The following is a 230,686-nucleotide window of genomic DNA, read 5'->3' on the forward strand; positions in this document are numbered from 1 at the left end:
CTATTTATTCGTATTTTCTTTTATCGTGTTTCTAAGATCATGGATGATTTTTTCTAAGCTCGGATCGGCTGCAATTTGTTCTTCAATCTTGTTACAGCCGTGCAAGATGGTTGTATGATCCCGGCCTCCGAATTCGTTGCCTAGTTCGGTTGTAGAACACTCGGTCATTTCCCTACAAAGGAACATCGCAATTTGACGCGGAAACGAAAAGCTCTTCGTACGTTTTTTGCTTTTAATATCCGAAATCGAAATGCTGAAATAGTCTGCTACGGTTTTTTGAATGAGGTCTATGGTAACATTTCTTTGACGGGTTGAACCGAAAATATCCCTTAAAAGATTCTTTGCCGTAGCCTCGTCCATAGTTTTCTTTGTAAGCTCGGTATAGGCGATGAGTTTTGTTAAGGCTGCTTCCAAATCACGGACATTTGAAGAAATATTTTTTGCAACCATGTCGATAACTTCATTCGGAATCTTTGTGCTGTGTTTTTCCATTTTCTTTAAAAGAATCGCATAGCGTATCTCGTAAGCCGGTGTTTGCAAGTCTACATTTAATCCCCTTTCAAACCTCGATTTTAAACGCTGTGAAAGGTTTTTAAGCTCTGCAGGCGGACGGTCGCAGGTAAAGACAATTTGCTTATTTTTTTCATAGAGCTCATTAAAGGTGTGAAAAAGCTCTTCTTGAGTTTCCACCTTTCCTTGAAAGAAGTGGATATCGTCTATGAGAAGGACATCAGCCTTTCGGTACTTACTCTTAAATGCAGGCATCATCTTTTTTTGAACACATTCTACAAATTCGTTTGTAAAGTTCTCTGCCGTAACATAAATAACCTTAAGCTTTGTCGTGTTCCATATTTTATTTCCTATAGCCTGCATAAGGTGGGTTTTGCCCAAACCAACCCCTCCGTAAATCAAAAACGGATTATAAGCGCTTCCGGGATTGGTAGAAACTGCTATAGCGGCATTTACTCCAAAGTTATTATTCGGCCCTACAACAAAGTCCTCAAAATTATACTCAGGCCTCAAATCGGGATGCTGCCCCCTTCCGCCCTCAGCTTTTAAAGATTTTTTCTTAGGCTCCGTTGATGACGGCTTTTCGGCATCTGCTTTTTTATCGGCCGCTTCCTCATCTTCTTCTTTAGAAATATCTTCAGAAGTCTTTGCTTTAATGATAAAATCTATAAATAAATTTTTACCTGAAAGCTCAAATAATTTTTTTTCGATACTGTTCTTATAATTATGAACCATCTGATCTCTAAAAAATTTCGACGGAACACTCAGATATACGGAATTTTCCGTAGATTTTTCATACTTAGACGGCAGAAACCACATAGAAAATATAGAAAGGGGTAACTCTTCCTTAAACTGATTAACAGCTTCATCCCAAAAAATTTTATAATCCCATTCGCTCATAGTGTGCCATTATACTACTTCTTTACTTTTTTTTGCAATAATGATAGAATAAAAAAAGGCATTTATTGTCAAATTTTATGGGAATTTATAAGTTTTTAAGGAAAAAAAATGACAAAGTCAAATTATTCGGCAAATAATATTACGGTTTTAAAGGGATTGGAAGCGGTCAGAAAAAGACCGGGTATGTATATAGGTTCAACGGGGCCGGACGGCCTTCATCATCTTGTGTATGAGGTTGTAGATAACTGTATAGACGAGGCTATGGCCGGTTTTTGCGATAAAATTTTGGTAGTTCTTGAACCTAACGATATTGTGCGTGTAGAAGACAACGGCCGAGGTATTCCTGTAGATATTCACCCGACAGAAAAAATAAGTGCCTTGGAGCTGGTTTTAACCCGCCTCCATGCCGGAGGTAAGTTCGACAAGGGTTCTTACAAGGTTTCAGGCGGTTTACACGGTGTAGGTGTTTCTGTTGTAAACGCTCTTTCAGTCTGGATGGAAGCCAAGGTTTACAAGGACGGCTTTGAGCACTATGCAAAGTTTGAAAAAGGCTCAATCCTTGAACCCGTAAAAAAGATAGGCGAAACCGAAAAAAGCGGTACGGTTATCAGGTGGGCAGCAGATTCTTCCATCTTTACCGAAACTACCGTATACAATTTTGAAGTGCTTGCAACCCGTTTGAGGGAACTGGCCTTCTTAAACAGCCGAATTTCCATCACGATGAGGGATGAACGCCTTTCCACTCCAAAAGAAGTTACCTTTGCCTTTGAAGGCGGAATATCTCAGTTTGTTTCATACCTAAATGCCTCAAAACAGGTTTTCCCTAAAACTCCGGTTTTTATCGAAGGCGAAAAAAACGATATTATCTGCGAGGTTGCTCTTCAGTACAATGACGGATATAACGAAAACCTTCTTTCCTTTGTAAACGATATAAATACACGCGAGGGCGGAACTCATCTTGAAGGCTTTAAGACAGCCCTCACCCGCGTGATGAACGAGTTTTTAAAGAAATATCCTAAACTTGTAAAAAAGATGGATAAGGAAGAAAAACTTACGGGTGAAGATGTCCGCGCAGGTCTCACCGCCATCGTTTCCGTAAAGGTTCCCGAACCCCAGTTTGAAGGACAGACCAAAACAAAGCTGGGCAACAGCGAGGTTCGAGGTATAGTCGATTCCTTTGTAAACGAAAAACTCACCCTCTTTTTTGAACAAAACCCGAATGAGGTCGAAAAGGTTTTGGAAAAATGCGTTGCCGAGGCCGCAGCCCGAATTGCAGCCCGAAGAGCAAAGGAAGCTACCAGAAGGAAGAGCGGTTTAGACAGCTTCGGCCTCCCCGGAAAACTTGCAGACTGTTCTTTAAAAGACCCCGAGGCTTGTGAGGTTTACATAGTTGAGGGAGACTCTGCAGGCGGTTCAGCCAAAAAGGGAAGAGACAGCAAGACGCAAGCTATTCTCCCACTTTGGGGAAAAATGCTCAATGTCGAAAAAACCCGTCTCGACAAGGTTGTAAACAACGAAAAGCTCCAGCCGATTATTGCTACCCTCGGCACGGGTATAGGCAAGGATTTTAATATAGAAAAACTCCGCTATCACAAGGTTATAATAATGGCTGATGCCGACGTTGACGGCTCCCATATCCGCACCCTGCTATTGACCTTCTTTTTTAGATACATGCCTCAGGTTATCGAAAGGGGCTATGTCTACATTGCCATGCCGCCTCTTTATAAAATTTCTCACAATAAAAAAGAGTGGTATGTTTACAATGATGACGAAAGAGATTCCGTTTTGGACGAAATCGGACGGGGAAACAATGCTGCTGTTCAGCGTTATAAGGGTTTGGGTGAAATGGACGGCACCCAGCTTTGGGAAACGACCATGGACCCTGCAAGGCGGAAGATGATGAGGGTTACCCTTCCGGACGCCGTTGAAGCCGACAGAATTTTCAGCACCCTAATGGGCGAAGAAGTAGAGCCCCGCCGAAAGTTCATCGAAGAAAACGCCGTCTACGCAAATTTGGATGTGTAATAAATATTTGATTAATCGATAAAAAAAGTTTGGGGGTATGTATGTTTGATGTTAATAGTTCTGTGCTCTTTTGGTTTGCGGGAGTTGTGATTCTCTTTGTTTTGCTGCAATCAGTCTTTTTTTTGGTAAAGGCTTTAAAGCGGGCAAAAGAGTTAAACATGCCCAAAAAAAAGATAAAGCAAATTATTTCCGGAGCGGCGGTTTTTACGATCGCTCCCGCCATTTCCATCATTCTCGGAATGATAAGCCTTTCCAAATTTTTAGGTCTTCCTCTGCCCTGGCTTCGTCTTTCGGTTCTAGGAGCCTTGACCTATGAGCTTACGGCTGCAAGCACAGCAGCATCGGTCTTGGATATTCCCTTGGATCAGCCGATTGCAGATGCGGCAGCCTATACGACTATTTCTTGGGTTATGGCCCTCGGAATAATTTCGGGGATTGTGGTGATTGCTCTTTTCTTACCCAAGATGCAAAAAAATCTTATTAAGATGAAGTCCAAGGATGAAAGATGGAGCAAGCTCCTCATCGATGCCCTCTTTATGGGCATGATTTCCGCCTTTTTAGGAATGATATTTTCGGAAATCCGTCTGGGACTTAGGGGATGGATTCCCGTTTTTGTGATGTTCTTTTCGGCCCTCTTAATGCTTATCTGCGGTTTAATCGTAAAGAAGACAAGGTCTAAATGGCTTGAAAGCTATGCTATGCCGATAAGCCTTTTGGGCGGAATGGCCTTTTCCATTCCGATCACAATGCTGATAGGTTAAATCACCGGTTCTTATAGGAGGAATTATGCAAGATAAACAAATCGAGTTCAGTTCATACGAAAAAAGCATACATAGGTGGGGTAGAATATGGATGGTAATAGCCATTATTATGTTTCTTTCTTATCCTCTTTTTACCTGTATTTACTATAATACTTGGCCCAATTTTTGGCTCCTTTTGAGGGGGCTTTTCGGTGTTGCCGTTATTTTTTGGCCGGTAGGAATTATTGAAGCCTTTACCTTTGCACCCATGCTAGGAGCAGGCGGAACCTATGTAGGCTTTATCACAGGAAACTTAACAAACCTAAAGGTTCCCTGCGGAGTCTTAGCCTTGGAGGCCGCAAAGGTTGAAGCCAACACCGAAGAAGGCGACGTGGTTACCACAATAGCCGTTGCAGTTTCTTCCATAACGACAACCCTTATTTTAATAGCGGGAATGCTTTTGCTAACTCAGTTAAAGCCAATTTTGGAATCTCCTATTATGGCTCCGGCCTTTAAAAACATCCTGCCGGCCCTTTTCGGCGGCCTCTTGATAGTCTTCGTTGCAAAAAATCCTAAGATTGCCGTTGTTCCCTTTGCCTTTATGCTGATTCTTTTTATTGCCATGCCTCAGCTGGGAAAAGCCATAAGTATGCTCATCCCTGTCGGAGCTATTATTACAATCATCTACACGAGGATAATGTATAAGAAAGGGAAGATATAAAAATAAATGGAGATATACATTTATGAATACTAAAGATCTATTGGAAATTATTACATTAGGAGAAACAAGCAAGGTTCAATTTAAACAAGATTTACCTAATTTGGAAAGCATCGCTCAAGAAATTGTTGCAATGTCTAACTCCATAGGAGGACTTATTTTAATAGGAATTAAAGATGTTACCGGTGAAATCTTAGGTTTATCTCCCGAAAAAATAGAGGATTATGGTAAAAGGATATCTCAAGCTGCCGATAATTTAAAGCCTCCTGTTTATATTGCAACTGAAGTATTAAAAATAGAAACACCTGCCTCTAAATATATTTTAGCTATTCATATTCAAGAAGGAATAAATAAACCTTATAAAACATCAAAAGGCGAAATATTTATAAAACAAGGAGCAAATAAAAGACTTGTAACCGATAATTCGGAGATAATGCGTTTATTCCAACAAAGTGCGAATTTACTTGCCGATGAAATGGAAGTTTATGGAACCTCCGTAGATGATATCAATAAAGAAAAATTTTCAGAATTTTTTAAAAAAGAATTCGGTACAACATATGAAGATAAGGGATTAAATCTTGAACAAGCCTTAAAAGCAAAACGGGTTTTGCGAAATGAACATTTAACGCTTGCAGGATTGCTTTTTTTTGGAAAAAATCCTCAAGAAATAAAACCGGCTTTTACGATTAAATTTGTTTCTTTTTTTGGAAACGATATATCGGAAAATTACTATAGAAACAAACCTTCGGATCTAAAAGGTACAATTCCTGAACTTTTTGATGAAGCTATGAGATATTTAAAATCTTGTTTACACCATGTTCAAAAAGAACAGGGGTTTAACTCGACAGGAATTCTTGAAATCTCTGAAATAGCTCTTATCGAAGTATTACAAAATGCCTTGCTGCATAGAGATTATTTTAAAAATTCCCCCATTAGAATTCTCATTTTTGATAATAGAGTCGAAATAATTAGCCCGGGTAAATTACCTAATAGCCTGACTGTTGAAGAAATAAAATTCGGAAATCCTGTAATAAGAAACAACCAATTAGTTTCTTACGCTTTGCATCTTTTACCTTTTAGCGGTTTAGGGTCAGGAATTAAAAGAGCCATATCCGAGCAGCCTAATATAGAATTAATAAATGATATTCAAGGTGAACAATTTAAAGTAATTATACCAAGACCGGAAAAATCTAAATGACCAAGTATCCTTTTATCAGAACCTTTAAGCTTTTTTTTAAGGCCTCGCCTTTCAGGGTAAGTGCCGTAGCGGGCTATGTACGGAAGATGGTATTTTACGATAATGGGGTACGTTCAAAACTATTTTGATATTATGGATTGCTGATTTGGATATGGATTCATACCGGGAAAGGCTGTCGGCGGTATTCCAAGACTTCGCCGTTTACTCAGGCTACACTGTGGACGAAAATATTTTTATAAAACCCGAACACTCTGAGGAAGAGGAAAAAGAAAAAATCGAAAAGGTAAAATATTTAGGAAAAGACTTTGAAAAGAAGCTTGAAAATAATTACTCCCTCGTTTTGGGAATGCAATACGGCGGTAAAGAATTTTCAGGCGGACAAAGACAGAGGCTTGCCGCCTTGCGTTCCTTCATCAAAAAAAGCGATATAATATTTTTTGATGAACCCACTTCAGCAATAGGCCCGATAGCCGAAAACGAATTTATCTAAAGCATCCTTATGCAGGGCAAGGGAAAAATCTCGCTCATCGTAACTCATAGAATGGGAAGCGTAAGGTCCTGCAGCGATATAATCGTAATCGATTCAGGTACCGTAATCGAAAAAGGAAACTTTGAAAGCCTTTTAGCTCAAAACGGTTTATTCGCAGAACTTTATAACAGCCAAAGAAAAAATTTTATAGAAGAAAATCTATAATTTAATCACAAATAGCGATTTATTTATTCTCTCAATCAGTCCGTATTTCCTCATGTAAAAATCTAACCCAAATGATATGCGTTACTCAAGTAAAAATCTAACCGTAGTTATGTAGACCAGCTGTGAGCCATTGAAATAAGTTTGCTCTGTAGCTCTTGTGTTTTATCAATCAGCTGTTGTAAATCTAGTCTGTCCTTCCTACGTCGCAGTTCATCTTTTTCAGCATCGCTTATATCAGAACTCTCCATAAGCCTACGATACGGTGTCTTAGCTTCATCATATTTCTTTATGACCTTTGCGTCTACCCTGTGCTTTGAAATAATCTTCATTGAAGGAAAAAAGAAGTTTACAAGCATGTTATATTGCTCATAAAGGTCAGCCATAACGCTTCGTGTCTCCTCTCCCTCAAATCGATAGTAGCCGACAATGCGTCTTACCACACTGTCATTTTTCTGTTCAACAAAACAATTATCATTCTTTTTATACGATCGGCTTCGAGTAAAGATAACATTATTCGTGTTGCACCATTGCAAAAGCTGCATATTCTTAAACTCGCTTCCGTTGTCGCTATCAATACCTTTCATCTGAAACGGTAAGTTTATTTTCACATCCTCTATCGCTTCTTTTACCCATCGGTGAGCTTTGTTTAAAAGGGCTCTATTTTCCGTCCAACCTGAATGAACATCAGTAAGGGTAAGTGTGCAAATATACTGTCCTTTAGTACTTATACCACAGTTTGCGACAGTGTCAACCTCAAAAAAGCCCGGTTTGCGTTCATCCCAGTCGAAAAAGGTGCGGATTGGAATGAGCTTATTAAGATTCTTTGAAGGCCGTGTTGTTGAAATACCTCGGATAGAATGTTTTGGAATTTCAGGCTTGAGAATCCTACCGACCGTTGCGCTTGATATGCGAGCAAGTTTTGCTTTAAGTTGTTCATCATAACCGAACTTTTGAGCAAAGTAATCGATATTATCACGTATAAAAGGCACGAGCCGTTTTGAACATAGGTACATCGAAAAAATCCATAGCCGGATGACTTGCTCTTGTACGTCTTGACCGTAGTATTTTTCATAGGTTCGCTTTTTTCGTGTCTTTTTAATAACATTCACACTCTTTTTGGCGACGTTGTTAAAATGCGTTATTTTTATGTATGCACTGTTTTTCAGAATGTGAATTGCATACTTTCGGTTGTATTTGGTTGTTGCGACAAACTCATCGAGGATTTTCGTCTTTTGTTTCTTGCACGCAGTGCAGTACCGTTTCACTATTTCCTCAGTCAGCTTCTTTCTCATTTTCATATCTAACCTCATTTTGCCCTTCCTTAGGGCTTCTATTTTAAGTTAGATTTTTACGTGATGAACAGCTTTTTTTTCGGTTAGATTTAACGTGAGGCAATGCGGGTACTTGTATAAAGATTAAAAAAATATTATAATCAGTAATTCTTATTAGCAAAAGGGAGATACTTTATGGAAGATCATAAAATTTCAATGGAAAAAATTGTAAGTCTTTGTAAAAGAAGAGGTTTTGTTTTTCAATCATCCGAAATTTACGGGGGACAAAACGGTGCATGGGATTACGGCCCTTTAGGAATAGAATTAAAAAATAATGTTTCGCGTGCATGGTGGAAGGAGATGACACAACTTCATGATAATATTGTAGGGCTTGATGCTGCAATTTTGATGCATCCCCGCACGTGGGAAGCCTCCGGCCATGTTGAAAATTTTACCGATCCTTTAGTTGACTGCAAAAAATGTAAAAGCCGCTTTAGAGCAGACCATCTTTCTCCTGAAAACCTTGAAAAAAAAGTTTGTCCCGATTGCGGAGGCGAGCTTACCGATACACGTAAATTCAATCTTATGTTTAAAACTCATATTGGTCCTACTGACGATAACTCAAGTGTTATTTATCTTCGCCCGGAGACGGCTCAAGGTATCTATGTAAACTATAAAAATATTATTCAATCTAACCGAATGAAGATTCCCTTCGGAATCGCACAGATCGGAAAGGCCTTCCGAAACGAAATTGTTACAAAAAACTTTATTTTTAGAACCTGCGAATTCGAGCAGATGGAAATGCAGTTTTTTGTAAAGCCCGGAAGCGATGATGAATGGTTCGACTATTGGAAAAAACAGCGCTGGGCCTTCTATGAAAAATACGGAGTAAGAACAAATAAGCTTCAATGGCACCAGCACGGCAAAGATGAACTTGCCCATTATGCAAAAGATGCTTACGACATTGAATACGAATTCCCGATGGGCTTTAAGGAGCTTGAGGGTGTACACAACCGAACCAACTATGACCTTACACGCCATACCGAGTATTCAGGCAAGGATATGCAGTACATCGATCAAGATAACGGAAACGAAAAATACATTCCGTATATAATTGAAACATCAGCCGGATTAACACGAAATGTGCTTATGTTTATCTGTGATGCTTACGATGAAGAAAAGGTTGCCGATAAGGGAAACGATGATGATTGGAGAACCGTACTTCGCTTCCACCCGAATATTGCTCCTATAACTGTAGCTGTTCTTCCCTTGATGAAAAAAGACGGGCTTGCAGAATTGGCTGCTGAAATTCGAAATGAGCTTAAAGAGGAATTTAAGACCGATTACGATCAAGCCGGAGCTATCGGAAAAAGATACCGCCGTCAGGATGAGGTCGGAACTCCTTTCTGCGTAACTGTAGATTATGATTCAAAAGAAGATAATACGGTTACCCTGCGTTTTAGAGATTCCATGGAACAGGTTAGGATTCCCAGGGCTGAATTAATTTCAAGAATAAAGACAGAAATTAAAAACTATAAAAGAGTATAGTAAAAGAATAATTAATGGAAAATTACTCTTACAGTGCAGAGGATAAGTCCTTACTTACTCCTCTGCTTTACAAGTATTTTGTTTTCCCCCTTGTAAGGATTTTACCTGAATCCGTTCCGGCCAATATAATAACGATATTTTCCAATGGCCTTGTAGTCCTTGCGTTTTTTATTGCTTATATAAACTATTTACATGATGCGTATAAGTTTTTATGGCTTATACCGATCCTATGCTGGTCTTATATTGTAGGCGATTGTTCGGATGGAATACAGGCAAGAAGAACAAAGACCGGTTCCTCATTAGGGGAATATTTTGATCATTTTTTGGACAGCTTTGTTACAGGACTTCTTACCGGTATTTTAATGCTTTGTTTTAGGGTTACAAATCCGATTTTGCTTTTTTGCGTATATCAGTTTTTATATGTAGGTCAGATAGGAACATTTTGGGGCCGCTTTAAAGACGGGGTAATGCAGTTTGCTCTCTTTAGTACAAGTGAAGGTGCGATGGCAATTACAATTACGGCAGCCCTTGCTTCTTTTAGCGCTATTAGAGAACTTAGTTCTCATTCTATTGTGCTAGGTTTGAGCATTATTCACATAATTATGCTTGCTGCCTTTGGAGCGGCTTGGCTTACAGGAATTCTAGTTATTTTTAGAACAAAAAAATTGACTATACGTTTATTTTTACACCTTGTATTTTCTGCCCTCATAGGAGCTGTTTTAGTTTGGAAAGTTCAGGCTCCGATATTTATGCAGACCGTGATTATTACATTCTATAATGTGTTGTTTATTCAATCGGTTCTTTCAGCTACGGCAGAAAAGTTAAGAGAAGCTTTGCCCGATTTTTTAGTGCCCTTAAGCTGCTTACTCTATTTTGTGTTCTTAGAATATTCTATTATTATCGGAGCAGCCCAAAGTTTATATCTTTTAATAAGGATAATAATAAGATTTTCGATATTTTTAAAAAAATATAAGCATTGCTGGTATTGGAAAAATCCTCTTCCTGCAAAAAAAAGTAAATAAAATGCTTTTAAGGTATTGACAAAATCTTGATAAAATAGCAAGGTATAGCCATGGTTGATCCGATATTTAATGATGAATTTTTGATGTCCCCTGAAATAAAAGAGATTGCAGTTTTTGAAATTCCAAGATTTATAGATGCTGCAGATACGGAGCTTGTCTCATCGGCTTTAAAAATATCCAAGGCCTTCGGACGAGGGGCTTCTTTTGAAATTTATACGGATAGAACCAAGATAGATGCCGAAAAAAACTTGATAGAAAGTTTTATGAAAAATATTCAGCTGCTTGTACAAAAAACTTGGGTTGAAAAAGATGATGAAGAATGTAAAGAAGATACCTTGTACAGGATAAATTCTTTATGTGAAAAACTTATAAGATCGGAGCATCCTGCGGCATACAAGGAATCATTTGAAGATTGTTTTGCAATTTTACGCGATGTTGTTGCCCTTCTTTTTGGAGACTTGGTAAAAACCGATTCTTTTGTCGAGTATGCATTCCGCATTGATCCTGACTTCGGATTTTTTTGGTATTATGTTACACGTCTTTCAAAGGTGGAAATTATATCTGAAGAAAAGGCCAGATATGCTTCCTTGCTTGCAATGTTCTTTTTAGCAAATTTTTAGAGTAAGTTCTTTTTAATTTTCAATTGTTTTTTTAAAAATATGAGATCCGAAAATCTCCCGATTCTTTGAATCCTATTTTTTTATACATTTGCCTTGCTGCCTGATTTTTAATTTTTACAAAGAGGGCGCATTTTTTTTTATACTGAAAGCAGTCATTTATCAGCATCATCATATTTGCCGCACCCACACCCTTATTTCTATATTCCGCTCTTGTAAAGACTCCGCCTATTTGATTCCATCTAAAACCGGAAGCATTTATTCCGGCCTTTGCAATATACTTGCCGTCTTTTTTTACTGCATATAGGGCATGATTGTTTATTCTTTTTTTTAGAAGCTTTAGGCAGGATTCGTGAGAGGCTCTTACTCCTGGGGCCAATACTTCGGTTTCATTGTATTCTATTTCCATCGGGCAAAGGAGTTCTGCATCTTGAATCGGAGGTTTTATAAATTCCAATTCGGTATTTAAATTATCGGAAGCCCTTATACAAAAAATGTTAGGTGCTGAAGGTTTTGTTTTGAGGGTAAGAAGTTTGTAGTTTTCAAAACGGTCAGGCACAAGTGACAGACTTTCATTTATTAATTTTTCTAAATAGATGGAGGTGTTTTTTTCTCCCATCACGGAAAGAGGTTCTGTGTGTTTTAAAAAATCTTTTTTGATATATTTTGCAATATCATCAGTAATTTCTTTGGTAAAGCAATGGAGTAAAACACTGTGAGCTGCTAAAAATAAAATCCCTATAAATTCTTGATTATTTGAAAAAAAGGCATCAGCCTTTATAAAGGTAAAAAGTTCTTGGCCTGCATCAAAAAATCTTTTTTGTTTTTTTAGACATTCGGCAAGATTTACGCATAAGTGTTCATAGGGTAGAATGTTATCGATGAAGAGATTTATATTGCTGCTTGTAAGATGAAGAACCGGGCATTTCATTACTCTATTCCTGAGATAGGAAGTCTTCCGTTAGCATTAAAATCTCCGCAAAGGGCTCCGAATGCAGCGGTAAAGGATGCAGGCGAATAGCTGTAAATGGCAATAGCCGTTTCAGCTTTAGGGACCTTTGCCAAAAATGCGGGGGACAGGACTGAAATAACTATGTATTTTTTCTTGGGATAGGCCTGCATTATTTTTTGTAAAACACTTAAAGAGTACTTATCGGAAAGACAAAAAATTATTGTATCAAAGCGCCGTGCATGGTGATAGGCTGAGTCTACCTCTATTATTTTTGCCTTGGGGAAACGTTTTAAGCCGTATTTAAAAAAATCTTTATAGGCAGACACAAGGAGGATATCCTCATGTTCTTCAGGTTCAAAAGGGATATCTGCATCGCGCACTATTGTAGTTGAGCGGCCCGCCAGGCTTAAAAAGAATTTTTGGCCTTCCTTATCGGGGATGTTTTCATCAAGTTTTTCTATATCGGGCATAATGGGAACATGGTTATCGCTTTTAAAATACTTTAATTTTTCAACTAAAATTCTAAAGGCTGCATCCTTTACCCTTTCTTTAAATTGGGGGTCGTCCTTCATTGCCCTGATATTATCCTTCCAAAACGCTTGATAGTGCCGAGGTGTTGTCGAGGATTCGATTATATCGTTTCCGGCTTCTAAGGCCATTTTCACGGCCTTTGCAATGCCGCCTGCAAAATTCATAGCGCCGTGCATCATCATGTCATCGGTAATTATGAGTCCCTTAAAGCCAAGTTCTCCGCGCAGGATATCTTTTAAAAGATATTTGGAAAAGGTGGCCGGTTCTCCATTAGGTAAGATTGACGAAAAATTTAGGTGTCCTGTCATAATTGCAGGTACGCCGGCATCTATCAGGTATTTAAAAGGTATCAGCTCCCTGCTGCGGAAGGTTTCTTCGGATATGTCGATTTTAGGTAAACGGCCGTGACTATCGATGCTGGTATCTCCGTGGCCCGGAAAATGCTTTGCTGTTGTAAGAACGCCTGCATCCCTGCTTCCCCTTACAAAGGCTGCTCCTAAGATACCGGCGGCATGAGGGGAGTCTCCAAAGGAGCGGGGGCCTATTATTGAGGAGTCATGATCCGTTAAAAGATCTACAGTGGGAGCAAAATTTAAGTTTATACCTAGGGCTCTTATTTCTCTTGAAATATAATAGCCTGAATAGTAAGAATCTTGGGGTATGCCTGATGCTCCTATTGCAAGGTTTCCCGGAGTCTCTGAGGTTAATCCTTTGACATGCCGTACCCAGCCCCCTTCTTGATCGGTTGCAACAAAGAGCGGGATGCCGAATCTTCCTTCGAGGGATTTTTTTTGCAAAAGTGAAATTGACTTGGCAAGCTTGTGGGAGTCTCCGGTGTTCCAGCCGAAAATCTTGATGCTGCCCAGTCCGGAGTCTTCAATCCATGATAAAAGTAAGTCTCCGGGATCTTGACCGGCCCAGCCGAACATAAAGGTTTGAGCCAAAAGTTCTTCATCGGTCATGTTTTCGACTATTTCGGATGCCAGTTTTTCACTCGGCACATTATCGTAAAAGTTAGGCAACCTTTTTACGGCAGAATTGGAGTTCAAATTGACCGTCAATAAAAAAATACAGACAAAAGATAGTATGCTCTTTTTTGTAAGGGAGAATTCGGTTTTCATAAGTTTATTTATTCCAGCCAGTAAACCTTATCGGGTGCTCTTTCCGTAAGGAAAAAATTTTCATATCGTTTTGATGATTCTACACGAATATCGTCAGGAAAATATGTCGAATGCAAGAACCAAACGACGTCCAGCAGATCTCCAAAGGAGTCGGAGCATGAATACCTGTAGTAAAGCTCTATATCGTCATCTTCCAATATTTTTCTTCTTTCGGGATCTATTTTTGTATCGGGGTCGATTGCTTCCCGTATATTGCTTCTTAAACCTCCGTACCACGCGTGGGTTACCGATAAAAGATTGAGGTGCTTTTCCTTATCCATTTTGTACAGCTCGTAAACACCAGAAACGGCGGGAACTGCACGGTTTATCTTGTATTTATCGGCCTTTGTAAGAGGCGACCATGTAAGAATATAATGAGGTTTGTTCTTAAATATTTTCTTTATTATAACAGGTTCCATTTCAAACATATCTGTCATTATACTATTTTTTTATTAAAATTGCTATAAGGCCTTGTCAAAGTTTGTATTTTTTGATATACTATCTAAACTTCGGCGCCGTACCCAAGTGGTAAGGGACAGGTCTGCAAAACCTTCATTCATCAGTTCGATTCTGATCGGCGCCTTTTTCCATTTTTTAGTTTTTTTTTCATAATGGGAACCTCCTTTACAGAGGTTCCCCTCCTTTTTTATAAGCCTTATAGCCTATATTCATGTTGGCATTCTTATTTAATCAGATTTGCAATAAGGGCAGGAACCGTTATAAATGTTCCTATCGAGCTTCCAAGCGAAGAAAGAATAAAAACAAGCAGAACCTTTGTTATTCTGTTTTTATACCAGCCTGAAAAGGTGCCGGCATCGTTTGTGAGGTTTTCCATGTCTTTTACCTGAGGCTTTTTTGCCCAAGCCTGTACCAGTCCCGAAATCATTCCTATACCCAAAAGAGGGTTGATAGTCGTAAATGGGGCTCCCAAAAAGGATGCAAGGATAGCGAGAGGATGGCCGAGTGCAATTAAGGCACCGATTGCCGCAAGTCCTCCGTTCCAGAGTACAAAGGATAAAAGCATTTGTCCGGTTTTTATGCCGCCTCCCTTAAAGAAGCCGAGAATGATTAAGCCTATTATAACTACCGGAAATATCCAAGAGGCTGCCTTGCTTGCGGTACTTTTGGGAGGGATTACCTCAATGTCTGATACGTCTGTTGTTTTTGTACCAGCCTCAAGTTCTTTTATAAAGCGTTCCGTTCCGGGAAGATGTCCTGCCCCCAAGACGGCTACGATTTTTTTTCCGCCGCTTTCCCAAATTTTTGATGCAAGATAGCGGTCTCTTTCATCGATTAAGACGCCTTTTATGTTTGGAAGGTACTCTGCCATTTCCTGCATCATATTGTCCATTGCGCTTTGATTTTTTAATTTTTCGATTTCGGCTTCATCAAGTTTTTCGTTGGAAAAGGCGGCGCTTAAAAGAGTTGCCAAGAGCTTCGATCTGCCCCAGCCGCGGTTTTTTGCCCAAGCTCGTTTTAAGGTTGTGTGAATCGGGCGGTCAACCATTTCGGTTTTTATGTTTAGTTCTTGAGAAACTTCGATTGCCGCCTTCATTTCATCTCCGGGTTTTACACCGAGGTCGGTTCCGAGTTTTTTTTGAAAGGAGGATAAAACAAGGTTTGCAAGGAGTAAAAAGCCTTTGCCTTCCCGCAATACTTGGGAAATATTTATTTGCTGCCATGCATCTTTTGAGGTTAGGGATTTGTATCTTCCTTCATCCAATTCTACACATACACAATCGGGATTTTCTTTTCGAATTGTAGATTCAACATCCTTAATACTTTCTTTAGAAACATGTGCTGTTCCTAAAAGAATAATTTCGCGGTCCTTTAAAAGAATACGCTTTAAAGTTTTTTCATTATTTTCGTCCACAGTGATTCCTTTCTGTCTGAATTTGCAAGCTCAACGATTGAGCCTAAAAGTATTTTTTTTCCGGGATATTTTTTAGAGTCGATTATTCCTCCGGCCATATGTGCATGTCCGCCTCCTCTTCCTATACCGCTTAGAGCTTCTTTAACAAGATAACCTGCATCGAGGGTTTTATCGCGGCTTCTGGCAGATAGTTTGTATTCGTCTCCGTTTGTTTCTATTACGATAACAAAAGAAATATCCTTGATCCAAATTAAAAAATCTGCTACAACCGACAAAATAGCTCTCGAATAGTCTTTGCTTAATTCCACCAAGAGGAAGTTTCCTATCTGAAAATAATCGGTAAATGCCCTGCCTATTTCTTCGAGTTCACCAATGTGTATTGTCGTTTTAATCATTTGATACATTGTCTGAACATCGGATTTAAAATAAAGTTCATAATAGGCATCCATATCAAGATGATTGACTCGTCTTGATAAAAATGATGTATCAAGCTGAATACCTGCAATCATTGCAGTAGCCGTTATTCTGTCATATTCTTTACCGCTTTCTTTCCAGTATGACCAGATAATTGAGCAGCAGGCTCCCATTTCGGGTCTTATGTCCATGTATGCTGCAGTGGATTTTGTGCGGGGAGGATGATGGTCTATAATGGCTTTTAGGACTCCTCCAACCTTTGAAACCGTAGCTTTAAAGGGAGAGCCGTCTACAATTATAACTTGATATTTTTTGAGATCTTCAATTTCTTCTACTTTTAAAAGAGGGTTATTTAGATATTTGACGAATTCGATCAAGGGAAGACTTTGAACGAGTCCTCCGTAAGCTATTTCTGTTGTATAGCCGTAATTTTCTAAAAGTTTTGAAAGAGCATAGGCCGCTCCTATTGCATCATGATCGGGAAAATCATGAGTTTGTACAAGTACCGGTTGATCTTTGTTTAAAACCGAGCAAAGCGTAGATAATTTTTCTTCCATAAAATAATCCTAAATTATGGGAATAATATATCATAAAAAAAAGTGTTTTTCAATCAGGTTTGCACCTGGTTATTTTTAATAAGTTTTTTTCTTTTAAATAAAAATAAAATTGCAAATAAAGGTATTGAAAAACTTATATTCCATGCTGCATATGGGCTTGCCGCCATTGCTGATGCAGATAAAAAATAAATAGCAAAAAAAGATAAATTTATACTGCCTGTTGTCCAGTTTATTGAGACAGAAAATATGCCAAACAAGATTAAAATACACCATAATACTTTCTTTTTAAACTTAGGAGTTTTTATACATAAAACAAAAATAAATATGGAGTATAACGGCATTAAAATTGCGAGTAAAAGAATAGTAATGTGTTTCCATGTTTTATCTTTTAATGTGAATTTGTTTATGTTTTTTTGTGAATCAGGAGCCGCTGTTATACGAAAGCCCTGTAGTATTAGCGTGTTTTCTTTTTTAAAGTTTAAGGATATAATTCGAAATTCTTTATTTTGATATTCATATTCAAATAAAAACTCATAATAAGTTTGCTCATTTAGTATTTTTTTATGTGAGCCTAACATTATGATATTACTTACTTTTGAATTTGGGATAAGTGTTTCAATATTATTAAATGTTTCTTGCGTAAGCTGTTTTTTTATATTTTCATCTGAATTTTCATATATAAAGTTAAAATCTTTTTCTTTAAATTTAGATATATATTCTTTTGCAATCTCTATCTCCTCATGCGGAGCTATTATACTTACTATATTATTATAACTGCATGAAAAGACCGGAAATAACGATAACAATAAAAGTAAATTTTTAAGATTTTTCATTTTTGCCCTCAATTTAATACTCTTAATAATTATAGATAAATCTCCTTTTCCGGATATTCTTGCTCGATTGACTTTAATTTTGTTTTTTTATTTAAATCAATATCATACAAAAAAAACGTCAAAACCGTTCCATCATGTTCAGTGAATAAAAGTTGGTTGTTGTCTGTAATTCTAACCTTATATACCGAGTTTGAAACTTGAATTAAATTTTTACCGTCATAATCGGAAACGTATAAGGCTACATTATCCTTTGTATTTAGAGTTTTATCGTTGTTTGTGTCTTCATTTACAACAGCATAAATATTTTTATCGCAAGAAATGTTATTTCTGTTTGAGCTTTCAGCAAATCGATATCTATATATAAAAATATTTGATTCAAATAGGTTATACTCTTCGTAATTTTTATCTTTTATAAAAATTAAGTTTGTAATTCCTTCATTACCGGATTTTGCCGAAAAACTTGGGCTTGATTTAAGAGAAACTTTAGGTATATCATCATACAGCCCATCGGCTTTTATTTTAGAGCTTTTAAGGTTAAAAATAAAAACATCTTTTATCTTTTCATTGAATTCTATATATTCCCGTATTTCTTCTTTATTATCAAGTTCAACGATCGCGACTTCATTTGATACGCTGTGGCGGCTTCTAAATGGGTCAAATATACTTATCATAATAATAACCCATGTAACAATTCCTAAAATCGAGAAAATAAAAATCAACACAAAATCAATTTTTTTGATTAATTCAAACGATATTTTTTTCATTTTATATCTCCTACGCTTATGAATATTATATTAGCATTATTGTATATCTTTTGAGCAAGAAGTACAAGATGACGATAAAATAATAAATTATTATCGGGAAGTGTATATTATGCAAATTCTAGATCAGAAAAACTTACGCTTATAGCTGAATTTTGATTGAATTTTTTATATATTGGTTTTTTCAATATTAGCGGATTATCCAAAACATAGATGTATGCTTTATCATCATCAGAATTATAAATACGAGAACGAGGGGTTTTAGGCGGTATAATTTCTTTTACGGGATATAATTTTTTTATCAATACTTTTTTTGCATCTGTATCCCATTCACGAATCCCGATAAATATTGGTTGGTGATAATTGTCATTTCTATAAACAAGGTCTTCCTCTATTCTTTTGATCTCAGCATCTTTATTGATGACAACCGCCCATATGTCTATATCCGATATTTTCATATTTTGACTCCCTGTAAGATAACTATCAAATTCATCTGCGATATTTATAGTTATGTTGTATTTTTTGATTACTTCATATATTTCTTTCCATTCTTTATACAGAATCTTTACATTAGTGTTTGCTGAAAATTCAATTTGATTATTATACTGTGTTAGCAATATAAGAATCTTTTTCGGCTGACTGTAATTTTCAAGAATTTTTAAATACCTATTCATTTGATCTTGTCCAACAGTGCTTAGCCCTATTTTAGTTTCTATAACTATTGCATAATTCTTGCTTAAACAAAGGATATCAAAACGTGCAGAACCAAAACTGGGCTCATAATAAACTTCTAGTGTCTTAACATCTTCCTTTTTAAATTTAAAGTTTTCGCCTTTTATAATTTCTCGAATTACCCTATAGTCAGAATAAAATAAGCAAGCCAAAGTTCTTGATAAACTGGTTTCTTTACGATTGTATAAATCAAACAATGATTTTATTTTTTCCATTTTTTCTCCATGCTTAAAGTATTGCTATAGCACACACAAAAAATTATAAAGGTATACTGTTTTACTTTACAAATTTTCTCGTATTTCCTTAGCTACTCTTTCTAATTCTTCTCTATTCGGCTTGTGATTATAGTACCTTTCAGAAAACTGTAGTTTAAATCCGTCATCTTTATATCTTGGGAAACAGTGTATATGAGCATGGCTCACTTCTTGAAAGGCCGCTTCTCCATCTGCTAAAAAATAGTTAATACCCTCACATTTTATTTTAGACTGACGTATTGCTTTGTTAATTTTATTTGTTACCATAAACATTTTAGATGTTATCTTGTCATCGATTTTATATATGTATTGTTCGTGTATTTTGGGAATTATTAATACATGGCCTGCGTTTACAGGCTGAATATCCAAAAATGCTAAGCAATCATCATCTTCATAAATCTTACTTGCGGGTATTTCTCCCTTTATAATTTTACAAAATATACAATTATCCATTTTTGCTGTCTCCTATTTAGATTATGCTCTTAACAAAACTTCTTCATCCTTAATCCTACATCAATACCTCATTTTTTTCAAGTAAGAAAAAGCATTTGTGTGTCCACAAACCAGAGAAGGTACCCCCTAGCCATAGCAAAAAGCTATGGCACAATGGAATCACCACAAACCGGAAAAATGCCCACAGGTATAGAGTAAAAGCCGCAGCAAAATCTAGCTCAGCGAGGTTATGCAGCGCGGTAGATAAATGATAAAATAGTAGTTGAACAATGTTTATAATCAATCGGAGTATAACTAATCTGACTAAGGGGTGAATATGGCAGAGGGTGATATTTAATGACAATAAATTGTTTTGTATATCATTCACAGGGTGAGCTGCTCTTTGTTTTTTCCATTAATTTTTTTAATTCCGGATATATTTCTTTTATATCATAGTCTTGACTTTTAGGGATAATAAATACTCTTGCAGGACTAATATAAATGAGTAGTATGGTTTTTAGGATTTTTATTTTGTATATATCACGATATTTTAATTTATATGAACTGTATTTAGTTATTTCTTCTAAATCGTATTCGTTAAATTTTATTGTAATTTCTGATTTTAATACAGGATCTCGATTATAAACATATCTGCTGTACAAGATTATCAGAAAGTAATATAGAATAAATAAAAAAAGTGTTGGTATAAATGCCATTATAATAGTGGTAATAATAAATGAAAAAGAAGGATTTTCCATTATTGAAGGTATTTGTACTATCAGAACAATTAAATAACAAAATAAAAAATATTTTTGATAAAAGAAAGCTTCTAATAAAAATTTTGAATATTCTTTTATGCTAATTCTAAAAGTTATAGATTTTTCCATATTTCACTCCTGTCTTTATAGTATAAAGCATTTTATAAAAAAATTCATCTTTTTCAACCAATAAAAAACCATTCAAAATGTTGGATATACATTCTGAACGGTTTTATCTTATTTGTTTACCGCTTTTTAAAATAAACCTCTTATTTTATTTTTTTAAAGATTGCGACACCGTTATGGCCTCCGAAGCCGAGGGAGCCTGAGGCGGCGCAGTTTATTTCGCCTTTGACGCCCTTGTTCGGAACATAGTCCAAATCGCAGCCTGCTTCAAGGTCGGGTTCGGTTAGGTTGATGGTCGGGGGATAAAATCCTTCTTCCATTGCCTTTATACAGAAAATAGCTTCAAGAGCTCCTGCGGCACCGAGGCAGTGGCCTATCATCGACTTGGTTGAAGAAATCTTCATTTTATATGCATGGTCTCCGAAGGCTTTTTTAATCATTGCAGTTTCTGCGGGGTCGTTGATCGGTGTTGAAGTTCCGTGAGCGTTATAGTATTGAACTTCTTCAGGTTTTACGCCTGCATCCGCTAAGGCATTTGTGATGGCTAAAGCCCCTCCGTCTCCTGAAGGGTCGGGGCTGGTTAAGTGGTAGGCATCGGAAGAGGCTCCATAGCCTGCAAACTCTGCGTATATTTTGGCTCCTCTTTTTTTGGCGTGTTCATATTCTTCAAGGATTAGAATGCCTGAGCCCTCACCCATTACAAAGCCCGAACGCTTTTTGTCGAAGGGGCAGCAAGCCTTGGCAGGATCACCTGAGGCGAGGGTTTGTAGGATTGTGAAGCCGCTTATTCCGAAACCTGTAATTGTAGATTCCGTTCCGCCCGAAACGCAAACATCTACACGGCCTGAGCGTACAAGGTCTAGGGCGTTTCCGAGGGCATCGGTACCTGAGGCACAGGCTGTGGCCAAGGTCCAAGACGGTCCCTTTATGCCGAACTGCATACTTATGTTTCCGGCTGCCTCATTCGGGATAAGAAGGGGAACGGTCATAGGAGGAATACGGTCGGGAGCAACTTCAAAATATTTTTTAAAGGCTTCTTGGTAGATTTCAAAACCGCCTATGCCGTTTCCTAGTATGATGCCTGTTCGGTTTGCATCGATGTTTTCTTTTGAAAGGCCTGCATCCTTCATGGCTTGAACGGCTGCCGCTACGGCAAATTGGGTAAAGCGGGCCATTTTGCGTGCATCTTTTTTATCCATAAATTGTGAAGCATCAAAGTTTTTTACTTCTGCCGCTATTTGAATCTTAAAATCGGTACAATCAAATTGGGTAATTTTTCCGATTCCGCATTTACCTGCTTTGATCCCTTCCCATGTTTCATCAAGAGTGTTTCCTATGGGGGTTACGGCACCGAGGCCTGTAATTACAACTCTTCTCATATAAACTCCTTTTTTTGCGTCAATTTTTCGCTAATTTTTATTGTTCCTAAAAAAGAACAAGGTATTTCATTTTAAATAGGCCGTTTTAAGCCTATGCTGCCTAAAGTGTACTTGCTTAGGGCTTCTATGTCAAGTTAGGCCTTATCAAGCCTTTTGACTCCTTATTGCGGCCCTGCTTATCTTTCCGTTGTGGGTCTTAGGCAGGGCTTCTACAAATTCGAGAGAGCGCGGAGCCTTGTAAAGGGCTGCATTTTTCTTTGCAAAGAACATAAGCTCCTTTTCCAAGGCTTGGCTCGGCTTGTACGTTTTGTTTAAAACAACAAAGGCCTTTACAGCCTGTCCTCTTTTTGGGTCGGGAACTCCGGTTACCGCACATTCAAAAACAGCCGGGTGTTGAAGCAAAACCGATTCCACCTCGAAGGGGCTTATACGGAAGCCGGAGCTTTTTATAAGGTCATCGGTTCGGCTTTCAAACCAAAAATAGCTGTCCTCATCCCTATAGGCTGCATCTCCCGTGTGATAAACTCCGTCCTTAAAAACTTCTGCCGTTTTTTCTTCATTTTTATAATAGCCGCCGAACATTCCGAAGGGAACTTTTTTATCCAGACGCAGAATTATTTCTCCCGATTCTCCTGCCTCGCAAGAAGAACCGTCGGGGCGGATAATATCTATTTCATAGCCGGGGGCAGGTTTTCCCATCGAGCCGGGTTTTATTTTCATTCCCGGGAAGGTGCCGGTTGTGAGGGTAAGTTCCGTTTGGCCGTAGCCCTCGCGCAGCTCCAATCCGGTTTTTTCTTTAAAGGTGTTGAAAATATCCATGCTCAGGGCTTCGCCAGCCGTTGTGCACTCTTCGAGAGAAGATAAATCATAGTCTTCTATTTTTTCGCGGATTAAGTATCTGTAAACCGTCGGCGGAGCGCAAAATGAAGTTACCTTGTATTTCGATAGTTTTTCGAGCATGTTTTTAGGGATGAACATTTTCATGTCGTACACAAAGACGGAACAACCGCAAAGCCACTGCCCGTAGATCTTTCCCCACATGGCCTTAGCCCAGCCTGTTTCCGCAACGCTTAAATGCCTTCCGCCTTCTTTTACATTTTGCCAAAACTTTGCCGTTGCTATGTGCCCGAGCGGATATAGAAAATTATGTTCTACCATTTTGGGATTACCCGAAGTGCCGGAAGTAAAGTACAAAAGAGCCGTGTCATTTCCGCAAGGATAGGCTTCTCCTGCGGGGGGCGTAAACTCATCGCTCATATTTTTTACAAGCTTATCAAAGGAAATCCAGCCTTCCATCTCGTCATGTACCCAAACAAGAAGGGGCTTATTATAGGCTGATTCGGCAGCCTTTTGAATTTCTTCCTGCAAGTTTTTTTCTTGTACGGCCATGACCATTTTTATATTGGCGGATTGAATTCTGTACTCAATGTCGTGGGCTGCAAGCTGAACCGTCGCAGGGACGGCTATGGCTCCGATCTTGTGCAGAGCCGGAAGAACGAACCAAAATTCGTATCTTCTTCTCAAAAAAAGCAAAACCGTGTCGCCTTTTCCTATCCCCATCGCCTTAAAAAAGTTTGCCGTCTTATTTATTTGTTTTGCCAATTCTCCGAACGAAAAAATCCTTTCTTCGGTTTCGTCGCACCAGACGAGGGCTTCCGTTTCAGGGCTTTCCTTCGCCATTCTATCTATTATGTCATAAGCAAAATTAAAATTTTCGGGAGCTTTGACTGAAAAAGAGTTATGTACGGTTTCCCAATCATCGCTTTCAATATAGTTTATATATTCTTTATAAAACATAGTTTCACCCTATAAAATAATAGACAAGGCTGTTTCCAAAAGGTTGCAATAGAAAAAAAAGGAAAAATATGCTAGAATTTGGCTTTATGGGAGAGCTTATATCAAGGACAACGAGCGATATCCTTTTGGATATGCTGATAGAGCAAAACGGAAAACCTCTTTCGGGCGAAGAAGCTGCTTTGCGCTTGGGGCTTTCGCGGGTTTCCGTTTGGAAGGCCGTACAAAAACTGCGGAGTGAAGGCTATGATATCGAAGGCGGAAAGAACAAGGGCTATGTCCTAAAGTCTTCTTCCGATGTGTTAAACGCTTTTTTTATCGAAAAGAACTTATCCCGCCTTGCCGAATCTGTTTGCGGCAGCAAAATCGAAGTTTTTAAGACAATAGATTCTACAAACACCGAGGCGAAAAGGCGGTTGAATTCTTCTAATAATGCAGAGTCTCTCCATGGAACTCTTCTTTTTGCTGAGCATCAAACTGCAGGGAGGGGCCGCTTTTCGCGAAATTTTTATTCGCCTGAAGGAGCAGGCCTCTATTTTAGTCTTATTTTCTGTCCATATCTTCCTGCAAAGAATAAAAAGGAAGCTCCCGATCCAAGCCTTTATACGGCAATTTCGGCAGTAGTCATTTGCCGCTGTTTACAGGAATTGGCCTTTGCTCCAAAAATAAAATGGGTAAACGATATTTATCTCAACGGAAAAAAAATCTGCGGCATTTTAAGCGAAGGAATTATCGATATGGAAACCTCTTCAGTACAGGCCGTAATTATAGGCATAGGCCTCAACGTAAAAGAATCGAATTTTCCTCCCGAACTTAAAAACAAAGCCGGAGCACTTTTTAGTGAGACTTTCTCTCTTTCCGGTAAAGAGTGTATTCCGTTTAAAGAAACTTCTTCCTTCAGCCGAAACGCCTTGGCTTCTTCTATTATATCGAGTCTAATCGAAGCTCTTTACGGCCTTCAGTCTAAAGAGAAATTAATGGAAGAATATAAGGGCCTATCCCTCCTTACAGGAAAAAATGTGAGGGTTTTGCCCTTTACCGGTGCCCCCTATGAAGCCTTGGTTCTTGGAATCAGCGATTTAGGTCATCTTATTATAGAAAACGAAGAAGGAAAAAAGGGAGAGCTGATTTCGGGTGAGGTGAGTTTGGAGTTTGAGTCTTGAAAACTTTATTTTTAGTGTCGGCATTTTGCTAGACATAAACATTAAAACATGCTAAAATACAGTGCAAGTAAAAAATTGTTAGTCCGATTTAAACATGCGGAAAAGATTTAGGAGATAAAGTTATGAGTTTTGTAGACGAAATGAAAAAAAAGGCAAAAGAATATGCTAACCGCCTTGTTTTGCCTGAGGGTACTGAAGAAAGGACTCTTAAAGCAGCCCGATCTATCGTAGATGAAAAATTGGTATCGGAACTTTTTTTAATCGGTTCTGATGAGGCTGTTTCTGCAGCTGCTTCTAAAGCAGGAGTAAGGCTGGACGGAATTAAGGTAATTGATCCCAAAAAATCCGAGTGGCTTGATTCCTTTGCCGAAAGCTATTACGAAAAAAGAAAGGCCAAGGGCATGACCCTCGAACAGGCTAAAATAGATATGAGTGCAGAACTCGGTTTTGCCGCAATGATGCTCGTTCAAGATAAGGCAGATGCAATGGTTGCAGGAGCCTTAAACACAACAGCCGACGTTCTCCGTGCAGGCTTAAAGGTTATCGGTACTCTTCCCGGAATGAAAACCGCTTCTTCATGTTTTTTGATGGACACAAAAAATCCCAAACTCGGAGCAAACGGAGTTTTTATCTTTTCGGACTGCGCCGTAATTCCTACCCCCAGTTCAGAACAGTTGGCCGACATTGCCTGCTCTGCTGCCATGAGCTGTAGAACCTTTGCAGGAGTTGAACCCGTTGTTGCAATGCTCTCCTTTTCTACAAAGGGCTCGGGAGGCGACAAGGATGAAAATATTTTGCGTGTCCGCGAAGCCGTAAAAATCTTAGAGGAAAGAAAACCCGACTTTGTCTTTGACGGAGAAATTCAGTTGGACTGTGCTATAGTTCCTTCCGTTATGCAAAAGAAGGCCGCCGATTCTCCCGTCAAGGGACAGGCCAATACCCTGATCTTCCCTGACCTTGGAGCCGGAAACATCGGATACAAACTGGTACAAAGGATTGCCGGAGCAGAGGCCCTCGGTCCCTTCCTCCAGGGCTTTGCAAAACCAATATCCGACCTTTCCAGAGGCTGCTCGGTAGACGACATAATCACCACCTCGGCTGTAACCTTGGTTCAAGCCGGAAGAAAATAAACCTATGGCTAAGTCTGTAAATGCGCTTATAAATGAAGCCATTGAAGCCGGAAAAAAACGCGACTATAAGACTTCAATTTTAATTTTAGAAAAACTTGCCGCAGAAGGCTTAGCCGAAGTATCTTCTCCCTTTTACGGCGAAAAAAAGGGAAATCCCGAAATATATTTATATCTTTCCAGGGCTTGGGCTGCCGTAAACAATTACGGCAGATCCATAGCCTATGGTAAGGCCTACGTTAAAAGGTGCTCATCGGACCCTGCTGCAAATAGCACAAGTCTTCCTATGGGCTTCTTTTTTTTGGGCCGCTCCTATTTGGCCGCGGGACAGTATGACAAGGCTGTTTATTGCCTTGAAAAAAGCTTAAAGCTCAATCCTCATCCTCTTGAAACAAGGGCAATGCTGGGCTCGGCCTATCTAAAATGGAAAAAGCCTCGGCTTGCCCGCGAAACATTTGAAGAAGCCTTAAAATTTGCTCCTTCCGATGCACGGCTGAATGCCGGATATTTAAACTCTCTTTTTGTTGAAGGTGTCTATGAATTAAGAGGCGGCAACGCGGATATGGCCCGCCAAATGTTCAGCTTTGCAATAAAAAACGGGATAGACGGGGTTGCTCCGCGCCTTTATCTTGCACACGCCCTTAAAATGGAAGGTTATCTTCCCGAAGCCCTGGGCCAGTACGAGGCTGCCTGCGAATTCGAGCCCGATGATCCGGCCCTAAAATGGTATCCTGCAATGATAAAGATGCAGCTGGGCGATGCTGCAGGAGCCGCCGAAGACTTTGCAAAGCTGGGAATTGAAATTCCCGATGACGGAGTCTCGGACCGTTTTTTTGCGATGGGCGTTATCAAAAAACACATGGAACGGGGCGACTATTCAAGGGCTGCCGTTGCTGCCCGCATCTTTATAAAAAGTTTTGGAAGCGATGCCGAAATCAGGCTTCTTGCTGCCGAAGCTCAGCGTTCTATGGGGAACACCAACACGGCCTTAGGCCATTATAAATGTGCTCTTGAACACGAGCCCGAAAATCCTTATCCGCATTACGGCATAATGCTTTCCCTCCAAGAAGCATACCGATGGGAAGAACTTAGTGCTGCAATTCTGCGTGCCGAAGCTGCAGGCTCCTGCGATGCGGACGATATTTATTATTATAAAATAATTACCGCCGCCCATATCGATAATCCGCCTGAAGAGGTTTTACCGCATCTTCAAGCCCTTATTCAAAACGGAAGAGCCGATTCGGCAATCTTTAATGCCATGGGCTGCTGCTACATAAAACTTAACATGCCCGATTTGGCTCTCAACTGGTATGAAAGAACTTTAAGCATCAATGAAAAAGATGAGGAAGCTAAAATAGGAATTATCGCCTCTTACGAAAATTTACAATTAAATAAAGAAGCCGATGAGGCCTATGAAGCCTATCTAAAGGAATGGGGAAAGAATATTTACATAAGGCGGGACTACGTACTATTTTTGGAAAAATGCGAGCGTTGGGAAGATGCCGGCAACCACCTTGAAATTTTGATGAGCCAAGGAGAAAAAGTTAATTTTGATCCTGAGCTTGCCTTGTTCCGCCGAAGGGCAGGGCAGTACCAAAAAGCCGCTATTCTTTACAGAAAGATGCTTAGGGCTAAGCCGGAAGAAAGGCTTTTATTACATAATCTTGTATTTTGCCTTGATAAGATGGGGCAAACAAAGATTGCCCTCGACTTATTAAAAGCTGCCGAAAAAATGTTCGGAATTAAAAACGATTCTCTGCTTATTAAGGGAATCCTTCAAATGCGTTTAAAAAAGAAAGAAGATGCAATAAAAACTTTTCAATATATATTGGAAAAAGAACCTAAAAATAAACATGCAGCCGAATTCTTGGAAAAGGCTTACGGGAAGTAATTTATGGAGGAGTGATAAACAGTTCGGCAGAAATTCAGCCTCACTGTTTATCTTCGAGTTTTGTGCTTTGCACAAAACATCGCATTATATGTAGTTTTGCTTTGCAAAACTACTTGAAAAAACTTTTTTCGGAAATTGCTATTTCCTGCAAAAAGTTTTTATGGAGGAAAGATGATTTTTATTTATTATCCGAAATGTACTACATGTATAAATGCAAAAAAATGGCTCGATGATCACGGGCTTTCTTATACAGAAAGATATATCAAGGAGAAAAATCCTACAGCTGCCGAAATTAAAAAATGGCATAAAAAGAGCGGCCTGCCCTTAAAGAAATTTTTTAACACAAGCGGTTTGGTTTATCGCGGTTTAAACCTTAAAGAAAAATTACCGAATATGAGCGAAGAAGAAATGTATAATCTTCTCGCAAGCGACGGTATGTTGGTAAAACGCCCCTTGTTAATTACCGAAACTTCTGTCCTCATCGGTTTTAAACCTAAGGATTGGGAAGCAGCTCTACAAAATCGGTAGAAACTTTTTCGTTAAATTTTTTGTCGTGCTCTACCAAGATAATTGCGGGGCTGTACTTTAAAATCATCCTTTCGATTTGAAGACGGGAAATAACGTCGATATAGTTTAAAGGCTCGTCCCAAATATAGAGATGGGCCGACTCGCAGATTGAATGGGTCAGCAGCACTTTCTTTTTTTGACCGCCCGAATAGGTTTCCATTTTCTTGTCAAAATTGTCCTGCGGAAAATTTAGCTTTCTTAAAGTTGTCAAAAAAATTGTTTTGTCTATATTGCTTTCTTCTATAAAATCGAAAAGCGGGCCTTTTAAAAAATCAAAGTTTTGCGGGATATAAGAAACTTTTAACCCTTGCGCTTTTTTTAAGATTCCGGAAAATTCTATTTTTTCTCCCATCAGTAATTTTAAAATGCTTGATTTTCCCGCTCCGTTTTTTCCGTTAAGGCTTAAAACACCTCCGGCTTCAAGGGAAAAATCGACCGGTGAAAAAATCTTTTTACCGCCATAAGAAACTGAAAGCGCGGAAGCTTCAATAAGGTGCTTTGCGTGATGATGGAGAGGCCTCATAGGAATGTCTTCGATCCTCTCGATATTTTTTAAAAGCTTTTCTTTTTCGGTAACGACCTTATTCGCATTCCGCTCGATATTTTTTGCCCTCTTCATCAGCTTAGCGGCTTTGTGCGATATAAAACCTCTGTCACAAGGGCCTTGTCCTGATTTTGTTTTTTCTTTTAAGTCAGCCCAACCGGCCTTTTGGCGGGCCGCTTCTTTGAGGCGTTTGATTTCTTTCCGCAGCCGGATATTTTTTTCAATCTCAAAATTATCCTGCCGGATTTTATTTTCTTCCCAAGTGTCATAGTTGCCGTTTTGAACATATATTTTATTTTTTTCGATTGTTAAAACGTGGTCAACAGTCCGGTTTAAAAAATCTCTGTCATGCGAAACAAGAATAAAACCTTTTTTCTTTTTTAGATAATCGGCGACAGCGGTTCGTCCGTAAGCATCCAAGTGATTTGTAGGTTCATCAATCAGCATAAACGCGTTTTCATGTAAAAACATAACAGCAAGCAGCACCTTAATTTGCTCGCCCGAACTTAAAGTTTTAAAGGGCCTGTCTGCAATTTCGTCAGAAACTTCCAATAGGGAAAGCTCGCAATCAAGCTGCCAGTCTTCGAGATGAGGTAGTCGGGAAAAAACCGCCTCGCGGACGGTCTTTTTTTCTTCGAGAACATAAGGGAAATATTCAAAGCTGACAGGAGAGATAATCTTCCCTGAATATTCGAGTTTGTTCCGGAGTAAATTTAAAAAGGTGGTTTTCCCGTAGCCGTTCCTGCCTATAAGACCGAGCTTCCAATCCGTATCCAACTGTAAATTAAGATTTTCAAAAACAGGTTCCGCCGAACCATAATAAGCAAAGGTTAAATTCTTAACATCTATTAACATAAACATTCCTTAAAATTAATATTAGTTTTGAGACAATATTTTACATTTTGAAGAATGTTTAGTTATTCATTTTAGATATTAAAAACTCCCTTTGATAAACGATTTGTTATTTATTGGAGCGATTGTACTACAAAACACGATACGAGTCAAGACTGTACCCGCATTGCCTCACGTTAAATCTAACCGAAAAAAAAGCTGTTCATCACGTAAAAATCTAACTTAAAATAGAAGCCCTAAGGAAGGGCAAAATGAGGTTAGATATGAAAATGAGAAAGAAGCTGACTGAGGAAATAGTGAAACGGTACTGCACTGCGTGCAAGAAACAAAAGACGAAAATCCTCGATGAGTTTGTCGCAACAACCAAATACAACCGAAAGTATGCAATTCACATTCTGAAAAACAGTGCATACATAAAAATAACGCATTTTAACAACGTCGCCAAAAAGAGTGTGAATGTTATTAAAAAGACACGAAAAAAGCGAACCTATGAAAAATACTACGGTCAAGACGTACAAGAGCAAGTCATCCGGCTATGGATTTTTTCGATGTACCTATGTTCAAAACGGCTCGTGCCTTTTATACGTGATAATATCGATTACTTTGCTCAAAAGTTCGGTTATGATGAACAACTTAAAGCAAAACTTGCTCGCATATCAAGCGCAACGGTCGGTAGGATTCTCAAGCCTGAAATTCCAAAACATTCTATCCGAGGTATTTCAACAACACGGCCTTCAAAGAATCTTAATAAGCTCATTCCAATCCGCACCTTTTTCGACTGGGATGAACGCAAACCGGGCTTTTTTGAGGTTGACACTGTCGCAAACTGTGGTATAAGTACTAAAGGACAGTATATTTGCACACTTACCCTTACTGATGTTCATTCAGGTTGGACGGAAAATAGAGCCCTTTTAAACAAAGCTCACCGATGGGTAAAAGAAGCGATAGAGGATGTGAAAATAAACTTACCGTTTCAGATGAAAGGTATTGATAGCGACAACGGAAGCGAGTTTAAGAATATGCAGCTTTTGCAATGGTGCAACACGAATAATGTTATCTTTACTCGAAGCCGATCGTATAAAAAGAATGATAATTGTTTTGTTGAACAGAAAAATGACAGTGTGGTAAGACGCATTGTCGGCTACTATCGATTTGAGGGAGAGGAGACACGAAGCGTTATGGCTGACCTTTATGAGCAATATAACATGCTTGTAAACTTCTTTTTTCCTTCAATGAAGATTATTTCAAAGCACAGGGTAGACGCAAAGGTCATAAAGAAATATGATGAAGCTAAGACACCGTATCGTAGGCTTATGGAGAGTTCTGATATAAGCGATGCTGAAAAAGATGAACTGCGACGTAGGAAGGACAGACTAGATTTACAACAGCTGATTGATAAAACACAAGAGCTACAGAGCAAACTTATTTCAATGGCTCACAGCTGGTCTACATAACTACGGTTAGATTTTTACTTGAGTAACGCATATCATTTGGGTTAGATTTTTACATGAGGAAATACGGTACCGATTAAATAGGCTCACAGATTATACAAATTGCAAGCCTAGTTTAACAAAAAAAGAGTTTTACAGTTGCAAATATAGTTTTTTTATGCGATAATATTACCATGAAAACAGATATAGAAATAGCTAGAGAAGCGAAGCTAAACAAAATCGCTGAAATTGCAGACGGCTTAGGGATTCATGACGATAACGTCATTCCCTATGGAAAGTACATAGCCAAGGTTCCCTATAGCGTTATAGATGATGAAAAGGTAAAAAAGAACAATCTAATCCTTGTTACTGCTATCACGCCTACAAAGGCCGGAATCGGAAAGACAACCGTATCAATCGGTCTTGCCTTAGGCTTAAACAAAATCGGAAAAAAGGCGGTTGCTGCCTTGCGGGAGCCTTCCTTAGGCCCCTGTTTCGGTATGAAGGGAGGTGCAGCAGGAGGGGGCTATGCCCAAGTCTTGCCTATGGAAGACATTAACCTCCACTTTACGGGAGATTTCCATGCAATAACATCGGCACATAACATGATAAGTGCCCTTTTCGACAACTACATTTTCAGAATGCAGGGAACACCTAAAGCAATCAAAACCGTACTTTGGAAAAGAGTTTTGGACGTTAACGACAGAAACTTGCGCCAAATTGTTACCGGATTAGGAGACGGTAACGGCGTAGTAATGGAATCCGGATTTGATATTACCCCGGCTTCCGAAATTATGGCTATTTTCTGTCTTGCAAAAGACATTGAAGATTTACGCCGAAGAATCGAAAATATCATATTGGGTTATGATACCGAAAACAATGCCGTAAAGGTAAAAGACTTAGGTATTGCAGGTTCAATAGTAGTTCTTTTAAAAAATGCAATCAACCCCAACCTTGTACAAACAACGGAAAATACCCCGGCCTTTATCCATGGCGGCCCCTTTGCAAACATAGCCCACGGATGTAACTCCGTAATAGCAACAAAGACAGCCCTCACCTACGGTGAATATGTAATTACAGAAGCAGGCTTCGCCGCAGACCTCGGTGCCGAAAAATTCTTCGACATCAAGTGCCGAAAAGCAGGTTTAAATCCGAAATTGACGGTAATTGCAGCCACTACGGGCGGTCTAAAAATGCACGGAGATGTTCCCGAAAAGGAAATATCCAAGCCCAACGCAGAAGCTCTCAAAAAAGGCTTAGCCAACCTTGATAAACACATTGAAAACATGAAAAAATTCGGACAAACAGTAGTTGTAGCCCTTAACAGATACGGATACGACATTGACTCCGAGTTGGATCTGGTTAAAAAGCACTGTGAAGCACAAGGCGTAGGCTTTGCCGTAAACAATGCCTTTGTAGAAGGCGGAAAAGGAGCTGTTGCACTTGCCGAGCTCGTTGTCAAGACCATCGAAACAACTCCGTCGAAGCCCTTAAAATTCATTTATGAAGATAAGGACTGCATAAAAACCAAGATAGGAAAAATCTGTAAAGAAATCTATGGAGCTGGTGATGTTACATATTCGGGAGCTGCCGACAAGATGATCAAAAAGATTGAAGAAGCCGGAATGGCAGACTTCCCTGTTTGTGTTGCTAAAACACAGTACTCGTTCTCGTCCGATCCTAAACTTTACGGAGTTCCTACAGGCTTTGAAATGAATGTCAGGGATATAGTTTTAAACTCAGGTTCCGAAATGATTGTTGCAATTATGGGTGATATGATGAGGATGCCGGGACTTCCTAAAGATCCCCAAGCCGTAAGAATCGACTTGGTAAACGGAAATGTTGAAGGCCTGTCATAAAATTAAAAAAATATACGATAGTATTTGATTTTTATAAAAGAATATCGTATAATATAGGGTAAAGATTTATAAACTTGCCGAAAGGCAAGTTTATAAATTATATTAATACTTAAGGAGTAAAAAATGAAAAACATTTTGAAAGTTTTGGCAATTATGGCCCTTTTTTCTTTTGTACTTACGAGCTGTGGAACGCCCCCCACCCCTCCTCCCGAAGAAAAACCCGCACCAGTTGTTGTAGAAGAGCCTGCACCGGAGGTAAAATCGGAGCCTGAACCTGCACCCATGCCGGACCCGGTTGTTGAAGAGCCCAGAGATGTACCTGTAAAGGAATATTTAGTTGTACAGGGCGACACTCTATCCGAAATTGCTTTGAAATTTTACGGAACAAGAGAAAAGGCATACTACTTTCCTATAATTATGTCGATCAATCCCGGTAAAGTTCAGCACCCGGACAAACTCACACCTAAGACCAAACTTTTAATCCCCGATTTTGATCTTTTTATGAAACACTCACCTTCAAAAATGCTTGCAAGACCTGAGTTCGAAAAATGTATTAAAATTTATGAAGATGAAGGAAAGTCAGGAGTAGTTGAGTCTTTAAGACGACGGCTTAAAGAGTTTTAATCTTCGATATACAACTTCCTCCCTAAGGGGAGGAAGTTTTTTTATTCCCGCAAAACAATTTACAAACAATCAGGAGAATCTAATTTATGAACGTAGGATATGCAGTAGACCTTACAAAGGAACTTTTACAAATACACAGCCCCGGAGGCTACACAAAAAACATAATTGAACGAATAAAAAAAGAATTTGATGATTTAGGCATAAAATATACTGAAACAAATAAGGGCGCCATTTACGGCACTATAGAAGGAAAAAACTCTTCAAAACACAGAGTTGTTTCAGCCCATGCCGATACCCTCGGTGCTATGGTGCGCCAAATTAAACCAAACGGCTGCTTAAAACTTGCTCCTATCGGAGGTATAGCCTTTAACAGCATCGAAGGAGAAAACCTTTACATAATTACAAGAACAGGAAAGGTCATCACAGGTACAGGTCTTCCGGAAAAAGCCTCTGTTCATATCTTTGAAGCAATAGAAAAAGAAGAAAGGAATGGAGAAACCTTTGAAGTCCGTCTTGACGCTGAAACTCACTCAAAGGAAGAAACCTTAGCTCTCGGTGTAAACATAGGAGACTTTGTAGCCTTTGAGCCCCGCACAATCGAAACGGAAGACGGCTACATAAAGTCCCGCCATTTGGACGACAAGGCCTGCATAGGCATGCTTTTTGCCGCCTGTAAGGCTTTAAAGGAAAAGGGAGAGAAACCTGCTTACACTACTCACTTCTTTATAAGCAACTATGAAGAAATAGGCCACGGTTTTTACGGTATTCCAAAGGAATGTTTTGAAGTCTTGGCTCTGGACATCGGAACTGTCGGAGGCTGCCAAAACTCGGATGAACATGCAGTAACAATCATCGCCAAGGATTCGCGCACCCCCTACGATTTCGGCTTTAGGCATAGACTTGAAAACCTTGCTATTCAAAATAAGATCAACTACAGAACGGATGTTATGTTCAGATACGGATCTGATGCCAGTATGTATGTTTTACAGGGCTTCGATATTAACTTTGCATGTATGGGTCCGGGAGTAAGTGCCACCCACCATTATGAAAGAACTCATATAGATTCTTACAAAGAAACTATAAACCTCTTATATGCTTACTTAATGAGCGAGTAGGCTTTTAGGATTGAATTAAATACTATTTTAATTAATAATTTTGAGAAGCGGTAAATCTATAAGGCGGCAAGTCTTTAGCTTTGCCGCTTTTTTAAAATTTCAGGCCTTATCTTACCCTCATAACCCTGATCGCTTGGTTCATAAAAGTGAGTACCATCAAGTCCGTCGGGGAGGTATTGCTGCTTGACCCAATGCCCTTCATAATTGTGCGGATATAAATACCCTTCCCCATGCCCTAAATCCTTTCCGTCCCTGCTTGCATCTTTTAAGTGATTGGGAACTTCCTTATTTTCTTTTTGAACAAAATCAAGAGCTTTAAAAAAGGCTTCGGCACTGTTCGATTTAGGACAGGTTGCCAAATAGAGGGCAGCATGTGCCAAATGATACCTTCCTTCAGGCATACCGACCCGGTCAAAGGCCTCCGCAGCACCTGCAACCACACTGACAGCTCCGGGAGAGGCAAGTCCGACATCTTCACAGGCGGAAATTAACATCCTTCTAAAAATAAACCGCGGATCTTCTCCTGCCGCTATCATACGGGCAAGCCAGTAAACAGCCGCATCGGGATCGCTTCCGCGAATCGACTTTATAAAGGCACTTATAACATCATAATGATAGTCGCCGTCCCTATCATAAAGGACAACCTTCTTTTGTATACTTTCTTCAGCTGCCTTGAGGCTGATTAAAATTCGCATCCCTTCATCAGGAGGCCAGTAGTCTACGCCGGTTTCAACAGCAAGCTCAAGAGCATTTAAAAGACTCCTAGCATCTCCCGAAGCAGTATCTATCAAATGCTCTAAGGCACCTTCTTCAAATTCCACCTTCCAGCGGCCGTACCCCCTTTCCTTATCGGTAAGCACAAGCTGCACAACCTTTTTTAGATCCTCATTTGTTAAGGCCTTTAATTCGAAAATTCGGCTCCGGCTTACAAGAGCCTTGTTTACTTCAAAATAAGGGTTTTCAGTTGTAGCCCCGATTAAAATTATCGTACCGTTTTCAACCCAGGGCAGGAGGGCATCTTGCTGGGATTTATTCCAACGGTGGACCTCATCTACAAAAAGAATAGTCTTGCGGTTATAAAGCTTTTTATTTTCTTCGGCATTGGATATAGCCTCCCTTATCTGCTGCACACCTGCTAAAACGGCATTTAAACTTAAAAAATTGCTTTTGGTGGTATTTGCAATGACTCTTGCAAGGGTGGTTTTTCCTGTTCCGGGAGGACCGAAAAAGATGATGGAAGAAAGCCTATCAGCTTGGATTGCCCTTCGCAAAAGACAACCCTCACCGATAATATGTTCCTGCCCCACGTATTCATCCAAATTAAAAGGCCTCATACGGGAGGCAAGAGGTTCATTTTGTTTAGAGCTTGAAGCCGCAGCTTCAAAAAGATCCTTACTCACGGTTCCATTCGCGTTTTTTGTCGCTGTAAAAGCCCCAAAGGCCGGTATTTCTTTTAATTACTCCGGAATAAATGCCCATAAACACTGCATAATCTCCGTTGTCCCTATCGACGCCCAAAACAGGATATGTATAATAACTTCCAAGAGTCGTTTGATATTGAGAATAAGAACCCGGCGGCGTTGTAGAGCCGGAATCCCCCGGATTAAACTGTGTTGCATTTGAAAGATTTATCGGCGTATTCAGCTTTACCTCGGTATACCCATTTGTGCAGCCTAACAATATGGTTTTTCTTGCTTTAAAATAAGAAATACTTACAGGGCTTTTGGATATTGATATTGAAGAACTCCAAGTACCCCCGGCACAATAATGGATTGAGGATCCGGCCAGTACAAATATTTTATCGGCATCACCTGCTGAACACATACCCTTCACTCCGCTAGGCAAGTTTTCTACAACAGTGACAGGAGAAGTATCGGCCTTATACATAGTTTCAGAGCTGCCTGACTTTACTACAACATAGTTCCCTGCCGCAAAAAGACTATCAACCTTACCGGAGTGTATTACTTCGGAAGGAGCGGCATTTTTTACTATCTTAAAAACTTTTTCTTGGCTTTCATCATACCCGAAAACAATATTATCACCGGCAATAATGCGTATATTTCCGGAGCCGGGAACAGTATTCCAATTTCCGGCTTCATAATATTTTACGCTCCCTGAACCAAAACAAGCAAAAACAATATTAGCATTATCATGTGCAAGTTTTTGAGTACCTGACACACTTAAAATTTTTGACCAGGAACCGTCGGATTTTTTTGATTTTGAATAAACTCCGCCTCTATTTGAGGCATAAACATTTTCGCCGGCTTCCAACAAACTCAAGATATTTCCTTCAACCGAAAAATCTTTTAAATCAATCTCTTGTTCAATGGCTGCAAATATGGGCCTATCATTACAAGCTATAAAGCCGATAAAAATAAGCGGCAGTAAAATAAAAATATATCTTCTAAGTTTCATACTGAATTCTCCATTTAATTAAAGATGGTATCTGGCAGCAAGGCTGATACCTAAAAAATTTCCTGTACGGTTATTTTCTTTCTTCTTGTACCACTGAGGAACAACATTCCAAGACACATCCCCTCCAAAGGACCATTCGGGAGAAAACTGATAATAAGTTCCTGCATCAAATCTAAAAATCATTCCGAAGTACTGGGCTCCGTTTCCGCTATAGGACTGAACTGCCCCGCCTATACCTCCTCCAAGAGGAATGCGCCATTTTCCGGCAGCAAAGGTATAGCCCATATCAAAGGTTATAGGAACAGCAAAGTAAAGATTTTTTGCCAATGTAGGATAAAACTGAAAACTTATACTTCCGCCCAAAGAAAACCCGTCTAAAATATAATAGCTGAAGGCTGCATTGATAGAGCCTCCCGGCCAAATATTCGGCTTAATCGCAAATTTGTCGGCAGAAGTATTAAAAAGAGGCACACCCAAGGATAAGCCTATTTTTATAAATTTATCGCCTTGTCTTACAGGCCGGAAGACTGTGGCACCGTCTATTTTACTATTTGAAGGAGTTTCAGCCTCTTCTTGTGCAAAAATCGGAATCAAAAAAACGCTGATAATCAAAAAACAGGAAATAAATCTCTTCACTTTTTATTCACCTCTAACTTAATGAAAATAGTATATCTTATTTTTTACAAGAATGTCTATATGTAAGACTTGCACAAAATCACATTATGTTATAACATAAATAAGGGTACTATAACATAATATGGTATTGCCGGTCCTATTCCAACATAAGAATAGAACAAACAAAAAAAATAATAGTTACTTAATCTACTAATGGAGGAAAAAATGAGTGCAAAAATTATTGACGGCGCACAGATAGCTGCCGACCTGCGAGCCGATGTTGCGAAAGACGTTGAAAAAATAAAGGCAAAGGGAGTTCAGCCCACCTTAGCCGTTATTTTGGTAGGGAATGATCCCGCATCCCAATCCTATGTAAAGGGAAAGACAAATGCTCTTCACGAGGTAGGAATGAATGACAGAACATTCAGACTTCCTGAAACAACAACTCAGGATGAGTTACTTAAACTTATTAAAGAACTCAATGCCGATAAGCTGGTAAACGGTATTTTGGTTCAATTACCCCTGCCAAAGCAAATCGATCCTGATACGGTCATTGAAACTATAAGCCCCGAAAAGGATGTAGACGGTTTCCATCCGGTAAATGTAGGAAAGCTCCTTTTAGGACACGACACCTTTATTCCCTGTACACCCCATGGCGTAATTCATCTTTTAAAGAGAACAGGAATTGAAACAAGCGGAGCAAAGGTTGTAATTGTAGGCCGCTCCAATATAGTAGGAAAACCTCTTTCCGTTTTAATGATGAATAAGGATGTAAATGCAACCGTAACGGTTTGCCACAGCGGCACAAAGAATTTACCTGAAGTTACAAGAGAGGCCGATATTTTAGTTGCAGCTATGGGAAAGCCTCAATTTATTAAGGCCGATATGATTAAAAAAGGCGCTGTCGTTATCGATGTCGGCGTAAACCGCATTGATGACAGCTCAAAAAAGAGCGGCTTTAGACTTGTAGGAGATGTCGACTTTGAGCCCGCCTGCGAAATTGCCTCAGCAATAACGCCGGTACCCAAGGGAGTAGGCCCTATGACAATCGCAATGCTTGTTGCAAATACACTTGTTGCGGCAAAACGTCAAAACGGTTTGGAATAAACTTTAATGGAAAATCTAAAATTTATGTTTTTAGATAATTTACTCACGTAAACTATCTAATCCTAATAAAAAGCCCTGAATTGAGATTATCAATGCAGGGCTTTTTATTTTAAATTACTTTTTTAAATTATTTTAAGATTACAAAGACTTGTGGCAGAACCAGAAGTCGTAACCCTCATACTCCTTTAAGCGCTTTTTGGCTTCTGCTTCTGTGGGAGGAGGAGGAATAATTACCTTATCCTTGATCAAGCTGTTGTTGGGCCAGTCTGCGGGCATAGCAACCTTGTTCTTGTCGGAAATCTGAAGGGCCTTAACGGCTCTAAGAATTTCTTCCATGTTTCGTCCGATTTCCTGCGGATAGTAAAGAACAAGTCTGACCTTGCCGTTAGGGTCTACAACAAATACGGCACGAACAGTGTTTGTACCTTTTCCGGGGTGCAAGAGTCCGATCTGATTTGCAATGCTGTCATTTGCAGCAATTACAGGGAAGGTAATCTCAACTCCGAGTTTTTCCTTGATCCATTCAATCCATTTTAAGTGGCTCTGCATTTGGTCTACAGAAAGACCGATGAGTTTTACACCGAGCTTTTCAAATTCAGGTGTTAAGTTTTGAAAAGCTACAAATTCCGTAGTACATACGGGTGTAAAATCGGCAGGGTGGCTAAAGAGCACAAACCAGCTGCCTTTAAGATCACAGGGAAGCTTCATAGCTCCATGTGTTGTCGAAACTGTTAATTGAGGGAAGTCATCTCCCAATAGGGGCATATTCATTGCCATCTGTTCCATAATTTTCTCCTTAAAAATTTATTTCAAAGCGGATTTTAGCATCCATATTTCTTTGTCAAGGTATTCGATAATCCCGCTAAGGATTCCGTCTGTAGCTACATCATTGCTGTCTGCAGCTTCAATTTGAGTTACCTTTATTTCTTTTGCAATGTACTCGAAATCGCCTAAGATTTTTTTAAGAGCATCTGCGGTTTTAAACGATTTATCTGTTTCTTCCTCTATTCCCGTTATTGCCAAATACTCTTTCATAGAAGAGGGAGCTTTTTCGTTTAGCTGTAAAATTCTTTCAGCAACCGCATCATAGAAATCGCTCATATTATCGTAATATGACTCTATCATTTCATGCACAGGCTTAAAATCGAGCCCTTCTACATGCCAGTGATAATTATGCAGCTTTATATAAAGAACTGCAAAGTCGGCAGTGTGGACTGATAATCTTTTAATTATATTGTTCATAAACACCTCCATATGTGTTCAGTTATATGTAAGCAATTTTCATGCTAAATATAAAAACGAATGAAAAAGCATTTTTTAAGCAAAAATAGAGGAATTTTGTCGAAATATTCAGAAATTATTTAAAATTTTAATAAAAAAGATTGTTTTTATCGGAATTTTCACTGATATATCGGTGAGCAATCACTGATATATCAGTACACCGATATATCAGTGATATTGTTTTTCTTTTAAGTAAAGGAAAAGGGCAGCATTCATTATTGCATGAGTATAAGGAGGATTGCCCATATTTTGAATAACTTTTTTCGCAGGGATTTCAATAATATTTAAGAATTCGTCTTCATCCAGATTTTGTTTAACCTCTCCCCTGTCAAGCTCGGCTAAAAAGATGGTGCAAGAGTTTTCCATTATTGCGGGATTGGGAGACAGAACCGACAAGCATTTTATATTTTTAGGAGTCCGCCCTGTTTCTTCAATAAGCTCGCGCAAAGCGGCATCTTCCGGTCTTTCGTCTGCATCTACAACACCGCCGGGAAATTCTATACAGACACTTTCAGAGCCGTGCCGCCACTGCTGTACCATCACAAAGATATCTTCTCCGGAGGAATCCCGGTAAACAGGCACAATAATGACCCAACTCGGAGCTTTTAAAGAAATAAAGGTCTTTTTTTCTCCTTCAGGAGAAATACTATCTTTTTCGCATACGGTAAAGACCCTTGTTTTTAATATTTCTCTGGAGGAATCGGGCTTCCATATAATCTCATTATTCTTTTCCATAAAAATCGCAATTCTCCATTTGACATATCAAGGATTTCGAGTTATTCTATTATAAAGAGAATTTAATTGCAATAGGAGGTTTTTATGGCAATTATAACTATTTCAAGAAAGATCGCTTCCTTTGGCGATGAAACAGCAATTGAGCTGGCCAAGCTTTTAAATTACAACTTTATCGACCGTAAGTCGTTGGAGAAAGATTTGCTCTCACGGGGAATTTCTGAAGCTCAGTTAAAAAAATATGATGAACGCAAACCCGGGTTTTGGGCATCTCTATCGAGAGAAAGAGATTCTTACTTTGATTATCTGCGCGAAGCAGTATATGAACATGCCTCTTCAGGAAACAGTATTTTTATAGGAAGAGGAGGATTTGCAATTTTAAGGAATGTCCCCGGCCTTTATTCAGTTCGCCTTGTTGCCGCAGACGATGTAAGAATTTCAAGACTGATGAAGGAATTTAATTACTCCGAAAAAGATGCCAGAGCCAGAATGGAAGAAAGCGACAATAACCGCGACGGTTTCCACAAAAGCTTTTTTAATACTGCAAATGAAGACTCTTCCGAATACAATTTGGTTATAAATACAGGACACATAACGCCTGTCCAAGCTGCCGAGATAATCAAATACGGATTTGAAAAAACCATCAGCAAAGAAGAAGCAGCCTTAGGTGATAAGAGAGTAAAAGAACTTTTGTTGGCTCAAAAAATAGTAAATCATATCTCTTTTGATCTTAAACTGCAAATATACTTCCTAGAAGCAGATATTTCGGAAAATGAGGTTATTTTACACGGCGTTGCAGACAATGCAGGTTTAATTCAAAAAGCAACGGATATAGCTCAAGAAATGTCGGAAGGCCGAAAAGTTTCTTCAGCGATAAGCATGGTAAACGAATATAAGCCTTTTCCGTAAAAGCTGACAGTATCTTAGCCGGTCTTAAGCGTTTCAAGCAACTTAAAAAAAATCGGCCGAAGTTAGGCATGGCCGATTTTTTCTTTTAATAAATTACAGCCTTAAAAAAAGTTACAGTTTTAAAGCTATTCTACCGTGTATCCGGCTTCTTCAATAGCTTTTTTTAGATCTGCAACTGCAACGCTTTCTGGATGTGAAATAGTTGCAGTTTTTGCGCCCAAATCTATTTCGGCAGAAACCCCCGAAATCTTTGTTAAGGCTTCCTTAACATGGGAAACACAGTGTTGGCACTGCATTCCGTTTACCTTTAATACAGTATTCATAAGTTCTTTCTCCTTAATTTTATTTTCTTCCGTTATGCAAGATTCTGCATTACGGTTTATTTTATGTTTCCGTTTGGGCTTAAAATAATTTAAGCGCAGGGCATTACTTACAACCGACACCGAGCTCAAGCTCATTGCAGCAGCCGCAATCATCGGGCTTAAAACTATGCCGAAGACAGGATAAAAAACTCCTGCCGCTAATGGTATACATAGAGAATTATAAAAGAGTGCCCAAAAAAGATTTTCCTTTATATTGCGCATTACAACACGGCTTAATTGAATCGAATCGACCGCAGATTGCAGGCTGTCATTCATCAAAATAATATCCGCACTTTCAATCGCTATATCGGTTCCGTTGCCTATGGCGATCCCAACATCGGCCGTCATAAGGGCCGGAGCATCGTTTATGCCGTCGCCTATCATAGCCGTTTTATGACCGGCTTGATGAAGTTTTTCGATTTCACTCTTTTTGTTTTGAGGCAAAAGCTCGGCAGCAAAACCGTCGACTCCTGTTTGGGCCTTTATGGCATTTGCAGTTTTTTTATTGTCACCTGTCAGCATTATGGTTTTTATGCCCATAGCCTTAAACTCTGCAATAGCCTCGATGCTGCCTTCCTTAATTTTGTCGGCCACGGCTATAATTCCGATGAGCTTTGCACCTGAATCGGTTCCTGAAGAACTTCCGTCTTTAGCACCGCTTAGACCTATTAAAAGAGGAGTTGCTCCTTTTTCTGCAAGAGCATCAATTTCTGATGCAGCATGGGAAATTTCGATATTATTTTTTTGGAAAAGCTTTTCATTACCTGCAAATATTTTTAGCCCCGAAGCCTCTTCGATACCCGAAATACCCAAGCCGTGTTCAGCCTTAAAGTCCTTAATTTTTAAAACATCCAAGCCTTTTTCCTTTGCCTGTTTTATAACGGCATTTGCCAAAGGATGCTCTGAAAGAACTTCCAAGCTGTAAGCAAACTTGAGCACTTCGTCCTCGCTAAAACTTGCGGTTTTTTTAATCTCGATTACATCGGGGCGGCCTTGGGTTATAGTTCCTGTTTTGTCCAAAACTACGGTGTTTGTTTTATGGGCAGTTTCAAGGGCCTCAGCCGAGCGGATTAAAATACCGAGACGGGCACCCTTCCCTGTTCCTGCCATAATGGCGGTGGGGGTTGCAAGACCTAGGGCACATGGGCAGGAAATTACAAGCACCGAAATAGCCCTCGAAAGAGCAAATTCAAAACCCTCTCCTGCGGCGAGCCAGACAAAAAGGGTAATCACCGCAATAAGGATAACCGCAGGCACAAAGTAATTGCTTATCTTATCTGCTAATTTTGAAACAGGAGCCTTTGAGGCCGAGGCTTCTTCTACAAGGGCAATTATTTGGGAGAGGGTTGTGTCATCGCCTACCCTTTCAGCCTTAAAGGTAAAGGTTCCCGAAAGGTTAATGGAAGCGCTTACAACCTTGTCTCCTGCAGCCTTTTCGACCGGGAGACTTTCACCTGTAATTGCAGCCTCATCTACCGAAGAACTGCCCTCAACCACAACTCCGTCAACGGGAATGGAAAAACCGGGCTTGATTAAAACAAAATCGCCCTTTACAATTTCCTCGACAGGAATTTCTTCTTCCTTACCGTTCCTGATAACAAGGGCGGTTTTAGGCCTAAGGTTCATCAGCTTTGTAATTGCCTGCGAAGTTTTTCCCTTTGCATTAGCTTCAAGGAATTTGCCCAAGGTTACGAGGGTTAAAATCATCGCAGCCGATTCAAAATAAAGATCATGGGAAAAAAGCCTTACCGTTTCCATATCGCCGTGCCCCATTCCGTAGGCCATCTTATAAATGGCAAAGATTCCGTAAATGACGGCAGCACCGGAGCCGACAGCGACAAGGGAGTCCATATTGGGAGCCTTGTTTAAAAAGGCCTTGAAGCCGCCTATAAAGAATTTTTTGTTTAATACCAAAACAGGAAGGGTCAATAAAAACTGGGTAAAACTAAAAAGAATAGCATTTTCTATCCCATGCAAAAAATGAGGAATCGGGGCTCCCGCCATGTGCCCCATAGAAATATAAAAAAGAGGAAGCACAAAAATCAAGGACCAAATAAGCCTTGTTTTTACCTGATCCCGCTCACGCTTTGCAGCATCCGTCTGAGATGAACGCTTTGCCCCATCTTTGGATGAATCCGAAAGAGAAGGCTTTGTTAATCCATCTACATCCTCGGCCCCATATCCGGCCCTTTCGACTGCTTCTATAATTTTATCCGGTGTCAAAAGATTTTCATCATAATTGACACTCATACTATTGGTTAAAAGATTTACCTGTACTTCGGCAGCCCCCTCAAGCTTTTCTACAGCTCTTTGAACATGAGAAGAACAAGCCGAGCAGGTCATACCGGTAATATTAAATTTTGTCTTTTTATTCATGTTACTAATATACAACTTTTAAACGAAAAGGTCTAGGAAAATAAAATTATAGTTTCTCTATCTCGTTAATTTTTAATACTGTGGCTTTAATACGCGGTGAAAATCCCGGAATTGAAAATTATCCTCGCTTCTGTTATACTCCTTGACAATGGCAAGACAAAGTTATGGGACAACGCCCTGGGGTGCATGGTTTTTGGAAATGCTCAAGGCCTACGACGATTCGGGGCGATTGTCTCGCGGGAAGACTTATGCAAATACCGGAAAGGTAAATTCTCTTGTAGTAAACGGACAAACGGCGGGAGCAAAGGTTAAGGGGAACTATGTTCCCTGGTACCATGTATATTTTAAATTTCCGCCTCTTTCAAAAACAAATGAAAATGCAATCCGCTCAATCTTAGAAAAGCATCCTATTGAGCTCGCAGGCCTCCGAGCCGGAATTATGAGCCCTGCCCTAATCGAAGCCTTAAAGAAAAAGAAGGTTAGGCTCATTCCTGCCCGTTGGAATTTAATCGAAAGGGACTGCACCTGCCCCGATTCGGGAGATCCTTGTAAGCACATGGCAGCCGTTCTTTTTTTGCTTGCCAAAGAAATAGACCATGATCCCCGCCTCTTGTTTAAGCTTGCAGGTTTCGATCTCGATTCGGTAAACATATCCGAAGGTGCTGCTTACAAAAACGGCAGTCCCGAAAAGGAAGGAAGGTTTACCCTCCTCCAAGAGCATCCTGTTCCCTTAAGTCTCCGCAAAAATGAAACTTTAAGTGAGACAGGCCTCACTTCAGACTCATCGGGTAATAGGGAAGCTCTGCCTCCTTGCAAATTAGAAGCACCTTTGAAGTTCAGCCTTGGAGAATCCTATCTTCCGCTTATAAGCGGCATCCTTCCGCCTGAACCCAATTTTACATCGAGCGATTTTATAATAAAGCTTACGGAATTTTATCACAAGGCGGTTTTAAATTACGGGCTTAACTTTTACAGTCAAGAAAAGCAAGGCGAAGAAGAAAAATCGGTAAACCCTTTTTTGTTTGCAAGGGTAAAAATAAACATCGACAATATCCGAAAGCAAAAAAGAGTCTTTCCGCTTGAGCCTAAAAGCCCTCTAACGGTAAGCATAAAATTAGGCGAAAACCAAGAGATAAATCAAACCCTTTTGCAGGCTCAAAATTTTTATAAAACAAGAAGCAGTTTAAACGAGATGAGCCCCTCGGTCAAAATTCTTTTTTCTCTCTTTGCCATTGCGGGAAAACTCATCCAAAGCTCGGCACTTATACCTGCCGTATTTACCGAAAACAAAAAACTTTTTATCTTTTGGAAAAGTCTTTCTGCCTCTTCCGAAATAAAGGCCGACATTCTTAAATTTGCAGCTTCCCTCACAAAGGACTTTTTTCTTCCGGTCGAAAAATGGGGAAGGCTCTACTGTGCCGAACTTTTACTTACAGCTCTTTTAACCGAGTATGCGGCATCTTTAAAATTTTTCCCGAGTAAGTCCTATACCAAGGATAAAGAAATAGACTCTCTCTTTTTTTCAAATGAAGAAATCGATATAAGCGTTCCCGGCAAGCGGAATTTGGATACGGTAATTTACTCTTGGCTTTCGGTTTTAAATTACAGCAATTGCGGCTATGAATACCGCCTGACTTTGGACTCACTAAAAGAAGACGAGTTCTTTTTGCTTTCCGCCCTTGTGCGTAAGGCTAAAGAAAACTCCGGTGAAAGCACATCCTTTGAAAGCGATGCATCTTCCTTTTCTCTCGAAGCTGAGGCTCCATTTACCGAGTTAAATATCGCAGCAAAGAGGAGCAAAAATCCCGACGATATTTTGCGCTTTCCGGCAAGCCTTTCGGCCTACTTACCGGCTCTTTCGATTCTTGCAGTCAAAAAAAATATTATGCTCTCACGCGAAGAAGCAGGCCTCTTTTTGCAAAGGGCGGCCAAACTTTTGCAGCGGTTCGGCATCGACATAGTTTTACCTAAAAGCCTAAAAAATGTTTTGACGCCCAAGCCCGTCATAAGTGTAAAATCCGTAAAGGGAGCAGGAAATGTAGTTTCGTTTTTAAACCTTGATGACGTTCTTTCCTATGACCGGGCCGTAATGCTTGGAGACACCGTAATAGACATAGACGAATTTAAAAAGCTCTTTTTAAATAAATCGGGCTTGGTAAAATTTAACGATCAATTCCTTTTGCTCGACCCGGAAGAAGTTGCCAAAATGTTAAAGGTCTTTGAAAAACCGGCAGACATGAGGGAAGCCCTTCAAGCGGTTCTTTCGGGGAATGCAGTCTGCTCCAAACCGGCCGCAGAAATTATCGACGGCATTTTCAGGCAAGATGACATTCCTGTTCCTCAAAACTTAAATGCGGAATTGCGGCCCTATCAGGAAAAGGGATTCCGCTGGCTTTATGCAAATATCAAAAGCGGCTTCGGCTGTCTTTTGGCCGATGACATGGGCTTGGGCAAAACCGTACAAATTATAAGCCTGATACTGGCCTTTAAAAATTCAAAAGAAGCAGAGGAGCCTTTTTTGGTTATAGCTCCTGCAAGCCTTCTTTCAAACTGGGAACACGAAATAGCCAAGTTCGCTCCCTCCCTTAAAGCTGACCTTTATCACGGAGCAAGGCGCAAGTTCAATACCGAAGCCGACGTAATAATAAGCACCTACCAGACGATGCAAAAAGATATAGAAAAATTAAAGGATAAAAAAGTTTTTTGTATTATTTTGGATGAGGCTCAGGCTATAAAAAATTCGGGAACAAAGAAGGCCCATGCAGTAAAGGCAATTCAGGCGAAGGGCAGAATCGCTCTTACCGGCACCCCTGTCGAAAACAACCTTGAAGATATGCGCTCCATATTCGACTTTTTTCTCCCCGGCTATCTGGGCTCGGCTGACGAGTTTAGAAAAAAATGGCGCATTCCGATCGAGCTTCACAATTCCGAAATCGAAGCAGACGATTTAAAGAAAATCACTTCACCCTTTTTGCTCCGCCGCCTAAAAACCGATCCCAAGGTTATCTCCGACTTACCCGACAAGATAATTACAAATCAATATTGTAATCTTACGCCTGAGCAGCTGGCAATTTACGAGAACCTTGTCGAAACCGAATTGCACAAGGTGATGGGAGCCGAAACTAAGATTGAAAGGCAGGCCTATGTCCTAAAACTTTTAACGGCCCTAAAACAGGTATGCAATCATCCGCGGGCCTATGACAAGGAAACTCCGAGCGAGATGAAACATTCCGGGAAGGTTACCGCCCTCATCGAGCTTTTAAGCGAGATAATTTCTTCAGGCGAAAAGGCTATTATTTTCAGCCAATATGTAGGCACCCTCAATATTCTAAAAACCATTATTCAAAAAGAATTGGGAACCGTCCCCCTTTTGCTTCACGGCCAAATGCCCGCCTCAAAACGCAAAAAAGCCGTCGGCCTTTTTCAAACGGATCCTGCTTACCGTATCTTTTTAATTTCGCTTAAGGCGGGAGGAACGGGACTTAACTTGACGGCAGCTAACAGGGTAATTCACTTTGACCTTTGGTACAATCCCGCAGTTGAAGATCAGTCCACAGACAGAGCCTTTAGAATAGGGCAGACTAAAAACGTATTTGTGCACCGCTTTATCTGCTCCGGCACCTTTGAAGAAAAAATTGATGAAATGATTCAAAAAAAACGGGAAATAAGCGGCATGAGTATTTCTTCAGGCGAAACTTGGATTTCAAAATTAAGCAATGAAGAGCTCGCAGGCCTTTTTAAGAAATAGGCGGCTGCAAATTCCGCAACATTGAATAATACCCTGTCTTATGTTATAATCATCTTTGAGGAGGCTTGATATGGATTTTGATTTATCGCGAAAGATACCTATAGGCGTTCAAAGCTTTGAAAAAATGAGGAATGATAATTATTTATATGTAGATAAAACTCGTTATATTTTTAGCCTTGTTCGTACTTCCTCTCCATACTTTCTAAGCCGTCCTCGCCGCTTCGGTAAAAGCCTCTTTCTTTCGACATTGCGGTCTTACTTTTTAGGGCAAAAAGAGCTGTTCAAGGGCTTATACATCGAAAAAGCCGAAGAAAAGCGGGCCGAAATTGAAAAGACCGATGCTTGGATAGAATATCCTGTACTTTATTTGGACTTTAATACAAAATATTATAAGAATGAAGAAGCTCTTCTAACTATTATAAATTTACACTTAGATGACTGGGAAAAACTTTATGGTATCACAAAAACATCCGGAAGTATTGAAGATAGATTTAAATCTATAGTTACAACCTTATATGAAAAAACCGGCCGTCAAGTAGTTATTTTAGTAGACGAGTACGACAAACCTCTTTTACAGACTATGGGGGTAAACGAAGCCTTGAACGAAGAGTACCGTAACACGCTAAAAGCCTTTTATTCCGTAATAAAAACCTGCGACCAGTACATACGCTTTGCCTTTTTGACGGGTGTAATAAAATTCAGCAAAATAAGCATCTTCAGCGATTTAAATAATTTACAGGATATAAGCATGTTAAATGACTATGCCGAAATATGCGGACTGACACAAGGCGAAATAGAAAACACCTTTAAACCCGAAATAGAAAGATTAGCAAATAACACTAAAAACTCTTATGACAAAATGCTTGAAGAATTAAAAAAGCGTTATGACGGCTATAAGTTCAGTGTTTTAGGAGAGTCGGTTTATAATCCTTTCAGCATATTAAACACTCTTAATTCCGGTCAATTAAAGGATTACTGGTTCTCAACAGGTACACCTACCTTTTTGGTAAACTACCTAAAAGATGCTTATTACAATATACCCAAGCTGGACGGAAAAGTTGAGCTTGATGAGTCAGGTATAGAGCTATATAGGGCAGATACAAAAAATCCCCTACCCATACTTTTTCAATCGGGATATTTAACGATAAAAGAATACATAGAAGAATCTAACCTTTACCGCTTAGGCTTTCCTAATGATGAGGTGAGGTTCGGCTTTTTAAAAAATCTTTTACCTGCCTACTCCTCTCTTGGGCCTGACGAAACAGGTGTTTCGGTATGGGAGTTTGTAGAGGATGTAAGGGCAGGGAATGTAGACGGGTTTATGGAGCGGATGCAGGCTATAATAGCAGGCGTTCCTTACGATAACTTGCCTAAAGATAAGCTCAAACTAAGGGAGCAAAACTATCAGACGGCAGTCTACCTAATCTTTAAGCTTATGGGACAATTTGTACAGACTGAAATCCACTGTGCAAAGGGCAGGGCTGACTGCATTGTGCATACCAGAGATTCAATCTACATCTTTGAGTTTAAGCTGATGAGTGTAGGCACCGCCGAAGATGCAATAGCTCAGATAAAAGAGAAGGGCTATGCCGCACAATTTAAGGGAGAGGGTAAAAAGATAATACTGATAGGTTCAAGCTTTGATGAAGAAGAAAGAACTATCGGGGAATGGAAAAGTGAACAAGTTTAAAAATAAAATTCGGAAATTACTTACAAAAAGTTTTATAGGGAGCAAGTATGTATTTTTTTATAAACGATTACAGCGAAGGCTGTCACCCAAAAATTCTTAAGACATTAACGGAAACAAATGAAGAGCAAACTGTAGGTTACGGCTGTGACCAATATTGTACAGAAGCAGCAAACCTTATCTTAAAGGAGCTGGACGCCCCTCAAAGTAAGGTTTATTTTTTCTCGGGCGGAACACAAACAAACCTGACAATGATAGCTTCGGTACTAAGACCCCATCAGGGGGTAATAGCGGCCGATACCGGACATATAAATGTGCATGAATCGGGTGCTATAGAAGCATGCGGACACAAGGTTCTTACCATCGAATCGGCAAACGGAAAAATAACGGCAGAGCAGGCTGAAGCTCTTATAAGGGCCCATTATGATGACCCTACTGCCGAACACATGGTTCAACCCGGGATGATTTATATTTCAAACCCTACCGAGCTCGGTACCATTTATTCAAAAAAAGAATTACAGGATTTAAAGCTGACAGCTCAAAAATATTCCGTCCCGCTCTATGTTGACGGGGCCCGCCTCGGAACAGCCCTCACTGCGGACAAGAACGATTTAAGCCTTGCAGACTTGGCAAGATATACGGATGCCTTTTATATAGGCGGAACAAAACTGGGAGCCCTTTTCGGTGAAGCCCTTATAATAAACAATCCCGATCTTCAAAAAGATTTTAGGTACATCCAAAAACAAAAGGGAGGTCTCTTCGCAAAGGGCCGGCTTTTAGGTCTTCAGTTTAAAACTCTTTTTACAGACAACCTTTACTTCGAGATAGGAAAAACGATGAACGAAACGGCAAAGATGATACGCAAGGGATTTTCAGAACGCGGCTTTTCCTTTTTTATGGAAAGCGAAACAAATCAAAGTTTTCCCATAATCGAAAACAGTCTTTTAACTAAAATAGAAAAAGAATTTAAATGCGAATTTTGGACAAAGATCTCAGAAAATCAAACAGCCGTACGCTTTTGCACCTCTTGGGCTACAACAAAAGAAGCCGTAAAAAAACTCTTTGAATACTTGGACGAGATAAACAACAAGGGGAGCAAAGATATTTGATAATTCGTAAAAAATTCAAATGACCCTTGCTCCCCTCATTCGCCAATTGGACTTTGCAGTTAAACCTATTCGATCTTTGAATAGATTGTCTTTAAAATTTCGGTCTTTAGCTTTTCGCCTTCTTCAAGCATCTTATTGCATTCTGCCCTTGTCTTTTCGCAGAGGGGGGCATCGTCGATACCGCCTAGGTTTATCTTGACGTTTAAGATAGCGCCTTCCAAACCGGAGCGGGCATTAAGGGCTGCAACACCTGCATCGGATGCGGCATTTTTGTTTCCGTGAACGGCAACAATGGGTAAAAAGCGTAAAACTTCCAAACAGGTTTTAGCTGTTTCAAGCGGAACCTGCATGGCTACAACAGTAGCATCGGACATAGCCTTATTACGTTTTGCCTTTTGCTCATCAGTGTCCTTAGGTAATTTTAAGGCTTCCATAAAGGCATTAAAGGCCTGAGTGTCTTCGTCAATGATTTCGACCAATCGTTTTTGTGCCTTTTCCAGTTTAGGAAGCTGAGCCTTAAATTCCTCTTGAGTTTTTTCATCAAGAGAAGCAAAGGCTTTTTTTCCTGTCGTCAGGCGGATAACCATCTGACCGAGGGCCGAGGCGAGCGAGCCTGCTAAGGCAGAAACCGAACCGCCTCCGGGGGCCGGAGAATCGCTTGCTGTTTCGTCAACAAAGGCACTTACCGTCATCTTTACTAATTCCATAAAAAATCTCCTATTGTTCAAACTTTTTTGTTTATTTAATTAAAATCAAAATCAGTTCTTGTAAACTACCTGCCTTTTTTCGGCAGCGAGCTTTCCCTTTTTCCAAACCTGATCAACGGAGTTTACGCCGAAGTGATAAACAAGGTAATCAATATTGGGGGCATCAAAGATAACAAGGTCTGCCTGTTTTCCTTCTTCGATGCTGCCTATAGTTTTTTCGCGGTCGATTGCATAGGCCGCATTGATGGTTACTCCGCGTAAAATCTGTGCAGGTAAAAGCTTCATCTTAAAACAAGCCGCCCACATAGACATTTGCAGGTTTTCGGTCGGGCTGCTTCCGGGGTTATAATCGGTTGCAAGGGCGACCCTTACGCCTTCTTCAATCATCTTTTTTGCAGGCGCATAAATAGGCGACATCAAAAAGAAAGAGGTGGCAGGAAGAAGAACGGCAACGGTTCCCGATTTTGCAAGGGCCGTAATTCCTTCATCGGAGATTGCCATCAGGTGCTCTGCAGAGTGTGCATTCATCTTTGCGGCAAGCTCGGCACCCTTTAAAGGAACTATCTCGTCTGCATGAAGCTTTAACTTAAAGCCGAGGTCTTTAGCAGCCTTCATTATTCTCTCGGTTTCTTCTACAGAAAAAATCTTGTCCTCACAAAAGGCATCGGAAAATTCGGCCAAGCCTCGTCTTTTAACTTCGGGCATAACCTCTTCTATCATAAACTTGATATAGCCTTCTTTGTTGTCCTTGAATTCGGGCGGAGTTGCATGGGCACCCATATAGGTCGAAACAATATCGATAGGATGATTTTCGTTTAAATAAGAATTTATCTCGAGACACTTAATTTCGGTATCCATGTCGAGGCCGTAACCGCTTTTTGATTCGGCAGTGGTTGTACCGTGAATAAGCATTCGGTCAAGACTGGTCATAGCCTTCTGTGTCAACTCTTCTTTTGAGGCAGCTCTTGTTGCTCTTACGGTGCTGAAAATGCCTCCTCCGCTTGCGTGTATTTCAAGATAGCTCTTTCCTTCGAGTTTCATTGCAAGCTCATGTTCGCGCGAGCCACCGTGCACCAAGTGGGTGTGGGCATCGACAAGACCTGCAGTAATGGTCTTTCCTCTTGCATCAACTATTTTTTCGGCTTGGCTTTTTAAACTTTCGGGAGCCTCGCCCTTGCCGATCTTTTGAATAATACCGTTTTCTACAACTATGTAACCTGCGAAGGCCTTATCAAAATCCTCGCTCTTTTTTTCGGTAGAAGTAAAAATACTGTCGCTTATAAATAAAATCATTTTGAGTCCTCCATAAAAATAAAACTAATCTTGATTTATAAAATTTCTTAAAATCTCTTTTAGATTTAAATTTACGGCATTGTTTATAAATTTAAAAATATCGTCTTCCTGCATTTTATTTAAGGTCTTAAAAAAGGTAAGAGGATTTTTTAATTCGTTTATGTTCTTCAAGCCTGCGGCTTCAAGAGAATAATCCGCAAGTCCGCCGTAATTTTCAAATTTCCAGTCTTCCGTCATACTAAAAAGAGCCCTGCCCTTTTTATCGAAAAATACGGAATAATTTTTTTTGTCATCAGGGTTATATTTATTTTTTACATTTCCGTTCCATCTTAACGGGAAACAATCCGCATCAAATCCGGCTTCCTTTACCTTTTCACGAATTGCTTTTTCTATACCGTCGGAAACAACTATAATTTGAAATTGATCTTTTAAACCGGCATTTTCGGATGCCTTTTTATAATAAGAAGCGGCTTTTTTATAGGCGGCCGATTTTAAGGCATCGCTGTCATCCGCAAAAATAAGCCATGTTACGGTGTACCCTCGTAAATCTTCATCCTTGATCTGTTTGATTATTTCAGTTTCTTTAGCTAAAGAATCCATAAGCTCGCATCCCGTCAAAATAAATGCAAGAACTGCCATAAAAAACACAATTTTAATTTTTTTCATTTTCACCTCTGATTAACTAAGATAACACTAAAAAGAATGTTTTTCAATAGGCTTACAATTAAAAAGAGCCTTGCTATTCCATACAAAATATTATATAATACTAAACTATGAAAGGGAAAAGAGAGTATTCGAATATTAAAACTTTTGATAAGCATGTCAAACTACTTGACAAAACCGAAAGCAAACCCATAATCACTCAGCACTCAGCACTCTTTTAGATAAACCGCAAAGAATAATTAAGAAACACCTTACAAATTCCTCCTCACATTCCTTAACACCATTGTGCTCTCTGCGGCTAAATTTAAACAATCACACACAGGATATAATTTTCTCACATCGTTTAATAAAACCGCAAGAGGCACAAAAAGTGCCAAGGATTATAAAGGAATATCATACAAAGACTACCTTAAAATTCTTTGCGAAGTTGAGCGTAAACTCAACGCTTCGCACCCTTAGCAGTTAAATAAAAAAATAAATTAAAAAGGAAGGAAAGAGGAATGAAGCAAAGTAAAAGGAAATCATTTTTTGGGGCAGTAAATCTTACTGCATTGGTATTGGCAGCCGGGCTGCTGATGGGATTATTGACCGGTCTGTTGACAGGGCTGTTGACCGGCTGTAAGCCTAAGGTTGATCCTAGATATAATTACACGGTAGAACACTTGCAGCAAAATATCGGTAACGATGAGTACACCGTGTACGAGAGGGAAATCTTAAGCGGTAAGGCAGGCGAAACCACCTCTGCGAAGGCCAAAGCCTATGAGGGCTTTACGGTGCAAGATTTTAGCCAAACCTCAATAAATGCAGACGGGTCTACGGTAGTGCAGATTAAGTATAACAGAAACGAAATTACCATTACACTTGATTTACAAGGCGGAAGTACTACTACAACTCTTATAGATGATAATAAGCTAAAGGGCAGATACGGAGCAGATATAAATCTTGTTGAGCCGACAAAGACTGAACATATTTTTTGGTACTGGGAGCCGGAACTTCCTTCAACCTTTCCTGTTCAAGATGCAGAATACAAGGCCTTCTGGAATAAAAACTTCCACATTACCATAAAAGGTGATGAAAGAACAGAAATATCTCAAGAAAACTTCATCGAAATTCCCATTACCGAAACCAAAAAATGGGCAGACATAAAAGCTCAAGTAGAAGCTAAGGTAAACTTAAAACCCGAATGGCAGGGCGGCGATTATGAGGTTTACGAATGGAGACTTGACAATGAAAACGGAGCAAAACTGACCGACGGCTACCAGATAGACAAGCACATAACCGTATACGCCGTAACCAACTATGCCAAAGCCAAATTTAATATCGTAGGCGATAAAATCAAACTTATAGACAAGAAAGGCTATAGCGGAGCAAAACCCAAAGGCAAAATAATAATCCCCGACGGTATTACCGAAATAGAAGAAGGCGACAACCAGGATAAGGGAGCCTTTAGAGATTGTAGCGGAATAACTTCCGTAAAGTTACCTCAAAGCCTTACCCAAATAGGCGGCTATGCTTTTAACGACTGTACGGGCTTAACAAGCATAGACCTATCTTCTTGCACAAACCTGGGTACAATAGGATGGGAAGCTTTTAAAGGCTGTGAGGACTTAAAAAGCATAAACTTACCCGCAAACCTGACTACAATAGACAAGTTTGCTTTTGAAAACTGCAAGGGCTTAACGAGTGCGGTCTTTGCAGATACCAACGGCTGGGCTGTGAATGCGTATGAGGACGATTCCGCACCCATAAATGAAGAAGAATTGAAAGACCCCAAAACAGCGGCTAGTTTTTTAAGCAGAAAGTATTTCATGAAATACTGGAAGAAAAACTAAAATAAATTAGGAATTATAAATGCTTAATTAGGAATTGACTTAATTCTTAATTAAGCATTGTAAATTGAATATTTTAAGGAGAAAAAGAATGAGTGAAGGAACTAACTTATCGGTTGAAAACTACATACAAAAAATGCAAATGCCGATCTGCACTTATGTAATATTTATGCTTTTAAGTCTTTTTGCGATTGGACTGTTAATTTTTTTATGGTTAATTGTTTACCCTTTAGGCAATCAATATGTATTTATCATAACTTCACTTTTTATAGGTATTACTATAGTTTTTATTATTGCTTTTACCGTAATCAACCTTATATTTTCAGAAGATAATCGCAAAAAAGCCCTATTAACATACGCCTATGATGAGGCTCTCGAAAAATTAAAAGACGATAGGGATAAACATATGGTAAATACACCTAAAGGAGATATGGACTTAAAAACAACCAAAAATCCTACACCAACCGAAGAGATTATAACTATGAATAGGTATTATAAAAAACAGCTTACCAAAATATTCGAAACTTATTGTCAAAACATCACTTCAAAATAAGGAGACTTTTATGACCGATACATCAAAGGACGAACAAAAAGACAGACCCACAGCAAAGGACATTTACGATTATCTTTGGCACGGGAGGGATTTTGAGCTTGAACACCTTTGGCAAAGGTCTGTTTTCCTTGGTGCTTTTTTACTCGGCATTGCAAGCGTCTATGCTTTTTATGTAAAAGACATCTTTATTCCGCATTTAAGCCCAAATCAAATTACTGTAACACTTAATGCGGACAAAAAAGAGGCAGAAGGTTCAACGGAGTATACACTAATCATAAACCCGAACAACAACCCCGAAACTAAAACTTCAATTAAAAAAGATAAGTCTTTTTCGCTACTTTTTACATTCGGTGCGGTTCCGATCCTCATTTCCCTTTTAGGTATAATCTTTTCGGTGCTTTGGATTATTATGGGCAAGGGCTCAAAGGCTTGGTACGAAATCTACGAAAGCAACTTGGCAAAAATGAGCAGTAACCCCCGATTCTGGAAAAGTGAAGACGAAGCCGAAGGCAAATCCGAGCTCGATAAAATCTTTTGCAATAAAACCACCGGACGATACAGCGAATATGTTTTTGGGCGTCTTAAAAATTGCCACGGCGACCCCATAGACAAAAGCCTTTTTTCTACTGCCGGAGGCTCTTTTTCGGTTTCTAAGGTCAATATAATGATAGGTATAATAAGCCTCAAGTTTTTTATCCTCGCCCTATTTTTCCACATTTATTGGCTCTGTAAAACCATCTTTGCCGACCCTTGGCCGCCCATCCTCATCAGCTTTCCCACAGCAATCTTACTCCTCATTTTGCTTATTTACCGCTTAAAGAAAAAACTCGGCTCATCGTATCTTGATAATTAATTTAAAGGTTTTCTATTTCTTCTTGGCTTAGACCCGATATTGTGCAAATATCATCAATGGGATAATTCATACCCTTCATCATTTTTGCCGTTTCAAGCTTGTTTTGGTAAACTCCTTGAGATATACCCTGAGATATTCCTTCAGCAAAGGCTATTTCTCTCTCTTCTGCTCGTTGTACAGCTATATCTGTTTCATAATCATATTCGGCTAGTAACATATTCAACACCTCCTTAGTCTTACGCTTTAGATAGTCTCTCAAAATATTGTTTTGTATACATTCTTCAATCGCTTTTTCAAAGCCGTTTTTAGGGTCTGCCTTTTTCCATCTCCGCACTGTTTCTACAAATACTGTGTATTCATACATCGTCTTGCAGTTTTCAAGTATCGGATGACTGTTTTGCTTATTTATGTTTATTATCTTAACGGTCAGCTCAAGATTAGTTTCTGTTGCTTTTTCTATAAAAGCATCTGATAGTTTTAATGTTTTATCGGAAGGATAGTGTTCCTCTCCATTGTAAAAGACATAAAATTCAGGTCTTGGAATTTTTAGGAGTTTACGGCTGTATTTTTCTTTTGACTCGAAAAGAGTTTCATAAAGGCGGCTTATGTATTCAAGACAACGTAAAGGCATATTTGGGTTGATTGTCGATTGATGCTCTGCTAAAACTATGATTTTGTTATCTACAAGGTAGGAGACATCATTATAAAATGACATATATAAAACTTGATCAAGCCTGACATTTTTCAGCTGTTCCGTATCTTTGAGTTCGGTATTATGCAAGGCATTGTAAAGAGATAAAAAGTTTTCTTTTGCTTTTTCGTCTTCACTGAATAAATCGACGAAGACTGAATCTTTATATTTTCTGTTTGAAATACTCATAGCCTTTCCCTCACATTTTAATTATACACCTTTTTGTTTGAAAAATCCAGTATAAGCTGTGGGGGAAATTTGAGCTAGGGCAATCATGAAACTTGACAAGTTTCTCTCATTACCCACTACCAATTACCAATTAAAAACGCCTGTCTGCCGTAAGAGCTTCACACCATTTTTGCATACAGATACCGAAGGCAACGCTCACATTTATCGAGGCCTTTATTCCGTACATGGGAATTGTGATAACCCGTCCTTCGGCTTTTTTTATAGCTTCGGGGCTGACCCCCAATTCTTCCGAGCCTATCACAACAATTCCTTTTTTGGGGAAGTCAAACTTCGAAATATCCGTTCCGCCCGTTTCAAGCACAATCAGAGGAAGGTCAGGAAGGCTTTCAAGCCCGGCTCTTTCCCATGGAAGATATTCGGTGCAGCCCATTGCCGTTCTTTTAGCCTTGGGGTTGTCAGGAGAAACGCAGTCGTGAGATAAAAAAACTTTTTCGACCCCGAAGGATTCGGCTGTTCTAAAAATCGAGCCTATGTTAAAAGGGGTGCGTATGTCTTCGGCATAGACATAGACTCCTTCAAAAAAAGTCCGCCTGAAATTTGCAATTTCATCGGCACCGGAATTAGGCAAAATCAAATCCCACTCCGCAGGAGCCGTATCAAGTTTTTTGTAAAGTTCATACCGTACAAAATTGATAATTTTTCTTTTATCGTTTTCTTGCGGATTTTCAATCCAGTTTTGAATTTTTATTGCAGAGGAAGGTTCTAAATCTTCTAAAATGATTTTTAAAAGAGAACGCAGATAAAAAGCATCAAGAAATTCGTCAGCCTTGTTTTGCACAAGGGCAGCTTCAGCCGATTCCAAGATACGCAATATTTTACGGCATCTTTGTTTTTGCGGTAAGTTATAAAGCTTAAAAATCTCGGGCATCTTAGAAGGCTTGTTTTATAATTTCAAAAATATCGTGATTTGCAAGAGGCCTTGGACTGTAGTTCATAAAACTCAAACGGGCGGCATCCTCTGCAACAGGCACAAGGGATTCTATAGTTAAATCTATGTCTTTTAAACGTATAGGTAAATTGGCCTCGGCAAGTCTTCTTCTAATTTCTTCAATACCTCGTTTTGCAACCTCGGCTGCATCTCCGCCTTCAAGCATGGTTTCGCCTAACATTCTCGCAACGGCAACAGTCTTTGAAAGACTTGAAGAAATGGCATCATTAACAACATGGGGGAACAATATACTCGAAATAAGCGGGCTTGCTATTCTGTATCGTCCTCCGGCAGCAAGAGCTATAGCTGTTCCAAGTCCCGGGGCGGAAGCCGCAATTCCTATAGCCGAAAGGCAGGCAGCTTGCGCCACAAGTTCCTCTCTGGGCATGCCTACCAATTTTTCATGCTGAGGGTCAAGGGAAATTAAAAATATCTCGACAGCCTTACCCAAAATTGTCTCCGAAAAAAAGCTTCCCCGTGTCGAAACATAGGCCTCAAAGGTAGAACACAGGCCTGCAAAAATCATTGAAGTCATTGCGTTTGGAGCAAGCCCTGCATAGGTATTTGAATCGAAAATTACAAGGTCGCATAGGTCTTCTTTTATCTTTAATAAATTTATGGTTCTATTTCGTGAATCGACGATGAAGCTTGAATTTCCGAACAAAAAGGGGTCACTGCAGCTTGTAGGAATTTGAACAAGAGGTAAGGCTTCTGCCGTGATAGGCTCTCCTTCAATATATCTGTATACGGGTTTATCTTCATTATAAAGAGCCGCTATAGCCCGCCCTATGGCACAGGCAGTCATATCTCCGCAGGCAATTACTCCCCTTATATGAGCCCCTCTGGCTAATGAAAGTGCCCTTTCTATAACCTCAGAATCGGCTGTCTGCTCAAAACCGTTAAAAATAAAAAGGGATATATGCTTTTCTTCAAGAGATTTTCGAATCTTATCGAGCAAGCCCATATCTTCAAAAAACGGATCTACTACAAACATAAAATTATTACCGAATTTTATGACTTCTTCACCGATGCGGGCAAGAGAATAGTTACCTAAAATAACCTTTGATGAAAGTTTAAATACAAAATCTGCCATCTTTTCAAATTCCTCTACAGAATAAATTTTCGGCATATTTTTTTTAAACTTGAATTTTAATTCCTGCCTTGAAAAATATAGCATTTTTGTTTATAATGACAGAAAACCCTAGGTCATTATGGAGGGGACTATGACTACAGGTACTATAGTTACTTTAATGCGTGAAGGCGTAGGTATCATACTGATGCTTTCCGCACCCATCTTAGTTGCAGCTCTTTTAGTAGGCTTAATTGTTGCAATCTTTCAGGCGACTACTTCTATACAGGAACAGACGCTGACCTTTGTTCCTAAAATTTTAACTATTTTAGGAATGATTGCCCTTTTGGCAACTTGGATGATTACGGTGTTAAGGGAATATTTTGTTTCTTTAATGAATTTAATTCCTCAACTGGTAAGATAAGGGTCATTCCATAAAATAAATGCAGCCCTTTGATTTTATCCTAAATAAAGAACCTATTTTTTTACTCGCAGCAGTCCGAATTTTTGCCATGCTGATGACATCTCCCCTAATGTCGATGCGCAATGTTTCACGAATCGCAAAAGTTGCTCTTGCGGGTTTAACTGCATTTATGGTAACCCCCTATGCCTATCCCAACTTCGGAAATCTAAATGCCTTCAGTCTTGAGTATCTTCTTTTACTTTTAGGAGAAGGGCTCATCGGCGTGTTAACAGGCTTTTTTATAAGCATCTTGTTTTCTACATTCAGCACTGCAGGGCAGTTTTTTTCGTTTCAGATGGGTTTCGGAGCTTCAGGAGTTTTTGATGCTCTTGCACAAGTTGAAAACCCCTTGATAGGTCAATATTTTAACTTTATTGCAGTCCTTATTTTTTTACGCATAAACGGTTTCCAGCGCCTTTTTTTAGGCGGAATAATGAAGAGCATCGAACATGTCAACTGCTTTATGTTTTTAGAAAGACAGGATGTGCTTTCAACCTATCTTTTAGGGGCAGTTGGAAATCTTTTTTTTAATGCGATGATAATTGCCTTGCCTGTTATGGGAACCCTTATTTTAATTCACATAACCATGGGACTTTTAACAAAGGCGGCCCCTCAAATGAACCTTTTATCTGAAGGCTTCCCAATTACTATTTTAACCGCATTTTTTATTTTGACCATTGCTCTGCCTTTTTTTATAAACACCTTTGAAATTATGTTGGAAAAAGGCTTTTCGGATTTTTGGCGGCTTTTAGACAGTTTGAGAGGTACTAAATGATATCCGGAAAATCATCCATCCTTTACCAAAGATATTTTTCGCAAGAAGAACTCCTCCTCAATAAGACAATAGGCTTGCAGTGGTTTGCTGCCGAAGATGAAGGCAGAACTGAAGACCCGACCGAATATAAGATACGCAAAGCCAGGGAAGAAGGAAGGGTTGCAAAAAGTCAGGATCTAAATGCTGCGATGGTGGTGCTGCTTCCCGTAATTACTCTTATAATAATGGGCCCCTACATATTTAAATCCTTAATGCAGGTCATCTCCTTCTTTTTTGAACGCTGTACAACAGAGGACGTTTTAAACGGAGCATGGTTCGGGATCTTTGTTTCGTATTTTTTTAGAACAGTTTTCCCGATAACGGCAGTGGCCTTAATTTCAGGCGTTTTAGGAAATATTATTCAAAACAGAGGCTTTTTATTTTCGACAAAACCGATTACGCCCGATTTTAAAAGAATCACACCCAACTTTGCAAGGTTCTTTAAAAGGGCACTGTTTTCTGCAGAAGGACTTTTTAACCTGGCAAAATCGCTTTTTAAGGTTGTCATCATAGGCTTTATAGGCTATCTTGTTATAAAAAACAATATTACAAAGATGATAGCCCTGCTTCAATCCGATTTTACTAATTCGATAATCTTTATAGCAAAAACGGCAGCTCAAATATTGGTCTACGCATCCATCGCTCTGGTTCTTTTAAGTATTCCGGATTACTTTTTTCAAAAACGGCAATTTTCAGAATCTTTAAAAATGTCAAAAACAGAAGTTACCGATGAGTACAAGGAATTGGAAGGAGACCCGATGGTAAAGGCCCAGATAAACAGGCAGATGCAGGCAATCTTGCAAAAAACCGGTATAAAAAATGTTCCGGATGCAGATGTCGTTATTACAAACCCGACCCACTATGCTGTCGCTCTTCAATGGAAACAAGGGCTTATGCCTGCTCCCATGGTTATATCGAAGGGAGTTGATGCAACAGCTCAAAATATAAAAAGGATTGCCAAAGAAAACAATATTCCCACAATCGAAAATGTTCCCTTGGCGCGAGCCCTTTATGCAAACGTCGATTTAGGACAGATAATTCCAAGCGAGTACTATCAATCGCTTTCAATTATTTTCTTAAAAATTTACTCTATGAAAGAAAAAGAAATGTTAAGGAAAAGATGGAGGTAAAACGATAAATGGCCGAAAACAGATTTTTTAAGGAAGTACCAAATTCCTTGGTAGCCATAGGAGCTATCATGGTAATATTTGTAATTATTATTCCTCTGCCTACAGCTCTTTTGGACTTTTTTATGGCACTGAATCTTATATTCAGCTTGATAATACTGCTCATAGTCTTGTTTGTAGATAAGCCTACCGAATTTACGGTTTTTCCTTCATTGCTCTTAGTCTCCACAATATTCGGGCTTGCTCTCAACGTTTCATCTACAAGATTGATTTTGACATATGGAGAAGCCTTTGACGGAAAGATGATAGCAGCCTTCAGCAAATTTGTTATAGGCTCTTCAGGAAATCAGGGCTTGGTCATAGGTTTTGTAGTTTTTATTATCTTGATTGCAGTCCAAGCCTTTGTAATCACAAAGGGTGCAACAAGAATCGCTGAGGTTGCAGCCCGTTTTGCCTTAGACTTCAATAACACGAGGAGCATGTCTATAGAGGCAGAGTACAATGCCGGCGTTATCACTGAAGCTGAAGCTCGAAAGAAAAAAGAAGACCTGCAAAGATCTACCGATTTTTACGGGGCTATGGACGGTGCAAGTAAATTCGTTTCAGGAAACGTAAAAATAGGTATCTTTATAACGGTTTTAAATATTGTAGCCGGTTTAATTGTAGGTATCATCTTTAGACAAGAAGCCTTCGGCAAGGCATTGCAGATGTACACAAGGTTTACAATAGGTGACGGACTTTTAGCCCAGCTCCCTTCTCTTTTTATATCGGTTGCAACAGGTCTTGTAGTAACCCGCTCAGCTTCGACAGGTTCTTTCGGAAAGGACATAACAGATCAATTTGCACGCAATTCGACTGTTTATTACATAGCCGCTGTTACCTTGACCGTAATGGCCGTTTTACCCGGCTTCCCGTCAATAATCTTAATCCTAATAGCACTAAGCCTTGCCTTCTTAGGCTGGCGCTTGCAGACAACAAGGGTAACAAGGGCTCAAAAAGAACAGGCAGCCAAAGAGGCTCAAGCTGCATCGGAAAAGGCGGCAAAAACCGAAACGGATGATACCAAGGCTGTAAGCCCCTATGACGATCTATCCTTACAGTTCGGATACGGCCTTATTCCTCTGGTCGATGAAAAAAGAGGCTCCGATCTTGTGCCCAGAGTAAAACGAATACGAAAAGAAATAGCCCTCGAAACAGGCCTTGTAATGCCGGTTATCAGAATGATGGATGCTATGAATCTTCCCCCCGATGAATATTGTATCACGATACAGGGGGCCGAGGTAGCAAGATCAAAGATAAGAATGGGCGCATACCTCGCGGTAAACCCGGGAAACGTTCAAGATGAAATACCGGGCGAGCCTACCTTAGATCCGGCCTTCGGCCTCCCGGCTATCTGGATTTCGGAAGCAAACCAAGCCGCCGCCGAAAGGGCAGGATACACGGTAATAGATCCGCCTTCGATAATAGCAACTCATTTAACTCAGGTTATAAAAACACATGCAGACGATATCCTTTCAAGGCAGATGGTAAGCAACATCTTGGATTCCGCAAAAAAACTAAACCCAATCGTAGTTGATGAAATTCAATCAAACGACAAGCTGACATTGGGTGACTTACAAACCGTATTTAAGTGCCTCCTTAGGGAAAATGTTTCCATACGCAACACAACTGCCATCCTTGAGACCATAGCAGACTATAGACGCATAACCGGAGACATGTATATAATCGCCGAAAAAGTCAGACAAAGACTTGGCAGACAGATTGTTCAGCAATACTTGGGAGAAGACAAGGCCCTGCGGGCTTTTATGGTAGATTCAGCCTTTTTCCAAACCGTTTTGGCAAGCCGTATTGACACCCTGACCGGGCCTCAGCCTGCAATCGACATTGAATCTAAAAAAGCATGGCTTAGGGCAGTTCAAACTGCATACAACAACTTTAATGCCCAATTTGTAGGCATCGCAGTCATCCTTGTTCCCGAAGAAGGCCGCCTCCTAATAAAGAGACTCCTCGAATACGAAATGCCCATGGTTCCTGTCTTATCCGTCCCCGAAATTCCAAAGGATGTTTCGGTCATCGGTATGGGAAACATAACACCCGAAATTCAATAATGATTGACTTTTTTCTTAAATGATGTTAGAATAGCTCCATGATATTTCCATTAGAAGAACTCATCGAGTTTGATGACAATATTTACGAGATTACATGCGCATCGACAAGAAGGGCCTATCAACTGGCTAAAATTCAAGATCCCAATGTCGAAAAAAGCGGAGACAAGGTTGTTTCAGCCGGAGCAAAGCAGATTTTTACCGGCGAGGTAAATTATCAGGTAGAACGGCACCCGGAATTCAACTAAAATTTCAGCTTTAAAAGTTTGCGTGTTCCTGTATTGATTTTTTTCGGAGCAACGGCTTCGGGGAAAACAAGCTTAGCTTCCGAAATATTTTCTTATAAACATTCAAAAGATTTCTCAAAAGAAGGCGAAATTTCGGCTCTTTCATCTTGTGCCGAAATTATAAGCGCCGACTCGGTTCAGGTGTATAGGCACCTGCATATCGGCTCGGCTTCCCCTTCAAAAGAAGAATTGGAAGACCTCCCTCATCATTTAATCGCCGTAAAAGAGCCCTCAGAAGAATTTTCGACGGCCGACTTTGTAAGGGAGGCCGATAAGCTTTGTCCCGAAATATATGCGAGGGGAAAACTTCCGGTCTTGATGGGAGGCACGGCCTTTTTCTTAAAGAATTTTATCTATGGGCTTCCCGTTACTCCGACAGCCGACCCTAAAATCCGGGATCACTTTCAAAAACGCGCAAGGGAAGAGGGTGCAGCCGTCCTTTTGAATGAGCTAAAAACAATAGATCCTGTCTCGGCCCAAAGGCTTCATGTCCATGACGAATACAGAATAGTAAGAGCTCACGAGGTTTTTGCCGCCTCAGGAAGGCCTTTAAGTTCTTTTGCCCTCCCAGAAACCCCAAGAAAAGAATACGCGTTTTTTATCTTAAGTATTGAAAGAACCCGCTCTCTTCTATACGAAAGAATCGAGAAAAGGGTCGATGCAATGTTTGCCGAGGGGCTCTATGATGAGGTAAAAAAGCTTTACGAAATGGGTTATACGGGAGAAAGCCCAGGGCTCAAAGCCATAGGCTACAGGGAATTCTTCGATGAAAACAACCGCTTAAAACCCGAATCGGCCTTGGAAGAAGTCTCGGCTCTTATAAAACGGAATACCAAGCACTACGCCAAGCGGCAGGAAACCTTTTTTAAGACCATCCCCGATGTTCACCGCTACTTTATAGAAGACGGAACCGAGATATTAAGGCTTTATAAGGATATTTGCGGGTTTTATAGGAAGATGCGACTATCTTAACTTAGTACGGCCGGTAAAAGTTTAAAACAATTCAAATGACAGCTTTACTCTTCCCCTTCTTCGGCTTCAGCCTCTTCTTCGGGAGGAGGTGTTTTTTCTTTTGCAGGCTTGGGAGCTTTCTTTTTGGTGACAAGACGCCTAGGCTTTTTCTTATAGCTCATTACATAAAAAATAAAGCTTAAAAGCAAGCCGCAAACGATAGTAACACCAATTACTATAGGAGAAAGGACAACATTTTTTACCACATAAAAAAAACCGGGTGAATTCATACTCTTTTATCGGAAAAACCTATAAAAAATTTTAGCGGCTTCTACGGTTGCTGCCTATCCAAATATTTCCTTTCGCCTAATTATACTATGTTTTTAGGAGATTGTTAAGTGTATAGGCAGTGACGACAACTTCTCATCTACGCAATATCCAAAATATCCGTATTGAGTAGGAAATCTTTCATATCCATAATGACAAAACCATCTTCATTTCTCCACGGTTTCTTGCGGCCGCTTATAATGATAATCTTCTTAAAAGAATCGGGAATGTTATGCAGTGAATAAAACTCTTGATTTTGTTTAGCTTCCGAATTGATGTCAAATGCAACTTGAATATAATATCGCCGGTTCCCCTGATTTGCCGCAAAGTCAACCTCCAGCTGCTTGCGGATACGCTTGCCCTCTTTGTCATATAGACCGTTCCGGCATCCGCATTATAGCTGCGAATCAATAACTCATTATAGACAATATTCTCCATGATATGAGTAGGCTGCTGCTGTCTGAAATTAAAACGAGCGTTTCGAAGTCCTAAATCCGTAAAGTAATATTTCATATTTGCTCCAATATACTTCCGTCCCTTAATATCATACCGGCTCGCCTTGGAAATCAAAAAGGCATCCGCCAAATGTTCAATATGGTTGGAAATCGTCTTATTGGTATAAATCATTTGATGCTCACTTGCAAAGGTATTGGCAATTTTCGTAGGATTGGTTGAAGCACCGATTACAGAGGCAAGCAAGTCAACCAAAACTCCAAGCTCATCCGCACTTTGAATCTTGTTTCTTTCAATCACATCTTTTAGATATACATTTGTAAAAATATTTTTTAGGTGATTCTCTTTATCCCTTTCACTCTTTATTTTTGTTCATTTGCACACTTTTTATTAACGATATTCTATCACAAATTACTGCCGATTTCAATATTCATTCCATTTTTATGTGTATATATACATTTCTTCGGAATCAAAAAAGGAAGTATCGGCTATTTGCTTTTACTTCTTTTTAGTGATTTTATTTAATTGCTTTAGTGCGGCAAACCGGGATTTGTCTAAAATACTTCGCATATCATCGAAGCTTGTTCATAGAAATTTTTTCCTACCGATTTATATTCTTCAGAAAAAAAGCTGTCATGAACATCTCTCCAATACCGATAGATCCTATCTTCCTCTCCTTCATGCCATGCATGTTCCGTTGTAATTAATTTATAAGGCATTATATCCACCATTCCGAGGTCAGTTCCCCTTCCTGAATCAATGGGTTTAAACTCTTTTCAGCCTCTATTACAAAATCATTTTTCTTCCGGGACATTTTTCAATATATATTTACTTACCAAATAACCGATAGAAGCAAGAACAATTCCAACACCCGCAAAAGAGGCCAAGGCAATAAAGTAGCCTGAAATCTTACTTGTATCAAACCATCCGCTGTATAATAAAGCCGGATAAACGGTACAAAGCATAGCTATAGTATGAAGAGTGATTTTTTTCTTAACGCTCCAAACATCATAGTCATATAATGCCGAAAACCCTGATACTGAAGCCGATATAATCGTAATTGCAACCATCATCCGAAATTGCTTAAGATCTCCGCTTTTATAAGTAAAATATGTGCCGATACCCATAATAATCAATAAGATGCCGCCTCTCAGCAGACCACTCCTAATCACTTTTCTTTTCAGTTTCATATGTTTCTCCCTTCTAAATAGATAGTTATTTTTAAGATAATCTCTTTTCTTATATCTTGCCGATTCATGTTATTTAAAACTACTGCTCTTCAGTATCCGTCATATTTCACACAACCATTCTGCGTTTCTCTAAACACTAAATATGCATCAGACAGCTTCTAATTTATATCATCACAATATAGTTACTTAAATAAGCAACTATAATATTAATTTCATCATAAAATACATTCATTGCACTTTCATCTTTTAACTTAATTTCTCTCATCTTCTTCCTTTCCATAATTATCATCAAAACTAATCACATCATTCGTAGTGCATTCAAGTGCCTTGCATATTCTCTCAAGGTTTTTGAATGTAATCGGCTTATTCTTTCCCATCTGTGCCATAACATTAGTGGTGAGTCCCGCCATTCTTATGACATCGACTTTCATCAGATCCTTTTTTATTAGTTGTATCCATAACGGTTTATAATTAAGTGCCATCGTTCATTCTACTATCTGCATAAACTTTATCAATTATACCATATAAATTGAATAAACTCAATCTAATGTTCTCGAATTTAAGTTTTGCAAACCTTGTTTCACTTGTTATTCCGTCTTTATTCTGCCATTAAATGCTTTACGCCTTGGCTCTTTCCTTGAAGTAGCCGAACACATGGATAAAATCGCCTTTCTTAAAGTTCCTTGCCATCTCACTTTTTTCGCCATACACCGAGCATTTGGTGTATTCCTTACCACCTCCGTACTTCTTCACCAAAGTGAAGTTTGCCACCTTTACCTCTTCGCCATCTTTTTCAAATGAGCTAAACACCGGTTCTTCCACAAGACTGGCATTGATGTTAATCATTTTTTCTTTGTCCATTTCCTTATCCTTTCTTATTTTGAGTAAAAAAATAGACGATAGGATTCCTCTCTATCGCCCTAACTACTTGCTTATTCTGATTATTTCCACCGATATAGTGGGAGATCGGTTCCTTATTGTCATCTTTTCCTCCTTCATTTTAAGCATCAAAAAAGGAAGTATCGGCTATTTGCTTTTACTTCCTCTCTATAATTTTATTTAATTGTTTTACTTCGACAAACTGGGATTTATCTATGATTATAAGTATTGAATTTTTTTAAGTTAGTCCAAACAAATTTCTATTTTAATTCTATCCGGATCCTCAAAATAAACTGCATAATGTTCATTCCCACCGGCATTTGGATATTTATTATCATATAGCAAAACTATATTTCTCTGAATAAGCAACTTCCTAATTTGATCGATTTCATCCTTGCTATGACACCGAAAAGCAAGATGATTTAATCCGATACTGCATCTATTGTATCCCTTAATTAGATACTTTTCTTTTGCCTGCACAAAGACAATATAAAATCCATCCTTTTTATAAGAAAATCCGTCTTCCCATTCCTGAAACAACTTAAAGCCTAAAATGCTAAGTATCCAAGAATAGAATTCCTTGCTTTTGTCTAAATTACTTACATAAATCTCAATATGATGCATCATATCACCTCAACAACTTCTATTTTGTCAATTTCTCATCCACCCCATTATATCACTTTTCCCATATTCTGTCAGTTAATCAAGTTGAATATTTGTTCTTGTAACTATTCTATGAATACTTTCCACCTACCGTTTCGTTTCCCATTTTCTCGAGCAATTAAGCCCTTTTCTTGCATTTCTATGGTTCTTGTCTTAATGGTTCTTTCTGATTTTCCAATAATACGAGCCAATTCTTTTTGTGTAATACTCGGATTTCTTATCAGCTCTTTCATAATAGCCAATTATTCTAAAGTGCAATTTTTGCACTTTGAAATATTTACATTTGCACTTTGATCAGCACTTTTGCCGTTATATTAAATATGCATATATCTGTTTTTCAGCTCATGTTCGGCATCCATCAAAAGATTTTCAAAAAACAATTCCAAGAACTCAGTTGTTGCATGGATACCATTCTGCAAATCATTATAATTTGCTCTAACTAAAGCATTTCTAAAATACCAAGAATTTTCTGCAAATGTTTCATTACTAAAATTAAAACCGGGAGTTATCTTTCCAACAGCCGAATCCATTTTTTCTGTCTATGCGCATAGAAGCATTTTGCCCACATCCATACAAAAATCGTCTTCCATCCTGCGCCAATCTCAACTTCATCACTATATGTAGTAGTGCCATCCTTGTTGTCTATCAATTGAATTCGATGATTCCACATAGGAACGTGTGTATTGCTTTCGTTTGTATATATCCCCTCTTTAGAAAACTCAATAACATTAATAGTATGAATCCCATAAGGAATTATGCCAAATATTTTGAATCTGAATGTTATTGTCTGCCCAGGATACCACTCTATATCATCACTTTTGGTTTGCGGTTCAAATGCTGCATAGGGTATTGCAATGCATTGCAAAGTAGAAAGATTTTTCAAAAGTGAATACACTCTATCAATTTCACATGGGAAGACGCTTTGTCTATATAGTGTTTTTGTTTTCATGCCGCTCCTTGCAAACTTCCAATTTATCAATTTTTCGTCCAATCCATTATATCACTTTTTCAATATTCTGTCAGTTAATCAAGTTAATATCATCGGTATCCGAAACTGTGTTTCCAACTATGCTTTAAGAAAATCTTCCATTAACAAAAAGTCTCTAATCCCAATATAGTAAATTCCATATTCATCATATCTCGGCACTATATTATCTTTAACAATGATTATTTTTTTAAAGGAGTCATCAATTCTTTTTAGAGAGTTTCTTTCTTGTTCTTTTTTCTCCTCACTATTGATAGCAAAGGCTGATTGAATATAACATCTAAGATTTCCTCGGTTGATAACAAAATCAACTTCTAACTGTACTCTTGTTGTTTTTCCATTTACATTTGGAAAATATTCCACTACTCCCACATCTACATTAAATCCTCGCCGTAATAAATCATTATAAATGATATTTTCCATAATGTGTGTTTTCTCAACTTGCCTAAAATTGAGTCTGGCATTTCTCAATCCAATATCAGCAAAATAGTATTTAAGCGGCGTAGAAAAGTATTTTGCTCCCTTAATATCATATCGCTTAGCAGCATACAAAATATATGCTTCTTCAAAATAAGATAAATATTTTGAAATGGTATTATTAGATATATTCATCTTCTTTTCAGAAGCAAATCTATTTGATAATTTAAGGGGATTTGTAAGGGAGCCTACTGCTGAAGATACAAAATCAAGTAAAACTTCTACGATTTCTTCGCTATTTTTTATCTGATTTCGTTCGATAATATCTTTAATATAGGTTTCTTCAAATAGGTTTTTTAAATAGTTGCTTTTTTCTTCAAATGTTTCAAGTTCAAGTATAAACGGCATCCCGCCGCAGAGTACATAATCTTCCCACGCTTTATCTTTATTTTCATAACAGCTGCTCATTTCAGCAAAGGATAAAGGATACATATGAATTTCATCTCCCCTATCTCTAAATTGTGTTAGAATATCTTTAGAAAGCATTTTTGAATTACTGCCGGTAACATATATATCAAGATTTTTCCGTTTCATCAGAGAAAGTAATGTATCAACAAAAGTAATTTTTTCTTCTTCGTCATCGATATGCGGATTTTTTACCGATTTTGAAAATTGTATCTCGTCAATAAAAATATAATACTGTTTATTATTATCGATTTTACTCTTGATATAGTCATTGAGCTTAAATGGATCTCTATACTGAATGTTTTCAATATCATCAAGTGCCATTTCAATAATTTGTTTTTTAGATATGCCGTTTTTCAATAAATAATTTTTGTATAGCTCAAACAACAAATATGATTTGCCGCATCGCCGTATCCCTGTAATTATCTTAATTCTTCCATTATCCTTTTTCTTAATAAGTTGATCCAGATATTGTTTTCTTTTTATAATCATACTATCACCAGTCCATATAAAATATTTTACGTGGCATACCACAGTTTTTATTCGTATATATTTTATCATTTTTAATGAGCCGTTTCAAGTATTTTAGTACTTGTTACATAGCAATCTTATTTAATTGTTTTACTTCGGCAAACGGGATTTATTGTACCCTTGTTGGAATAAAAACTGTGTTCTTTTCAAAAATACCGAATGCAAATCCAAATTTATAAAACAAAGGCATGTTTTCAAATGAATTAAAACTTGTCCTATTTACAAATTCATTTAAGGAAACTGTTTCAATATATCCGTATGGATTGACAATTATAACGCTGTCATTTCTTATATCCATTCCAACTACCAGCGAATAATGTAATGTCCATTCTTCATTGTGCTTTGCTGCCCATTCAAGTGGGACAGAAACACCATCTGCTAAACAGTCATATACTTTGTAAATCAACTCGCTATTAGTAAGATATTTGTACATTGTTGTCTGAAATTCGGGGAACTGCCGGTTAAACTCATCACAAAAAGCTTTCCCTGTGGAAGTCACGACTTTTCCATATTTTTTATAAAGATCTTCTTCCGTAAGTTTTCCGCCGTTCCATGCAGAAAACATTTCAATTACAGCATATCCGCAAGAAACATCCTGATTTATAACCTCTAGGCCCTCAACTAAAACCGGAGTCTGATACTTTTCATTATTTATAGCAATAGCATAGTCATCTTGGATTCTATTTGTTTTTACTGCCAACACTGTAAAAGCGATTCCGACAATAAAAACAGGAATGATAGTAAATAACAAGATAGCAATCAACGCTATTTTTCTATTATTTTTCTGCACCTCTTAGCCTCCGCAAATTATAATTTGGTTAATATCTTTTCCAATATTCTCTAAAATTTCAAATCCGGTTAATAAATAGTAACTAATACATTGCCGTTAACTTCGAGCACTTGCTTATAAAACTTTTTCATATTTTGAAAGCAGTCGATTAATTCCTCTTTTATTTCATCAGCCTCTTCTTCATAGCCCCAGATGTTCGGATATAAATCCGCTTTTTTGCATTCTTTCATACTGAATTTTTCTAAAGCTTTTTCTATATCAAAATTATCGAGAGCTGAAACAATATCAGCAATTCTGGTTTTTTCTGTATAAGCTATAAACTCTTCTACATCATCAAGAGAAGATACACCAACGACCGCTTCACTAAGAGGGTCATTTTCTATCGGCTTGCCGCTATCCACTCCGGTAAGCAGAAAATGAAGTGCATCCCACATCTTATCTATATCGAGTAATATCTCTGCATTTTCATTCCAATCTTCTGCAGTCTCAAAGATTTCATCTTCTTCTGCATTAAAAGATTTGAGTTCTTTTAAGTTTTCGTCACTTAAAAATTGATAATTTGCTCTTATTCCCATTTTTATTTCCTCCTAAACTTCTAATTTTTCAATTTTTCATTTAGTCCATTCTATCATTTTTTCCGTATTTTGTCAGCAATTGAACAAAAAAGGCTTTTATTTTGCAATATTAAAAGAAATTTGAAAAAAAACTAAAAAAAACTTGACTTTTAATCAAAAGAGGCTTAGAATGTATGCATGGAATTTAAAGATGCATTGAAACCCGATTCTGTAGATTTAAAGGATGTCATTACTCCTGAAACCATTAATCTGCACTTAAAAGGGACTACAAAAGAAGCTATTATTGATGAGTTACTTGATACGCTTGTAAAAGCCGGAAAAGTAAAGGACAAGGTTGCTACCAAGGCTTGTGTTATGGACAGGGAACGCAAGATGTCCACAGGTATGAAGCATGGTATCGCCATACCTCATGGAAAGACTGATTCAGTAAGCGATCTCGTTGCATGTATAGGCATCGCAGATAATCCGGTAGACTTTGATTCTCTTGATCAAGAACCGGCCCGAATATTTATTATGACTCTGTCACCCCTTGATAAGACAGGTCCTCACTTGCAATTCCTTGCACAGATAAGTTTGTTATTTAAAAGTGCAGAAAAAAGGGAAGAGCTTTTAAGGGCGGCAAGTGAACAAGCTGTAATCAAGCTTTTAATGGAAAGCGACGAAGAGTAACAGGTTAAAAAGCCTTAGATAATGGCCTATGCCTGCCCTGGCACAGGCCGTTATTTTTTGCTCAACTCGTTTTACGCTGTGAATATCTGAACCGGTTGACAAATCAGCTGATTTAACTCATATTATTACCATGCCCAAGAAAAAAGAAAATTTTTTCCAAAAATTATTAGGTTTGTTTATGTCCTCAGACAGTCCCGAGGCCTTAAAAAGGCGGAAATTGAAGGATATTGCAAAAAATATAGGAAAAACCAGATACGGCAAATGGTATAAATCGAGTTCTCAAGAGGTATTACCTCAAGCAGCACAGTTTTTTTACAGTATATATAAGGTAGTAGGCCCGGCACGGCCTCTTTTAGCCGGTGCTGCATCTTCAAAAGTACTAAAAAATGTTACCGTCGAAAATGCTCTCTCAGATAAGCAAAAAAAGTTACTTGAAACTCTATCCGAAGAGTCAATTATCGAACAATCAAAAACCGTTAATGCCGAGATCCTTGCCGAAAAGGTAAAAAAGGAATTAAAAACCTTTGTAGGGGAGCTTGATTCCAATCAAACGCAAAAAATCGACCTAAGCTATCAACATCTTGATGCCTTTATTCACTTTGTGCTTTTTGACTACTATTTTTTACTTCGAAAATTCGATTCTAACTTTGTCGAAAATAATTTCAACTACACTCCCAACTTTCAGGCAATAAGGGGAGAATATATTACCGAAGACTTAAAAGATTTTGCCTCGGTTTTTTATCAGCTGAGTATAGATACCGATTGGAATCTTATCTTCGATATAATAAAAACCTATAAAAATATTCAGCCGGTTCATGCAGGCCAATGGAAAAAGCTTTTAGGAGCCCTAAATGACCTCCGCCGCTCACGAGCTCTCGAATATATTATTCAACATATTACAGAAGATATAATTTACACGGTTGAAACCTCTCCATTTACCGAAAAAGTAACCGATACCTATGTTTCTCAAATTAAAACATCTACCCAAAATGTGATAAACAAGCTCATCGAGGAACAAAGATCTTCAAAGGTAGCGGTTTTGATAAGTAAAATATTCGGAGATCAAATAATTTCCGGGATGAAGAACTACACTGCGGACGCCAACAAGGCTTTTACAAAAAGAGGCTTGTCGGGATATAGCTATACCGAAGAACTGAGCTATCTAAAATCCTTTTTAATAGAATATGTAAAAACGGACGTCAGGGCTCTGTGCGACTTATTTTTAGTAAGGGGTAATTGGGGCAGCTTTGCAGGCACTACATCGGACTTTTCCAATAGTTTCCATGCAATAATTCAAATAACTTCCAAAACAATAGAGTTCGATGACAAACTTTCTGAAGTTTCCGATGTAGGGGTAAAATTCCGGACCCTTCTTTCCAGAATGGAAAGAGAAAAGGAAGCCGGAAGGCAGGCCGCAAAGCTTTTAAATGATGTAAACGAAACAGCCCTTAAGCTTATAAATATTTCACTAAAACACATAATAGTAATAGGCAATAACTTTAAAATAATAATAGCCGATTATGACAAGCCCCGACGGGAATTAATCCAAAACTGGAAAGAAATTGAACAACATTCTGAAAGGCCTGTAAGGGAGTGGCTTGTCGAGGCCTACAAAAAAATCTACGACTTTACCATGCTAATGCAGCTTTTTATCAAAAAAGAATAAAAAGCCGCTTCACAAAAATCTACATCCTATCTTAGTTTATATCATTGTTGTGGGCTGACCTGTAGCATCCAAAGCATCCCGCCACAAAGAGCTTTCAGGGTTAACATGCTTTCTTTCTGAGACTATTTGCTCAATCGGTAAGTGCACGAATTTATTGTTGACAAGCCCGATAAGTGTACGGGTTTTTCCTGACATAGCCGCATGAACAGCATTATTTCCCAACCGCTCGCAATAAACCGAATCGATGGGGGCTGCGATTGAAGACCGAATCTGATAGCTGGGATCAATGTATTTTAGGTTTATGTGCATTCCAATCTTATCAAAGTAATCGGTTATTTCTTTCTTCAAAAACAAACCGATATCAGCAAGCTTTTTATTTCCTGAGGCATCCGTTCCTTCTTCTATATTCATTAAGTGTTGACCGGCTCCTTCGGCTGCAACAATGAGGGCATAACCGTTTTCAACAAGCTTTTTTTCCAAAAGCTTTAAAAAGCCGTTCTCTCCGCCTAATTCAAAGCGGACTTCGGGGATAAGAACAAAGTGGGCCTCGTGGCAGGCGATGGCCGTATGTGTTGCTATAAACCCGGACTCTCTTCCCATGAGCTTTACCAAGCCTATACCGTTAATCTGGGAACTCGCTTCCATGTTGGCTGCTGCCACAGACTCCGTAGCCTTTGCAATAGCCGTATCGAAGCCGAAGGACTTTTGTATAAAGGAAAGATCATTATCTATCGTTTTGGGAATACCTATTACGGAAATTTTTAAGTAACGTCTTTCAATCTCTTTTGAAACTTCAAGAGCTCCTTTTTGCGTACCGTCTCCCCCGATAAAAAAGACCATATTGATATTCATCTGTTCAATTCCGTCTACTATTTCGGTTACTCTCGTTCCTCCGCCTCGGGACGTACCCAAAAAAGAGCCTCCCGTTTTGTGGATTCCGTTTACAACTTCAGGAGTTAATTGAATAGGGGAAAAGCCATATTCCGAAATAAAACCCTTGTAGCCGAATTTTATTCCGCTGATTCGGCGGACTCCGTATCTTGTCCAAAGACAGCGGACTATAGCCCTTATAACATCATTTATACCGGGGCATAGACCTCCGCAGGTAGCAATTGCTGCATGTACATAGTTAGGACTAAAATATATCTTTTGGCGGGGCCCGGCCTTTTCGATAAGATCGGCATGAGTAAGAGGCTCACCGACTTCACCCATTGAGGCCTCTAAATTATATCTTATAAATTCGTTATCGGTTACATAATTTGCAATCAGATCTCCGTGGGTTTCAGACAGCATAATAGGAGACTGTATTTTACATTCTCCCAATGAAGGAATGGAAAAGTCCGTTTTTTTCATGATAAACTCCTTTTTATTTAATCTTTCTCTTTAAAAGATAAATTGTTTCTTGTGTCAATTTATCTCCCTCTTTTATATTCATTCTTTTAAACATACCCTGAGGAACCTCAAGGGCATAGCGTACAGAATAGGTACTTTCAACCGTTTCCAAGCTATAAGGCATCATATCATATATTTCTTTAATCAGCCCTGAGCTGTCGATAAAAGCGATTGAAAGAGGGTGAGGAGTATTCTTCATCCAAAATCTGAGCTTTGCATCTTCTTTGTATAAAAAAATCATTCCTGTACCTTCAGGAATTACCTTCCGCTCCATAAAGCCCCTTTGCTGCTGGGCAGGTGTAATTGCAAGCTCTACGTTTATTTTTTCGATATTCGTTTTAACTGAATCTTCCGCTTTTGTTTCTTCGTTAGTTTCCTCACTTAAAATTTTTTCTATAAAGATATCTTGAGTCTCCATCTTATCTTGTCCGTCGCATGAAGAAAAAAAACAAAGCATCAAAACCGCTATTATGGCCTTTTTAAAAATCATTTATAAATTCCTCTCGTAAAATATCACTGTAGGCCTTATCGGTTTGACTTTTTTCTAAAAGTTCATTAAAGACCTTCAAATCAATGTATTTTATTGCCAAGGGGCGCTCTAAAATCATTGAGACTGTTTCATTTTTCCAGACAGCCCTCTTAGGGTCTATGCTTAAAGGCTCGCCGTATTTGGAGGTTAACGCTGAATACATCGAATAATAATCTATCTTGTCCGTATCCATCTGGATAATGATTATGTAAAGATTTTCCTCATAGAATTGAAACCAAGCCCTTTTAATATTACTTGAACCCTTTGTTTCAATAAGGCTGCGGTTTTTTCCCGGTAAAAGCGAAATATCCCTTTCACCCCTGTATCCGAATATAGAGTCTTTTAAAAGGGCTTCTTTAGCTGCATCCATACTCATGCCGAGACTTATTTCTCTATAACCGGCAGGAAGTTCAGCAAAAACCAAATCCGTCTCTTCAAGTTTTTTAGCTGCCTCATTTTTATTTTCGGGAGTTTTTTGTTCTAAACTTGCTTCTTGAGCAAAAACAGTACCAATAAGAATAAAAACTATATAAAAAAATAACTTTTTCATAACGTGTTTCCGTTCTACCAATATCCGCCGCTTTTTGCACGGGCATTTATACGGGATTTTTCAATTTCCTGCATCTTCTTAAAGTAGGCTGCCTGCTTTGAAAGCTCCAGCTCATCCGTTATGGAAATTTTTGACCCGTCACATCTTACTATCGGCTGTTTTAAAAATCGTGTAACTGCTTCAGATACCTCTTCTTTAGGTATGCCGCACATATTTGCCAATTCAACAGGGCCGAAGTTAAAGGTGTGATACTTGCCCTTTACAGGTTTAATTCTCGATTTTTCAAGCTGAATAGCAAGCATATCGTACATTTTTTCGACATGATCTTTTATAAGGGTGTTCGCAAGCTGTTTATACATTGCCCAGATTCTATCTGCAAAGGTTGTTGTAAGACGGGCAATCAACTGAGGCTGAGTTGATACCATTTGGTTAAAGTTTTGGCGGTTTACCGCTAAAAGCTGACATCCTTCTTCGGTAACGATAGCGCTTGCAGATCGGGGTTTATTTTCCAAAAGGGCCATTTCGCCGAACATATCGCCCTCTTTTAAAACGGCCAGCAGAACTTCATTGTTATCCAAAATCTTTGTGATTTTGACATGACCTTTTTGAATAATATACAATTCCGTTCCGGATTGACATTCACAAAAAATCATATGTTCTTTATCGTAGAGCCTTATCATTTGGTTTGTAGGAGGTTCAAGGACTTCCATGGGTATCTTAACCCCCATCGCCTTAATTGCCATAACCCTTTTTTGAGCTGCATCGGCAAATTCACCCTTGGGCTGGGCCTTCAAATAATGATAATATGCATAGAGGGCCAGATCAAATTTGGACATCCTCAAATAATATTCACCGATTGTAAAAAGATGTGAAATGCCTGTTACAACATTCCTTTTTAGGGTAATGCGGGTTAAAGCCTCATCCAAATAACGCATCTTTTTTGAAAAAGAATAAATTATCTTCATTGCAACGGAAGTATTCTTTTCGATTAGATAAGGAAACTGGCCGTATGGAACTGAAATTAAAAGCGCATCGGTCAAAGCAATAGCTGTTTCAATTTGAGTATGCCCCGACATACAGGAAACAACGCCTAAAAAGTCTCCGGGACCTAGAACATTGCCGCCTTCTTCTGCGACTACCTCATCTTCCTTTGCGACCTGCACTTTGCCGCTTTGTATAATATAAAAATGATCGGTATCCGACTTTCCTTCTATAAGAATATATGAGCCTTTTTTAAAATTCAAAAATGACAGCTGTAACAAGTTTTAACCTCTCATACCTTTGTGCATTGAAAAATAGAAACATTGCACATTTATAGTATATTTTGAAAAAGTCGAATTGTCAACCTACTTACCTAAAATACTTTATTAATTATCTTCTGCCGATTGTATTTTTGAACTTTTTTTGATAAAATACGCAAATGAGTACCTTTAAAAAAATTACCGATTTTATTGAATCCAAAAAAGAAGATATTATAGGATTGGAAAAGCTTTTAAGCTCCATCCCTGCAGTGGCCCCGGAATCCGATGGGGACGGAGAATTAAAAAAATGCGAAGCCCTGGAAAAATACTTAAAAGAAGCCGGTTTTAGTAATTTTGAAAGATTTGATGCCCCCGATGAGAGGGTTTCTTCAAAGATACGCCCCAATTTGATTGTTACCATCCCCGGAAAAAACGATAGGGAAAGGCTCTGGATTATGAGCCATCTGGACGTTGTTCCTCCCGGAGATCTGTCTAAGTGGGAAAGCGATCCTTGGACAGTAATCGAAAAAGACGGAAAACTTATCGGACGCGGAGTTGAAGACAACCAGCAGGGCCTTGTTTCTTCGGTTTTTGCAGCCTTGAGCTTTATCAAATTGGGAATCACCCCCGAACACACAATTAAGCTTTTGTTTGTTGCAGATGAAGAAGTAGGCTCCCAATACGGAATCATTTACCTTCTTAACAACCACAATCTTTTTACAAAAGACGATTTGATTCTTGTACCGGACGGGGGAGATCCTAAAGGAGAAACAATAGAAATTGCCGAAAAAACAAGCCTTTGGCTTAAGGTTATCACAAAGGGAGTTCAAACCCATGCCTCAATGCCGAACACGGGTAAGAATGCCTTTGTTGCAGCCTGCGACCTTGCCCTTCGCTTAAACGATCTTGAAAATCACTTTAACAAAAAAGACGATTTATTTTCACCTAATTATTCGACCTTTCAGCCGACTAAAAAAGAAGCCAACGTGCCGAATGTAAACACAATTCCGGGTGATGACGTTTTTTATGTGGACTGCCGCATTCTTCCATCTTATGATGTAAATGAGGTCTTAAAAGAAATGCAAAAAAGAGCTTCAGAGGTTGAAAAAAAATACGGCGTTACTATCAGGTTTGAATATGATGAACCGGAAGCCTCTCCTGCAACACCTAAGGATGCAAAGATTGTAAAACTTCTTTCATCCGCCGTAAAAAAGGTAAAAGGGATTAAAACTTCTACTATAGGAATAGGAGGCGGAACGGTAGCAGCCTGTCTTAGGGCTAAGGGCTTTAATGCCGTTGTTTGGAGCTCCCTTGATGACAGCTGCCATCAGCCCAACGAGTACGCATTTATAGAAAATATCGTAAGCGATGCAAAGGTTATGGCAGCCTTGATGTTCGGCGTCGAAAATATTTAAAACCTAAAGCACTTAAAATATGAACGAAAAAAATTGGAGGGAATTTTCGGCTGCCGAAACAGCAGATTTTGAACAGCCCGTCTTAATTTCCTCCGCTTTTCAAAAATTGATAGAAGAAGCCGAGCCTCAAGATGCAAGGGCCTTGCGCCTTCAAGTTGAGCCTTCCGTCCATGAAAAAACAGCCTGTCCTTACGAAACCTCAGACCCGCTCGGCGAGCAAAAATATTGCATAAGCCCTTATCTTGTTCACCAGTACGAAAACAGGGTGCTTCTTATAACGACGGGTACATGCCTTTCATATTGCCGTTATTGCTTTAGACGGGGACTCACAGCCCGCTCTCAAAACTACATTGGGGCTGAAGAATTAAAGGAAGTTACGGGCTATATCAAAAAAAATCCGCAGGTTACAGAGGTCCTTGTTTCAGGCGGCGATCCCTTAAGCGGAGGCTTTGAAAAGCTTGAAAGGGTATTAAGAGAATTACGCTCCATAAAAAATGACCTTTTGATAAGGCTGTGTACGAGGGCTCCGATATTTGCCCCCGAACTTTTTACGGGAAAACTTTTACGGCTTTTAAAACAGGTGAGCCCCCTATGGCTTATTCCCCATATAAACCATCCTGCAGAGCTTGGAAAGGAGCAAAAAAGAGCTTTAAAGACTTGCATTGAAGCCGGTATACCCATTCAAAGCCAAACCGTTCTTTTAAAAGGCGTAAATGATAACGAAAAAACCTTAGTCAACCTTTTTCACGGCCTTGCCTGCATGGGCATAAAACCCGGCTATCTTTTTCAGTTAGATCCCGCAGCCGGAACCTCCCATTTTCGAGTTCCCTTAGAAGAGGCCCTAGAACTTTGGGAAAAAGCAGAAGCAAAGCTTTCCGGCCTATCCCGTCCTCAATTTGCTGCCGATCTCCCGGAAGGAGGAGGAAAATTTCCCCTTTCGGCACTTATTTATTCTAAAAAAATCATAGAGCAAAAAGCAGCTACAGGCTTTAAGGCTGTCGGTATAGATGGCGTTATACATAAGTATACATATTAATGTATACAAAAATATACAATCTTTTATTAAAAATCAATACTTCTAATTAAAAATATCCATAAATTTAAATAACTCCATTATTTCCGTGAGAAAAAAAGCAAATCTTAGCACATCTTTTGCTTAGAACTTTATGAGGTAATAAATTATGACGGAAGATCTGCTTTTACAATACATTAAGGATAGCAAAAAATATCCTCTTTTATCAGCCGAGCAAGAAGCAGAATTAGCCGATAAAGTAAAAAAAGGCAACAAAGAAGCATTGGAAAAGCTTGTCACATCAAACTTGAGGCTTGTAATAAAGATGGCAAAAAAGTTCAGCTCAAATGAAACCCAAGTTATGGAGCTAATCCAAGAAGGCAATATTGGACTGATGAAGGCAGCCGCTAAATTTTCAAAATCGTTTAAGGTACGCTTTTCCAGCTACGCCGCATGGTGGATAAAACAATCTTTTTTAAGATATTTAAATTCGGCAGACAGGGCTATAAAAATGCCTGTAAGAAAAGAGCTTTTAATCAGGCAGGTACGCCAAGAAGAAGAAAATTATAAGATAAAGTACGGAATTTCACCTTCATACAAGCAGCTTGCAGAAATAATGAACGAAAAAATAGATGTTATAGCTCAAATAAAATCTTTTAATTATACCGAAATATGCAGCCTAGACGATCCTATTGATAAAGAAACATCTTCCACTCTTTATGATTTTATTCCATGCAATACCTATAATCCTGAAGAGGAAGTTATAGACAACGAATTCAAAGAAAAATTAAATAAATGTTTGGAAATACTTAACGACCGCGAAAAAGATGTTTTAAAAAACAGATACGGCCTTGACGGCATCATGACAGCAATCCCCTTTGCAGTCTTAGGAAAAAAATATTCCATTTCGGCAGAATCCATCCGCCAAACCCAGCTTCGAGCATTAAAAAAATTAAGAGCCGATAGAAATAAGATTAAAGCCATGGTCTCGGTGTAGGCCCTTTCTTTCCCACCTGATTTTTTTTGTAAAATGTGGTACAATGGGGCTAGAGGTATAAACATGAACATAGAACTTTTAGCTCCGGCAGGGAATACTGAAGCCCTTGATGCCGCCATAAACGAAGGAGCCGATGCCGTATATTTAGGCTTAAAAACTTTTAATGCGCGTATGCGCTCCTCCAATTTTGCATGGAGCCAATTTGAGGCAACCGTAGACAGTCTCCATAAAAGGAATAAAAAGGTCTATGTTACGGTAAATACGGTTTTAACCGAAGAAGAAACCGAAAAGATGTACCGCTTTTTAAAATACCTTGACTCGATTGGGCCTGACGGCATCATTGTTCAAGATTTGGGTGTCGTTCAAATGGCCAAATCATACTTTCCAAAATTAAAACTTCACGCCTCTACCCAAATGAATATAGCTTCGGCCAAAGCTGCAAACGCTTTAAGCCGCTTCGGAATATCAAGGGTTGTTTTAGCCCGAGAACTTTCATTAAAAGAAATCGAAGAAGTAAACTTAAACATCTCCTGCGAGCTTGAAGTTTTTGTGCATGGGGCACTCTGCGTATGCCAATCGGGGCTTTGTATGTTTTCCTCATACCTCGGAGGAAAATCGGCCAACCGCGGAATGTGCGCCCAAGCCTGCCGAAGACTTTATACGGCACACACTCCTCAGGGAGACAAAGACGGCTATTATTTTTCTCCCCATGATTTGCAGCTAATCGACTATGTTCCCGATCTTATAAAGGCCGGGGTTTCTTCATTTAAAATAGAAGGAAGAATGAAGAGCGCCGAATATGTGGGAACCGTAGTTTCGGCCTACCGCCATGTAATCGACAATTGGGAAAACAGCAAGAAAGAAGCCGTCGAAACAGGCCGCCGAATTTTAGCCGGAGACTTTGCCCGCAAAAAGACTAGCTTTTTATTTGTTTCTTCAAAGGCCGAAGAAATCTTAAACCCGAATCAGGCGGGCGGAACGGGCATTTTTTTAGGAACGATAGACAAAACCGCTCAATTTAAGATTAAAGAAGTTGAAGGGAAGACTAAAGAAGACCCGATGCGCAAGGTGCACTATGCACTTTTAAAAGGAGGCTCTTATACTCCGGATTTCGGAGATTCGATTAGGCTTCATACAAAGGACGACAGCGGAAGGGAAAGCTGGAAAATTCAAGATATAAGAATTGAAAAATCGGTTTCAAAAAAAGGCGGGCCGACAGAAGAAGTATGGATTCAGGTTCCTGCCGATTTTGGAATCGGGGACAGTGTTTACCTCTTACAGACCAAGAGCATGAGTAAGCGTTATGCTCCGGTGCTTCCCAAAAGTTTAAGTCCTTTTAGAAAAAGGCCGGGAGACGATAGGCTTCCCGAGCTTAAGCTCTACCCCGAAGGGAATCAGGCAGGAAGCATTAACGAGAATGCAAAGACTGCCGCCAAGGGTTCCCCTAAGAACGAACCTAAAACAGGAAGCAAAAATAAACAAGAAGATAAGCGGGGAAAAAAGATTTTGAACAAATCCAATATCGACATCTTCCCTGACGGCCTCTATGTGCAAGTATCGTCCATAAGCAGCCTCCACACAATTCTTTCCGACAGACCTGTGCGGGTTATTATCAATCTTAACGAAGATACAAAAGAAGCCTTAGCCGGTACGGGAAAAATCGATAAACCTCTGCCTTTCTCAAAACGGGAAATTTTTATTTCGCTCGATCCCTTTATGGGGCAGGCTGAAAGCGATGAGCTTGAGCTTTATCTTTTGAACCTTATCGAAAAAGGGTATAACCAGTTTATCATAAACAATCCTGCCCATATTACGATGCTGAAAAACAAAAACTTGAATCTTGTTGCAGGTCCCTATCTTTACGGATTTAACCGCTGGGCCGTAAAATGGCTTCAAGAAAACAATATTTTGCAGTTTGTATCTCCAATCGAAAATTCGCAAAAAAACCTTGAAGATGTTTATGCCCCGGGCATGAGAAAGCAGGTCTTAGTTCCGGTTTTTGCTTATCCGGCCCTATTTAGAATGAGGTTTACTCTTCCAAAGGCTTATGATTTTTTATATTTTTCCGATAAACAGGGAGAGGCTTTCAAGACTTTTTCAACACCGTCGTCTTCTTTTGTATTGCCTGAAAAACCCTTTTCGATAACCGACCGTATCGGAGCTCTCGAAAAGAAGGGGTTTGATAAATTCCTCCTAGATTTCTCTCATACGGAAATTGAGCGGACAGAATATAGGCATATTGTCGGTTCTTGCCGTAAAGGAACATTACTGGAAGACACTTCAAGATTTAACTGGAAGGAAGGTTTTTACGACCCTGTAAAGATTGAGGCCCGAAAACAAAAGTAGTTGTACGAATTCATCGAATGGAGGCTATATGTCGGAAAAACAAACTCTTTCTCAAAATGTCACAGGCTCAGTTAAAAGCCGCTTTTACTCCATCGGAAGTAAGCTCTTGCTTTTTACGGTTATCTTACTTTTGGCCCAATACCTGATCATCGCTTACAAGGATTGGCGCAGTTTAAAAAAATTCTCTGAAAATCAAATCAAAATGATGGGTGACTTAAAGCATTCGGCATTCAATCATGAATTGAATACATATCAGCTTATGGGACAAATATTACTGGATAGTGTAGCAAAGGATGAGGAATTAATACAGGCCTTTGCAGAAAGAGATAGAAAAACTCTTACGGATCTTGCCCTTCCTATATTCAATGATATGAAGAAAAAATATAGGGCTAAACAATTCCATTTTCATACAGCTCCGGCTGTTTCGTTTTTGAGAGTACAAAATCCAAAAAAGTTTGGAGATGATCTTTCATCATTTAGAAAGACCATTATAAAAGCAAATTCCGAAAAAAAAGAAATATACGGTCTTGAGGTAGGAGTAAGTGATTTAGGTTTTAGAGTCGTCAAACCTCTTTTTGATCAAAGTAATAAGCATATAGGCTCCGTAGAATATGGAGGAGCGGTAGATACGGAATTTATTTTAAATTTTATATCAACCTGTACACCTGATGTTTTGGCAGGAGGTTTAAACATAAGCGTATATGCAAAAACATTACAAAATATTTATAAAATAATGGGTTCTAACTTTGAAAATGAAAACTCCGAAGACTCCGAATCCATTATGAAACAAATCGGAAACAAAGAAATAATGATAAAAATTGATGGAACTAATGCAGCCGCTTATTATCCCATCTATGACTTTTCGGGAGATATCATAGGATATTCAAAATTTTTATATTCTATTGAAGCAATTCAAAGGAATCAAACAAATTTCTTTGTAAAGACAACTGTTGTTTTACTATTTATATTTATTCTATTTGTTGTGACAATTATAATTTTTACAAAACTGTTTATAATTCGTCCGGTTAATATGATTATCAAATCGCTTAAAAATATATCTGAAGGAGATCTACGAGTTAAACTTCCTTCACGGGGAAATGATGAAATAGGAAAATTGACAGGCTATTTTTCCGATACAATTGAAAAAATAAGTCACATGATAAAGAGCGTTCTAATGCACTCGAAAGAAATGAAAGATGTTGGTGAAGTACTTGCACAAAATATATCGGAAAGAGCAAGTGCAATACACGAAATTACTCAAAATATAGAGTCTGTAAAAACTCAAGCCGTTAATCAAAGCAGCAGTGTAACAGAAACATCTGCAACGATCGAGCAGGTTATAAGCAGACTCGGAGAACTAGACAGCGACATTGAAGTACAGGCAGCAAGTATCGAACAATCCTCTGCCGCAGTTGAACAAATGGTTGCTAACATAGCTTCAGTTACAAGCAATCTTGAAAAAAACAATACTCTTATTAAAACAGTATATGAACAAACAAAGAGCGGTAAAGAAGGCGCAAGATTAGCAAATGACGTAGTTGGACAAATAGCATCTTTATCAGCCTCCTTGCTTGAAACGAGTGAGATTATTCAAAACATTGCAAGTCAGACAAACCTTTTAGCCATGAATGCCGCAATTGAAGCAGCTCATGCAGGAGAAAGCGGAAAGGGCTTTGCCGTTGTAGCCGATGAAATAAGAAAACTTTCAGAGCAGTCTAATATGCAGGGTAAGCAGATAGGTGAGGTTATGAAAAAATCTACCCAGATTATCGAAAAACTCACGGTTGTCGGTGAAGAAGCTGAAAAATCTTTTATTAAGGTTTATGAACTGGTAAACCAAATTTCACAGCAAGAAGAGCTTATGGTATTTGCAATGAAAGAACAGGAAAACGGAAGCAATGAAGTCCTCGATGCAATAAAAAACATAAATACGATTACGGGTGAAGTAAAGACCAGATCGGTAGAAATGCTTTCGGGAGGCATCAAGGTTTCGGAAGAAATGCAAAAACTAGACGCCCTTACCAAAAATATAACCAATAGCATGAACGAGATGGCATCGGCAGCTTCTGCAATAAATGAATCAAGTAAGGAAGTCCACGATATATCGAAAAAAAATAAGGCCAGTATCGACCAGCTGTCTATTGAGGTTAATAAATTTAAGGTATAAAGCCATTAGAAGGGACCGATTGACTTCAAAGCTCAATCGGCCTTTAAATTGATTAAATCTATGACCATATCAACGCCGGAATTTTAATATGATCCACAATTTCATTAATAACATCCTTTAGATTTAACATGTAGTAAGTTTCCATTTTCATTAATATAATCATTTATTTGCTTAATATCTTTATCGATCTGCTGTCTTACTTCTGCAAGGCCTCCTGCAAATTTCCGAATTCCTCTAATATAAACCAATAATTCAAGAAAAACTTTTTGTCCATATATATCGCGGTCAAAATTCAATAAAAAGGTTTCAATAGTAGGAATTGGAATATCATCATCTGACGGACGCAGTCCTACATTTGTCATTCCAAAATGATTCTCTCCTTGAAAATAACTCATTGATCCATAGACACCATGCGGCGGAAAAAGTTTATTTGATGCAACTGCAAGATTTGCTGTAGGCATACCGAATTTATGCCCCACTCCTTTTCCATGAACTACAGTTCCGCTTACAAGATAAGAAGCGCCAAGCATCGAGGAAATTTTAGAAAAATCACCTTCTTGAATTGCTTTCTTGATAGTATTAGAGCTAACAGGAACATCATTGATACATTTCATTGGAACAGTTTCCACAATAAACCCATACTTTTGTCCAATTGAGCGAAAATGATTTACATCTATCTGATCAATTCCAAAAAGAGCTTTCTCACCGGCTACAAGGGTTTTTGTATTTAGCATCTTATTTAACACATCATGTGCAAAAGACTCTGCCGTCATATTTTTGATTATATCTTCAGATAGAGAGAACATAGTATCCAGTTTACCATTTTGCAATAAATAGGACTTTTCTTCTTCAGTATAAATAACAGGACTGGAATTATTAGACAAGCTAATTAATACCGGCCTTAGATTTTTGCATTTACAGAGTCTATCAATAACGGCTCTGTGTCCAACATGAAGTCCATCAAAAAAACCGACAGCAACACAACTTTCTCCATTAGTGATAGGTTGTAACTTATCCGTAATTCTCATTATTTCCTCCTACAGAAAACAGGCAAATCGCTGTCAAAGAAGCAGCGGAAACCCGCTGCTTCAAATCTCAATCCTAATCAGCCTTATTTTTTTTCATCATTATAAACATAATAATTCCGCCGATACCATATAAAATAAATGTGAATAGCCACATATATACACTGCCATTAAAAATAGCAGGTATATAACAAACTAATATCAGAATAATCGTCAATATTGAAACAATATTTCCTCCGGGAGCAGCATAATTACCTTCTACATGAGGTAGTTTTTTTCGAGATGCTATCAACGAAAAACACACAATAACTATAGTGATTGCTGCTGAAATTGATCCTAAATTTACCAATAACTCTGTAATGCTTGGAAAACAACTTAGTACAATTGTACATGCTGACAAGGTAAGACAGGCTGTGGATGGAACCCCGTTTTTATTGACTTTACCAAAAAATGCCGGCAGCATTTTTGCATTTGCCATTGAACATACAGCACGAGCATTTAAGAACCCGACAACAAGCATTGTCGTCAATAAGGCGAGCAATGCAGAAATAGAAATGAGCTTTGAAAGCCATGGGAACATATTAAGAGATGTAAAAGCTGCAGCAAACATAGGTATAAATCTCATACCGGGATTCTTAATTAAAAATTCCGTGGTAATATTTCCCATTGTTCCCAGAATCATAAGTTGATATAAAAGAACAACAAGAATAAGAGAGATAGCTAACGATTTAGGAACTGTTCGATTTGGATTTTCTACTTCTCCAACCATGAAGGCAATGGCTACTACAGAGCCATACCCAACCATAGCATTAGGAATAGCTTGAATAAAACCGGCTACTCCTTTAACACCTTGTGTAAAAAAAGGAACCATGTTTTGAGGATTCCATCTACCGGCAAACATAGCAATACTTACAAAAGTGAGCATTGTTATCACAAGTAAAGCTACCAACACATTATTGTACTTTCCTGCACTTGTAACTTTTATTAAGTTAAGAGCCGTACATATAACAATAGAAATAATTGCCAATGGGATTCTAAATCCGGCTAGAGCTTGAAAACCGACTCCCAAGTATACAGCTACATAAATAGCTGAGAAAGCTACTGCAATTATATTGGAAATAACATAGCCCCAAGCAGAAATAAATCCCCATACTTTTCCTTCCCGCTCATTTTTACCCATTGCTTTTGCAGGAAATACAAATACACCTCCCGATTTAGGATATCGAATTGATAGTTCAGCAACCTGAATCCCATACAAGCCTAAAATCAAGGCAGCAACAAACCATGTAATCAGAGCTGCAGGACCCGCGTAATACATAGTCATACCGGAAAGCGAAAAGATAGCACTTCCGATACAACCTCCGACAAGAATAGTTACACATGAGCCTAAACCTAATTTTTCGTTTTCTTTTATTTTCATGATAGACCTCCTTAAAAAATAAAATTTTTAATCTGTAATAATAATACGAAATGTGCCCGGAACAATAGCTGCTTCGAAAGCTTTTTGAGCCTCCTCAAAAGGAATTTTTTTAGCAATCAAAGGTTTACAATTAATGATACCTGTAGATAATAATCTGTTTGCAGTATAAAAATTTCTTTCATCAGGACTAATTGCTCCCGTTAACACAATCTCACTACCATGCAGCATTTGAGGACTAACAGGTGTGGGAGAATCAGGATGCATTGAACTGTATTGGATCATCCTTCCGCATTTACCGGTCATTGCGATTGCTTGAGGAACAACTCCAGGAATAGGTGTTGTATTAAATACTGCATCTGCTCCTCGTCCATTTGTTAAACTTTGTATAAATGTAACAGGGTCATGCTCCAAAGGATTAAAGACTATATCCGCCCCCAGCTGTTTTCCCAGTTTGCATCTTTCCGGATCAACTTCACTTAAAATAACTCGACAACCGCGGCACTTGGCTAACATTATATGATATTGCCCCATAATACCACCGCCTATTACAACTACATCTTCGCCCAACTGTAGATTTGCTCTTTCAATACTGTGTACACAGCAGGCCAATGGTTCTGTAAGACATGCTTCCTCGTAGCTTAGCTCGTCTGAAATTGGAAAAAGAGCAGAAGTATTAACAATGATATAATCACATAAGCCTCCGGGGCCTACCAATAAATTTTCTCTTACAGGTTTTTTTTGTGCGCGCTCGCATAAATTATTATGTCCGCTATGACAATAATGACACTCACCGCAATTATAAAGCAAGCGCACAGCCACCCTATCCCCTGCAGACCATTTTTTCGTATTTACCCCATCACCAAGGGCAACTACTTCGCCTGAAACCTCATGACCTCCGGTACAAGGCAGGGGCATGGGAATTTCACCCCGAAAAATTCGCTGCTCTAATGTACAAAGAGCAACTGCATGAACTTTGACAAGCACCTCACCGCTTCTAAGATCAGGCGTGTTCAGCTCTAGGATTTCGACTTTATGCGGGCCTGTAACTGCTGCAGTCCTTATTTTTATTGACATATTTTATTATACCTCCTATTTCAATATGGAAAGAGCTTCGGCAACAGAAGCATCGTCATGAATGACAATAGATATCGCTTCACAAAAACGAGCAATATTGGAATGGCGATATATATTCCGCCCCATAATTATCCCCTTTGCCCCTGCTTCCAGTGCAGATTTAATATCCAAAAAAATCTCTTCTTCAGATTTTGCTTTGCTTCCTCCAAGAACCAAAATGGGAGCAAAGCAGCTTTCGGTAACTCCAATAAAATCATCCTTGCCTACAAACTCGGTTTTGATAAAATCGGCTCCAAGTTCAGCTCCTTGGCGGCAGGCGAATTTTATATTGTCGATTGAGCGGGTATCAATGCCTTCATGCTTTTCAAATCCAAACGGAAGCATTTCAGCTCCTATGGGTAGACCGAATTTTTCTCCGTCTGCACAAAGTTTTGCAAGATATTTAAGGCTATGCTCATTATCCGTAGAGCCCGGATAACCCATACATAGCATAGCATCAGCTCCAACTCTTACAGCATCTTCTGCCGAATACAATAGATCCAGCCGATCCATAGGCTTTCGTAATGAAGAGATGCCTCCATCCGCCCTCATGATAAGACCGGTATTTCCAAATTCTTTTTGGAAATTTTTTATCATACCATAAGTCGTCAAAAAGGCATCAGCCCCTCCGGATACTGCTTCACGTATCACTCGGCCGGCATCATGTAAATCCGGAGACGGCATCATTGCTGCATGGTCTAAAGCAAGCACAAAAGCCTTTCCGTCACTACGAAAAATGTTGTTCATTCTTCGCTTCATAATTCCTCCTTTCATCTTAAAGATGAATTTAAATCAAATCTATATAAGGATCAGTAAGCTTCAGCAAATATTCTGCTATAGCCGCACTGATTTCCGCCTAAATAAAGATGTGTTGTATTATCCAAAACCAATTCATTATTTGAAGGAGGGAAAAAACCTCCGGATTCTTTATTAAGCCGAAATGTATCTCCTCCAACAACACGCTTAACCTGTTTGAGATATACAGGTTTTTCAATAGAACCTCCTGTACAAACTGCATCTGCTTCCGGAAAGTGATCAACAAGCAAAACGCCTTCAGTGCCGTCTTTCCCTCCAAATTCAAATGTAATCGTTGAAGCCATAATTCCATGGTTTTCTGCTGTTTGAATAGTATACATACCGTCAAGGCAGGCATTTCCGCCGCCTTCCCACGCCATTACTAATCCGTCCGCTTTAAGTATCTGTGCGAGTTTAACGCAATGACTGGCACATCTTTGCTTATGCCAGTTACTTGGATTATGGCTACGGCATAAAATAATTCCTTTAAACCATAAGTCCTTACCATGCCGGCGATATAAATCCAATAAAATCGGATGATTAACATGTAAATATGTCGGTACCTTAAAAGCCGGCCAAACATAATTACCGCTTACTATACAACCATCAAGCATCTCATTAGGATGTAGGATAGTCGGGACAATATCATAAATAGGCAGTCCATATAAAAAAGTATTAGCATATGGCCCTTGATTTTGGCATTGCCATACCAAAACAACATTTGGAAGAGAGCTGTTATTTTGTAAAGTTTGAAATGTTTCGGTACGATCAGGTTTAAGAGTTCTGGTAAGCTCCGCAAGATATGTAGATATTTTAATGGCTATCAGACGGATATCATTGTCATATTCCATTGCAGATTTTCCTTCATTTAAATCATATACTATCACTAGATTGTGCATTTCAGAAAATGGAGTATATTGAGCATAGTCTCCGGCTATTTCAATTATAGCATCACGCGGATACAGTAACCCGCTTGATGCATTAGTCTCATCCCATGGAAGAGCAGCACTCTCCATAACTGAAAAACCTGAAAAGATATTTGTTATGCCACGCCCTACAGTAAAAGGTGTTCCAAAAAAACCGGAATATTGCTGTCCTTCTCCTTCAAGCTTTACCATAGAAGCAAGTGTATCTAAAACATGAATTATTCGAGCATTTTCTCCGGGATGGGTAATCTCCAATCTAAACCCTTTAACAGCGTTAAATAAGTCTTTGGCAACTTCATTCAATTCATCCTCGGAAATTGTTAAAATTCCATCAGAAAAGCAGCATTTATCCCCAAACTTAACATCTTTAACATCAAAATACTGACGAATTAAAACCATATCATCCATATTTTATCCCTCCTTATCATGGTCTACAGTGAAAACAGTAGGTGATAAGACTTCTGTTTGCAAGGCTTCTAAAGCTTTATCAACAATTTTACGTCTGTATGCCGTCTCGCGTTCAAGAGGGAGCATAGGATTACCTACAGGTGCAGTAAATCCACCGCCAAAAACAATTCGGTTTGCCCCAACACTTTCAGATATGGACGTAAATGCGTTTATATGTACGTTTGGAATACCGACACGATCCAATTCTTTGCAAATCGTTGCACCGCAACGTGTACAGGTTCCTCACGTACTAGTTAAAATTACAGCACCTACACCTTCTTCTTTAATTTTCCTTGCCCAAGCCTTGCCCATGGACTCACTAACAGCCACATTTGTACCAACACCGCATGTCGTTCCAAAGTAAGGATATATTCCCCCAATAATACCTTCGGCTTCACATTGTCTTAAAGCATCTAAGGGAATCAATCTATTAGGCTCTGCAGATGCTGCTGTAGTATCATATCCCCCATGAATGGACTCATATACCCCTTGCGGCAAGGTATCGCGGTTAGAAATATCGTAGACTTTAAAATCCTCAGCAAAGGCTTGCTTGAGTTTATCAGGGTTTCCAATAGGAACTAATCCGCCGGTAGTAAATAATGCTATAGTTGTTTTGTTCATTTTATGAATAGGCGGAGCAGGAGGAACTCTCTCAAACCCCCGTAAGGGAACCTCAGTTTGATAGGGCCGGCCATTTAACTTATCCAACAACATATCCACCACTCTTTCAGCACCGGTTTTTTTATGGTATTCATTATAGCGATGCCCTGTCGGTAAATATCCTTCAATACGGGCAGGACCTATTTTTTCCTTCTTAGCAAGTTTTAAGGCAAGTTCAGCTAAGTCCTGCAATGTTTTGTGCATCCCTGCAGCAGTTTCTGTACTGCTTATTATATAATTATTTCTAACATATATTTTAACAGCGGGATTTTCGTGCCACATAGCCGTAACAGACGGAAGGTTCAGATTACTCCGAGCATAGTCACATATTTTAGCACAAGCCATACCATATCTTCCGGCATTAAATGCCGGACCTGCAATTAAGACATCAGGTTTTTCTTCTTCTACAATTTTTTTCAGCTGCCTACATACTTCTTCAAAATTCCTATCAAGATTTATATAATTATCTCCGCAACAAATAACTTTTGTCACAATCATCTTTCCATGCCATAAGTCTTCTAAGCCGATAGCAGGACCCTTTTTGTCTTTCAAAACAATGAAAACGGAGTCTGCCGATGATTCACCACCTATACCGGCATAAAACTGATTTATATAATGAATAGCCTTATATATCATCTATATCCTCCTATTGCTTTACGGCTTCTTCTTTTCAGGTAGTATTTGCTGTCCATAAGGAGGACTTGATACTATCACCAAAGTAGCAGGTTGTTCTTCAGTATAAATTAAATGCTCAGCGTCAGAATCAAAAATAATACAGTCACCCTGTTCAATTTTAAATTTTTCGGCTTCTACCATCACACAAACACAGCCGTCTAATACTAAAACCATTTCTTGTCCCTCACCATGCTTGTGAATGTTTCGTTCAGACGGTTCATTAGGAGGTAAATAAGCATAACTAACCTGCAAATGGGTATAGCTTTCCGGGGTGATAACTTTATATGCAATGTTATCGTAAGTATTGGCATTACTATACAAGTCTTTTTTACGAAAGACCCTCGGCACAGGTCCGTTAGGTGTAAGAAAAGAAACAAGATTAACTTTAAAATAACTTGCAATTTTTTGTAAATTTGTGATGGAAACCGAATATTTATCATTCTCTAAACCTGAAAGGTAAGAATAACTCATACCAAGATCTTTTGCCATTTGTTGTAATGAAATACTACGCACTTTTCTAAGAGCTCGAATTTTAGAACCTATAGAAATATCTATTGACTCTTCTTTTTGTTTAATATCTTCTTCCATAAATACCTGCCCCTTATAGCCTTATCAAATAGGAGGCAACACATTATCAATGGTTTCAACAAATACGGTTTTTGAAATCATATATTTATGTATACCTGCTATCCCTATCCCACTTTCTTTCCATCCGGTACCGGGTGATTCAATCATACCCTTACTAAAATAATTGTTTATATAAATCTGACCGCTATTTATTCTGTCTGCCACACGAATCGCCCTCTTTATATCTTTTGTAAATACCCCTCCGGCTAGGCCATACTTAGTTGCATTTGCCAAAGAAACAGCATCTTCTTCTGTGTCAAAGGGTGTAACACAAGCAACAGGACCAAATATCTCATTTTGGAATATATCCATTTCAGGTGTAACATCTGCAAAAATAGTCGGCGGAATAAAATTGCCCTTCTTTAAGGAAGGGTCCGAATATGGAACTCCTCCTAAAACTAGTCTTGCATTTTGTTTTTTACCTTTTTCAATGTATTCCCATACAGTATCTGCATGTTGCCGAGATATTAAGGTGTTCATATTTGCAGAAGGATCAAACCCATCTCCCGGTTTTAATTTAACTGCTGCCTCAACCATCGCTTTGATAAAGGGTTCATATATACGGCGTTGTACTAAAATCCTTGTCCCGGATACGCATATCTGACCCGCATGATTAGTAAAACCATACACGGCAAAACGCGCTGCTTGCTCAATATCAACATCTTCAAAAAAGATGTTAGGACTTTTACCGCCCAGTTCCAGGGCAATATCTTTTACCAATTTTGCAGAATGCGCAATTATTTCACGGCCTGTCTCTACCCCGCCTGTCATCGATACCATATCCACAAGCTCACTCTCAACTAGACAGTTTCCTACTTCAGCACCTGAGCCGGTCACTACATTAACGACACCGGAAGGAAAACCGGCTTCTTCATAAACACTTGCCATAAGAATCATTGACAACACACCCCAACTTGGTGGTTTAATTACAACGGTATTACCGGCTGCTAAAATTGCATTTACTTTTTGACATCCCATAAGAAATGGACCGTTCCATGGGAGAATCTCTCCTACTACTCCGCAAGGATTCCATGTTACATAGTTAAGAGTTCCATATTCACTCGGTACCACTTTACCATCCAAGCACCTTGCTTTTCCTGCAAAGAATTCAAATGAATCAATGGCCATCGGTACTTCCCAATAGCGGCATGCACTATAATTCTTACCGCATTCAAGCGTTTCAATAACTGCAAATTCTTCAGCACGCCGTTCAAGAATTTGAGCAGCCTTTAATAATAATTTACTACGGTCTTTTGCAGACATTTTTCTGTAGGGGCCTTCATCAAAGGCTTTTCTTGCTGCAGAAATTGCTTTTTCGCAATCAGCTTTTGTGCCTCGATAGGCTTTAGCAAAAGGTAAATTATTGGCAGGGTTAATTACATCAACAATAGATCCATTCTCTGACGGAATATATTTACCGTCAATAAACAGCTGATAAGGCTCTTTCTTAACATACTTTAAGGCTTCCATTTTTATCTCCTTTTTAACAAATTTTACTTTTCTATTATATCCTATTAATAGAACATCCTATTAATAGTATAAAACCTATAATTCATTATGTCAAGAAAAAAAATATTTTTTTTATATTTATGACAATTTACGTCAATTGAACAACTTTATTACAGCTAAAAATTGATATTTTAGAAATTTTAATTGAATATACTTTAAATTTTTTGCTTTTTAAGATAAATCTTCGCAGCAAATAAGAAAACTATAATAATTTATTATGATAATACTATTTATAGAACTATCAGTGCTTTAGGTTTTAGAAAATTTCGCATATAAAAAGGTTATAATTCCATGCCGGCTCTAAACTCTTATAATCAAAGCGCCGGTTTTTCTGTCATGGAAGAACCGGTTTATTTTTTCATCTTCAATTTTTATAAGAGAGCCGTCTACATATTCTTTAAGCTTTGACCGAGAGCCTTTTTTTTCGGTTAAAAGTAAAAAGCCTTTTTCGGAACAGGCGTAACGGCCGATCTTTCCATCGTCAAGCTTTATTATTTCGGAGCTTATGCGTGCAAGGAAGTCTTTTTTTCCCTTTTTCGACTCAGCCTGCTTTTCTTTTTTTTCTTCTCCTCCTCTGCAATATATAAAAGAAAGGCTTGCTCTGGTCTTTTCAAGCTTTGCGGCTTCGGAAAGTTCAACAAGTTTAGAAGGAGCGTCATCTGCATAAAAAGAAAAATGACACCACTTGTCCGAAGCTATAGGATATTTTATATCGTTTTTTTCAGATACTTTTTTCCCGGGAATAGGACAGATTCCCGCGTGCGGACAGGGAGAAAGAATCCCGCATTTTTTCTCGAGAAAGTTTTTGCGTAAGGCTGAAACGAATTCGCCGGCAAGGGGTATGCCGGGCTCAATTACCAAGGCGGCTCCGTCTTTTTCAAGATAGTACAGGATTGCTTTTGCAGCTCTTTCAGCTTCGCCTTCAACCTTAATTGACGAATCCCAAAATATTTCGTTAAACATATTTGCACTTACAAAAAGCTTTATCTTCTCTTTTAGCGGAAGGCCGAAGCTGCCGTTAAGTTTTGTGAGCTTCCAGTTTGAAACCGTCTCTGTTCCGCGCTTACTTTGATTTGTAAACTCAACAAGAGAATTAAACAAAGCCTCTCCTGCCGCCAATGCCTTCCCCGAAATATCGGCACAATACCAATGAAGTTTTTTTGAGCGCAGCTCAGGCTTGGCAATCCAAAAAGCACACATGAGGGTCATAGGCCCGCAGCCGAAGTCGGCAATTACATCTCCATCCTTTAAATCAAAATCAAGATTGCCTATCAATTTTGAAATGCGTACCAAGTTCCACCACATATAGTGATAAATATAGGCCGTTAATTTTACGGGATTGTTTAGGTAATTTACTTTTCTGGAGCTCCTTTCATTTGTCAGCTCGTGGAAGAGGATACGGATATCCTTAGGGATCGAATAAATTTGCTTTGAAGAAAGTTTAAGAGCATCTTTTATGATAAGGTCAAAGGAATTTAAAAGGCGATTCGTGTCCTCATCATTTTCTTTAAAAATATTTTTCCCCGTATTTTTTGTCTTTACAATTTTTATAGGAAATTCTTCTTGCTTGTTTTTCTTTTCGGTTCTTTTTTCTTTATTCGGATCTTCATCAATTTCTTTTTTCTTTTGATGATGAAATTTTGATTCATTTTTCTTTACAAATTTTTCGTAAAATGGTTTATTTTGTTCCGTCATTTTTTTCTTCCCGTATAATTTCGTAGATACTTAAAAGCTGATCCCTAAGCTCGGATATTTTCGCTGTAACCGAGCCTTGTGCTGAACTTTGATTTATTATCTCGGCGGCAGCACCTTCAACCGTGTACTTCTTTTTATTTATTAAATAGTCAAGCCGATAGATGATACCTAAATCGTGGGAGCTGTACAATCTTCTTCCGCCTAAGTCTTTTTTAGGCTGCAAGATAGGGACGTTCTCTTCCCAATATCGCAGAGTATGAGACTTTACTCCCGTAATTTTTTCAACCTCACCTATCGAAAAACCTTTCATTGCCAAAACCTTAAATTTAATTTTGCGATGCTTTGCCTTAAAGCCTTTCTTCCCAGCGCTTTCGGCTTCCCTTAACTTTTAACAAAATGGGAATCATTTCAAAACCCAAATCGCTTCTGATTTTATTTTGAATATAGCGCATATAGGACTCAGTTACATAATCGGGCCTGTTTGAAAACAATAAAAACTCAGGCGGGCGGGAACCGGTCTGTACAATGTACTTAAAGGTAAAGGCTGTTTGACGGCCTTGCGGAGGAGGAGCTGCCTGAAGCCAGTCTTTTAAGGCAATGTTAAGAGCTGAGGTTTCTATTTTTTTATTTAGCTGCTCGAACATTTTGACGGCAGTATTTAAAAGCTCCTTAATTCCAGTTCCCTCATTTGCCGAAATTGCAAGTACCGGAGCATAGTCCATTTTGCCGAACATAACCTTTATGCGCTCTTCTTCATCCTTAAAGGCTTGCTTTGTTTGCTCCATCAAATCCCATTTGTTTAAAACAAAGATAACGCCGAGTCCGCGGTTGGTAGCCTGCACTATAATTTTTTTATCCTGCTCGGTTAAGCCTTCTTGAACATCTATCATGTGAAAAACTATGTCGGCATTGTCCATGCTTTTAATTGCACGCACTACGGAATAATATTCTATATTCTCGTTCACCTTTGCCTTACGCCTTATCCCTGCCGTGTCCTGAATAACGAATTTTTTATTTTTATATAAAAATTCGCCTTCAACAATATCGCGGGTTGTTCCTGCAACATTCGAAATTATCGAGGCAGAAGAATTTGTAAGATAATTTGCCAAGGTCGATTTTCCCGTATTGGGTTTACCGACAATAGTAATTCTTATTCCGGCATCTTCTTCAAGTTCTTCTGCCTTGCTAAAGTCCAGTCCTTCTGTCAATACTTCAGCCAAGTCTGAAATATTGTCTCCGTGTTCTGCACTTATGCAGGTCAAGGACTTAAAGCCGTAAGAGTAATAGTTACAAGCCTCCGCCATGAGCCTTCCGCCCTCGGTCTTGTTTACGGCAACAACCAGCTTATTAAAATAGGGACGCAAAAATTGAATAAACTCTTCGTCCTCAGCAGTCGCAAGTCCTGCATCAAGGAGGAGCAAAATTCTATCGGCTTTTTTTAAGGTGGAAATAGTTTTTTCCATAACGAGCTCGTCTATCGTATCTTCAAATTTGTCTCCGCTCCTAGTCAGCTTAAAACCGCCCGTATCTACAAGAAGAACAGGAAGGCCGTTTACAATTGCCTGAGCTTCAACAGGGTCGCGGGTTACACCGGGAGTCGGATCCGTGATCGAGCGGCGCTTTCTTAAAAAGCGGTTAAACAATGTAGACTTCCCGACATTAGGGCGGCCTACAATGGCGATCAAGGGAATGTTCTTATATTTTTTTTGATGAGAAAATCCTGAAACTTCCGAACTCTCATTGTTTATATTTTCTTCATCAAAAAAGTCGTCTTTATTTTTCGGCATAATATTTCTCCAATGTTTTTTCTACCTTTTCTTTTATTTCAGCTGCAGAGTTTAAAGTTTTAATTTCTTCGTATAGGGCTTCCGCATCCTTGACATTTACCGACTGCATAAACTTTTGCATTTTTAAAATTTTTCCGGCAGGCATACTAAAATGCCTCAAGCCCATTCCTAAAAGCAAAAAGGCCGCATCTTCATGCGAGGCCATTTCTCCGCACATCGAAACCAAATGCCCTTCCTGCTCCTTTATAAACCTTTGTGCATCGATAACGTTTTTGATAAGGCGCAGGACAGCCGGTTCAAAATAGTTTGCAAGATAGGCAACCTTCGTGTTTTCCCTGTCTGCGGCCATTGTGTATTGAATAAGATCGTTTGTTCCGATAGAAAAGAAATCCAGATGCGGAGCATAGAGGTCGGCAGCTACAGCCGTGGATGGAACTTCAACCATGATTCCTACATTGACCTTGTCAATTATTTTTTTTCCGGCAGCATTACATTCGAGTTTACATTCTTCAATTATTTTTTTTACTTCGATAATTTCTTCAATGTTTGAAATCATAGGAATTAAAAGAAAAACGTTTCCGAATACTCCGGCTCTTAGGATGGCCTTGATTTGGGTTTTAAACACCTCTTTTCTGTCTATACAATAGCGGACTGCCCGCCATCCGAGAAGAGGATTTTTTTCGCGTAAATGTTCTTGTTCGTCAATCATCTTGTCGGCGCCCACATCAAAGGTGCGGATAACTACGGGCTTTTTGCCCATGGCTTCAACAACTTTTTTATAGGCTTCAAATTGAGTATCTTCATCGGGGATTTTTCCGTCCTCTAAAAATAAAAACTCGGAGCGGAAAAGGCCTATGCCGTTCGAGACGGTAACGAATTTATTTTCGATTTCTTCGGGGAAGGCAATGTTTGCATTTACCGAAACCTTAACTCCGTCCTTTGTTGTGATCGAAAGCCGCTCGGTATAGTTTTTTTGAGCTTCCAAAAGCTCCTTAATTTCAGCCTTTCTTTTTTCGATACGGACCTCATATTCTTTTATGAGGGCTTTGGAAGGGTTAAACAAAACAAAGCCGCCGTCCGCATCGAGGGCTGCAGGCATATTTGTTCTGGCAAAATCCATACAATCTTTTACGCCCACAAGCATTGGGATATCCCAAGCGCGGGCCATAATCGAAATATGGCTGGTAATGCCGCCTTCTTCCATGATTATACCGCTCACTCCCGCATTTTTGACCAAGAGGGCTTCAGAGGGCTTTATCAGCTTGGCCGCAATAATCGCACCCTTGGGAACCTTCGTAAATCTTGAATCCCTCGGCCCCTGTTTGAGGAGATGGACAAAGACGGATTCAAAGGCATCCTGAATATCCACAGCCCTTGCACTCAGGTACTCATCTCCGGCTGATTTTAACATCGCAACGGTTTCGTCCAATTTTCTTTTTAAAACGGACTCGGCATTCATTCTTGTTTTTTCGATATCGGAAAAAACGGAATCCAAAAAGGCCGTATCCGACAGCATAAGAATGTGGGTAGAGATAATATCTTCGCCGGTCTTGTCGTTTTCGCTTTTTTCCCCATCCGAAGATGAAGAGATTAATTCGGAAAGCTCGTTTTTTGCCTTTTCGACGGCTCCGGCCAATCTTGATTTTTGCGAAGCGATTTCATTTTCGGATATGGAATAAGACGGAATCACCGTTTCAGGCTGCTCCATCACACAATATAAGGGCCCGGCGGCTAAACCGTCGGAAGCTATGAGTCCGTTAAGTTTTTTCATACTATCTTTATTATAGTAGAAAATGGGGGGATTGGCAACTATTAGGGGAAAAAAGACTACACCGGAAATTTATGTAGATATTCATTATCTGTCTCAAGCTCAACACAGTGTCCTGTTTTTAAATAGAAGATAAATGTTTTCACTTCTGTTTTTGTAAGATCGAAGGCGGCTTTTTTGTAAATTTTCAGCTGAGTTAAGTGTGCTTCAGGATTTTCTATTTCGTCTGTTTTATAATCGACAACATAGACTGTCTCGTCTTTTTTAAAAAGAAGGTCTATCTGCCCGCTTACAAGCTGCCCCTCATACTCAGTTAAAAAGCCGTATTCGCTTTTTAAGTATTCGGCATCCTTGGCAAGAGCATACATATCCGAATTAAAAAAATTATCGGCCCAAGCATAAATCTTTTTTCTTTCAGTTTCGGAGTGACCTTTCGGATAAACAAATTCTTTATTTAAAAGGCGGGCTTCAATTAGAGAGTGGGCTAAAGTTCCAAGCTCGGCAGCAGTAAATTCTTTTTGCTCATTCATATTTTTAGAAAACTCAAGGATTTTATCTTTTTTTGGAGTAAAAGAATAAACCGATTCCTCGTTCCTCTTTTTGTTTACTTCATGCGCAAGACCTGTGGCTGTTGTTATTCTTTTTTCTGCAAGAGTAAATTCTTTTACCTTAGAAGACGCAAAAAGCTCTTCAAAATTTATTTTTTCTCTCACTTTTATTTTTAAATTATTAAATAAATTTTGTCTTTCAATCGGTAAAATTTCATTAAAGATAATATCTTTATGTTCATTAGGAAGAGCAGGTAGGAGCAATTCAAAAAAACTTATAGTCTTATCCGAAATTTTAAGCATAGCCTTTATATCTTCAAGACTTCGCGGATTTTCAGATGAATACTCGCTATCTTTATTTGTTGAATCTTCATCTTGCAGATAATTGTACACACCGCTCATTATTAAATAGGACTCTGCCCTTGTAGCAGCAACATAAAGAAGCCTCTTGGTTTCGGCAACAAGTTTTGCATTAGCCTCATCGCGTAAAGACTCAAAAATAAGATTACCGGGCTTCGTCGACAAACAATAAGCATTCGGTGAATACAAAACAGGACCCATATCTTCATTATAAAAAACAAGACCTTCTTTTTTTTCGGGGATACCCCTGTTACCGCAATCGGGGACTATAACAATGGGGAACTCCAAGCCCTTGCTCTTATGCACAGTCAAAAATCTCACGGAGTCTTTTTCATTATCCAAGGGAAGCTCCATATCATCAAGTCTTTCATTATCTTCAATATGAGAAGCGAGAGAGTCTACAAACTGAGAAAAAGTTAATCCGTTTATATCTGCCTGGCAGGCGAGCTCAAAAAGATAATCATACAAATCTATGTAATGATGATTTTCTTCATTGCTCAATAAAAAATATCTATAGGCTCCATCATACCAAAGATATGTAACCAATTCTGCACAAGTCATTGTTAAAACAAGCTCATTCAGTCTTGCAAATAAGCCACAGCCACGCAAATATGCTTCTTTATTTTTTCCGTTTAATTTTTCTGCTAAAGGACTATCAAAGGCCCTTGTAAAATTTAAAAGCAAGACGGCAAAGGCATCATCATCGATATTTACAAAAGGAGAATGTAAAACTTGCGCATAAGTTTTTTTATCCGAAGGATAGGCTATAATTTTAAGCATAGCATAAATATCGTTTATAGGGGCATCGTTGAATAAGCCCCTCTGTTGCACACTCCTATAGGGGATACTTAAGTTTCGGAAAACTCTTTCATAAACGCTCTGTTTTGTCGATGCCCTAAGCAAGACTGCAAAATCGTTCCATGAACAAGGTCTTGCATTTTTCCCGTCTCTAATCTTAAAACCTTGATTATGTAATTCTAAAATTCTTTTTGCAAGATAAAAGGCTTCCGTTTCTACAGGATTAAGAAACTCACTTGAATCTTCTAGGGCATTAAATCTTTTTTTATCAAAAAACATTATTTCAATTTTCGGTTCAACTTCTTTTATCGGCGCCCTCGTTTCAGTCGGAACATATTCCGCTTCATAGGCGGGAACGGATGATTCTTTTTCCAAGGGCCTATTTATCTCGGAATAAAAAACTTTGGAAAATATTGTATTAAATAAATTTATAAGAGAAGGTTCCGTACGGTAATTTATTAGAAGCCTTGTAGCGGCAAGCCTTTCCTTATCCGAAATATCGTCTGCAAGTTTTCGGAACACGGAAACATCAGCCCCTCTAAAAGCATAAATCGACTGCTTTTCATCCCCTACAAAAAACAATTTATTCGGACAAAGTTCCTGAGGAGATGGAATAGATTTTTCGGAACGTTCAAGTTTTTCGGCAATTAAAAAGAGTAAGTCTCTTTGCAGACTATTGTTATCCTGAAACTCGTCTATCATTATAATTTCTGCATTGTTTTTATAAAAGTTCCGCAAGTCCACATCCTTTATCAAAACGTCCACGGCGAGCTGCGACACATCCGAAAAAGTTAAAAGGCCTCTTTGTTTTTTTTCATATATATACTCTTTTTGAAGCTCTTCAAGCATGGCAAAAAAAGGAACTAAGTACTCCCGCGAGTACTCAAAATTATAAATACACACAAGTTTTTCATATATGCCTTTTAATTTCTCTTTTATTTCCTTTACGGCATCGTTTCCTCTACCTTTTGCTGTTTTAGAAATTTTATCGACAATAGGAAGCAGTTTAAGAAAGGCTTCATCTTTTACCGATTCAGGAAAATAAGAAAGACTCGAATATGCACTTACAGCTTCTTCAGTAAAATTTTTAGAAGGATCATTTTCTTTTATAAATTCAAAAACATCAAAACATTCGGACAAGGCTTTTCTTTCTTCTTCAGCATGATATTTTATTTGAGCCTCTAAACTTTTTTTAAAATCAATAGGTTTTGAAATCAAAACATAATTGCTTAATAATCTTGCAAAAAGGCCTGCAACAAAATCATCTATTCCATTATCCGCTAAAAAAAATTGCATGGTTTTGTCGGCCCGCATTTTTAAAAAGAAATCCAAACCTATACGATAAGCCAACATTTCGGACTCGGCATTATCAATAGTAAAATCAGGGGAAATACCGAAGTTCCTGCATGCAGTCTTTGCTATCCAATTACAAAAAGAATCTATTGTCGAAATCTTAGCAAGATGAAATTTTTCGATAGCTGTTTTTGCATTCGGATGATCTATTTTTTTTAATTCGTTATAAATTCTTTTGTGCATCTCTGCAGCAGCCTTTTCGGTAAAGGTTAGGGCTATTATTTTTTCTACACTTACTCCCTTTTCAACAACAAAATAAACATAACGGGCAGCCAGCACCTTTGTTTTTCCCGATCCGGCTCCGGCTGCAATTACCGAATTTTTTTCAACAGTTACCGCATTTCTCTGATTTTCATTTAAACTATCCATTATATTTTTTATATAATCATTCATCTTAATTTTCTCCAATAAAGTCCTTACTTAACTGAATAAGCTGTTCTGCAAATATGTTTGAAACCGCATGAACTGCATGTTTCAAATGAAACGGAAGATGGCTTTGTAAAATCTCGGGTTTTCACCATTTCTGCAAACTTTTCAGCCTCTCTGATAAATGCATCGATTGAAGATTGAAAATCTTCCCGTGTTCTTTCAGAGCCGGCACGCGTAACTGGAACAACCTCATTATCGTTTACAACCTTATTTATTTTTTGCTGCACAAAACTTAAAAACCATGCATGTTCTATAGTTTCAAAATTTTCTTTTTTTGTATCCCGTCTTAATTTGGATTCTGCTAAAAAGATATACATGGGTATTTGAAAATCGGTTAATTCTATATCTTCCGTATTTGAATTTTTTTTACCATATGAAGAGTATGCCGGCATATTATTTGTTTTATAATCTATAATTATACCGCTCCTTTCATCTTGGGGAAAAGAAGCCCTGTCAATTTTTCCCCGATACAAAATACCCTCATTTTCTATTTCAATCCATTCTTCTACCCATTTGGGAGCATAGCCGTCCAAAAGAGAAGCATCGCTTTTTAAAACAAAGTTAACGGCTTCCAAAACCCTTCTTTTTAAGGATTGAATAAAGGGCTTCGCCAAAGCACCTCTAAAGTCCATGGATTTTTCTGCAATATCATCAAATATTAAAGAGGCTCTTTCAACATACTTATCCAAATTTGCAGAATTAAAAATCTTATCCGTTGAACCTATTTCTTTATAAAGGGCTTCTAAAACATTGTGAGAAAGGTTGCCGATATTTCTCGCATCAAAAATACCTGCATCGTAATTTTCCGAAAAAACGGAAAGCACTTTTTCTAAAAACCATAAAACAGGACACTCGGTAAAAATTTTTAAATCGGTTTGACTTAATTTAAGAGCTCCGTCCTTAAATAAATTTTCTTCGATAAAGGAATTTAATTCTTCACTAATTTTATCATACGGAGTTTTTAAATAAGAAAAATATTTTTTTGTTTTTAATGCCGAAAAAGCAAGGGCCGCATTTTTTTGAATTTTATATACCGCTGAATTCTTTTTCAATTCATTTTTTGTATCGAAGGTATAATCGAGTAAAAAAGAATCGTAGGGTTTTAATTCTTTTATTTTTTTATTTATCCTTTCGGTATTTTTAATTTCTTCCTCTTCAGAAATTTCAAAAAGATTATTTATAATTAAATACGAATTAAAATTGTGAGGACTAAAACTAAAAACGGTATTGGGCGATGCGGTATAAGCTTCAAAAAAATGAGCGGATGCATCGGTTTCATAAACACCTAAGGCTTCCCTTTTATCCTTTCGCAAAAACGAAAGTTTATTGTAAATAATGTTTGTATGCTCTTGACTGCAATTTAAAATAAAATGATGAGCAAAAGGCGTTGCCGCTGCAACCCTGTAAGGGAATATACTTACGGCAAGACCTGTATTTTGCGGAACATAGATAGCCTTATCCAATTCCGAAATAAAAAACTTAAACCTATCGGACGGCATGTAGGCTTCAAACTTATCTTCCAAATATAAAAGTTCTTGAAGACAAGAAATACAGCGGCCTAAGATTGCATTATCTTTTTCGGAAAAACGAGTTTCATCTATCAAATCTTTTCTAAACAAAAAGTAATTTTTTTGTAAATCGTTAAATGTTTTAGATTGACAAATTCTATTTACGGCATAATAAAAACTATAAAACCAATCCCTTGCTTTTTTCTTTTGTTCAAGCTCGGCTTCGTCTTTTTCATAGTTTATTTTAAAAGATTCAATCCAAATATTTTTATAAATCCTATCTTCTTTATTTTCTTTCCATGATACGGCACAATTATTTTTTACGCCGTAATCTATTAAGGCTTCAGCACCTGCCGCATCCTGCCACGGAATATGTTTATTTAAAACTATGGGCTTCATAAATTCAAAGGCAAAATTATTTTGTACGCAATCATAAATAAGAGAAAAAAGTTTACCCGCCTGTTCAAGTCCTAATTTAAACCCTGAACGGAATTCTGCCGGCACACCTCTAAGATAAAATTCTCTTTTTATATAAGCTGCATAGTTTTCAATATCGGGTACACTTACGGCAATCTCATCCGCACTCACCCCCTCACCGAGAAGTTTTTCAATTTGTAAGACAGTATTTTTTAACTCGCTCCTGGAATTTTTATAAACATCAATCGAATTTTCTTTTTGATTGAATTTAGGACATGGAACATAGATAATATCTTTCTGTAAATCTAAAAGTTCTGCATGTTCGGCAAAATCTTCCATCAATTCGGGGTAAATAATAATATATTTTTTTTGATATGAATAAAATTCGGAAGAAACCCAAGAAGGCTCAAACAAAGAATTCTTTTTTAAAAAATCGGCATACTCATTTTTTAAAAGAATATAGTCCTTCATTTCGTCATCTTCCAAAAAATCCGCCCCCTTATCGGCATAGCGTTTTTCAAAGTGATCAAGCTGAGGCAAAACCCCTGCAATCCATTCTGAAAATACGGTACCGGTTTCGGCATAGCTTTCAGGAATAAGAGACTTAAACAAAGGTGTCCCGTCTTTTGCTTTTTCGGAATTAACGCGGCTTATGTATTGGGAAAAAATTCTCCGCACCGTATTTGATACAGGACTTAAAGACGAGGCTTTCGAAACAAGGCAAGATTCCTTAAAGCCGTCCCATGACATATAATTTTCCGAAGGAACGGTTCCCAATCCGGTAATACCAAGAGATTTTTGAAACCACAGCCTTGAAGCAATCCTCGAAGGAAATACAAAAACATTTTTTAAATCCCTGCCATAGGTCTTTATTGTTTGTTCTATTAAGTTCATATCGCATACGATTATATCATAAAACATCAAATTTATTAAGGGCTTATTTTTCTCTAAATTAAGAATATTTTAATTAAGAATTTTTATGCTCTTTTCAAAAAGTAAAATTTATTGTACTATTACAAAATGAAAGTAATTATAGTAGGCGGCGGTGTTACCGGAACCGAATTAGCCCGCAGGCTTATAAGAAAAAAACATGATGTTGTTTTAATAGAAAGAGATGAAGAAACGGCACGCCATGCAGCAAACAGACTTGACTGTATGGTTGTACAAGCTGCAGGAAACGATACACAGATCCTATTGGATGCAGGAATAAAAAAAGCCGATGCCATGATAGCCGTAACCGATTCGGATGAACTCAATATGATAATCTGCGGCATTGCTGAAAGTCTCGCCCCTGAAGTTATAAAAATAGCCAGAGTACGCAATGAAGATTATGTAAAGGCTCTAAACTTTTCAGAAGAAAGAACCCTAGGTATCAATGCTCTCGTTTACCCCGACGAAGAAGCAGCCCTTGCAGTTATACAAGCGATTGAACACGGAGCTGTCAGCGATATCCTATCTTTTGAAAATTCAAGTTACGAGCTTACACGCTTTAATGTTTGCGAAAAAAGCACTCTGGACGGCCTTGCCGTGTTCGATATCAGAAAATATGTAGACATACCTTTCATTGTTGTAAGCGTGGAGCAAAACGGAAAAAATAAGATCCCATCAGGAGATACTATTTTAACGGCAGGAACTAGAGTTTCGATTTTAACAAAGCCGGAGCATATAAAAAAATTCTATGAGCTGTCAGGCTTTGGAACTCAAGAATTTAAAAAAATTGCCTTAGTCGGAATGGGACGCATAGGAAAAAGCGTTGCAGAATACCTGCTTAAAAACTCAAAAGGCAAGTCCTTTCTTTCAAAACTTTTACCGGCAAACTTAAATCAAAAATGGAAAATCTCCATTATAGAAACTAATGATAAAAAAGCGAAGGAAGTAGCAGCCGAATTCCCCGAAGCCTCGATCTATAAGGCTGATGTTACAGACGAATCCTTTGTAGACGAAATAGGGCTTGACTCATTCGACTTAGTAATATGCACAACACCGAACTATGAATTTAATATGATTGCCTGTGCCTACCTAAAAACTCTTGGCGTTTATAAAACCATATCCCTCGTTCAAAGCGCCGTACTTGAAAATGTTGCATATAAGATAGGTGTCGATGTTGCAGTGTCTTTTAAGGATGTAGTTGTAGACTCTATTATGAGTCATCTTGTAAGCGAAAATGTAACAAGCGTTCATACAATGGGTGACGGGAAACTTGAAATAATAGAATTGCAAGTATCCGAAAAAAGCCCTGTTCTCGGACAAAAACTAAAAGATATATCTCAACATGGAGTATATCTTGTTCTTCTTGTTACAGATAAAGACGGCGAACAGATTCCTACCGGCGATACAGAAGTCGAAGCCGGAGATAAGATTGTCTTTATAGTAAAATCTTCGCGAAGCGATGAAATTATAAAAATGTTCGGAGGCAATTAAATTTCAAATGAAAGCACTCCAATATATCCGAATTATTTTTATGATTCTAGCAATAATTTCCATAAGCTTTATAATTCCGATTGGAACAGCCATTTATGAAAATGAAGCTTATTTGATTCCGTCTTTTTTAATCCCTACAGCCTTTATCTTTGCAATTGCAGCAGTTTTTTTCTTTTTTTTGAGAAACAAAAAAGTAAGACTTTCGATTTCGGGCGGTATAATATTGGTTGCAACAGCATGGATATCTGCCGGCATTCTGGGAGCACTGCCTCTTTTTATTTCAGGCGTAATACCCAACTTCGCAGATGCCCTCTTTGAATCGGTATCGGGTTTTACAACAACGGGAGCAACAATTCTTACTAACGTCGAAGCCTGCCCAATGACAATGCACGTATGGCGCACCCAGATGCACTGGCTTGGAGGCATGGGAATAGTAGCCCTAACCGTTGCCCTCTTTCCGCTATTAGGTGTCGGCGGTTTTCACCTGATCAAAAGTGAAACAACCGGCCCCGACAAGGGAAAGGTAACGGCAAAAATAACCCACACGGCAAAGGCTCTTTGGTTTATCTATCTTGGAATGACCATAGTGCAGATAATCCTTTTGATGCTCGCAGGTCTTCCATTTCTTGAAGCCCTCTGCCACACCTTCGCATCTTTGGGTACTGGAGGTTTTTCAACAAGAAATGCAAGCGTCGGTGCCTTCAACTCCCCGGCCGTCGAAATCATTTGCGCCGTCTTTATGATCTTAGCCGGTGTAAACTTCAGCCTTTATTTTCACCTGTTTACAGGCCATCCGGAAGAGTTTTTCCATAACTCGGAACTAAAAGCCTATCTTAAAATAGTATTTATATCAACCGTTTTAATTGCCGTTTCTGTCTATCCTATTTACGGCCTCGGAGGGGGATTCAGGCAAAGCTTTTTTCAAGTTGCCTCAGTAATAACTACAACCGGCTTTTCAACGGCCGACTATAACGCATGGCCCGAATTCGCAAAAATGGTTCTGTTTTTTTTGATGTTTGTCGGAGGCTGCTCAGGTTCAACGGCAGGAAGTATAAAGGTTATCCGCTGGCTCATCCTGCAAAAACAAGCAGGAATGGAAGCAAAAAGGCTTTTAAGTCCCCACGGCGTTTTCGGTATTCAGCTTAATAACAGGCCGGGGAGAAAGGACATAGTATACAGCGTTGCAGGCTTTATGTTTTGTTACTTTCTTTTAACCCTTATTACAGCCCTGGTTGCAGCCGCAGACGGAGCTGACCTATTAAGCGGATTTACGGCTTCTCTAGCCCTTATAGGCAACATTGGCCCGGGATTCGGCAGGGTAGGCCCTGCGGGTAACTTTGCATTTTTTTCATCGCCTGTGAAGATCTTCTTTTCTTTTGTAATGTTGGCAGGCCGCTTGGAGTTGTACACAATGATAATCTATTTTATGCCGGCCTTTTGGAAAAGATAAGACTCTAACAACTTATTTCCGGATATCGGCTGCTTAGTAAATAGCGATTATGTTCGGAGTCCGCCAAACTGAATTATATTTTGTAAGACCGTAAAATTCTTCCCAGCCGTTATAAAAGGCGTAACTTCGCTCTTTTGATACCATTGTACTGTTAGATGCCATCGGCGGCTGAATATTTTCACCTCGTGAAAATGCAACCCTAAAAGCATCTAAGTTACCGAAATACCAACTCTCGCTTTGGGGCACACCCATATCGAAGGGAACTGATTTTGCTAAACCTAGATCTACAGGTATCCACCCGAAGCCCTCCAGATAAAACTCCGCCCACCAGTGAAGATAAGCCTTTTGAGAAACATCAGTTATAATACCGGCAATCGGTTGGGCAGGTACACCTACAGCTCTTGCAAGGGCTGCAAACAAAATAGCTATATCGTAGGTATCGGCCTTTTTTTCTATCAAAGCATTTACAGGCGAAGCCCCGGAATTCAATATTGAAGCCGGAATTATTTCGACATTTCTTAATAAATAATTATATATACGTCTTGCCCTATTATAAGGGTTTCTTTCATTTTGGACAATTTCTGCTGCCGTTCTTTGAATGACGGGATCATTAGAAGGTATAAGCTCAGTGGCAATAGCATAGTTATCATAGATAGCCTTGTTTTGGCGGGAATTAACTCTTACATTAACTGGATTAATCCTTGTATTTACCTCATAGGTATTTACGCCATACTCTTGCCTTATGTGAATTTTTGTAGAGGAATTTATATTTTCATATTGATGAATGGCAGCTCCCTGATAATCGGCAACAAAGGGTGCAGGTAAAATAGACAGGACTTTAACATCCCTCTGCGAATAGGATTGAACCGGCAGAGGAACCTTTATAAAAAGAGAATTTTTTTCGGCAGCCTCTACATTCGAAATATCAACCTCGGCTGCAATTGCAAAATTCTTTTTATTGGAATAAGTTTTTGTCCCTATCTTATTTTTTACTCTAAAGGGAACAGAGTTGCTGGCTCCGGAAGAGGTTACAACCAAAAGCATTCCCGAATCCGCCCCATCCGGAACCCTTACATGAAGCTCTTCATTTGACCAAAGCACAAAATCATAATCATAGTCCGAGCATCGGGCTGCTTCTATATCTTCTTTTTTTTCAACTTGTTCAATCATTGAAGAATTAAAATCGGAGACAAACAAAACTTGAGAGCTACCCCTTGTTTCTCCAAAATTTTCACCTGAAATTTTTATAATGCTGCCTACCTCAGCAAAATCCTTATCTAAAGCAAGGATTGAAGGAATTCCGCCCGAATAGGTCTTATCTTTTATTAAAGGAATTGATGAAACTGAAGCCATAAATGAAGGCAAAGATTTTTTATTTTGTACAACAACATATACTATTCCGCCGCTTTGATATTCAGGATATTTAAAAATAATTTTTTTATCGGTCCAAACAGTGCAATTTTCCGCTTGAATAATGGCATCTCCTATTTCAATCCATGAGGAGTCTCCTTCGTTTCCAAAGTACTCGCCATCTATTACAATTTCATCTCCTGCTTGCGCAATGGGAGGCTTGATTTCTTTTATCAAAGGATATTTAGCAGTCAAGGACGTTAAATATAAAATAAAGGCTGCAAGACCGCAGAAAATAAGAAGGAATACAAAAAACCTAAAAATAAAAAATTTTCTAAATAAATAAGTAAATCTATTGCCCATTGTTTACAGAGGTAAGATTTGTGATTTTTTGAGTGCTTAAAAATAAAACCTGAGGCTTTATTTCTTGTTTTAATATATCAAATTCTTCCTTATTTGAAGAAGGCAGATATAAATTTACATATTGACGTAGATTTATTCCCCTCTTTTTTCCTTCAAAAACTAAAGAATTTTCGTTTACCCCCAAAACATTTGAAACATTTAACTTGAATTTATTTACCGGTTTTAAATCATTACCTAGTTTAAAATCACTAACGATGGGGTCAATAGACTTAAACTCTCCTTCAGCAACAGAGTCTGATGGAGCTAAGGTTTTTTGGGTACTGAGCATAATAATCGGTGTCAGCACAAAAAGAAACAAAGCAGCCGCAGCTAAGGCCGGAACAGGAATCCTATTGGATTTATAAAACCAGCTTGTCGGCTTGTTCTTGTTGAGCTCCATTCTTTTTAAGCAATCCTGCCTTTTGGCATAAAGCTTAAGGAAAGAACCTTCAAGATCCAGTTCACAAAACGAATTTTCAGATAGTTTTAGACTTATTTTTTTATATGAGTCAACAACTATACTGCATTTTTCACAAGAAGCCAGGTGAGCTTCTATTTTTTCTTTCCAAGGGGACTGTAGTTCTCCATCAACATAAGCTGAATATAAATCTTTATCAGGGCATGTAGACATCGCTTTCTCCTATATGTTTCGCTAATTGCTCTCGGGCTCTAAACACCCGGACCTTCACGTTACCTTCACTTATTCCAAGAATACTCCCTATCTCCTTATAGTTCAAACTGCCGTACTCTTTTAGCTGCAAAACAGCCCTCAGGTTTTTAGGCAATTTTTCGAGAGCTGCTTGAACCGAATTTATAGATTCTTGCTTCAAGACTATCTCTTCTCCAGTATCGACTTTGCGAGTATCTTCCTTTAACGCTTTAGCATAAGCCTTTCGCTCCCGACCGCACCTTTTTACATGATTAAGAGATGCGTTCCTTGTAACCCTAATGAGCCAGTATTTCGCATCATCCATAGATGGAAACTCCATCTTTTTTTCGGTCATTTTTATCAAAGAATCATGGCATATATCCTCTGCTATGTCCCCTTCTCTGACTATATTGTAAGCTACTTTATAAATAACAGGCATGAGGGCCTCGTACATTGACCTAAAATCTTCATCTGATGTTGCCCTCAAACAACCTTTCTCCTTAAACATTCCGAACTCCAAGACGTTACAGTTTTATAAAAAAAACATGTAACTTATAATTTTTTCCACGTTGTTTTACCTGCCTGATCTTCAAGGATAATACCCATGCCCTTTAGTTTATCCCGAATTTCATCAGCTAGTTTATAATTTTTGTCAAGTTTTGCCGAAGCTCTCTCTTCAATAAGTTTAATAATTTCGGACTCATTTATCTCAAGAGAATGTTTATGGTCAAGGATGTTAAATGCTTCTTCAATCAGTTTGATACCCAAAATTGAATCCATAACGGCGAGAGCTGTTAAAACATCCCTTTGCGGAATATTCTTTTCCTTTATCAAAAGCTGTAGTTCCGATAGAGCTTTCGGTGTGGATAAGTCATCTTCCATGGCGGCCGTAAAATCATCAAAATAGCCGCATACTACCTGATTTTTAATCTTCTCCTTTGCAGTTTTAAGATCAACGGATTCCGTCAAAGCGATAAAATCCTTAACTTCTGCTTCGGATAAACCTTCCATCAGTTTAGAAACCCTCATATTCAAGTTTTTTCTGCCGTTTTTTGCCGTTTCCATAGCTTCCCAAGAAAAGGTAAGCTGGCTTCGGTAGTGCCCTCCCAAAAGCAAGAAACGGTAGTCAAGTGGTGAAAAACCCTTATTGATAACATCTTCCAAAATGATAAAGGAACCGGCAGACTTAGACATCTTACCCTTATTCATAACAAGGAATTCGTTATGCAGCCAGTAATTTACCCATTTTTTACCCGTAGCTCCTTCGGATTGAGCTATTTCGTTGGTATGATGTACCCTTATATGATCTATACCGCCCTTGTGGATATCGATTTGTTCGCCTAAGTACTTCATACTCATGGCAGAGCATTCGATATGCCAGCCGGGATAGCCTCTTCCCCAGGGTGAATCCCAAACAAGGGCTTGATTTTCAAACTTGCTCTTTGTAAACCAAAGAACAAAGTCATGGGGGTTGCGTTTATTTTTATCTATTTCGATACGGGCTCCGGCCTTAAGATCTTCAAGGTTTATATTTGCCAGTTCACCGTACTTCGGAAAGGTAGAAATATCGTAGTAGAGGTTCCCTCCGGCCATGTAGGTGTGCCCGTTTGCTTCTATTCTTTTTATAAGCTCTATCATTTCGTTTATATGCTCGGTAGCCTTGCAGACAATACCCGGCCTTTCGATATTAAGCCTTTCGGTATCGTTAAAAAAGGCCTTGGTATAGAATTCTGCAATTTCAAGAACCGATTTACCGCGCTCTTCTGCGGACTTTACCATCTTATCTTCACCCGAATCTTCATCATCTGTCAGATGCCCGACATCGGTTATATTCATAACATGGGTAACATCATAACCTAAAAATCTTAAAGTCTTAACAAGGATGTCTTGAAAAACATAGGTACGTAAGTTTCCTATATGTGCGTAGTCATAAACTGTAGGACCGCAGCCGTAAACACCGGCCTTTCCCTCATGAATGGGAACGAATTCTTCTTTTTTATTACCCAGGGTATTATATAATTTTAAACTCATGCCTTGTCTCCTTCCATATCCCTTGCTATTCAAATACATAATAAAGTATACTAACATTTATATGGATAATCTATTTAGTATACTTCATAATACCCCTTTATTTCAAGAGGGAACTATAGAATTCGATAAACCTACAGCAGAGCTGACATCATACAAGATTGGAGGACCTGCAGAAGCTATTTTTTACCCCCTAACCGAGGAAAATTTAAAAGAAGCTCTTATTTTTTTTAGAAAAAATAAGATTCCGGCCTCTTTGATAGGAGGCGGAGCGAATATTCTTGTCTCGGATAAGGGTTTTAAGGGCGTTTTAATAAGTCTAAAAAATTTAAACAAAATAGAAATTATAAGTGAATCCGAAGGAGAGGTCTTTATAAAAGCTGGAGCCGGAGTTTTGATTGATGACCTTACAAAATGGGCTGTTGAACACTCTCTTTCAGGTCTGGAGTGCTTCGGAGGGCTTCCCGGATCTGTAGGCGGAGCCGTATTTATGAATGCCCGCTGTTATGACGTTTCAATTTCGGATAGATTAAAGTCTGTAAAATATATCTTAACCGGTGATGAAAAGGCCGAATTTGCAGAATATGAATACAAGGCTTCGGATTGGGACTATAAACTTTCACCGTTTCAGCAATATCCTATAAGCACAGAAATTAAAAAAAATAGGAAGATAGTGCTTTCCGCAGCGCTTACCTTGAATCATGGAATAAAAGAAGAAATTGCCGCAAAAACCGAGGCAAAAATTCAAGACAGAATTTCAAAGGGACATTTTAAGGCTCCATCTGCAGGAAGCACATTTAAAAATAACAGAGCTTTCGGACAGCCCAGCGGCAAGCTGATAGAGGATGCAGGCTTAAAAGGCCTTTGTGAAGGAGGAGCTCAGGTAGCTCCATGGCATGGAAATTTTGTGATTAACAAGGACGGAGCCTCCGCTTCAGACGTAAAAGCTTTAATCGAAAAAATACAAAAATCGGTTAAAGATAAAACAGGCTTTTTACTTGAACCTGAAGTTATTTTTGCAGGAGACTGGATTTAGAGTTTTTAGACTTTACCGCAATAAACCGTAAATAATCGTAAATAATCGTAAATTTTTCTTTAATTTTACATAAAAATACATAAAATTCTTTTAAATTCGCTTGACTTCTTTTTTTCTTTAAGGTATATTAGATATATCAAGAGCAGATAAAAGACTGCCAACATATTTAAGGAGAAAAATATGAAAACATTATTAAAGCTTATTAAGTCGAACAAAAAAAACGGAATCCCTCAAAGATCTGAAATACTAACACCCCAAGACAAAGTCCACGAACAGGCCCTTGTTTGGAAGGCTCACGTAGGAAGCAATTACTTTACAATCTAATTTTGTAAACATTGTTTAGGCTATAAAATCTTTAGGTAAAGATTTATCCATAAAACTAAAGACCCGCGAAAGCGGGTCTTTTTTTGTCTTTTGCCTGTCATAATAATTTCTATAATATATCTAAATCTGAAGAAGTTTCTTGTAATAAAAATTGTTCCAGACCTATATATAAAATCCCTGTATTATCATGCCTTGGAACAATCTTATCTTTTACAACAATTATCTTCTTAAATGAATCTCCTATTTTTTTTAAAGATGCTGTTTCCTGCTCTTTTTTTTCCTCATCTGCCACAGATAATGCCGATTGAATATAGTATCTTATATGTCCCTTATTTACGACAAAATCAACTTCCAGCTGTATTTTTTTTCTAGATCCATCCTTATTCACTTCATGCTCTACCACTCCTACATCAACATTATAACCTCTTCTCCTCAAATCATTATATATAATGTTTTCCATAATGTGAGTTTCTTCCACTTGCCTAAAATTTAATCTGGCATTTCTAAGGCCTACATCGGCAAAATAATACTTGACCGGTGTGCTAAAATATCGTGCTCCCTTAACATCATAACGCTTTGCACAATACAATACATAAGCCTCCTCAAAATATGCAAGATATTTAGAAATTGTTAAAGAAGAAATCTTTATCCTTTTTTCGGATAAGAATCTTTTTGCTAATTTATTCGGGTTAGTTAAAGATCCGATGGCAGATGATACAAAGTCCAACAAGGTTTCAAAAATTTCTTTTTCATTTTGAATCTTATGTCTTTCAAGAATATCTTTTAAGTATGTTTCATAAAACAAATCCTTTAAATATTTACTTTTTTCTTCATCGCTCTCCAAAGAAAAAATATAGGGCATACCTCCATAAATAGCATAATCTTGAAAAGCCTGTACTTTATCTTCATACAAATCGTATATTTCAGAAAAAGATAAGGGATTTACATGGATTTCATCACCTCGATCCCTAAATTGTGTCAGAATATCACCAGATAGCATTTTTGAATTACTGCCCGTCACATAAATATCTAAATTTTCAATTTTCATTAAACCAAGAAGTACATCAACAAAGGTAATATTGTTTTCAGAATTTTCAATGTAAGGGTTTTTTACAGTTTCTGATAATTGAATTTCGTCAATAAATATATAGTATTTTTTGTTTTTATTCTTAGCCTTATCTTTTATATATTCATTCAACTTAAATGGGTTTCTATATTCTATATTTTCAATCTCATCTAAGGCGATTGAGATAGTCTGATTTTCTTTTATGCCTTGCGATAACAAATATTCTCGGTATAACTTAAATAGCAAATAAGATTTTCCACAGCGCCTAATACCCGTAATTATTTTAACGCGGCCATTGTCTTTTTTACGGATCAGCTGTTCTAGATAATAATCTCTTTTAATCATCACATGCACCTCAGTCGAAAAATTTAGGTGTATTTCCACCTTTTTTTTCGTATATATAATAACATGGATTGCGTTTTTTTACAATACAGTCTGCACCCTATACTAAATAAGAATTTATGTGTAAAATATAAGAACTGCATTTTAAAGCAGTAAAGGAGCTAAATATGATCAAAATTGTAGTGGTGGGTGCAAATCATGCCGGAACATCGGCCATTAATTTTTTGACGGATCTTTCAAAAGAAAATGAAGTAGTTGTTTTTGACAAAAATACCAATATCAGCTTTTTAGGCTGTGGAATGGCCCTTTGGATAGGAAATCAAATCAGGGGCTCTGAGGGTCTCTTTTATTCCAATAAGGAAAAACTGGAAGCAAAAGGAGCTAGGGTTACAATGGAAGCCGATATTACCCGAATCGACTTCGATAGAAAAATCGTATACGGAACGGTAAAGGGCTCTCAGCCTATAGAAGAATCCTACGATAAATTGATCCTTGCAACAGGTTCAATTCCCATAATGCCCAAGATTAAGGGCATGGATCTGGAAAATGTGCAGCAAGTAAAGATTTTTCAAAATGCTCAAGAAGTTATCGACAAACTAAAAAATCCCGAAATCAAAAACATTGCCGTAGTGGGAGCAGGCTACATCGGTGTCGAGCTTGCCGAAGCCTTCCAACGCCATCAAAAAAATGTAGTCCTCATCGATGCGATGCCCTCAAGTCTTTCCAACTATTACGATAAACCCTTTACCGATTTAATGGATAAAAATCTAAGCGATCACGGAATAAAACTTGCATACAATCAACTCGTTCAAGAGATTAAGGGAACCTCAAAGGTAGAAGCCGTTGTTACAGACAAGGGAGAATATCCTGCCGACATGGTGGTAGTCTGCATCGGTTTCAGACCCAACACCGACCTCGGAAAGGATAGGCTTGAAACCTTTAAAAACGGAGCCTACTCGGTCAACCTAAAACAAGAAACAAGCATGAAGGATGTTTACGCCATAGGCGACTGCGCAACCGTTTTCGATAATTCTTTAGGAGAAAAATCCTACATCGCCCTTGCAACAAATGCAGTAAGAAGCGGAATTGTGGCCGCCCATAATGCAGCAGGCGTTCCCTTAGAAGGCATCGGCGTTCAAGGTTCTAACGGTATCAATATCTATGACTTAAAGATGGTATCGAGCGGCCTTACTGTAGAGCGCGCAAAAAAACTCGGCCTTGACGTTGACTTTACCGACTTTGAAGACTTGCAGCGCCCCGAATTTATGGAACACGATAATCCGCCCGTAAAATTGAGAATCGTGTACGACAAAAAAACAAGGGTTATAATCGGAGCTCAAATGGCTTCAACCTATGATATGTCTATGGGCATCCACATGTTCTCCCTTGCTATTCAAGAGAAACTTACAATCGATAAGCTTAAACTCTTAGACATCTTCTTTTTACCCCACTTCAACAAACCGTATAATTATATAACGATGGCGGCCTTGGGAGCAAAATAAGCTTTAACAATTGTGTACGGCTTGCAATTTTAAGCGAGCCGTACAAGAGTTAGGACGACGCACTAACGCACGCAAAAAGAAAAATATTAAATTCAAATTGTATTGATGAATTAATTTTAAGGTAAGTCTATGAAAAAAAATTATCCGTCTGATATTTTTAAGTTAAATAAGTATTTTTTACTTCTTTTAATTTTATTTGGTTGTGTAAATTTTTATTTTACGATTGCTTCTTCGAATATGATTTCAAAAATTGCGGCTGAGGCAAGTTTAGGGAATCTGAAATTTTTGGAAGTTTTAAAAACAGCAGGCGTGATCTTAACTTTTTTTATATTTCAAATAGTTTTTAAGCTAATGCTGAACTCGCGATTTTTTAAAAAATCTGCACTAAAAATGCAAAATAAAATTATACAAAAATATTTTAGTTTGCCGTTTTCATTTTTTTATGAGCACAACGCAGGGGATATTGTATCATCAATTTATCAGTTTTCTGCCAGTTCCATATCGAATACGATTGCTTTTTTTGAAAATGTATCGCAAAGCTTATTGACTGCAATTATTCTTGCTTTCCTTTTTTATAAAAATTTTTGGCTCACATTGCTATTCTTAGTTTTTTCAATACCTTCAATCATTGTTCATCTTGTATATTTAAAAAAAATACAAAATATAAAAAGAAATGTAAATCAACTTTTTCCAAAAACTTTTAGAGAGTTAAAGGATGTTTTAACAGGAGCGTTGGATATATCTACAAATAATATTTATCCATTTTTTCAAAATAAATTTAAAACCGATTTTGATGATTTAACAATGAATGGCTTATATGCGGTTTCAAAAACTCAAAGATTACAACAACTTGTATTCGTAAATTCTCAACGCATTATTCCGCTGCTTGCTATATTAGTTTATATCTATTTTAATAATGCAACAGATTCAAGTTTTTTTATTGGCTTTTATTTTTTGACACTTATGATACCAAATCTGTATAATCTTTTTTTGCTAAAGCAGATTTATAGAAATGTAAAAATTACTCAAGAACCTCTTCAAGAGCTTTTTGAAACGCCTGATGAAAAAACCGGAAATACAAAATTTGAAATATTTAAGTATAAACTTACCGATTTTTCGGTTACGCTTAGAAAAAAGACATTGATTAATAAATTCAACTTAAATATACATGGCGGCGAAAAAGTGTTAATCATTGGAGGAAGCGGTACCGGCAAGTCTGTTTTATTAAATGCACTTATGGGTGTTGATTACCCGTGTACAGGCTCGCTGACAATCGGCGGTGTAGATATGGCGGCTGTTGACTTACAGGCAATGAGAAAACAAATTGGATATTGTGATGTAAAAGGTTATGTTATAACAGGTTCTATTTTGGAAAACCTTCAATTCAATAATTCTCTTTCTGAAACTGAAATTAAAGACCAATTAGAAAAAATGGGGATTTTAAAGTATATGCCGCGGCTTGCAGATTTAAATAGTGTAATTAGCTCTGATGAAGTTTCTGATGGTGAACGCGAAGTGATTTCTATTTTACGCTGTGTGTTTGCACAGCCTCAAGTTCTATTTTTAGATGAAGCAACGTCCGGAATGACTGCGGAAATTGAAAAAATTATTCTAACATTTGCACAGCAAAAGGTAAAAGCAATTATTGCAATAAGTCATAACTATACAACGACAAAATATTTTAATAGGCTTATTTATTTAAAGGGAAACACAATTGGGCTTGATATGCCAATGCAACAAGCCTTGAATACTGATGAGGTAAAAGAATTTTATTCTCATCAAATAGGCAATACAGAAGATGCAAAATAGGAGGGTATATGGAAACAAACTATATTAGAGAATATAAAAAATTATATTATAATGACAAGAAACTAATTGTACTGTGTATTTTTGTTCTGCATATTTTATCGGCCATAGTTCTTGCAACAAATGCATTCGTATCGAGAATATTTACTAATCAAAATCAATTTATATATTTAACATGTACTGCTATTACCATGTTTATATATTCAGCGTTGACAATTAGTCTTAATTTATTGGGCGAAAAATACTTAATGTTTCAACCATTATCAAAAATTATGCAAAAGAGTTTCGAGAAATGTACCAATGATTCTTCGGTAATATTTGGAAACTCACAAGCCGGCAGCGGTATTTTTTCAATCATAAGTTTACCGCAAACTATTATTCCTTTCTACCTTGCAAGGATCAGGTTTTTTTCGGATATGTTAATTTTTATAACGGTATCGGTAATTCTTTTTTTGTTTTCTCCATTTGCGTTATTTTTAGTTGCAATATCAATTGGATTAGACTTGTTTTTATTTATCTCCCGCAAAAAATTTGAAAGCTATAGACAAGAAATTGATGAGAATGGATTAGAGTCACAAATTATAACCCAAGATGTTTTTGATGCAATTGCATCTGTGAAACTAAATGCAGCAGATGAAGTTTGTGCGTATCTTATTGATGAAAAAAATAGAAAAGAATTAAATGTCAGTGTAAAAATGTCTAACTTGGAAAAAGTAGTTAATACGATAACTCAGTTAAAGTCATTAATAATGCAAATGCTCGGTGTTCTATTTTTATATTCATTTTCAGATTATATTTTAATTTCTGATATTGCAAATATTATGTTTGTAAGTTCAATAATATCTTCGGCCTCAAATAATATTATACATGGAATTATTGATATAAAAACTCTTTCACTCAGTGTCAGCCGGCATATCGATTTTTTAAGTACAAAAAATAAGGCAGAGTACTCTTTAGAAAAAAAACAAATAGATGATAATACAATTTTGGATTTGCAAAATATTCAATATAAAACAGCTGAGAAGACTATCTTTGATAATGCATGTTTAAAAATAGCAAAGGGTGAAAAGGTTGCTATTACGGGTCAAAACGGATCCGGAAAGTCTACCCTTTTAAAGATAATTGCTCATACATGTCCGGAGCTTGTTACAGCAGTGTGGAGTAAACCTCATTTATTCAATCTTTCTCTAAAAACAAATTTAACATTTAATAAAGATTTTGATATAAATAAAGAAAAGATTGAAAAGCTTTGTACCGAATTTGAATTAAACACTTTTTTAAATAGTCTGCCAAATGGCTTTGATACAAAAATCGATATGAATCAAATGACCATTTCTGACGGTGAGAATATGCGCTTAGCACTCGTTCGTAGTCTTGTTTATAATTCTGAAGTTCCAATTATTCTCTTGGATGAATTTTCTCGTAGTGTTGATTCTGCAATAGAAACAAAAATCGTCAAACATCTTTTATCATATAAAGACTTGACCGTAATTGCAGTTACAAACAGAACATCTACGGCTCAGTTGTTTGATAAAATTTATTGCATTGATCAGAATCAGATAAAGGTGTGCTAATACAAATAGAACTAATTAAAATAACGAACTTCAAATCGGATCTGTTCTTTTTACAAAAGCAGGTTAAGCGAATGTTATATACGCAGCCCTGTGGGCCGGTAAAGTAATATAAATGTACAAATAAACCGTTTTATTAAAGGCAAAATAAAATTGAATTTAACTACATAAATCCGCTTTATATATTGCCGATAATATGTTATAATATACCTATGAATAAGATAAGATACATATCTGTTAAAGAAACTGCAAAACGCTGGCAAATCAGCGAACGCAGTGTAAGAAATTACTGCATGCAGGGCAGAATTGTGGGAGCTCTTTTAGAAGGTAAAACATGGAAAATCCCTTCCGATGTAGAAAAGCCTCATCGAAAAACTCGTCATACAGCAAAACAAGATACTCTCTTATCATTTCTTAAACGTGAAAAGGAAACGGGTTTAAAAGGCGGAATTTATCACAAAATTCAGATTGACCTTACTTATAATTCAAATCACATTGAAGGTTCAAAACTTACACATGACCAAACTCGATTTATTTTTGAAACAAAAACACTTGGCATTACAGATGAGGTTGTTAGAGTTGATGATATTATTGAAACGGTAAATCATTTCCATTGTATTGATTTAATAATAGAAGGTGCACATACGAAACTGTCAGAAAGTTTTATAAAGCAGCTTCATTATATTCTAAAGTACGGCACAACTGACAACCGGAAATCATGGTTTAAGGTTGGGGATTATAAAATGCTGGAAAATGAAGTGGGCGGCGATGAAACTACAAAACCTTCTGATGTTGCATCAGAGATGAAAGTATTATTAATGGAATATAATTCAAAATCGGCGATCACTTTTGATGACATCTTAGATTTTCATGTCCGATTTGAAGCTATTCATCCATTCCAAGACGGCAATGGCCGTATTGGAAGATTAATAATGTTTAAGGAATGTCTTAAACATAATATCGTCCCTTTCATAATTACTGAAGAACTAAAAATTTACTATTACAGAGGAATTAAAAATTGGAAAAATGAAAGAGGTTATTTAAGAGATACCTGTCTTACCGGACAGGATTTAATGAAACAATGTTTGGATTATTTTGGTATTATGTATAATTAGTCATTAATTTCAGGTAATTCTTATTTACCCGACACATTATTGCATAAAAATTTTTTTTATTATATAGTTATTTATGAGTGTGCCAGATATGAAACTTTTTACATGGGAAGGAAAAAATGAGACCGCACAAAGATTGGAAAATCTATTAAAAAATCAAAATAATTTTATCTTTACCGAAAACAAACACAAAAGTTTTAACGCAGACATTGCAGAAAATCTTTATATAGAATCAGATAATCTATACGCTCTTCTTTTTTTGCAAAAAGATTATAAAGAAAAAATAAAAATAATATACATCGACCCTCCGTATAATACGGGAAAAAAATTTACTTATGCCGATAGTTTTCAAAGCATGGCCGAATGGATGAATTATCTTTATACAAGATTGAGCCTCGCAAAAACCTTATTAAGTAATGACGGGCTTATTTTTATAAGCATTGACGATAAGGCCTATCCTTATTTAAGAATCATCCTTGACGAAATTTTCGGTATGGAAAATTTTATTTCTACCCTTGTCTGGAATAACTCGACGGGCGGAGGCTTGCGGAAAAAACATATCAACACATCTCATGAGTACATCGTCTTATATGCCAAGAACAAAACTAAGATTAAGCCCATGACAGCCCCGATGCCTGAAAAGGCAAAAAGAATGTATAAATACAGGGACGATGAGGGCCGGCTTTTTAGGTATCAGCAATTTGCGTGGAAAAATAAGACGAAGGCAAAAAATCAAAGATATCCGATAAAAACTCCCGACGGTAATTTTATAATTCCAAAAGAAGGTTATATTTACCGCTTTGTCGAAAAAACTTTTTTAAACCTGTTAGAAAAAAATTTAATCGTATTTAAAAAAACGGACAAGTCCGTTTTTAAAGAGATAAACGGCAATCCTACCCGGTGGACGGTATGGGTAAAAACCTACCTTGAAAAAGAAGAAAAAACCGTTCCTAAATCGCTCCTCCCAACGGAGTATGTTAAAACAAATATACAAAGTGCTTATGAACAAAAAGTTTTATTCGGAGCAAAGCTTTTCGATTATGCAAAACCTGTCACTCTTTTAAAATATCTTTTTAAACTGGTTCCCGATTCGGAGGATGCTATTGTTTTAGATTTTTTTTCGGGTTCGGCAACAACAGCCCAAGCCGTAATGGAACTAAACGCAGAGTTTAACGAAACCCGAAAATTTATTTTGGTACAAAGGGACGAGCCCTGCCCTGAGGACTCCCCTGCCCTCACGTCCGGTTTCAAAACGATAGCCGAGCTGGGCAGGGAAAGAATTATAAGAGCCTCCTCACTAATCCAAAAAAGGTTCCCGGAAAAAACTTTCGGTTTCAAGTATTTGAAATTAAGCGGAGAGCAAAAGCCTACTTTTTAAGATACTTTTCAAACCAGTTAAATATCTCGGTTAAACGGCGGATTCGGTGCTTGGGCTTTCCTGTTCGGGAGAGGTCGTGATTTTCCCCGTGGAACAAGACAAGCTTTGCTTCACAGCCGTGATATTTGAGGGCCGTAAACATTTGGAAGGCGCAGGCCTCAAAACAGCGGTAGTCCTCATCCGATTGAATAAAGAGAGTCGGAGTCTTGCACTTATCGGCATACTTGAGGGGGCTGTGATCCCACATTTTTTCAAACCCCTTCCAAGGAGTTGCATTTCCGTTTTGATCCGAGTTAAAATAATAACCGATATCGGTCGTACCGAATTTGGAAATCCAGTTTGAAATAGAACGCTGGGAGCAGGCTGCAGCAAAGCGGTCTGTGTGGCCGATAATCCAGTTGGTCATAAAGCCGCCGTAAGAACCGCCCATAACGCCTACCCTATCCTTATCGATGTCCTTGTATTTTTTTAGAACCTCATCGGTTAATTTCATTAAGTCGGAGTAATCGATTGTACCGTACTTGCCCCGGATATCGGCAAAGGCCCGCCCCATTCCGTCGGCACCGCGGGGGTTTGTATAAAACACAAAGTAGCCTGATTGGGCTAAAAACTGCATCTCGTGATAAAAGATTGAGCCGTAAACTGTCTTAGGCCCGCCGTGGATGGTCAAAATACCGGGATATTTTTTTCCGGCCTTGTAGTTTAAGGGTTTTAAAACAAAGCCGTGGAGTTTAACGCCGTCATTTGTAAACTCGAATTCTTCGGGAACAATCTTTTGAAGTTTTGAAGCGTAAGCATTGTGCTTTGTAAGACAGTTTTCTTTTTCGCCGTCAAAAAGATAAACCTCCTGCAATTCCTGCTTTCTAAACCCGATAAAAAGAATTTTATCCTCATGAACGGCAAAGCAATCTACCGAGCCTTTTTCTGTAATAACTTGTTTTAATTCTCCTTTTTCGTCAATGACATTTACAAAAGAAGAATCATCCTCGGTTGTAATAAAATAATATTTTCCGTCCTTGACATGAGAGTTAGCTCCGCCCCCGTACCTTGAATCTGAACCTACGGAATTCCATAAGCTCTTGTCGTAATTCTTGGGCGAAATCATCTTGGCTCCGGTTCCAGTTTTGGGGATAAGATAAATATCGGCATCTTGATTAACGCCGTATTTTTTTCCGTCGGCACCCGTATAAAGAATTTTATCTGCGAAGAATTTGGCATCGGCATACATAAAATCCTGACCTGCATTTAAGAGCTTTGCCTTTTTGGTTTTTAAGGGCATGAGCATGAGTTCGTTATAGATGGGCATCTTATCTGTATAAGTAGACTTTGTAAATAAAATCTCTTGGGTCTTTTTATCGAAGTCAAAGCCGTCAACCTGAGTGAACTCATCTGTGAGGGCCGTACCCTTCATGTTTGAAAGATTGTAAACAAAGAGCCTGTTCCTCTTGCGTGAAGTAAAACCGCCTCCGTTTCTCCAAAAGGGAATCTCCTCAAAGATTTCATAATCGGCCTCGTCTTTTTTTGCTTCTTCGGCCTTTTCTTTTGGGAGCTTTTTAAAAGGGTCATCCTTCCATGAGTGTAAAACAACAGCCGTCTTTTTATCGGCAAATTCCATTTTTAAAACAGGATGGGGAAAGGTGTAGGCAAGCAAGGCTTCACCGCCTGACACGGGAATAGAATAAACAAAGGTTTTCTCTTTTTCTTCCTTTTCCTTTTTTGTTCTTCTTGCAGAAAAAAGAAGCCTGTCTCCGTCAAAGCCGTAAAAAGAATTTACGTCCTCGCCCGTCAGCTGCTTTGTTTTTTTTGTTTCCATGTCCAAAAGAAAAAGGGCCTTGTTATAATCGTTTTCGGTTAGGTCGGCATGGGCACACACATAGGCCGCATATTTTCCGTCTTCCGAAAATTTAACATTACTTAAAAATGAATAATTTTTAAAATCGTCCAACTTTATTGTTTTCATAAATTCTCCTCAAATATTCTTGTTAAATTACTATAACACTATTGAGAAGTTTGAACAAGGGGAGGAGGGTGGTAATTGCGGAAGTTATAGGTATGGAAAAGACACAACCTTTTCACATCATCTGTTGTTTAATTTTTATTTTGAGTTCCTTCCTGAGGATACTCTTTCATACCGTCTAACTTGCTTTGTAAGCACCATTTAGGAATACACTTTAATATGTTAGTTATCGCTATAGAGAATATAAAAGATATAACTCCAAAACAAATATTAAAGTTTGTATTTTTATCGCAATTAGAAAGTTGAATATATATTTTACAAAAACATAACTTTCCTAATATCTGATATGCCAATAATGTCCCCCAAGCAAGGGCTGTAACAAAAGCAAACAATAAAACTACTTTTGAAGTTGAGATATTCGCACCTGACAGAATACAGCAATAACTATGATTATTTTCTTTGTTCGGACAAAGTAGGTAAACCATTTCTTTAACATCTTTGTCTTTTTCATACTCATGCAACAGTTTTATCCAGTGTGTTACCCAATAATAGTAACCCTTGCATGACCAATACCAAAAAAGAGAAACCGCATAACCAAATATCAATAAAATTATTTTTTCAAAAGCAAACTCACCTTGAGATGTTAATAAGTTACAATAACCTACGAAAATTGCACCTATGGCAATATAAAAGAAAGCCATCCATGTGTGAAAATTTTTATAATGAAAGTTCCTTGCATCTATAAGCAGCTCATAACGGCTTTTAGAATTTGTATTTTCGCTCATTTATACTTCTCCTTTCTGAGGGTTTCTTAATTTTCCGCAATAATAAAATTTTATATTTATTCCCTTATCCGACTGAAAAAAGCCGGATAAGGGAAGTAAATAACTAGTATTCTCCTATCCTATCTTCAGGATAGCCTGAATCTTTTACAAGTTTTTTTATCCGTTCAAAATTAGGACCTGATTTTATAAGGACTTCTCTACAAAAAGATGGAGGCAAACCGGAAGGAGGAAAGCCGGGAGAACCAGGATAACCAAAAGCCCATTTTTCTATTGTAGTTATACTTTCAGGCAGTTTTACTTTTGAGCATGAATCAAAAACTTCTTTTTCTATTTTTGCAAAGCTTGTACACTCGGATAAATCTAAACATAGCAAAAGATTAGTACAGTCATAAAAACTATATTTTCCTATAGTAGTGAGACCTTTACACCCCGATAGGTCTAGTTTTTGCAAATCCTGACAAAAATAGAAAGCCTCTTTTCCTATGGCATCAAGATTTGCACAACCCGATAAGTCCAAATTCTTTAAAGAAGCACAGTTCCAAAAAGCACTATTTCCTATTTTAGTAATGGTTTTAGGAAACTTTACAGAAATTATTTCAGTACAGTCTAAAAAAGCTCCTTCATTCGATTTAGTGTTATCTTCTATTTCAGTAATACCATCAGGGATTATTATTTTACCCTTGGGTTCGCTTCCGGTATAACCCTTGCCGTCCGTAAGTTTAATTTTGTTATCTACAATATTAAACTTATTATAGTTGGTTACAGCATATACGGTTATGCTCTTATTTATTAGATAACCGGCGGTAAGTTTTTCCCCATTTTCATTACCGATTCTCCATTCATATATGCCGTAGTCATCCGTATCCCATACACTCATTAAAAATACCTTTTGCATCGCTTGAGATTCTATTTGCCCCCAAGTTAAGTTTTGGTTAGGCGGTATTTCAATAGATGCATTCTCGTGTAAAGCTATCCGCTCATCACCGTTTATTGTGATAATTTTTGCCGCGGGAGTGTTATCAACCGCCTTTTGCTTACAACCGGTAACAAGGCTGCTTAACAAAAGCGCCGCCATCAATACAAAGAAACCTAAGTTTATATATCGGGAATATAAACCGGTTTTTACATAATTAGTTTTCATATAAACTCCTTTTTGCAGATATTATCCGCATAAATTTTAGATATATTTTTATTGAGACTAAAATAATTGTGTGAGAATAAAATTTGTGTAAGATATTTGAATTTGCCGAAATAATTCTTAATTAAGCATTCATCACTCTTAACTATTTTTCGGGGGGGGGGGGGGGGATACTATACAGTATTTTCCTAATCTTTGTCTAGGGGTTTTTGAGTAAAAAATTGATTTTTTATCTAATAGAATACCGTGCTGTACCATACTCAATATTATAGGGTAAAGGGGAGATGCTGTCAAGGTTACAAATGTTGAGTGTCAAAATTTTATCTTTGTTACAGTTTTTCTATTTCTTCAACAGGAAGGCCGGTAGCTTCTGCTATATTTTCAATCGACAGCCCTAACCGAAATAAATTCCTTGCCGTCTCAAGCTTTGTTTGGTATACCCCGTCAGAAAATCCCTGTTGTATGCCAATCCTTAGGCTTTCTTCTCTTTGTACTTATATCCGTATCATAATCATATTCAGCTACTAACATGTTTATTACCTCCCTTGATTTTCTCATTAAGTATTCTCTTAAGATTCCTTTTTCTATACATATCTTTACCGCATTGGTAAAGCCGTTCTCTTAGGGAGAGAGAGGACACCTCGTTCAGAGCAAGGTTTCCTCTCTCTTCTTCCCGCACTGCTTAGGGCTCCGCCCTAAGAACCCGGTCTTCTTTAATTAAGATTACGGCACGGACACCGTAGAAGCCGCAAGTACACGATGTTTTAGGCTGTAAGCCTAAAACTCGAAGTCAAGTAATGTATACGGAAGTACATTCCTTGACTGGGCATATTCTCGTTTATAGTGGATTGGTGTTCTGCAAGAATAATAATCTTATTGTCTACAAGGCAGGAAACATCGTTGATTATGTTCATATACATAACATTATCAAGTCTTATATTTTCTACGGGACAAGACATTTGCAGGCTTGTTCCATTCAAGGCATTGTAAAGAGATAAAAAATTTTCCTTAGCCTTTTCGTCTTCACTAAAAAGGTCGACAAATACCGAATCTTTGTATTTTCTGTTTGCCGTACTCATAGCCGCTCCTAACTATCTGTATTATACCACAGATCAAAGGATTTTTAAAGCTGTAAGTATCGATATTTCACTTTGCAATTAAAACAACAACCGTACGGGCGAGTACTACATATATTTGCTGGTTCATAATTTGCTCGGTATTATCTTCATCTAAAAAATCTTTGCCGCCCGTGTACGAGGTATCTATCAGGCGATGCCAAACTGTTCCGCCTGAAGATGGAGGAGGAAGTCTTACCGTTATGTCGTTATTGTAACTATTGGCCATAACATAAAAATCGTTATCGTCTTCATCGCTTTCCAAATTAATTTTATTTCCGTCTATTAAAAAGGCTAAAAAATTAGAAGGCTTGGTCCAGTCCGGAGTTTTAGCCTGATAATCAAACCATGTAATATCATTCGGGGTTCCGTTATTTTTAGGCACACCTGTAAAAAAATGTTTTCTTAAAAAAGAAAAATGTCTTTTTCTCAAGTTTACAAGTTTTTTTGTGAATTCAAAAAAGTCCTTATTTTCTTCAACAAGTTCCCAATCAAACCAAGACATTTCATTGTCCTGGCAATAGGTATTGTTGTTACCGTTTTGTGTACGGAATACCTCATCTCCCATGTTAATCATAGGTGTGCCCGCCGAAAGAATAAGGGTTGTCAAAATATTTTTTGCAGACCTCATCCTCATAAGCTCAACCTCGTTAGAAGCCCGTCCCTCTATTCCGTGATTATAGCTTAAATTTTCATTTGAACCGTCACGGTTATTTTCTCCGTTTTCTTCATTATGTTTTTCGGAGTAGCTTAATAAGTCCCAGAGGGTAAAGCCGTCATGACAGCAAACAAAATTTATTGACTGATAAGGCCGTCTTCCGCTCTGAAAATATAAATCCGATGAACCGGTTACCCTGCTTGCTAAGTGCCTTATGTCGGGATTCGGCTGAAGCCAAAACTGCCTGACCGAATTCCTAAATAAATCGTTCCACTCTGCCCAGCGTCCCGGGAATTTTCCAACCATGTAGGCGCCGGCGGCATCCCAAGCTTCAGCTATAATCTTTGTAGAATGAAGCGCAGGATCATCCGCTATAGCCTGTATCATAAAAGAATTGAAATCTATATTTCCGGTTTTATTTCGTGCCAAAACAGGAGCCAAATCAAAACGGAATCCGTCCACATGCATTTCGGTTACCCAATAACGTAAGCAATCCAGAATAAATTTTATGACCGGAGTTTCTGAGGCCTTTATACTATTACCGCAGCCTGAAAAGTTTTTATAATAAAGCTTATTATCTTCAAGATGATAGTAAATGGAGTTATCCAATCCTTTAAAAGAAAAAACAGGACCGTTTTCGTTTCCTTCTGCAGTATGGTTAAAAACCACATCCAAGATTATTTCGATACCGGCCTTATGAAACTCCCTCACCATAAATTTAAACTCGTTTACGGCATTCCCGGGATCCTCGGCATAGAGGGCTTTAGGGGCAAAAAAAGCAATGGTACTGTAACCCCAATAATTTTTTAACCTGAGGCCTGTTTTCGGGTTCACGTTCATATTTTCGTTTTCATCAAATTCAAAAACCGGCAGGAGCTCAAGAGAGGTAATTCCCAAATCTTTTAAATAAGGAATCAGTTCCACAAGCCCTGAATACTTTCCCCTCTTAGTAGGGCTTATCTTATCGTTTAAAAAAGAAAAACCTTTTACATGGGCCTCATATATTACACATTTTTGGAGCGGGATATTTAAAGGCTTATCTCCCTGCCAATCGAATTCCCTTTCATTTACAACAACACACTTAGGAAAACCGTTTGCCGTTCTTTTATTTTGATTTTTACCGCCGGAGACCTTGCTTTTTATTTGATTAAAAATTTGCTCCGAATTAAATATGGAGTGAGCACTTATAAGCCGCGCATAAGGATCGAGCAAGTAATTATTTGTATCAAATAAATGGCCGGCTGAGGGTAAAAAATCCCCGTCTGCCGTATACAGATAAAAGGCCCAATTTTTCAGCCCTGCTGCAAACACATGCCAAATATCGCCTGTTTTATTTATTTGCGGATCCAGTTTATATGAGATTATAGGCTCGGAATCCTCTACCGTTTCAAATAAGTGAAGGACCATTTCTTTTGCATTTCTGGAAAAAACACTAAAATTTACCCCATCCGGGCTCAACTGAGCCCCAAGGGGTGCGGATCTTCCTTGAAAAAAAGATAAATCGTTCATATTCATCGTTAAAGTATAGTATGTATTTCAAATTTATGCTATAATGCGGAGTATATTTTAAAGGAAATAATGATGAAAAAGGTACCCATAATAAGCACAATAAAAACTACGGTCAACGGATTAAAAGCCGCTGCAGAGAATATTGAAAACGTCGACATTGCCGTTCTCGATAAATATGAAAACATCGTTTCATTCTTTAAATATGAAATGCCTGAAATTAAGATTATTGATTTTGCAGATCCCAATATAGATGCAGAGGCCTGCTTAAAAATCATAAAAGATGATCCTTGGCTTTTATTCGGAGGAATTATAGCAATAACGGAGACTCGCCATGAAAAGGCAAAACTGGAACAAATAAAAGAGCCGAACTTTTTATTTGTATGTACACGAAAAGACTTTGAAAAAAATACAACTCAAATAATAAAAATTTTAAATCAGCATCAGCACTTCCTTTTTAACCGCGGTATGCACCAAAGACCTGACGAAAAAGAAACGGGACACTTCGTAAGCGATACGGACCCTTTCGAAATTGTCTTTTATGCAAACCTAATTGGAACCTACCTATACAATACCGACAGGGTTAATGAAGAGGAAAGATCATCCTTACAAACGGCAATGATGGAATTTTTGCTTAATGCTGTAGAGCATGGAAACTGTAATATTTCCTATGAGGAAAAGAACAAATGGCTGAGAAGCGGCAAGAATATGCTTGACCTTATTGCCGAAAAACAAAAAAATCCCGAAATAAAAAAGAAAAAGGTTTATATCACATATTCGGTATTGCCCGAAAAAACAAAGATAACTATCAAGGATGAAGGAAATGGCTTTGACTGGAGGAGCCACCTTGAAGCAGACTTTGAAGCAGGCCTCCACGGTATGGGCATTAAACTTTCTCAAACTCTGGTAAAAAATATACGCTACAATAACATCGGAAATGAGGTTTCTTTTGAGGTAAAAAACCAAAGACACATAGCAAACCTGACCCCGGCTATTTTAAAATCGCAGCAATTACTAACCTTTAAGCATATGCAGATTGTTTGCCGTGAAAACGAAGACTCAAGCGACCTTTTCTATATAAGCTCGGGACGGTACGCTGTCTATGTAAACAATAAGCTGATGTCCGTTTTAACCCCTGCAGACATCTTTATAGGCGAAATGGCTTTTTTAATGAACGACAGAAGATCTGCAACAGTGGTGTCCATAGGTGAAGGTTCTCTTGTTAAGATTCCTAAAATGAAGTTTATGCAGCTGATTGAGAAGTATCCTCATTACGGTATCTTTTTGTCCCGCCTGTTGGCTAACCGCCTAGCCCGCCAATCAAAGGTTACGGCAAAGCTAAAAGAAGAACAAGAAAACTGTAACAAGTGTGAAGCCCAATAAAAGGCCGTTCGTTTAACTAGCGGAATTCTATCAGAATTTCTTTTAGAGTTTTTACAAAGACCTCAAGCTCTTTTTTTTGTGTTGAAGGGCCTATCGAAACCCGCACCGAATTTTGCTGCACCTTAGCATCGATTTTCATTGCCTCTAAAACGGGACGGATTTGCTTTCTTGAAGAACATGCAGAACCTGTAGAAATACAGATTCCCTTCTCCGATAAGCAGCGGACAAGAACCTCACCTGTCAATTCTTTAACGGCAAACTGTAAAATCCACGGAGAAAATTTATCTTTTAGCTGAGGACGAGCTTCAGGGATAAAACTTAAACCCGCAATACCCGATAACTCATCAATTAAAAAATCCATCAGTTTTTTTGCATGAGAAACATAAATATCTAAGTTCTCATAATATTTTTTTAAGCAGCCGGATAAGGCTAAAATACCAGCAAGGTTTTCGGTTCCGGGCCTTATACCATTTTCTTGCCCGCCCCCGCGGATAAAGGATTCTATGTTTTTTTTAAGATACAAAAAACCGATTCCTCTGGGAGCTCCTATTTTATGCCCGCTAAAAGAAGCGGAATGAACAGCCGTCTTTGACAAATCAAAGGGAATTTTCCCTATAGCCTGCACAGCATCCGTATGAAAGTGAATCTTTCTTTTTCCCTTAGAATATTCCTCAAGGGCCTTCCCTATTTCGGCTATGGGCTGAATTGCTCCTGTTTCATTGTTTACTGCCATTACAGAAACAAAGACCGTATCGGAATCTATGGTTTTTAAAACGGCATCGGCACTTATAAAACCGTTTTTGTCTGCCGGAATTTGCAAAATCTTATAACCTCGGGCCTTCATAATATCAGCCTGCTCCCTAACGGCGGAGTGTTCTATATTGCTTACCGCAATCGAGCATGTAGAAGGATGGGACAAAAGGGAGAGCATGGGTATGTAATCACCCTCGGTTCCGCCAGATGTAAAAACAATATGCTCAGGAACCGTATTTAAAAGACCGGCAATTTCAGAACGGGCTTCTTCGAGAATTTTTCGAGCTTCTTTACCCATAAAATGCTTTGCAGAAGGGTTTGCAAAGTATTCAAAAGATTTTTTTAAGGCTTCAGTAATTATATCTTCTTGAGGAAGGGCTGTAGCCGCCCAATCCAAATAAATCATAGGACCTCCCGAATAATATCTTCAGAAACCTCGCAGGTAAAGGTTTCGCAAATATTTTTTTGCAAAATTAAACGGATCTTTCCGTTTATGTTTTTTTTATCTTTTTTCATTGCTAAAATTATTTCATCCGGGTCAGGTAAAACCGATTCATCCGGCAAGCCGTAGACCTTGATAAGATCTATAACCTCATCAGTATAAGCGGGATCGGTCAAGCCAAGTTTTTTACCTACAAGCAGAGCCCTCGAGATTCCCCAAGCAACAGCTTCTCCGTGAGAAACTTGAGAAAAGTTTAAAACCGACTCCAGTGCATGACCAAAAGTATGCCCTAGGTTTAAAAAGGCCCTTTCATTTTTTTCGTCAAAGTCGCGGCTTACAACCTGAGCCTTAGCCTCAACGGCCTGTTTTACAAGCTCTAAACAAAGGTCCTCATCCCTTGCCAATATCTTTTCTTTTTGAGTCCTAAAGGCTTGATAAATATCGTTTGAATATAAAAGGCCCATCTTAAATATTTCCGACAAACCTGAAAGATATTCTTCCTCGCTTAAGCTTTTTAAAACCTTGGGACTTATGTAAACTTCATCAGCCTTAAAAAAGGTTCCAACCATGTTTTTATAACCGTCAAAATTTATTGCGGTTTTTCCGCCTATGGCTGCATCAGCCATGGCTAAAAGACTTGTAGGAACAAGCTTGCATTTTGCCCCCCTCATATAAACCGAGGCAGCAAAAGCCGCCAAATCGCAAACAAGGCCGCCTCCGGCTCCGATAAAAACAGAATTACGGCTTAAGCCCGCATCGAGGGCTGTTTTTAAGATGAGCACAAGGGAGGTAAAATTCTTATGTTCTTCTCCGGCTTCAATTATAACCAATGGAAGGTCAGAACGGAAATTCTTTGCAGCCCTTGCGATAGAGGCCGTATTGGAATCGGCAATGTACATTCCGCCCGATATGCCTACAGGCGGTAAAGAAGGCTCATCGCAGTAAAAAACTTCAGTTTTTCCTTGAACCGTTGTAAACTCAAAGCTATCCATAACTTTCATAGTTTTTAAAGCATCTTCAGCATTTGCAGCACCAGAAGAGAGGAATCCTTTGCTGCCTGTGCCGAAAAAACATCATAAGAAATTTTAGCAGCCTCGTCCCTGCCGGCCGTATCGGAAATACTTCTCAAAATTAAAAAGGGGATTTTATTTATTTTGCACACCTGAGCTGCGGCGGCACCTTCCATTTCAACACAGGCAGGATTAAATTCTTTGATAATCCTTGCCCTGATTTTTTCATCGGATACAAAAACATCTCCTGAGGCAATGAGGCCTTCAACAAGTTTTAAATTTTTTATATGCTCATCGTCATGTTCTTGTTGCATAGTCTTAAAGGCTTTTACGGCGAGATTTTTAAGCTTTTTATCGGCAGGCCAAAAAGGCGACTTTGTCATAGGCACCTGTCCAAGAGGATAGCCGAAGGCCGTTGCATCCACATCGTGCTGAACGGCTTCCGACGATACAACAATATCAAAAACCTTTAAGTCTTCTATCAGACCGCCGGCAGCCCCTGTGTTTATTACGGCATCAACCTTAAACTCCGAAATAAGAATTTGACAGCAAAGAGCTGCATTCACCTTGCCTATTCCGCTGCAAACCAGAACAACATCCTTTCCCATTATCGTACCGGTAAAAAAATTAAGGCCGGCAATTTTACGAATTTCCCCAACTAAATGCTTTTTTAAAAGTTTAACTTCCTGCTCTTCAGCGCCGAAAATTCCTATCTTCATATCTTAACCTCTTTCTAAATTCAAAATAAGGGCATATATTGTAGCAAATGCCTTACAGTGTTTCAATAGCTTAAAGCTTTTACCTCTTCTATATTTTAAATCAGCTTAAGCTTTCCGTCTTCCATTCCCCGATAGTTCTTTCTTCTTCATCAAAGCTTGAACCTATCAGGATTATCTTTTTCCCTTCTGCCTTAAATTGTTCGGCATAGCCCTTCTCTTTTATTTGTGCGATCGCATCTTCGGCGGTGCCGGCACTCATAAGCTTAAACTCAAAGATGTAGATTGTGTCTCTGGTATGCACAATGCAGTCAGCCCTGCCCTTTGCACAGTGGATTTCAGTCTGTACAAATTGTCCCATAAGCTTAAAGATTAGGTAGACTGCCGTCTGATAGTTTTGCTCCCTTAGTTTGAGCTTATCTTTAGGCAAGTTATCGTAAGGAACGCCTGCTATTATAGCCTGCATCCGCTCCATAAACTCATCTACATTCCCCGCCCGGATATCTTCGGCAAACCTCCATACGGAAGAGGCCGTTTCATAAGGCCTAAGAGAAGAGTATGCAGGCACAAGGTTTTCTAAAAAGCCGTAACGCACCTCATCATTAGGGAAGCCCAAGCGGTAGATATCGGCAGCCTCTATATATTCTTTTATCGTTAAATACCCCGATTGAAAAAGTATGGGCAAGGGGTCTTTTGCATCAGCTCGATATAGGTCTATCCCTGCCTCATTTATTTCGACTCCTCCGTCTAAATCGGGCACATTGTAATAAGCGTCTTTTAGGTAGTTTACCAAAAAGGTAGGTGTACCTGTCGCAAACCAGTAATTTTTTAATTCACCTGAGCTGAGAGTATTTAATATGCTGAAAGGATTATATACCGATTCTCCTAAAACACTGAACTTATAACCGTCATAGCGCTTTTTTAATTCTTCAAGCATTTTGTCATAAGAGTTTTTAGTGTTATTTGTTAATCTTTCTATTTCGGGCTGAAAGGTGTTTTCTATTTCGCCTTGTGTCAGTCCGCATATTTCGGCATAATCATTCAGCATACTTATATCCTGTAAATTATTTAAATCGCTGAATATGCTTATTTTGCTAAACTTTGTTACCCCCGTTAAAAAGGCAAAGCGGATATATTGGTCGCAGGTTTTTATTACGGAATAAAAGGCTTTTAGGGTATTGCGGTATTCTTCGTTTAAGGCCTCGTTTATACTCATTGTCTGTAAAAGCGGCTTGTCGTATTCGTCCACAAGGATGACCGCTTGGCGCCCCGTTTTTTCGTAAGCACGCTTTATCACACCGGCAAAGCGTTGGGCAGGCTCTTCTTCTTGTTTATTAGCCCCATATATTTCTTCAAATTGACTTAGGGCAAGGTTTAAATGACTTTTTAAGGAATGAGGTTCATCGTATTTGCCTATATTAAAATCCAAGTAGAGCACAGGATACTCCACCCAAGCTTCAGTCTTTTCGATTTCGGCCCTTTTTTCTTCAGCTTTTTCTATATATAAATCTTTAAACAGTTCTTTTTGACCTAAAAAGTAAGACCTCAAGGTTGAGAGAAAGAGGCTTTTACCGAAGCGGCGCGGACGGCTTAAAAAATACACCTTGCCTAAGTTAGCCAGCTTAAAGGCATATAAAGTTTTATCTACATATAAAAATTGCTTTCTGCGTAAATCTTCAAAACTTTGGATCCCTATCGGTATCTTTCGTGAAAAATCAAAATCCATATTAAGCCTCCTTAATAAGATTATAGCATAAAAAGAGGGGATTATTCTATATCTTGATTTATTAAGACGGTATACAAACAAAAAACCGCCCCGTAAAAACTTAATGTTTTACAAAGGCGGTTGATTTAAAATATTTACAGCTTTACTCTTTTGCAGGCTCGGTATATAACTCGAAAGGAGTTACCGCCGAAGGCAGACCCTCTACCAAGGCCGGAAGGGACAACAGAATGGTGTCCTGAAAAAGAGGGATTCTAAATTCTCCGACAAAATCTTCTCTTCCGTCGGTAAATCTTATAACAACCCTGTGTTTTTGGCCTCTCAAAAGGATCTTATCCCTATCGCCCTTAAAAAGCTCCAAGGGTTCTTCATTATTAAAAGTAACTTCAATTGCATCAAAGGCCTTAAAGCTGCCGTCAGCAGCCTTTTTATTTTCAAACAAGACTGCGTGAGTTCTGCCAAAAGTGAACATCAGTGCAAGTAACAAAACATAAAGAATAGGCAAAATTATTCTTATTGCCAAAACCGTTTTTTTCGACTGTATTCTCATTTTTCTTCTCCTTCAGCTTGCAAACGCAATTCGGAACGTTTCTTTTCCGCATTTCGCTGATTTCTTGCAGCATAGAGTACCAAGGAAAGGGCTATAGCTGCATAACCTGCAAAGTCTCTAAAATACTCACCAATCATTGCAGAACCAAGAAGCTGTTGGCCTGCCATCGGGGTAACAATGTACAAGAAGTGGAGAAGGACAACACCTATAAAAACATTCTTTATACTTACCCTGCTGACCGAAGCGCCTCCGACCAAGATGGCGGCTGCAGCAAAGAAACCGGTCTGGTCGTGAGCATTGTAGGTACTCATATTTCCCATATTCTGTAAGAATATAATCTGTCCTATACAGGCCAAAACCGTCGAAATTATTATCGAAATAATTCTTGTGTGTTCAACTGCAATACCTGCCGAATTTGAAACAGATTGATTTTGACCGATTGCCCGCATATCCTGCCCAAGCTTTGTTTTTCTAAACCATACGATAAAGAAACAAAGAGCAATGATGATAAGATAGGATAAAACAGGTATACGTAAGCCTGCAATATTAAATGAGAATGTCGTATCGAGCACCTGCCTTACGGGAGCAAGCTCAAGGGTGTTTCTAACTCCGAAACCTCGCGAAAGCTTTATGGCTTTATTGTGCATCGGAATAACAGAACCCATCAGATACAGAACAAAGAACTGATATACACCGTTGAAGAAAAAGCCCAAGATATAACTTGTTACCATTTCCCGGCCTCTTGCCTTGTTGAGGATGGAACCTGCTATATAGCCCAACAAAACCGAAAGAGGCATTCCTATCAAGGCAGCAAAGACCAATCCGTAAATACCTCCGATACCCCAGTCCATAGCAAATATTAAGCCTATCTGTCCAGCCATTGCACCCAAGACCATACCGAAGTTTATACCCATACCGGCCATAATCGGCAAGATAAGAGAGAATACCAAAAATGAGTTTCTTCCTATTCGGGTTAAAATCTCGCCGATAATGTGATGGGCCGAAAGCCCCGACACGGGAATAGCCACAAAAGAAATTAATAGGAAGAGAAGCGAAACAAGATTATCAGCCAAAAAATCGAGCATCGAAAATTTCTTTAATTTTCTATTTAATTTTTCCGTTATTTTATTCATAATCAATTACCTCGTCTTTTGCGTTTTTCTTGTCAAAGCATATAAGATCATACCGTTTGAAAGTACGATTCGGATAACCTCAGACATGTCGGTCTGCAAAATACTGTTTATAACCGAAGGAGTCATCGACAAGATTCCCTGAAAAAGAACAGTGCCTATGACAACGTTTAAAATCGAAGCTTTATTTACCGAAGCACCGCCTATAAGAATAGCGGCTACTGCGGGAAAGGCCATAAAGAGCGGGGCCTTATAAAGCTGGATAAAACCGAAGCTCTGCTGATACAACAAGATTCCGACTCCTCCGCATATTGTGGAAAGAATTATACTTATAGTTCTTGCCTTGTTTATGCTCACACCGCTAGCTCTTGCAAAATCGGGATTGGAACCTACGGCCGTCAAAGCCGTGCCTGTCCTTGTCTTCATAAAAATCTTCATCAAGAACATACAGACTGCGCAGAATAAGATAACACCCGTCGGGAATTTAAATGAACCTATCTCAATAGCCAAAAAGTTATTTAAAATATTTACCCAATAGCCTTCAAGAGTTATTGTAGTACGCAGGCCTTGTCCCGAATAAGCCCAAACCATACTCGGATTTGAATAAGGAAGTACTATCCACAAAATAGCCATAAAGGTGACGGATGCAAAGCCGATGTACATGGCTATCGTCATCTCCTCGCCCTTAACCTTATTTAAAACCTGACTATAACCGAAGCCTATTATTCCTGAGAATATTATCGTTAAAAGCACGGCGACGGCAAAACCGGCAAGTCCTACAAGTCCGAATTGCATCGCCAAGGTAGAGCCTAAAAGGCCGCCCAAAACTCCCAATGAAAGACCGAAGTTTAAGCCGCAGCCTGTTTGAATCATGGGAACCATGGCCAGAACCATCAAGGCATTCATACCGAAACGGTTTGCAACGTCCGAAAGAGAGGCTCCGATGCTTACCTTAACAAAGGGAGCGATTATAAAAAGGGTAAGAAGGAATAAGAGAATAATTATTCTCGGTATACCGAAATCTGCAACTATCTTTTTAAATTTTTCCATATTATTTTACCCCCGCCATATATAAAGCAAATTCGGCCGGCTTTTCTTCCGGCGATAAAACACCCGAAATCTCTCCGTGGAAAACAATTGCGACCCTGTCACAGATAGAGCGCAGTTCTTCAAGCTCACTGGAAATCATAACAATAGTAGTTCCAAGCTCCTTGTTGATTTTTCTCAAGGCATCCAAAACAAGGGCCTTTGCACCTACGTCAATACCGCGGGTGGGCTCTGCAACAAAAAGAATTTCAGGTTCAAGGCAGAAGGCCTTAGCTAAACAAATCTTTTGCTGATTGCCGCCTGAAAGTTCCTTTGCTTTTTGATGACTTCCCGTACAGCGGATTTGAAGCATATCTATGTACTTATCTGCCAAAGTTTTCATAGCCTTTTCATCTCTAAGTTTAAGCAACCCGCCTAGATAACTTTTTAGGTAGGACCTCTTAGATTGAATAGCCGTAAAAGCAATATTCCACTCAAGGCTTTCATCAAGAAGAAGGCCTACACCCCGCCTGTCTTCAGAAACAAAGGCTAAGCCGTCCTGTAAGGCCTGCTTGGTGTTGTTTAAGGTAAGCTCCTTTCCTTTAAAGGTTACGGTTCCTCCTGCCGGAAAAATGCCCATAATTCCGTTGGGAATACCGACCTTTCCTTGTCCTGCAAGCCCTCCTATACCGAAGATTTCACCTTCTTTAACCGAAAAATTGACATTTCGGACAAGCTCACCGGGCATATCAACCCAGAGATTTTTTACATCAAGCACTACAGGCCCGATTTTTTTATCATTATCCTTTTTTTCCGTATTGGAAATTTCGCGGCCTACCATACCTGCCGCAATTTCAGGAATTGTAATCTCACTTGTTTTCTTATCTTGAATCGTCTTTCCGTCTCTTAAGATTACGACCCTATCGCATATGTCGATAACTTCCTGCAATCTGTGAGAAATAAAAATTACCGATATCCCCTTAGCTGCAAGTTTTTTTACCGCCTCTAAAAGAATGTCCGCCTCAGATTCGGTTAAAACAGCGGTCGGCTCATCTAAAACCAAGAGCTTTACATTATCTCTATCTATCTCACGTGCAATCTCGGTAAATTGTTTATGCCCAACAGGCATTTCCGAAATCAATGTATGTGCATCTATAGAAACGCCCAACTCGTTTAAAACGGCTTGAGCTCTCTCATTCATTTCTTTTCTTTTGAGTAAACTTAATCTCGGGGTAAATAAATCTGAAAGAATAGAAGGAATTTGCAGCTCCCTGTTCAGCATGATGTTTTCTGTTGCAGAAAAGCCCGGGATAAGTGAAAATTCTTGGTGAACCATTCCTATACCGGCATCAAGAGCATCAAAGGGGCTTGAGAATTTGACCTCTTTTCCATCAACCAGAATTCTTCCCCCATATCCGCCCGTTTCATTTATAACAGGCATACCGAATAAAATCTTCATCAAGGTGGTCTTTCCTGCCCCGTTTTCGCCGACTAAGCCAAGTATCTCTCCTTTTTTTAAAGAAAAATTTACACCTTGAAGTACCTGCGTCCCTGAAAATTCCTTTGTCACATTTTCAAGAACCAAAAAAAATTCATTATTGTCCATAATCCGCATTGTTCCTTAAAATAAAAACGGAGGGTGGGGATCTTTGTCCCGACCCTCCGTTAGGATTCCCTAAAAATTCAACTACAAGGTTTTATTTTTGAAACTTAATATTGAAGTATTTCTCGGGGATGTCTTGTTCTGTTGCGGGTAAGTAGCCCTGACCCATAACATAGGTATCCATAAACAGGAGTACCTGATTCTTTGATCTAACGCCTGTGCTGGCATCAATGTAAGCACCGCTCTTCCATTTTGCTCCGGGCGTAAACCTTCCGTAAGCCTTTGCCAAGTCGGCCATATTTCCCTTCTTAGCCTCTCCATCGATAACACGGCGTGCATATTCTCCCAAACCGGCTGAAACGGTAAATCCGTAAGAATAGGCCCATGTTCCGAAACGTCCGGCACCGCCTTTTTCGACAACGGAATTTTCAACCTTCTTAAGAATCTTCTGGAAGTCTCCGGCTTCTGCTGAAAGGTCAATACCTAAAGCTCCGGGGTAACCCATTAAAGGTGAGGGTAAGTCTGCTTCAACAAACATACCTCCGTAAGCAAAAAGCTGCTTTAACAAGGGCTCTGTGTGAGCATCATTTGTACAGAAGAAGGCTGTGTCCTTTCCGTATTTTTCTATCCACTGGGGTACTTTTTCAAGAATGAACTGCTGAGCACCGGCTGTTCCGACGTCGCTTGTGGGGTCGGGAGCTGTTTCAAAGTAGAAGTTAATACCTAAGTCCTTACAAGCTTCTTCCATGATTTGCCTTCTAAGACCCAATGTTTCATAGGACATGTGTCTGGGGAAGGAAATATGAACGAAATTCTTTGCTCCAAGTTGTTTTGCTGCCCAAGGAATTGTATAACCGCGGGAAATAAAATCTTGACTTCCGATCATATCGGCAGCAGCTTGAATTACAAGCGGGTCTTCGTGAGCTTCGCCTGCCAATAAAAGAATATCAGGTCTCTTTTCACGTACTCGTTTAAAAGCTTCTGCTGTTCCCGGAATTGCTTGATTTACAATGATAGCCTTCATTTTAGGATCATCGGAAAGTGCTACAATCTGGGAGATTGTTGTTTCCTGTTGAGACATAAAGTCATCAGGATAGGTTATGTGCTGAATCATTCCTCCGTCTTTTACGGCCCCGTAAATTCGGATAAGCTCTTCAGCTCCGCGCAAATCATCTTCAGATTGCGATACTGTTCCAGTCATAATTCCAATATGATATGCCGGCCCCTTTGCTTCTGCCTGAGCAGCTCCTTTTTCTTCGGTTTTTTTACTGCAACCTGCAATAAAAGCAAATAAAGCTATCAGAAAAACACCGAACATCAAAGTTCTCTTTTTCATAAATAAACCTCCATTTATAAGAAAACTATAGAATTGTACCACACATATATTCAGCCGTCAAGTTTTTTTCTTAATTTCTTAAAAATTTACTTTGTCAAAACCCAGTCTGCTGCATTATGATTTATTGAGTCCTGTGAAATCCTCTTAATCATTTTTGTAGGCGTTATATTTGCTTGCACTGCATTTAAAAGATCTCCGTCAGGCATCCATAAACAAGCTTCGGCAGCTTCCAAGGCAGCTTGCTCAATTTCAGGTCTGCCCCAGTCCTCATCCTTAGGATGTCTAAACAAAACGGCATCCTGTAAACCCTCATTTTTACTTGTTCTAATAAGAACGGCATTCGTTCTTTTCGGCTGAAACTTCTTTACCCTTCCCCAAAAACAAACCCCCTTTTCTCCGGCCTCAAGAGCATTACATGTATCGGAAGAAACTAAGGCTCCGTCTTCAGGAATTGAGCCGTCCGAAGGTAAAAACCAATAAAAGATAATTATACTTCCTGCTTCTGCCTCAAAGGCAGGAAATACATAGTCAGACTCTTTTGAGTTACCCGCATTTACAAGACTTATCCCAAATAAGTTTCCGCTCTTTTTTACGCTGAATCTTATAAAGCCCTGTTTAGATGCCGATCCCAATTTAAGCGAATAAAAAGACAGTTCTGCAGGCTTATTGTTTGCACCCTTAAAGGGAAGCTCAAAATCAAGAATTTGATTTATGCTTCCTGAAACCTTTCCGCAAATTTTAAAATCCTCGCCTATTTCAAAATTTGCATTAGGTGTAATTTTAAAAACGGAAACAGGAATTTCACCAGTCTTAGACTTATAAGCCTTGTCCTGCAAAAACTCGGCAGCTTCAATCTCTTCAACAGTACACAAAATTTCGTCGGGCAAGGAGCCTTTTAAGGCATGAACTTGGAACTGACCGACACTGCCTTCAAAGAAGAGGATTATCTCATTATTTTGGGACTGTTCAAAACCTTTGAGGGTAATGCCGTCATCATTCCCGAGAAAAATTGAAACGAAGCCGGGCTGTTCAATCATTCCGCTGCAAGAAGCACATAAACTCAAAACCAACAAAACAAGTAAAAAAAATCTTTTTTTCATAAAAGACCTCCTACCTATCTTGTATGTTTTTTTTGTTATTTATAGCAAAATTTTAACTTTATTTAAAAACTAGGTCTAAATTCTTGTAATTACGGACTCAAAGGGGCGTAAAATCTTCTGCTGAGGGTTAAAGTTTCTATAGTTAAACAGAATAGGAAGACCTCTTACCTCTTCCCTTATCTTCTGTGCTTTGCCCGACATATTAGATACAATAAAAAAAGTTTTATCGTCCTTTTTGCGGTAATAGGCAAAAACATCCTTTCCCAAATCAACAAATTCTATATCGCCGAACTGCAAGGCTTCTTCCGAATTCCTCAAGGCTATCAATCTTTTGTAATAACTAAAGCAAGAATCCGGCTCGGATAGGTTCTTTTTTACGTTTATTTCTTTATACCTTTCGTTCAAACGGAGCCAAGGCTTCACAGTACAAAAGCCTCCATTTTCGGAATCATCCCAAGGAATGGGAGTCCTGGCATGGTCGCGGGCAAAGTTCATTGCCAGCCTAAAAGCTCTTTTTTTACCGAACTTAAGAGACTTAAGCATATTATAAATATTCTTTGTAGCTATGTCATCGATCTCATCCATGCTCTTAAAATCCGTATTTGGAAGGCCGATTTCCTGCCCCTGATAAATGAAGGGCATTCCTTTTTGGGTCAAAAGCACGGTTGCAAGCATTTTGACGCTTTCTTTATAGTATCTTCCCTCATCCCCAAAACGAGAAACAGACCGGGCCTGATCGTGATTTTCAAAGAAGAGAGGGGTCCACGGCATTTTAGTCTGCCATTTTTTTAGGATTCTAATCATTCTGAAAGGTTTATATTTCCGCTTAAAAACGGGAATCTGAAATCGGCAGTCTACCCCTGTGTGATGCTCAAAAGGAAACACAAGAGTTAATTCATCTTGAATAAAATCCTTGGCTTCTTCCAGTGAAACATCCATGGTCTCCCCCACGGTAAAGGCATTGTAGGGTTTTAAAACTTCTCTATTTAATTCTTTTAAAATATCGTGGCAGCCCTTTTGGGATAGATAAAACTCCTTACCTGTTTTAATTATTCTTTTTTTTGCATCCTCATAGGAAGTTTTGTAAATACAATTTATAACATCACAGCGGAAGCCGGCAACTCCCATATCCAGCCAAAATTTCAAAATCTTTTTTACCTCTTCAATTACTTGAGGATTATTATAGTTTAAATCCGGTTGATTTTCGGTAAAAAGATGAAGATAATAGAGCCCGTTTTCTTCGCAATACTTCCATGCAGAGCCCAAAAAAAGGCTGTCCCAGTTATTGGGCGGCAGTTTTTTACCCTTTACAAGCCTCGGCTCCTTCCACACATAGTAATTATGGTAGGGAGATTCGGGATTTTTGGATTCGATAAACCATCTGTGTTGATCGCTTGTATGGTTTATAACCAAGTCCATAATAATCTTTATATCCAGCTTGTCCGCTTCTTTTAATAGAGCCTGAAAATCGTCCATTGTGCCGAATTTGGGATTTATATCGCAATAATCGGAAACATCATAGCCGTTATCATAATCGGAGGAGGCCGTTACGGGAGAAAGCCAAATTGCTCCTATTCCCAAATCTTTTAAATAAGGCAATTTTGAAATAACACCCCGGATATCCCCCATCCCGTCATTGTTTGCATCACAAAAACTTCTGGGATATATCTGATAAAAAACCCTCTTATTCCACCATTCCATAGCTTTTCCTCCTTTTATAAAGCTTATAAAGTCTTACTTTCTCAGTCTGACTCCTTCAATGTCCGAGCTGAACAGTTCTCTTAGGTCATTTAAACCTAGGGCCATCAGGGCCATTCGGTCTATACCTATTCCCCATGCCAAGACCGGAACATCGACCCCCATAGTTCTCGATACTTCCGGGCGGAGAATTCCTGAGCCGCCAAGCTCAAACCAGCCCAAAACGGGGTGCTTTATATGCACTTCAATAGAAGGTTCTGTAAAGGGGAAGTAGCCGCCTACGTATTTTACCTCGGTAGCCCCGGCGATTTCGACGGCAAACATTTTGAGTATTCCCAACAAGGTCTTTAAATTGACCTCATTGCCTAAAACTATGCCCTCGGTTTGGTAAAAGTCGGATAAGTGGGTAGCATCTACCTTATCATAACGGAAACATCGGGCTATGCCGAAATATTTACCGGGAATTTTTGCCTTTGCAAGCTGATGGGCTGAAAGAACGGTGCCCTGGCTTCTAAGCAAAAGCCTCCTTGTAAAATTTCTGTCAAAGGAATAATTCCAGCCCCGGCTGCCCGTGTTTCCGCCTGTTTCATGGGCCTCGGCAACGCGGGATAAAAAGGGTTCTTCAATACTTTTTGCATGAGTCGGATTTTTTATATAGTAAACATCGTGAATATCTCGGGCTGCATGGAATTGGGGCATAAAAAGAGCATCCGAGTTCCAAAAATCCGTTTCTACGAGAGGTCCGTCAAATTCTTCAAAGCCCAAACCTACGAGCTTATCCTTTACACCTTCCAAAAAATCGCAGTAAGGATTTGTTCTTCCTGCAACTATTCTCGCAGGAGGAAGATTGATATTGTAGCTTCTAAAAGTTTGATTTTTCCAGCTTCCGGTTTTTAAACTCTCGGCTGTAAGCCGGCCTGTTTCATCGCCCGTTATCCCCTCGGCTTCAAGCTCTTTTTGGAGAGAAGGAACATCTTCCGTAAAGCCGTACACAACAGAGTCGCGCTCTACAATTTTATAAGGACTGTCAGCGGCTCCGCGTTTTTTTGCGATTGAGTTGATAATTTCGCGCTCTTCATCATCAAGATCTTCCTCGGCTATGATATGACCTTCGGTTTTAAGTCCCTTTTTCAGCAATTCGACGGTTATCTTAAAGCGCTTTGATTGAGGTTCTTGCACAAAGGAAGCCTTTTTTTCTTCATTCATCTTAACGGCGCCTTCTTTTGAAAGAATACCGAAGGCCGAACCTACATCCTTATTTTCCAAATTAAGAGCTTCGGCAATTTCAGGCAGCTTCAGGTCGCCTTTTTCTTTTAAAAGCTGTAAAATTCTTTGTTCCGGAGTGCCGCGTTCGGCAAAATCTGTTCCAATATTTGTCAGTTCAAAAAATATGTGTTTTTTGCGGTCGGTTTCTTTTATAAGCCCCTTCATTTTGAGCCATGAGAAAACCTGATTTGCATGGCCTTCTTTATATGAAAGTTTAAGCTCAAGTTTTTTATTATCAAGATAGTCGCCTATTTTAAAATTTTTTAAAACCTTAATCTCAAGAGGATGAAGATTTTTGATAATACTTTTGATATCCATAAATTTACTCCGAAATTCGTCTAAAAAGATAGGAGATTATATCATATTTTTAAGTCTTTGTACACAATTCTGATTATATAATTTTTAAGGACTTTACAAAAAACTTTACTTATTATATAATACTGTGTCGGTTGTGTGCTAAATAATTTGGGCTAAAAAGCCGATAAAAGAAAGACGGTATCTATAATTTTTGAAATTTGAATTTATGCTTTTTATTATTTAATTATGGTATAGTCAAAAACAGTTTAAGGGGTTTAAAGTGTCAAGAACACGAACATATAAACGAGCAGAAAATAACTTAGTACGGTATTTTAATGAGCTTTTTAAGGCTTTGTGTGCAAACGTATCTAAGGGTATAATGAAATTCATCAATGGCGGACGCAAAAAGCTGACCATCATGGTTGTTCCGCATTCTCAAAAAAGGATTGTAAATTTTCAGGCAAGTATTTTTTCACTTGTTTTTGTAACAATACTTCTTGTAGGCATCTTGGCTTCATTTTTTTGGTTTACAGCCGAATCCATAGCTTCAGCCAGAAAACTTGCCAACCTAAAAGAAGAAACACGCAAGACTCAAGCCAGTCTTAATGTTCTAAAAAATGAAACAAATGACCTTTTAAAAAATGCAAAGAATTTTCAATCTACGCTTTCTTCTACATTAACCTCATTGGGTTTACAGTCTATCATGGAAACAGGCGCAGAAAATGACGATTCAAGCGACCTTTCTCTCCTGTTTAATGTACAAGAGCAGGCCCAAGGAACGGCAAGAGAAGTAAGCGAGCTTAAAAAACTTTCAGCCTATTTACAAGATACCATTCAGCCCGTACAGGAAATGGCAAAACTCATGGACACTCAAACAGCCCTCTTTTCGGATATTCCCAGTCTTTGGCCGATTAAGGGCGGTATCGGACATATCACGATGGCCTTCGGTCAAAACCGTCATCCTTTTACCGGTCAATGGTACATTCATACCGGTATAGACCTTGCGACGGGACGCTCCGGCGACCCCATTATGGCTACAGCTGACGGACAGGTTATTACGGTAGAAACCGATCCGGGCTGGGGAAACTACATTATCATCAAACATAAGCATGGTTTTTTTACAAGATATGCTCACCTAAGCTCGTTTAGAGTTACACGCGGACAGCATGTACAAAAGGGTCAGGTTATAGGCTATGTAGGCAACACAGGTATATCTACAGGCCCCCACTTGCACTATGAGGTTCACATAGGTTCAGACGTTGTAGATCCTATGAAATATCTGAACATAAAAAATACCGGAAGAAAAAAATAGTCATGGCTGATTTTATTGACGATATTTCCATAAATACAATCATAGGCCAGGGAAGCTTTGTAAACGGAAGTTTAAGTGTGCCCGGATTTTTACGTATAGACGGAGATATAAACGGAGATATAAAAACTCCCGGAAGGGTTATAATTGCAGAGAACGCAAGAGTCCGAGGAAATATACATGCCAAATCGATAACCATAGGCGGAATGGTTCAAGGCGATGTTATAGCTCCGGAAAGCGTGGTCGTCTTGTCGACAGGCCTTGTTTTAGGTTCGGTTCTGACAAAAAAAATACGATTGGATGATGATGTATTTTTACATGGCTACTGCTTTGCCGTAGATAATCAAGCCGAATTTGAAAAGGCGGAAAAAGAATACAAAAACAGGCAGGGGCTTGCAGCCTCAGCCCTTGTTCATTCAAGGTGAGGTAAACCTATGGGAAACTCTGTGGATACAAGCAACTACGTTTCCGCTCTTAATACGGCCGCACCTCTAATCGCCAAAGATTCTCACATTCAAAAAAATCAAACACGTAAAACGGAAGATTCCAAGCTAAAAAAGCCTAAAACTTTTTTAGATACAATTTTGGATAACACTATTGAGGATTCGGAAGAATTATATTATGAAAAAAAGCTGGAAGGCCTTAATCCTGAAGAAAGAAAAAAGGCAGTAGAAGATATTTTGGCCGTTTTGCAGGACGAGGTTTATTCCAGCGGGGCTAACCTGGCTGAAAACGTAAATACCGAAACAATTAATAAATATAAAAAAGCTGTCAAAAGCTTTGTAAACTTTGCAGTTCAAAATTCGCTCAATGTTAAGGCAGTAACTTCAGGCGGCCTAAATCCGTTAAAACAGCGTAATTATGTAATTGTAAAGGTTATTGATGAAAAAATAAATAAACTAACACAGGAACTTTTATTTAATCAACTTGAAAAGCTGCAAATTTTGGATAGACTTGATGAAATAAAAGGTCTTTTGGTCAACTTGACTACATAGCGGGGTACTAATGGATTATGATATTAACGAAAATACAGAAGATATTGAATCTCTTGAAGATAAGGACCAAAGGCCTGTAAAAATGAGCTCAAATCCTAACGACTTTCCTCAACCCCTGTATGAGCTTAATCTGGATTATTCGAAGGAGAGTTTCTATGCAACAGCCTCCGAACATCAAGAATTTAGTGCAGGGGACTTTGTCCTTGTTCCTACCCGGTATGGTAATGATGTTGCACGGTTTGGAGGCCCCGTCAAGGCTCCCATAAATGCCAACCAGGATGAGGTTGTAAAAATTATTCGAAAAATCAACGCTGAAGAAGAGATTATTTTAGAAGAAAACAGTAAAAAAGAAAAAGAAGCCGCCAAAATCTTTAAAGAAAAGGTTGCCCTAAATAATCTGGAAATGAAATTTATCGGCTGCCACTTTTTATTTGATGAACCTAAGGTCTTATTCTTTTTTAGTGCCGACACCCGCATCGATTTTAGAAAGCTGGTTAAAGATCTCGTTTCAGTTTTTAAGGTACGCGTTGAACTAAGGCAAATAGGAGTTCGAGATGAATCCAGAATTATAGGCGGCCTCGGCTGCTGCGGACGCCCCTATTGCTGTCATAATGTAACGGATAAGCTTAAACCTGTTTCAATAAAAATGGCCAAGGAACAAAACCTGTCCCTCAATTCATCAAAAATATCCGGTCAGTGCGGAAGGCTTTTATGCTGCCTCTCTTACGAATATGATTGGTATGCAGAAGCCCGAAAGGCAATGCCGCCTGAGGGAGCTAGATTCCCGTATGACGGCACCACCTTTAAGATTACCGAGGTAAACCTTCTTACCCAAATGGTTTCCTTATTGGGAGAAGACGGGCGTATACTTTCCCTGCCGTCAAAACGGATAGTCAATATCGGCGGAAAGTGGCAGGTAAGATAAAGCGGTTAATCTGCTTCTTTTTCGGTTATACCCAATTTTTTTAAATAAGCATAAAGCTTATCTGCAGTATGCTTGCTTATTGCATGTTCCATTTCACAGGCATCGATATCTGCAATTTCATAATCTACTTTAAGAACTTGTGTTAAAAATGTCCTAAGAGCATTGTGTCTTGTACGGACATCCTTTGCAATGGCCCTTCCTTTTTTTGTTAAGGTAATTGTACCGTAAGGCTCTTGCTCTATATATCCGTCATCTTTTAGTCCCCCAAGAGATTTATTAACGCTCGCTCGTGAAACATTCAATGCACGGGCAACATCAATTGATCTTACCTGTTCATCAACCAAAGATAAGTCGTAAATCCGCTCAAGATAATCTTCTTTTGAGGAAGTAATAGTTCCTGCTACATGTGTTCTTTTATTCATGCTCATATTATACACTATTTCCTTTGACAAAACAAGAACTTTTTTGTATCATATCGGAAGAATATTTGTTCTAACTTTATGTTTGGGCGGCAAAATAGAAATATGTTAAGATCAAAAAAAAATATACTTTTATTTATTTTTTTAATTTTTATAAATTTTCAATCCTTTTCTCACCCGCATATGTGGTTTACAAGCTCCCTCGAGATTGTCTTTGCAGGAAAGACCTTAAAAGGAGCCTATGTTACATGGACCTTTGATAGATTTTTTAGTGCCGATATAATAAGCGGTTATGACTTAAACGGAGACGGAGCATTCGATGCAAAGGAAACAGCCGATGTATATGAAAATGCCTTCAGTTATTCGGAAAATTTTTATTATTTTACCTTCATAAGACAAGGACAAAAACGCAGCACTCCTGAACACATTGAAAAGGCCTCTTTTTCCGTTTGGCAAAATAAGGGAATTTTAAGCTACCGGTTTTTTATAGACCTGAGCAAATTTAAGGGACAGGAAATATTTTTAGCCTGCTACGATTATACTTTTTTTTGCGATATAAGCTATCCTGAAAATACGGCCGTAAAATTCATATATGACAAAAGTCTAATAGCCCCCTCATACTCCATTATCGAAAATAAAAACTATCCTGTATATTATAACCCTCTGGGCGCTATGGACGATAACAGAATATATTATAAGTGGGCACCCGGCCTTAATACCTATTATCCAAAAGAAGTAAGAATCAGGTTTTAAAATGCTTATGAAAAAAAGACACATTTTTAGTATTCTTTTTATTATTAATATGAGCCTCTTATTTGCAAATCCATTTACGGGAAAAAAGAATTCTCCCGTTCCCGTATATCAAGGACAGCCTCCAGAAAACATTTTAAAAGGACAGCGTATATTAAACCAAAAGTTGGGAGACTATATAAGCTCTTGGAAAGAAAATAAAGATTTTGATGTTTTACTGTCCATACTGGCCATTTCATTTTTATACGGTTTGGTACATGCGGCAGGCCCGGGACACCGTAAAACCATTATTTTCTCTTTTTACCTTACAAAAGAATCTACAAGCTTAGAGCCTCTTTTTACCGGACTTGCTCTGGCAGGAATGCACGGAGGAGCCGCCATAGTCCTCATGATGATTTTTAAGGGCCTTTCGGGAGCCATCCTCTCACGCTCAAATGATACGATGATATATATGGAGGGAATCTCCTTTTTGATCTTAATAATTTTATCCCTTTACGGAATAATAGATGCGGTAAAGGATATAAATACACAAAAAGATTCAAACCATAAAAAACTTAAACTCGGAGCAATTTTAATCAGCGGTATTTATCCCTGTCCCGCTGCCATGCTTGTCTTGGTTTTAGCCGTAAGCCTAGACATCTTGGCCTTAGGCATCTTTGCAGCGATAGCCATGTCCTTAGGCATGAGCATTCCGATAATAGCATCGGGATACTTAGCATGGGGCGGAAGAACAAGTCTTTTTTACAAGCTAAAGGATAAGGAAAGGCTTGTAGGTCTGATAGGTTCTATCCTTCAAATAGGAGCTTACGGCTTTTTACTCTATATTTCGGTAAAAACGGCCTTGCCTTTTATTCTAAGTTTGTTTAGAATGTTAAAATAAAATTTGCTTTTAATGGAGTTAATATGAAATTTATAAACCTCATGAGAATTTACCTCTTTGTCTTTTTTGCGATACTTATTGGAAGCTGCTCAAGCGTACAAAAGGATTGGAAAACGGACGGATCCACTATAGAAAAAGATCTAGCCCTATCAAAGAAACAAGGCCTCATGTTTTTTAGCGCCTCCGATACGGATCCTCAAAGTAAAAACTTATTGGAAAACGTTTTTACGGGCAGCTTATTTTCAAAGATAAATAAGGATTTTATTTTTTATAATATAGATATAGTAAAAGAGGACAGTTCGGTTGATTCGGTCCAATTGGAGAAAAATTATGTACTTTTTTCGGATTATAATATTACTCAAGTACCCTATCTTTGCTTGATGAATGAACACGGAGATGTTTATCATTCGGATTCGATTCCTGAGCAAATTAATACTCCCTCTTCGTTTTTAACCCATCTAAATAAACTAAAAGAAAAGGGAGTGACAGTAGAAAATTTACGAAAAAACATCAATGACTCAGCAGGCCCCGAAAAAATAAAGGCGATAAACGCATTTTTTGACAAAATTTATCTTGTCGATTCCGAAAAATATAGGAATCTTTTTGATGAGGGGATAGCGAGCGATCCTTCAAATGAAAGCGGCTTATTAGGCTCTTTTATACTTGCAAGAATGAACTTAAATATTGAACCCTTGTTTAAACAGCAAAAATATAATGAAATAATAGCAGAATTAAAGAAGACCCTGGAAACAGGTCTTTTAAGCCCGGAAGAAGAGCAGCTTACCCTGTGTAATATAGCTTCATTTTATTCCCGCCTGCCGAATGCTCCAATAAAAAAGATACTGGAATATCTTGAGCAAGCCTTAAAAAAAGCTCCGGACTCTTTTAGAGCAAAAACCATAAAAGAAGATATTGAATACTTAAAAAATAAGAATTAAATGCTGATATCTACCAGACTTGCAGAAGTTTCTTTCTTTGAGAGAATTTGTGAGGAGTATCGGTAGTCCGGCTTTAGGGATATCATTTCTTGACGTAAATCAGCCATTCTGGACTGCAGAAGCTCTCTGTTTTTTTTGTTTTGGTCCAAGACTTGGGATTGAAGCTTATTAAGGTCTGATTTGAGCCTTACAACTTCGGTATCGTCCTTATCGGGCATACCGAAGCGGTACATTTCTTCTATCGGATCTATCACCTTTTGAATTGTAAAAATATCACCGATTATCGACTGTTCCAATTCTGTGTGATGAACAAGAGCATCTATATTGTCTTCATGAATACTGCGTTCCTGTGTTTCAAGTACAACAAGATAGTCACTGAATTTTTTTCTTTGTTCTTGTAAAAGGGCCTTAAACCTCTTGAGAACAGCTACCCTCTGATCGATTTCTTGACGGCTTAATGCTTGTTTCATAAGAATCCCCTTTACCCGGCTATGTTTACACCTACAGAAACCTCAGCCCTTTGAGGTACAGGCTGGGATACAAGAATTTGTTTCCATACGTCATATAATTCCTGCATCATAGAGCTGACATCCAACAAGGGTTTATAGTCTTTTTTTAAATTTGCAGTCAAAAGCTGCTGGTTAAAATATGAATAAATTGAAAGAAGATTTGCAGCTATTTCTCCTCCTATATCCATATCTAAGGCTGCCATAAGCTCAGTTATAATCTCCTGAGCCTTAATTATGTGGTTATTGATGGATTCGATATCCTTTGCGGGAATTTTAGGCACACGCATTTTAGAAATTGCCAAATTTATTTCTTTTATCCCCTCAGTATAAAGCATAAGAATAAGAGATCCCGGACTTGCCGTTTTAACACTTGTTTCTTTATAGGCTGCTGCAGCCTGACTATTATAACTCATACCCCCTCCAAAAATAAAAATAGGTGTCTCCTAAGTTTATCGGTATTTAAAATAAGGTCTTTAGAAAAAGACTTTATTTCAATTTGCCTATTACCTTAAAATTGATAATAATGTATAAAAATCCAAAAAGTTACATAAAAACGGTTTACTTAAAACTTATTGACAAACAAAAAAAAAGACCCTATAATATCTTTCTGAGGTTCAAAATGAAGAAATTTGTAGGAACTACATCGAGGGGGCTGATTGCTCCGATAGTCAGGGAAGGCGATGATATCGCATCAATTGCTGCAGAAACTCTTTTAAATGCCGCAAAAGCTGAAGGCTTTAAGATAAATGACAGGGATATTCTTTCCGTTACGGAGTCCGTAGTTGCTAGAGCACAAGGAAACTATGCAACAGCTGACGATATAGCTTCCGATATAAAGGCTAAATTCGGAGACTCATGCATAGGCTTAATCTTTCCGATTTTAAGCCGAAACCGTTTTTCGGTTTGTTTGGAAGGCATAGCCCGCTCAAAAAACAAGCTCATTATCATGCTAAGCTATCCCGGTGATGAGGTTGGCAACCACCTGATAGACCCCGATGTTTTTGAAGATTCCGACGTAAATCCGTGGACAAATTCCTTCACTCGGGAAGAATTTAGAAGCAAATTCGGCGACCACAAACATAAATTTACAGGAATGGATTATGTAGAATATTATGAATCGATAATCAAAAAGCACAACCCCGAATCCTTTGTAATTCTATCCAATGATCCAAAAAAAATAATCGAATATACCGATGCAGTTTTAGCATGCGATATTCATACACGAAATAGAACAAAAAAACTTTTAAAAAAAGCCGGGGCAAAAACCGTTTTGGGCCTTGACGATATTTTAAGCAGCTCAGTAAATGGAAGCGGCTTTAATTCGGCTTACGGACTCCTAGGTTCCAATAAATCCGGAGACGATAGAGTAAAGCTCTTCCCTCATAATGCACAAGTCATTGTAGATAAGATACAGTCCATAATAAAAGAAAAAACGGGAAAAACCATCGAGGTTATGGTTTACGGGGACGGAGCCTTTAAGGACCCGATAGGTAAAATTTGGGAACTCGCCGATCCTGTTGTTTCACCGGCCTACACAAAGGGCTTGGACGGAAAACCGAATGAGGTAAAACTAAAATATCTGGCCGACAACAATTTTAAAGACCTGAGTGAAGAAGAACAAAAGCAAAAAATTGCCGAATATATCGACAAGCACCAAAAAGAAACTTCTTCCCGTATAGACTCTATGGAATCTCAAGGAACTACACCTAGGCGGCTTATAGACCTAATCGGTTCGCTTTCAGACCTTACATCGGGAAGCGGGGATAAGGGAACACCCATAATATTTATACAAGGATACTTCGACAAATATACCGGGTAATCTTTTATTTTGAAGATGTGTTATGTTTATAAGAGAAAAGATCGTATTCACAAATAAAAAAGAAAAGAAAAAACAGGCTTTTTTAGGCAGCTTATTCGTACTTCTATATGCTTTTCTTCTAATGCTCATCATTTGGCTTTTAGGCATCTTCCCTCATGCTCAAATAGATCAGCTTATCTTTACAGCTATCACTCCCATTGACGGCACAAGCAGCGAGGTTCTTCTAAGCTTTTACCTAAAAGCCCTTGTAATTCCGATAATTCTATCCTTGGTAAACCTTGTTTTAATCTTAAAAGAAGTAAAATTTCTTTTAAAAACAAAGAAAGGAAGATCTTACCGCATCTTCCCTATTTTAATAAGGAGACCCCGCCTTTATTTATTGATTTATCTATGTATTATTTTAGGATATAGTCAATATAAATTCGGGTATATTCAATATGTTTATTATAAGCTAAGCCCTCCTACAGACCTTTATGAGATTAACTATATAGACCCTTCTAAAGTAAAATTTACTTTCCCTCAAAAAAAGCGAAACCTCATAATACTCTACCTTGAATCGATGGAGATAAGTGCCGTATCAAAGGAATTCGGAGGCTTATCCCGCTATGATCTTATTCCTGAGTTACGGCAAATAGCCGAACAAAACCTTTCATTCAGCCACAGCGAAAATTTGGGAGGGCTTACACAGGTTACGGGGACATCTCACTCAATAGCATCCCTTACTTCCTTAAACCTAGGCGTTCCGTTAATCTTAAATCTTCCTGCTTTTGATTCATCTTCTTTTAGAATTTCATCCTTAAATACAGCCTCAATAAAAATTGATAATTTTATGGAAGGAGGTTACGGTCTAGGAGATCTTTTATACGATAACGGCTACACGCTCGTTTTCAGCATGGCGGCTGACAAGGAATTCGGCTGCTTGGGTAATTTTTTAACCGGCCATAAAAACTTTAAGATTCAAGATTATTCTTATTTTGTTGAAGCAGGGAGAATACCCAAAGGCTACAATGTATGGTGGGGCTTTGAAGACGAAAAACTTTACCGATTTGCACGGGAGGACCTCACTGAGCTTTCAAAAGAAGATAGGCCTTTCGCCTATATCTTTTTTACTGCCGACACACATTCTCCCAGAGGCTATGCCGATGAAAAATGCCCTAACATTTATTTTGAAAAAATACACAATGTCTATGCCGGAGCATCAAAAAAAGCCTATGACTTTGTTGAATGGGCTAAGACCCAGCCCTTTTATGAAAATACTACAATAGTCATTTTAGGAGATCACTTATACATGGGAGGAGATCTATATCCGCCGACCGTAAAATTACAAGATAGACATCCCTACAACGCCTTTATAAATTCTGCAAAAACAACTGATAAAAACAAAAATCGGCTCTTTACAACTTTTGACCTTTTTCCCACAATCGTAGAAAGCATTGGTATCGAATTCAATGCCTCGGGTTTAGGCCTTGGCCGCTCCCTCTTTTCGGGCCAAAAAACTCTGTTGGAAGAAAAGGGCTTAAAGAAGCTCAATTCAGAAATCGAAAAACGCTCAATCTTTTATGAAGAAAAGTTGATGAAAAAAGACTAAACCCTTATCAGCCTGTCTTGAGGAACCTCCTCAAAATAGGCTCTTAAATTGAGGAGCATATCATCAAGGTTCTTGCAATTTAGAATCTTGCTTTTTATATGGTGGGCAAAGCTGAAATTATCGCAAAAGAAGGCAAAAAAGCGCTGAGCCCTTGTAAGGTAAAACTCTTGGGGTTGTTCTTCCTGTAAAAAACTTAAAAACAGCTCCGCTGTTTTTAATAAGTCGATTTCGATTTTTTCTTCTCTTCCGGCAGCTGCACCGTTTTTTAAATGCCCCTTTGAGAGCTCATAAAAAATCCACGGTTTTTGCACGGCTGCCCGGCCTATCATCCAGCCCGAACATGGATATTTTGAGCCGGTTTTTTCTAAGATTTCAAGGGAATTTATATCTCCGTTACCGTAAACGGGAACGCTTAAATCGGCGGCAAGACGGGCTGTGTACTCATGTTTACACGGCCTTGAATATTTTTGTTTTTGAGTGCGGGGGTGCAGGGTTATCAGGTCTACTCCTTCCGAAACAAGCATCTTACAAAAGGACAAAAGCTTATCATAGTTTTCTTCTTCGCCTAGGCGCAGTTTTACACTAAGGCGGATAGACTCGGTCTGCGGCCTTGATTTCTGCCCATCACAGAGAAGGACAGCCTTTTTTACCTTGCTTACTAAGGAGGCTGTTTGAGAAAGCGGCTTTTTCATCCATGCAAAGCCGGCTCCGGTGTTAACGATCTGCGGGGCACAGCAGCCCATGTTTAGGTCAATGCCAAAGCCGCCGTATTGAAGCAAAATAGGAACACAAGCATCGGCTGCATCCTCTTCAGGACTCGTAATCTGCCAAACAAGCTTTTCGGGCGACGGATTTGCCCTAAAATACCATTTTTCAAAACCTCCGCCTGAAATAGCAGATGGAGCATGTATCATTTCAGAAAAATACTCATCCGGCTCCTTAAAACAGGCTATGAGTCTTCTAAAAGCGGAGTGAGTTATTGCAGCCATGGGTGCCGATATCAAATTCATAAATTAAAAAACCGTATATTTTATAATTTCATCTATTTGGATGTAAAGTTCAAGTTCAGCCTTAAAAAAACCCGATTCTACAAAAAGACGGGGAGAAGATTTTATCAAAACAGCCCCTCGAATTTCCTTAGGTTTATTTTTTAAAAAGGTTCTAGCATATTGACGGACGGCATTTTTTATCGCCTCAGTATAAGCGGTATACACCCCTTCAAGCTCATCAAAGCGGTCTCCCTTGCCTCTACCCTTTATTGTCTTATGAGCGTTCTTTGTCCAAAGCTTAAAATGCCCTGAATAGGATTCAGGGATGCCGTATTCGGCCCAAGAATAACAATAAGGATATTTAACCCTTACATCGGTAATTTTTATATTTTCGGTACTTGGCTTAAAAACAGTCTCCAGCTCAAAGACTTCTTCTACATTACGCTTTTTATCGAAGGGTGTATAAGAAAATTTTAAACCGTAGGTCATGCCGGACAGGATATAGGCTGAAAGCTCAAGCAAGGCATCCTTAGGAGGAGTGAATTTTGCCTTGCTCTCATCATCTTTTAATTTAGGGGCTTCATCAAGAAATACCCAGACCGGAGCTCTTACAATCAAGGCATCACTTCCTGAAGCCCCGGAGTAAGTATCCGCATATAGACAAAGACTTATAAAAAAAAGAAGCAAAGCAATGAACTTTCTCATAGTCTAATTATCGGGCAATTTTACCTTCCCGTTGAATTCCAGACTTTAAGAGGCTTTATGCCGAAGCGGATTCTTATGTATGCCCAACCGGCAAGGAGCCCTATAAAGTGAGTCAAGTGCGCAATCCCGTCACCTACAGAGAATATGCTGATGAGCTCAATTACTGCATAGCCTAAAATCAAAAGAGGGGCCGGCACAGGAACCACAGCCCAAAGATAGATCACGGAGTTAGGATAAATTACGGCATATAAAAGTAAAACACCGAAAATTGCTCCTGATGCACCTACAAGGGTAATATTATAAAAGCCTGTTGCCGCATACACCAAAAAACTCAAAGCACCATCAATCGTTCCTATCAGAAGATAGTAAAGTATAAATTCCTTTGTTCCGATTTTTCTTTCTACCGGGACACCAAAAAAGAATAGGGCAAGCATATTAAATGCCAAATGAAAAAAGTCCCCATGAACAAATTGGTAAGTGAATATTTGCCAATAAGTTTGAGCATACAATACAAGAATAGGCACAAGTCCTAAGTATGCACTCAAATTTCTAAAAAGACTTGTAAGTACAAACACGGCAGCATTGATAAGAGTTATGGCAAGTACGGCATTCTTATATGTATATTTAAAAGGTTTTCGTAAATACTTCATAATATAAAATATCGAAAATTATCAATCTTTAGGCAAGTTATTTTTAGATAATGTTACACGATTCCGTCCGTTTTGTTTGGACTCGTATAAGGCCTTATCTGCCCTGTCCACTATAGATTTTGCCGGCTCAAGATCAAAGTTATAACTCGATACCCCTATAGAAATCGTAACATTGATTTTTTGACCATCATAAAGAATAGCCGACTCTTCTACAAGCTTTCTTATTCTTTCGGCTATAGCCATAGCAGCACTAACCGGAGTATTATTAAGCATTACTACAAATTCTTCACCGCCGTATCTTGCAGCAGTATCGGCATTTCGCGTACACGATTTTATAACTCTTGCAACCTCTTCCAAAACAATATCACCGGCAGCATGACCATAGGTGTCATTTATCTTTTTAAAAAAGTCTATATCAATCATTAAAATTGAAAGCGGTTCTTTTTTTGCGCCTGAAGAATTTATAATATCCAAGCGCTCCATCAGCAAGGTGAAAAAGTAATGCTTTAATTTTAAGTGCGTCATTATATCGGTTGTAGTCATTTCCAAAAGCTGGGAGTTGTTTATAGCTATGGCAGCCAAGGAAGCTATATTTTCTATAATGTTTTTTTCATAGTCCGTAAATTCATGGGAACTTTCCATTTTCTCGCCTAAAAGTAAAAAGCCTATCATTCTATTTTTTGCTTTTAAGGGTACAAAAAAAGAAGGGCTTAGACTGAATAAATCCTTTACTATCTTGTCTGTTTTTATGTTTTTACCTATCTCATCGGGAGTACACCCCGAATCGGATTTATCCAAAAAATTTATGAGCGGATGATCCACATTTATAGAGTATTGAACCTCGCGGGAGATATCAAAACCATAATGGTCCCTGTTTAATACAAATAGGTTATCATCAAAGGATTTTTTTGTAAAAATTGCAGCTCCAAAGGTTTTTAACTGGGCCATAACTATATATAATATTGCTTCAATAAGGCGGTCAAATTGCAAAACGGAGTTTAAACTCTTTGAAATCTGCAATAGTTGCTTTAAATCAAAGATTTCTTTTTCTTGGTGAAAAATTTTATCGGCATATTTTTTAGTTTTGCCGGCATTTAATGCTTTTTTTAATAATTTTTCATTTGGAGTAGTTTTCATAATTTTTACCTGCCTTTTCATTTAGCTCCGATATATCGATGACAACATATCTTTTTAAAAGTTCAATCATTTTTTCAAAATTTTCTATCCCGTTTGCAAAAACCGTAAATCTGTCTTTGTTTTTTGTAGAATTTATCATTGCAGTTATATTATGTACGTTTTCAGGTACGGGTCTATACGTATCCTTTATTATTAACTTACAAAATTTAAGAAGGTCTAAATAGTACTTGCCCGATTCTTCCAAAAATTTCTTTGCACGAAGGTTAATCTCGTCAATAATTTTTGATAAGGGTTTTTCAAAATCTCCTCCGGCCTCCATACGCGTTAAATATCCCCTTATAAGCTCTATTGAGGACTCATTCTTACCATACATCATTTTTTCCAGTTCATCTATTTTGTCTGTAACAGCCGAGCAGTAATAATAATTTGCAGCAAAATCAGACTTCATTTTTTTGTCTTCAAAAAGTCCCTCTACTAAAAGCTCTCTCAAAAAAGGCTCTATCGAGGGTTCAAAAAAACTTTTTGCATATGTTTTTAAAATCTCTAAGGGCCTTATCCAGTCTAATGAAAGGCCGGTTAAAGCTTGAATTTTGCCGTTCAGCTCTTCGTTATAAACATCCAGCTTGAGTATTTCAATATCTCCAAATAAACCGCTGATAAGAGATTCCATTTGGAGATCCTGCCTTAGTTTAAGTATTTTTTTTGTATCCGCATTAAAATTAGCTGCAAGTCGTGTTTTGTACTCTTCTATTTCCGAGAAAGCACGAGGCGACTTTGTTTTATCCTCAAACTTAGGGTCCTTTTTAACCAATTTTGCAATATTTTTTAGCGTATCCTTACCCAAACTATTTTCGAGCTTTGAGAAAAAATTTTTTAAATTCTTTTTTATATAAATTTCATCTGTCTGTTTATCTGAAGAGAGGCATGAATTAAGAAACAAGATTCCATCCGCCAGTTGTTCATCTATAGATATATTCCGAATAAGATAATCCAAATCAAGAATCTCTTGAAGAACAGTCATTCCGTCTACATTTTCAAAACTATAATGCTCTCTTACAGAATCAGTATTTATAATTGTACTAAAACCGGGATCAAAATAAGCAAAAAAAGTATTAAATTGAAAACTGCAAAAATCAAAAAATGCAAACAGTTTATTTATTTTGACATCTACAGTCTTAAAAGCAGGATCGGTCAAGGAAAATACAAGATCATCGAATTCGTTTGTCTGATCCTTAATTTTTTGGTCAAAATCTTCCCTCATTAAATCCGAAATCTTTTCCATACGGCTGTTAAAGGATATCTTTTCCTTTAGTATTTTTTGTTGATCTGAAAATGAAGACTCTACCAGCTTATCTAAAAAAAAAGTTGAAAGCCTAATGTCATTAGAACATATAGTCTCACGCAAAATATGTTTAAAAGTCAAGCTTATCCTATAAATCTCATAGATAATTATCGGTAAGCCGGCCAAGATAGTATTGTCATTACGATATACTGGGTACTTACACCGCTTTAATTCCTGAATAATATTGCGCAGGGCCTTTTGGGAGTTCATATCTTCTTCATTCGAGTAAAACAAAGAATAGAAGAATTCTTTTATATGCCGGATTAAATTAGATAAAATTAACACTTTCTATATTATCAAAAATTACTCTTATTTTCAAGATAGTATAGAATTCTTATATAAAATTCAAATTCTGCATTAGTTAAAAGCTAGATTTCAACTGATAGAATATTTTATTACACTATTGGCTCTTTGCTGTCATCAAATTTTGGGGGTATTATTAATTATGAGTTATGATTATGCATCTGTTTTAGCTAAAAATATAAAAAGGATTCGGCATAAACTGGAAATGTCCCAGATGGAGTTGGCTCTGCGGGCTGATGTTTCAATTGCATTTATCAATGCAATTGAAAACAAGCAAAAATGGGTGTCTGCCGCAACCTTATCAAAAATAACGGATGCACTAAATACTACTCCTTACGAACTATTTCTTACAGACGATATAAGTCAAGAAGATTTAACGATAATAGCAGGACGACATGCCGAACTGATAACAGACTTGAATAAATTATTAAAAAAATACACATCCGGCTGCTTTAAAGATAAACCTTTAGATAAATATCAATAATTTTAGTTTGTAAAGATAATAAAGAAAAACAAGTAACTTTTAGTTTGAAATTTAGTTATATTTTGAACAAGAACAATACGGCATATCTATTTTAAATCGATTATAATGACGAAAGATTGTTTAAGTTGTCTATCTTACTGTCAATTTTTATAAAATAGATTTGTGCATAAATTTTAGCATCCATTTGAAGGAGGGACGCATGAGATTAAAACAGAAAATTGTTCTCTCAAACGCATTAGTGTTTAGTGCTTTAATAATTATTTCTGTATTCCTCAACTTTTTTTATGCGGCAAACATTTTTTCAACAAACCTAAACAATAAAAACCAATTAAAAGCTCAACTGATTGCCAAGGAAATAGATGAATGGCTTGTCGAAAAAATGACCGAGATCGAGCAAACTATAGAAACTTTGGTTTATATGGATATTACGGATTATGAGGAATGCACCGGATTTTTGGTAAATTTAAACAGGCTTAGTCCTGAAACCGATTATGCAGTTTTTTTTGAAACAGGTGTTTTTGCAAATGGTCAGGGTTGGAGACCGCCCGACAGCTATGACCCAAGAAAGAGGCCTTGGTATATTGAAGCAAAAAGCACTGAAGAAACCGTAATTACCAATCCTTATCACAGTATAAGTGCAAAACCGGATACAATATCCTTTTCCATTATCAAACAGTTTACCACAAAAAACGGAGTGGACGGATTACTTTTAGGTGAAATAAAGATAGAAGAGCTATTATCCCTTATAGAAAAATTTAAAAACGAAGATGGGACTTACGCTTTTTTGATAGGAAAAGATTATCGAATATTATCTCACCCCAATGAAAGATATCAATTAGATATTGATAGCTTTACGGAGATTTATAATATTGAGGGCGGCATAGATTTTATAGAACATATCGCCAAGCTAAAAATGGATAAGGGCTATAGCAAAAGCTTGCCCGTAGTAAAAGATTATGACGGAGCCGAAAGATTCTTCTACTTTGCGCAATCAGCGGCGGCCGGGTGGACGGTTGGATTTACAATACCTGCATCTGATTTTTATTATCCCATAAACGGTCTAAAATTTAGAGCTATATTATTTGCATGTATCTTTATTATCTTCGTAAGTATTCTATCTCTCTTAATTGCAAAAAAAGTAGCATCACCAATAGAAACTATTACGAACCGGCTAGAAAAGGCGGCAAAAAACAATGAGCTTATTAAATTCGATTTTTTGGATAGACAAAATCATGAACTTGCAAGAATTGCAAAGAGTTTTAACTCTGTAGTAAAAAATGCAAAATCGAATCTTCAGGGGGAAGCAAATTTTAGTCTTAACTCTCTTACCATGACTCAAAAGATAGATAAGATAATTACCGAAATGAGTGAAAATGAAGAAGTATATCTTTTATATTTGGATATAGATAAATTTAAAACCATAAATCAGCTTTGGGGGTATTATGCCGGCAATGCACTGATACAGCACATATATTCCATGGTTTTAGATCACATAAAATCTCTAAATATGCCAGAAAATTCTCTTATACATGTCATAGGTGACGAATTTGCAATCTTTTACTTCGGAAACCAAGAAGAAGTCTGTCAATTTACACAAGACCTTATAGATAAAATAAATCGTGAATACTTTACCTGGAACGAAAAAAAACTGACTATTTCCATAAGTGTCGGTATCGTAAATATTCCTAAGATACCTCAAAGTGCCCAAGAGATAGTATCAAATGTATATGACGCTTGCTCTACAGCTTTTAGAAATGGGGGCGGTTGTTACGAACTATTATCGTCTACAGGGCTCACAGGATTTTCCGGCGGAAATATTTCATTTTGGTTAAATACCATCCAAAAAGCTCTTAAAGAGGACAATTTCGTTTTATATGCACAGGCAATTATTCCTCTAAATGATATTTTTCATCATCCTAAGTATGAAATTTTAATAAGACTTAAAACCAATGATGATCATATTATTATGCCGGATGTTTTTATCCCTATAGCTGAAAGATATAATCTCATATATGAAATAGATAAGTGGGTTATAAGAAATACCTTTGCCTTTTTTGCAGAAGCGGTAAGTAATGGTTACTTGGACGAGGGCGTAATATTTTCAATCAATATTTCGGCAGACTCATTTTTTTCAAATGACCTTGTAGAATTTATAGCTGAGAGCCGCAAGACATTAAACGTTCCGGCTCATAACTTCTGCTTTGAAATAACGGAAAGCTGTGCAGTAAGAAACTTGGAAGCAACCTCAAAATTTGTTACCGAATTAAGAAAACAAGGGTTTTCTTTTTCTTTGGATGATTTTGGAAAAGGTTTTTCTTCTTTCCCGTATTTAAAGACCCTCCCGATAGATTATGTAAAAATTGACGGGTCCTTTATAAAGTCCATAGATAAAGACTACATAGATTTTTCAATGGTTAAGACCATGAGGGATATGTGTTACCATTTAGGTCTTTACACAATAGGTGAATATGCAGAAAATGAGCAGATAGTTTCAATTTTAAAAGATATAGGTGTAGATTACGGGCAGGGATATGCCTTCCAAAAGCCGATTCCTATCAGGGAGGCTATAAAACCTCGAACCGATAGGAACGGATATAGGTTTTAGCTCTTTTTTTCACCCCATATTTCTTTGAAGGTGTGGATTGTTCCGCAGTATTGGCAGGCATATCTATTGTCTATAGTGCGGTAAAAGATAGCAGGAACGCCTTCGGATTGCGCAGGATGAGAAACACAGGCCTCGTTTTTACAAATAAGATCTTCAAAATTGTAAATTCGGGGCGGCAAATGTGTACGGTATTTTGCTTGAATCTTTCCGTCTTTTATAAGATTAAGGGTACAGCTTGAAGCTACGGCCGACAACCGCTTCAAGTCTGCCCTTGAAAAATTGTACTCTCCCGGACGGAAAATTATACCCTTAAAGGTACCCTTATCCTTTGTAGATGTGGATACCCACTCTCCGCCTCGGCCCTCTTCAAGCCCCATAACGTTTATTATCTTAGACATGTGATGCCTGATTACGGACGGCTTATCTCCGCGGCAAATATGGTCAATAACTATTCCGTTTTGTATAGGCCGAACCCCCTCAGAAAAGGTTTCTACCTTACTTTCGCCCGCATTGGTGACAGGCACTTCTACAATATAATCCTCTTCTTCAAAAGGTGAGCAATGCTTAAATTCAGGTCCGGTATAGTCGCTGCCTATTTTACCTGCTATCATCGATAAAAGAACCATTCTGACATACATTCCGTTTATAGACTGCCTTTCCCAACCGTTAAGAGGTGTTGTATCTAAAAAGGTGGGAATAGTCGGATGGACACGGTGTCTTGGAAGGGGGTGATAAAAGCGGGTTTTTTCAGGAAGTTTTTCGATAAATTCTTTTCGGAAAGTAATGGAGCGGCGAAGTTCGTCTTGCTTCTTTAGAACCTGCTCACCCATTCTTTCAAGCTGGGGACGTGTAAAATACCAGATGAGAGCTACCTCGGATTGTTCAAGGTACTCCTCAATGGACGAAAATTCCCTTACAGTAAATCCGTTTTCCTTCATTCTTACCTTGTAGTACTCGGGCATAGCAAGTTCAGAGGGAGCTATCAAGTCAACTTTTACAGACTTAAAAATTTTGAGTCCGTCGGCCTTTGAATGAACCGTACGTCCGTGATAGAGGTCGCCGACTAAGGCTATGTGAATACTGTCAAATGACCAGTCGTTATCTTCGATAAAGGTAAATTCGTCGAGGAGCTCCTGAGTAGGGTGCTCATGCTTTCCGTCTCCGGCATTTATAAAGGCAGGCTTTCTTTTTAAGTTGTTTCGCTGATAAAAGGCCTGAGCCTCATCCTCAAGCCAGCGGCATACCCCTTCTACCTTGCTTCGGACAATGAAGATGCTGTTTTGATAACCGGCAAGGGTATTAAAGGTGTCGGCATAACTTTCTCCCTTGTTAAAAGATGAAGATTCTACTGCAAGATCGCTTAATTTTACTTGATGAAATTTAGCTGCATTTCTAAATGATTCCTTTGTGCGGGTGCTTGGCTCCAAAAAAACTTCATAAATACCGAAGTCTTTGTCGTTAATTCTAAATTCATCCATAACCTTTTGATCATCTTCTTGAATGGCTTTTTTTAGCCGCCTTGTTTTGTCAAAAAGGTATTTTCTTTCATCGATTGATAAATCATCGATAACCGTCAATGAACGCCCCATAAATTTGTTTTCCATTTTAAACTCCTGTTAAAAACAAAAATGCAAAAAAAAACATCGGAAAAACCGATGTTCTCAAAATAAACGAGAGATGCAAAATTTGCAACTTATAGTAATTAAGGAATAAATCATCTTGCACCTCCATGAAAATACGGACTCAACCGCACACATTAATGAAGATTTTATCAAAAAATAAAAAAGCTGTCAATAGAATGATCAAAAATTGCTGTTATTTATTGGAGCGTCACCGGAAATATTCAGTCCATGGCTGAGTCCATTATTTAGGGATTAAAGGCCAAGTACAAAGAGTCAACCCCTACTGCCCGCGGCTTTTAAATAGGCGAGGTGAGTACTAGGAGCCAATAAAAATTAACCGGAGGCGTGCTTGTTGCACGTCGAAGATTAATTTTTATGCAGCGACAACGTAATCGCCCGCATATTTAAAAGCCTATGCTGACCAGGCTTCACTTTCTTTCTGTAACGTATACATCCTCGGATACGATGACTTTCCTTTCATCAATTCCTCGTGTGTACCGATTTCTTCTATTTTGCCTTCTTTTAAAACGACTATCTTATCGGCATTTTCTATGGTTCGCAAACGATGAGCGATAACGATAACGGTTTTGTTTTCGACAAGCTTTGTCAAAGCCTCTTGAATGAGAGTTTCATTTTCGGGATCGAGGGCTGCGGTTGCTTCATCAAGGAGAATGATGGGTGCATCCTTTAAAAGTGCGCGGGCAATGGAAAGCCTCTGCCTCTCTCCGCCTGAAAGGGTGTAGCCGTTTTCGCCGATAACCGTGTCATAGCCTTGCGGCAGTTTTTCGATAAAATCATGACAGCGCGCAGCCTTTGCAGCGGCAAGTACCTGCTCTCTTGTTGCATCCTTATTTCCGACAAGGATATTGTTGTACACAGTATCATTAAAGAGGACGACATCTTGAAACACAATCGAAAAAGCGGATAAAAGCGTTTCAGGGTCTATGGTAGAAACGTCGATACCTCCGACGCGCACCGTGCCTGAAGCAAGATCCCAAAAGCGCGCTGCAAGGCGGGCAATCGTGGATTTGCCGCAGCCCGAATGTCCGACAAGTGCTGTAATTTCTCCCTGCTTGGCGGTAAAGCTGATATTGCTTACCGTGTCGCGCTCGGCATCATTATTATACGAAAACGAAACGTTGTCGTATTGAATATCGTAGCCGTTAGGATTAAATGTTTCGCTTCCCGCCTGCTTAGGATAGTTTATGATTTCCAGCTGACGTTCTACCGCCGTACGAGCAAAAAAGAATTCGCCGAGCATCATAAAGACTGCAGTAAGCGGCTCAAAGATTCTTCCCGCAATCAGCAAGAAAACAAGGTAGGTAAAAAGCGGCAGGCTTCCCTTCGCATACAAAACGGCACCGACCGCAATGACAAGGGGGAAGCCGAAGCGCACAACGATAATCGAACCTATCATAACCACGCCTGTAAACAATTCGGCTTTTACCGCTTCCTTGGTGCTAAATGCAATACGGTCTTTTACCGCCTGCACATAATCATCTTTTTTGTCGGAAGACTTGAGTACCTTAATATTGTCAAGCATTTGCTGAATGGAATTGTAAATACCGAAAAGGATACTGTTCATCTGAACGCCGAAGCGGCGCGATTGTTTACGCGACATATAGACAAGAAAAAAACCGATTGCAGAACAGGTAAAGAGCGTAAGGGTCATGCGCCAATCGAAAAATGCGAGCATCGCGGCCGATATAATGATTGAAGCAATAGCTCCGAATAAGTCGGCACCCGTATGCCCGATAGCGTGTTCTATTGTGGTAACATCATTTAAAAGCGTTGCCGTTAAATCGGATAAATCTTTTTTTCCGAAATATGAAAGCGGCAGTTTTCGAATGCTTTCAGCAAGCGAGATACGCACATTTGCCGACTCTTCATAACAAGTATTAAATGTTTTGCGGTACTTGAGTTTTTCAATTAAGAACAGCACAAGAATAATGAGTAAAGACAAACCCGCAAACAGCCACGGATTAAGAGGCGCAGTAGTTTCTCCTTGAAGCGGTTTTAAAAGTTCCTGCAAAGCATAAAATGAAAGACCGAGCGGTACAATCAAAAACAAATTTCCAAAGGTCGCAAGAGCGGATGCCTTATTTAAATCCCGTGCTCCCTTGTCCGATAAAGCAAAATAATCCTTTAACATAACTTCTCCCTATAAAAATTTATAATTACCCTAAGCATTCAGTTTCCAGCTGATACCCGATTGGAAGTTGTTCCACATCTTGCTGTACAAGCCGCCCTTTGCCGAAAGCTCTGCATGCGTTCCAATTTCTTCAACCTTGCCGTTATTGATGACGCAGATTTTATCTGCATTTACGACAGAAGAAAGCCGGTGAGCAATCATGATGACGGTTTTGTTTGTAAGCAGCTGACTGAATGTTTTTTTGATTTTATGTTCGTTTTCGGCATCGGCAAAGCTGGTCGCCTCGTCGAGCACGACAATCGGAGCGTCCTGCAAAAGAGAGCGGGCAACGGCAAGCCGCTGAGCCTCTCCGCCTGAAACATAGGTGCCCTTGGTGCCGTACACGGTGTCTATGCCGTTCGGAAGCTTTTCGATAATGTCCATACATTCAGCCTTTTCGAGCACTGCAAGCACTTCTTCGCGCGTTGCATCCTTTTTGCCGTAGCGGATATTTTCAAAAATACTTTCTTTAAAGAGCTTGTTTTCCTGAAACACAAAGCTGACAAGATGCATAAGGTCGTCGGTTTTGATGTCCTTGATGTTTACGCCGCCGATAGTAATTTCCCCCGAATCAAGCTCCCAAAAGCGTCCGAGCAAATTGACGAGGGTTGTCTTTCCGCCGCCTGAAGGGCCGACAAGAGCAGTAAGCGAATGTTCGCTAAGATTCAGCGATATGCCGTTGATAGCCTTCTTAAAAGAGCCTGCGGTTTTCTCTTCCGCGCCCGCCTTTTTTTCTGCATCCTGATATGAAAACACAACGTCTTTAAATGCGATGTCAAACCTTTGCGGCATAATAGACTTTTCCGGTTCGGGCGCCGCTTTTTCACTTAAAATCGCTTCGATACGGTTAAGCGCATCTCCTCCCTGCATATTCAAACTTGAGCCGTATATTATTTTTATCATCATGTTGAGCATAACCGGCGAAAGGGAAAGATAAAAAATAAAGCCGTATAAAAATTCTGTATATCCTTCGCCTTGAGCTGCCGTTCCTGCAAAGATGATTGCGGCAGGCACTAATAACACAAAGCCCGTTTTTAAGAGCGCAAGGAACATGGAAAAGCCGTTTTCCCAGCTCATCGAATATTTTAAAACATAATCTCGGTAATTTATAATCGAAGTATAAAAATCTTTGAAGCGGTGTACTGATTGATTAAATGTTTTTACGACTGAAATGCCGCGGATATATTCGGTTCCTGCACTGTTCATTTTTTCAAGGGCATTTTCGTAGTTTTCCATAAAGCCGCTTTTTTGCCCCTTTGCCATAAACACACCTTGCAGAACAAAAGCGATAACCAATGGCAAAAACGAAATAAGCCCGAACCGCCAATCGAAAAAGAACATTAAAAATAAAACGGCAATGGGGCTTACCGCATTTTGCACAACATCGGGCAACATATGCGCTATAAGGGCTTCAAGCGAATGGACATTTTTTTCAAAAACCTTGCGCACTGCCCCGCTTGAGTGTGCCGTATGCCAGCCGACCGGCAATCTTGCAAAGGTGTCCGTTAAGAGCATATTCATATTTCCCATCAAATTGAATGCGGTAATATGCGAACACATAAGAGCAGCAAAATAAAGGAGGAAGCCCACTGCAGCAGCTGCTAAAGCGGTTCCTCCATAAACCATCATCTGCTCAAGGTCTACCGCAGTCCCTGCCATATATGCCGAAATGATATCGCGCATTACATAAAAAACCAGCGCATACGGAATAAGAAGCGCAATTGTGCTTAGCGCCGAACAAAAAAGCGACAAATAGATCAAAGGCTTGTGTTTACCCGCATAAGCCAAAATGCGGGTAACAACTCCTGGCTGTTTCACTTTTTTAGGCGCTTTTTTTTCTTCTTTTTCATTCATAAATTTATTCTCCTTGTGAAATTAAGATATTAACACAAGCTAACATAACTTTGTTATGTTAGTAGTTTATTACAATTTTGTCAATAGCAAATTAAATAAAAAGAAGATGAATTCGTGGTGTGCGGTTATTCAAGAGCGTAACTTTCGGCGGGGTCATAGCAAATTTTTTGCCATCCGGCCTCATAAAAATCGTCCAGAATCAAAACATATCGCTGAGCCTTTTCGTATGGAGTATCCATCTTTATTGTGCGGAAAAGGCATTCCCAAAAAGATCTATCGATAGTGTTGAAAAGTTCAATATCAACATGGGTCCGGCCTTGCAGCATACCGTATTCTTCATATGCTTTGCGATCAGCCTCATACACGGCATTCATCATTTTATCGAACAAGTCTTCATATTTTGTTCCTTTCCCTGAACATAAAAGCAGCTTCATTGCTTCAAAGTTCCGGTACGCATATTCAAGCATTTCTTTCCGGCCTTCCAAGCGTACGACTCTCCGTTTTTCTTTTTCTGTAATGGGAATAGCAAAATGTTTTTCGTACATAAGTTTTTGTTTTTTCAAAAGCTCAAAATATGTATCTTTTACTAAGGCATCGAATAAGGCTTCTTTATTTTTAAAATGAAAATAAACCGCCCCGGTCGTGAGGCCTGCTTTTTTTGCAATATCCCTGATATTGCTCTTTTCCCAGCCCTTTTTTAAAAATTCTTTAGCGGCATATTTTAGAATATTTTCTTTGGATGATATCGGAGCTTTTATGCTTTTATCCTTTAAATCGTTTTTTTTTGAAGATTTAACATCTTTTTCCATAACAAAGTTATATTATCATTTTTAACTTTTTTGTCAAGAATATTGTTCCGATATATAAAAAATTATTTAATAAAAGCACTCTAGTAAAAAGTTTTCAATTATGATATAAAATGGTCCATAGATTTTAAAATACAAAATCACTGGGAGTTTTTATGAACACAATATGGATAGTAGGCATTGTAGCCGCAGCACTCTTACTCATGTATGGAATTAGATACATGAAAAAACTTAACATGAGCTTTAATGTGCGCGTAGTTACAGCCCTTGCCGTCGGTATCATCTTTGGTGCAATATTGCAGCTGACTATTAAGGATACGGCTTTAATCAAAAAAGCTATGAGCTGGATTACTTTAGTAGGAAGCGGTTATGTAAGATTGCTTAGGATGATTGTTTACCCTTTAATTATTGTAAGTATTACAAAATCGATTGCTACACAAAAACAAAATATCGGAAAAGCAGCAGGAAGAATTTTAGCTGTTCTTATGATAACCGTTGCAATATCCGCACTAGTTGGAGCCCTTACAACCTCTGCATTCGGCTTATCGGCAGAAAATCTCACAGCCGGTGAAAGTGAAATCGCAAGAGGAAAGGCCATGGAAGGCAGACTTCATGACTTTGAGGCAAAGCCGATTCAGCAGCAAATTCTCGAAATCATACCGATAAATCCCTTCTACGCATTTTCAGGTCAGGGCTCAAACGCAACTCTGGCTACGGTTTTCTTTTCGGCCATGCTTGGTTTTGCAGCCTTATTCCTAAAAAGAAGCAATCCCGACAGTGCAGAGGTATTTATTAAATGGCTTAATTCATGTTCTGATGTAGTAATGAGACTTGTCCGAATGGTTCTGCGCATTACACCTTACGGCGTTTTAGCCCTTATGATTAATATTACCTCTACTTCAAATTTTTCCGAAATCTTAAGACTTATCGGCTTTATCGGAGCAAGCTATATTGCAATTATCATCATGTTTATCGTACACGGCTTGTACTTACTTACAGCAGGATTAAATCCCATAACTTTCTTTAAGAAAAGTTTTTCAAATCTTATGTTTGCATTTACTTCAAGATCTTCGGCAGGAACCCTTCCTCTGACTATTTCAAACCAAGTAAACAACTTAGGTGTTCCCGAAGGTATAGCTAACCTCGCAGGAAGTTTGGGTACCAGTATCGGACAAAACGGATGTGCAGGAATTTATCCCGCAATGTTGGCAGTTATGATTGCCCCCACATTGGGCATAAATCCATTGGCACCTGTCTTCCTTGTAAAGCTTATCCTAATTACAGCCTTGGGCAGTTTCGGAATCGTTGGTGTAGGAGGCGGTGCAACATTTGCCGCAATCATAGTCCTATCCTCAATGGGCCTTCCGATAACTCTTGCAGGTCTTCTTGTTGCTATTGAACCCCTCATCGATATGGGCCGCACAGCCTTAAACGTAAGCGATTCTCTTCTTTCCGGTGTAATTGCAGCAAAAAGAACGGGTGAACTGGATGACTCAATTTATAACAGAAAAGAAATCATCGTTGAATAAGGAGCGGTTATATGACAATAAATATTGATTCCAAAGTATTGGACTATTTAAAGAAAATTGATTCTAAAGAAATAACTATCGATCTGATAGGTTGTGCTTCCTGAGGCGTGGGAGAACCCCAGCCGGTCGTGTCACCGGCAGCGCCCAAAAAAGATAAGGAAGACTTCAATTTAATAAAATCTGGAGATGTAGATGTTTATGTAAAAAATAAAATCAAAGCATCAAACGACACTCTTTCTGTAAAATACAAGAAAGTATTGTTCTCCGAAAAATTGATTGTCGAAGGTATCGTTTTTTAGGCATTTGAATAAAATATAATTAAGGCGGCAGGAAGGTCTTTATAGGCCTCTGCCGCTTTTTTATTAAAATCTTCTAAATAAAACTTGACAAATTTAAACCTCTGTGCTAGCATATTGGTGGTAAGACCACAGCTAAAAAATTCTTATAGGAGGATTCAATATGGAGGAACAAGGCTTAAAAAAAGAAAAAATCGCATCAATTATTCAGGATGAAATTTTAACCGGAATCTTTTCAGCCGGAGAATATCTCCCTCCTGAAAGAGACCTCGCAGAACGCTTTGAGGTATCAAGGCCGGTAGTACATGAGGCCCTGCTGATCCTTCAGTCCAAGGGTCTTATCATCATGAGGCCGCGTCACGGGTGCACAGTAAACGATTTTACTTCATTTATATCGATGGGCCTTTTAACGGAACTATATCGAAATAAACAGATATCCGAACCCGAAAAAATTGAAGCAGACCTTGTAGAATTCAGACAGTTTATTTTAGCCCACATTATAAAAAAACTAATCACACAAATTTCAAAACTATCCGTAAAGGAACGTTTTCATTTTTTTCTCCCTTTAAACAATAAGATTCTTTTTTCTCTGCCTGAAGATATTGAAACCTCAGCAATTGAAGACTTTGAATTTTACCGAACCCTGATAGAATTATCGGACAACCCTATTTTTCTACTAACCTTTGAAACAGCAAAAGAAATTTATAAACACCAATTTAAACAATTTTTATGTGAAGACCTTTCCTATGCAGATAAAATTCCGGAATACAAACAGCTTTTTTTTAATGCTCTGGTCGAAGCAGATGAAGAAACGGCTTTACGGATAATGGCACAATTAACCCGGCCCGAAACCTATAGGGATGGAGCTTATCATAAATAATTATTGAAGGCAATGTTATGAAAGATGAGGATTTTAGTAAAAAACTTTTACGCTTACAAAAAAAATTAAAGCGGCTTAAACTCGGCGAAAGAGTTAAAATTTCACTTGACGTAAAATCCGTTGTTTTAGAAGGCGATGTTTCTTCGATGGAAGAAAGAATGGCGGCCGGCTATGCTGCCGCCCGCTGCGGTTTTAAGGGAGTCGTAAACGATCTAACTATAAACGGCAAAGGTGAAGAACCCATGCGCCTTCCCAAAATAAAGGATTCTATTTTAGCGGGCAGGGACTTTGATGCCGTAATCATAGGCGGGGGAGTAATAGGATGCGCCATCGCAAGAGAATTATCCCGCTACGATTTAAAAATTGCCCTATTTGAAAAAGAAAGCGATGTTGCAATGCAGGCATCGGGGCACAATGACGGAATGATTCATCCGGGCTTTGCAGATAATCCTAAAAAGATAAAGGGCAAACTCAACACCCGCGGCAACAGGATGTACACAAAGGTTTCCGAAGAGCTGGGCTTTGAAATAAACCGCTGCGGAAGTTTTTTCCTCTTTTATCACCCGATTTTAAAATTGCTCATTCCGCTTATGAAAAGAAGATGCCGCCTCAACGGGGTGGACGGAGATTACGGCTACCGCTCCCAAAAAGAAGTAAAAAAAATGGATCCCTTTATGACCGATAAAAACTACGGAGGCCTATGGCTTCCCTCGGCGGGGGTTGCTTCGCCCATGAAGGTTACCGTTTGTTATGCCGAAAACGCTTGTCAAAACGGAGCGGAATTCTTTTTTAACACAGCCCTAATCGGTGTCAAAAAAGAAGGCACAGCCGTAACAGAACTTATAACCAACCGCGGAACCTGCCGGGCAAAACTTTTAATAAACGCTGCCGGAGTTTGGGCAGACAAGGTTGCAGGTCTTGCAGGCGACAGATTTTTTTCGATCCATGCACGCAAGGGAACGGATGCCATCCTCGATAAGAGGCTAAAGGGCTTACAAAAAACGTGCTCCGCCATGCCGAGCCTTTTAAGACTGCGGAAAGGGCACTCAAAGGGCGGAGGTATAATGCCCTGCGTTGAAGGCAACCTCCTCATAGGCCCGAATGCCGTAGAAGTTATGGACAGGGAGGATTTTTCTACAAGACCCGAAGCCTTTGAAGAAATAAAAAAACACTTAAAGCTAAACTCAAAGGTTTCACCTTCCGACATAATAACCTACTACAGCGGAACAAGGGCCTGCACATGGGAAGAAGACTTTATTATCGAGGCTTCCGAGAGGGTCGATAACTTGGTTCACGCTGCAGGAATTCAGTCCCCCGGCTTTGCTTCGGCTCCTGCTATTGCAGAGGACATCGTAAAGATTTCCGTTTCAATTTTAAAGAAAAAAATGGACGTAAAATTAAAAGAGAATTTTTCGCCGATCAGAAAAGCTATGAAGCCTGTTTCCGAAATGGAAACTGAGGAAAGAAAAGCTTTAATCGAAAAAAATCCCCAGTACGGAAAAATAATCTGCCGCTGTGAAGAGGTCAGCGAGGGCGAAATAAGGAATGCGGTAAACAATCCTCTAAATGTATTCACCCTTGATGCAATTAAAAGAAGGGTAAGAGCCGGAGCCGGCAGATGTCACGGAGGCTTTTGTACTCCCCATATCTTAAAAATTATTGCAGAAGAAAAACGCATCCCCGTTGAAAAGATCACAAAGAAGGGAGAGGGTTCCGAGCTTGTTCAGCCGATAGAAAACTTTGAAGCCTTTAGCGGAGGCGAAAAATGAAACAACTTGCATTTAACGACTATGATGTCATCGTTATAGGCGGAGGCCCTGCCGGAATGGCGGCGGCCTTGGCTGCCTCAGAAAAAAGTCCTGAGCTGAAAATTGCCCTCATCGAAAGAGAAGGGCAGATAGGCGGCATCTTAAAGCAGTGCATCCATGACGGCTTCGGTCTAATCCGTTTTAAGGAAAGGCTTACCGGCCCTGAATACGCATGGCGTTATAAGGAGATGGTCGAGGCAAAAGAGAATATAGATATTTTTCTTTTTACCTTTTTAACCAAGCTAAAAAAAGAAGACGATTTTTTTTGTATGGAATTTACAAGTCCCGAATACGGAATTTTTGGGCTTAAAGCAAGGAGTCTTGTTGCAGCTATGGGCTGCCGTGAAAGGACGGACAGGCAGGTAAACATTCATGGGGAAAGACCGGCAGGTATTTTTACTGCAGGACAGGCACAGGCCCTCATAAACCTTCACGGGTTTATGCCGATGCTTACGGCGGAAAAAAAATGCGTAATCTTGGGTTCGGGAGACATAGGTCTTATAATGGCCCGCCGCCTCACCCTTGAAGGCGCAAAGGTAGAGGGAGTCTACGAAATCAAACCCACCCCCTCAGGCCTCAGCCGAAACATCGTGCAGTGTCTTGACGACTACGGCATACCCCTTCATCTATCAACAACAGTTATTGAAGTCGAAGGCAGGGAAAGGGTCAAAGCCGTAAAGATTGCCCAAGTTGATAAAAATATGCATCCGATTGCAGGAACCGAAAAAAGAATTCCCTGTGACACTCTGATTTTAAGCGTAGGCCTCATTCCCGAAAACGATATACTGTCAAACCTCAATGTTCCTATGGACGGAAGAACAAAGGGGCCCATCGTCGATCAATTTATGCACACGGAAATTGCAGGTCTCTTTTCTTGCGGAAATGCCTTGCATGTAAACGATCTTGTCGATTATGTTTCCGAATCGGGAAAAATTGCGGGAGAAGCTGCTGGCGATTTTGCTTTGAACATGAGGGCCGTGGAGAAAAAACTTCTGCCCTTAAACATCAGCGGAAAAATTCTCTATGTGGTTCCGCAAAAAATCGACACAGAGGCAGAGGGCCCTATCATCTTTTATTTTAGAGCCTCAGAAGAAATGCAAAATGTTACAGTGAGCCTTCAATCCTGCCTTGAAGACAGTCCTAAGGCGGAATCTAAGACCGGCAGCAAAACCGTCTTTGAGCGAAAATATGAAGAGCTTAAACCTCCCGAAATGGAGCGCTTTATTTTGCCTTGCGAAAAATTAAGAGGGGCAAAAAAGCTTGAAATAGTTTTAAGCGAATCTTCATCGGAAAATAAGGGGGTCAATAATGGAAACTAAAAACCTTATCTGCACAGCCTGCCCGCGAGGCTGCCGACTGAGCGTAAAAATCGAAGGCGAAAAGATCAGCGTTACAGGCAATAAATGCCCCAAGGGTCTTTCCTACGGAAAAGCCGAGGCTGTATGTCCTATGAGAATTCTTACAAGCACGATAGCTTCTTCGGTAGAAGGCTTCCCGAGACTTCCCGTAAAAACAAGCAAAGAAGTTCCCTTAAAAAACTTTGCAGAATACATGCACCTTATAAGGAAACTTAAAGCGGACTCTTCAAAAAGACCCGGAGACATAATCGTAAAAAACTTTGCCGAAAGCGGAGCCGATTTAATCGCAGCAGGAAGTTCCTTATGAAAACCCTCTTAACAATTGATTGCGGCACTCAAAGTTTACGCACAATGCTCTTTGACTTAAAGGGGAATATCTTGGCGGCAAGCCGTATTTCCTATAAACCCCACACAAGCCCTCAACCGGCATGGGCAGAACAGGATGTTGAAGTTTACTGGAATGCCTTAAAAGAGGGGCTTGCTCAGCTCAAAGAAAAAGAGCCTATTCACTTTGAAAATATTGCAGGAATGGGCATCTCCTCGATGAGGGCGACAACCGTTCTGGTCGATAAGAACGGAAAGGTACTGCGGCCCGCAATTGTATGGTTGGATAACAGAACAGCCCGAGGTCCTTATCATCCCAACCGCCTTATACGTACAGCCCTCCATGCTGCAGGAGTTTACGATCCTATAGTTACAGTTCAGTCAAATTGTAAGATGAACTGGCTGCGGGAACACGAGCCCGAAATCTGGAACAAAACATGGAAGATGTTTTTTCTTTCAGGCTGGTTTATTTATAAGCTGACCGGAAAAGCATGCGATGCCGTTTCCTCGATGGTCGGCTACATTCCCTTTGTAAACCGAAAAAGAACATGGGCAAAAAAACATTCGATCGAAGAAACTCTCATGCCCTTAGAAAACGAAAAACGGCATGACCTTACCGAAAGCGGAAAAATAATCGGCACCCTAACGGAAGAAGTTTCCAAAGAATTAGGCCTCCCCCAAGGCATACCCCTTGTTGCCTGCGGAAGCGACAAGGCTTGCGAGACCATAGGAGCGGGAGTGGTAGATTCTTCCCTGGCTTCTTTAAGTTTCGGCACAACCGCCACAATCGAAGTCTGCTCAAAAAAATACTTTGAATATAAAAAACTTTTTCCTGCCTACAGCGGCATTCTTCCCGATACATGGCTTTCGGAATTGGAAATCTTCCGCGGCTATTGGATGATAAGCTGGTTTAAGGAAGAACTCGGCAAGGAAGAATGTAAGCTGGCCGAATCCAAGGGCATCATCCCCGAAGTTATTTTGGATAAGCTCTTGCACGCTTCTCCGCCGGGCGGAAGGGGGCTCATGCTCCAGCCCTACTGGGGAGCAAGCATCTTTGACCGCTATGCAAAGGGCAGCATCATAGGCTTCGGCGATGTCCACGGAAGAGACGATCTATACAGGGCAATTATTGAAGGCCTTGCCTACTCCTTGCGTGAAGGCTTGGAATTAATCGAAGCCAAGGGAAGGTTGAGATGTGAAAAAGTTGCCGCTTCGGGGGGAGCATCCCAAAGTGATGCTATCTGTCAGATTACCGCAGACATCCTAAACCGCCCCCTTGTACGGGGAAAAACGGCGGAAGCTTCCTCCCTCGGAGCTGCAATCATAACGGCAGCCGGAATAGGCGAGTATGCTTCAATCGAAGATGCCGTAAAGGAAATGGTCTTATACGAAAAAGAATTTACACCGAACCCCGAACACCGATCCCTTTATGACGGCCTCTTCGGCGTATACAAAAAAATATATCCTGCACTAAAAGATATTTACAAGGATATTCAAAGAATAACAAATTATCCCGAAACAAAAAAAATGAACGGGTAAAGGAGAATGACCTATGGGAAAAAGATACGAGTACAAGGATTTTAAACCTGTTTGGGAACAGGTACCTCCGCCTAAGGGCTCTTTTAGAGAGGCGGCAAAGTGGGGCAACCCCGAAGAATTTAAGGAGCCTAACGAAAGGCTTTATAAATATATGAAAACCGTTTTCGGTATAGGAGATGAAGCCTTTAAGCAAAAGCGTTTTGAGGGGCTTGAAGCCCTGCCCGAAAGCCTTCCGGTAAACCTGGAACAAAAACACATTGAGGCTCTAAAAGAGATTTTCGGAGAGGCCGATGTGAGCACGGCTGTTAAGGACAGGGTATCTGTCGCCTACGGAAAAACAATGTACGATGCCTATCGCCTCCGTGAGGGCATCCTCGAAAACATAGCCGATGTTGTTGTATACCCTTCCGATCATGAGCAAATCGTTAAACTCGTAAAATATGCAAATGAACATAAGATTCCCCTCTATGTGTACGGAGGCGGTTCTTCCGTTACAAGGGGTGTTGAGGCTGTAAAGGGAGGCGTCTCCCTCGATATGCGTAAAAACTTTAACAAGGTTTTAGCCTTCAATGAGGTAGACCAGACAATCACGGTTCAAGCCGGAATGTCGGGTCCTCAACTGGAAGCCCACCTAAACAATGCACAAAAAGAATTCAATGCAAGGATGGCCTACACCTGCGGACACTTCCCGCAGTCCTTTGAATACTCCTCCGTCGGAGGCTGGGTAGTTACCCGCGGAGCAGGCCAAAATTCCACCTATTACGGAAACATAAAGGATATTGTATTCCAACAAACTTATGTAACTCCTGCCGGTATAGTTAAAAGCTACGGACTTCCCGCCCATGCCGTCGGCCCCGATATCGATGAGCTTATGATGGGAAGCGAAGGCTCTTTTGGAATTCTTACAAATGTAACCTTGCGGTTTTTTAGATATAGGCCTGAAACCCGCAAAAAGTTCAGCTTTATATTTAAAACTTGGGAAGACGGAATGAGGGCCTGCCGCGAGATTATGCAAAACGAATCGGGCTTTCCTTCGGTGTTTAGGCTTTCGGATGCGGAAGAAACCGACATGGTTTTAAAGCTTTACGGAGTAGAGGGCACCATAGCCGAAACAGCAATGAACCTCATGGGGTACAAACCGATGAAGCGCTGCCTCTTTTTAGGCTGGAGCGAAGGCGATAAGGAATTTTCAAAGCAGCTTTACAAAAAGGTAAAGCGTATATGCAAACAAAACGGCGGACTTTTCTTAACCGGCAAACCGGTGGACGGCTGGGAGCACGGCCGCTTTACCGATCCCTATTTAAGGGAATCCTTGCAGGATTACGGCGTAATAATCGACACAATGGAATGCAGTGTAACATGGGATATGATGCCTAGGGTTCACGAAGATGTAAGAAAATTTGCCAAATCCCGCCCTCACACGGTCTGCATGACCCATCTTTCCCACGCCTATCCTCAAGGGGCCAACCTCTACTTTATCTTTATAGGCCTTTTTAAAAATAAGGAAGAATATGTAGAATACCAGTACGGCATCTTCGACAATATAATGAAGGCAGGGGCTGCCATGAGCCACCATCACGGTGTCGGCAAGATGACGGCAGCCTGGGTTGAAGAGTCCATAGGCAAGACCAATTTTGAAATCTTTAAGGCCTTAAAAAAACACTTCGACCCGAACAACATAATGAATCCGGGCGGAACCCTCGGCCTCGATATGACTGAAGACCAAAAGAGAAAACCAAAATACGCCGGAAAGACTTGGGAGGAATAAAAACTATGTGTAGAGCAAACTTATTTTGTAAAGCAGAGTAGAGGATGCCCGTATATTTTCAAAAGAAACATTGAAACTTATAAAAAACCGTGCTATACTGTACACTAATGACAGAAAAACACACTGATAACAGCAAATACAAAGATTCTCAAACAAAAACGCATAAAAGGCTGCAAAAGCACTTGACACGCCGAACAGTGCCTGACACAATTTTTAGCAACAAGCAACAAGCAACAAGCAACAAGCAACAAGCAACAAGCAACAAGCAACAAGCAACAAGCGGACAGAGCGGCATAAGCGCGCAATCTGCACAATGCACCCAGAACACACACAAATTTCCTCAACTAATAACACGCACAGGATAGAAGCACTGTCTTCGTGCGTTTTTTTATCTTTTGTACACAAAATCATTTAAGAGGAGGGTTATATGACAAACCTACACAAAAAAAGAGGGGCGGCGCTCATCACAGCCGCAGTTTTGGCGCTTATTGCGCTATTTGGAATGACGGGCTGCCCGAATGCAGCGGGCGAAGGAGGCGGAAAGCCAACGCCTACACCAATGCCTAATCAAGCCGTGCTTACCTTGAGCTCTGACATGCTTAACATCAAGGTCAAGGCGAAGACGTCTGACGGTTCTGCTATCCAAGTAGACGGCTGCACTGAGACAAGACTCAAAAGCGATGAGGAAACAGAGTTACACGCAAAGGGGACAAGGGTCATCCTCAAAGGCAAAATCACCGAGCTTTACTGCTCCAAAAACAAGCTGACCGCTCTTAACGTGCAGGGCCTAACCGCTTTGGAAAGGCTGGACTGCGAAAGTAATCAGCTGCCCGCCCTTAACGTGCAGGGCCTAACCGCTTTGAAAAAGCTGAAGTGCGGCTGGAATGAACTCACCGCCCTTAACGTGCAGGGCCTAACCGCTTTGAAAGAGCTGAAGTGCGGCCGGAATAAACTCACCGCTCTTAACGTGCAGGCCCTAACCGCTTTGGAAAGGCTGGACTGCTCCAAAAACAAGCTGCCCGCTCTTAACGTGCAGGGCTTAAACGCTTTGAAAGAGCTTGTGTGCGACGGAAATCAAATTAAAGCCCAAGCGATGACAGAGCTATTAAAGGCATTGCCGGCTCGGGATGCAGGCGATGGTGCAAAAGCTACTCTTTTTTATTTTGGGTGGACAGGAGAAGGCAACTGTGAAAATTTCACCGCTCCGCCCGAACTGAAAGCAGCCTTTGAAGGTGCAAAGAGCAAGAACTGGAGGCTATTGAAAAGAAATGCAAGCGGATTCGATTCAGACATTTAAGGTAATGGGTACTTGATAATTATGAATTACAAATTAAAACTAAGGAGATTTTTATGCTAAAATACTGTTATGAGAACCTACTCACACCTGCGCCGGACGATTACATGGCTCAAGTAACCGACAATATGGGTGCACAAACCCGTAAGTCATGGGTGCATAAGCCCGTAAATCGTGGGTGCATAGCCCCACACAACATGGGCACATAAGCCCATGCGTTTTTATAGCATGTCCTACTGGATTGGGACATATCGTAATACCGGAACCACCGCCATCCTGAGGCGGTAATCAATAGTGTTATTAGCAGAATATGATTATGATACGGACATCGCAGTACAGAGAGAAGAAAGCCTAAGGATTGGCATATAACAAGGCTTTTCCGATGGAGCATACCAAAAAGCTCTTGAAACGGCTCGGATTTTAAAACAGCTTGGGGATTCCGTAAAAAAGATAATGCAAGCGACCGGCCTAACTCAAGAAGAAGTGGAATCGATTAGCTAATTGGTAATTAGGTTTATCCTTGTCCCTCGCGGCAAAAATTAAACCGTCCGCCTACGTATTTCCTCATGTAAAAATCTAACCCAAATGATATGCGTTACTCAAGTAAAAATCTAACCGTAGTTATGTAGACCAGCTGTGAGCCATTGAAATAAGTTTGCTCTGTAGCTCTTGTGTTTTATCAATCAGCTGTTGTAAATCTAGTCTGTCCTTCCTACGTCGCAGTTCATCTTTTTCAGCATCGCTTATATCAGAACTCTCCATAAGCCTACGATACGGTGTCTTAGCTTCATCATATTTCTTTATGACCTTTGCGTCTACCCTGTGCTTTGAAATAATCTTCATTGAAGGAAAAAAGAAGTTTACAAGCATGTTATATTGCTCATAAAGGTCAGCCATAACGCTTCGTGTCTCCTCTCCCTCAAATCGATAGTAGCCGACAATGCGTCTTACCACACTGTCATTTTTCTGTTCAACAAAACAATTATCATTCTTTTTATACGATCGGCTTCGAGTAAAGATAACATTATTCGTGTTGCACCATTGCAAAAGCTGCATATTCTTAAACTCGCTTCCGTTGTCGCTATCAATACCTTTCATCTGAAACGGTAAGTTTATTTTCACATCCTCTATCGCTTCTTTTACCCATCGGTGAGCTTTGTTTAAAAGGGCTCTATTTTCCGTCCAACCTGAATGAACATCAGTAAGGGTAAGTGTGCAAATATACTGTCCTTTAGTACTTATACCACAGTTTGCGACAGTGTCAACCTCAAAAAAGCCCGGTTTGCGTTCATCCCAGTCGAAAAAGGTGCGGATTGGAATGAGCTTATTAAGATTCTTTGAAGGCCGTGTTGTTGAAATACCTCGGATAGAATGTTTTGGAATTTCAGGCTTGAGAATCCTACCGACCGTTGCGCTTGATATGCGAGCAAGTTTTGCTTTAAGTTGTTCATCATAACCGAACTTTTGAGCAAAGTAATCGATATTATCACGTATAAAAGGCACGAGCCGTTTTGAACATAGGTACATCGAAAAAATCCATAGCCGGATGACTTGCTCTTGTACGTCTTGACCGTAGTATTTTTCATAGGTTCGCTTTTTTCGTGTCTTTTTAATAACATTCACACTCTTTTTGGCGACGTTGTTAAAATGCGTTATTTTTATGTATGCACTGTTTTTCAGAATGTGAATTGCATACTTTCGGTTGTATTTGGTTGTTGCGACAAACTCATCGAGGATTTTCGTCTTTTGTTTCTTGCACGCAGTGCAGTACCGTTTCACTATTTCCTCAGTCAGCTTCTTTCTCATTTTCATATCTAACCTCATTTTGCCCTTCCTTAGGGCTTCTATTTTAAGTTAGATTTTTACGTGATGAACAGCTTTTTTTTCGGTTAGATTTAACGTGAGGCAATGCGGCCTATTGAATTTTTATTTTCCTTATGCTAAACTCATATTGCCGGGGTGCTTTTACAAGCTGAGAACATACCCGCAAAGGGCTGTCCGCACGGATGCCCTATTACCTGATCCGGATAATACCGGCGGAGGGAGCATATGAAAAATCATTTACGCTCTATTTTAATTTTCTCTTTTTTAATTATCGGTTGTGCCGCTCTTTTTGCAGGCGGTGCAAAAGAATCTGACGGAACAAAGGTTGTAGTTTACACAACAAAATCCTTTGCTGCCGACTACGGCCCCGGACCGAAAATTGCCGAGCTCTTTAAGGCAAAAACGGGCAAGGAAGTTGAATACGTTATCTGCAAAGAAGGCGTTTTGAACAGGGTTATACTAGAAGGCAAGGCTTCTACAGCGGATGTCCTCATCGGTATAGATAACCACCTTATCGAAAAGGCTCGCAAAGCAAAACTCTTAAAAGCCTACAAACCTACGGCCTCAGACAAGATAGATTCAGCTGTTCTTATTGCCGATGACTGGCTTTTAACCCCCTTTGACTACGGCTATTTTGCCTTTATGTTCGATACAAAAGCTAAAATCAAAAAGCCCTCGTCCTTAAAAGAATTGACCGATTCGGCTTATGCAAAAAAGATTGTTATTTTGGATCCGAGTTCCAGTACAACAGGACTGGGCTTGGCCGCTTGGACAAAGGCTGTTTTTGGCGATAAGTATCTTGACTTTTGGAAGGCCCTCAAACCGAACATCTTTGCCATGGCCCCCAAGTGGAGTACGGGCTACGGATATTTTACAGCCGGAGAAGCTCCCATAGCCATCTCTTACACAAGCAGCCTAGCCTCCCATGTTCTATATGACAAAACAAACCGATTTCAACCATTGATTTTTGAAGAAGGGCATATTATTCAGATTGAAGGTATGGGTATTGCCGCCAATGCAGCCAATACTAAAGGAGCAAAGGAATTTATAGACTTTATGCTGACGGAAGAAGCTCAAAGCCTCCTTCCCGAAACGCAGTTTATGTATCCCGTTATCAAGGGGCTTGCCCTTCCTGCTTCTTATAAGGATGTTCCCAAACCTGCAAAAGTTTTGCGTATTCCTTCAGAAGATCAAACCGAATCGGTAAATGCCGTAATCAATGTTTTACAAAAATAAAAAACAAGGCCGAGATACTCGACATGAGCGAATTTCTCGGCCGAGCGGCCTATCAAAGGCAGGCTGTCTTGTTTTACCGCTCGGCGGCCTTATCTTTTTTCTTGTTCTGCTTTCTTTTTTTCTTCCGCTGATTTTAAGCTTTGTTCCCTTATTTTCTTCACGCTTTGACTTTTCGCATATTACGGGAGTAAAAAGCTCTTTTGATTTTTTGCAAATTTTTAGGATTGCAGCCTTTACGGTTTCTCAGGCCTTTTTTTCCGCAGCTCTTGCCTGTGCGGTAGGCTTTGCTGCCGCTTATTTTTGTGCAAGAAAAAACTTTCGGGGTAGAAAATTTTTAATGGCCCTGTCGAGCGTCCCCCTCTGCGTACCTGCAATAATAGTTGCCCTTTCCTTTATAATTTTTTTTGGGAATAACGGAATCCTAAATTCTTTTTTAAAGAGCTTATTAAACCAAGACGAACCGCCTGTCAATTTTGTGTTTTCGATGACGGGAGTAATTATAATCCACGGCTTTTACAACTTTCCCCTTGCGATGAAAACAATCTCTCAAGTTTGGGAACGCTTAAGCGAAGATGAACCTAATGCTGCCCTCCTTTTAGGGGCAAGTAAATTTAGAATCTTTAAAACCATAACCTTTCCGGCTCTTTTAAATTCTATAGCCGTTTCCTTTTTGTTGATCTTCCTTTTTTGCTTTTTTAGTTTTATAATAATCCTGCTTTTCGGAGGCCTTGCCCTTACCACCTTAGAGGTAGAACTTTACAAGGCAGCCCGCACAAAATTGGATATGAACCTTGCCGCAAAGATAGCCCTCACCGAAATATCTGCGGCCTTAATTTTAATCCTCATCTATTCTAACCTGCAAAAAAAGATGAGAGTACAAAACGAAAACCTAAAGGGAATAAGGGAGCGCACCTCAATAAAAGGCTTTGGACAAAAAGTTTTTTTTAGCTTTACGATTTTTATAATTATTCTTTTTTTAATAGCACCCTTGTTTTCTATCTTTTTACATTCTACATATAATGTAAATTATACTTCTATCTTTAATAAATTCTTTTATTTTAAGGCATGGAAAAATATTTTTTTATCCCGAACTTTTTGGACGGCTCTTTGGACAAGCATCAAAATCGGCATTCTTACAGCCCTTGTAAGCCTCATAGCTTCTTTATTCTTTGCATACATAACCGTCTTTTATAACCGGAGAAAAATATACGCGGTTCCCTATCTGCCCTTGGCAGTTTCATCGGTAATGCTGGGCTTCGGCTGGCTCTTGTTAAAACCCAACGGAACGGAGCTCATTTTAATCTTTGCACAAAGCTCACTTGCATGGCCCTTTGCGTGGACTCAAATACAGACCTCGCTTTTACGCATTCCTCAAAATATTATCAATGCGGCAGTCTTGCTTTCGCCGGACAAAAAAACGGCTTTTTTTAAGGTGATAGTGCCTCTATGCAAGAAGGGCATTTTTTCCGCCTTGGCCTTTGTCTTTGCCATAAGTGCAGGCGATGCTTCCTTGCCAATAGTTTTAAACATACCGCGGTTTAATAACCTTGCCCTGCTGATCTTCGATTATGCTTCTTCATACCGCTTTGTAGAATCTTCTGCGGTTGCAGTCGTCTTAAGCCTTATAACCGGCTTTGTTTTCTTTTTACAGGAAAAAGAAATTTAAGGAGAAACCGATGGAAAACGAAAAAGCATTTTTACAGCTTAAAAACATAAAAAAACATTTTACCGAAAAAGATATTTCCATTTCCTTTGAATTAAAAAAAGGAAAAGCTCTTGCCCTCCTCGGGCCTTCGGGCTGCGGCAAAACAACGGTTTTAAAAATAATCGCAGGTCTTGTCCCTCCGGATTCGGGAGAAATCATTTTGGACGGAAAAAATATCAATCACACTCCTCCCGGCAAACGCGGAATCGGAATGGTCTTTCAGGATTACGCCCTCTTCCCTCATCTCAATGTTGAAGAAAATATCTTCTATGGGCTGGTTTCTAAAGGTATGTCCAAAAAGGAAGCCCGCAAAACAATAGCCCCCCTTGTCGAGCTTTTTCATTTAGAAGCCTTACAAAAGCGCAAAACCGATCTTCTTTCGGGCGGAGAAAAGCAGAGGGTTTCCCTTGCTCGCAGTCTTGCAGTGAGCCCCTCCCTCATCCTCTTTGATGAACCCCTCTCGGCCCTCGATGCAGATCTCCGTCTGCACTTACGCAAGGAGCTGCGGGCAAAGCAGGAGAGTTTGGGATACACCGCCGTCTATGTTACCCACGACAAGGATGAGGCAGCCGCCCTTGCCGATGAGGTTCTTTACATGGGGTAGAAAGTAATAAAAAATGCTCCAACTCTATCGAATTGGAGCACCAAATATTTTAATTATACCTGTTATATCTGTCCGATAATCTTTAAGATAAAATGAGCAATTAAAGCTGAGAAGATATAAGTACCTAACATAACGGCAACAGCCAAAACAAAGATTCTCCAACCGGTATTTTTAAGAGAACTTAAGTTTTTACCGGTATAGATACCGGCATAGGCTAAAATCGGTGTACAAAGAGCTAGAAAGTTTACCTTTGCAGTATACTCATATACTTCCTTTGAAAAAGGAACACCGGGAATAGTCAGAATAGCAGCAATGGTAACAATATATGCTACAGCAGGTATTTTTCCGGGAATTATTTTTGATAAGCCTATACCGGCAGCAGCGATACCTACAAGAATCAACATACCGGGCAGGGCTGTAATCGGATTGATTTTAGGACCTACGAAGTTACCTACCAAAGAAATAAGAGCCGTTATAAGTAAAACAATTAATGCATTCTTAAATTTCATATACAAAAGCCTCCTTAATTTGAACTGCCGGCGCTAACTTCAGTCGGAACTGATGGAAGAGGAGCGGCCTCATGATATTTCATCTTATAGCATTTTTTAAATAGCCATTCCGAGAAGGGCAGAGCAAGGAAAATTGACATATAAACGCCGTCTAATCCCGAAAGCAAATTACTTGCTGCTCCAAAGGCCTTGATATTTTCTGCCATATCGGGGAATAACTCTATAAGAGAACCTACTGAGGCTGTCATCATAGATGCAGAACCTACTCCTGATGCCATAGCAAGAGCATAGGGATGTAAGAATGTTGCTGAAGCCAAAATACTTGCCATAAGACCTATAAATATGGTGCCAAAAACAGTCCCTACAAGATAAACTCCTAATACCCCTTCACCTTCAGGAGAATTTAGACCATATCTTTCTGCAACAATAGCAACATTAGGCTCTCGTGAAATTGAATGAGCACCGCCTATAGCTTCCCGTTTAAGACCGAGCAATACTGCAATAGGAACACCCAAGATAACGGTTCCTAGGTTTCCGAATTCCTGCAAAATAAGAGCAGGACTTGCTTTTAAGATATTCCAAATACTGGGACCTATTGTTGTTCCATACTTTGCCATCAAAAGCATAAGAGTAATACTTATAAGACTTCCTGCGTCTTTAATCTCTTTGTCTCCGGAGATTTTAACTTTTTTTAATGTTGTTAAAATACCGAGAATTAAAGCATAAAGCATCGGCAAAAGAACTATCGTTCCTATCCCAACCTTAAATGCAAACTTTCCGATGAATTCCGAAATAACAACCAAAACAAGAACTGTCAGGTGTAATCGTATATTCTTCATTTTAAACCTCCTAAGTCTAAATATTTTAAAACGGTAGCCAGCACCGCTGAAGTACCCTTATAGAATAGGCTTTCATCAATGTCAAATCTATCCGAGTGGTGAGGATAAATTTTCCCTCCATCATGTATAATGGGATTAGATAAAACAAAAAAAGTACCGGGAACTTTTTGAAGGAAAAAAGCAACATCTTCTCCGCCCATTGTAGGAATTGAAATTTCATGGATACAATCTTCCCCAAAAATTTCTTTTGTATTTTCAGCAAAGAATTCCGTAAAAGCCTTATCGTTCATTAAGACGGGATATTTAAAGTCATAAACGGTTTCCGCCTCTGCCCTATATGACTTTGCTATGCCTGAAGCAATTTCATCAATTCGCTTTGCCATAAACTTTCGCACATCTTCATCTGTAGCACGTACAGTTCCTTCCATAAAAACCTCATCGGGAATTATATTTTGAGTCGTACCGCTATGTATTTGACAAACCGAAATTAAAGCATTTGACGTAGGGGCAAGCTCCCGGCTTATAATCTTTTGTAGAGCAGAAACTATTTCGCAAGCTATCGGAATAGGATCCACAGACATGTGGGGATATGCACCATGAGCACCCTTGCCTCTTACCGTAATTTGAAAACGGTCCATTGAAGCAAAAAAAGCACCCGGACAGATACCTATTTTTCCCTTTTCAACACCGGGGTAAATGTAACCGGCATGAAGCCCTATGAGAGCATCAACCTTTGGATTTTCCAAACATCCTTCTTCTATCATAGGGAGAGCACCTCCGGGATACTCCTCCCCGGGCTGAAATAAAATTTTAACGCAGCCCTTAAATTCCGATGAAAGCTCCTTTAACACCATACAGGCGCCGAGAGCCATAGCCGTATGACTGTCATGCCCGCAAGCATGCATACACCCCTCATGCTTTGATGCAAAACTTAAACCCGTATTTTCTTTTATGGGCAGGGCATCCATATCTGCTCTTATTGCAATACATTTACCCTTTTCTTTTCCTTCAATAGTTGCAACAATAGCATTGCCGTCAACAAGCTTATAATATGGTATTTGCAGCTCATCAAGCTGTTTACAAACATAACTTACAGTCTTAGGCAAGGATAATTGCAGCTCAGGAATCTGATGCAAATCACGCCTGATTTGAATAATCTTAGCTTCTTTTTGTTTAACCAAGCTAACTATATCATATTTATTCAACTTAAACCTCCCTATAATCAAATATTATCTCACTACTTTTTTATTCTGTCAATACTATTTATTGATTTTTTAAAGACTTTAGATTATACTCATAATATTAATCCTTGATGTAGACAAAAATTTATATGCTTTTATTTTTAGAATTTTTTTTGATAAGTCTTTTTTGTTCTCTTTTTTTATTTATAAAAACAAGCTCTTTTATTGCCATTCCCTATTTTATCATTTTTTTCTCTATAGGTCTTTGGGATAATATGGTTAAGAACAAGCAAATCAAATTCATTGTTTTATTACTATTTGTTTTTTCAATAGCAGCTTTCGATAAGAACCTTGTGTTTTTTTCTCCCATACTTATGACTATAAATTTAGAAGAGTATCAAAACTGCGAAAGTTCGCAAAAAAAACTTTTGAGATACCTGCCTATCTTATGTCTTTTTTTAAATTTTGATTTAATATTTTTTATCTTTGCTCTTATAATCTTTTTTTATTCCGAAATTAAAAGACAATACCTTGCAAAAATCACGGAAGTAATAAACCTTAAGGATAAGCTTGCGGAAAATAAAATAAACGCAGAAAAAAGGGAAAGAATTCTACAAAATGACGTTTTAAAAAATGCCGAAATTTTAATCCTAGCCGAAAGAAATAGAATTTCCGGCAGTCTTCATAACTCCATAGGTCATACACTGAGTGCCGGTATTTTGCAGGTAAATGCCTTAAAGTACATATCAAACCAGCAAGAAGTAAAAGACAACTTAAATATTTTACAAAATGCTTTGGAAAACGGAATGAGTGAAATAAGAGAATGCCTCCATAATATGCACAATGATTCTTTTAACTTACAAACAGGTTTGGAAGGGCTTGCTGAAAACACAAAAAAACCTAAAATACAATTAACATATAAGGCGGATTCCATACCTTACGAATTAAAATACGATATTTTTTCAATAGTAAAAGAAAGCCTTTCAAATACTATTAAGCACAGCGGAGCAAGCGAATTCAAAATCAGCTTATTGGAACACATTGCATTTTATTCCCTTGTGCTTAAAGATAATGGATCGGGCTCTTTAGGTAAACCTGTTAATTACGGAATAGGATTAAAAGTTATAAAAGACCTTGTAGAAAAACATAGGGGTACGGTTAATTTTTATTCCGAAAACGGATTTAAAACCCATATTACTTTTCCGAAAATAAAAAAGGATAAACATAATGAAGATAATAATAGTTGATGATGATTGCCTTGTTGTTTCCTCTTTAAAAACAATATTAAAAGCCAACGGCTTCGATATTATTGCAACAGGCTCAAGCGGAAGTGAGGCGGTATTTTTATTTAACGAGCACAGACCGGACATTCTTTTAATGGATATAAGAATGGAAAATATGACAGGCATAGAAGCAAGTGAAAAAATTTTAGCTGAACATAAGGATGCAAAAATATTACTGCTTACAACCTTTAATGATGAAGAATATATTACAAAGGCTATTAACTTCGGATGTAAGGGATATATATTAAAACAAAATATAGATTCCCTTATACCTGCATTAAATGCTGTCGGTGCAGGGAGCATTGTATTCGATTCCGAAATAATATCAAAAATCCCGCAAACAAAACCGGCCCGCTCTCAATTTAAAGAAGATTTAAACGATAGAGAAACGGATATTTTAGAATTGGTTGCAGACGGCCTTAATAATAAAGAAATATCGAATCGGCTTAGTTTAAGCGAAGGAACTGTACGCAATTATGTTTCTTCAATATTGGAAAAATTAAATTTACGAGACAGGACTCAATTAGTCGTGTATTATTACACAAGATAGGAGGGCTCCAATTGAAAAGAGAAACAACCGGTAGTCAAAAATTTTTAGCTTGGTACGCAAGAGTTGTTCAAGAGCAAAAAAAAGGCCTCTATGACTTTAATCAAAAAATATATATTACGATTGTAAGCTTTGCAAATAATGATCTTCTAACAACTGCCTCAGCAGGAGCCTATAATTTTTTAATGTCGGCCTTGCCGCTTTTTATTTTAACATTAACAATATTACTAAGAGTTTTAAAACAAACTCCGGAGCAGGTAAAAAGCGCTATCCGCTCCCTTTCTATTTTTGAAAACACGGTAAACATAGACCGTTTTTTTTCTTTGCTTTTGAATATAAATACATTTTCGGTTTTTGATTTTATTGTTACCGTTTTTATTCTTTGGATGGCAAGACGTTTTTTTGCAACAATACAGCACAGCATAAGAAAGATATACCGCAAAAAAACAAAAAAAGCAGCCATAAAAACAAGCCTAACGGTTATTTTGGGAGAAGTAATTGTAGTTATTTTTTTAGTACTTTTATTTATCCTTTTAATTACAGCCTCTGCAGTTTTTAGAACAAATATAGTCCAATCCGTTTTTTCCAACAATATTGCTTTTTTGCTAAAAAACTTATTTATTTTTATTCCCCTTTTACTAATGCAGCTATTTACCTGCTTAATTTATTATGTTATGCCTCCTGTAAAACCGTCTTTTAAAAATGCTTGGACCTCTGCCTTAGGATGCACCCTATCTTATTTCTTTATAAAAGTATTTTTTATGCTTTTTAGATCTACAGCAAAATTTACAATCGTTTACGGAATCTTTACAAATGTCATCTTAGTTTTAATTCAAGTCTGGTTTTTCTTTGTATTCTTTGTATTCTTTGCTCAGTTTATGTATGTTAATCAGTTTTTTAACAGCTTTATTATTTCACAGCTTTACAGATTGCCTAAAGAAGACGCTCCCGGATTTTTTAATCAGCTTTTAAGGCACCTTTTTATAGAACCTCCAAAAGAATATAGAAAAAAAGCCATCGAAGTAAAAGCCGGCGAGGTAATATTCAATTACGAAGATGAGTCAAGCGAAATCTATTACATAATAGAAGGCTCGGTAAGAGTTACAACATCAAACAAGATTTTGGACTTGGAAAAGGGAGAGCTGTTTGGAGAATTCGCCTGCCTTTTAAACGGAAAAAGAACAGGGACAGCCGTTGCCTTAACCGACTGCCTTTTGGCTGTTGTTCCCGAAAATCTTTTTTTAGAAGCAATTTCAATTGATGGAAACGTATCACGGCAGGCCTTAAAAATTTTAGCCGAATCATTAATGGATTCAAATTAAAATTTTATAAAAAACGCTTTAGAAAAATCTAAAGCGGTTTTAAATATTTTTTCAATCTTTTCCTATTTAAAATTATATTTAGTCACTATCGGCTTTCTATTTTGACTAACATCATTAAAATATTCGTAAACACTGATGCCTAAGAATGAACCCATAATGTTTACTATATTTTTATAGCCCTTCCCTTTCAAAGCACAAAGAGCATTATAACTTCTTTGACCGGAGCGGCAATGTACATATACGGGCCTATCTTTCGGAATCTCATTCATTCTTTCACGCAGCTGACTTAAAGGAATATTTACGGCATTTACAAGATGACCTGCATCAAACTCCTTAGGCTCTCGCACATCAACAATAAAGGCATTTGACTCGACAAGCTCTCGCACCATTGTAACGGGAACCTGCTTATACACACCGTTTAAAATGTTTAAACCTACAAGAGCTGCATAGTTTACAACATCTTTTGCCGTACCGAACATAGGCGAATAACAAAGCTCCAGTTCTTTTAGATCCTCCAAGGTTCCGCCTAACATTATAAACGAAGCTATAACATCTATACGCTTATCTACATTTCCCTTACCGATAGCCTGTGCACCTAAAATCTTTCCCGAAGGCTTAGCAAAGATCAGCTTAAAGAAGAGGGGATTTGCATCAGGCATGAGGCCAACCTTGTCTCCCGGAATAACATAAGAACAATCATAGTTAATTCCCTGAGCCTGACACTCTCTTTCATTAAGACCGGTACATGCGGCATTATAATCAAAGCACTGAATAACGGCAGATCCGATAACTCCGGTATTTCGATGAGGAATGCCGTACATATCATCTGCTGCAGCCCTAGCCTGTCTTTGAGCAGGACCGGCAAGAGTGAGCCTTGTCTTTTTATTTGTTATAAAGTGATTTACTTCAATAGCATCTCCTACGGCATAAATATCCTCTACACTGGTGCGGTAGTTATGATCAACCAAGATAGCCCCGGAGTCTCCGAGCTTTATTCCTGCACTTTGAGCCAAGGAAACTTCGGGACGAACCCCCAAAGACATAACTACAACACCGGCATCAAGCTTTTTACCGCTTTCAAGAACAATGAAGCTGTCTCCTATTTCTTTTATGCCGTCACCTAAAACAAGGTTTAGGCCCTTATCATGTATTTCTTTATGAAGAATCTGGGCCATATCATAATCGAAGGGAGCCATAACTTGAGGAAGCTTTTCTACAAGAGAAACGTTTTTACCTGCAAGCTTAAAATTTTCTGCAACCTCAATGCCGATAAAACCTGCACCGATAACGGCTATGTCCTTTACATTGTTAGCGGTAACATAATCATCAAGTTTTTTGATATCCACAACATTCCTTACAGTAAAGACATGGGGCTTATCATACCCAAGTATAGCCCGCGGAACAACAGGGGCCGCCCCCGGTGAAAGCACCAACACATCATAAGGCTCTTCAAATTCTTTTCCGGCATTTAAATCTTTTACCTTTACGGTCTTTTTTGACGGATCAACCGAGAGAACCTCATGCGAGGTCTTTGCAATAATATTATATTGCTTTTTAAATTTTTCAGGCGTCATCAAAACAAGATTTTCGCTTTCAGGAACAATCCTGCTCAAGAAAAAAGGTAAGGCACAATTTGAAAAAGAGACATTAGGCCCCTTTTCAAACATAATGACTTCAGCATCTTCATCCAAGCGTCTAACCCTTGCTGCAACGGAAGCGCCGCCTGCTACGCCTCCTACAATTACAACTTTCTTTGCCATAAACTACTCCTTAAAATAAATTTTATCGCGTACTTATCTTTTCAAATATTTTTTTATAATACAGAGCAACAGAATCGTTTGGGAATATACCTAAAACCTTATCAAAGTATTTAGCGGCAGATTCAAGTCCTTCATTCGATAAAGCCTTTAAAGCACTTTCCATATAGGACTGAGTGCTGTATTTTAAATCTCGAATAAGGTCATCATCGCAATCATAAACCTCATACAAAAAAGTTTCCTTGTTCGATGAATTTTTAACCCTTTGTATGGGCCTGATATAATGCTCGGAAATATCATTAAGAGCCTCATAAATTCTATCGGAAATAATAATACAGGAAGAATACTTTTTCGTAGATTCCTGCAAGACCTCTGCGACGTGATAGGAATTGGAAATAATAATACTATCCATTCGTGTTGAATTCCCTATAGTGCCTAAAAGAATATCGCCCATATCAATTCCTATACCTATTTTGATGGGGGAAGAGTTAGGAGCTGCAATGCTGTTATTTCGAATAGCCTTTTGTATAGCTATTCCGCATAAAAGAGCGGCATTTGCACCATCAGGAAACAAAGCAAAAAAGCCGTCTCCCAAGTACTTCGTTATTACACCATTGTATTTACGAACAATGGGAGCTACCAATGCAAAATACTCATTCAATAATTCAAAAACTTGATTGGGAGCAAGTTTTTCTGAAGTGTGAGTAAAGGAGCGAATATCTATTGAAAGTATGGGCATTGTAAGCTCAACACTATCTCCCAGTTTAACATCAGTTATGGACTTTTTATTCAAAAGTTCTACAATTTGATCCGGCACAAACCGAATAAGAGACCTGTTTATAAGCTTCATTTCTACACTTAGGTCTTCTATTTTCTTTATCGAAGCGGAATAGTCATCCAACACCATTATCGACAATATAATAACTGCAAAAACCGTTCCTATCTGAATAAAAAATTCTCCCGGTATAATACCTAAAGAAACCAATAGGTCATAAACACCGAATAAAAATAATACGGATGTCGCAATAAATATCCACACGGAAAATTCTTTCTTTTTTTTCAGACCTATTATTGCGATGATGATAATATAACTTACACAAAACAAAGCAAAAATTTGGTAGTAAACCAATAAAAATGTTGAAACCTCAGGAGGAAGAACTATAGTTGAAACCGCATATAAAACCGATACTGATAATATAATTATATAAGGAATTTTATACCGCAATTTTAAAGCCGTACTTATAAAGACCGTAAATAAAATTATAGGCAGAGGAACAGTAACATACCTCATAATAAAATTAAATAACCATGGAGTATTAGGAAATAAAATAACAAAAATATGAGGATAAAAGAAAATCCCGCGTAAGGCCAGCACCATAGATGTCAAAGCAAACCAAATTACAAAGGAGGAATTTTTATGAAAAAATGAAAGCATAAAGAAAAATAAGGCAACCGAAAAAGTTACGGCAAATATCATACCATAAAAAATCAAGTCTTCTCTAAACATTGTCCCTATTTGAGCTGCCTCCCCCAAAATAATCGGGGCCGAAATATAACCTTTATTGTTAAAAAAATTGGAAACATTAATAACTATATTGGCAGTTCCGTCTTTTAACGGTCTAAAAGCTATTTGAGAAGATCTGGTTCCCGGACTTTCCGTTTCCCGATCTATACCGGGTTGTCCTTGACTTTCAAGATCTATTCCATTTATTACAATACTGCAGCTGCTAAAAATATGGGGAACATGAATTGCATAAATGGTCCCCGGATCCATACCATATAATTCTAAACCGTAAGATCCGTAACCAAACACATTCCCTAAATCCTTACTTAAAAAATCACCCGGCACCTTAACATAAACCTCTTCAGAACTATTTTTTAATGAATAAAACTGATTAGGTGTATAATATAAATCTCCGCTTAAAGAAAAAAGAGAAGAATCTGATAAAGTCTTAGCGGGAATATTTACCTTACCTTTTTTTACTTCCAAATCTATAATTTTTTGTTCATAAATAGGTTTAAACAAATTAGTTAAATACAAAAGAATAAATAAAAAACAAAAAGGGATAGAACCTAAAAATAACCTTTTCTTTTCGGCTGTCATAATTTTTTTACCTCATATATTCTAACCGGCTCATCCTTTCCTCTAAATCTTACCAAGCCGTTATATTCAAATTTTACTTCATTTAGAGGCAGATTAATTACATTTTTTTTGACAACTTCACTGATAAAAATATTTACTCCTTTTTTTAGAGCATAAAAATGAAGTCTGGAAGCAACATTAACAACATCGGATATAACGGTGCTGTCCATTCTTTCTTCTTCTCCAATAGTACCAAGCATAAGCCTTCCATAATGAATACCTACAGCAAGATCTATTTTAGGCAATTTACTTATTTCTCTGTCCATATTTTCAAACTGAACTATAGATTTAATTTCAAGCATACACTTTATAACATCATCTGCCGAACCATAAAAAAGAACCATTAAACCTTCAGTCAAGTATTTGTCAATAAATCCGTTATGGGCCTGAATAATAGGATTGATATTTGCAAGAGTATCATTATAAATTCTAAGAAGACTCAACCTTTCTTTTTCGGTTTCCAAGCCTGTATAAACACCTAAATGAATAAAGGCTATATACATGTCTTTTAAAATATTATCCCCCAACTTAATATCAACGTGTTTTTTTCTTAAAAAGCTCATAAATTCGTTAGGAACAAATTTTGCAAGAGCTTCGTTTGTAGCTTCTATCTGCTTCGTAATTCCGATAACCCTATTAGAGCTGTCCCTAAAATTATTCAAAACAACAATAGCCATCGGAATCAACAAGACTAAAACTCCTATATGTGATAGAAAAAAGCCCTGTATAATCCTATTTGCAATTAAAATATCCCTTATGCCTAAAATTAAAAAAATTGAAAATCCCGTCAAAAAAAGAATAGCCGATGTATCTTTTTTTAAAGCAGACCTGATGACGACTATTATATTATATGCGGCAAACAATAGAACATATATTTGAGCCGGCTGAAGAAGGATAGCAGAAACTCTCATGGGCGCAAAAATATTTATGATAATGTACAATATTCCGGGAAAAAGCATAACAACCCAATATCTGCTTTTTATTTTGCTAAAAAGGTTATGTATAAAAAATGATACAAAAATAATCCCCAATGAAAGTGTTATATAGCCTATTTTAAAAAGAGCTTCTCCGCTGATACCGGGTATTATTGTTGTAAGTAAAAATTCATCATAGCAGCAAATCCTTAAACAAAAATTAGCGGCCAACAAACCGAAATAAAGGGATTGTTTTTCTTTAGGATAAAAAATAGAAAGAGAAATAAAAAATGCAGCAGCCAACAAAAGTATACCGGCCAATATAGTAAGAGTTAAAACGCTTGCATTTTTTGCATTTAAAAGGGTAGAGTAAAAACCGAATTCTATGGGCTTTAAAAATCCGGCCTTATTATCACTAAAATTAGACACATGAAAAACTAATGTTACATCTTCCTTTCCAAAGGTCGGAAGGGTAATAAACGGAGCATCCCAATTAAAGGTTTCAAATTTGCGGGAATTACCTACAACACCGCTTCTATAAATTTCCTTACCTTCAAGGTATGCAATAAAGGCTGAAGAAACCGTTGCCGTTTTTATTGCATATACACCGTTTGAAGAAAGGTTTTTTATTTTTAAGGCATAGGTTCCATATCCGTAAACAGACAGCCCGTCTCCATACTTATGCCAAGATGTATTTATATTTTCATAACGGCTATATTTACCGAAATCTTCCAGAGGGTCTACAAATTTATTTGGAATAAAAATCCACTCCCCTTCAAGGACTTGTATATCGCCTACAGCAATATTTTCAGCATCAAATACCCCCTTTACAACAGTATCTAAAAGAGGCTCGGCAGGCTTTATGCATGACGATAAAAATAAAGCACAGATAAAAATTAGAGTAAACTTTTTCACATACTTACTCCATAAGTAAGAATCTTTCATACAACAAAAATATCCATAATTGTTATAGATATTGTTAAGATGATACAATAATATCGGATATTGTCAATAGGTGAACTAATTATTTGTCAACATCTATTTTAGTGACAAATCGGAAGATTTGTGGTAGAATACTGTATATAAAATTCATAGGGGGCTTTATGAATAAAATATTGCAGCAAATCGAAAAAATAGGGATTGTGCCGGTCATAGTTTTAGAAGATGAAAAAGATGCTCTCCAGTTGGGGAAATCGCTATCTAATGCCGGTCTTCTTTGTGCCGAAATCACATTTAGAACGGAAGCAGCCGAAAAAGCTATTCAAATTTTTTCAAAAAACTTTCCCGATTTTCTTGTAGGAGCAGGGACGGTCTTATCGCCCGAACAAGCCGACAAGGCTATTGCTGCGGGAGCCAAGTTCATCGTAAGCCCCGGATTAAACCCCAAGGTTGTAGAACACTGCGTCAAATCAGGATATCCGGTAATCCCGGGAGTTTCCACAGCCGGAGAAATAGAACAAGCCATGAGTTTCGGCCTTAATACCGTAAAATTCTTCCCGGCTGAGGCTGCCGGAGGCTTAAAATTTGTAAAGGCTCTTTCAGCCCCCTATCCGAACATAAAATTCATGCCGACAGGCGGAATAAACGCCCAAAATATTGCAGAATATGCAGCCTTCTCTAAGGTTATTGCTTGTGGCGGAAGCTGGATGGTTTCAAAAGAGCTTATAGAATCAGGTAATTTTAAAAAAATAGAAGAAGAATCGGTTCTTGCCTTAAAAAAGGTAAAAGAAGCCCGTAATCCTAAAAAAACAGCCTCATCTTCCGATTCAAAAACATCAAAGACTGCACAGCATCTATCTTCAAATAAAACACCGAGGGTTGTAACAATGGGTGAAATAATGCTACGCCTATCCCCTACAGGATTCAACCGCTTTGTTCAAGCCGACACCTTAGACTTGGTCTTCGGAGGGGCGGAAGCTAATGTTGCCGTTTCTTTAGCCAACTTCGGAATGGAGTCCTCATACATAACAAAACTCCCCTCCCACGAAATCGGTCAGGCAGCAGTAAACTCCTTACGCCGGTACGGTGTAGATGTTTCAGGCATAATCCGCGGAGGAAACCGAGTAGGTATCTATTTTTTGGAAAAAGGAGCCTCTCAGCGGGCATCCAAAGTAATATACGACAGGGCCAATTCTGCAATTGCCGAAGCCTCACCGAATGACTTTAACTGGAAAGAGATTTTCAAAGGAGCCTCATGGTTCCATTTTACGGGGATCACCCCTGCCTTAAGCAAAAACGCCGCCGAAATTTGCCTTGAAGCCTGCAAGATGGCAAGAACAATGGGAATTACCGTTTCATGCGACCTAAATTACCGCAAAAAACTGTGGAGCACCGAGGAAGCAAAAAAAACAATGAGCCGTATCTGCGAGTTTGTCGATATCTGTATTTCAAATGAAGAAGACGCTGAGAAAGTTTTCGGAATCACCTCAAAAAATACTGATGTAAATTCGGGCAAGCTGAACGAAAATGGCTATGAGGAAGTTGCTTCAGAACTGTGTAAAACTTTCGGCTTTAAAAAGGTAGGAATAACCTTGAGGGAATCAACATCAGCAAGCGAAAACAACTGGTCTGCAATGCTCTACACCGAAGGTAAAGCCTATTTCAGCAAAAAATATACAATGCAGGTAGTCGACCGATTGGGAGGCGGCGACAGCTTTGCTGCAGCCCTAATCTGTGCCGAACTAAAAGGCTTTTCACCTCAAGCCCAAATAGACTTTGCCTCGGCAGCCTCCTGTCTAAAGCACTCCATAAACGGCGACTTTAATCAGGTTTCATTCGATGAAGTTTTAACCCTTGCAGAAGGAGATGCCTCGGGCCGGGTACAGCGGTAAGGGCAACCATTATCTATCAAAAAAATATAAATTCTTTTTTCAATTTTACTATCCATTGCAAGCTCTTCATACAATAATTATGAAAGGGGAGAAATTTTCTCTTTTTAAATAATTTTTATGGAGGTTGATATGACACAACCGTTTAAAATAACCCTCCGTAACGACTATGCCTTTAAGCGTGTATTCGGAGTGGAAGAAAACAAGGATGTACTTCAGGACTTACTGGAATGTATATTAGACATTCCCCCTGAAACCATCTCAGGGCTGGAACTTCTGGATAAGGAGTTTCATAAGGAACTCTTAAGTGAAAAGTTAGGAGTTTTGGATATAAAACTAAGACTAAAAGATGGGACTTTTGTTGATATTGAGATTCAAAACAGATGGCACTTTGATTTCCCTGAAAGAACCTTGTATTATTGGTCTAAGATGTATAATGAAGGTGTAAAACAAGGCCAAGACTATACAAAACTTCCAAAGTGTATTACAATAAACTTAATAGGGGAAGGCTTTAATAAAAATAAGCGTTTGCATAATAAGTACGTTATTCTTGAACAAGACACAAAAGAGCCTTTAGTTTCAAAACTTGAGATACATATATTAAACCTTGAAAAGGCAAGGCTGTTAAAAGAAGGTCAGTGTAAGGATAATAAAACAAAACGCTTATTAAACTGGCTTAAATTTATCGAAACTGATAATCCGGAGGTAAGAAAGATGCTGGCAGAAACTTCTAAAGTAATGGCAAAAGCAAATGATAAAATTATAGTAATGGAAATGAGCCCGAAAGAAAAATGGCTCTATGACTCCCGCATGAAATATGAAAACGACAGGGCCTCATGTATAAGTGAGGGTTATCGCGAAGGTGTAGCACAAGGTGCTTACCAAAATAAGCTTGAAACTGCTGCAGCCTTTAAGCGGCTTGGTATTGATATTGCTAAAATAGCAGAAGGAACAGGCCTCAGCATTCAAGAAATAGAAAAACTGTAACAAAGGGCGAAGTACAAAGTCAGACATTCTCTTCATCTGTTACTTTTTAATAATATTTCTAAAAAGGGTTTATCTGTCCCTAACCGATAGAAAGTGTTTTTGTGGGCTTTTGTATATTTAAATAAAAGTCATCTCGTTTTTCAGGAATATGATGTACAATAAAACTATAAAATGAAGACATAAAGACATCGCCGATACAATAATTTTTTTGCGATGTCTTCCGGCCTTTCAGCTTTGTGTACCACATAAACGACGATCATCTAACATTGTTTTAAACCGCAAAGTCGGAGGTTTTGTCGGCTTTGAACACGGTATTAGGTGTTTTTAACATAAAAATTTTTCATTTTTCAAATAATCTGCTACATCATCAATTTCTGGATAAATGAATTTCTTATTTATATTCATTATATTTAATTGTGAAAGAATTTCAGATTTTACCTTATCAGGGATTACAAAAATTAGTTTTTTTGAACCTTTATTATATATATATTTATTTATATCTGCCGGCTTATTTTTTTCTATGCCCATACCGACCAACAAAAACAATCCTTGTTGATTTATAATACGTTTATTATCAAGCTTAACATGAACGATAAAACATTTATGCAAATCTTCATGGTTTATTATATCTAAAAAATTATTCTTTTCATATTTTATCTGATGTAATAAATAAGAAATATCCTCTTGCTTGTTGAATTCTTCAATAGGCAAACTCTCATCACCCACACAAAAATCACTAGGCATCATTGCAAGATTTGATACTATTGTAACAGCATCGCTATCGAAATATTTTTCTACACTACCATCAAGTGTTGTAAAAAAAATAATTTCACCATAATTCTTTTTATCAGAATTTTTTACTTTCTCACAAGCAAAATATAAGGCTATATATGGATTTCTTGTTAAATCCAACAATCTTGTTGGTGCATTATAATGTTGCATTTTTGTTAGTTTTTCCAATGTCGTAGTTGCATTATCAAAATCCTGTGGATTATTAATAAGCATTTCTTCTACAAATTCTTTTTCATGATTTATCCAGTTGCCTCTAAAAATACTTGGTTTAACTGGCCAATTAATATTTTGTTGACCACGATAATATATTTTTGATAACAATTCTTTCTTTAAAAGTTTTGTTGAAAATTGATTTACTGATTCAATTTTTTCAATACAAACTGTTTTTGCATCATAAATTATATCGTTATATATAACTCGAATATCAGCATTTTTATTTTCAGCTCGAATAATTCTTTCTATAAAATCTCTTTTTTTATTTATTTCATTTTCTTTGATTCGTGGAGAATGATTTTCACATTCCAGTTTAAAAGAAAATAGTGAAAGCAATTCATTATATATGGGTGAAGTTTTATTTTCTTTTTTTAATTTTTCATACTTTTCATGAAAAGACATTTTCTTTGTTATACGTTCTTTTCTTAAACAAGTTTCATTATATTTTTGCAAAGCGAAAGTAATTCGATTTGAAATTCTTAAATCATCTGCATGTATATGAACATATCCATTTTCTTTGAATATTTCATCATATATTTTTATAAAATCATTCATTTTTTCCTCTAAATTGCCGTAGGCGTCCATCCAACATTCGCTTAACCCGGATTTGCGGCTTGTTCGCAATTCAGGTTGAAGCGGGTGTTAGCTTTCTGATTCAATTACAAAAATCAAATATAGCATATCCTTTAGAATTAGAAGCCATAATCTTTATATCAGATGAGCTAAGTGCACTAGAATTTTTTATAATCACAGTCGCCTGTTTTGCACTTGCATTCGAACATATGATTTTTAGATCTGATGCACTAATTGATTGTGCATCCAAAATCATACCTCCACCATTACTTGCAATAATTTTCAAATCTGAAACAGTCATAAAAACCTCCTAATAAATATATTGAATACTTTATTATTACCATGTTACTACATAAAATATAATATATAACTATATAAAAAAATATTGTTAAACTAGTATTTTGTCAGACACATTATTCATTATTTCAATTTTTTAATTTTACTGTATCATCGTATTGAAGAATCACTTTTCGGGGAGCAGCTTTTACAATATCTATGAGTTCATATTTTGTCTTTGAATTACAACTAAATAATTGAAGTGTACAGCCTTCTTGAATAGCTTTTGCTATATCCACAAGATCGTATTTTGTATATTTTGATGCATCAAGTATAAAACTTGCCCCTCCATTTGCGATGTCTATAAGTTCGCATTTTTTATTGCTCATCGTCATATCCTTCTTTATAAAATCTCTTTAATCTACATCTATCGCAGATTAAACCTAGCACAACATAATTTTCTTTCACCCATGCAATGTGAATCTAACATACCATTAGCCCTATCCAAATCCTATCCCAAAAATTCATCTTTTTCAAGTCCTTAATCCAATAATTTTCACTTAGTCTGGATTTTTCGTAAAAAAAGGTGTATAATTAAAGTGTGAGGGAAACGGCTATGAGTACTTCAAACAGAAAATACAAAGATTCGGTTTTGTAGACCTTTTCGCAGAAGACGAAAAAGCAAAGGAAAATTTTTATCTCTTTATAACGCATTGCATGGGACAAAGCTGCAGCTTTCCTGTCCTGTAGAAAACATAAGGCTTGATAATGTCATGTATATGAACATAATAAATGATGTTTCCTGCCTTGTAGACGGTAAAATCATAGTTCTTGCTGAACACCAGTCAACCATAAATGAAAATATGCCCGGTCAAAGAATGTACTTCCATGTACATTCTTTGACCTCGAGTTTTGAGTATAACTCAAAACATCGTAAAGCTAAAACCACGGCCATCCATGGCGGTTTTTGAATCAGCCTTTTTGAAAATAGGCGGAGCAGATTCAAGGAGCCTAGTAAAAATAAAGCGGAGACGTATCGGGTATACGTCGAGCATTTATTTTTGCGTAGCGACGCAGGAGATGCCCGTATATTTTCAAAAGAGGAGGTAATAAACATGTTATTAGCCGAATATGATTATGATACAGACATAGCTGTACAAAGACAAGAAAGTCTAATGATTGGAATAAAACAAGGCATTGAACAAGGTATCGAACGAGGGTTTGCAGAGGGCTCTTACCAAAATAAACTTGAAACAGCAAGGTTATTAAAACAGCTTGGAGATTCAATTCAAAAAATTACACAAGTTACAGGTTTCGATTATCCCCCCTCTCTCAAATTTCTCCACAGCTTAGACTGGATTTTTCACAAAAAAAGATGTATAATTATAGTATGAAAAAAATACAAAAAACTCTATTTATGTTGATATATACTCTTTTTGTGATGACGGCGGGATTTGCAGCAGATTTTACATGGAAAGTAGACGCAACTTCTTCTCTATGGGACGATCGCGATAATTGGACCTATACAGGAACTCTTCATTCCGGTCATCCGGGTTATCCTTCTAATGACGATAATGCAACTATAGTCTCTAGTACAAATTCTCCCATAATTACTACCTCCATAACTATAAATTCACTTACAATTACATCTGGTTCTCTTTCCATATCGGGTGTAGGCAATTTAACCCTGTCCGGTAATTTTACGAATAATGGCGGAACCTTTATAGCAAATACCGGTACGGTAAAGCTTGATTCATCCGGTGATGATATACAAATTAGCGGAACCACGAATACTAATGACACCCAATTCCATCATTTGCTAATGGAAGTAACCAATGGAACAAGTAAAACACTTACAATCAAAAATAAAATCAAAATAAACGGGGATTTAAGCCTCAAAGGATCGGCAACCGATAGATTTCTTGTTATTAAAGGAAGCGCTGATATTGGGTCTCACGAAATTACACTTACAGCAAATAATACAAAAGAAGGATACAACCTTCAAGTTTATGACAATATTATTATTACAACCCGGTCATATATTACAAATCAAAGTAAGCCGGAACCGCAAACAAGTTCTCCTTCAGGCTGGATTTTTAAAGATTGTACAAGCCTCATGACATGGACTGCGGGAGCTTCCTCTGATGCGGACAAAACAAAGTGGGATAATTATGATAACTGGAAGCCGAAGGGCGTTCCGGGAATAAATACGCCTGTAAAAATTCCTACAAGCAACAAATATCCTAAACTCGAAAGCACCACATATGCGAACGCAAAAACTGTTACTGTAGAAGCAGGTGCTGAAATTGATTGCGATGAGTACGTAGTAAGCTCTGTCAAAACTACACCGCCGAATTCTCAGACCTCCCCTTCTTCTCTTGACAACTTCGGAACCCTAAAAATGAAGGGAACATCTCTTCAAGAAAGTTGGTTTATAAAAATCACCCTTGAATCCGGTTCTACAATAGAATATTACGGTAATATGAATAATGCGGTTTGGGCAGGGCCCTATAAAAACCTTAGTTTGAATAACAGAGCTAGGCTGACAATAAATAATCAATTATTAACAGTTTCTCAACATCTTAAAGTTCATAATAACCATGTCATAATAGATACAGGCTACGGAAACCAAACCTACAGCGGAAACATATCCGCTGACGAGATCCCTGGAACGAATCCCAAAAAAAGATATAACATTAAATTTCAAACTAACGGTACCGTAACAACACAGCATGCGGTAACAGCCGGCGATATTCATGTGACAGGAAATTGGAAAAGTGATCCTGTCGATAATGCTCCTCTAAACATTGCGTCAACCGGAAAGATTGAAGTCGGCGGTATATGGACAGCAGGAAGTGACAGCTTTACTGCTCAAGCAAATATCAACCTTAAAGGTAGTTTATCTGCAGGAGAATTTATTCATAAAAAAGGCACCCTCACATTTAACGGAAACGGCACTTTGCAAACTCTTACATTTACAAATCCGGCAGGACAAAAAAATATACGCAATCTTATAGTCGACAACGGTTCGTCCTCTCCTGCTTCCAATGCAAAGGTAAAATTACTTTCTTCTGTTATGATTGCAGAGAATTTTACCAACAAGGGCGCCTTTAATGCAAATAATAACGATATAAGCTTGGACGGTTCTTTTACCAACAGCGGCACCTTTAATACCGGTACGGGTAATTCATTGGTCTTTAACAGCACTTTTACCAACAACGGAATTTTTAATGCCGATGCCGACACTATAGTTTTTAGCGGTAATACCTTTACCAACAGCGGCACCTTTATCGCCGGAGCAAATAATACGGTAAATCTTAGCCCCTCCGGCGATATAACGATTACAGGTACCGATACTGCGGGTAATACAAAATTCCACACGCTAAAACTTATAAATGCCGGAGGAAAAACCCTTACGGTAAACGGCAAAATAACGGTAGACGATCTTAATATAAGCGGTACATCATCCGCAAGTAAATTAACAGTAGAAGGTTCTTCGCCTTCCGACTTTAATATAGAACTTACATCGGACCAAATACCCGACCCCGTTTCAAAAAAAGGCTATTACTTGGATGTAAAGAGAAGCGTTCCTATAAATGACGGATATATATATTATGTTGCAGAGAGCGGCCTGGATATCCCGAATCCTAAAAACTGGCAACATATGGTCTGCACATGGAAAACAACTGCAACGACTACAGCATGGGGAAACACCGCAAACTGGACACCCGAAATAATTCCGACAGCCGATTGGCCGGTAATAATTCCCGCCGGAGCCGCCAATTATCCCATACTTGTTGCAGATACAAGCGCTCAATCCGTTACCGTAGCACAAAACGCGGCCTTGGATCTTGGGGCATCTGTCATTAAAAAAGGATCCGTTACTGCAAAACTTACCAATCACGGTACGATTAGATTAACGGGAACAAATCCTCAAGCAACTTGGTTTGGAGCCGGAAACGACGATAAGATAGACCTAAAAACGGGCTCCACCGTTGTATATTACGGTGCCGTTCCTGCGACATCCGATATTTGGTCAGGTCCCTATGAAAACCTGAAAGTAAGCGGCGGAAAAAAGAAGCTTGATGCAGGTAATAAAAATTTAGAAGTAAATGGAGAATTTACCGTTGAAGCCAATACAGGAGCCGGCTTTACAGTAAGCGCAAATTCCCAACACTACAAAGATAATGTAAAATTATCTAAAGAAACAACCTTTATTTCATCCGGAGGAACCGGAACGGTATTTGATACGATACTTCAGGCTTTATCCTCCAATATTACCTTTGATGGAAACGGCAAAGTAGAAACAAGAAAGGCCGTTACCGCACAGGATATCGAAGTTAAGTCAGGTAACGGTCTATGGACTTCAGGAACAGATGGAACCATTAATGCAAGAAATATCACAGTAAACAGAAGCTGGACTGCAACAAACAACATTGTCGCGAGCGGTGATGTCAATATAACAGGAACATGGCAATCTGCATCCGTTACCGCAAGCAATATCACCGCACACACCTGGACTTCTTCAGGCAATGTTACCTCGAGGGGGAACATTACAGCAAGTGACTGGACAGCTAAAAACGTAAGTCTTAAAGGAAATCTCACCGCCGCCCAATTTAATCAAACAGGCGGAACTTTAACTTTTAACGGTACGGGAACTCCGGAACAAGAGCTTAAGTTTACCGGTGCAACCAAAAACATAAACAATCTTACAATCGACAACGGTTCATCCTCTCCCGCTTCCAATGCAAAGGTAAAACTACTTTCTTCTGTTATGATTGCAGGAGATTTTACCAACAAGGGTACCTTTGATGCAACAAGCACGGGAAGTCCACCCGGATATACTGTAACGCTGACTAATAATGATCATATAATTAATAGCAGCGGCACTACAAATTTTCATAAACTTGAATGTACCAATGCAGGCGGAAAAACCCTCACTATAAACGGAAGCATAACGGTAGACGGAGATTTAAATATAAGCGGCACGGCCCCAAATAATTACTTAAATATTAAAGGCCCGGGAAAAATTACACTCGGCGATGATCAAAAACCGGACAGCGGGACGCCTCCGCAAAGAGGCTATTATTTAAATATAGACACAAATATACCTATCACCGACGGACACACCTATACTGTAACGGAAAGCAAGGCAAACGAAATTTCCGGTTTTCCTCTTTCCGACGGTCATCCTAAAAACTGGATTTTCCTAAATTGTACGGATACAAAACTCACATGGAACGGCTCTCAATCCACTGATTGGGGAAAATTTGATCCGACAGTATTTACTTTTTCAAATGACTCATATAAAAACTGGTCACCTTGGGGAATCCCTGGTGAAAAAACGGAAGTTATTATTCCCTCCAATAAGCCTCGCTATCCCAAACTGGAAAACAGTACAAATGCAAAGGCAAAATCCGTCGCTGTTAATACCGGTGCCGAATTATACCTGGAAGACCAAATAATAACCCTCGCAAGCGGCCAAAAACTTACAAATGGTGGTAAAGTTTATCTTAAAAACGTCTCGACCCCAGCCCAAAGCACATGGATATCAAATTTTGTTCATAATCCAGGTTCAACCATAGTTTATAAAGATGTAACTAATGCAAGTAATACAATTTGGCAAGGACCCTATAGAAATCTAATTTTTGAATCTACTGTACCCGATACAATACAGGCTCCATCTCTTACAGTCAATGAAACATTAACTGTAAACAAAAATATAACTATCAATACTACAGGGGCTCAATCCTATAATATTATAGAAGCAAGCGCTAAAGACCTTACCTTTACAGCTCCCTCTTTAACAACAAGTGGTAATGTTAATATGAACAAGATCAATGCTACAGGGGTAAGTACATGGACTGCCTCAAATGGCGATATCAAACTCACAGGAAACCTTTCTGCAAGTAAATTTACTCAAACCGGAGGAAAACTTACTTTTAATAAGGGTGATGGTGTTACAGTTCAAACTCTAACACTCACTAATACCGCATCCGAAGTATTCTCCCTTGAAGTATCTTCATCTTCAATACTGCATCTGACTACTCCCATTACCCTAATTTCAAGTTTTGTAAACGCAGGTAAATTTGATGCCTTAGATCAAGATGTAACTTTAAAACCAACAGGTACTATCTCGATTACGGGAACAACTACTCAGACCGATACAAAATTCGGCAACCTGTCTTGCGAAAATGCCGGAGAAAAAACTTTCAAAGTTAAAAATAAAATTTCGGTACAAGGAGATCTAAACCTGTCCGGGACACCCTTAACTACAAAATTATTGACAATCGATACTGACTCTGCTGCTGAAATTTATCTGAACAAAAGTTTTGGATCCATAGCTGACGGCGGGGCAAAAGGAGCATACCTAAAAATCAATACTGATAAAGTAAGCATAAAAGATAAAAAATACTATGTTGTTGATAAAAGTGTAGACCATGAAGGTAAATTAAAAAATAAGAATGGGTGGATATTTGTAAAAGAGGGGCTAAAGATAGAAAACTCTTTCGCCAAGCCTAATGATGATAACATCTATCTTTTATTTAATAATCTTTATTTGACTAAAGAAGAATTTAATACTTTAGGTGACGGCGCTTTAACTATCGAAGCAAGCGGCAGCACTACTTATAGTTCTGACTTGCAAACAGTTGACGAGATTACAGTTCCAACAATCCCGACCGGACATTCATTATGGAAGATTAAACTTAAAACAAGAATTAACCCGGATGATATTTTGAATAAGAATTATAAGGTTATGCTGAAGTATTTTGTAACACCGGCAAATATAACAAAAAACTACATCTCCGATATCGGAATCAACATTGCAGATCCATTAAAAGCATTTAACTCCATTGTTCTTTATACTTTTAATGCTAATGATGAGCCGGGATTGGCTACACTGGATATTACAATACCTACAAAAAAAGAAGCAACATCAGACAATGTCAAGCTTTATTTTACCTCAAAAGGTAGTACAGGCCGATTTTGGTTCCCCAATACTATAACGCCGACTCCTAGCAATATATCTTCTTTTGCAGACTCTCTAACGGGCGCAACAGAATATCTTGGCACTCCGGAAGGAGGTCTGTTAAACTTCATTATCCGGGCAACAGATCCTCATTTAAAAAAAGGAATGGTAGGTCAGTTTATGTATGTTTATGACGGCTGGCTTCCTTGTGCACGTTTAAAAGACTCAAACAATATCCTTTCTTTTGATGTCTGGAACTTTAATATCGCAGGAGTACAAAAGCAAAAGGGCGGGGTTTCAATCTTTGACAATGTTGTTAATCCCCATAAGGGCCAATCGGCAAAAATTGCAGCCCATCTAAAAAAATCGGGAATGTTGACAATTCAGATTATGACCTTGGACGGCAATGTAGTACGCACCTTGGCACGCTCTCATAAAAATGCCGGGGACCATGTGTATACGTGGGACGGCAGAAATAACGGAGGAAATCCCGTTGCAAGCGGTATGTATTTTGTCAGAATCGCAGGTCCCGAAATTGATGAAGTACGGAAGATTCTCGTTATAAAATAAAAAAAGGCCTAAAGGGCGGCAGTTTAGGCTGCCGCTTCTTAAGCCTTAAAAAAGCAGTTTTAAGCTCTTTTTAATTAGAAAAACAATCAGGATTTATTTTGAAAATCTCTCGCCGAATTCCTTACACTTGTCTTTTCCTGCAGCGGTGGGAGCATCATAGATAATCAAACCTTCTTCAAACAAGTCGGCTCCTTTCTCCTTGGATCTGGCTTCCCAGTTTCTCATCCATTCTCCGCCTTCACCGTCTCCGGCCCATTCATATGAACCGAACAAGGCAATCTTTTTGCCGGACAAGTTTCCTTCAATTGAAGCAAAGAAGGGTTCAAATTCATCCGGTTCAAGCTCTTCGGCTCCCATTGCTGGGCATCCGAAAGCAATCTTATCGTAATCATCAATGCTCTTCGATCCGAATTCCGAAACGGTAAATAAAGAAGCATCTGCTCCGCCGGCTTTTAAGCCTTCCATAACGGACTCTGCCATAGACTGGGTGTTACCTGTTCCGCTCCAATAAATAACAGCAATTTTTGCCATAAAAAACCTCCAATGGTTAAAAAATTAATCAAAGCTCAAGCGCTTAACAAGTCGTAAAGCCTCAAGCCCTTTTCTATCTGCAAAGCAAAATGCTTTTTGCATTCATTATACTGGTCAAAGATTTCGGCAGCCTTTTCGGCATCGGAATAAACCTTCCAATAACCCGAAAAAATACACCCCTCTCCCCTTCGCCTGTAATATTCCAAAACATCGTATACGGGATAGCCTAAAAAAAGCCCTATCTCATGCGGAAATGTCCGGCATCTTTTACAACCCCTGTCTGCCTGCGAGCTGTGCATTCTTAAAGCTAAACGATTCAGCATATCCTCCAAACTCATCCCCGGCTCATAGCCGAACATTAGAAGAGCCGCTTGAACCCTCTCATCCCTAATCAAAGCCTCTAAGGCCTTTTTTTTGTATAAAAGAATTTGCACACCCTTTTCGCAGGCACACAAAACCCTTAGGTAAAACCCCTTGGATTCAAGCAAGTCCTTATCAAGCAAAAAGAATTGCTTAAAATCCTCTGCCGAAATGGACATCAAATTTGACGGTTTTAACCCCGCCAAGCAAGGAGCGCAGGAATAAGCTAAATTATATTCGATGTTAGCGATGTTCAACATGAATCTATTTAAGCATAGATTTCAAATAAAGTCAACTATTGCTTACTAAATATTTATTAAATTATAAACTTTCTTTTTAAAATTTTACTATTTACTGCAAACTCTTCATACAATAATTATGAAAGGAAAAAAATTTTTCTTCTTTCAAATAATTTATGAGAGGTAAAAATGGAAAAACTTTTTAACATTACCCTCCGCAACGACTACGCTTTTAAGAGAGTGTTCGGAACGGACGAAAACAAGGATATCCTACAGGATTTATTGGAGTGCATTTTAGACATTCCGCCTGAGACCATCGCCGGTTTAGAACTCTTGGATAAAGAGTTTCATAAAGATGCAATAAGTGATAAAACAGGTGTTTTAGATGTAAAATTACGCCTAAAAAACAGTACCATTATCGATATCGAAATTCAAAACAGGTGGAACAGTGAGTTTGCTCAAAGAACTATCTTTTATTGGGCTAAAATGTATACGGAAAACTTAAAAACAGGTGAAGTGTATACAAAACAGCCTAAATGTATTACAATAAACATAGTGGGTGAAGGCTTTAATTTGAACAATCTGATTCACAGTGAGTATAATGTAGTTGAAAAGCACATAAACGATAAGCTTTCCGATGAGCTTGAAATCCACTTTTTGAACTTAGCCAAGGTTAAAGAGCAAGAAGAAAATAAAGAAACCGATAAAAAGAAAAAGAAACTTTATAATTGGCTGAAATTTATCGAAACCGATGAGGAGGAGGTACGTACCATGTTAGCCCAAGAGTCTGCTATGATGAGAAAGGCAAATTCAACGATAGAAGTAATGGAAATGAGCCCGAAAGAAAAATGGCTATATGAAAACCGAATGAAATATGAACATGACAAAGCTTCTTGGAAACATGTAGGGTATCAGGAGGGTATAGAAAAAGGCTCTTACCAAAAAGCTCTTGAAACGGCAAAGTTGATGAAAAATATGAATTATCCGATTAGCGATATTTGCAAAATAGCGGGACTTTCTATCGAAGAAGTAGAAGCTCTATAAAACAGGTAAAGAGCGCAAAAACTTATTAAATAATGCCTTATAAAAGCACCCTTAAATTCTTTGCGCTCTTGGCAGCTCTGACGGTTGAGCTTACAGTTCTACTTTTTTATTGAACAGCCAACTTGTAGCCGCAAAAAAACCGGCAGAAATAAGCAGGGTCATGATGACTGTAACCAAGTGGACAGGCATCGGCTGAATATTTCCAAAAGGCTGATATTGAGAAGATACAAGTCTTAGATCTATGTATTGAACAAGATCCCACTCCGTGCTCAAATAAGTGCCTAGGGCTATAATTCTTTCAAAAATTAAAACAAAAAGAATGACTGCAATAATTTGAGCTGTCATCTTTTTTCTTATAAAGGAACGGGTCAAGGCCTTAACAAACATAAAGGCCGTTCCCACAAGTAAAAATGATGAAACCAATAGTAAGATACCGTAAAGAAAGGGAAGAAAATTCTGTGCAAATATCTGATAAAATATATCGCCTAAAACCGATATAATTGTTCGCCCTGCTCCTGCATAAAGAACAGTTTGCTGAGCCCCTATCACTATAAAAAAGACGGCAGCTATAAGGCTGTATATTAAATATTCTACAAAGCCCGCGAGGATTCGGCCTCCCAATATAGATTCACTCCTTATAGGGATGGTAAGCATAAGATAGTTGGTATCCTTATATAAAAGCTCATCTATGTGTCCGTTGCTGCATGTAAAAAACATTACAAGGGGTATAAAGGCCAGGGCAAAAAAAGTCAAACCGAGCCAAAGACCGCCTGTCGTACCCATTGTTCCGAAAGGAGTTTTAAAAATCCCCAAGAGGCCTATCGAGCCGAGCGATAAGACTATCATAGTTCCGCTTAAAATTAAAATAGTATTCAGCCTTCGCCTTATTTCATATTTAAAAATTCTTCCCATTTTTATACTCCAAAAACATCAAGATAAATTTGATAGATAGACTTTCCGCGGGCGCTGCGTAAATCTTCCGCATCCCCTTCCAAAACGATTTCACCTTCTTTTAAAAAGGCAATATCGTTAAATACATGCTCTATATCCGATACCAGGTGAGTTGTTATTAGGATGGCGCTTTCTTCAGTCCATGTTTTGATTATGGTTTTAATAATCTGTTCTCTGGCTACAGGATCTGTGCCTCCCAGCGGCTCATCCAAAATATACAACTTTGATGCCCTAGAAAAGGTAAGAGTTAAATTAAGCTTTTCGATCATACCCTTGGACATTGTTTTTACTGTCTGCTTGGGTTCAAGCTTCATAAATTTCAGCATATCCATAGCCTTGTTTTTGTCAAAGTCCTCAAAAAAATCGGCATAAAAATTAACGGCATCTTCAGAGGTCATCCAAGGATATACAACATTTTTATCCGGCAAAAAGGCTACAATCTTTTTTGTATCTATACCGAATTCTTTCCCGCATACCTTAAAATTGCCGGCTGTAGGTTTTATAAGGCCTGCAATTATCTTTAAAAAGGTTGTTTTGCCGGAACCGTTCGGCCCCAAAAGACCGTATATTCTTCCGCTTTCAACTTTTAAACTAACATCATAAAGGGCTGTCTTTTTTCCCAAGTATGTTTTTTTTAAGTGTTCAGTTTCAAGTATTATACTCATTTTCTTCTCCCATAAAAACTTTTTTTTAATCTTATCAAAACTTATTCTAACCTAGCTTTTATTGATGCGATTATCTGTTCATCAGAAAATTTCAAATTCCGCAATCCTTCAATTGCAGGTATTATAATTTGATCTGCCATTTCTGCAGACAAGCGGTCTACCAAATCGTCCTCATTTACGACAAAGCTGCCTAGCCCGCGTTTTGATTCGGTTACACCCTCGCTTTCAAGCTGCTTATATACCCTAAACATCGTATTCGGGTTTACATCCATCTCGACGGACATATCGCTCATTGAAGGAATCTTATCTCCGGGTTTAAGCTCTCCATAGACAATCTTACATTTTATTTTTTCGATTATTTGTAAATATATCGGACGATTTTGATCATATACAACTTTCACAAAAAAGAACCTCCACAACATTTAAATCATATAAAACGACTCTTCTATCTGTCTATAATACTATTATTGTTAAACTGTGTCAAGGCCTCTTAAAACATTGTCTGTTTTTTGGAAGGTTTGAACCATTCTATCCGAAAAATTCATAACGGTTGTATAAACCTGATTTGTTTTTGTATTTATATCGTTAAAGGCCTTATCCAGATCCTCGCTGCTTTTTGCCATAAACGAAATATTTTTTACCACTTCAATGACGGTCTTGCCTATACCTGCCGAGCTTTCAACCGAGGCAGCTGCCAAGCGGCCCAACTCTTCGGCAACAACGGCAAAGCCCTTTCCGGCATCTCCGGCATGAGCAGCTTCGATGGCGGCATTCATACTAAGCATTTTAGTTTGCTCGGCAATACCTGCGATTACCTCCGCCATTTCCTGTATATCCGAAATGCTTTGATTTATATGAACTATTCTTTCGTAAGTAGATTTAAAAAGTTTATGCCCGCCCTGGAAGGTTTCTACAAGTTCTTGTGCAGCTTGAGCATCTTCTTGGGCTTCCGCAGCATCCATCTGTATGTCAGACAAAAAGGATTTTACCGTTTCACATTTTTCGGCCTTTTTTTCATCGTCTTGCTTAAAGGATTCTTGCAATTCCTTATAGGAAGAACCAAGTTCGCTATGTTTTTCTTGCAGTTCATTATAAGCTTCATTTAACTCTTCAGACATAGCTTTTAATTCGTTATAATCATTTTGCAGCTTTATATAAATAGGCGATTCTTCTATAGAAACGGCAGAAGCTGTTTGTGTATAGGAAGATTTTTGGAAAGGAGGCTGCTGAGCGTAATTTTGTGACACGCTTTTATTGGTCTCTTCTTCGGCTCTTTGTTGAAAACCTTTATTAAAAGTTTTATCCGAAGCAGAACTCCGCTCTTCATTATAAGATGGCAGAAATATTTTTGCAGTATCGGGGGCAGTAGTCTGCCTGTCATCTGTTTTTGGACCTAGATGAAGCCTGAGTTTTGCTTTTTTTGCTCTTTCTCTTTCTATATAAATCTTATATATGACCGAGGAAACAAGCCATGTTAAAAATACGCCTATACCCCAGGCTAAAACAATCAAAAGAACGGCAAGCCCCTTTGCTCTTTTTTCCTGTTTTGTAAAGCCGGCCTTATATTCGTCTTTAAGCCTTTCAAAACTATTTTGAACGGCATCAAATTCTTTTAAAACAGGAAAAAAAGTTCTTGCCGATGAATCTCCGGTAAGTTCAAACTCCTGCCTCCAAGCCTCTATACTTTTAAAAAGCTTATTATTTGAAGCTTCATAATCATTGTATGCAAATTTTAAGTTGGAGTCGTTTTTGTCGGCAGCCGAAAGTTTTTTTAAATTTTCAAAAGAATTGACGGTTTCCTTTATCCTTGCTTTAAGGTTTTGAACGGAAAATTCCCCATCCTTGCTTGCAGTCCTGTACATATCCGCCCTTAAACTTGCAAGATAAAATCTGTACTCAAGTAAATAATCGGTCTTAAGTTGAAAATCCGACGAAGGTTTTGCAGCAATAAAAAAAGCCGCTCCTCCTATCCCTATCGCCAAAGCAATACCGCACAAAGCAAAAACAATTTTTATGTAGTTTTTCATTCCAAGGTCCTTTACATAATCCTTAAATACCCATACATTAGAAGTATGAAAATTTTGCATACCGCCGATCTGCATTTAGGGAAAAGCCTATACGAGGCGCCCCAAACTGAAAGACAGAAAAAAATGCTCGATGACATTCATAAAATTCTTTTAAAAGACGATTATGCAGCCCTTATTATTGCAGGCGATGTATACGACCGTTCAATTCCTCCTGCAGAATACGTAGCCCTCTTCGATTCATTTTTATCTGCCGTCCATCGGGATTGCCCCGATACAGCCATGTTTATAATACCCGGAAACCATGACTCCGCCGAAAGACTCGCCTTCGGTTCTAAAATTTTAAGTTCGAGTAATATTCACATTGCTGCGGGAACCGGCAAACTATGCTCACCTGTTATTATAGCACAAAATGGAGAAAAAGTTCAATTTTTTTTAATGCCTTTTTTACATTTAGGCTCATTTTCCGAACAAAATGAGGAGTTAAAATTAAACTCTCAATCCGAGATGGCACAAGAAGCCTCCCGACGGTTAAAAGGGGCTGTAGATCCGGAAATTCCTTCGGTTTTGATTGCCCATCTTTTTACCTTAAACGGAGAAAGCTCCTCCTCCGAAAGAGCTTTTTTAGGCACTGCAGAATATGTTTCGCCGGCCCTCTTCGATTTTTTTACCTACACAGCCTTGGGACACTTACACAAAATGCAAAAGGTAACCGACAGAATGTACTATTCCGGAGCGCCCTTAAGCTATGCTTTTGATGAATGTTCCGCCGAAAAAGTTGTCCTTTCCGTAGACATAGACTGTAAAACTCAAGACTTCCCTGTCAGGGTAGAAAAAATTCCGATTACTCCCTTACGCAAAATGACCCGTTTAGAGGGCAGTTTTTTCGATTTTTTCAATACCGATAAATTCGATGCCTACAAGGACGACTTTTTAGAAATAAACCTGACAGGTTCCGAAGTCATTCAAAGCCCGATGAGTCTCTTGCAGCAAAAATTTCCCTATCTTTTAAACCTGCACCAAGAGGCGGTCGCAGCCGAATTAAAAGAAGAGGAGCAAATTCATATCTTAAAAAAGAACATTGAAGACGAGGATGTAATTTTTGAAAACTTTATGCTTTTTGAAAAGGCAATAGACGAAGAGCCCTCTGCAAAAAAACAGGAACTTTTCAAAAACCTTTGCAGGGAACGGTTTAAGGAGGAGTAAATTTGAAACCCGAACTTTTAAAACTAACCAATATAGGCCCCTTTAGAGGAACTCACACAATAGACTTCAGCCTCATGGATTCTATCTTTTTGGTATGCGGAAAAACCGGTGCCGGAAAAACAACAATCTTTGATGCAATCTCGTATGCCTTCTACTCAAAGCCTCTTGGAAGCCGCTCTCAAATTGCCCGCAGCCTCCGAAGCCAATTTGCCCCCGAGGAGGAAACAGCAGAGGTTGAACTTATCTTTACCATGGGTCCCTCCAAATACAAAATTTTCAGACGGCTTCCATTCTTACGCCCCGGAAAAAAAAGCGAAAGCCCCGAAGAATCGGCCCTGGCCGAATGGGACGGTCAAACTTGGAAAAACTTAAGCACAACAAATAAGCGGGACACGGACAAAAAAATATTGAACATCATAAACTTAAACGAAAAAGAATTTGCCCGCATTGTACTTCTTCCTCAGGGCGAATTTGCCGCCTTTTTGCGCGAAAATTCAAGCCAAAAAAAAGAAACCCTTGAAGAGCTTTTTCCTATTTCGCGCTATACCCAAATAATGGAAAACCTGAAGGAGAGGGAAAAGGCAGAGTCCTATAAGATAAAAAATATTGAAGATGCCCTTGAATCCCTCGGCAAAGAATTCGATGCCGATTCCTATCCTTCAAAAAAGGGCGAATTTGAAAAAGAGATTAAACTTATCAAAAAAAATTACAACCAAATTTCCAAAAAAATTGAGGTAAAAATATCCGAAAAAGAGCAGGCAAAGGTTCTCAAAGAAAAAAAAGAAGAACTTACAACGATAAAAACAAGGCTCGAAAATCTTAAAGCCCATCAAAACGATATAAAAATGATGGAAGAGGCTGTCGAAAAAGCTCGCAGAGCCTCCTCGCTTACAGGCCTTGCCGATTCCGTAAAAAAACTTAACTCTAACATAGCCGAATATAAAACCGACATCGAAAAAAAGATAAAAGACTTAAATTCCGTAACCGAAATTTTGGAAGCTCTCAAAGCACAAGAAAAAGACATCGAATCCGAAAAAGAAAACAATGCCGCCCTAAAACAAAATCTTGACCGTCTCAAAAGGGCCGCCGAGGTTTACAAAGAAATAGAAGAAAAATCATACGAAAAAAAAGGACTTTCTCTGCAAAAAAAAGAAAAGACCGAAAAGTTGGCTCAAACCGAAAAGAATATTCAGGAGATCAAGGACAAAGTTTCCGGCTATCTTGAAATAATCAGCGAGCTCGATAACAGAAAAGAAAGGGCAGAAACTTCGTCCCAAAAACTTTCTTACCTAAAAAGGCTTTTTGAGATTGCTTCAAAAAAAGAAAAGGCGGCAAAGCTCTACACAACTCATAAGGCCGCAGCCGAAAAAAACTACAACGATTTACAGTTAATGTTAAAAGACATCGAAATCGAAAAAGAGCTTTTTGAAAAACTTAAAAAAGAAAAAAAAGATTTTGAAATAAACCAAGAGGCATCCGCCCTTGCCGTTCACTTAAAAGACGGGGAACCCTGCCCTGTCTGCGGCTCAATCCATCACCCTTCCCCGGCCGTTGAAAATACGGAACGTATTTTTTCCCTCGACGAAAAAATACAAAAATGCGAACGCAGCATCGAAAAGTTTAATCACGACAGGGAAAACCTCAACAACAGCCTCACGGCCCGCAATACAGATGCAGATTGGCAAAAAGAGCAAATGGACGAGCTTGACCGTTCTTTTCTTAACCTAAATGAAGAATTTAAAACCGGTGCTTTTATTTTTAAAGAACTGCCTTTAGAAAAAACAATAGGAGAACTCCTTCCGCAAGCCTCAAAGGAAGCCGAAAAAGATAACCTCCTTTTAAAAGAAGCCCAAACCGCAAACACCGCAAAAATAAATTTAGAGCAAAAACTTTCTTCTATCCAAAATGAAAAGGAAGCCTTAAGCGAGGCCCTTACAAATATCAAGATAAAAGAAAGCGAGTTAAACACAATCCTCCACGAAAAGAAAAAACAATACGATGACGCCTTTAAGTCCATCCCCTCAGATATCCAAAAAGAAAATATAGAAGACACAATCGAAGGCTGCAATGAAATGATTTTTGCCTCAGACCGCAAAATAAGCGGCTATGAGGAAAGACTCAAAGAAAGCAATGACCGCCATACAAGCATAAAGGCCGGGCTCATCCAAAGGCAGGAGCAGTTGGCCAAATGGGAAAAAACCTTATTGGAAGAAGAAGAAAATTTAAAAACCTCTCTTGAGCAAAAGGGGTTTTCTTCAATAAATGAGCTTTTAGATTCTATTTTACCTGAAGAAAAAATCGGCGGCTTTGAAGAAACGGTAACGAAATTCAAAGAAGAAAAGATAACCTTGGAGCACTCCGCTTCCGGCCTCGAAAAAGATCTTGAAGGCAAAACCTTTGTTCCGCCCGAAAAAATTGAAGACGAAATTATAATCTTGCAAAAAAATCTTGACGAAGAACAAGACCGCCTTACGGAAGTAAAAAGCTCTCTAGACAAACTCAAAGACCTTTTTGAAAGACGGCAAAATCTTTTGACCGAGTTAAAACAAAGAGCCGAAGAAGCCCGGCTTATAACCGAGCTTTCTTTAAGTTTAAACGGCAGCAATAAGTATAAACTGAAATTCGATATTTGGATGCTCTCGGCCTTTTTACGCGAAATAATCGTCTATGCCAACACCCGCCTTGAACGCATGAGCGGCGGCCGCTATGTCTTAAAACTGAGTAAGGAGCTTTCGGGCAACAACCTTTCAGGATTGGACATGGAAATTTATGATGCCTACACAGGCGGCATCCGTCCCACAGCAAGCCTTTCGGGAGGAGAAACCTTTATGGTTTCAATCAGCCTTGCCCTCGGTCTTGCCGATTCCATTCAAACAAGAAGCGGAGGCATAAGGCTGGATTCAATGTTTATAGATGAGGGCTTCGGCAGCCTCGATGAAACCAGCCTTGAAAACGCCATCAGTATCCTCGACGAAGTAAGGGGCAACCGAATGGTCGGAATAATTTCCCACGTCAGCGAACTAAAAACCCGCATCCCCCAAAAAATCGAAATAGAAAAAACCGCCAACGGCTCTGCAATAAAGATAAGAGGTTAAGCATTTCCGGCTGGAAATTTTCTCTTTTTTATGATACAGTAACCTTATCGTTTGTAAAAGCTTTTTCGGGAGAATTTTTATGTCGATTTTTCAAGCTATTATTTTGGGCGCCGTTCAAGGCTTAGCCGAGTTTTTACCTGTTTCAAGCTCGGGGCATTTAGCGGTTGTAGAATACTTTTTTAAACAAGAAGACCTTCCCATCCTTTTTGATATACTCTTACATGTAGCTACTCTTGCTGCCGTCTGCACCGTTTTTGCAAAAAAAATTGCCGGTCTTTTTTGTGTTTTAGGCAGATTTATCATAAGAAAGTCTAGACCGGAAGATAAAGACGATCTTATAATGATTGCAGCCATTATAACCGCAACCGCAGCAACAGGTGTCATAGGACTTTTACTAAAAGATTGGGTAAAAACCATCGACATTCGTTTTATACCCATCTTCTTTATCGTAACAGGACTTCTTTTAATCGTATCTTCTAAGATAAAACACAATAAACCGGCAAAAAACGTAACTCTCCTTACGGCAGCTATTACAGGCCTTGCTCAAGGCATAGGGGTTATCCCCGGAATCTCGCGTTCTGGCAGTACTATTTCTGCCTCTCTTTTTGCAGGTCTTGACCGGGAAAAGGCCGGAGAATTTTCCTTTTTACTATCGATACCGGCAATCCTTGCGGCATTTATACTTGAACTTAAATCTGCCGATAATCTTCTTGCAGGTGTAAGCCCTATAAGCCTAATAGCCGGAATGTTGAGTGCCTTTGTTGTAGGTTATTTTTCGCTACGGTTTTTACTCAAACTTATAAAAAACGGAAAGCTTATGTACTTCGCTTTCTATTTGATTCCTCTGGGAATCGGTCTTAGTATTTATTTTTGGGGTTTTGCCGGATAATTTTTACGCTTTCGGAGTTGAAATTTGATAGAAGAATCAAAATTTAGGATCATATCAATTACATTGGGCATTTTTATTTTTTTGATCTCAATATACATAGCCTTGGCGGTTCTCTTACCTATTTTCGGTTTTAAAGGCTACATATTCCCCTTTGAAACAATAGGTACAATTCTTTTTTCTACGTATAAATTTTCTTCTTTGCTGATACCTATCATTCTTCTTTATTCTTCAATTTTATTGATGATTCCCGGCTGGACCCTTCATTCAAAATTTTTATTATCATTTATGCCGGTTTATTTTTTAACCTGTGTGCTTGGAGAACACTTAATCTATTTTTTACTTCCGCAAATTGAAAATGAAACAGTGCAAGAATTTACAAAAATTGCCGTAACTCTGGCAACAGGCCTTTTACTCTTGATGGAGGTATTTCTTACCCTTATATTAAGTGAAAAAATCCATCAAAGAGCTTCTGTTCAGCCTGAAGAAAAAGACGAAATAGAAGATATCATAGGTGACAGCTATTATCCTTCAGAAACATCTATGGTGTTCGGTGAAGGAAATGAAACGGTCCAAACAGGATTTTGGCTAAAGTCAAACACAAATAAAACCGGTCCCGATACAGCCGGACAAACCTTGTCGGAGGCAATCCTTACACGAAACCAGTTTATAAAATCTCAACTAAACAGCGAAACAGAGGGTCCCAAGGAAGAACCTGCTCCTTTTAAAAAAATAGATGCAGATATAGAGGTCGACATAGGCAGTGCTCCTCCTGAAGACTCAAAAAAAGGCATTATAGACTCTCTTGTCGTAATAGAAGATATCAGCATCGAACAGGACTTAGAAGAACTTAGCTCCATAGAGGAAGATGAGATTACCGAAGACAGAGAACCCTCACAGGATGAAATTGCTGAATACGGCAGTCTTAAACAAAACGAAATTGCCGAATACGATGACCTTGAAACTGATGATTCTGAAAATACCGATACTGATGATGACGATAAAGAAGAAGATGACGATGATATTCTTCCTTCAGAAGAATTAAGCGAAGATATAGAAATAAGTGCAGCCCAGCCTTTAAAGCCTAAAAAAGACTCCAAAGATAAAAAAAATGGCTACCACATTCCTTATGATCTATTAACAAAATATCCGGGAAACGAATACTGGATAGTTGATGACTCAACCCGAAAAGCAGCCATAGCCTTAAAAAACACCTTTGAAGAATTCAATATAAGCATTGAAATTACAGGTATCAGAAAGGGGCCGGTTGTTACCATGTTTGAAGTTCTTCCTCCTCCCGGAATAAAATTGGGTAAAATCACCGCCCTTCAAGATAATATAGCCCTTAGGCTTGCTGCTCAAAGTGTCCGAATTGTTGCTCCCATTCCGGGAAAACAAGCTGTCGGTATTGAAGTTCCTAATGAATCACGCGCAATAGTCGGCTTTAGAGAACTAATCGAAACTCAAATTCCCGGTACCGAAAAAATGGGTATTCCTATCGTTTTAGGAAAAGACGTAACAGGAGAACCTCAAACTCTGGATCTTTGTCAAACACCCCATCTTTTGATAGCCGGTGCTACAGGTTCAGGTAAATCGGTCTGTGTAAACTCTATTATTCTTTCAATTCTCTATAACAGAAGTCCCGAAGAGGTAAAACTCCTCTTGGTTGATCCAAAGATAGTGGAACTTAAACTTTACAACGGCATCGGGCACTTATTGACCCCGGTAATTACGGAACCTAAAAGAGCACTTCAAGGCTTGCAATACTGTATCTGCGAAATGGAAAGGCGTTATGCGATGCTTGATTCCATGAGTGTCAGAGATATCAAAAGCTACAATAAAAAAATAAAACGGGAAAAAATTGCAGCCGAGCCCCTGCCCTACATAGTAATAATAATTGACGAATTCGCAGACCTTATGTCTACCACAGGAAAAGAACTTGAAGCAACCGTTTCAAGACTTTGTGCTATGAGCCGTGCCGTAGGTATTCACTTGGTACTTGCAACCCAGCGCCCTTCTACCAATGTAATTACAGGTTTAATCAAGGCAAACATTCCGAGTAGGATTGCCTTTATGGTTGCCTCCCGTGTAGACAGCCAAATTATTCTCGATAATATCGGGGCAGAAAAGCTTTTAGGCAAGGGCGACATGCTCTATGTAAGCACCACCAAGCCCTTCCCGGCCCGAATCCAAGGCACCTTTGTTTCCGATGATGAGGTAGAGCAGGTTGTTGAATGTGTAAAGACATTCGGAGAACCAGACTACATAGATGACGAAATATTTGTAGATGACGAAGAGTATTCCCAAGGCACCCTCTTCGGGGATGAAAGTGATCCCCTATACGATGAGGCCTTGCAGATTGTACTGGCCGAAGGAAAGGCTTCCGCTTCTTATATCCAAAGGCGGCTTAAAATAGGCTATAACCGAGCTGCGCGGATAGTAGAAGAAATGGAAGAACGCGGAGTGGTCGGCCCTGCAAACGGTTCAAAGCCGAGGGAAGTAATTACACATTCTTAAAAAATAATTATACGAGGTAAAATTTATGATTGATAACGCTTTATTTTCAGACTTTTATGAATTGACAATGGCTCAAGGTTTTTGGAAAAAAGGAAATAACACAAAAACCGTATTTGAAATGTTTTTTAGATCGAACCCTTTTAAGGGCGGTTATGCCGTCTTTGCAGGCCTTGAACCCCTCTTAGAAACTATTCAAAATTTTCACTTTGAAAAAAGCGATATCGAGTGGCTAAAATCCCTCGGAATATTCGAAAAAGAATTTTTAGACTATATTGCCGGCTTTAAATTTTCAGGCAATATTTGGGCAATGAAAGAAGGAAGCGTCGTTTTTCCGAATGAACCCTTAATCCGAGTTGAGGCTGATACGGTTGAAGCCCTGCTTTTAGAAGGTCTAATTTTAAACATGATAAATTTTCAAACCCTCATAGCAACAAAAACCGCCAGAATTTGGCTGGCTTCAAAAAAAGGCTCTATAATGGAATTCGGTCTTCGCCGAGCACAGGGCAACAACGGGGCTATGAGTGCAACAAGAGCTGCCTACATAGGAGGAGCCTTCGGCACAAGCAACTCCCTTGCTGCCAAAGAACTCGGCATACCGGCCCTCGGAACAATGGCCCACTCATGGATAATGTCATTTAAAAGCGAGGAGGAGGCCTTTCAAACCTATGCCGACATTTATCCGGATAATTCGATATTTTTAATAGATACCTATGATACCCTCCGTTCAGGAATCGTAAACGCTATCAAGGTTGGAAAGCGTCTGCAAAAAAAGGAAAAAAACTTCGGTGTACGCCTTGATTCAGGCGATATTTATTATTTGAGCAAAGATGTAAGAAAACGCCTAGATGAAGCGGGCTGCCCCAATGCAAAGATTTCCGTTTCAAATGAACTTACGGAGGAAATTGTAGAATCCCTTGTCCAAAACAATGCTCCCATAGATTCTTGGGGAGTCGGAACCCACATGGTTACAGGCGGAAATGAAGCCTCCCTTACAGGAGTATATAAAATGGCTGCTCGTAAGAGTTTAGAAGAAACGGAATGGACTCCGGTTATGAAATTTTCGGATAATCCTGCAAAGATGACTAATCCTGCAAGCAAACAGGTTTGGCGGCTTTACAATTCTGACGGTACTTTTAAGGCCGATGTTCTAAGTCTTGAAAACGAAAAAATTGAAGAGGGTGTAGAACAGACCTTTTATCATCCAGCAAATGACTACCAGAATTTTACCTTTACGCCAGCAAAGGCCGAGGCTCTTTTAGAAAAACGAATTGAAAACGGTAAGGCTGTCGGTAAAGTACCGTCTCTAAAAGAAATCAAAACCTATGCCGAAAAGCAGCTTGATAGTTTAGACTATACCTCAAAACGTCTTTTAAATCCCCATATATACAAGGTTTCTTTAAGCGAAAAGATGAGAGATTTAAAACAGCAGCTGATAAAAGCAAAACCGGTTTTTAAAAGCTAAGGCAGAAAAAGCCGGTTATTTATAAGTAAATTAAAGTATTCAATTTTGGAGGAGAATATTATGAAAAAGAGATTTTCTATCCGTAATAAATTAATTGTTATTTTCGGATTATTGGTAAGTCTTGCTCTTTTTATCTTCGGTATCTTAGCCGTAAACATTGCCGAAACAGCTGTAAAAGAAAAAGCGGAAACTCACTTAATAGATAAGGCAAAGGATACATCCGAAATTATAGACGGCAGGATAAATGCCTTCTTTCAACTTTTGGAAGGCATTGCAAGATCTCCTGTACTGAGCGATACAGAAACAAGCTATCTTGAAAAATCACGATATTTACAAAAACAAAGTGCCTTGGATAAAACTATATTAGAACTGAATATAACAGACATGAAAGGTAACCGTTATGCAAATACCGGAGGCACTATATTTGTAGGAGACCTTGCATGGTATAAGACCGCCGCATCAGGTAAACGATTTGCTTCAGAACCGATAACATCCCGCTCTGACGGTTCTTTAATCAGCGTATATGCTGTTCCCATTTATAATAGCGACAGCAAAATAATAGGTGTGCTGGCAGCAGCCATTAACGGGCTTCATTTATCAAACGAAATAAAAGATATAACCGTAGGAGAAACAGGCGGCTGTTATATCATAGGCCTAAGCGGAATAACAATTGCCGATAAAGATTTAAGTCTTGTTTCAAAACTTGAATCAAGCGAGAACAAAGCAAAAAATGATCCGGCTTTTGCAAGCATAGCGGCGTTCGAAAAAAAAGCCCTAGCCGAAAAAGAGCCGGCAGTAGGTTCTTTTTATTGGGAAGATGAGCTTGAAATAGCTTCTTTCGCTCATATTAAAGTAACGGATTGGACGGTTATCATTTCCGCACCAATAGACGAATTTATGGGAACAATCGCTATCTTAAAAAAATCCCTTTATATCGTGGGTATAATTATTTTAATAAGCTCCCTTATCGTAATTTTCCTTGTAGCATTACGCATTGTAAAACCTATTAACGGAGTCGTTACAGCCTTAAAAAATATTTCACAAGGGGGAGGCGATTTAACGGTAAGACTTCCGCTTAAAGGAAATGACGAAATCACCGATCTATCGAATTACTTTAACCAAACAATCAAAAAAATAGAAGATTCCATTCAGGCTGTAGGAGTGAATACCGTAACAATGGAAAACATAGCAACCGAACTTGCCGGCAATATGAATGAAACAGCCGGATCGGTTCAACAAATCACTGCAAACATTGAAGATGTAAAACAGCAAGCAATGACACAGGCGGCAAGTGTTACCGAGACAGCCGCCACAGTAGAAGAAATAATCCGTACCATAAAACAGCTTAACGGCAGTATTGAAAGTCAAGCAGCGAGTGTTGCCGAATCATCTTCGGCTATTGAAGAAATGGTCGCAAACATAAGCTCCATAACAAACACTCTGGGAAAAACCGATAATGTTATTAAAACTCTTGCAGAAGCCACTGCAGACGGTAAAGATACCGTTACAAACGCAAATACAGTAACACAAAAAATATCCGAAGAGTCAGGCGGCTTATTGGAAGCTTCGACGGTTATTCAACACATTGCAAGTCAGACAAATCTTTTGGCTATGAATGCAGCCATCGAAGCGGCCCATGCAGGAGAAGCAGGAAAAGGTTTTGCCGTTGTTGCCGATGAAATCAGAAAACTTGCAGAAGAATCAAGTACTCAGGGAAAAACAATTACCTCAACATTAAAAAACCTATCCGGAGAAATCGAAATATTGTCTGATTCTGCAAAGACGGCTGAATCAAAGTTTAATGCTATCTTCAACCTATCTGAGCAAGTAAAACAAATGAGCACAACTTTGATGAATGCCATGGCGGAGCAGCAGCATGGGAGTCAAGAAGTGTTGATGGCCATCAAAGACATAAACAGAATTACCGCCGAAGTTCAAGCAGGTTCGGAAGAAATGCTCAAAGGCGGAGAAGGGGTCGCAGAGGAAATGAATAAACTGGACGGCCTAACCCATGTTATAACCGGCAGTATGAATGAGATTGCTAAAGGAGCTGCCCATATTGGTAATGCAATGGAAGATGTTGCTGTAATAACTGAAAAAAATAAACAAAGCATTGATAATCTTGTTAAGGAAGTAGGAAAATTCAAAGTAAGCGGCGAAATAAGCCTCGTAAAAACAAAAAAGGAAACTTCCGGCATTAATCTTACTAATGCAGTCAAAGTTCATGTAGATTGGAAGGTTAAACTTAGGGCAGCAATATCAACAAAGGAAAAACTTGATGCAGGAATCATTTCTAAGGATTCGGAATGCGAATTCGGAAAATGGCTGCACGGAGAAGCAAAAACAAAATACGGTAACTTGGCCTCATACAAAAA

189 protein-coding genes, 1 tRNA gene, 7 pseudogenes and 1 riboswitch (1 of these 198 cut by a window edge) are annotated in these 230,686 nt (G+C 38.6%); of the genes and pseudogenes, 88 read left to right on the top strand and 109 right to left on the bottom strand.

Annotation, left to right across the window (positions count from 1 at the left end; genetic code table 11):
- The gene (gene dnaA / locus E4O04_RS00005) at positions 1–1,410 is read right to left on the bottom strand and encodes a chromosomal replication initiator protein DnaA (RefSeq protein ID WP_253686629.1); all 1,410 of its coding nucleotides are present in this window, start codon (positions 1,408–1,410) and stop codon (positions 1–3) included.
- Between the two features lie 108 nt (positions 1,411–1,518).
- On the opposite strand from dnaA, the gene gyrB reads away from it, so the two are divergent.
- From gyrB to E4O04_RS14120, 5 genes and pseudogenes are all read left to right on the top strand, one after another.
- Positions 1,519–3,435 (top strand): DNA topoisomerase (ATP-hydrolyzing) subunit B, encoded by a 1,917-nt coding sequence (gyrB, locus tag E4O04_RS00010; RefSeq protein ID WP_253686627.1) that lies wholly within the window; start codon positions 1,519–1,521, stop codon positions 3,433–3,435.
- Positions 3,436–3,476: 41 nt separating this feature from the next.
- Positions 3,477–4,196, top strand: a complete 720-nt coding sequence (locus E4O04_RS00015; RefSeq protein ID WP_253708812.1) for a DUF5058 family protein — start codon at positions 3,477–3,479, stop codon at positions 4,194–4,196.
- 25 nt (positions 4,197–4,221) lie between these two features.
- Positions 4,222–4,896 carry a hypothetical protein gene (locus E4O04_RS00020; protein ID WP_253708814.1) on the top strand — a complete coding sequence of 225 codons (675 nt, stop codon included), beginning with the start codon at positions 4,222–4,224 and terminating at the stop codon, positions 4,894–4,896.
- Positions 4,897–4,918: 22 nt separating this feature from the next.
- On the top strand, positions 4,919–6,091 hold the full coding sequence (locus E4O04_RS00025) for an RNA-binding domain-containing protein (RefSeq protein ID WP_253708816.1): 1,173 nt from the start codon (positions 4,919–4,921) through the stop codon (positions 6,089–6,091).
- Positions 6,092–6,227: 136 nt separating this feature from the next.
- Positions 6,228–6,785, top strand: a pseudogene (locus E4O04_RS14120) (ATP-binding cassette domain-containing protein); the annotation flags it as partial.
- Between the two features lie 107 nt (positions 6,786–6,892).
- On the opposite strand, the gene E4O04_RS00040 reads toward E4O04_RS14120, so the two are convergent.
- On the bottom strand, positions 6,893–8,095 hold the full coding sequence (locus tag E4O04_RS00040; RefSeq protein WP_371922250.1) for a DDE-type integrase/transposase/recombinase: 1,203 nt from the start codon (positions 8,093–8,095) through the stop codon (positions 6,893–6,895).
- Positions 8,096–8,251: 156 nt separating this feature from the next.
- Here E4O04_RS00040 and E4O04_RS00045 point away from each other — a divergent pair, with 156 nt between their 5' ends.
- Genes E4O04_RS00045 through E4O04_RS00055 form a run of 3 tightly spaced genes read left to right on the top strand, consistent with a single transcriptional unit; the run spans position 8,252 to position 11,246 of the window.
- Positions 8,252–9,604 (top strand): glycine--tRNA ligase, encoded by a 1,353-nt coding sequence (locus E4O04_RS00045; protein WP_253686571.1) that lies wholly within the window; start codon positions 8,252–8,254, stop codon positions 9,602–9,604.
- 14 nt (positions 9,605–9,618) lie between these two features.
- Positions 9,619–10,626, top strand: a complete 1,008-nt coding sequence (locus E4O04_RS00050) for a CDP-alcohol phosphatidyltransferase family protein (protein ID WP_253686573.1) — start codon at positions 9,619–9,621, stop codon at positions 10,624–10,626.
- A gap of 50 nt (positions 10,627–10,676) precedes the next feature.
- Positions 10,677–11,246: a hypothetical protein gene (locus E4O04_RS00055; RefSeq protein WP_253686575.1), complete on the top strand. Its 570-nt coding sequence runs from the start codon at positions 10,677–10,679 to the stop codon at positions 11,244–11,246.
- A 31-nt stretch (positions 11,247–11,277) separates the two neighbouring features.
- On the opposite strand, the gene E4O04_RS00060 is transcribed toward E4O04_RS00055, so the two are convergent.
- Genes E4O04_RS00060 through E4O04_RS00070 form a run of 3 tightly spaced genes read right to left on the bottom strand, consistent with a single transcriptional unit; the run spans position 11,278 to position 14,314 of the window.
- Positions 11,278–12,174, bottom strand: a complete 897-nt coding sequence (locus E4O04_RS00060) for a GNAT family N-acetyltransferase (RefSeq protein WP_253686577.1) — start codon at positions 12,172–12,174, stop codon at positions 11,278–11,280.
- A complete protein-coding gene (locus E4O04_RS00065) occupies positions 12,174–13,847 on the bottom strand; it encodes a glycoside hydrolase family 3 protein (protein ID WP_253708817.1) in 1,674 nt (557 codons plus the stop codon). Before E4O04_RS00065 ends, E4O04_RS00060 begins: the two co-directional genes overlap by 1 nt.
- A gap of 8 nt (positions 13,848–13,855) precedes the next feature.
- Entirely contained in the window at positions 13,856–14,314 is a 459-nt protein-coding gene (locus E4O04_RS00070; protein ID WP_253686581.1) for a hypothetical protein, read from the bottom strand.
- A gap of 83 nt (positions 14,315–14,397) precedes the next feature.
- On the opposite strand from E4O04_RS00070, the gene E4O04_RS00075 reads away from it, so the two are divergent.
- Positions 14,398–14,469, top strand: a tRNA-Cys gene (locus E4O04_RS00075).
- 99 nt (positions 14,470–14,568) lie between these two features.
- Here the strand turns inward: E4O04_RS00075 and E4O04_RS00080 are convergent.
- From E4O04_RS00080 to E4O04_RS00120, 9 genes are all read right to left on the bottom strand, one after another.
- Positions 14,569–15,759: a TraB/GumN family protein gene (locus tag E4O04_RS00080; protein WP_253686583.1), complete on the bottom strand. Its 1,191-nt coding sequence runs from the start codon at positions 15,757–15,759 to the stop codon at positions 14,569–14,571.
- On the bottom strand, positions 15,732–16,730 hold the full coding sequence (locus tag E4O04_RS00085; protein WP_253686585.1) for a DHH family phosphoesterase: 999 nt from the start codon (positions 16,728–16,730) through the stop codon (positions 15,732–15,734). The genes E4O04_RS00080 and E4O04_RS00085 overlap by 28 nt, the downstream gene beginning before the upstream one ends.
- Positions 16,731–16,783: 53 nt before the next feature.
- Positions 16,784–17,563, bottom strand: coding sequence for a hypothetical protein (locus E4O04_RS00090; RefSeq protein WP_253686587.1), 780 nt, complete (start codon positions 17,561–17,563; stop codon positions 16,784–16,786).
- Positions 17,564–17,592: 29 nt separating this feature from the next.
- Positions 17,593–18,327: a hypothetical protein gene (locus E4O04_RS00095; RefSeq protein ID WP_253708819.1), complete on the bottom strand. Its 735-nt coding sequence runs from the start codon at positions 18,325–18,327 to the stop codon at positions 17,593–17,595.
- Between the two features lie 107 nt (positions 18,328–18,434).
- Complete coding sequence (locus E4O04_RS00100) at positions 18,435–19,271, bottom strand: PD-(D/E)XK nuclease family protein (RefSeq protein WP_253708821.1); 837 nt, start codon at positions 19,269–19,271, stop codon at positions 18,435–18,437.
- Positions 19,272–19,337: 66 nt separating this feature from the next.
- Positions 19,338–19,763 carry an HIT family protein gene (locus tag E4O04_RS00105; protein WP_253686591.1) on the bottom strand — a complete coding sequence of 142 codons (426 nt, stop codon included), beginning with the start codon at positions 19,761–19,763 and terminating at the stop codon, positions 19,338–19,340.
- Positions 19,764–20,122: 359 nt separating this feature from the next.
- On the bottom strand, positions 20,123–20,629 hold the full coding sequence (locus tag E4O04_RS00110) for a YcxB family protein (RefSeq protein ID WP_253708823.1): 507 nt from the start codon (positions 20,627–20,629) through the stop codon (positions 20,123–20,125).
- 140 nt (positions 20,630–20,769) lie between these two features.
- The gene (gene fabF / locus E4O04_RS00115) at positions 20,770–22,005 is read right to left on the bottom strand and encodes a beta-ketoacyl-ACP synthase II (RefSeq protein ID WP_253708825.1); all 1,236 of its coding nucleotides are present in this window, start codon (positions 22,003–22,005) and stop codon (positions 20,770–20,772) included.
- A 144-nt stretch (positions 22,006–22,149) separates the two neighbouring features.
- Positions 22,150–23,802, bottom strand: a complete 1,653-nt coding sequence (locus tag E4O04_RS00120) for an AMP-binding protein (protein WP_253708828.1) — start codon at positions 23,800–23,802, stop codon at positions 22,150–22,152.
- A gap of 86 nt (positions 23,803–23,888) precedes the next feature.
- Between E4O04_RS00120 and E4O04_RS00125 the strand changes: the two genes are divergently transcribed.
- The 4 genes from E4O04_RS00125 (at position 23,889) to E4O04_RS00140 (ending at position 28,508) form a co-directional block, all read left to right on the top strand.
- Positions 23,889–24,962 carry a biotin--[acetyl-CoA-carboxylase] ligase gene (locus tag E4O04_RS00125; RefSeq protein ID WP_253708831.1) on the top strand — a complete coding sequence of 358 codons (1,074 nt, stop codon included), beginning with the start codon at positions 23,889–23,891 and terminating at the stop codon, positions 24,960–24,962.
- 122 nt (positions 24,963–25,084) lie between these two features.
- Complete coding sequence (gene pta, locus E4O04_RS00130; RefSeq protein ID WP_253686609.1) at positions 25,085–26,092, top strand: phosphate acetyltransferase; 1,008 nt, start codon at positions 25,085–25,087, stop codon at positions 26,090–26,092.
- Between the two features lie 4 nt (positions 26,093–26,096).
- Positions 26,097–27,980, top strand: a complete 1,884-nt coding sequence (locus E4O04_RS00135; protein WP_253708833.1) for a tetratricopeptide repeat protein — start codon at positions 26,097–26,099, stop codon at positions 27,978–27,980.
- Positions 27,981–28,151: 171 nt separating this feature from the next.
- Entirely contained in the window at positions 28,152–28,508 is a 357-nt protein-coding gene (locus E4O04_RS00140; protein ID WP_253708836.1) for an arsenate reductase family protein, read from the top strand.
- On the opposite strand, the gene abc-f is transcribed toward E4O04_RS00140, so the two are convergent.
- Positions 28,474–29,946, bottom strand: coding sequence for a ribosomal protection-like ABC-F family protein (gene abc-f, locus E4O04_RS00145; protein WP_253708839.1), 1,473 nt, complete (start codon positions 29,944–29,946; stop codon positions 28,474–28,476). The genes E4O04_RS00140 and abc-f overlap by 35 nt on opposite strands.
- Positions 29,947–30,194: 248 nt before the next feature.
- Between abc-f and E4O04_RS00150 the strand changes: the two genes are divergently transcribed.
- The 4 genes from E4O04_RS00150 to E4O04_RS00165 all read left to right on the top strand — a co-directional run bounded on the left by E4O04_RS00150 (position 30,195) and on the right by E4O04_RS00165 (position 34,971).
- On the top strand, positions 30,195–31,397 hold the full coding sequence (locus tag E4O04_RS00150) for a DDE-type integrase/transposase/recombinase (protein ID WP_371922250.1): 1,203 nt from the start codon (positions 30,195–30,197) through the stop codon (positions 31,395–31,397).
- 170 nt (positions 31,398–31,567) lie between these two features.
- Positions 31,568–33,232 carry a formate--tetrahydrofolate ligase gene (locus E4O04_RS00155; protein ID WP_253708842.1) on the top strand — a complete coding sequence of 555 codons (1,665 nt, stop codon included), beginning with the start codon at positions 31,568–31,570 and terminating at the stop codon, positions 33,230–33,232.
- A 123-nt stretch (positions 33,233–33,355) separates the two neighbouring features.
- Positions 33,356–33,856, top strand: a complete 501-nt coding sequence (locus E4O04_RS00160) for a LysM peptidoglycan-binding domain-containing protein (protein WP_253708844.1) — start codon at positions 33,356–33,358, stop codon at positions 33,854–33,856.
- An 86-nt stretch (positions 33,857–33,942) separates the two neighbouring features.
- Positions 33,943–34,971, top strand: a complete 1,029-nt coding sequence (locus E4O04_RS00165) for a M42 family metallopeptidase (RefSeq protein ID WP_253708847.1) — start codon at positions 33,943–33,945, stop codon at positions 34,969–34,971.
- Between the two features lie 77 nt (positions 34,972–35,048).
- Here the strand turns inward: E4O04_RS00165 and E4O04_RS00170 are convergent.
- The 3 genes and pseudogenes from E4O04_RS00170 to E4O04_RS00180 form a co-directional block, all read right to left on the bottom strand.
- Positions 35,049–36,371 (bottom strand): annotated as a pseudogene (locus E4O04_RS00170) (AAA family ATPase); the annotation flags it as partial.
- A complete protein-coding gene (locus tag E4O04_RS00175) occupies positions 36,364–37,386 on the bottom strand; it encodes a hypothetical protein (RefSeq protein ID WP_253708850.1) in 1,023 nt (340 codons plus the stop codon). The pseudogene E4O04_RS00170 and the gene E4O04_RS00175, both read right to left, overlap by 8 nt.
- Before the next feature lie 18 nt (positions 37,387–37,404).
- On the bottom strand, positions 37,405–38,022 hold the full coding sequence (locus E4O04_RS00180) for a TP0733 family outer membrane beta-barrel protein (RefSeq protein ID WP_253686561.1): 618 nt from the start codon (positions 38,020–38,022) through the stop codon (positions 37,405–37,407).
- Positions 38,023–38,226: 204 nt separating this feature from the next.
- On the opposite strand from E4O04_RS00180, the gene folD reads away from it, so the two are divergent.
- Complete coding sequence (folD, locus tag E4O04_RS00185) at positions 38,227–39,108, top strand: bifunctional methylenetetrahydrofolate dehydrogenase/methenyltetrahydrofolate cyclohydrolase FolD (RefSeq protein WP_253708852.1); 882 nt, start codon at positions 38,227–38,229, stop codon at positions 39,106–39,108.
- 138 nt (positions 39,109–39,246) lie between these two features.
- Here the strand turns inward: folD and E4O04_RS00190 are convergent, their stop codons facing one another.
- The 3 genes from E4O04_RS00190 to E4O04_RS00200 form a co-directional block, all read right to left on the bottom strand.
- Positions 39,247–39,894 carry a peroxiredoxin gene (locus tag E4O04_RS00190; RefSeq protein WP_253686557.1) on the bottom strand — a complete coding sequence of 216 codons (648 nt, stop codon included), beginning with the start codon at positions 39,892–39,894 and terminating at the stop codon, positions 39,247–39,249.
- A gap of 18 nt (positions 39,895–39,912) precedes the next feature.
- Positions 39,913–40,350, bottom strand: coding sequence for a Dps family protein (locus E4O04_RS00195; RefSeq protein ID WP_253686555.1), 438 nt, complete (start codon positions 40,348–40,350; stop codon positions 39,913–39,915).
- Positions 40,351–40,557: 207 nt separating this feature from the next.
- Positions 40,558–41,124: an NUDIX hydrolase gene (locus E4O04_RS00200; protein ID WP_253686554.1), complete on the bottom strand. Its 567-nt coding sequence runs from the start codon at positions 41,122–41,124 to the stop codon at positions 40,558–40,560.
- 84 nt (positions 41,125–41,208) lie between these two features.
- Between E4O04_RS00200 and E4O04_RS00205 the strand changes: the two genes are divergently transcribed.
- On the top strand, positions 41,209–42,030 hold the full coding sequence (locus tag E4O04_RS00205) for a cytidylate kinase family protein (RefSeq protein WP_253708854.1): 822 nt from the start codon (positions 41,209–41,211) through the stop codon (positions 42,028–42,030).
- A gap of 125 nt (positions 42,031–42,155) precedes the next feature.
- Here E4O04_RS00205 and E4O04_RS00210 read toward each other — a convergent pair whose 3' ends face one another.
- The gene (locus E4O04_RS00210; protein ID WP_253708857.1) at positions 42,156–44,768 is read right to left on the bottom strand and encodes a heavy metal translocating P-type ATPase; all 2,613 of its coding nucleotides are present in this window, start codon (positions 44,766–44,768) and stop codon (positions 42,156–42,158) included.
- A gap of 148 nt (positions 44,769–44,916) precedes the next feature.
- Between E4O04_RS00210 and E4O04_RS00215 the strand changes: the two genes are divergently transcribed.
- From E4O04_RS00215 to E4O04_RS00225, 3 genes are all read left to right on the top strand, one after another.
- A complete protein-coding gene (locus tag E4O04_RS00215; RefSeq protein WP_253708860.1) occupies positions 44,917–48,516 on the top strand; it encodes a DEAD/DEAH box helicase in 3,600 nt (1,199 codons plus the stop codon).
- A 70-nt stretch (positions 48,517–48,586) separates the two neighbouring features.
- On the top strand, positions 48,587–50,206 hold the full coding sequence (locus E4O04_RS00220; protein ID WP_253708862.1) for an ATP-binding protein: 1,620 nt from the start codon (positions 48,587–48,589) through the stop codon (positions 50,204–50,206).
- Positions 50,207–50,253: 47 nt separating this feature from the next.
- Positions 50,254–51,312 carry a threonine aldolase family protein gene (locus tag E4O04_RS00225; RefSeq protein ID WP_253708865.1) on the top strand — a complete coding sequence of 353 codons (1,059 nt, stop codon included), beginning with the start codon at positions 50,254–50,256 and terminating at the stop codon, positions 51,310–51,312.
- A 65-nt stretch (positions 51,313–51,377) separates the two neighbouring features.
- Here E4O04_RS00225 and E4O04_RS00230 read toward each other — a convergent pair whose 3' ends face one another.
- Genes E4O04_RS00230 through E4O04_RS00240 form a run of 3 tightly spaced genes read right to left on the bottom strand, consistent with a single transcriptional unit; the run spans position 51,378 to position 53,978 of the window.
- Positions 51,378–52,019: a cyclodeaminase/cyclohydrolase family protein gene (locus E4O04_RS00230; RefSeq protein ID WP_253708868.1), complete on the bottom strand. Its 642-nt coding sequence runs from the start codon at positions 52,017–52,019 to the stop codon at positions 51,378–51,380.
- Positions 52,020–52,070: 51 nt separating this feature from the next.
- Positions 52,071–53,312, bottom strand: coding sequence for an imidazolonepropionase (gene hutI / locus E4O04_RS00235; protein ID WP_253708871.1), 1,242 nt, complete (start codon positions 53,310–53,312; stop codon positions 52,071–52,073).
- Positions 53,313–53,336: 24 nt separating this feature from the next.
- A complete protein-coding gene (locus E4O04_RS00240; protein ID WP_253686538.1) occupies positions 53,337–53,978 on the bottom strand; it encodes a hypothetical protein in 642 nt (213 codons plus the stop codon).
- Between the two features lie 497 nt (positions 53,979–54,475).
- Between E4O04_RS00240 and E4O04_RS00245 the strand changes: the two genes are divergently transcribed.
- From E4O04_RS00245 to E4O04_RS00255, 3 genes are all read left to right on the top strand, one after another.
- Positions 54,476–55,807, top strand: coding sequence for a leucine-rich repeat domain-containing protein (locus tag E4O04_RS00245; protein ID WP_253708874.1), 1,332 nt, complete (start codon positions 54,476–54,478; stop codon positions 55,805–55,807).
- Positions 55,808–55,895: 88 nt separating this feature from the next.
- A complete protein-coding gene (locus tag E4O04_RS00250) occupies positions 55,896–56,357 on the top strand; it encodes a hypothetical protein (RefSeq protein WP_253708876.1) in 462 nt (153 codons plus the stop codon).
- Positions 56,358–56,367: 10 nt separating this feature from the next.
- On the top strand, positions 56,368–57,210 hold the full coding sequence (locus E4O04_RS00255; protein WP_253708878.1) for a RipA family octameric membrane protein: 843 nt from the start codon (positions 56,368–56,370) through the stop codon (positions 57,208–57,210).
- Position 57,211: 1 nt separating this feature from the next.
- Here E4O04_RS00255 and E4O04_RS00260 read toward each other — a convergent pair whose 3' ends face one another.
- The 3 genes from E4O04_RS00260 to E4O04_RS00270 all read right to left on the bottom strand — a co-directional run bounded on the left by E4O04_RS00260 (position 57,212) and on the right by E4O04_RS00270 (position 60,171).
- Complete coding sequence (locus E4O04_RS00260) at positions 57,212–58,090, bottom strand: Rpn family recombination-promoting nuclease/putative transposase (RefSeq protein WP_253686530.1); 879 nt, start codon at positions 58,088–58,090, stop codon at positions 57,212–57,214.
- 130 nt (positions 58,091–58,220) lie between these two features.
- Positions 58,221–59,018: a TrmH family RNA methyltransferase gene (locus E4O04_RS00265; RefSeq protein ID WP_253708880.1), complete on the bottom strand. Its 798-nt coding sequence runs from the start codon at positions 59,016–59,018 to the stop codon at positions 58,221–58,223.
- Between the two features lies 1 nt (position 59,019).
- Positions 59,020–60,171, bottom strand: a complete 1,152-nt coding sequence (locus E4O04_RS00270) for an iron-containing alcohol dehydrogenase (RefSeq protein ID WP_253686526.1) — start codon at positions 60,169–60,171, stop codon at positions 59,020–59,022.
- 130 nt (positions 60,172–60,301) lie between these two features.
- On the opposite strand from E4O04_RS00270, the gene fliQ reads away from it, so the two are divergent.
- From fliQ to miaA, 6 genes are read left to right on the top strand one after another with little or no spacing between them, the layout of a single operon-like run.
- Positions 60,302–60,571, top strand: a complete 270-nt coding sequence (gene fliQ / locus E4O04_RS00275; protein WP_253686524.1) for a flagellar biosynthesis protein FliQ — start codon at positions 60,302–60,304, stop codon at positions 60,569–60,571.
- Between the two features lie 19 nt (positions 60,572–60,590).
- A complete protein-coding gene (gene fliR / locus E4O04_RS00280; protein WP_253686523.1) occupies positions 60,591–61,385 on the top strand; it encodes a flagellar biosynthetic protein FliR in 795 nt (264 codons plus the stop codon).
- Positions 61,382–62,554 carry a flagellar biosynthesis protein FlhB gene (gene flhB / locus E4O04_RS00285; protein WP_253686521.1) on the top strand — a complete coding sequence of 391 codons (1,173 nt, stop codon included), beginning with the start codon at positions 61,382–61,384 and terminating at the stop codon, positions 62,552–62,554. The genes fliR and flhB overlap by 4 nt, the downstream gene beginning before the upstream one ends.
- 8 nt (positions 62,555–62,562) lie before the next feature.
- Positions 62,563–64,659, top strand: coding sequence for a flagellar biosynthesis protein FlhA (gene flhA / locus E4O04_RS00290; protein WP_253686519.1), 2,097 nt, complete (start codon positions 62,563–62,565; stop codon positions 64,657–64,659).
- Between the two features lie 38 nt (positions 64,660–64,697).
- Positions 64,698–64,904, top strand: coding sequence for a DNA-directed RNA polymerase subunit omega (locus tag E4O04_RS00295; protein WP_253686517.1), 207 nt, complete (start codon positions 64,698–64,700; stop codon positions 64,902–64,904).
- 18 nt (positions 64,905–64,922) lie between these two features.
- The gene (gene miaA, locus E4O04_RS00300; protein ID WP_253708882.1) at positions 64,923–65,915 is read left to right on the top strand and encodes a tRNA (adenosine(37)-N6)-dimethylallyltransferase MiaA; all 993 of its coding nucleotides are present in this window, start codon (positions 64,923–64,925) and stop codon (positions 65,913–65,915) included.
- A 44-nt stretch (positions 65,916–65,959) separates the two neighbouring features.
- Here the strand turns inward: miaA and E4O04_RS00305 are convergent, their stop codons facing one another.
- From E4O04_RS00305 to E4O04_RS00365, 13 genes are all read right to left on the bottom strand, one after another.
- Entirely contained in the window at positions 65,960–66,184 is a 225-nt protein-coding gene (locus E4O04_RS00305) for a hypothetical protein (RefSeq protein ID WP_253708884.1), read from the bottom strand.
- Positions 66,185–66,416: 232 nt separating this feature from the next.
- Positions 66,417–66,974, bottom strand: a complete 558-nt coding sequence (locus E4O04_RS00310) for a DUF4143 domain-containing protein (protein WP_253677895.1) — start codon at positions 66,972–66,974, stop codon at positions 66,417–66,419.
- 254 nt (positions 66,975–67,228) lie between these two features.
- Complete coding sequence (locus E4O04_RS00315) at positions 67,229–67,393, bottom strand: ASCH domain-containing protein (protein ID WP_253686511.1); 165 nt, start codon at positions 67,391–67,393, stop codon at positions 67,229–67,231.
- Between the two features lie 75 nt (positions 67,394–67,468).
- Positions 67,469–67,864, bottom strand: a complete 396-nt coding sequence (locus tag E4O04_RS00320) for a DUF3021 family protein (RefSeq protein WP_253677893.1) — start codon at positions 67,862–67,864, stop codon at positions 67,469–67,471.
- Positions 67,865–68,115: 251 nt separating this feature from the next.
- A complete protein-coding gene (locus tag E4O04_RS00325; protein ID WP_253677892.1) occupies positions 68,116–68,346 on the bottom strand; it encodes a helix-turn-helix domain-containing protein in 231 nt (76 codons plus the stop codon).
- 136 nt (positions 68,347–68,482) lie between these two features.
- The gene (locus tag E4O04_RS00330; RefSeq protein ID WP_371921932.1) at positions 68,483–68,725 is read right to left on the bottom strand and encodes a single-stranded DNA-binding protein; all 243 of its coding nucleotides are present in this window, start codon (positions 68,723–68,725) and stop codon (positions 68,483–68,485) included.
- A gap of 261 nt (positions 68,726–68,986) precedes the next feature.
- On the bottom strand, positions 68,987–69,370 hold the full coding sequence (locus E4O04_RS00335) for a VOC family protein (protein WP_253708886.1): 384 nt from the start codon (positions 69,368–69,370) through the stop codon (positions 68,987–68,989).
- A 101-nt stretch (positions 69,371–69,471) separates the two neighbouring features.
- The gene (locus tag E4O04_RS00340) at positions 69,472–69,639 is read right to left on the bottom strand and encodes a winged helix-turn-helix domain-containing protein (protein WP_253708887.1); all 168 of its coding nucleotides are present in this window, start codon (positions 69,637–69,639) and stop codon (positions 69,472–69,474) included.
- An 81-nt stretch (positions 69,640–69,720) separates the two neighbouring features.
- Entirely contained in the window at positions 69,721–69,936 is a 216-nt protein-coding gene (locus E4O04_RS00345) for a hypothetical protein (protein WP_253708889.1), read from the bottom strand.
- Positions 69,912–70,355, bottom strand: a complete 444-nt coding sequence (locus tag E4O04_RS00350; protein ID WP_253708891.1) for an SRPBCC family protein — start codon at positions 70,353–70,355, stop codon at positions 69,912–69,914. Before E4O04_RS00350 ends, E4O04_RS00345 begins: the two co-directional genes overlap by 25 nt.
- Positions 70,356–70,472: 117 nt before the next feature.
- A complete protein-coding gene (locus tag E4O04_RS00355; protein ID WP_253686502.1) occupies positions 70,473–71,765 on the bottom strand; it encodes an ATP-binding protein in 1,293 nt (430 codons plus the stop codon).
- A gap of 148 nt (positions 71,766–71,913) precedes the next feature.
- Positions 71,914–72,594, bottom strand: coding sequence for a hypothetical protein (locus E4O04_RS00360; RefSeq protein ID WP_253708893.1), 681 nt, complete (start codon positions 72,592–72,594; stop codon positions 71,914–71,916).
- Between the two features lie 68 nt (positions 72,595–72,662).
- Positions 72,663–73,169 carry a YfbM family protein gene (locus E4O04_RS00365; RefSeq protein WP_253677852.1) on the bottom strand — a complete coding sequence of 169 codons (507 nt, stop codon included), beginning with the start codon at positions 73,167–73,169 and terminating at the stop codon, positions 72,663–72,665.
- A 177-nt stretch (positions 73,170–73,346) separates the two neighbouring features.
- On the opposite strand from E4O04_RS00365, the gene E4O04_RS00370 reads away from it, so the two are divergent.
- Together E4O04_RS00370 and E4O04_RS00375 are read left to right on the top strand one after the other, a co-directional pair.
- Positions 73,347–73,838 carry a PTS sugar transporter subunit IIA gene (locus E4O04_RS00370; RefSeq protein ID WP_253677851.1) on the top strand — a complete coding sequence of 164 codons (492 nt, stop codon included), beginning with the start codon at positions 73,347–73,349 and terminating at the stop codon, positions 73,836–73,838.
- A 178-nt stretch (positions 73,839–74,016) separates the two neighbouring features.
- Positions 74,017–75,504: a DUF5312 family protein gene (locus E4O04_RS00375; RefSeq protein ID WP_371922301.1), complete on the top strand. Its 1,488-nt coding sequence runs from the start codon at positions 74,017–74,019 to the stop codon at positions 75,502–75,504.
- Positions 75,505–75,540: 36 nt separating this feature from the next.
- Here E4O04_RS00375 and E4O04_RS00380 read toward each other — a convergent pair whose 3' ends face one another.
- Genes E4O04_RS00380 through E4O04_RS00395 form a run of 4 tightly spaced genes read right to left on the bottom strand, consistent with a single transcriptional unit; the run spans position 75,541 to position 79,237 of the window.
- A complete protein-coding gene (locus E4O04_RS00380) occupies positions 75,541–76,857 on the bottom strand; it encodes an ATP-dependent 6-phosphofructokinase (RefSeq protein WP_253708899.1) in 1,317 nt (438 codons plus the stop codon).
- 13 nt (positions 76,858–76,870) lie between these two features.
- Positions 76,871–77,386: a DUF192 domain-containing protein gene (locus E4O04_RS00385; protein ID WP_253686493.1), complete on the bottom strand. Its 516-nt coding sequence runs from the start codon at positions 77,384–77,386 to the stop codon at positions 76,871–76,873.
- Positions 77,376–77,975 carry a hypothetical protein gene (locus E4O04_RS00390; protein WP_253708902.1) on the bottom strand — a complete coding sequence of 200 codons (600 nt, stop codon included), beginning with the start codon at positions 77,973–77,975 and terminating at the stop codon, positions 77,376–77,378. The genes E4O04_RS00385 and E4O04_RS00390 overlap by 11 nt, the downstream gene beginning before the upstream one ends.
- Positions 77,976–77,989: 14 nt before the next feature.
- Positions 77,990–79,237 carry a Crp/Fnr family transcriptional regulator gene (locus E4O04_RS00395; RefSeq protein ID WP_253708904.1) on the bottom strand — a complete coding sequence of 416 codons (1,248 nt, stop codon included), beginning with the start codon at positions 79,235–79,237 and terminating at the stop codon, positions 77,990–77,992.
- Between the two features lie 158 nt (positions 79,238–79,395).
- Here E4O04_RS00395 and E4O04_RS00400 point away from each other — a divergent pair, with 158 nt between their 5' ends.
- The 5 genes from E4O04_RS00400 (at position 79,396) to E4O04_RS00420 (ending at position 87,153) form a co-directional block, all read left to right on the top strand.
- Positions 79,396–80,631, top strand: a complete 1,236-nt coding sequence (locus E4O04_RS00400; protein WP_253708906.1) for a M20 family metallo-hydrolase — start codon at positions 79,396–79,398, stop codon at positions 80,629–80,631.
- 19 nt (positions 80,632–80,650) lie between these two features.
- A complete protein-coding gene (locus E4O04_RS00405) occupies positions 80,651–81,667 on the top strand; it encodes a KamA family radical SAM protein (RefSeq protein WP_253708909.1) in 1,017 nt (338 codons plus the stop codon).
- Positions 81,668–81,812: 145 nt separating this feature from the next.
- Positions 81,813–82,640, top strand: coding sequence for a sigma-70 family RNA polymerase sigma factor (locus tag E4O04_RS00410; RefSeq protein ID WP_253708911.1), 828 nt, complete (start codon positions 81,813–81,815; stop codon positions 82,638–82,640).
- A 63-nt stretch (positions 82,641–82,703) separates the two neighbouring features.
- Entirely contained in the window at positions 82,704–84,986 is a 2,283-nt protein-coding gene (locus E4O04_RS00415; RefSeq protein ID WP_253708914.1) for a peptidase U32 family protein, read from the top strand.
- A gap of 28 nt (positions 84,987–85,014) precedes the next feature.
- Positions 85,015–87,153 carry a methyl-accepting chemotaxis protein gene (locus E4O04_RS00420; RefSeq protein WP_253708917.1) on the top strand — a complete coding sequence of 713 codons (2,139 nt, stop codon included), beginning with the start codon at positions 85,015–85,017 and terminating at the stop codon, positions 87,151–87,153.
- Positions 87,154–87,257: 104 nt separating this feature from the next.
- Here E4O04_RS00420 and E4O04_RS00425 read toward each other — a convergent pair whose 3' ends face one another.
- The 14 genes from E4O04_RS00425 to E4O04_RS00490 all read right to left on the bottom strand — a co-directional run bounded on the left by E4O04_RS00425 (position 87,258) and on the right by E4O04_RS00490 (position 107,907).
- Entirely contained in the window at positions 87,258–88,181 is a 924-nt protein-coding gene (locus E4O04_RS00425; RefSeq protein WP_253708920.1) for a riboflavin kinase, read from the bottom strand.
- 73 nt (positions 88,182–88,254) lie between these two features.
- The gene (locus E4O04_RS00430; protein WP_253708923.1) at positions 88,255–89,598 is read right to left on the bottom strand and encodes an APC family permease; all 1,344 of its coding nucleotides are present in this window, start codon (positions 89,596–89,598) and stop codon (positions 88,255–88,257) included.
- Between the two features lie 27 nt (positions 89,599–89,625).
- Positions 89,626–90,672, bottom strand: coding sequence for a zinc-dependent alcohol dehydrogenase (locus E4O04_RS00435; RefSeq protein ID WP_253708926.1), 1,047 nt, complete (start codon positions 90,670–90,672; stop codon positions 89,626–89,628).
- 15 nt (positions 90,673–90,687) lie between these two features.
- Complete coding sequence (locus E4O04_RS00440) at positions 90,688–91,470, bottom strand: class I fructose-bisphosphate aldolase (RefSeq protein ID WP_187115660.1); 783 nt, start codon at positions 91,468–91,470, stop codon at positions 90,688–90,690.
- Between the two features lie 50 nt (positions 91,471–91,520).
- On the bottom strand, positions 91,521–92,840 hold the full coding sequence (locus tag E4O04_RS00445; RefSeq protein WP_253708929.1) for a glycine/sarcosine/betaine reductase component B subunit: 1,320 nt from the start codon (positions 92,838–92,840) through the stop codon (positions 91,521–91,523).
- A gap of 3 nt (positions 92,841–92,843) precedes the next feature.
- Positions 92,844–94,175 (bottom strand): glycine/betaine/sarcosine/D-proline family reductase selenoprotein B, encoded by a 1,332-nt coding sequence (locus E4O04_RS00450; RefSeq protein ID WP_253708932.1) that lies wholly within the window; start codon positions 94,173–94,175, stop codon positions 92,844–92,846.
- 18 nt (positions 94,176–94,193) lie between these two features.
- Entirely contained in the window at positions 94,194–94,802 is a 609-nt protein-coding gene (locus E4O04_RS00455; RefSeq protein WP_002673276.1) for a helix-turn-helix domain-containing protein, read from the bottom strand.
- Positions 94,803–94,826: 24 nt separating this feature from the next.
- On the bottom strand, positions 94,827–96,311 hold the full coding sequence (locus tag E4O04_RS00460) for an aldehyde dehydrogenase family protein (RefSeq protein WP_253708934.1): 1,485 nt from the start codon (positions 96,309–96,311) through the stop codon (positions 94,827–94,829).
- Positions 96,312–96,650: 339 nt separating this feature from the next.
- A complete protein-coding gene (locus E4O04_RS00465) occupies positions 96,651–98,045 on the bottom strand; it encodes a small ribosomal subunit Rsm22 family protein (RefSeq protein WP_253708937.1) in 1,395 nt (464 codons plus the stop codon).
- Positions 98,029–98,355: a MerR family transcriptional regulator gene (locus E4O04_RS00470; protein ID WP_253710875.1), complete on the bottom strand. Its 327-nt coding sequence runs from the start codon at positions 98,353–98,355 to the stop codon at positions 98,029–98,031. Before E4O04_RS00470 ends, E4O04_RS00465 begins: the two co-directional genes overlap by 17 nt.
- Positions 98,356–98,392: 37 nt before the next feature.
- Positions 98,393–99,832, bottom strand: a complete 1,440-nt coding sequence (gene der / locus E4O04_RS00475; protein ID WP_253708940.1) for a ribosome biogenesis GTPase Der — start codon at positions 99,830–99,832, stop codon at positions 98,393–98,395.
- Positions 99,819–101,603 (bottom strand): phosphoenolpyruvate--protein phosphotransferase, encoded by a 1,785-nt coding sequence (ptsP, locus tag E4O04_RS00480; protein ID WP_253708943.1) that lies wholly within the window; start codon positions 101,601–101,603, stop codon positions 99,819–99,821. The genes der and ptsP overlap by 14 nt, the downstream gene beginning before the upstream one ends.
- Positions 101,604–101,659: 56 nt before the next feature.
- Positions 101,660–105,052, bottom strand: coding sequence for a UvrD-helicase domain-containing protein (locus E4O04_RS00485; protein ID WP_253708947.1), 3,393 nt, complete (start codon positions 105,050–105,052; stop codon positions 101,660–101,662).
- Between the two features lie 23 nt (positions 105,053–105,075).
- Complete coding sequence (locus E4O04_RS00490; protein ID WP_253708950.1) at positions 105,076–107,907, bottom strand: PD-(D/E)XK nuclease family protein; 2,832 nt, start codon at positions 107,905–107,907, stop codon at positions 105,076–105,078.
- Positions 107,908–108,033: 126 nt separating this feature from the next.
- Between E4O04_RS00490 and trkA the strand changes: the two genes are divergently transcribed.
- A complete protein-coding gene (gene trkA / locus E4O04_RS00495) occupies positions 108,034–109,434 on the top strand; it encodes a Trk system potassium transporter TrkA (RefSeq protein WP_253708953.1) in 1,401 nt (466 codons plus the stop codon).
- Between the two features lie 7 nt (positions 109,435–109,441).
- Positions 109,442–110,884 carry a TrkH family potassium uptake protein gene (locus tag E4O04_RS00500; protein WP_253686459.1) on the top strand — a complete coding sequence of 481 codons (1,443 nt, stop codon included), beginning with the start codon at positions 109,442–109,444 and terminating at the stop codon, positions 110,882–110,884.
- A gap of 33 nt (positions 110,885–110,917) precedes the next feature.
- Here E4O04_RS00500 and E4O04_RS00505 read toward each other — a convergent pair whose 3' ends face one another.
- From E4O04_RS00505 to E4O04_RS00520, 4 genes are read right to left on the bottom strand one after another with little or no spacing between them, the layout of a single operon-like run.
- Positions 110,918–112,597: a transglutaminase domain-containing protein gene (locus tag E4O04_RS00505; RefSeq protein ID WP_371921931.1), complete on the bottom strand. Its 1,680-nt coding sequence runs from the start codon at positions 112,595–112,597 to the stop codon at positions 110,918–110,920.
- The gene (locus E4O04_RS00510) at positions 112,587–113,267 is read right to left on the bottom strand and encodes an anti-sigma factor family protein (RefSeq protein ID WP_253686455.1); all 681 of its coding nucleotides are present in this window, start codon (positions 113,265–113,267) and stop codon (positions 112,587–112,589) included. Before E4O04_RS00510 ends, E4O04_RS00505 begins: the two co-directional genes overlap by 11 nt.
- Entirely contained in the window at positions 113,251–113,793 is a 543-nt protein-coding gene (locus E4O04_RS00515; RefSeq protein WP_253686453.1) for an RNA polymerase sigma factor, read from the bottom strand. The genes E4O04_RS00510 and E4O04_RS00515 overlap by 17 nt, the downstream gene beginning before the upstream one ends.
- 44 nt (positions 113,794–113,837) lie before the next feature.
- Complete coding sequence (locus E4O04_RS00520; protein WP_253686451.1) at positions 113,838–115,316, bottom strand: cysteine--tRNA ligase; 1,479 nt, start codon at positions 115,314–115,316, stop codon at positions 113,838–113,840.
- Positions 115,317–115,377: 61 nt separating this feature from the next.
- Here E4O04_RS00520 and murB point away from each other — a divergent pair, with 61 nt between their 5' ends.
- Both murB and E4O04_RS00530 read left to right on the top strand, forming a co-directional pair.
- Positions 115,378–116,349 (top strand): UDP-N-acetylmuramate dehydrogenase, encoded by a 972-nt coding sequence (gene murB, locus E4O04_RS00525; protein WP_253686449.1) that lies wholly within the window; start codon positions 115,378–115,380, stop codon positions 116,347–116,349.
- Positions 116,350–116,529: 180 nt separating this feature from the next.
- Positions 116,530–116,673 (top strand): hypothetical protein, encoded by a 144-nt coding sequence (locus E4O04_RS00530; RefSeq protein ID WP_253686447.1) that lies wholly within the window; start codon positions 116,530–116,532, stop codon positions 116,671–116,673.
- Positions 116,674–116,782: 109 nt separating this feature from the next.
- Here E4O04_RS00530 and E4O04_RS00535 read toward each other — a convergent pair whose 3' ends face one another.
- Entirely contained in the window at positions 116,783–118,087 is a 1,305-nt protein-coding gene (locus E4O04_RS00535) for an ATP-binding protein (RefSeq protein WP_305879947.1), read from the bottom strand.
- Between the two features lie 161 nt (positions 118,088–118,248).
- Here E4O04_RS00535 and nox point away from each other — a divergent pair, with 161 nt between their 5' ends.
- The 5 genes from nox to E4O04_RS00560 all read left to right on the top strand — a co-directional run bounded on the left by nox (position 118,249) and on the right by E4O04_RS00560 (position 125,450).
- Positions 118,249–119,583: a H2O-forming NADH oxidase gene (gene nox, locus E4O04_RS00540; RefSeq protein ID WP_253708955.1), complete on the top strand. Its 1,335-nt coding sequence runs from the start codon at positions 118,249–118,251 to the stop codon at positions 119,581–119,583.
- Positions 119,584–119,712: 129 nt separating this feature from the next.
- Positions 119,713–121,392 carry an ATP-binding cassette domain-containing protein gene (locus E4O04_RS00545; protein WP_253708958.1) on the top strand — a complete coding sequence of 560 codons (1,680 nt, stop codon included), beginning with the start codon at positions 119,713–119,715 and terminating at the stop codon, positions 121,390–121,392.
- Positions 121,393–121,400: 8 nt separating this feature from the next.
- A complete protein-coding gene (locus tag E4O04_RS00550; RefSeq protein ID WP_253708960.1) occupies positions 121,401–122,963 on the top strand; it encodes an ATP-binding cassette domain-containing protein in 1,563 nt (520 codons plus the stop codon).
- Between the two features lie 209 nt (positions 122,964–123,172).
- On the top strand, positions 123,173–124,075 hold the full coding sequence (locus tag E4O04_RS00555) for a Fic family protein (RefSeq protein ID WP_253708963.1): 903 nt from the start codon (positions 123,173–123,175) through the stop codon (positions 124,073–124,075).
- 88 nt (positions 124,076–124,163) lie between these two features.
- The gene (locus E4O04_RS00560; RefSeq protein WP_253708966.1) at positions 124,164–125,450 is read left to right on the top strand and encodes a site-specific DNA-methyltransferase; all 1,287 of its coding nucleotides are present in this window, start codon (positions 124,164–124,166) and stop codon (positions 125,448–125,450) included.
- Here the strand turns inward: E4O04_RS00560 and E4O04_RS00565 are convergent.
- From E4O04_RS00565 to glgX, 5 genes and pseudogenes are all read right to left on the bottom strand, one after another.
- Complete coding sequence (locus E4O04_RS00565) at positions 125,440–127,410, bottom strand: alpha/beta hydrolase family protein (protein WP_253708969.1); 1,971 nt, start codon at positions 127,408–127,410, stop codon at positions 125,440–125,442. The two genes, E4O04_RS00560 and E4O04_RS00565, sit on opposite strands and share 11 nt — an antisense overlap.
- A 128-nt stretch (positions 127,411–127,538) precedes the next feature.
- On the bottom strand, positions 127,539–128,192 hold the full coding sequence (locus E4O04_RS00570; protein ID WP_253708971.1) for a RipA family octameric membrane protein: 654 nt from the start codon (positions 128,190–128,192) through the stop codon (positions 127,539–127,541).
- Positions 128,193–128,295: 103 nt separating this feature from the next.
- Positions 128,296–129,333, bottom strand: a complete 1,038-nt coding sequence (locus E4O04_RS00575; protein ID WP_253708974.1) for a leucine-rich repeat domain-containing protein — start codon at positions 129,331–129,333, stop codon at positions 128,296–128,298.
- A gap of 326 nt (positions 129,334–129,659) precedes the next feature.
- Positions 129,660–130,409: pseudogene (locus E4O04_RS14125) on the bottom strand (hypothetical protein).
- Between the two features lie 67 nt (positions 130,410–130,476).
- Positions 130,477–132,618: a glycogen debranching protein GlgX gene (glgX, locus tag E4O04_RS00590; protein WP_253708977.1), complete on the bottom strand. Its 2,142-nt coding sequence runs from the start codon at positions 132,616–132,618 to the stop codon at positions 130,477–130,479.
- 66 nt (positions 132,619–132,684) lie between these two features.
- On the opposite strand from glgX, the gene E4O04_RS00595 reads away from it, so the two are divergent.
- Positions 132,685–133,992, top strand: a complete 1,308-nt coding sequence (locus E4O04_RS00595; protein WP_371921984.1) for a cyclic nucleotide-binding domain-containing protein — start codon at positions 132,685–132,687, stop codon at positions 133,990–133,992.
- Positions 133,993–134,008: 16 nt separating this feature from the next.
- On the opposite strand, the gene E4O04_RS00600 is transcribed toward E4O04_RS00595, so the two are convergent.
- The 12 genes from E4O04_RS00600 to E4O04_RS00655 form a co-directional block, all read right to left on the bottom strand.
- Positions 134,009–135,151: a cysteine desulfurase family protein gene (locus tag E4O04_RS00600; RefSeq protein ID WP_253708980.1), complete on the bottom strand. Its 1,143-nt coding sequence runs from the start codon at positions 135,149–135,151 to the stop codon at positions 134,009–134,011.
- On the bottom strand, positions 135,148–136,179 hold the full coding sequence (locus E4O04_RS00605; RefSeq protein WP_371921983.1) for a 3-dehydroquinate synthase: 1,032 nt from the start codon (positions 136,177–136,179) through the stop codon (positions 135,148–135,150). The genes E4O04_RS00600 and E4O04_RS00605 overlap by 4 nt, the downstream gene beginning before the upstream one ends.
- Positions 136,180–136,193: 14 nt before the next feature.
- Entirely contained in the window at positions 136,194–136,916 is a 723-nt protein-coding gene (locus E4O04_RS00610; RefSeq protein WP_253686423.1) for a 5'-methylthioadenosine/adenosylhomocysteine nucleosidase, read from the bottom strand.
- Positions 136,917–137,016: 100 nt separating this feature from the next.
- The gene (locus E4O04_RS00615) at positions 137,017–138,639 is read right to left on the bottom strand and encodes an ATP-binding protein (protein ID WP_253686421.1); all 1,623 of its coding nucleotides are present in this window, start codon (positions 138,637–138,639) and stop codon (positions 137,017–137,019) included.
- Between the two features lie 142 nt (positions 138,640–138,781).
- Positions 138,782–139,186 carry a DUF6672 family protein gene (locus E4O04_RS00620; RefSeq protein WP_253708981.1) on the bottom strand — a complete coding sequence of 135 codons (405 nt, stop codon included), beginning with the start codon at positions 139,184–139,186 and terminating at the stop codon, positions 138,782–138,784.
- Positions 139,183–140,319, bottom strand: a complete 1,137-nt coding sequence (locus E4O04_RS00625; protein ID WP_253686417.1) for an ABC transporter permease subunit — start codon at positions 140,317–140,319, stop codon at positions 139,183–139,185. Before E4O04_RS00625 ends, E4O04_RS00620 begins: the two co-directional genes overlap by 4 nt.
- A 6-nt stretch (positions 140,320–140,325) precedes the next feature.
- Positions 140,326–141,366 (bottom strand): ABC transporter permease subunit, encoded by a 1,041-nt coding sequence (locus E4O04_RS00630; RefSeq protein ID WP_253708984.1) that lies wholly within the window; start codon positions 141,364–141,366, stop codon positions 140,326–140,328.
- 1 nt (position 141,367) lies between these two features.
- The gene (locus E4O04_RS00635) at positions 141,368–142,948 is read right to left on the bottom strand and encodes a sugar ABC transporter ATP-binding protein (RefSeq protein WP_253708986.1); all 1,581 of its coding nucleotides are present in this window, start codon (positions 142,946–142,948) and stop codon (positions 141,368–141,370) included.
- Positions 142,949–143,039: 91 nt separating this feature from the next.
- The gene (locus E4O04_RS00640) at positions 143,040–144,281 is read right to left on the bottom strand and encodes a DUF3798 domain-containing protein (RefSeq protein WP_253708989.1); all 1,242 of its coding nucleotides are present in this window, start codon (positions 144,279–144,281) and stop codon (positions 143,040–143,042) included.
- A gap of 86 nt (positions 144,282–144,367) precedes the next feature.
- Complete coding sequence (locus E4O04_RS00645; protein WP_253708992.1) at positions 144,368–145,381, bottom strand: lipoprotein TP_1001-related protein; 1,014 nt, start codon at positions 145,379–145,381, stop codon at positions 144,368–144,370.
- Between the two features lie 75 nt (positions 145,382–145,456).
- Entirely contained in the window at positions 145,457–147,082 is a 1,626-nt protein-coding gene (locus tag E4O04_RS00650) for an alpha-glucosidase (protein ID WP_253708994.1), read from the bottom strand.
- Between the two features lie 33 nt (positions 147,083–147,115).
- A complete protein-coding gene (locus E4O04_RS00655; protein ID WP_253708997.1) occupies positions 147,116–148,663 on the bottom strand; it encodes a phenylalanine--tRNA ligase subunit alpha in 1,548 nt (515 codons plus the stop codon).
- Between the two features lie 259 nt (positions 148,664–148,922).
- On the opposite strand from E4O04_RS00655, the gene E4O04_RS00660 reads away from it, so the two are divergent.
- Genes E4O04_RS00660 through E4O04_RS00675 form a run of 4 tightly spaced genes read left to right on the top strand, consistent with a single transcriptional unit; the run spans position 148,923 to position 151,871 of the window.
- Positions 148,923–149,954, top strand: a complete 1,032-nt coding sequence (locus E4O04_RS00660) for a M23 family metallopeptidase (protein WP_253686403.1) — start codon at positions 148,923–148,925, stop codon at positions 149,952–149,954.
- Positions 149,955–149,956: 2 nt separating this feature from the next.
- Positions 149,957–150,376 carry a bactofilin family protein gene (locus E4O04_RS00665; RefSeq protein ID WP_253709000.1) on the top strand — a complete coding sequence of 140 codons (420 nt, stop codon included), beginning with the start codon at positions 149,957–149,959 and terminating at the stop codon, positions 150,374–150,376.
- Between the two features lie 9 nt (positions 150,377–150,385).
- Positions 150,386–150,946: a YaaR family protein gene (locus E4O04_RS00670; protein WP_253709003.1), complete on the top strand. Its 561-nt coding sequence runs from the start codon at positions 150,386–150,388 to the stop codon at positions 150,944–150,946.
- Positions 150,947–150,956: 10 nt separating this feature from the next.
- Complete coding sequence (locus E4O04_RS00675; RefSeq protein ID WP_253686397.1) at positions 150,957–151,871, top strand: PSP1 domain-containing protein; 915 nt, start codon at positions 150,957–150,959, stop codon at positions 151,869–151,871.
- A 5-nt stretch (positions 151,872–151,876) separates the two neighbouring features.
- Here E4O04_RS00675 and E4O04_RS00680 read toward each other — a convergent pair whose 3' ends face one another.
- Positions 151,877–152,293, bottom strand: coding sequence for a metal-dependent transcriptional regulator (locus tag E4O04_RS00680; protein ID WP_253686395.1), 417 nt, complete (start codon positions 152,291–152,293; stop codon positions 151,877–151,879).
- A 102-nt stretch (positions 152,294–152,395) separates the two neighbouring features.
- On the opposite strand from E4O04_RS00680, the gene E4O04_RS00685 reads away from it, so the two are divergent.
- Genes E4O04_RS00685 through E4O04_RS00695 form a run of 3 tightly spaced genes read left to right on the top strand, consistent with a single transcriptional unit; the run spans position 152,396 to position 154,858 of the window.
- Positions 152,396–153,043 (top strand): DUF1007 family protein, encoded by a 648-nt coding sequence (locus E4O04_RS00685; RefSeq protein WP_253686393.1) that lies wholly within the window; start codon positions 152,396–152,398, stop codon positions 153,041–153,043.
- A 7-nt stretch (positions 153,044–153,050) separates the two neighbouring features.
- Complete coding sequence (locus E4O04_RS00690; RefSeq protein WP_253709005.1) at positions 153,051–153,920, top strand: nickel/cobalt transporter; 870 nt, start codon at positions 153,051–153,053, stop codon at positions 153,918–153,920.
- 23 nt (positions 153,921–153,943) lie between these two features.
- Positions 153,944–154,858 (top strand): hypothetical protein, encoded by a 915-nt coding sequence (locus E4O04_RS00695; RefSeq protein ID WP_253686389.1) that lies wholly within the window; start codon positions 153,944–153,946, stop codon positions 154,856–154,858.
- Here the strand turns inward: E4O04_RS00695 and E4O04_RS00700 are convergent.
- Both E4O04_RS00700 and fliS read right to left on the bottom strand, forming a co-directional pair.
- Positions 154,855–155,328, bottom strand: a complete 474-nt coding sequence (locus tag E4O04_RS00700; RefSeq protein ID WP_253686387.1) for a flagellar biosynthesis protein FlgN — start codon at positions 155,326–155,328, stop codon at positions 154,855–154,857. The genes E4O04_RS00695 and E4O04_RS00700 overlap by 4 nt on opposite strands.
- Before the next feature lie 11 nt (positions 155,329–155,339).
- The gene (gene fliS, locus E4O04_RS00705; RefSeq protein ID WP_253709008.1) at positions 155,340–155,780 is read right to left on the bottom strand and encodes a flagellar export chaperone FliS; all 441 of its coding nucleotides are present in this window, start codon (positions 155,778–155,780) and stop codon (positions 155,340–155,342) included.
- Positions 155,781–155,986: 206 nt separating this feature from the next.
- On the opposite strand from fliS, the gene E4O04_RS00710 reads away from it, so the two are divergent.
- Together E4O04_RS00710 and E4O04_RS00715 are read left to right on the top strand one after the other, a co-directional pair.
- Positions 155,987–157,186, top strand: a complete 1,200-nt coding sequence (locus E4O04_RS00710) for a coenzyme F420-0:L-glutamate ligase (RefSeq protein ID WP_253709011.1) — start codon at positions 155,987–155,989, stop codon at positions 157,184–157,186.
- Positions 157,187–157,208: 22 nt separating this feature from the next.
- Positions 157,209–158,774, top strand: a complete 1,566-nt coding sequence (locus E4O04_RS00715; protein ID WP_253709014.1) for an LTA synthase family protein — start codon at positions 157,209–157,211, stop codon at positions 158,772–158,774.
- Here the strand turns inward: E4O04_RS00715 and E4O04_RS00720 are convergent.
- Genes E4O04_RS00720 through E4O04_RS00740 form a run of 5 tightly spaced genes read right to left on the bottom strand, consistent with a single transcriptional unit; the run spans position 158,771 to position 163,882 of the window.
- On the bottom strand, positions 158,771–159,784 hold the full coding sequence (locus E4O04_RS00720; protein ID WP_253709017.1) for a tRNA-dihydrouridine synthase family protein: 1,014 nt from the start codon (positions 159,782–159,784) through the stop codon (positions 158,771–158,773). The two genes, E4O04_RS00715 and E4O04_RS00720, sit on opposite strands and share 4 nt — an antisense overlap.
- 3 nt (positions 159,785–159,787) lie before the next feature.
- Positions 159,788–160,468 carry an LIM domain-containing protein gene (locus E4O04_RS00725; protein WP_253709020.1) on the bottom strand — a complete coding sequence of 227 codons (681 nt, stop codon included), beginning with the start codon at positions 160,466–160,468 and terminating at the stop codon, positions 159,788–159,790.
- A gap of 20 nt (positions 160,469–160,488) precedes the next feature.
- On the bottom strand, positions 160,489–161,118 hold the full coding sequence (locus E4O04_RS00730; RefSeq protein ID WP_253709021.1) for a rhomboid family intramembrane serine protease: 630 nt from the start codon (positions 161,116–161,118) through the stop codon (positions 160,489–160,491).
- Positions 161,119–161,139: 21 nt separating this feature from the next.
- Positions 161,140–162,276 carry a diguanylate cyclase DgcA gene (gene dgcA, locus E4O04_RS00735; RefSeq protein WP_371922258.1) on the bottom strand — a complete coding sequence of 379 codons (1,137 nt, stop codon included), beginning with the start codon at positions 162,274–162,276 and terminating at the stop codon, positions 161,140–161,142.
- Positions 162,236–163,882 (bottom strand): hypothetical protein, encoded by a 1,647-nt coding sequence (locus E4O04_RS00740; RefSeq protein WP_253709027.1) that lies wholly within the window; start codon positions 163,880–163,882, stop codon positions 162,236–162,238. The genes dgcA and E4O04_RS00740 overlap by 41 nt, the downstream gene beginning before the upstream one ends.
- A 160-nt stretch (positions 163,883–164,042) precedes the next feature.
- On the opposite strand from E4O04_RS00740, the gene E4O04_RS00745 reads away from it, so the two are divergent.
- Entirely contained in the window at positions 164,043–164,384 is a 342-nt protein-coding gene (locus E4O04_RS00745) for a helix-turn-helix domain-containing protein (protein WP_253686369.1), read from the top strand.
- 199 nt (positions 164,385–164,583) lie between these two features.
- Positions 164,584–166,989 carry an EAL domain-containing protein gene (locus tag E4O04_RS00750; RefSeq protein WP_253686367.1) on the top strand — a complete coding sequence of 802 codons (2,406 nt, stop codon included), beginning with the start codon at positions 164,584–164,586 and terminating at the stop codon, positions 166,987–166,989.
- Here E4O04_RS00750 and E4O04_RS00755 read toward each other — a convergent pair.
- The 4 genes from E4O04_RS00755 to E4O04_RS00770 form a co-directional block, all read right to left on the bottom strand.
- Complete coding sequence (locus E4O04_RS00755) at positions 166,986–168,593, bottom strand: bifunctional aspartate carbamoyltransferase catalytic subunit/aspartate carbamoyltransferase regulatory subunit (protein ID WP_253709029.1); 1,608 nt, start codon at positions 168,591–168,593, stop codon at positions 166,986–166,988. The two genes, E4O04_RS00750 and E4O04_RS00755, sit on opposite strands and share 4 nt — an antisense overlap.
- A gap of 430 nt (positions 168,594–169,023) precedes the next feature.
- Positions 169,024–170,763: an ABC transporter ATP-binding protein gene (locus E4O04_RS00760; RefSeq protein WP_253686363.1), complete on the bottom strand. Its 1,740-nt coding sequence runs from the start codon at positions 170,761–170,763 to the stop codon at positions 169,024–169,026.
- A gap of 30 nt (positions 170,764–170,793) precedes the next feature.
- The gene (locus tag E4O04_RS00765) at positions 170,794–172,656 is read right to left on the bottom strand and encodes an ABC transporter ATP-binding protein (protein WP_253686361.1); all 1,863 of its coding nucleotides are present in this window, start codon (positions 172,654–172,656) and stop codon (positions 170,794–170,796) included.
- 125 nt (positions 172,657–172,781) lie between these two features.
- Positions 172,782–173,465 (bottom strand): TetR/AcrR family transcriptional regulator, encoded by a 684-nt coding sequence (locus tag E4O04_RS00770; protein ID WP_253709032.1) that lies wholly within the window; start codon positions 173,463–173,465, stop codon positions 172,782–172,784.
- Positions 173,466–173,617: 152 nt separating this feature from the next.
- Between E4O04_RS00770 and E4O04_RS00775 the strand changes: the two genes are divergently transcribed.
- From E4O04_RS00775 to E4O04_RS00825, 11 genes and pseudogenes are all read left to right on the top strand, one after another.
- Positions 173,618–174,991, top strand: coding sequence for an L-cystine transporter (locus E4O04_RS00775; RefSeq protein ID WP_253686358.1), 1,374 nt, complete (start codon positions 173,618–173,620; stop codon positions 174,989–174,991).
- A gap of 11 nt (positions 174,992–175,002) precedes the next feature.
- Positions 175,003–175,290, top strand: coding sequence for a CC/Se motif family (seleno)protein (locus tag E4O04_RS14130; RefSeq protein ID WP_371922259.1), 288 nt, complete (start codon positions 175,003–175,005; stop codon positions 175,288–175,290).
- 160 nt (positions 175,291–175,450) lie between these two features.
- The gene (locus E4O04_RS00785) at positions 175,451–176,167 is read left to right on the top strand and encodes a FadR/GntR family transcriptional regulator (protein ID WP_253709048.1); all 717 of its coding nucleotides are present in this window, start codon (positions 175,451–175,453) and stop codon (positions 176,165–176,167) included.
- Between the two features lie 17 nt (positions 176,168–176,184).
- The gene (locus E4O04_RS00790) at positions 176,185–177,936 is read left to right on the top strand and encodes an NAD(P)/FAD-dependent oxidoreductase (protein WP_253709051.1); all 1,752 of its coding nucleotides are present in this window, start codon (positions 176,185–176,187) and stop codon (positions 177,934–177,936) included.
- A complete protein-coding gene (locus E4O04_RS00795) occupies positions 177,933–179,294 on the top strand; it encodes an NAD(P)/FAD-dependent oxidoreductase (RefSeq protein ID WP_253709054.1) in 1,362 nt (453 codons plus the stop codon). The genes E4O04_RS00790 and E4O04_RS00795 overlap by 4 nt, the downstream gene beginning before the upstream one ends.
- Complete coding sequence (locus tag E4O04_RS00800) at positions 179,284–179,640, top strand: DUF1667 domain-containing protein (protein ID WP_253709057.1); 357 nt, start codon at positions 179,284–179,286, stop codon at positions 179,638–179,640. Before E4O04_RS00795 ends, E4O04_RS00800 begins: the two co-directional genes overlap by 11 nt.
- Positions 179,637–181,196 carry an FGGY-family carbohydrate kinase gene (locus tag E4O04_RS00805; protein WP_253709060.1) on the top strand — a complete coding sequence of 520 codons (1,560 nt, stop codon included), beginning with the start codon at positions 179,637–179,639 and terminating at the stop codon, positions 181,194–181,196. The genes E4O04_RS00800 and E4O04_RS00805 overlap by 4 nt, the downstream gene beginning before the upstream one ends.
- A 13-nt stretch (positions 181,197–181,209) precedes the next feature.
- On the top strand, positions 181,210–182,964 hold the full coding sequence (locus E4O04_RS00810; protein WP_253709063.1) for an FAD-binding oxidoreductase: 1,755 nt from the start codon (positions 181,210–181,212) through the stop codon (positions 182,962–182,964).
- Between the two features lie 107 nt (positions 182,965–183,071).
- The gene (locus tag E4O04_RS00815; protein WP_253709065.1) at positions 183,072–183,329 is read left to right on the top strand and encodes a hypothetical protein; all 258 of its coding nucleotides are present in this window, start codon (positions 183,072–183,074) and stop codon (positions 183,327–183,329) included.
- 62 nt (positions 183,330–183,391) lie between these two features.
- On the top strand, positions 183,392–184,261 hold the full coding sequence (locus E4O04_RS00820; RefSeq protein WP_253709067.1) for a leucine-rich repeat domain-containing protein: 870 nt from the start codon (positions 183,392–183,394) through the stop codon (positions 184,259–184,261).
- Positions 184,262–184,552: 291 nt separating this feature from the next.
- Positions 184,553–184,759, top strand: a pseudogene (locus E4O04_RS00825) (hypothetical protein); the annotation flags it as partial.
- Positions 184,760–184,879: 120 nt separating this feature from the next.
- On the opposite strand, the gene E4O04_RS00830 reads toward E4O04_RS00825, so the two are convergent.
- On the bottom strand, positions 184,880–186,082 hold the full coding sequence (locus tag E4O04_RS00830) for a DDE-type integrase/transposase/recombinase (RefSeq protein ID WP_371922250.1): 1,203 nt from the start codon (positions 186,080–186,082) through the stop codon (positions 184,880–184,882).
- Between the two features lie 121 nt (positions 186,083–186,203).
- A riboswitch (TPP riboswitch) is annotated at positions 186,204–186,320 on the top strand.
- On the opposite strand from E4O04_RS00830, the gene E4O04_RS00835 reads away from it, so the two are divergent.
- The 3 genes from E4O04_RS00835 to E4O04_RS00845 all read left to right on the top strand — a co-directional run bounded on the left by E4O04_RS00835 (position 186,308) and on the right by E4O04_RS00845 (position 189,627).
- Entirely contained in the window at positions 186,308–187,318 is a 1,011-nt protein-coding gene (locus E4O04_RS00835) for a thiamine ABC transporter substrate-binding protein (RefSeq protein WP_253709069.1), read from the top strand. It overlaps the preceding riboswitch by 13 nt.
- On the top strand, positions 187,302–188,984 hold the full coding sequence (locus E4O04_RS00840) for an ABC transporter permease (RefSeq protein WP_253709071.1): 1,683 nt from the start codon (positions 187,302–187,304) through the stop codon (positions 188,982–188,984). Before E4O04_RS00835 ends, E4O04_RS00840 begins: the two co-directional genes overlap by 17 nt.
- 10 nt (positions 188,985–188,994) lie before the next feature.
- Positions 188,995–189,627, top strand: a complete 633-nt coding sequence (locus tag E4O04_RS00845; protein WP_253709074.1) for an ABC transporter ATP-binding protein — start codon at positions 188,995–188,997, stop codon at positions 189,625–189,627.
- 62 nt (positions 189,628–189,689) lie between these two features.
- Here the strand turns inward: E4O04_RS00845 and E4O04_RS00850 are convergent, their stop codons facing one another.
- Genes E4O04_RS00850 through E4O04_RS00860 form a run of 3 tightly spaced genes read right to left on the bottom strand, consistent with a single transcriptional unit; the run spans position 189,690 to position 192,180 of the window.
- Positions 189,690–190,136: a DUF340 domain-containing protein gene (locus tag E4O04_RS00850; protein WP_253686324.1), complete on the bottom strand. Its 447-nt coding sequence runs from the start codon at positions 190,134–190,136 to the stop codon at positions 189,690–189,692.
- Positions 190,137–190,150: 14 nt separating this feature from the next.
- Positions 190,151–190,975 carry a DUF3100 domain-containing protein gene (locus E4O04_RS00855; RefSeq protein ID WP_253686322.1) on the bottom strand — a complete coding sequence of 275 codons (825 nt, stop codon included), beginning with the start codon at positions 190,973–190,975 and terminating at the stop codon, positions 190,151–190,153.
- Complete coding sequence (locus E4O04_RS00860; RefSeq protein ID WP_253686320.1) at positions 190,972–192,180, bottom strand: M20 metallopeptidase family protein; 1,209 nt, start codon at positions 192,178–192,180, stop codon at positions 190,972–190,974. Before E4O04_RS00860 ends, E4O04_RS00855 begins: the two co-directional genes overlap by 4 nt.
- A 125-nt stretch (positions 192,181–192,305) precedes the next feature.
- On the opposite strand from E4O04_RS00860, the gene E4O04_RS00865 reads away from it, so the two are divergent.
- From E4O04_RS00865 to E4O04_RS00875, 3 genes are read left to right on the top strand one after another with little or no spacing between them, the layout of a single operon-like run.
- Positions 192,306–193,403: a sensor histidine kinase gene (locus E4O04_RS00865; RefSeq protein WP_253709077.1), complete on the top strand. Its 1,098-nt coding sequence runs from the start codon at positions 192,306–192,308 to the stop codon at positions 193,401–193,403.
- Positions 193,384–193,989: a response regulator gene (locus E4O04_RS00870; RefSeq protein WP_253686316.1), complete on the top strand. Its 606-nt coding sequence runs from the start codon at positions 193,384–193,386 to the stop codon at positions 193,987–193,989. Before E4O04_RS00865 ends, E4O04_RS00870 begins: the two co-directional genes overlap by 20 nt.
- Before the next feature lie 11 nt (positions 193,990–194,000).
- Positions 194,001–195,308, top strand: coding sequence for a YhjD/YihY/BrkB family envelope integrity protein (locus E4O04_RS00875; protein ID WP_253709080.1), 1,308 nt, complete (start codon positions 194,001–194,003; stop codon positions 195,306–195,308).
- A gap of 62 nt (positions 195,309–195,370) precedes the next feature.
- Here the strand turns inward: E4O04_RS00875 and E4O04_RS00880 are convergent, their stop codons facing one another.
- From E4O04_RS00880 to E4O04_RS00890, 3 genes are read right to left on the bottom strand one after another with little or no spacing between them, the layout of a single operon-like run.
- Positions 195,371–197,068 (bottom strand): FAD-dependent oxidoreductase, encoded by a 1,698-nt coding sequence (locus tag E4O04_RS00880; protein WP_253709083.1) that lies wholly within the window; start codon positions 197,066–197,068, stop codon positions 195,371–195,373.
- A gap of 22 nt (positions 197,069–197,090) precedes the next feature.
- Positions 197,091–199,169 carry an adenylate/guanylate cyclase domain-containing protein gene (locus tag E4O04_RS00885; RefSeq protein ID WP_253709085.1) on the bottom strand — a complete coding sequence of 693 codons (2,079 nt, stop codon included), beginning with the start codon at positions 199,167–199,169 and terminating at the stop codon, positions 197,091–197,093.
- Positions 199,166–201,037: an adenylate/guanylate cyclase domain-containing protein gene (locus E4O04_RS00890; RefSeq protein WP_253709087.1), complete on the bottom strand. Its 1,872-nt coding sequence runs from the start codon at positions 201,035–201,037 to the stop codon at positions 199,166–199,168. Before E4O04_RS00890 ends, E4O04_RS00885 begins: the two co-directional genes overlap by 4 nt.
- 188 nt (positions 201,038–201,225) lie before the next feature.
- Here E4O04_RS00890 and E4O04_RS14100 point away from each other — a divergent pair, with 188 nt between their 5' ends.
- Both E4O04_RS14100 and E4O04_RS00905 read left to right on the top strand, forming a co-directional pair.
- Positions 201,226–202,953: a KHG/KDPG aldolase/sugar kinase fusion protein gene (locus tag E4O04_RS14100; protein WP_305880130.1), complete on the top strand. Its 1,728-nt coding sequence runs from the start codon at positions 201,226–201,228 to the stop codon at positions 202,951–202,953.
- Positions 202,954–203,082: 129 nt separating this feature from the next.
- Positions 203,083–203,937, top strand: a complete 855-nt coding sequence (locus tag E4O04_RS00905; RefSeq protein WP_253709089.1) for an Rpn family recombination-promoting nuclease/putative transposase — start codon at positions 203,083–203,085, stop codon at positions 203,935–203,937.
- 324 nt (positions 203,938–204,261) lie between these two features.
- On the opposite strand, the gene E4O04_RS00910 is transcribed toward E4O04_RS00905, so the two are convergent.
- The 3 genes from E4O04_RS00910 to E4O04_RS00920 form a co-directional block, all read right to left on the bottom strand.
- Entirely contained in the window at positions 204,262–205,497 is a 1,236-nt protein-coding gene (locus E4O04_RS00910; RefSeq protein WP_253709091.1) for an FRG domain-containing protein, read from the bottom strand.
- Between the two features lie 100 nt (positions 205,498–205,597).
- Positions 205,598–205,816: a hypothetical protein gene (locus E4O04_RS00915; protein ID WP_253709093.1), complete on the bottom strand. Its 219-nt coding sequence runs from the start codon at positions 205,814–205,816 to the stop codon at positions 205,598–205,600.
- A gap of 124 nt (positions 205,817–205,940) precedes the next feature.
- Complete coding sequence (locus E4O04_RS00920; RefSeq protein WP_253709096.1) at positions 205,941–206,186, bottom strand: hypothetical protein; 246 nt, start codon at positions 206,184–206,186, stop codon at positions 205,941–205,943.
- Between the two features lie 221 nt (positions 206,187–206,407).
- Between E4O04_RS00920 and E4O04_RS14135 the strand changes: the two are divergent.
- Both E4O04_RS14135 and E4O04_RS00935 read left to right on the top strand, forming a co-directional pair.
- Positions 206,408–207,185 (top strand): annotated as a pseudogene (locus E4O04_RS14135) (hypothetical protein).
- Entirely contained in the window at positions 207,182–213,331 is a 6,150-nt protein-coding gene (locus E4O04_RS00935; RefSeq protein ID WP_253709098.1) for a FlgD immunoglobulin-like domain containing protein, read from the top strand. Before E4O04_RS14135 ends, E4O04_RS00935 begins: the two are co-directional and overlap by 4 nt.
- A gap of 93 nt (positions 213,332–213,424) precedes the next feature.
- Here E4O04_RS00935 and E4O04_RS00940 read toward each other — a convergent pair whose 3' ends face one another.
- Entirely contained in the window at positions 213,425–213,862 is a 438-nt protein-coding gene (locus E4O04_RS00940) for a flavodoxin (RefSeq protein WP_253709100.1), read from the bottom strand.
- 35 nt (positions 213,863–213,897) lie between these two features.
- The gene (locus tag E4O04_RS00945; protein WP_253686288.1) at positions 213,898–214,482 is read right to left on the bottom strand and encodes a DUF3793 family protein; all 585 of its coding nucleotides are present in this window, start codon (positions 214,480–214,482) and stop codon (positions 213,898–213,900) included.
- Between the two features lie 168 nt (positions 214,483–214,650).
- Here E4O04_RS00945 and E4O04_RS00950 point away from each other — a divergent pair, with 168 nt between their 5' ends.
- A complete protein-coding gene (locus E4O04_RS00950; protein ID WP_253709102.1) occupies positions 214,651–215,505 on the top strand; it encodes an Rpn family recombination-promoting nuclease/putative transposase in 855 nt (284 codons plus the stop codon).
- 90 nt (positions 215,506–215,595) lie between these two features.
- Here E4O04_RS00950 and E4O04_RS00955 read toward each other — a convergent pair whose 3' ends face one another.
- From E4O04_RS00955 to E4O04_RS00970, 4 genes are all read right to left on the bottom strand, one after another.
- Positions 215,596–216,417, bottom strand: a complete 822-nt coding sequence (locus tag E4O04_RS00955; protein WP_253709104.1) for a hypothetical protein — start codon at positions 216,415–216,417, stop codon at positions 215,596–215,598.
- 2 nt (positions 216,418–216,419) lie between these two features.
- A complete protein-coding gene (locus tag E4O04_RS00960; RefSeq protein WP_253709106.1) occupies positions 216,420–217,121 on the bottom strand; it encodes an ABC transporter ATP-binding protein in 702 nt (233 codons plus the stop codon).
- A 41-nt stretch (positions 217,122–217,162) separates the two neighbouring features.
- On the bottom strand, positions 217,163–217,522 hold the full coding sequence (locus E4O04_RS00965; RefSeq protein WP_253709108.1) for a GntR family transcriptional regulator: 360 nt from the start codon (positions 217,520–217,522) through the stop codon (positions 217,163–217,165).
- 69 nt (positions 217,523–217,591) lie between these two features.
- Positions 217,592–219,148 carry a methyl-accepting chemotaxis protein gene (locus E4O04_RS00970; protein WP_371922269.1) on the bottom strand — a complete coding sequence of 519 codons (1,557 nt, stop codon included), beginning with the start codon at positions 219,146–219,148 and terminating at the stop codon, positions 217,592–217,594.
- Positions 219,149–219,193: 45 nt separating this feature from the next.
- Here E4O04_RS00970 and E4O04_RS00975 point away from each other — a divergent pair, with 45 nt between their 5' ends.
- The 7 genes and pseudogenes from E4O04_RS00975 to E4O04_RS01005 form a co-directional block, all read left to right on the top strand.
- The gene (locus E4O04_RS00975; protein WP_253709112.1) at positions 219,194–220,351 is read left to right on the top strand and encodes an exonuclease SbcCD subunit D; all 1,158 of its coding nucleotides are present in this window, start codon (positions 219,194–219,196) and stop codon (positions 220,349–220,351) included.
- Between the two features lie 2 nt (positions 220,352–220,353).
- Positions 220,354–223,446, top strand: a complete 3,093-nt coding sequence (locus tag E4O04_RS00980) for an AAA family ATPase (protein ID WP_253709114.1) — start codon at positions 220,354–220,356, stop codon at positions 223,444–223,446.
- A gap of 79 nt (positions 223,447–223,525) precedes the next feature.
- Positions 223,526–224,335 carry an undecaprenyl-diphosphatase UppP gene (gene uppP / locus E4O04_RS00985; protein WP_253709116.1) on the top strand — a complete coding sequence of 270 codons (810 nt, stop codon included), beginning with the start codon at positions 223,526–223,528 and terminating at the stop codon, positions 224,333–224,335.
- 24 nt (positions 224,336–224,359) lie between these two features.
- Positions 224,360–226,849 (top strand): DNA translocase FtsK, encoded by a 2,490-nt coding sequence (locus tag E4O04_RS00990; protein ID WP_253709117.1) that lies wholly within the window; start codon positions 224,360–224,362, stop codon positions 226,847–226,849.
- Positions 226,850–226,874: 25 nt separating this feature from the next.
- Positions 226,875–228,311, top strand: a complete 1,437-nt coding sequence (locus E4O04_RS00995) for a nicotinate phosphoribosyltransferase (RefSeq protein WP_253686273.1) — start codon at positions 226,875–226,877, stop codon at positions 228,309–228,311.
- 60 nt (positions 228,312–228,371) lie between these two features.
- Positions 228,372–230,462: pseudogene (locus E4O04_RS01000) on the top strand (methyl-accepting chemotaxis protein); the annotation flags it as partial.
- Positions 230,463–230,546: 84 nt separating this feature from the next.
- Positions 230,547–230,686, top strand: a pseudogene (locus E4O04_RS01005) (CZB domain-containing protein); its annotated part runs 178 nt beyond the window's last position; the annotation flags it as partial.

Source organism: Treponema sp. OMZ 799, assembly GCF_024181365.1.
In the GTDB taxonomy this organism is placed as follows: domain Bacteria; phylum Spirochaetota; class Spirochaetia; order Treponematales; family Treponemataceae; genus Treponema_B.

What these genes read in the sequence shown, in the direction of transcription:
- dnaA (WP_253686629.1), bottom strand. Translation starts at nt 1,410, where the DNA reads ATGAGCGAATGGGATTATAAAATTTTTTGGGATGAAGCTGTTAATCAG.
- gyrB (WP_253686627.1), top strand. Translation starts at nt 1,519, where the DNA reads ATGACAAAGTCAAATTATTCGGCAAATAATATTACGGTTTTAAAGGGA.
- E4O04_RS00015 (WP_253708812.1), top strand. Translation starts at nt 3,477, where the DNA reads ATGTTTGATGTTAATAGTTCTGTGCTCTTTTGGTTTGCGGGAGTTGTG.
- E4O04_RS00020 (WP_253708814.1), top strand. Translation starts at nt 4,222, where the DNA reads ATGCAAGATAAACAAATCGAGTTCAGTTCATACGAAAAAAGCATACAT.
- E4O04_RS00025 (WP_253708816.1), top strand. Translation starts at nt 4,919, where the DNA reads ATGAATACTAAAGATCTATTGGAAATTATTACATTAGGAGAAACAAGC.
- E4O04_RS00040 (WP_371922250.1), bottom strand. Translation starts at nt 8,095, where the DNA reads ATGAGGTTAGATATGAAAATGAGAAAGAAGCTGACTGAGGAAATAGTG.
- E4O04_RS00045 (WP_253686571.1), top strand. Translation starts at nt 8,252, where the DNA reads ATGGAAGATCATAAAATTTCAATGGAAAAAATTGTAAGTCTTTGTAAA.
- E4O04_RS00050 (WP_253686573.1), top strand. Translation starts at nt 9,619, where the DNA reads ATGGAAAATTACTCTTACAGTGCAGAGGATAAGTCCTTACTTACTCCT.
- E4O04_RS00055 (WP_253686575.1), top strand. Translation starts at nt 10,677, where the DNA reads ATGGTTGATCCGATATTTAATGATGAATTTTTGATGTCCCCTGAAATA.
- E4O04_RS00060 (WP_253686577.1), bottom strand. Translation starts at nt 12,174, where the DNA reads ATGAAATGCCCGGTTCTTCATCTTACAAGCAGCAATATAAATCTCTTC.
- E4O04_RS00065 (WP_253708817.1), bottom strand. Translation starts at nt 13,847, where the DNA reads ATGAAAACCGAATTCTCCCTTACAAAAAAGAGCATACTATCTTTTGTC.
- E4O04_RS00070 (WP_253686581.1), bottom strand. Translation starts at nt 14,314, where the DNA reads ATGTTTGAAATGGAACCTGTTATAATAAAGAAAATATTTAAGAACAAA.
- E4O04_RS00085 (WP_253686585.1), bottom strand. Translation starts at nt 16,730, where the DNA reads ATGGAAGAAAAATTATCTACGCTTTGCTCGGTTTTAAACAAAGATCAA.
- E4O04_RS00090 (WP_253686587.1), bottom strand. Translation starts at nt 17,563, where the DNA reads ATGAAAAATCTTAAAAATTTACTTTTATTGTTATCGTTATTTCCGGTC.
- E4O04_RS00095 (WP_253708819.1), bottom strand. Translation starts at nt 18,327, where the DNA reads ATGAAAAAAATATCGTTTGAATTAATCAAAAAAATTGATTTTGTGTTG.
- E4O04_RS00100 (WP_253708821.1), bottom strand. Translation starts at nt 19,271, where the DNA reads ATGGAAAAAATAAAATCATTGTTTGATTTATACAATCGTAAAGAAACC.
- E4O04_RS00105 (WP_253686591.1), bottom strand. Translation starts at nt 19,763, where the DNA reads ATGGATAATTGTATATTTTGTAAAATTATAAAGGGAGAAATACCCGCA.
- E4O04_RS00110 (WP_253708823.1), bottom strand. Translation starts at nt 20,629, where the DNA reads ATGGAAAAATCTATAACTTTTAGAATTAGCATAAAAGAATATTCAAAA.
- fabF (WP_253708825.1), bottom strand. Translation starts at nt 22,005, where the DNA reads ATGAGAAGAGTTGTAATTACAGGCCTCGGTGCCGTAACCCCCATAGGA.
- E4O04_RS00120 (WP_253708828.1), bottom strand. Translation starts at nt 23,802, where the DNA reads ATGTTTTATAAAGAATATATAAACTATATTGAAAGCGATGATTGGGAA.
- E4O04_RS00125 (WP_253708831.1), top strand. Translation starts at nt 23,889, where the DNA reads ATGGGAGAGCTTATATCAAGGACAACGAGCGATATCCTTTTGGATATG.
- pta (WP_253686609.1), top strand. Translation starts at nt 25,085, where the DNA reads ATGAGTTTTGTAGACGAAATGAAAAAAAAGGCAAAAGAATATGCTAAC.
- E4O04_RS00135 (WP_253708833.1), top strand. Translation starts at nt 26,097, where the DNA reads ATGGCTAAGTCTGTAAATGCGCTTATAAATGAAGCCATTGAAGCCGGA.
- E4O04_RS00140 (WP_253708836.1), top strand. Translation starts at nt 28,152, where the DNA reads ATGATTTTTATTTATTATCCGAAATGTACTACATGTATAAATGCAAAA.
- abc-f (WP_253708839.1), bottom strand. Translation starts at nt 29,946, where the DNA reads ATGTTAATAGATGTTAAGAATTTAACCTTTGCTTATTATGGTTCGGCG.
- E4O04_RS00150 (WP_371922250.1), top strand. Translation starts at nt 30,195, where the DNA reads ATGAGGTTAGATATGAAAATGAGAAAGAAGCTGACTGAGGAAATAGTG.
- E4O04_RS00155 (WP_253708842.1), top strand. Translation starts at nt 31,568, where the DNA reads ATGAAAACAGATATAGAAATAGCTAGAGAAGCGAAGCTAAACAAAATC.
- E4O04_RS00160 (WP_253708844.1), top strand. Translation starts at nt 33,356, where the DNA reads ATGAAAAACATTTTGAAAGTTTTGGCAATTATGGCCCTTTTTTCTTTT.
- E4O04_RS00165 (WP_253708847.1), top strand. Translation starts at nt 33,943, where the DNA reads ATGAACGTAGGATATGCAGTAGACCTTACAAAGGAACTTTTACAAATA.
- E4O04_RS00175 (WP_253708850.1), bottom strand. Translation starts at nt 37,386, where the DNA reads ATGAAACTTAGAAGATATATTTTTATTTTACTGCCGCTTATTTTTATC.
- folD (WP_253708852.1), top strand. Translation starts at nt 38,227, where the DNA reads ATGAGTGCAAAAATTATTGACGGCGCACAGATAGCTGCCGACCTGCGA.
- E4O04_RS00190 (WP_253686557.1), bottom strand. Translation starts at nt 39,894, where the DNA reads ATGGAACAGATGGCAATGAATATGCCCCTATTGGGAGATGACTTCCCT.
- E4O04_RS00195 (WP_253686555.1), bottom strand. Translation starts at nt 40,350, where the DNA reads ATGAACAATATAATTAAAAGATTATCAGTCCACACTGCCGACTTTGCA.
- E4O04_RS00200 (WP_253686554.1), bottom strand. Translation starts at nt 41,124, where the DNA reads ATGGAAAAGAATAATGAGATTATATGGAAGCCCGATTCCTCCAGAGAA.
- E4O04_RS00205 (WP_253708854.1), top strand. Translation starts at nt 41,209, where the DNA reads ATGGCAATTATAACTATTTCAAGAAAGATCGCTTCCTTTGGCGATGAA.
- E4O04_RS00210 (WP_253708857.1), bottom strand. Translation starts at nt 44,768, where the DNA reads ATGAATAAAAAGACAAAATTTAATATTACCGGTATGACCTGCTCGGCT.
- E4O04_RS00215 (WP_253708860.1), top strand. Translation starts at nt 44,917, where the DNA reads ATGGCAAGACAAAGTTATGGGACAACGCCCTGGGGTGCATGGTTTTTG.
- E4O04_RS00220 (WP_253708862.1), top strand. Translation starts at nt 48,587, where the DNA reads ATGGATTTTGATTTATCGCGAAAGATACCTATAGGCGTTCAAAGCTTT.
- E4O04_RS00225 (WP_253708865.1), top strand. Translation starts at nt 50,254, where the DNA reads ATGTATTTTTTTATAAACGATTACAGCGAAGGCTGTCACCCAAAAATT.
- E4O04_RS00230 (WP_253708868.1), bottom strand. Translation starts at nt 52,019, where the DNA reads ATGGAATTAGTAAAGATGACGGTAAGTGCCTTTGTTGACGAAACAGCA.
- hutI (WP_253708871.1), bottom strand. Translation starts at nt 53,312, where the DNA reads ATGATTTTATTTATAAGCGACAGTATTTTTACTTCTACCGAAAAAAAG.
- E4O04_RS00240 (WP_253686538.1), bottom strand. Translation starts at nt 53,978, where the DNA reads ATGAAAAAAATTAAAATTGTGTTTTTTATGGCAGTTCTTGCATTTATT.
- E4O04_RS00245 (WP_253708874.1), top strand. Translation starts at nt 54,476, where the DNA reads ATGAAGCAAAGTAAAAGGAAATCATTTTTTGGGGCAGTAAATCTTACT.
- E4O04_RS00250 (WP_253708876.1), top strand. Translation starts at nt 55,896, where the DNA reads ATGAGTGAAGGAACTAACTTATCGGTTGAAAACTACATACAAAAAATG.
- E4O04_RS00255 (WP_253708878.1), top strand. Translation starts at nt 56,368, where the DNA reads ATGACCGATACATCAAAGGACGAACAAAAAGACAGACCCACAGCAAAG.
- E4O04_RS00260 (WP_253686530.1), bottom strand. Translation starts at nt 58,090, where the DNA reads ATGAGTATTTCAAACAGAAAATATAAAGATTCAGTCTTCGTCGATTTA.
- E4O04_RS00265 (WP_253708880.1), bottom strand. Translation starts at nt 59,018, where the DNA reads ATGCCCGAGATTTTTAAGCTTTATAACTTACCGCAAAAACAAAGATGC.
- E4O04_RS00270 (WP_253686526.1), bottom strand. Translation starts at nt 60,171, where the DNA reads ATGGCAGATTTTGTATTTAAACTTTCATCAAAGGTTATTTTAGGTAAC.
- fliQ (WP_253686524.1), top strand. Translation starts at nt 60,302, where the DNA reads ATGACTACAGGTACTATAGTTACTTTAATGCGTGAAGGCGTAGGTATC.
- fliR (WP_253686523.1), top strand. Translation starts at nt 60,591, where the DNA reads ATGCAGCCCTTTGATTTTATCCTAAATAAAGAACCTATTTTTTTACTC.
- flhB (WP_253686521.1), top strand. Translation starts at nt 61,382, where the DNA reads ATGATATCCGGAAAATCATCCATCCTTTACCAAAGATATTTTTCGCAA.
- flhA (WP_253686519.1), top strand. Translation starts at nt 62,563, where the DNA reads ATGGCCGAAAACAGATTTTTTAAGGAAGTACCAAATTCCTTGGTAGCC.
- E4O04_RS00295 (WP_253686517.1), top strand. Translation starts at nt 64,698, where the DNA reads ATGATATTTCCATTAGAAGAACTCATCGAGTTTGATGACAATATTTAC.
- E4O04_RS00305 (WP_253708884.1), bottom strand. Translation starts at nt 66,184, where the DNA reads ATGAATTCACCCGGTTTTTTTTATGTGGTAAAAAATGTTGTCCTTTCT.
- E4O04_RS00315 (WP_253686511.1), bottom strand. Translation starts at nt 67,393, where the DNA reads ATGCCTTATAAATTAATTACAACGGAACATGCATGGCATGAAGGAGAG.
- E4O04_RS00320 (WP_253677893.1), bottom strand. Translation starts at nt 67,864, where the DNA reads ATGAAACTGAAAAGAAAAGTGATTAGGAGTGGTCTGCTGAGAGGCGGC.
- E4O04_RS00325 (WP_253677892.1), bottom strand. Translation starts at nt 68,346, where the DNA reads ATGGCACTTAATTATAAACCGTTATGGATACAACTAATAAAAAAGGAT.
- E4O04_RS00330 (WP_371921932.1), bottom strand. Translation starts at nt 68,725, where the DNA reads ATGGACAAAGAAAAAATGATTAACATCAATGCCAGTCTTGTGGAAGAA.
- E4O04_RS00335 (WP_253708886.1), bottom strand. Translation starts at nt 69,370, where the DNA reads ATGATGCATCATATTGAGATTTATGTAAGTAATTTAGACAAAAGCAAG.
- E4O04_RS00340 (WP_253708887.1), bottom strand. Translation starts at nt 69,639, where the DNA reads ATGAAAGAGCTGATAAGAAATCCGAGTATTACACAAAAAGAATTGGCT.
- E4O04_RS00345 (WP_253708889.1), bottom strand. Translation starts at nt 69,936, where the DNA reads ATGGATTCGGCTGTTGGAAAGATAACTCCCGGTTTTAATTTTAGTAAT.
- E4O04_RS00350 (WP_253708891.1), bottom strand. Translation starts at nt 70,355, where the DNA reads ATGAAAACAAAAACACTATATAGACAAAGCGTCTTCCCATGTGAAATT.
- E4O04_RS00355 (WP_253686502.1), bottom strand. Translation starts at nt 71,765, where the DNA reads ATGATTATAAAAAGAAAACAATATCTGGATCAACTTATTAAGAAAAAG.
- E4O04_RS00365 (WP_253677852.1), bottom strand. Translation starts at nt 73,169, where the DNA reads ATGGGAATAAGAGCAAATTATCAATTTTTAAGTGACGAAAACTTAAAA.
- E4O04_RS00370 (WP_253677851.1), top strand. Translation starts at nt 73,347, where the DNA reads ATGGAATTTAAAGATGCATTGAAACCCGATTCTGTAGATTTAAAGGAT.
- E4O04_RS00375 (WP_371922301.1), top strand. Translation starts at nt 74,017, where the DNA reads ATGTCCTCAGACAGTCCCGAGGCCTTAAAAAGGCGGAAATTGAAGGAT.
- E4O04_RS00380 (WP_253708899.1), bottom strand. Translation starts at nt 76,857, where the DNA reads ATGAAAAAAACGGACTTTTCCATTCCTTCATTGGGAGAATGTAAAATA.
- E4O04_RS00385 (WP_253686493.1), bottom strand. Translation starts at nt 77,386, where the DNA reads ATGATTTTTAAAAAGGCCATAATAGCGGTTTTGATGCTTTGTTTTTTT.
- E4O04_RS00390 (WP_253708902.1), bottom strand. Translation starts at nt 77,975, where the DNA reads ATGAAAAAGTTATTTTTTTATATAGTTTTTATTCTTATTGGTACTGTT.
- E4O04_RS00400 (WP_253708906.1), top strand. Translation starts at nt 79,396, where the DNA reads ATGAGTACCTTTAAAAAAATTACCGATTTTATTGAATCCAAAAAAGAA.
- E4O04_RS00405 (WP_253708909.1), top strand. Translation starts at nt 80,651, where the DNA reads ATGAACGAAAAAAATTGGAGGGAATTTTCGGCTGCCGAAACAGCAGAT.
- E4O04_RS00410 (WP_253708911.1), top strand. Translation starts at nt 81,813, where the DNA reads ATGACGGAAGATCTGCTTTTACAATACATTAAGGATAGCAAAAAATAT.
- E4O04_RS00415 (WP_253708914.1), top strand. Translation starts at nt 82,704, where the DNA reads ATGAACATAGAACTTTTAGCTCCGGCAGGGAATACTGAAGCCCTTGAT.
- E4O04_RS00420 (WP_253708917.1), top strand. Translation starts at nt 85,015, where the DNA reads ATGTCGGAAAAACAAACTCTTTCTCAAAATGTCACAGGCTCAGTTAAA.
- E4O04_RS00425 (WP_253708920.1), bottom strand. Translation starts at nt 88,181, where the DNA reads ATGAGAATTACGGATAAGTTACAACCTATCACTAATGGAGAAAGTTGT.
- E4O04_RS00430 (WP_253708923.1), bottom strand. Translation starts at nt 89,598, where the DNA reads ATGAAAATAAAAGAAAACGAAAAATTAGGTTTAGGCTCATGTGTAACT.
- E4O04_RS00435 (WP_253708926.1), bottom strand. Translation starts at nt 90,672, where the DNA reads ATGTCAATAAAAATAAGGACTGCAGCAGTTACAGGCCCGCATAAAGTC.
- E4O04_RS00440 (WP_187115660.1), bottom strand. Translation starts at nt 91,470, where the DNA reads ATGAAGCGAAGAATGAACAACATTTTTCGTAGTGACGGAAAGGCTTTT.
- E4O04_RS00445 (WP_253708929.1), bottom strand. Translation starts at nt 92,840, where the DNA reads ATGGATGATATGGTTTTAATTCGTCAGTATTTTGATGTTAAAGATGTT.
- E4O04_RS00455 (WP_002673276.1), bottom strand. Translation starts at nt 94,802, where the DNA reads ATGGAAGAAGATATTAAACAAAAAGAAGAGTCAATAGATATTTCTATA.
- E4O04_RS00460 (WP_253708934.1), bottom strand. Translation starts at nt 96,311, where the DNA reads ATGGAAGCCTTAAAGTATGTTAAGAAAGAGCCTTATCAGCTGTTTATT.
- E4O04_RS00465 (WP_253708937.1), bottom strand. Translation starts at nt 98,045, where the DNA reads ATGACGGAACAAAATAAACCATTTTACGAAAAATTTGTAAAGAAAAAT.
- E4O04_RS00470 (WP_253710875.1), bottom strand. Translation starts at nt 98,355, where the DNA reads ATGAAAGGTTTTTCGATAGGTGAGGTTGAAAAAATTACGGGAGTAAAG.
- der (WP_253708940.1), bottom strand. Translation starts at nt 99,832, where the DNA reads ATGCCGAAAAATAAAGACGACTTTTTTGATGAAGAAAATATAAACAAT.
- ptsP (WP_253708943.1), bottom strand. Translation starts at nt 101,603, where the DNA reads ATGAAAAAACTTAACGGACTCATAGCTTCCGACGGTTTAGCCGCCGGG.
- E4O04_RS00485 (WP_253708947.1), bottom strand. Translation starts at nt 105,052, where the DNA reads ATGAATGATTATATAAAAAATATAATGGATAGTTTAAATGAAAATCAG.
- E4O04_RS00490 (WP_253708950.1), bottom strand. Translation starts at nt 107,907, where the DNA reads ATGAACTTAATAGAACAAACAATAAAGACCTATGGCAGGGATTTAAAA.
- trkA (WP_253708953.1), top strand. Translation starts at nt 108,034, where the DNA reads ATGAAAGTAATTATAGTAGGCGGCGGTGTTACCGGAACCGAATTAGCC.
- E4O04_RS00500 (WP_253686459.1), top strand. Translation starts at nt 109,442, where the DNA reads ATGAAAGCACTCCAATATATCCGAATTATTTTTATGATTCTAGCAATA.
- E4O04_RS00505 (WP_371921931.1), bottom strand. Translation starts at nt 112,597, where the DNA reads ATGGGCAATAGATTTACTTATTTATTTAGAAAATTTTTTATTTTTAGG.
- E4O04_RS00510 (WP_253686455.1), bottom strand. Translation starts at nt 113,267, where the DNA reads ATGTCTACATGCCCTGATAAAGATTTATATTCAGCTTATGTTGATGGA.
- E4O04_RS00515 (WP_253686453.1), bottom strand. Translation starts at nt 113,793, where the DNA reads ATGTTTAAGGAGAAAGGTTGTTTGAGGGCAACATCAGATGAAGATTTT.
- E4O04_RS00520 (WP_253686451.1), bottom strand. Translation starts at nt 115,316, where the DNA reads ATGAGTTTAAAATTATATAATACCCTGGGTAATAAAAAAGAAGAATTC.
- murB (WP_253686449.1), top strand. Translation starts at nt 115,378, where the DNA reads ATGGATAATCTATTTAGTATACTTCATAATACCCCTTTATTTCAAGAG.
- E4O04_RS00530 (WP_253686447.1), top strand. Translation starts at nt 116,530, where the DNA reads ATGAAAACATTATTAAAGCTTATTAAGTCGAACAAAAAAAACGGAATC.
- nox (WP_253708955.1), top strand. Translation starts at nt 118,249, where the DNA reads ATGATCAAAATTGTAGTGGTGGGTGCAAATCATGCCGGAACATCGGCC.
- E4O04_RS00545 (WP_253708958.1), top strand. Translation starts at nt 119,713, where the DNA reads ATGAAAAAAAATTATCCGTCTGATATTTTTAAGTTAAATAAGTATTTT.
- E4O04_RS00550 (WP_253708960.1), top strand. Translation starts at nt 121,401, where the DNA reads ATGGAAACAAACTATATTAGAGAATATAAAAAATTATATTATAATGAC.
- E4O04_RS00555 (WP_253708963.1), top strand. Translation starts at nt 123,173, where the DNA reads ATGAATAAGATAAGATACATATCTGTTAAAGAAACTGCAAAACGCTGG.
- E4O04_RS00560 (WP_253708966.1), top strand. Translation starts at nt 124,164, where the DNA reads ATGAAACTTTTTACATGGGAAGGAAAAAATGAGACCGCACAAAGATTG.
- E4O04_RS00565 (WP_253708969.1), bottom strand. Translation starts at nt 127,410, where the DNA reads ATGAAAACAATAAAGTTGGACGATTTTAAAAATTATTCATTTTTAAGT.
- E4O04_RS00570 (WP_253708971.1), bottom strand. Translation starts at nt 128,192, where the DNA reads ATGAGCGAAAATACAAATTCTAAAAGCCGTTATGAGCTGCTTATAGAT.
- E4O04_RS00575 (WP_253708974.1), bottom strand. Translation starts at nt 129,333, where the DNA reads ATGAAAACTAATTATGTAAAAACCGGTTTATATTCCCGATATATAAAC.
- glgX (WP_253708977.1), bottom strand. Translation starts at nt 132,618, where the DNA reads ATGAATATGAACGATTTATCTTTTTTTCAAGGAAGATCCGCACCCCTT.
- E4O04_RS00595 (WP_371921984.1), top strand. Translation starts at nt 132,685, where the DNA reads ATGAAAAAGGTACCCATAATAAGCACAATAAAAACTACGGTCAACGGA.
- E4O04_RS00600 (WP_253708980.1), bottom strand. Translation starts at nt 135,151, where the DNA reads ATGATTTATTTGGATTGGGCGGCTACAGCCCTTCCTCAAGAAGATATA.
- E4O04_RS00605 (WP_371921983.1), bottom strand. Translation starts at nt 136,179, where the DNA reads ATGGATAGCTTTGAGTTTACAACGGTTCAAGGAAAAACTGAAGTTTTT.
- E4O04_RS00610 (WP_253686423.1), bottom strand. Translation starts at nt 136,916, where the DNA reads ATGAAGATAGGAATTTTCGGCGCTGAAGAGCAGGAAGTTAAACTTTTA.
- E4O04_RS00615 (WP_253686421.1), bottom strand. Translation starts at nt 138,639, where the DNA reads ATGGATTTTGATTTTTCACGAAAGATACCGATAGGGATCCAAAGTTTT.
- E4O04_RS00620 (WP_253708981.1), bottom strand. Translation starts at nt 139,186, where the DNA reads ATGAGAATACAGTCGAAAAAAACGGTTTTGGCAATAAGAATAATTTTG.
- E4O04_RS00625 (WP_253686417.1), bottom strand. Translation starts at nt 140,319, where the DNA reads ATGAATAAAATAACGGAAAAATTAAATAGAAAATTAAAGAAATTTTCG.
- E4O04_RS00630 (WP_253708984.1), bottom strand. Translation starts at nt 141,366, where the DNA reads ATGGAAAAATTTAAAAAGATAGTTGCAGATTTCGGTATACCGAGAATA.
- E4O04_RS00635 (WP_253708986.1), bottom strand. Translation starts at nt 142,948, where the DNA reads ATGGACAATAATGAATTTTTTTTGGTTCTTGAAAATGTGACAAAGGAA.
- E4O04_RS00640 (WP_253708989.1), bottom strand. Translation starts at nt 144,281, where the DNA reads ATGAAAAAGAGAACTTTGATGTTCGGTGTTTTTCTGATAGCTTTATTT.
- E4O04_RS00645 (WP_253708992.1), bottom strand. Translation starts at nt 145,381, where the DNA reads ATGAAAAAAAGATTTTTTTTACTTGTTTTGTTGGTTTTGAGTTTATGT.
- E4O04_RS00650 (WP_253708994.1), bottom strand. Translation starts at nt 147,082, where the DNA reads ATGGAATGGTGGAATAAGAGGGTTTTTTATCAGATATATCCCAGAAGT.
- E4O04_RS00655 (WP_253708997.1), bottom strand. Translation starts at nt 148,663, where the DNA reads ATGGATATCAAAAGTATTATCAAAAATCTTCATCCTCTTGAGATTAAG.
- E4O04_RS00665 (WP_253709000.1), top strand. Translation starts at nt 149,957, where the DNA reads ATGGCTGATTTTATTGACGATATTTCCATAAATACAATCATAGGCCAG.
- E4O04_RS00670 (WP_253709003.1), top strand. Translation starts at nt 150,386, where the DNA reads ATGGGAAACTCTGTGGATACAAGCAACTACGTTTCCGCTCTTAATACG.
- E4O04_RS00675 (WP_253686397.1), top strand. Translation starts at nt 150,957, where the DNA reads ATGGATTATGATATTAACGAAAATACAGAAGATATTGAATCTCTTGAA.
- E4O04_RS00680 (WP_253686395.1), bottom strand. Translation starts at nt 152,293, where the DNA reads ATGAATAAAAGAACACATGTAGCAGGAACTATTACTTCCTCAAAAGAA.
- E4O04_RS00685 (WP_253686393.1), top strand. Translation starts at nt 152,396, where the DNA reads ATGTTAAGATCAAAAAAAAATATACTTTTATTTATTTTTTTAATTTTT.
- E4O04_RS00690 (WP_253709005.1), top strand. Translation starts at nt 153,051, where the DNA reads ATGAAAAAAAGACACATTTTTAGTATTCTTTTTATTATTAATATGAGC.
- E4O04_RS00695 (WP_253686389.1), top strand. Translation starts at nt 153,944, where the DNA reads ATGAAATTTATAAACCTCATGAGAATTTACCTCTTTGTCTTTTTTGCG.
- E4O04_RS00700 (WP_253686387.1), bottom strand. Translation starts at nt 155,328, where the DNA reads ATGAAACAAGCATTAAGCCGTCAAGAAATCGATCAGAGGGTAGCTGTT.
- fliS (WP_253709008.1), bottom strand. Translation starts at nt 155,780, where the DNA reads ATGAGTTATAATAGTCAGGCTGCAGCAGCCTATAAAGAAACAAGTGTT.
- E4O04_RS00710 (WP_253709011.1), top strand. Translation starts at nt 155,987, where the DNA reads ATGAAGAAATTTGTAGGAACTACATCGAGGGGGCTGATTGCTCCGATA.
- E4O04_RS00715 (WP_253709014.1), top strand. Translation starts at nt 157,209, where the DNA reads ATGTTTATAAGAGAAAAGATCGTATTCACAAATAAAAAAGAAAAGAAA.
- E4O04_RS00720 (WP_253709017.1), bottom strand. Translation starts at nt 159,784, where the DNA reads ATGAATTTGATATCGGCACCCATGGCTGCAATAACTCACTCCGCTTTT.
- E4O04_RS00725 (WP_253709020.1), bottom strand. Translation starts at nt 160,468, where the DNA reads ATGAGAAAGTTCATTGCTTTGCTTCTTTTTTTTATAAGTCTTTGTCTA.
- E4O04_RS00730 (WP_253709021.1), bottom strand. Translation starts at nt 161,118, where the DNA reads ATGAAGTATTTACGAAAACCTTTTAAATATACATATAAGAATGCCGTA.
- dgcA (WP_371922258.1), bottom strand. Translation starts at nt 162,276, where the DNA reads ATGAAAAGGCAGGTAAAAATTATGAAAACTACTCCAAATGAAAAATTA.
- E4O04_RS00745 (WP_253686369.1), top strand. Translation starts at nt 164,043, where the DNA reads ATGAGTTATGATTATGCATCTGTTTTAGCTAAAAATATAAAAAGGATT.
- E4O04_RS00750 (WP_253686367.1), top strand. Translation starts at nt 164,584, where the DNA reads ATGAGATTAAAACAGAAAATTGTTCTCTCAAACGCATTAGTGTTTAGT.
- E4O04_RS00755 (WP_253709029.1), bottom strand. Translation starts at nt 168,593, where the DNA reads ATGGAAAACAAATTTATGGGGCGTTCATTGACGGTTATCGATGATTTA.
- E4O04_RS00760 (WP_253686363.1), bottom strand. Translation starts at nt 170,763, where the DNA reads ATGTTAAAGGATTATTTTGCTTTATCGGACAAGGGAGCACGGGATTTA.
- E4O04_RS00765 (WP_253686361.1), bottom strand. Translation starts at nt 172,656, where the DNA reads ATGAATGAAAAAGAAGAAAAAAAAGCGCCTAAAAAAGTGAAACAGCCA.
- E4O04_RS00770 (WP_253709032.1), bottom strand. Translation starts at nt 173,465, where the DNA reads ATGGAAAAAGATGTTAAATCTTCAAAAAAAAACGATTTAAAGGATAAA.
- E4O04_RS00775 (WP_253686358.1), top strand. Translation starts at nt 173,618, where the DNA reads ATGAACACAATATGGATAGTAGGCATTGTAGCCGCAGCACTCTTACTC.
- E4O04_RS00785 (WP_253709048.1), top strand. Translation starts at nt 175,451, where the DNA reads ATGGAGGAACAAGGCTTAAAAAAAGAAAAAATCGCATCAATTATTCAG.
- E4O04_RS00790 (WP_253709051.1), top strand. Translation starts at nt 176,185, where the DNA reads ATGAAAGATGAGGATTTTAGTAAAAAACTTTTACGCTTACAAAAAAAA.
- E4O04_RS00795 (WP_253709054.1), top strand. Translation starts at nt 177,933, where the DNA reads ATGAAACAACTTGCATTTAACGACTATGATGTCATCGTTATAGGCGGA.
- E4O04_RS00800 (WP_253709057.1), top strand. Translation starts at nt 179,284, where the DNA reads ATGGAAACTAAAAACCTTATCTGCACAGCCTGCCCGCGAGGCTGCCGA.
- E4O04_RS00805 (WP_253709060.1), top strand. Translation starts at nt 179,637, where the DNA reads ATGAAAACCCTCTTAACAATTGATTGCGGCACTCAAAGTTTACGCACA.
- E4O04_RS00810 (WP_253709063.1), top strand. Translation starts at nt 181,210, where the DNA reads ATGGGAAAAAGATACGAGTACAAGGATTTTAAACCTGTTTGGGAACAG.
- E4O04_RS00815 (WP_253709065.1), top strand. Translation starts at nt 183,072, where the DNA reads ATGACAGAAAAACACACTGATAACAGCAAATACAAAGATTCTCAAACA.
- E4O04_RS00820 (WP_253709067.1), top strand. Translation starts at nt 183,392, where the DNA reads ATGACAAACCTACACAAAAAAAGAGGGGCGGCGCTCATCACAGCCGCA.
- E4O04_RS00830 (WP_371922250.1), bottom strand. Translation starts at nt 186,082, where the DNA reads ATGAGGTTAGATATGAAAATGAGAAAGAAGCTGACTGAGGAAATAGTG.
- E4O04_RS00835 (WP_253709069.1), top strand. Translation starts at nt 186,308, where the DNA reads ATGAAAAATCATTTACGCTCTATTTTAATTTTCTCTTTTTTAATTATC.
- E4O04_RS00840 (WP_253709071.1), top strand. Translation starts at nt 187,302, where the DNA reads ATGTTTTACAAAAATAAAAAACAAGGCCGAGATACTCGACATGAGCGA.
- E4O04_RS00845 (WP_253709074.1), top strand. Translation starts at nt 188,995, where the DNA reads ATGGAAAACGAAAAAGCATTTTTACAGCTTAAAAACATAAAAAAACAT.
- E4O04_RS00850 (WP_253686324.1), bottom strand. Translation starts at nt 190,136, where the DNA reads ATGAAATTTAAGAATGCATTAATTGTTTTACTTATAACGGCTCTTATT.
- E4O04_RS00855 (WP_253686322.1), bottom strand. Translation starts at nt 190,975, where the DNA reads ATGAAGAATATACGATTACACCTGACAGTTCTTGTTTTGGTTGTTATT.
- E4O04_RS00865 (WP_253709077.1), top strand. Translation starts at nt 192,306, where the DNA reads ATGCTTTTATTTTTAGAATTTTTTTTGATAAGTCTTTTTTGTTCTCTT.
- E4O04_RS00870 (WP_253686316.1), top strand. Translation starts at nt 193,384, where the DNA reads ATGAAGATAATAATAGTTGATGATGATTGCCTTGTTGTTTCCTCTTTA.
- E4O04_RS00880 (WP_253709083.1), bottom strand. Translation starts at nt 197,068, where the DNA reads ATGGCAAAGAAAGTTGTAATTGTAGGAGGCGTAGCAGGCGGCGCTTCC.
- E4O04_RS00885 (WP_253709085.1), bottom strand. Translation starts at nt 199,169, where the DNA reads ATGACAGCCGAAAAGAAAAGGTTATTTTTAGGTTCTATCCCTTTTTGT.
- E4O04_RS14100 (WP_305880130.1), top strand. Translation starts at nt 201,226, where the DNA reads ATGAATAAAATATTGCAGCAAATCGAAAAAATAGGGATTGTGCCGGTC.
- E4O04_RS00905 (WP_253709089.1), top strand. Translation starts at nt 203,083, where the DNA reads ATGACACAACCGTTTAAAATAACCCTCCGTAACGACTATGCCTTTAAG.
- E4O04_RS00910 (WP_253709091.1), bottom strand. Translation starts at nt 205,497, where the DNA reads ATGAATGATTTTATAAAAATATATGATGAAATATTCAAAGAAAATGGA.
- E4O04_RS00915 (WP_253709093.1), bottom strand. Translation starts at nt 205,816, where the DNA reads ATGACTGTTTCAGATTTGAAAATTATTGCAAGTAATGGTGGAGGTATG.
- E4O04_RS00920 (WP_253709096.1), bottom strand. Translation starts at nt 206,186, where the DNA reads ATGACGATGAGCAATAAAAAATGCGAACTTATAGACATCGCAAATGGA.
- E4O04_RS00935 (WP_253709098.1), top strand. Translation starts at nt 207,182, where the DNA reads ATGAAAAAAATACAAAAAACTCTATTTATGTTGATATATACTCTTTTT.
- E4O04_RS00940 (WP_253709100.1), bottom strand. Translation starts at nt 213,862, where the DNA reads ATGGCAAAAATTGCTGTTATTTATTGGAGCGGAACAGGTAACACCCAG.
- E4O04_RS00945 (WP_253686288.1), bottom strand. Translation starts at nt 214,482, where the DNA reads ATGTTGAACATCGCTAACATCGAATATAATTTAGCTTATTCCTGCGCT.
- E4O04_RS00950 (WP_253709102.1), top strand. Translation starts at nt 214,651, where the DNA reads ATGGAAAAACTTTTTAACATTACCCTCCGCAACGACTACGCTTTTAAG.
- E4O04_RS00955 (WP_253709104.1), bottom strand. Translation starts at nt 216,417, where the DNA reads ATGGGAAGAATTTTTAAATATGAAATAAGGCGAAGGCTGAATACTATT.
- E4O04_RS00960 (WP_253709106.1), bottom strand. Translation starts at nt 217,121, where the DNA reads ATGAGTATAATACTTGAAACTGAACACTTAAAAAAAACATACTTGGGA.
- E4O04_RS00970 (WP_371922269.1), bottom strand. Translation starts at nt 219,148, where the DNA reads ATGAAAAACTACATAAAAATTGTTTTTGCTTTGTGCGGTATTGCTTTG.
- E4O04_RS00975 (WP_253709112.1), top strand. Translation starts at nt 219,194, where the DNA reads ATGAAAATTTTGCATACCGCCGATCTGCATTTAGGGAAAAGCCTATAC.
- uppP (WP_253709116.1), top strand. Translation starts at nt 223,526, where the DNA reads ATGTCGATTTTTCAAGCTATTATTTTGGGCGCCGTTCAAGGCTTAGCC.
- E4O04_RS00995 (WP_253686273.1), top strand. Translation starts at nt 226,875, where the DNA reads ATGATTGATAACGCTTTATTTTCAGACTTTTATGAATTGACAATGGCT.